Raw genomic sequence first — 230,686 nt, forward strand, 5'->3', positions numbered from 1 at the left:
GCCGGCGGCCGGGACGACGTAGCCGACCAGGCGCCGGTGGTCCTCGCCGTCGCCGGTGACGGCGGTGGCCGCGGCCTCGGCCACGCCCGCGCAGCCGCGCAGCGCCTCCTCCACCTCGCCCAGTTCGATGCGGAAGCCGCGCACCTTGACCTGCTGGTCGATCCGGCCCACGTACTCCAGCCGGCCGTCGGCGCCGCGGCGCACCAGGTCTCCGGTGCGGTACATCCGCTCCCCCGGCGCGCCGAACGGGTCGGCGACGAACCGGGCGGCGGTCAGACCGGGACGCCGCAGATAGCCGCGGGCCAGGCCGCAGCCGCCCAGGTACAGCTCGCCGGTGACGCCGGGCGGCTGGGGCCGCAGGCGGCCGTCCAGGACGTAGGCGCGGGTGAGCGCGACCGGTTCGCCGATGGGCGGGGCCTGTTCCGGCAGCCGGTCACCGGCGAACCAGGCGGTGGCGTACACGGTGGCCTCGGTGGGGCCGTAGATGTTGGCGAGGCGGGCCGCGGGCATGGCGGCGCGCAGCTCGTGCAGGGTCTGCGCGGGCAGGGCCTCCCCGGCCAGTACGACGGTGTCCGCGGTCAGCGGTGCGCTGCCGCCCGCGAGCAGGCGGGAGACGACGGAGGGCACCCCGCTGAGCAGCCCGGCGTGCCGGGGCCCGGAGCCGTCGGCGAGGGCCGGTAGATCGGCGACCATCTCGACCGTGCCGCCGGCGGTCAGCGGGCACAGCAGCTCGAACACCGACACGTCGAAGTTGAGGGAGGTGGAGGCGATGACATGGCTCAGTCCGGCGTCCGCGAACCGCTCGCCCGCCCACGCGGCCAGCGCCGCGACACTGCGGTGGGTCACCACCACGCCCTTGGGCCGGCCGGTGGAGCCCGAGGTGTAGATGACGTACGCGGGATGGTCCGGCAGCAGCGGCGACGGCCGGTCGACGTCGGTCACGTCCGTGTCGGCCTGCCCCGCCTCGTCGCACTCGTCCAGCAGCAGCGGTGCGCAGTCGCCGGGCAGGGCGGCGGCGGTCTCGCGGGTGGCGAGGACGAGGGCGGGTCGGGCGTCGCCGAGCATCAGCCGGACCCGCTCGGCCGGGTAGCCGGGGTCGACGGGCAGGTAGCCGGCGCCCGCGGTGAGCACGGCCCACAGCGCGGGCACGAGGTCGGCGGTGCGCGGCAGGCAGAGCGCGACCAGGGTCTCGGGTCCCGCGCCGCGCGCGATGAGCAGCCGGGCCAGCCGATTGGCGCGCCGGGCGACCTCGGCGTAGTCGAGCCGGGTGCCCGCGCACACGACGGCGGTACGGTCCGGGGTGCGGGCCGCCTGCGCGTGGAACAGCTCGGGCAGCGTGCCGTGCCCGGTGCTCCGGGACCGGCGGGCGGGCGGGTTCCAGGTGTCCACCAGGGTGTGCTGCTCCTCGGCCGAGAGCATGGGCAGCTCGGCCAGCGGGCGGCCGGGACCGTCGGCCATGCCCTCCAGCAGGCGGTGCAGATGGGCCGTCAGGCGGGCCACGGTCGCCGCCTCGAACAGGTCCGTGTTGAACTCGGCGGTCAGCACGCAGCCGCCGTCCGCCTCCGGCGTGAACTCCAGGACCAGGTCGAAGCGCGCGGCCGGGCGGGGCAGCGGATGCTCCGCGAGGCGCAGCGCGCCGGAGCGCGGCGGGGTGGGCAGGGCGGTCTGCTGTACGACGAGCGCCTGCACCAGCGGGGTGCGGCTGGGGTCGCGGGGCGGGGCCAGTTCCTCCACGACCCGGTCGAACGGCACCCCGTCGTGGGCGAAGGCTTCCAGCACCGTCGTCCGCATGGTCTCCACGAACCGGTCCACGGTGGCCCGTTCGTCCACTTCGCCGCGGAGCACCACGGTGTTGGCGAAGAAGCCCGGCACGTCCTCCAGGTCGCGCCGGCCGCGCCCGGTGGTGACGGTGCCGAACGCGATGTCCCGCTGGCCGGAACAGCGGGCGAACAGCAGCGCGGCGGCGCCCGCGAACAGGGTGAACACCGTGGTGCCGCGTCCGGTGGCCAACTGGCGCAGCCGGGTGACCAGTTCGGCGGGCAGCGGGTGCCGGTGGGCGGCTCCGGCGGTGGTGCGCACCGCGGGACGCGGCCGGTCGGTGGGCAGTTCGAGGTGCTGGAGTCCGGCCAGGTGCCGCTTCCAGTAGGCGAGGTCGGCGGCGTCCGCGCCGGAGGTCCGCTGCCGGCGTTCCCACACCGCGAAGTCCGGGTACTGCACGCCGGGTCGGGGCAGGCCGTCCGGCTCGCCGGTGGTCTCGGCGTGGTAGAGGGCGGCGAGTTCGCGGGTGAGGATGCCCACCGACCAGCCGTCGGTGACGATGTGATGCTGGGCGAGGAGCAGCAGGTGGTCCTCGTCGGCGAGCCGCACCAGCAGGGCGCGGGTGAGCGGCCCGGACGCCAGGTCGTAGGGCCGGCGCAGTTCCTCGGTGAGCAGGTCCTCGGCGGCTTCGGCGCGGCGCGCCGCGGGCAGGACGCGGACGTCGGCGGTGCGCAGGGGCAGGTCCGGCTCGGCCGCGATCCGCTGGACGCCCTGTCCGTCCTCCGCCGTGGCGAACGTGGTGCGCAGGGCGGCGTGCCGGGCCGCGAGGCGGTGCAGCGACCGGCGCAGCGCGTCCGTGTCCAGGGCGCCGCGCAGCCGCAGCGACACACCGGTGTTGTACTCGGTGCCGCCCTCGCTGAGGTCGTCCAGGTACCACAGCCGCCGCTGCGCGCTGGACAGCGGCAGCGCGCCCTCGCGCGGGGCCGGGGCGATCGGCTCGGGGGGCGCGGCGACCGAGAGGTCGGCGAGGAGCGGGGCGAGCGCGGCGATGGTCCGCGCCGAGAAGACGTCCCGCACGGTCAGCCGGACGCCCAGTTCCTCGCGGATCCGGGACAAGAGGCGGGCGGCGAGGATGGACTCGCCGCCCAGCTCGAAGAAGTCGTCCGTCACGCCGACCCCGGCCACCCCCAGGACTTCGGCCCAGATCGCCGCGAGCGCCCGCTCCTCCTCCGTGCGCGGCGCCACGTGACCGCCCGCGGCCGTCCGCTCGGGCGCGGGCAGCGCCCGCCGGTCGATCTTGTTCTGCGGGGTGAGCGGCATCCGCTCCAGCACCACGACCGCGGCCGGGACCATGTGCGCGGGCAACAGCGCGGCGACGGCGGCACGGAGGGCGGCGGTGTCGAGGGGGCGTGGGGGGTGGGGCGCGGGGGCGGCCGGGCCAGGGGTGGCGACCGAGGCGGGGTCGGTGGCCGAAGCAGGGGCAGCGGCGGGGACCGGGGCGGCGGCCGAGGCGGGAGCCGCGTCGGGTTGCGGGGCGGCCGGGGTGACGTAGCCGACGAGGCGCTGGTGGCCCGGCTCGTCCTCGCGTACGACGACCACGGCCTCGCCGACGGCACCGGCACCGGCCTGGCGCAGGGCGGCCTCGATCTCGCCCGGCTCGATCCTGAAGCCGCGGATCTTCACCTGCCGGTCGAGGCGGCCCAGGAACTCCAGTTCCCCGTCGGGGGTCCGGCGGACCCGGTCCCCGGTGCGGTAGAGGCGGGCCCCGGCCGGCCCGAAGGGGTCCGGGACGAAGCGGGCTGCGGTCAGGCCCGGCCGGCCGAGGTAGCCGCGGGCCACCGCGTCACCGCCCACGTACAACTCGCCGTCGCTGCCGGACGGTACAGGCCGCATCGCGGCGTCGAGCACATACGCGCGGGTGTGCGGCAGGGCGCCGCCGATCGTCGGGGTCCCCCGGCCCGCGGTGAGCGGCCCGGTCCAGGTGGCGACGATGGTGGCCTCGGTCGGACCATAGGAGTTGATCATCCGGCGGCCGGGTGCCCAGAGGTCCACGAGCCCGGCGGGGCAGGCTTCGGCGCCCACGATCAGCGTGCGCAGATGGCGCCCGGCACCGGTCGCGGGGCTGGGCAGGGTGGCGAGCGCGGCCGGCGGGATCAGGGCGTGGGTGATGCGGTGCTCGTCCAGGACAGCGGCGAGTTCGTCGCCGAGCCAGGGGCCGTGCGGCGGTACGACGAGGGTGGCACCGCACAGCACCGAGATGAACAGCTCCAGGACGGAGGCGTCGAAGCTCGGCGAGGAGAACTGGAGCACACGGTCGCCGGGACCCACGGCGTACCGCTCGGCCGCGGCGGCGACGAAACCGCCGATGCCGCGGTGGGTGACCGTCACGCCCTTGGGGGTGCCGGTGGAACCGGAGGTGTAGATGACGTACGCCGCGCTGTCACCCCCGGCGCCCGGCTCCCCGCCCCGCTCCCTCAAGGGCTCCGCCCCATCACCGGCATCGAGCGCCCCGCCGCCCCGGCCCGCGTCGTCGAGGAAGACGGCGGGTACGGCGTCACCGGCACGCTCCCCGGCGCCCGGCTCCCCGCCCCGCTCCCCCGCGAACCCCACACCGTCCCGGCCGTCGAGTATCTCGCCCACCCGGCCCGCGTCGTCGAGGATGACGGCGGGTGCGGCGTCGGCAAGCATCAGTGTCCGGCGCTCGGCGGGGTAGGCGGGGTCCACGGGCAGGAAGGCGGCGCCGGCGCGGGAGACGGCCAGTTCGGCGGCGATCAGTTCCATGGAGCGCGGCAGCACCAGGGCGACCACCCGCTCCGGCCCGGCGCCCCGGCGTATGAGGTGTCCGGCCAACCGGTCGACACGCTCGGCGAGTTGACGGTAGGTCCAGGTACGCCGGCCGTCCGTGAGGGCCGGGGCGTCCGGGGTGCGGGCCGCCCAGGCGGCGAACAGCGCGCCGGTGGTCGCACGCTCTGCGGTCGTGCCGCTCTCCGCAGTACCGGCGGGTCCGGAGTGTGGCAGGGAGGACGCCGGTGCGGGCTTGTCGTGCGGGTCCGTCATGGGTCTAGTCCTTTGGAGAGCGGGACGATACGGCGCGGGCTACGGGGGCGGCCCGGTCCCAGCGCGAGGCGGCGCGCTGGGACCGGGGCACATCGGGGGTGTGTGACGGTGCTGGACGAGCGGGGGTTGCCGGGATGGGACGTGCGCGATCGGCGCCGGGCTGTGACGCTCGGCCGCGCGAGGCGGTACGGCGGTCCGGGCCGGGTCCGGGTACGCGATGCCGGGCGGGTCGTTCACCGGGGACGGGCGTCCGGCGAGTCGGGACCGGAAGCCGGGGCGAGGGCCGGGGCCCGGCGGCGGACATCCGTCGCACCCCGACCGGAACCGGAGCCGGATCCGCATCGGACATCGGCACCCGGAACGGGGCCCGGACCGTGCCCGTGACCGGGGCCCGAGCGGGGGCCGGGCGCCCGAGCGGCCGAGCCGGTGCCGGTGGTCCCGGCGCGCTCAGCCGTCGTCGGTGCGGCGCGCCGTGCGGCCGGATATCTGTATTCGGTCGATCCTCCCGGTGACCGGATCGCGGTGGAACCGGCCGCCGGGTTCCAGGATCCCGGTGGCCGGATCGCGCAGGTCGCACGACAGGTCGGCGTAGCAGACCAGCGGGAGCGCCAGGTCGCCGTCCACGGACAGGGCCGGCTCGCCGTCCGGACCGGCGGTGACGCGGTAGGTCGTACCGCCGTTGCGGTACGTGCCCACGCAGTCGGGCAGGGCGGCGCGGCGCCCCCCGGCCACGGGGCGTCCTCCGGCGGGCACCCGGATGCCGGTCAGCCGGGCGAGTTCCCCGGTGAGGTCGCGCCACAGCGAGGTCGCGCCGCCGGCGTTGCCCGTGAAGGCGACCACCACGCCGCTCTCCGGGTCGGTGCGCAGATGGCAGGACGTGCCCTGGGCGTTGCCGTCGTGGCCGTACCAGGTGCGGTGGTCCTGCTGGTAGACGGCGAGTCCGGGGCTCCAACCGTCGGCCAGGGTGCCGGGCCGGGCGGCGGGCTCGGGGCGGCGCATGTCCTTGGCGACGGCGGGCGGCAGCAGGTCGGAGCGGCCGGTCAGCGCGTTGCCGAACGCGGCCAGGTCCGCGGCGCTCGCGAGCAGCGCGCCGGCCGGCGCCTCCAGCGGCGCCAGGTTCTGCCGGGTCGCCAGCGCCTGTCCGGTGGCGGTGTTGACCGCGTGTCCCGCCGCCAGGGGACGGGCGGGCGAGGCGTCCCCGATGAACGCCGGTACGACACCGAGCGGTTCGAGCAGCAGCGCCTGGACCGCCTCGGCCCACGGCATGCCGGTGACGGTCTCCACCAGCCGTCCGGCGGCGACGTAACCGGCGTTGGAGTAGGAGAAGTCGGTGCCCGGCGGGAAGATCAGGTCCTGGGCGGTGCACACCGAGGCGAGGTAGCGGGCGGCGGTCGTCGCCGCGGCGGTGTCGGAGTCCGGTCCGGTGGGTAATCCGCCTGTGTGGCTGAGGAGTTGGCGAACGGTCACCTCGGGGACGGAGGCCAGCTCGGGGAGGTGCCCGGCGGCGGGTTCGTCCAGGTCCACGTCACCGTCGTCGGCCAGGAGCATGACGAGGGCCGCGGTGAAGGGTTTGGTGAGCGAGCCCAGCGGAACCGCCGTCTCCGGTGTGACGGGGGCGCCTGTGGAGACGTCGGCCGTGCCGGTGTGCACGGCGATGACGTCCGTGCCGGTGTCGAGGACCAGTTGGGCGCCGGGCACCCGGTGGGTGCGGGCGAGCGCGTCGAGCCGTTCGAGCAGTTCCCGGTGTAACAGCGAGGGGGTCCGGGACGCGGACGGAGCTGCGGGGATGATGTGCGGCATGAGAAGGGGACTCCCGTTGGGTGGGTCTCATGTGCGGGTGTTCGGGTCCGACCGGGCGCGAGCGGTGCGGGCCGGCCGGGCGCTTCGTGTGCCGGGCCTACGCTCTGCCGACCTCGACGGGCAGCTGCCGTACGCCGACGATCACGGCGGGGTTCTGGTGGGTGATGTCCTCGTAGGACGGGATCACCAGGGTGCGGAATCGTTCATGCAGCATACGCAGAGCGATCCGCGCCTCCAGCCGGGCCAGTGGCGCGCCGAAGCAGAAGTGGATGCCGTGACCGAAGGTCAGATGGGGATTGGGCGAGCGGGTCACGTCGAAGACGCCGGGCGCCTCGAAGCGGGCGGGGTCCCGGTTGGCGGCGCCCAGATGTGCCGTCAGGAGGGTGTCGGCCGGGATCTCGTGACCGCCGAGGACGACGGGCCTGGTCACCCGGCGGCCCAGTTCGGGGAAGGGGGGCAGCCAGCGCAGCACCTCCTCGACGGCGGTGGGAATGTGCGCCGGGTCGGCGCGCAGCGCCGCGTCGGCCTCGGGGTGCCGGTCGAAGGTGACGACGGCGTTGCCGAGCAGCGCGGTGGTGGTGATGTGCCCGGCGACCAGCAGCAGCGCCACGAAGCCGACCATCTCCTGGTCGCGCAGGCGCACGCCGTCCACCTCGGCGGCGATGAGTCCGCTGGTCAGGTCGTCGCCGGGGGCGGCACGGCGGGCGCGTATGTAGTCCAGCATGTAGCTGTTCATCTCGCGCACGGTGGGAGCGATGGCTTCCAGCGCCCGTTCCAGAGCGGCCATGTCCGGCGCTTCGCCGAGCTGGTCGCCGCCGAACAGGACGCTCGCCCACTCCTGGAACAGCCGGTGCTCCTCGGCGGGGATGCCGAGCAGTTCGGCGATCACGATGATCGGCAGCGGGTAGGCCAGCGCGTCGACCAGGTCGAACCGGTCTCGGTCGGCGACCCCGTCCAGCAGCCGACCGCAGATGGCCTCGATGCGGGGTTCGAGCCCCCGTACCACCCGGGGGGTGAACGCCTGGCTGACCAGGGTGCGGAGCTTGCGGTGCTCCGGCGGGTCCATGCCGACGAAGTTGCCCTGGGTGAAGGTCTCGAAGTCGGGCTGGGTGGGACTGAGAGCGGAGAGGTCCGAGGAGTACGTCGCCGGGTCGGCGAGCACGGCGGCGACGTTCTCGTGGTCGAGGACCTGCCAGACGCCCTGCGCCTCGTCGTGCCGTACCGGACCGGCCTCGTGCAAACCCTGCCAGCGGTCGGGTAACTCCTCCAAGAGGAGCCGACCGTCCGTCGGTTGGCTGCTGATCACCTTGTCTCCTTGCTAGCGCGTGCGGGCACAGAGGAGTCACACACACGGGGGTGGCGGGAACCGGCACGGGCTAGCCCGGAAGATCCGGGCAGCGCTGCGCGACCGTTCGGACGCGCGTAGCCCGCGAGGCGTACTGAGGACGGGTTGTTCGCATGTGCTGTGGAGCGGCGGGGCGGTCCGCTGCCGGGATGGACCGATGAGCGTCAACCCATGCGGGGCAGTACGCGGCGGCTGCGCGGACGCCCACGGCCCCGCGGCGAGTCCGGCCGCACGGCGCACCAACCCGACATAGCCCATCCCCCTTGATGAGACCTCCCGCGCGGCGATGGCGCGGGACCTCCCGGCTCGTATACGGACAACGGGACCGAAGGCCCCGGCTGTTCGGAACGCGGTGTGAGAATACGCAACCGCGGGGCATGCCGCCCCACAATCGGCATGATGCTCAGCCTTCACACCTTCGTTTCGATGGATCTCAGCCACAGTCTTCACGGCGAGTCACATGTAAGCAACCCCATGAAGTTTAACGGAGAGTACTCTGACGATCTTTTTGCGTCACCATGGAGCCATTTCGACGAGCCTCCGCACGCACACGGAAGCGCGGCCGACTCGTCGCCCCCGCGTGTGCCCCGGCGCCCCAGCCACAAACCGGCTCGGCGAAAATAACCCCTCGCAAGCCCCGACCGAAGCGGCGGCATCCCGCCACCCCCTCTGCCCAACGCCGCGAGCCGCACGCCGACCACCGCGATGGCGTGTCGGCCAACACCCCTCGCACACCGCGCCGAGTAGCGCCCGCACACATTTTCGACACGCCTTCGGCGCAGGTCAGGCACATCTCCAACACTTCCCCGATGCACCACAGCGCCCCTCACGCCCAAGCCGCACCACTCGTAGCTGTCGAACAGCGGAGCCATAGGTTCCAGCCAGAGCGTGATTTCGGCCAACCTGGCGCATCGGGGGCGCATTTGGCGAACTCGGCCGTCACCCGCGCGCCCCCGACAGGGCCGCGCGAGCATGCCGGCACCCCGCGGCGGCCGGCACCCCCGGTCGCGGTGAACCTCCGACTCCCTGCGGCCGACGACCTTGGACGAGCCGACCGGAGGCTTGCCGCCGCCCCCTTGTTGGAGGCTTGATCCGGCCGCTCCCCGATCCGAGGGGCCCGTTCCGAGGTGCCGAAGCGTCACTGACCCCGCCTTTCACCTGGTGGCTTCGTTCACTTCAGGTGGCTCGCCGCGTGATCGCCGGGACGACATGGTCGTCGCCCTACCCGTCGGCCATCCGCAGGCCGTGCGAGGCCCGGTGCACATACAGACGCCGGCCGACCAGACCTGGGTCGAGGACAACGACGGCTCGGCGGCGCTTCTGCGCCAACACGCCGCCCGCGCCAGGTTTCAGGGGTCGCGCGGTGGCCTTCGGCGGTTCATGGCTCCAACCATGCGGCGGAAGCGACGGAGACCCCGGCGATCACCATGATGCCCGGGGTCTCGTCAACCGCCCTTGCGTTGTCGGCTGATGCTGCCCTCGGAGCCGATTGGCCTTCGGGCCCAGTCGTCGCAGGCCGGCCGCTCGGGCAGTTGTGGGGACCAAATGAACGGCACCAGCCCAGCCACAGGACATCGACCAGCCCCGCCTGGTGCGCGCATGCCCGGGAGGGGCGTTGCGGGCGCAGCCCGCTCCCCTCGCCTCGGCGCGTAGTTCCACGCTGTCGGTCAACCACCTTGCGCGCCAGGTCAATGCCACCTGCGCCGCCGTACGCCACGCTCGACACGTCAGCGGCACGCGGAGCGGGACGGCATGGAGGCGCGGCGCGGTGCGAATCGTCTACGCCGATGGCACATCCGAGTGTGAGCTGGAAGTGCGCGTCGGCCGCCCCGATGCCACTCTGGCCGATCTCGCGGGCGCCCTCGGCCTGCCCGCCGGCGGGCTGAGCGTCGACGGGCGGACGGCGCCGCCGGAGACGGTGCTGAACGAGTCGGGGCTCGTTCAGGGATCGCAGGTGGGCCGGGGCGGCTGGAACGCCGCCGGGCCGCGCCGTCCGGTGGCCGTGCTGCGCGTGGTCGGCGGGCTGGAGGCCGGGCGCAGTGTTCCGCTCGGGGCGGGCACTACGGTCGTGGGGCGCGGAGCCGAGGCGGACGTGCAGGTCGTGGCCACGGGGGTGTCCCGACAGCACGCCGGCCTTGAGGTGGCGCCCGACGGCGGGGTGAGCGTCACCGACCTGGGCTCGGCCAACGGCACCGACGTCGGCGGTGAGCGGATCCGCGAGACCACCCGGGTCCGCCCCGACGATCTGGTCTCCCTCGGCGGCGAGGTACTGCTCCGCGTCCTCCCACCCGACCGTCTCGGCCCCGTCTTGTGCGAGGTTTCGAGTCTCACCCACCCGCTCACCGGATGCCGTTTGGTGGATGCTGCCCGAAGACCGCACTCACCGAGCCTCGCGCAGCACCGCCAGAGAGGCAAAACAGGCCGATCCGAATCGGCCAGCCGTGTGCCGGGGGGGCGGGGGTACCCGGCGACAGCAGGCGCTGACCGCTGTCGGCCCGGTGTTGGCCCGGATGAGGTTTCACTGGAGGTAGCGCACGATCAGCAGGGCCTCGACGTCTGCGGACGGTGCTTGGTACAGGTGCGGAACGTCGGCGGCCCAACTGCCGTGCCCGCCGGGGCCGATCAGGGCTGGAGCGGAGATGTCGCCGACGCGCGCGGTGCCGGCGAGGACGATGATGTGCTCCGTTGTGCCGGGGGCGTGGGCGGCGGATTCCTGCGTCGTTCCGGCGCGGATGCGCGCTCGGTAGGTTTCCGTGACCGCCGCGGCGGTCTCGAATCGCTCGGTGAGGACGGCGTCCACGGCATGACCGGAGACCTCGGCGGGGATCGCGAGGTTGTGCAGCGCTGTGCTGAGCGGCACTTTGAGGGCCGTCGTCAGAGCGTAGAGCGTCTCCAGAGTGGGATTGCGCCGGCCGCTCTCCAGTTCGGAGAGCGTCCCTTTGCCGATCTTGGACCTGCGGGCCAGCTCGGACAGTGACATCGCCTGCGCTTCGCGCAGTTCCCTCAGGCGCCTTCCGACGCGAGTGGCGACGTCCATGGTGAGCCCCTCCTTGTTGCCGAGACCAGTTGCTCCGATGCCGTGTGGGTTCTATCGTTCCACATACGGAACGTTCCGTATATGGAACACGTGACGGATGCGACCTCGTAGGAAGGAGTCCCATGGGGCCTCAGGAAAACGCGTCCCTGCCCGCTCGCAGCATGCAGGTGGCCCGCGCCCTCGCCGCGGCCGGCGTCGCGGGTCAGGTACGTGAGCTGGCGGAATCGACGCGTACGGCCGCCGAGGCCGCCTCGGCCCTGGGGTGCGACGTGGGTGCGATCGCCAACAGCCTCGTCTTCACCTCCGATGACGAAGCCGTTCTGGTCCTGACCAGCGGTCGGCACAAGGTCGACACCACCGCGCTCGCCGCCCGGTGGGGGCGGGGCAAGCTCCGGCGCGCCACTCCCGAGCAGGTGCGCCAGGCCACCGGTCAGGCGATCGGAGGGGTGGCCCCCGTCGGCCACCCCCGTGCACTTCCCACCGTGGTCGATGCCGCACTCGCCGACTACGCCCGGGTCTGGGCCGCCGCCGGAACTCCCCGTACGGTCTTCCCCACCACCGCTGGAGAACTTGTCCGGCTCACGGGTGGGCTTCTGCTCCCGGTCGGCCCGTGACGAAGGGGCCCGTCGGCCCGGGGACGGATCTGTCCGGGCGGGTGGCTCTGGTCACCGGGGGCTCGTCCGGGCTCGGCCGGGCCATCGCGCTGGGCCTGGCGTCCGCCGGGTGCACGACGGTGGTGGCCGGCAGGCGGCCGGAGGTGTGCTGTCAAGCTGCGGCCGAGATCGCTGCCCGGACCGGCACCGCCGTCCTGGGCCTTACGTGCGACGTGACCGAGGAGGACGAGGTTCACCACCTCGTCGACGACATCGTCACCGAGTACGGCCGCCTGGACGTGCTGGTGACCAGCGCCGGGATCCAGGCCCGAGGCGAGCTCGGGGCGCTCGACGCCGCCACATTGCGCCGCTGCCTGGATGTCAACGTCGTCGGAACATTCCTCGCCTGCCAGGCTGTCGTGCCGGTGATGCGCAGTGCCGGGTACGGCCGTGTCGTCACCTTGGCCAGTGCTCTCGGGCTCGTCGGTGCCGCAGGTCGGGCAGGCTATGCGGCCAGCAAGGGCGCGGTCGTCCAACTCACCCGCAGCCTCGGTGCCGAACTCGCCGGCACCGGCATCTGTGTCAACGCACTGGCTCCGGGTCCCTTTCGCACACCACTGAACGACGGCATCGACGACGATCCGCGAGTACGGGACTTCCTCGGTCACCAAGTACCCATGGGGCGCTGGGCCGACCCTGAGGAACTGGTCGGCGCGGCAGTCCTGTTGGCCGGCCCAGCGGCCTCCTACCTCACGGGCGCCGTACTTCCGGTCGACGGAGGCTGGACCGCCCACTGACAGCGACGGTCCCCGGCTGCCGCCCGGCGGTTCGGACCTCTGGCCGGGGAGGAGACATGCGACTGGTCAACGCGGACACGCCCCGCGGACGCGGGCGGGCCTCAGGACATGCTCCCCCGGCACACCGTCCCCGGGGCCGGGGTGCGACCCGTGCGGAGGTATCGGTCGACCGTCTCCATGACGCAGCGGTTCTGCGGGTAGGTGCCGTGTCCGTCCTCCTCGGCCGTCAGGAGCACGCCAACGCCCTCGCCCAGCGCACCGGCCATGTGGCGGGCGCCGGAGTATGGGGTGGTCGGGTCGCCGGTGCCGCCGACCACCAGGATGGGAGCCGCGCCCTCGGCGTTCACCTGGGGCGTGATGCGCTCGCCGTCGAACGGCCAGTCGTAACAGAGGTAGACGCCGGTGGACCAGGCCGCGCCGAAGACAGGCGAGGCGGCTCTGACCCGGGCCTCGTCCCGGTCGAGGCGTTCGGGGCCGGGACGCAGGCTGGAGTCCGCGCAGGTGATCGCGGTCTGGGCGGCGCGGCTGTTGTCCCGTGGGGGCGCCGCGCGCTCGGCGGAGCCGACGTCGTCCGCACCCTTGCTCAGCGGACGGCCGTCGTTGTGGTCGATCAGCGCGGTGAGGGCCTTGGCGAGCGGTGACCAGCCGTCTGTGCCGAGGTCGAGATGGTCGCTGACGGCGTACGCGAGGTCGTCGGCGTCCAGGTTCCTGCCGCCGCCGGCCGGGGCGGGCTTCTTCTCCAGGCGGTCGGCCAGGGCCGCCATGCGTCGCGCGGCCTCCTCGGGCCCGTCGCCAGTCGGGCAGTGGCGGATACGGGCCGCGCAGTACGCAGCGAACTGGTCGAACTCCGCCTGGACCGCCTTGACCTGTGTCACCTGCTTCTCATCGAGGTCCTCGGTCGGATCGACGGACGCTTCGAGGACGAGCCGTCCGACGTGCGACGGGTACAGGTGGGCGTAGACCGCGCCGAGCGCCGTCCCGTACGAGACGCCGAAGTAGTGCAGCCGGTTGTCGCCGAGGAGGTAGCGCATCAGGTCGAGGTCGCGAGCGGTGTACGAAGTGCCGACGTACGGCAGGAGCGCCCCGGAGTGCTCGGCGCACGCGTCGGCCCCCTCGTATCCGGTGTCGTCCGCGGTCTTCCCGCAGCGCACGGGGATGGTCGCGCCAACGCCGCGCGGGTCGAAGGAGACCAGGTCGTAGCGGTCGAGGAGCGGCTTGTACTGGTCGAGGAATTCGGGCAGTCCGATCACGCCGGACACGCCGGGGCCGCCGAAGTTCAGGACGAGGGAGCCGATGCGCCGGGCGTTCGGGCCGGTCGCCTTTCGGCGGATCAGGGCGACGTCGATCGTTCCGCTGTCCGGTTTCCGGTAGTCGAGAGGGGCCTTCATGGTGGCGCAGTCGTAGCCCGTACGCGCGGTGGGCGGCGAGGTGCAGCGGGACCAGTGGAGGTGCTGGCCGGTGGTGAGCGCGGTCGGCAGGCCGGCGGGCGGGTTGTCCGCGGTGAACTCCGTACGCGGTTGCGCGCTCCGGCCGGGAGCGTCGTGCTGAAGCCAGGCGACGAAGGCCCCGATCGCGGTGAGGACGACCACGGCGATGATGCGCGCACCGACCGAGAGGCCCGGTCTGCGGCTTCCTGTCGGACGTGCGTCACTCATCGAATCCCCCACGCTCCCGCCCCCGGACGCCCGTACCCGTGATCGTCCGATCGTCGAATGAGTGCAGCGTACAAGCCACCTCCGACAGCACGGCTCGCGGGGAGTGGACCAGAAATCCGGACCTCGGCCACGAGCGGGCCGTCTACGGGGATCCACTGACAGAGGCCGCAATGTGCGCCGGGGCGCGGCCGGGGATTGCTCCACAGGGGAGTGAGTCGGCCACGCTTCCACGCTCCCGGTTCGCTTCGCGTCTGGGCCTTGATTCAGTGTGTTTCCGTGGCGAGAAAGTCTCGCGCCGCGGAGGTGATCCGGTCGCGAAGGTGCTGCTGGTCCGGAGGTTGCTTGTCCGGCGGGTCGAGTGCTCTCGCCAGATCGACGATGGGTTGCAGCGCGTCGGGGCAGCCGAGGTCGGCCGCGGCCTCGTCGTGGATCAGCTTCGCTCCGTGCAGGGGGTCGAGTTGGCACGCCACGATCCGGCCGGCCCACCACCGGGCTGCGGTCCATCGCGCCTCGGCAAGGTCTTCCGCGGCGAGCGGCAGCAGCCCCAACTCGTCCAGCACGAGGCCGAACAGCTCGCGGGCCTGGGGGTACTCGCCACGCGCGAGGCCGGCCAGCAGGGGAAGCGAGGGAGCCTCGACCCCGGCCAGCAGGGCGTCCAGGCCCAGCCGGACCAGGTAAGCGTCCGCGGGGCGCTGCCAGGGTTCCATGGCCGAGTCCGCGGCGGCCATGCGGATCAGGCTGATGGCCACCACGGTGTCCATGCTCTCGCCTCCTCGTCGTCTCTTCGCTGAGGGAAGACCGCCGGAACAGGTGGCCGCTGCCGAGACGGGTGTACGCGGCCGCCGTAGGTCGGGCAGGGCATGGCGGGTGCTGCCGGGACCGTGGTCTCCCGTGCAGTCGTCAGCGTTTTCTTCGACTCTCTTCAACGACCGTGAACCCGTGCCAGGATGCCAGGCATGTCTGCTCGCGCACTGGGCTTCGGCGCAATCGCGGAGGCCTATGAAAGGTTCCGCCCGGGGTATCCCGAAGAACTCCTCGACTTGGTGATGACGTACGCGGGCCGGCCCGTTCGGACGGCCCTGGAGATCGGTGCGGGGACGGGAAAGGCAACCCGCTTGTTCGCCGGCCGTGGGTTCGCAGTCACGGCGACGGAGCCCGATCCCGCGATGCTCGCCGAACTGAACAAGGCGGTGCCGGCGAATGTGACGACCGTGCGGGCCGCGTTGGAGGACCTAAGGTCGGCTGAAACGCACGGACTGGTCTACGCGGCGGCGGCGCTGCATTGGACGCGCCCGGAGGATCGGTGGTCAAGAGTGGCCGCGCTCCTGGAACCCGGGGGTGTGTTCGCCTCGTTCGGCGGCCCGGTGCGACTGGCCGACCCGGCGGTCGAGGAGTCTGTGCGCGCGGCACGGGCGCCGTTTCTGGAAAGCGACGAGTTTCCCTCTCCCGACGGAACGGCTCCGGACGAGGAGATGCAGTGGCCGGGCACCGAGCTGCAACGGTCTCCGTTCTTCGTCGACGTTCGGCAGGCCGTCGTCAGGCGGCGCCTGACGATGAGCGCTCCTGACTTCGTCGGCTACCTGTCGACCGTCTCGGCGTACCTCCAACTGCCCCCTGCGAGGCGGCAGCAGGTGTACGACGCGATCACGGAGGTGCTGCCCGAGTCAGTCGGGATCACCGCCGACGTCATCGTCCATCTCGCGCGTCGTCGGGCCCGGGCCGAGGGTCCTTGAGGGACGCCGGGAGTTCGCCGGGTGCCCGGGCGGGTGGAGACCACCACCCCGTCCGGTCAGGTGTCGTCGCTCAGCGCAGGGCGATCGCGGTCCACGAGACCGGTGGCAGCTCGATGGTCAGCACGCCGTCGGCGAGTGTCGCGCTCGGGTTCGCGGACGGGGTCACCCGGTTCTGCTCGGCGAGCGTGTTCTTCGCGTAGACGTCGGAGTCGGCGAGCGTGACCGCCTCCGCGACACGCGACGAACCGAGGCCGCGCACGTCGATCGTCACCTGTGCGGCCTCCCTCAGGTCGCGGTTGACGAGGAACACCGCGGCCCGGTCCTCGTCGGCGGTCGCGACGGCGTCGATGACGGATGCCTCGCCGTGGCGCGCCGTCGCGTACGTCGGCGCCTCGATCACGGGGCGGATCACCTCCCCCGAGGCGAGCCGGCTCGTGATCGAGAACGGGTGGAAGGTCGTCTGCCGCCAGGCCGGACCGCCGGGTTCGGTCATGATCGGCGCGATCACGTTGACGAGTTGCGCGAGCGATGCCGAGGTGACGCGGTCGCTGCGCCTGAGGAGCGTCATCAGCAGATTGCCGACGACGACGGCATCGGCCACCGTGTACTTGTCCTCCAGTTGCCGAGGGGCGTGCCGCCACTCGTCGTTGACCTCCCCCGACTCCTGGTGTTCCTTGAGGTACCAGACGTTCCACTCGTCGAAGGAGATGTTGATCTTCTTGTTCGAGCGTTTCTTGTACCCCACGTGGTCGGCGGTCGCGACGACGGTGTCGATGAAGTAGTCCATGTCGATCGCGGAGGCGAGGAAGGAGCCGAGGTCGCCGTCGTGCTCCTGGTAGTACGCGTGGCAGGAGACGTAGTCGACATGGTCGTAGGCGTGTTCGAGGACCGTGCGCTCCCAGTCGCCGAACGTCGGCATGCCGGACCCGGAGGAGCCGCAGACGACGAGTTCGAGGTCCTTGTCGGCCATCTTCATCGCGGCCGCGGTGCGGGCGGCGATCTTGCCGTAGTCGTCCGCCGTCATGAAACCGGTCTGCCACGGCCCGTCCATCTCGTTGCCGAGGCACCACATGCGCACGTCGTGCGGGTCCGGCGTGCCGTTGGCGATGCGCAGGTCGGACAGCGCCGTGCCGGACGGGTGGTTGGCGTACTCCAGGAGGTCCAGAGCCGGCAGGATGCCGCGCGTGGCGACGTTGACGCTCAGCATCAGCTCGGAACCGGTGAGCTTGAGCCACCTGGCAAACTCGTCGAGACCGACCTGGTTCGACTCCAGCGAGTGCCAGGACAGGTCGCGGCGCACCGGTCGCTTCTCGCGCGGCCCGATCGAGTCCTCCCAGCGGAAACCGGAGACGAAGTTGCCCCCCGGGTAGCGGACGGTCGTGGTGCCGAGCTCCCTGACCAGTTCGACGACGTCCATGCGGAACCCCTCGTCGTTCGCGGTCGGGTGGTCCGGCTCGTAGAGACCGGTGTACACGCAGCGGCCGAGGTGTTCGACGAACGCGCCGAAGGTGCGGCGTCCGACGGGGGCGACGACGGCCTGCCGGTCGAGCTCGATGTGGGCGCGGGGCAACGCGGGGTCCTTTCGCTGGGGTCGTGCGGGAGTGCCGGTCGATGGGTGCCGCCGTCGGTCGGCGGCCTGCCCCTGCCGGGGCCGGCGGGGGCAGGCGTGAGACGGTCCGGTGCGGCTCCCGGGGGCGGTTCAGCCCTTCACGGCACCGGTGAGGCCGCCGACGATCCGCTTCTCGAAGACGGAGAAGAAGACCAGCGCGGGCAGCATGGCGAGCGAGGTGAACGCGAGGACCTTCGCGGTGTCCGAGGAGTACTGCGAGGAGAACGCCTGGACGCCGAGCGGCAGGGTGTAGTTCGCGTCCGAGTTGAGGACGTACAGGGGCAGAACGTAGTTGTTCCAGCTGCCGATGAAGGCGAGGATGCCGACCGTCACCACGCCGGGCAGCGACAGCGGGATCACCATGCGGTAGAAGAATCCGAGTCGGCTCGTGCCGTCGATCGCGGCGGCCTCCTCGATCTCCTTCGGAATGGCTTTGAGGAACGGCACCAGGATGATGACGGTCGTCGGCAGGCCGAACGCGATCTGCGGGACGATGACGCCGAACAGGTTGTCCACGAGGCCGATGTTCTTGACGATGATGTACAGCGGAGTGATCGCGATGACCATCGGGAACATCAGGCCGGCGGCGAACAGGGAGTACATCGCGCCCTTGAGCTTGAAGTCGTAACGCGCGATCACGAAGCTCACCATCAGCCCGAAGGCGACGATGCCGACGGTGCTCACGAGCGCGACGATGACGGAGTTGGCGAATTCGCCCCAGAACCTCCTCGACGTCAGCACGTCTTCGTAGTTGCCGAGGACCCAGGGGTCCGGCAGGGCGGCCGGGTGGGTGGTGAGGTGCGAGTTGGTGCGGAACCCGCCGAGCACGATGTAGAGCACCGGTGCGACGCAGACCCCGATGAAGAGCAGGGCGACGAAGTAGGTGAAGGGGCTCCCCCACTTCTGCGGCCTGTCGCGCCTGGCGCGCCGGCCGCCGGGCGTCTTCGGGTCCGTGCCGGAGGTCAGCCAGTCGGCGGTGGTCGCGCTCATCAGGCGGCTCCTTCGGTGACGGCGCCCTGGAGGTCCCGGCGCAGGACGAAGCGCTGGTAGACCAGTGCGACGACGAGCGAGATGAGGAACATCACGACCGCGATGGCGCTGCCGTAGCCGTAGTTGCCCGCGTTGCGGCCCTGGGCGACCATGTAGATCGCCATGGTGGAGGTGCCGGCGGTGGCGGAGATGTACGGGCCCCAGATGATGTAGACGAGGTCGAACAGCTGCAGCGATCCGATGATCGACAGGAAGGCCCAGATGCGGACCGTCGGCCCCAGCAGCGGCAGGGTGATGCGGCGCTGGATCTGCCAGTAGGAGGCGCCGTCGATCTGGGCGGCCTCGGAGAGTTCGTCGGGGATCGACTGCAGGCCCGCGAGCATGAGGATCACCGCGAAGCCGATGTACTTCCACGAGATGATGCCCATCAGCGTCCAGATGGCCAGCTTGGGGTCGGAGAGCCAGTCGGCCCGCAGGGAGCCCAGCCCGATGTGCTGCAGGAGGTCGTTGATGGCGCCGTTCGTCTGGAGCATCAGACTCCAGCCGGTGCCGACGACGACCTCGGAGACGACGTAGGGCACGAAGACCATGACGCGGATGACCGAACGGCCGCGGATCTTCCGGTTGAGCAGGAGCGCCAGGAAGATGGCCAGCGGGCCCTGGATGACCAGGGAGAGCACCAGGATGAGGAAGGTGTGCCATACGACTTGCCGGAACGCGGGGTCGGTGAGGATCAGTTTGTAGTTGCCGAGACCGACCCAGTCGGTCGGCGCCCCGTAGCCTTTCCACCGGTAGAAGCCGTAGAACGCCGCCAGCACCACCGGAAAGATCACGAACGTCAGGAACATGATGATCGCCGGACCGGACAGGACCGCGATCTCCAGTCGCGCCCGGGCACGGCCGCGGCGGCGCGTGGCCGCTCGCGGCGAGGGCGGGGAGGCGGGCCCGGCCGCGTCCCCGCCTCCGGGCGTGCCCTGCGACCGGCGGCCCAAGGCCGCGTCAGCACCCAGGGTGTTGCGCATCGTCGGTTTCCTCAGCCCTTCGCGGCAGCGGCGTCGGTGTCCCTGGCGATGTCGGCGGCACTGCCCTTGCCGGCCATCAGGTTCACTACGGCGGTGTTCATGGCGTTGCCGACGTTCTGGCCGTACATGGTGTCCAGGAACATCATCGAGTAGGGGGCCTTGTTGAAGGCATCCAGCGCCGAGACGTTGTAGGGCTCGGTGACGACCTTCTGGGCGTCCTTGTTCACCGGGATCGTGAAGAACGCCTTGGCGTAGGCCTGTTGCTGGTCCTTGGTCACCAGGAACTCGAGGAAGCCGAAGGCTTCCTTCGGTGCGTTCTTGGACAGGGAGAACCCGTCGAGGCCGCCCATGATGGCGCTCGGGTCACCCTGCCCGCCGTTCACCTTGGGGAAGGGGAACCAGCCCAGGTCGGGGAGCTGCTTCTTGTTCGGGGTCAGCGTGGAGTACACGCCGGGCTGCCAGTTGCCCATGAGCTCCATGGCCGCCTTGTGGTTGGCGACCATGCCCGCCGACGACCCGGCGCCCTGCTGGGACGAGGTGGTCAGGAAGCCCTTCTGGAAGGGGTCGGTCTTCAGGAAGGAGGCCAGATCGTCGCCGGCCTTGGTCCAGCACGGATCGGTGAACTTCAGTTCCTTGCCGGCCTTCGTCATGGTGTCCTGGCCGCACTCGCGCAGGGCGAGGTTGTAGTACCAGTGCGCGGCCGGCCAGGCGTCCTTGGCCCCGACCGCGATCGGTGCGACGCCGGCCGCCTTCAGCTTCGCGACATCGGCCGCCAGCTCGTCCATGGTCGTCGGCGGCGCGGTGATGCCGGCCTTCTTGAACAGGTCCTTGCTGTAGTAGATGCCCTCGGGCTGCGTGTCGACCGGCATCGCGTAGACCTTGCCGTCGATCGAATAGCCCGCGACGGATGCCTCGCCCGCGTTCGCCTTGTCGCCGGCGGTGAGGTTCAGCGGCTGGATCTGGCCGGCGTCGACCATCGCCTGCATCTTGCCGCCACCGCGCTGCAGGAAGATGTCCGGCGCGGAGTTCGAGTTGAGCGCGGTCTGCAGCTTGCCGTCGAAGTCCTCGTTCTGGACCGCCTGGATCCTGACCGTCACGTTCGGGTGCAGCCGGTGGTACTCCTTCACGGCGGCCTTCCAGTACTCCTCGCCCGGGCCGGGCTGCGCGTTCTCCCAGAGGGTGAGCGTGACCTTGCCGTTGGACGAGGCACCGCCGTCGCCGGTGTCGCCGCCGCCGGCGCAGCCGGTGGCCGCGAGCACGACACCCAAGCCGATCGCGACAGCCGTCGCGCCGCGTGTCTTCCTCGACATCCTGAAAGCTCCCTGATCTGGCGTCATAGACACACGAGTGCAAGTAGTTCGCGCAACATGACGGTCTGCTGAGGTTCGAAGTGGGTCTCGTACGCCCCGCCGGTCCGGGTTCAGACGGCGGTCGGCCGCGGCGACAGGCGGCCCGGCCTCCGGCGCCGGGCACGCTCATGTGAACGTACGGGGTGTATGGGTGTGACCGTACGAAGTCGGTTCCGTTACGGGGGGTTGCGATTGCACGAGAGTATGGGCTTGACGCCGAGCGACAGTCAATGACTTGTTTTCGAAAGATTCCCGAAACTTACGGCCGCTCTCCCGAGACAGGGCCTCGAAACATTTCGATACCCCACGAGCGCCTCCGCGATATCCGGGAGGCTGCCTGAGTGGAGGTCGGTTTCACGCCGAAGCGTCGTCATGTCGAGCCGCAAAGGGCGGCGAATGTTTTGCCGCGACTCTCGAATCATGCGAGAGGTATTGACGCCACCCACCGGTTCCCTATCATCCAGTTGCCCGACGCACCGGCTCCTTCTATGTCATGAACGCATCAATCAGGCGCCTCCGAGGAGGCCGGACGGAACCGCTCGTTCAAGGACCAGGAGGTCCCATGCGCAGAGGACTACCGCACCACAGGCACCGGTCCGCGGTGCTCGCCACCGCGGTCGCCGCCCTCGCCCTGCTGGCGGCCGTGCTCGTCGCCGTCCCGGCTCAGGCGGCCACCACCGGCGCCGTGCGCGGTGTCGGTTCCGGCAGGTGTCTCGATGTGCCGAACGCCTCCCAGGACAACGGCACTTATCTGCAGATCTACGACTGCCAGGGGCAGGCGAACCAGCAGTGGACCCTGACCGACGGCAACCAGCTGACCGTGTACGGCGACAAGTGCCTCGACGTTCCGGGCCACGCCACCACGGCCGGCACCCGGGTGCAGATCTGGTCCTGTTCCGGCGGTGCGAACCAGCAGTGGCGGGTGAACTCCGACGGCACGATCGTCGGCGTGGAGTCCGGACTGTGCCTGGACGTCACCGGCTCCGGTACGGCCAACGGCACGGCGGTCGAGATCTGGACGTGCAACGGCGGCAGCAACCAGAAGTGGACCGGCCCGTCCGGATCGTCGGCCCCGCCGACGGGCGGCACGTGCTCCCTTCCCTCGACGTACCGGTGGTCGTCCACGGGCACCCTGGCGCAGCCGGCGAACGGGTGGGTGGCCCTGAAGGACTTCACCGACGTCGTGTACAACGGCAAGCACCTGGTCTACGCGTCGAACGTGTCGGGATCGTCGTACGGTTCGATGGCGTTCAGCCCCTTCGGCGACTGGTCGGGCATGGCATCGGCCGCGCAGACCGGAATGAGCCAGGCCGCGGTGGCGCCCACGCTGTTCTACTTCGCTCCCAAGAACATCTGGGTGCTGGCGTACCAGTGGGGCCCGTCGCCCTTCATGTACCGGACGTCGAGCGACCCCACCAACCCCAATGGCTGGTCCTCTCCGCAACCGCTGTTCACCGGCAGCATCTCCGGCTCCGGCACCGGCCCGATCGACCAGACCCTGATCGGCGACGGCCAGAACATGTACCTGTTCTTCGCCGGTGACAACGGCAAGATCTACCGGGCGAGCATGCCGATCGGGAACTTCCCGGGCAACTTCGGCTCGTCGTACACCACGGTCATGAGCGACTCGACGAACAACCTGTTCGAAGCGCCGCAGGTCTACAAGGTGCAGGGCCAGGACCAGTACCTCATGATCGTCGAGGCGATCGGCGCGAACGGGCGCTACTTCCGCTCGTTCACGTCCTCCAGCCTCGGCGGTTCGTGGACCCCGCAGGCCGGCAGCGAGAGCAACCCGTTCGCGGGCAAGGCCAACAGCGGTGCCACCTGGACGAACGACATCAGCCACGGTGACCTGGTCCGGGACAACCCCGACCAGACCATGACCGTCGACCCCTGCAACCTGCGGTTCCTCTACCAGGGCAAGTCGCCCTCGGCAAGCGGGAGTTACGACCAGCTGCCGTGGCGGCCGGGGCTCCTCACCCTGCAACGCTGACCCGGCCGGCGGGCCCGGTGGAGTCTCGCCGGGCCCGCCGCGCACGGCAGGACGCCGAACGTCACGCGGAGGGTGCCGGGTCCGGTACGTACTCGAACCAGTCGAAGGCGACGGCGCCCTCGGTCGCGTACATGCCGATGACGCGGCCGGTGAAGCCGCCGGCGACCTCGGTGGACAGGTAGCGTCCGTCCAGCTCCGCGAGCGGCCGGGCGTCCTGTCCGCCGAGCCGGAAGGCGATGGTGTCGGGGCCGGTCGTCCCGCCGTCGGTGAGTTCCGGCGAGGCGGGCACCAGGCGCGACGTACGGATCGAGAGGGTGAGGGTCAGCGGCCCGGACGGGACCGGTCGGGCGGCCACGGTCTGGCGCAGCGGACCGATCCGGGCGACGACGCGGACCTCACCGTCGCCGGCCTCCAGTTCGTAGTGGTGGGCCTCGTCCAGGCGCACGCCGAGACCGCCGCGTCCGGTGCCCGGATCGACGACGGCGGTGACGTGGCAGTCGTGGTGCTGCTGGCGGCGCCCGACGAAGGTGTACCCGGGGCGGTCGAGGGTGGCGCCGGTGGCCCTGAGGACCAGCCGCCCGGGGCGTTCGGTGAGCGACCAGGAGCCCTCGGGGCGGCAGAACGGCGAGATCCAGTGCGGGGCGAGAGCCGGCCCGTCGAAGTCGTCGCGGGCGGGCGGGGCCGGCACGGGGTGCCAGGCGCCCCCCGGGGCGCGATGGCGCTCCGGAACGGGGGCGACGACGGGCCAGCCGTCCTCGCCCCACTCCACGGGGGTGAGGTACGTCTCGCGGCCGAGCACGTGCACGTCGGGCGTGAAGCCGCGGGGCCGGACGCCGAGCAGCAGCATCCACCAACTCCCGTCCGGGGCCTGCACCAGGTCGGCGTGGCCGGTGTTCTGGATGGAGCGGGCGGTGCCGCTGTGGGACAGCAGGGGGTTGGCGGGTGCGCCTTCCCAGGGGCCGCGCGGTGAGCGGCCGCGGGCGATGGACACGCTGTGGCCGCGCTCGGTGCCGCCTTCCGCTATCAGCAGGTACCACCAGTCGCCGATGCGGTAGAGGTGCGGCGCCTCGGGGAACTTGAGGCCGCTGCCCGACCACGTGGCGACGGGCCCCTCCAGCACCGCTCCCCCGACCGGGTCGATCCTGGCCAGGTGGATGCCGCCTCCGGGCCCGGAGAAGGCGCACCAGCAGGTGCCGTCCTCCTCCCACGCCAGATCCGGATCGATCCCGGGCAGGTCGATCCACACCGGGTCGCTCCACGGCCCCTCGGGCCGCTCGGCGGAGACGACGAAGTTGCCGCCGCCGTCGATATTGGTGCAGACGACCCAGTAACGGCCGTCGTGGTGACGGATCGTGGGGGCGTAGAGGCCGCCGGACGCCTTGGAACCCGGGAGGGGCAGCGGCAGTTGGCCGGGCCGGTCGAGCACGTTGCCGATCTGCTCCCAGTGCACGAGGTCCTTGCTGTGGAAGAGCGGCAGTCCCGGGAAGTACTCGAAGCTGGAGCACACCAGGTAGTAGTCGTCACCGACCCGGCACACGCTGGGATCCGGATGGAACCCGCCGATCACGGGGTTGTCGTACGTGCGCACGGATGTGTTCCTTTCGGGCCGCAGGCGCCGTGGAGCGGATCCAGGGCGTGTCCGACGCACGAGCGTAGGAGACGGAGCGGCGGCGCGGGAGGTCCCCGCCCGGCCCGACGGGCCGCTGCCGCAGTCGCGGGTGCCGTCCGCCACCGGGCCGCACCGCGCCCCCCGGGTGGTTCCTGGTTCACTGTTGCTCCCGGCAACAACACGGAAGGCCCAGCTCCCGCCATGGTGTATCGGCGCACGGAACGTACGAAGCGGCACGCCCGGACGAAGGAGGAGGCTTTCGTGCACGCCGCGCACGCGCTGGTGGCCCGCAAGGGTTTCGCCGGGGCGAAGGTGGCCGCGGTGGCTGAGGCGTGCGGCGTGAGCGCGGGCTCGCTCTACTCGTACTTCGGCAGCAGGGACGAGCTGCTCGCGCAGGTCTTCCGGCGTGCCGCGGGGCGGGAACTGGCCGCCGTGCGCGGTGCGGTGGACGCCGCGCCCGCGGATCCCGAGGCCCGTCTCAAGGCGTTCGCCGACACCTTCACACGGCGTGCCCTGCGCGGGCGGCGGCTGGCGTGGTCCCTGCTCTTCGAACCGGTCTCGCCGGTGGTGGAGCGGGAGCGCCTGGTGTACCGGCGGGAGTACGCCCAGCTGTGCGAAGGCGTCATCCGGGACGGTGTCGCGGCCGGGCTGTTCGCCCGGCAGAACGCGGCGATCGCGGCCAGTGCCGCCATCGGCGCCATCTCCGAGGCGCTGGTCGGCAGGCTCTCGCCGGAGGTCTCGCAGAAGGCGGAGGTGCCGGACGAGCAACTGGTCGCGGAGATCCGCGACTTCTGCCTGCGCGCCCTCGGCCGCACGCCTTCCTGACGGTCCGTCGTCGGACTTTCGTTGCCTCGCCCCCGTACCCTCCGTACCATGAATTGAACGAGTATTCAGACCTTGATCTGCGACGGGGGCCTTATGCGGCACAGCGAACAAGTGGCGATGATCAAGCGTCTTCTCGCGCTGCGCGAGACGCGCCGTGACGAGAAGATGCTCGACGAGGTCGTCACCATCCCGGTCACCAAGTACACCGACGAGGCGCTCCTGGAGCGGGAGATCGCCTCGGCCTTCTCCCACTACCCGCTGGTCGCCGGGCACGCCTCGGCGCTCGCTGAGCCCGGGTCCTACCTCACCAGCGACTGGGACCGGTTCCCCTACGTCGTCGTCCGGGGCGAGGACGGCCGGGTCCGCGCCTTCTACAACCAGTGCCGCCACCGCGGAGCCCGCCTCGCCGACCAGCCGGCGGGCACGGTGAAGAACTTCGTCTGCCCCTTCCACGGCTGGGTCTACGGGCTCGACGGCGCTCTGAAGGGCATCACCCGGGCCCATGACTTCCCCGGCGTCAAGACCTGCGACTACGGGCTGGTGGAGCTGCCGGCCGCGGAGTCCGGCGGACTGATCTGGGTCGGCCGCACGCCCGGGGAGACGCTCGACATCCCCGGTTTCCTCGGGACGTTCCACGAGGACCTGGTGAACTTCGACGTGGCCTCGCTCGTTCAGTACAAGAAGACGAAGGTGGTCAAGGAGGCCAACTGGAAGCTGCTGATCAAGACGTATCTCGAGGGCTATCACGTCCCGTATCTGCACCGGGACACGCTCGCCTTCGCCTTCAAGAAGGGGGTGATCGCGCACGACGAGGACGGGCCGCACATCCGGCTGTCCGCGGCGCGCACCAACATCGGCGAGACGGCCCTGAAACCGGAGGAGGAGTGGCGCATCCTGGACTACGCCTCGGTGTACTACACGCTCTTCCCCAACACCTTCTTCATCCTGCATCCCGACTACGTGTCCATCAACACCTTCTGGCCCCTGGCCCCGGACCGCACGATATGGACCCATGAAATGCTCTACCGTGACGCCGACTTCACCGGGTCGGCGGGGCAGAGCGCGCTGGCCAAGCGCTTCCGGTTCACCAATGACACGGTCTTCGACCAGGAGGACTTCGCCATCGCCGAGAACGTGCAGCGGACCCTGCCGCACGGAGGCAGCGACCACCATGTGCTGGGACTGGCGGAGGGCCTGCTCGCGATGTTCCAGCGGACCATCGACGAGCGGCTGACCGGCCCGGACGCGACCGCCCCCACCACCCCCCGAGCCACAGGACGGCACTCATGACCACGGATCTCGCCGATTTCGCGCACAGCATCTTCAAGGCCCAGCCCTTCAGCATGTTCCTGGGCGCCGAGCTCACCTCGGTGGGGCCCGGCTCGGCCGAGATCCGCATCGTCAACCGGCCCGAGATCCAGCAGCAGCACGGCTTCGTGCACGGAGGGGTGCTCAGCTACCTGGCCGACAACGCGCTGACCTTCGCCGGCGGACTCGCGCTCGGCGGCGACGCGCTCACCGCCGAATACAAGATCAACTACGTCCGGCCCGCGGTGGGCGTCCAGGTCGTCGCCCGCGCCGAGGCGACCGTCACCACGCGGCGGCAGGCCGTGTGCCAGTGCTCGGTCCACGTCGTCTCGGAGCAGGGCGAGGAGCAGCTCGTCGCCGTGGCGCAAGGGACGATCGTCAGGGCCGGCAAGCAAGCGGACTGACGCGCGAGGGCCGGCCGGGCGGTCGGCCGGCCCATGGCGTCCGGCGTGTCACGGGCCGGTGGCCACCTGTTCGCGCAGGACGTGCTTCTGCACCTTCCCGGAGGGCGTGCGCGGCAGCGAGGGGACCACCACCAGCTCCCGGGGGATCTTGTACTTCGCCAGTCTCGTGGAGAGGAACGCGCGCATCTCCTCCAGCGTCACCGCCGCGTCGGCCTCCACCACGGCGACGACGGTCTCGCCCCAGTCCGGGTGCGGCCGCCCGACGACGGCGGCGTCCCGGATCGCCGGGTGCTGCAGGATCGCCTCCTCCACCTCGGGCGAGTAGACGTTCTCCCCGCCGGTGACGACGACGTCCTTGATCCGGCCGACGATGAACAGATAGCCGTCCTCGTCCACCCGCGCGAGATCCCCGGACCGGTACCAGTCGCCCTCGAAGGCGCGCTCGGTCGCCTCCGGATCGTCGAGGTACCCCAGCATCCGGGTCCCCGACCGCAGCCACAGCTCCCCCGTCTCGCCGGCCCCGGCGTCCAGGCCGTCCTCCCTGACCACGCGGATGTCCACGCCCGGCATGCCGCCCGCCCCGATCGACCCGGCCTTGGCGAGCTGCTCGTGCGGGTGGAGCACGGAACCCACCGGCCCCATCTCGCTCATCCCGTACACCTGGCAGAAGCGGTCTCGGCCGTACACCGCCTCCAGTGTCCGCACCGTCTCGGCGCCCAGCGGTGCCCCGCCGTAGGCCCACAGCCGCACGTTCGGCAGACCGAAGCCGGACAGGTCGACGCCCGCCTCGGGGAGGGCCCGCAGCGGGGCGAGGTAGGCGATGGGGGCGCCGAAGAAGGCCGTGACCCGGTGTCTGCGCACGGCCTCCAGGAAGGCGAGGGGCTGGTACTCCTTCAGCAGGACGACGGTGCCGCCCAGGTAGATCATCGACAGGAACCAGTTGTTCAGGGGCGAGGCGTGCCAGATCGGCATGGCCAGCAGGAACCGGTCCTCGCGGCGCAGCCCCGCGGCGGCCGTGGTGTACGCGGGCACGGCGGACAGCCCGCGGTGCGAGTGCAGACAGCCCTTGGGCGCGCCGGTCGTCCCGGAGGTGTACAACACCTGTGCGACGGCCTCGGGCCCGACCTGCACGCCCTCCCATTCGGGCGCCCCGGCGACCAGCCGGTCGAACTCCCCGCCGCCGGTGTCGTCCGTGGTGAGCACATCGGCCTCGGGGGCGCCTTCGCGCATACGCCCGGCGAGTTCCTCCGCGACGACGGCGACCCGCAGCTTCGCATGCCCCGCCAGGTACGTCAGTTCGGGCGCGGTCAGCTTGTGGTTGACCGGCACCAGTGCCGCCCCGGCCCGCCAGATCCCGAACGCCGCCACCGCGAAGGCGGGGGTGTTGTACGTCATCACCCCGACGCGGTCCCCCGGCCGCACCCCGCGCTCCCGCAGCACGGCGGCGGCCCGCTTCGAGGCGGCGAGCAGCTCGGCGTACGTCATCGACCCCAGATCGGAGACGAGGGCCGGCTTCCCGCCGCAACTGCGGGCCGACCCCTCCAGCATCCACGTCAGGTTCACCGCGGTCCTCCGTATCCTCGCGGGGCTGCCGTGCCGAGGGCCGCCCCGGCACGGCAAGGATTGAATCATCGTTCAATACCCTGGGGAAGCTCCAACTCCCCTCGCACGGGCGACGCTTCGGCACGGGACGGCGAAGGGCCCGCCGGTCCCGGGCGAGGGGGGCGCGGTCACGCCGGGACGGGTCTGCGTCCCGGGTGCGCCGGGTCCAGGGTGAAGAGGGTGCCGTCGGAGGTCGCCAGGACCAGGGCGCCCTTGTTGAACCACACGGTGGGCAGCAGGCCGTTGTCCAGCACCTCCGCGCGGGCCGAGGACTCCCACAGCAGGGTGCCGCGCTTCGCGTCCAGGGCGGCCACCCGGCCACTGCCGCCGGCCAGGTACACGGTCCGTCCGCTCGGGTCCACCGACACCTGCCCCGGTGTCTCCAGACTCGTATGGCTCTCCCACAGCCGGGCTCCCGTCACCGGCGAGACGGCCGTCACCAGACCGCTGGAGGTGGCGAAGTACAGGGTGCCCTGGGCCAGGGCGGGCAGCCCGCCCCGGTACCGCTCGGGAAGCGGCGTGAGCGCGCGCTCGCCGGTGCGCGGGTCGACGCGCACGATCCGGGTGTGGATCAGGTCGGGACCGTTGGCCACCGGGCGGTCGTCCGCTTCCACGAAGACCAGTCGCCCGTCCCGGACGCCGACGAAGCTCCCCTGCCGGGCGGGGGACGTCAGGGTGCGCACGGAACCGTCGGCGGGATCGACGACGAGGAACTTCGTGGTGTGCACGCCTTCGGCCTCGGTGACGCACTCCACGTACGGGCGGTCGTCGGCGGCGAGCGGGGTGCAGCCGTACCCGGCGGGCACGGGGATCGTCCGGCGCACCGTTCCGTCGCGCGCGGAGCGGACGGTCACCGCGCTGCCGTCGCCCTCCTGCGTCAGCGTCACCCCGGCCGCGTAGACCGAGCCCAGGCTGTCGACGCGCACCGGGTGGGACCAGCGCCTCGTGCCGGTCGCCGCGTCGAGCGCGAGGAGTGACTGCGTCCGGCCGGTGCCGCCCTCGCCGGTGACGGTCAGTTCCACGAGCACCTCGCCGTCGTACGTGCCGAGGACGTCGGTGACGTAGCGGTCGGCCGGGATCCCGGCGGGCGCGACGCCGGAGCGCCACAGGGTGCGCCCGGTGGTGGCGTCGATCCGTTCCGGCAGGAGTGCGCTGCCCGCGCAGTAGAGGGCGCCGCCGTCCGGTACGCAGGCCGGTGCCCGGTTCCCCTCGTAGCCCGGCGCCTGCTTCACGCCCTTCTCGGCGACCGCGGAGGCGGTCGTCTGCCAGGGCTTCCAACCGGCCGGGAGCGGGGCCCACCGCCCGGTGGGGGCCGGGTTCGCCCGTGCCGTGCCGTCATCGCCGAGCGGACCGAGGAGGAGGTAGCCGGCCAGGGCCGCGGCCAGCGCGCCGCAGACGGCCACCACCCACGGTCCGCGCCTGCGGGGGCGGCCGACGACGGTCGGGGCGCCGGCGGCGGCCGGTTCGCCGGACGGCGCGGAGGGCAGCCGCAGCGTCATCGTCTCCGGTTCGTCCGGCGACGGCTCGGGCAGGGCGTCGGCGAACTCCCGTGCCAGTTCGTCCGGGCCGGGCCGGTCGGCGGGCTCCTTGGCCAGGCAGCGCTCCAGCACCGCCCGCACCGGTCCGGTCACCCCGTCGAGGACCGGCTCGTCGTGGACCACCCGGTAGCCGGTCAGATAGGGGCTGTCGGCGTCGAACGGGCCGCGCCCGGTGACGCAGTACACGAGCAGCGCGCCGAGCGAGAAGACGTCCGAGGCCGGTCCGACCGTCCGGGCGTCGGTGAACTGTTCCGGGGACATGAAGGGCGGGGTGCCGATCACCTGCCCGGTCTCGGTGAGGGTGTGGTGGTTCTCGGCCGCCCGGGAGATGCCGAAGTCGATGACGCGGGGCCCGTCCTCGGCCATGAGCACGTTGGCCGGCTTCAGGTCGCGGTGCACCACCCCGGCCCGGTGGATGTCCCGCAGCGCCTCCACCAGGCCGAGCGCCAGCGGCCGTAATTCGGCGGGGCGCAGCGGGCCCCGGTCGCGGATGCGCGCGGCGAGCGAACGGCCGGGGACGTACTGGGTGGCCATCCAGGGCGACTCCGCCTCCGGGTCGGCGTCCACCACGGCGGCGGTGAAGGCGCCGCTCACCCGGCGGGCGGCCTCGATCTCCTGCCGGAACCGGGCGCGGAAGACGGGGTCCTGGGCGTACCGGGCGTGTACGACCTTGACGGCGACCTCGCGCCCGGAACGCGCTCGGCCCCGGTAGACCATGCCCATGCCGCCGGCCCCGAGCCGGTCGAGCAGCCGGTAGCCGCCGATGGACCTCGGGTCGTCCTTCTGCAGCGGCACGCGCCCCTCCCTCGGTCGTCCGGCAGTGCCGGGCGCCACAATACGGAACGGGCCGTGAGCGTCGTCGGGCCGCTCCGGTGCCCCGGCCGGCGGACGGTGCGGTGCGTCCGGCCGTGCGGGCCCCGGCCGGCGCCCGGTCCGGCGGGTGCCGGTGGCCGGTCCATCGCTTTGTGCGAGTCCGCGCAACTGGGTTAACCTGCGGCGTATTTCCTCGTCGGGTAAATCCCTGAACTGGGGAAATGCACACCAATCGTCGGGTCAGGCCGCGTGCCCGGCGCTGGTTCCGGGCCCCTCCATGGGGTTCCTTGGGGAGCGGAATGAGGGTGCGCATGGCCGGCAAGGTGACCGGGACGACCGACGCGGTCCCCGGCGACGAGGAACTGAGAAGACTGCTCGCGGGGCTGACCGCGGTCCGGGACGGGGACTTCGGCACCCGGCTGCCGGACGACTCCCCGGGGCTGATGGGCGACATCGCCACCGTCTTCAACGGCATGGTCGACCAGTTGTCCGTGTTCACCTCCGAGGTCACCCGGGTGGCGCGCGAGGTGGGCACCGAGGGCACGCTCGGCGGGCAGGCGCAGGTGCCGGGGGTCTCGGGCACCTGGGCCGTGCTGACCGACTCGGTCAACGCCATGGCGGGGAACCTCACCACGCAGGTCCGTGACATCGCCCAGGTGGCCACCGCGGTGGCCAAGGGCGATCTGTCGCAGAAGATCGACGTACCCGCGCGCGGTGAGATCCTCCAGCTGAAGGAGACCGTCAACACGATGGTCGACCAGCTGTCCGCCTTCGCCGACGAGGTCACCCGCGTCGCCCGCGAGGTCGGCACCGAGGGCCGCCTCGGCGGCCAGGCACAGGTGCCGGGCGTCGCGGGGGTCTGGCGCGACCTGACGGATTCGGTCAACTTCATGGCCGGAAACCTCACCGCCCAGGTCCGCAACGTCGCCCAGGTGACGACGGCGGTGGCGCAGGGCGACCTCTCCCAGAAGATCACCGTCGACGCCCGCGGCGAGATCCTCGAACTCAAGAGCACCATCAACACGATGGTCGACCAGCTGTCCGCCTTCGCCGACGAGGTCACCCGCGTCGCCCGCGAGGTCGGCACCGAGGGCCGCCTCGGCGGCCAGGCGGACGTCAAGGGCGTCAAGGGGACCTGGCGTGACCTGACGGACTCGGTCAACTTCATGGCCGGAAACCTCACCGCCCAGGTCCGCAACGTCGCCCAGGTGGCCACCGCGGTGGCGCAGGGCGACCTCTCCCAGAAGATCACCGTCGACGCCCGCGGCGAGATCCTCGAACTCAAGAGCACCATCAACACGATGGTCGACCAGCTGTCCGCCTTCGCCGACGAGGTCACCCGCGTCGCCCGCGAGGTCGGCACCGAGGGCCGCCTCGGCGGCCAGGCACAGGTGCGGGGGGTGGCCGGCACCTGGAAGGACCTCACCGACAACGTCAACGTGATGGCCTCCAACCTCACGGGCCAGGTGCGGTCCATCACCCAGGTCGCCACCGCCGTCGCCAAGGGCGATCTCTCGCAGAAGATCACCGTGGAGGCCAAGGGCGAGGTCGCCGCGCTGGCCGACGTCATCAACACCATGGTCGACACCCTCTCGGCGTTCGCCGACGAGGTCACCCGCGTCGCCCGCGAGGTCGGCACCGAGGGCCGCCTCGGCGGCCAGGCCCATGTGCCCAACGTGGCCGGCACCTGGAAGGACCTCACCGACAACGTCAACTCCATGGCCAACAACCTCACCGGCCAGGTGCGCAACATCGCGCTGGTGACCACGGCGGTGGCCAAGGGCGACCTGTCGAAGAAGATCGACGTCGACGCGCGCGGCGAGATCCTCGAACTGAAGACGACCATCAACACGATGGTGGACCAGCTGTCGGCGTTCGCCGACGAGGTCACCCGGGTGGCCCGCGAGGTCGGCACCGAGGGCCGCCTCGGCGGCCAGGCCGAGGTCGAGGGCGTGTCCGGCACCTGGAAGCGGCTCACCGAGAACGTCAACGAACTCGCCGGGAACCTCACCCGGCAGGTCCGTGCCATCGCCGACGTGGCCAGCGCCGTCGCCGAGGGCGACCTGACCCGGTCCATCACCGTCGACGCGTCCGGCGAGGTCGCCGACCTCAAGGACAACATCAACTCCATGGTGGAGTCGCTGCGCGAGACCACCCTGGCCAACCAGGAGCAGGACTGGCTCAAGACCAACCTCGCCCGCATCTCCGGCCTGATGCAGGGCCACCGGGACCTGCGCGTGGTGGCCGAGCTGATCATGGACGAGCTGGTGCCCCAGGTGTCCGCCCAGTACGGCGCCTTCTACCTCGCCGAGGAGGGCGCCGCGGGGCCCGAGCTGCGGCTCGTCGGCTCGTACGGACGCCCCGACGAGGACGACCGGCCCGAGCGGATCTCCTTCGGCCGCTCCCTGGTCGGCCAGGCCGCGCGCAGCCGCCGCACCATCGCGGTGGACGAGCTGCCGCCCGGGTACGTCACCATCTCCTCCGGCCTCGGACAGGTCGTGCCGACCGCGCTGCTGCTGCTGCCCATCCTCTTCGAGGAGCAGGTGCTCGGCGTCATCGAGCTGGCCTCCGTCACCCGGTTCACCGCCGTCCAGCGGGACTTCCTCCAGCAGCTCGTGGACACCATCGGGGTCAACGTCAACACGATCGTCGCCAACGCGCGCACCGATGAACTCCTGGAGGAGTCGCAGCGCCTGACCAGCGAACTCCAGGCCCGTTCGGCCGAGTTGCAGGCCCGGCAGGAGGAGCTGCAGCGCTCCAACGCGGAACTGGAGGAGAAGGCCTCGCTGCTCGCCGAGCAGAACCGCGACATCGAGGGGAAGAACCTCCAGATCGAGCAGGCGCGGCAGGAACTGGAGGCGCGCGCCCAGCAGTTGTCGCTCGCCTCCAAGTACAAGTCCGAGTTCCTCGCCAACATGAGCCACGAGCTGCGCACCCCGCTCAACAGCCTGCTCATCCTCGCCCAGTTGCTCGCCCAGAACCCCTCCCGCAACCTCACCCCGAAGCAGGTGGAGTACGCGGGGATCATCCACTCGGCGGGCTCGGACCTGCTCCAGCTGATCAACGACATCCTCGATCTGTCCAAGGTCGAGGCCGGCAAGATGGACGTGACGCCGGAGCGGGTCTCGCTGCGCCAGCTCATCGAGTACGTCGAGGCCACCTTCCGGCCGATGACGTCCCAGAAGAGCCTCGGGTTCACCGTGTCCACGTCGGCCGGCGCGCCCGCCGACCTGCTCACCGACGACTCCCGGCTCCGCCAGATCCTGCGCAACCTGCTGTCCAACGCGGTGAAGTTCACCGAGCAGGGCGGGGTGGAGCTGCGCGTCGAGCCCGCCGCCGACGACGAGGTGCCGCAGGACGTGGTGCGTGGCGGCGCGGTGGTCGCCTTCCGGGTGAAGGACACCGGCATCGGCATCCCGGAGCAGCAGCTGGAAAGCATCTTCGGCGCGTTCCAGCAGGCGGACGGCACCACCAGCCGCAAGTACGGCGGCACCGGGCTCGGCCTGTCCATCACCCGCGAGATCGCCCATCTGCTCGGTGGTGCCGTCACCGTCGACAGCGTCCCGGGCAAGGGCAGCACCTTCACCCTCTACCTGCCCGTGGCACGGCCGGACTTCGACGAACACCTGCACGGCGTGCGCGGCGCCGCCGAACCGGACGGGCCGGAGCAGGCGACCGCCACGCCCCCGCGGGAACTGGAGGCGTCGGCGCCGCGCGCCGCGACCAAGCGGCAGCGCGCCCGCAGGCTGCTCGTCGTGGAGGAACGCCCGCGCGGCCTGCTGACCCTGGTCGCCGAGAGCGTCGTCGGCGACATGGACCACGGGCACGCCGACGGCGTCCCGGTCGACATCATCACCGCGGTCGGCGCCCAGGAGGCGGCCGGCGCCCTCGCCGCCGAGCCCTGCCACTGCGTGGTCGTGGAACTGGGCGGCCCGGACGGGGAGTCGGCCCGGTTCCTGGCGGCGCTGGACGGCGACTCCGCCCTCGCGGGCGTCCCCGTGCTGGTGCACAGCTCCCACCGCGCCGAGTACCCGCCGGTGGAGCCGGGCGGCTCGCTGGAGTACCTCTCCAGCCTGGACGAGCTGCGGGAGCGGATCGCCCTCCACCTGTCGGCCGAGGAACCCGGCGAGGTGCTCACCTTCGTCCGCGGCGAGGAGCTGCAGCACGCCCCGGCGGACCTGGTCGACGAGCAGACCCGCGGCCGTACCGTGCTGGTCGTCGACGACGACGCGCGCAACCTGTTCGCGCTCAGCGGCATCCTCGAACTGCACGGCTTCCGCGTCCTGCACGCGGAGAACGGCCGCAAGGGCATCGAGACGCTGGTGAGCAACCCGGACGTGGAACTGGTCCTGATGGACGTGATGATGCCCGAGATGGACGGGTACACCGCCACCGCCGAGATCCGCCGCATGCCGCAGTACGCCGACCTGCCGGTGATCGCCGTGACGGCGAAGGCGATGCACGGCGACCGGGAGAAGAGCCTCGCCTCCGGTGCCAGCGACTACGTGACGAAACCGGTGGACACGCGCGACCTCATCGCCTGCGTCCGGCGCTGGCTGCCCGCATGAGGCCCGCAGCGGCACCGCGCAACCGTCCGTCCGCAGGCCGAGGAGTACCCGTACGGTGAACATCCAGCCATCCGCCGAGCCCGGCACCCGGTCCGAGGTGGCGAGCGGAGTGCCCGCCCCGCTGTCGCCGGTGGACGACGTGGCGGCCGATGTGCCCGCCGGCTCCCCGGTCGGCAGGCTCGCCGCCACCGTGGAGCGGCTGCGCCACGAGGTGCGCACCGCGCAGGCCGAGGCCGAGGGCCGGGCGCTGATCGAACTGGCCAAGGGCATCCTGATCGAGCGGCTCGGTTGCGGTCCGGCCCAGGCCGGCCGGCAGCTCGCCGAGCTTGCCGAGCAGGCGCAGGTGACCTCGCTGGAACTCGCGGTGGACGTCATCAACCAGGCGGCCAGGGACCGGATCGCGGAGGTGACCGAGGCCTTCCTGTCCACGGCCGCGGCCCCGTCCGGGCAGGCCGAGGAGTCGGCAGCCGTACGGCTGCGCGCCGCCGAGAGCGGGGTCCTGGCCGCTCACGACGCCCAGGCCATGGCCGACTCGCTGCTCGAACACGCCCTGCGCCCGCTCGGCGCCGTCGCGGTGGCCATCTGGGCGGCCGGCTCGGACGGTTCGCTCGCCCTGGCCGGCAGCGCGGGGTTCACGCCCGCCGAGGCGGCCCGCTGGTGCTACGTCCCGCCCGACGTGGCCACGGTGGCCCGGCGCGGACTGACCGAACCCGACGGGCAGTGGCTGCCCTCCATCGCCGAGTCGGGGCTGCCCACCATCGGGCGGCGCGACTACCCCGACGGCGCCCGGATCGCCGTACCCGCCGGTGCGGGCGGCCGGATCCACGGCGTCCTGGAGATCGCCTGGCCCGGGGCCGAGGAGCCGCTGCCGCGGCAGGTGGTGCGCCAGGTCGAGACGCTCGCCGAACTGTGCGCGCACACCCTGGAGGACTTCGTGCCCTCCGCCGGGACCAGTTGGGGACCGCGGGTGGTGCCGGACGTGGCCGAGCTGATGGACCTGGCGGACGGGCTGCACGACCCGGCGCTGGTGCTGGTGCCGCACCTCGACGACGGCGGGCGGCTCGTCGACTTCCGCATCCAGCACGTCAACAGCCGTTTCCTCGACCCGGCTGGCAGGTCGCGGGCCGTCGTCGGCGGTGCCCTGCTGCTGGAGGCCTACCCGATGGCCGCCGGTGCCGGCGAGCTGTTCCAGCGCGTGGAGCGGGTCTACGCCACCGGCGAGCCGTTCCGTGCGCACCGGATGCGGCTGACCGCGCTGGTCGACCAGGTGCCGCTGTCCGCGGTCGCCGACATCAGCATCAGCCGGCACGGCTCCAGTGTGCTGCTCATCTGGCGCATCGAGGACGAGACGGCGCGCCTGGCCAGTCTGCTCCAGCACGCCCAGCGGCTCGGCCGGATCGGCGGCTTCGAGGAGAACCTGCTCACCAGTGAGATCACCTGGAACAGCCAGCTGTTCGACCTCTACGGGCGCCCGCCCACGAGTTCCCCGGTGCCGCTGGAGGACCTGCCCGCCTACTCCCACCCGGACGACGCCGTCCAGATCGGGCGGTTCCTGCGCACGCTGCTGCACCAGCACCGGCCGGCGTCCGCCGCCTTCCGGCTGCGGCGGCCTGACGGTGTCACCCGGCACATGCGCGTGGTCGCCGAACCGGTCCTGGACACCGCCGGGCAGCTGTTCGGCGTGCGCGGTGCCTACCAGGACATCTCCGCCCAGCACTGGACCGAGGTGGCCCTCGCGGCCACCCGCGACCAGCTCGCCCACACCGAGCAGCAGGCCGTCGAGCGCAACCGGCTCACCCTCCAGCTCCAGCACGCCATCATGCCGCCCACCCAGGCGCCGTTGCGCGTGCCGAGCCTCCAGGTGGCGGTGCGCTACCGGCCGGCCGAGACGGAACACCTGGTGGGCGGCGACTGGTACGACGCGGTGGTGCTGCCCTCGGGGCTGGTGCTGCTGTGCGTCGGCGATGTGGCCGGGCACGGGATCGAGGCGGCCACCAGCATGGTCGTACTGCGCAACGCGCTGCGCGGCCTGGCCGTCACCGGGGCGGGTCCGGCGCAGCTGCTGTCCTGGCTGAACATCGTCGCCCACCATCTGACGGGCGCGGTCACCGCGACCGCCGTGTGCGGTCTGTACGACGCCGAGCGCCGTACGCTGCGCTGGGCGCGGGCGGGGCATCTGCCGCCGGTCCTGGTGCGCACGGGCGAGGCCACTCCGCTGCCCAGGCTCAAAGGCCTGCTGCTGGGCGCCCTGCCGGAGGCGGAGTACGAGGAGACCGAGGTGCGGCTGGCCGCGGGCGACACCCTGCTGATGTACACCGACGGGCTGATCGAGCGCCGGGACCGCTCGGTGGAGGAGTCCCTGTCCCATCTGCTGGAGACGGCGCGTTCGGGCCCGCGGACCCTGGACCAGCAGCTGGACCGGCTGCTCACGTACAGCAGGTCGGACACCGACGACGACACCTGCATCGTGGGCATCAGGGTCGGCTGACGGCGTGCGCCCGGTGGCGGCCGGGGGTCTTGACCTGCCTTAGTGGCACAGGGGTCCGCTCTCGATGCATACGGTGATCGTTCGGGGGCACACGAAGCGCCGGAGGATCCGTTCGCGGGGTCCGGCCGGGGCCGTGTGCCCGCCCACCGAGAGAGGGATGTCGCTGTGTTGCTGCCTGCGGAGAAGGAACTGCGCGCGTTGCTGGCCCGCTTCGCCGAGGCTCGTTTCCGCCATGACCTCCAGCCCACCGGCCACTCCAGCCGGGAGCTGGAGGACACCTCGTACACGCTGTGCGTGATGACCGGCACCCGGACGGTGGACGAGGCCCTCGCCGCCGCGGACGTCATGCTGGAGCGGCTGCGCACCGAACGGCAGGCGGGCACTCGGCCGGTCCTGGCCGCCTGACCCGCACGAACAGGCCTTTCCATGCAAACATTTGATCTAACCGAGAGGAAGTCATTAAGGTCTAGCTCCAACCCCCGTTGGTGATCACTCAGAGGGAGTGACGGCGGTGGGCCCCGCCCACCGATGTGCCGGCAGGCGGCTGAAGGAGCAAGGAGTTCGCCCCTGTGGCGTCCCATCGTCGACCCAAGCAGCCGAGCCGCACGCGTGTCACCGTACTGACCACCGCGGCGGCCGCCGCCGTCGTCCTCAGCGCGAACGCCGCCAACGCCGCGCCGAGCGAGAAGCCCGGCAAGGACGAGGTCAAGGCGAAGGTCGACAAGCTGTACGAGCAGGCGGAGCAGGCCACCGAGAAGTACAACGGTGCCAAGGAGAAGCAGGAGAAGCTGCAGAAGGAGATATCCACGATCCAGGACAACGTCGCGCGGGGTCAGGAGGACCTGAACAAGCTGCGCGACGGCCTGGGTTCGCTGGCGACCGCGCAGTACCGCTCCGGCGGCATCGACCCCTCGGTGCAGCTCTTCCTGTCCGCCGACCCGGACGACTTCCTCGACAAGGCGTCCACGCTGGACCAGTTGAGCGGCCAGCAGGTCGAGGCCCTGAAGAAGATCCAGGCCAAGCAGCGCGAACTCGCCCAGCAGCGCGCCGAGGCCACCGAGAAGCTCAAGGACCTCGCGGCCACCCGCACCGAGCTGGGCAACAAGAAGAAGGAGGTCCAGGGCAAGCTCGCCGAGGCGCAGAAGATCCTCAACACCCTGACCGCCAAGGAGAAGGCGGACCTCGCCGCCGAGCAGCAGCGCGCCAACCGCTCCTCCACCGAGCGGGTGGACCTCGGCCACGACAGCTCCGCCTCCGGCCGGGCCGGCGCCGCCTTCTCCGCCGCCCAGAGCCAGATCGGCAAGCCGTACGTCTACGGCGCCACCGGCCCCTCCTCCTTCGACTGCTCGGGCCTGACCTCCTGGGCCTACGCGCAGGCCGGCGTCTCCATACCCCGGACCTCCGAGGCGCAGTCGGGCATCGGGACCCGTCTCACGCGCAGCCAGCTCCAGGTCGGCGATCTGGTCTTCTTCTTCAACGACCTGCACCACGTGGGCCTGTACGCGGGCAACGGCCAGATCCTGCACGCTCCTCGTACCGGCACGGTCGTGCGGTACGAGTCGATGGACACCATCGGCGGCCCGTTCATGTTCGGCGTCCGGGTCTGACCGCAGGCCGCCGCCGCGGCCGCTGCCCCGGCGGCGGTCAGCCCTCCATGCCCTGGCGTACCCGCCGGGACGGGCTGAACTCGTACAGGTCGAGCACGCCGGGCGGGTCCGCCAGCCCCGGGCCGCCGGCGGCGACCCACGCGGCGATGTCGGCGGCGGCGTCGATGTCGTTGACCAGGCCGAGCCACACGGGCCGCCCGCCGGCGGCCCGACCGGCCGGGGACGGTTGCACCACGATCACATCGGCGTGCTCGCAGGCGTCGAGGCAGCCGGTCACCCGTACCCGCCCGGTGTCGACCAACGTCTCGCGCAGCAGGTCGAGTTGGGCGGCGTGATCGACGCCGGGGAGCTTCTCGGTGCCGCAGCAGCAGCCGCGGCACACGGTGACGGTGCAGCGGTCCGGGCCCTCGGTCACGCCGTGGCCGGTCCCCCGGCGCCGGCGGCTCATCGGAGGCTCCCGCCGTGGGCGCGGCGCCAGGCGCCGTCGGCGAGCAGCCGCAGGCCGTTGAGGCCGACGACGACGGTGGAACCCTCGTGGCCCGCGACGCCCAGCGGCAGGGGCAGGTTTCCGGCCAGGTCCCAGATCACCAGGCCGGTGATGAACACCGCCGCGACGACCAGGTTCTGCACCACCAGCCGGCGCGCCCGGCGGGAGAGGCGGACGACCGCGGGAATGGTCGCCAGCTCATCGCGGACCACGACCGCGTCGGCGGTCTCCAGGGCGAGGTCGGAGCCCGCGCGCCCCATGGCGATGCCGGTGTGGGCGGCGGCCAGCGCGGGGGCGTCGTTGACGCCGTCGCCGACCACCAGCACCTTGCGCCCCGCCTGTTCCAGCTCCCGCACCGCGGCCACCTTGTCCTGCGGCAGCAGCCCGGCACGGACGTCCGTGATGCCCACCTCGCCGGCCAGCCGGGCCGCCGCGCGCGCGTTGTCGCCGGTGACCAGGACCGGGGCGGTGCCGGTCAGTTCCTCCAGGGCGGCGACGGTGGCGGCGGCCTCGGCGCGCAGCCGGTCGGCCACGCCCAGCACGCCCACCGGCTCGCCGTCGAGGGTGACCAGCACGGCGGTGCGGCCCTCCTCCTCCAGGCCCGCGGCCACGGCCAGGGCGGGATGGCCCGGTCGGGCGTCGCCGAGGCGGGCGGGGCTGCCGACCGCGACGGTCCTGCCCTCGACGGTGGCGCGCACTCCGGTGCCGGGGGCGGAGTCGAAGTCCCGCACCGGGGGGAGATCCAGGCCGCGGGTGCGGGCGGCTGCCACGAGCGCGCGGGCCAGCGGGTGCTCGCTGGGGTGCTCGGCCGCCGCCGCCAGTTGCAGCACCTCGTCCTCCGTGAGCCCGGAGGCGGCCAGCGGGCGGATCTCCGTCGTCCTCGGCGTGCCCTCGGTCAGGGTGCCGGTCTTGTCCAGCGCCACCGCGTCGATCTGTCCGAGGCGTTCCATGACGACGGCGGACTTGACGAGGACGCCGTGGCGTCCGGCGTTGGCGATCGCGGACAGCAGCGGCGGCATGGTGGCCAGCACCACCGCGCACGGCGAGGCGACGATCATGAACGTCATGGCCCGCAACAGGGTCGGCTGGAGCGCGGCGCCGAAGGCGAGGGGCAGCACGAAGAGCGCGAGGGTGGCGGCCACCATGCCGAGGGAGTAGCGCTGTTCGACCTTCTCGATGAACAACTGGGTCGGCGCCTTGGTCTCGGAGGCTTCCTCGACCATGGCCACGATCCGGGCGATCACCGAGTCGGACGGGTCCCGCTCGACCTTCACCCGCAGCGCGCCGGTGCCGTTGAGGGTGCCGGCGAACACCTCGTCCCCGGCTTCCTTCGGCACCGGCAGCGGTTCGCCGGTGATGGTGGACTGGTCGACCTCGCTCGCCCCCTCCAGCACCCGGCCGTCGGCGCCGACGCGTTCACCGGGGCGCACCAGGATCGTCTCGCCCACCGCGAGCCGCTCGGTGGGCACGCTCTCCTCCTCGCCGTCGTCGGCGACGCGGGTGGCCGTGGCGGGGGCGAGGTCGAGCAGGCCGCGCACGGAGTCGGCGGTGCGGGCGGTGGCGATCGCCTCCAGCGCGCCGGAGGTGGCGAAGATGACGATGAGCAGCGCGCCGTCGAGCACCTGCCCGATCGCCGCCGCCCCGAGCGCGGCCACCACCATCAGCAGATCCACGTCCAGGGTCTTCTCGCGCAGCGCCTGGAGCCCGGCCCAGCCCGGTTCCCAGCCGCCGGTCGCGTAGACGGCAGCGAACAGCGTGCCCCAGGTCCATGACGGCGCCCCGGTGAGGTACAGCGGCAGCGCGATCAGGAACAGCACCAGTGCGGCGGCCGCCCAGCGGGCCTCGGGCAGGGCGAGGACGCGGGTGCGGCGGCGGGGCGCGCCCGCCTCCCGCGCGGTGCCGTCTGGCGCCGGGCGGGTGAGTGTGGATGAGTTCGACATGGGTCCTTCACGGTGGGCGGCACGGGGTCCCGACCCGACCACCGTAGCAGGAATGGTTGAAGAGCCATTCATGCGTTCATGAATGGTGTCGTACCATGAACACATGGGTCATGGAGCCGCACAGTCGTCAGGACGCGTCCCGCGCAGGAGTCTGGACGCGGCGAGCGCCGCCAAGGTGGCCACCACCCTCCAGGCCCTGGCGACCCCCTCGCGGCTGCTCATCCTCGCCCGGCTGCGCGAGGGTCCGCTGCCCGCGACCGAGCTGGCGGCCGAGGTCGGCATGGAACAGTCCGCCTGTTCCCACCAGTTGCGCCTGCTGCGCAACCTCGGTCTCGTCGTCGGCACCCGCAAGGGCCGCTCCATCGTGTACTCGCTCTACGACAACCACGTCGCGGAACTCATCGACCAGGCCATCTACCACGTGGAGCACCTCCGTCTCGGCCTGACGGACACGGCCGCCCTGACCGAGCCGGAAGCCGAAGCGGCGGGCCTGCCGAGCGCCTGACCACCCGGGCGTTTCACCCGATGCGGTGACCCCGCCCCATCGACCGGGACCGTGCGCGCCCGGCCGACTACTCTTCGCGTTCATGCGAGCCGTGTCGGAGAGGCGCAGCAGCCGCTCCCTGCCGTGGGCCGGAGCGGTGCTCGCCCTGGTGCTGATCACGCTCATGCATGTCTTCGCCTGCTGTCACGGCCCGACGGCCGGACCCGCGCAGCGCGCGGACGTCCTGGTGTCGGCCGGGCCGGGCGCGCCGTCCCCCGACCACCAGAGCCATTGCCAGGGTCTCGACGAGCCGACCGCCCAGCCACCGCGCGACGCCGGGCCGGTGGATCCGCCGCTCGCGGCGCTCGCCCCGGCCGGACCGCTCGACGCCGCTCCGGCCGTCCCCGCACCGGCGCTGCCCTGCGCCTCCCCCGCGTCGTCCCCCGGACATGCGCGGGCCCTGCTCGGCGTGTGGCGGACCTGATCGCTCCCGCGCCGGCGCCCCTCCGATCCGGGCCGCCCGGCGAACGATCACCCCCGTCCCTCCCCCACACCGGCCGGGCGCGGTCCGACGCGCCGGCCGGAGGAGAAGCACGCCATGAACCACCCCTGCCCCACGGCACCGCACACACCCGCCGGCCTCGTCGGCGACACCCCCCTCCTGTGGATCGGCGCGCCCTTCGCCGCCGCCGGCCGCGGCTTCTGGGCCAAGCTCGAAGGTCACAACCCCGGCGGCATCAAGGACCGCGCCGCCCTGCACATGGTCCGCGCGGCCCGCGAGAGCGGGCGGCTCGCGCCCGGCGCCCGCATCATCGAGTCGACGTCCGGCACGCTCGGGCTCGGCTTGGCCCTGGCCGGCGCGGCCTACGGGCATCCGGTCACCGTCGTCACCGACCCCGGCATGGAACCGCTGATGACCGGTCTGCTCGCCGCCTACGGCGCCCGGGTCGACCTCGTCACCGAGCCGCATCCGCGGGGCGGCTGGCAGGAGGCCCGGCGGCGGCGCGTCGCCGAACTGCTCGCCGGCCGGCCGGACGCCTGGTGTCCGGACCAGTACAACAACCCCGACAACGTGGCGGCCTACGCCCCGCTCGCCCGGGAACTCGTCGCCCAGCTGGGCCGCGTCGACACCCTGGTCGTCTCCGTCGGCACCGGGGGCCACTCGGCCGGCATCGGCTCCGTGCTGCGCGACCGATTCCCCGGCCTGCGCATCGTCGGGGTCGACAGCACCGGTTCGACGATCTTCGGCCAGCCCGCCGCCGCCCGGCTCATGCGCGGCCTGGGCTCCAGCATCCACCCCCGCAACGTCGCCTACGACCTCTTCGACGAGGTGCACTGGGTCTCCGCGCCGGAAGCCGTGTGGGCCGCCCGCCGACTGGCCCGCGACCACCACGCCACCGGCGGCTGGAGCGTCGGTGCCGTCGCCCTCGTCGCCCGCTGGCTGGCCCGCACCCTGCCGCCGGAGAACCGGATCGTCACGGTCTTCCCCGACGGGCCGCAGCGCTACGTCGGCACGGTCTTCGACGACGCCTACTGCCGCCGCCACGACCTCCTCGGGCACCCGCCCGCCGACGACCCCGACGAGATCTCCCACGGCGCGCAACGCACCGTCACCCGCTGGACCCGGTGCACCCGCGTCACCGACCCCCTCGGCCGCTCCCGCCGTCCCGGTCTCGCGGGAGCCGCCCGATGAAGCACCTGTGGCGGCAGACCCGCTCCTTCCCGCCCGGCGCACGGCTGATGATGGCCAATCAGTTCGCCATCAACCTCGCCTTCTACATGCTCATGCCCTACCTCGCCGCGCATCTGTCCGACGGCCTCGGAATGGCCGCCTGGGCGGTCGGGCTCGTCCTCGGTGTGCGCAACTTCTCCCAGCAGGGCATGTTCCTCATCGGCGGCACGCTCGCCGACCGCCTCGGCCCCAAGATCCCCATCATGGCCGGCTGCCTGCTGCGCACCCTCGGCTTCGCCCTGCTCGGCTGGGTCGACGACCTGCCCGCCCTCATCGCGGCGTCCGCCGCGACGGGCTTCGCCGGCGCCCTGTTCAACCCGGCGGTGCGCGCCCACCTCGCCGCCGAGGCCGGCGAGCGCCGGGTGGACGCCTTCGCCACCTTCAACGTCTACTACCAGGCGGGCATGTTGCTCGGCCCCGTGGTGGGACTGGCCCTGCTGGCCACCGACTTCCGGCTGGTGTGCACGGTCGCGGCCGGCATCTTCGCCCTGCTCACCCTGTTGCAGTGGCGCGCGCTGCCGACGCGCCGGCGGCCCACGGGGGACGGCGGGCAGGACGGGGTGCTCGCGCAGTGGCGCAGCGTCGTCGCCAACCGGCCGTTCCTCCTCTTCTCGGCGGCGATGATCGGCTCGTACGTGCTGACCTTCCAGGTGTATCTCGCGTTGCCGCTCGCGGCGACCGACTTCCTCGGCGCCGACGGCACGGCGGTCACCAGCGGGCTGTTCGTCGTCTCGGCCGCGGTCGCCGTCACGGGCCAGCTGCGGCTGACGGGCTGGGCCAAGAAGCACTGGCCGCCCGGTACGGCCCTGGTGCGCGGGCTGGCGGCGATGGGCCTCGCGTTCGTACCGCTCGCCCTCTGCCCGCGGCAGTCTCCAACGGCCGTTCTGACAGCGCTCGTTCTGGCCGTGGTCCTGCTGGCGGTGGGATCCTCGGTCGTCTATCCCTTCGAGATGGACACGGTCGTCGCCCTGTCCGGGGGTCGCCTGGTCGCCACCCACTACGGCTTCTACAACACCGTCTCCGGCCTGGGCATCTCCCTGGGCAACCTCGGTACGGGGGCCCTGTGGGACCACACCCGCCGCCATGACGCCACCTGGCTGACCTGGGTGGCGCTGACCGCGACCGGGGCGGCCTGCGCCACGGCGGTCGCCGCGCTCGCCCGCAGCGGACGCCTCGCCGCACCACGCCCGCGGCCGGAGCCCGCCGTGGCATGAGCGCCGTGACCGCCCGTGCCCGGACGGGCCTCGTCCACCGCGGAGCCCTCCGGGCACGGGCGTCATGCCACGGATACGTGCACACGACCGGCCGTTTACCCCGGCTTTGCCAACGCATGGTGATCTGATGCCCGTCGGCCGACGCGGTCGATCACCGGACGCCCCGAGGAGTCACTTCATGCACAGAGCCACCCGCCGCCGTCTGACGCTCGCCACCGCGCTCGTCGCCGCGACCACGGCCGCCGTCGCGGTCACCACCTCCGCAGGTGCCTTCGACTCCAAGGAGCAGGCACGCAAGGCGATCCGGGGCGGACAGGCGAAGAACGTCATCCTGCTCATCGGCGACGGCATGGGCGACTCGGAGATCACCCTCGCCCGCGACTACACCGTGGGCGCGGCCGGCCGGCTGAACATGGACCGGTTCCCGCTCACCGGCGCCTACACCACCTACGCGGTGCACGCCGACGGCACCCCCGACTACGTCACCGACTCCGCTGCCAGCGGCACCGGCTGGGCCACCGGTGTGAAGACGGTGAACGGGCGCATCTCCAAGACCCCCGGCACCGACAAGCCGGTGCCCACCCTGCTGGAGCTGGCCCAGCGCAACGGATACGCCACGGGCGACGTCACCACCGCCGAACTCACCGACGCCACCCCGGCCGTGCTCGCCGCCCACGCCACCGACCGCTCCTGCCAGGGTCCCGCGGACATGGCCAAGTGCCCGAGCGACACGATCGCGGCCGGCGGACCGGGCTCGATCGCGGAGCAGGAGGTCGGCCACAAGGTCGACGTCCTCCTCGGTGGCGGCAGGCAGCGCTTCGACCAGACGATCACCCAGGGCAGGTATCAGGGCAGGACCGTCACCCAGCAGGCGCGGGAGCTGGGCTACCAGGTCGTCACCGACGACGCGTCCCTGAAGGCCGCCAAGGCGGGCCGGCCGGTCCTCGGCCTCTTCGCCCCGGGCAATGTGCCCACCGAGTGGACCGGCAAGGCCGCGGCGGTCGGCGGCACGGCCCCGCAGCGGTGCGTCACCGCCAACCCGAACCGCCCGGCCACCACGCCCAGTCTCGCCGACTCCGCCGCCACCGCGATCCGGTTGCTGGAGGCCAAGCAGAAGGCGAACCACTCCAAGAAGGGCTTCTTCCTGCAGATCGAGGGCGCCTCGATCGACAAGCAGGACCACGCCGCCGACCCGTGCGGTCAGATCGGCGAGACCGCGGCGTTCGACCGTGCGGTGAAGGTGGCCCGCGACTACGCGGCCACGCACCCCGACACCCTGGTCGTCACCACCGCCGACCACGGCCACACCAGCCAGATCGTGCCGCTGGAGGCCACTCCGCCGGGGCAGTCCGCCACGCTGGTCACCGACGAGGGCGGGCAGTTGAAGGTGAACTACTCGACCAACACCCCGGGGCAGTCCCAGGAGCACACCGGCACCGAGGTCCGCATCGCCGCCCAGGGGCCGCTGGCCTACCGGGTCCTCGGCGTGACCGACCAGACCGACCTGTTCACCACGGTCCGCGAGGCGCTGCGACTGCGCTGACCGCGCCGGCCCGGTTGCTCAGCGCGGGGCGGGCGCCTCCAGCCGGGAGGTCATCAGCCGGATGATCTCCGGCTGGTGCCGGGCCAGGAAGAAGTGCCCGCCCGGGAAGACCTCCAGGGTGAAGGGGCCCTCTGTGTGTTCCGACCAGACGGCGGCCTCCGGCACCGTGACCTTGGGGTCGTCGTCGCCGACGAGGCAGGTCACGGGGCAGCTCAGGGGCGGCCCGGGTGCCCATGCGTAGGTCTCGGCGGCGCGGTAGTCGGCCCGGATGGCCGGGAGGATCATCCGCAGGACCTCCTCGTCGCCGAGCAGTTGGGGATCGGTGCCGCTCAGGCCGCGCATCTCGGCGACCAGGCCGTCGTCGTCGCGCAGATGGACGGTCTCCTCGCGGTGCACGGACGGGGCGCGGCGGCCGGAGACGAAGAGCGCGGCGGGCGTGACGCCCCGCTCCCGCTCCAGCCGCCGGGCGATCTCGTAGGCGAGGGAGGCGCCCATGCTGTGGCCGAACAGGGCGAGCGGCCGGTCGGTCCAGGGCAGCAGGGCCTCGCAGACCCGGTCAGCCAGCGCCGGTACGGAGTCCAGGAGCGGTTCGTCACGGCGGTCCTGGCGGCCGGGGTACTGCACGCACAGCACCTCGATGTCGGCGGGCATGGACCGGGACACCGGGAAGTAGAAGCTGGCGGAGCCCCCTGCGTGGGGCAGACAGACCAGCCGGACACGGGCGTCGGGGCGCGGGTGGAACCGGCGGACCCACAGGCCGTTGTCCTCGGGGAGCGGGGTTTTCACGGGGTCGTTGCCTTTCGGTTCGGGTTCGGCCGCCCCACCGGGGCGGAGCGCTCGCCGGAGCGCGGTGAGGGGCGGGGCGCACACGGGCCCCGCCCCTGTCGCGTGTCAGGAGGCCGTGACGTCTTCCTTGATGACGCGTTCGACGTTGCGCTCCGCCAGTGCCGTGATGGTCACGAACGGGTTGACGCCGATGCTGCCGGGGATGAGCGAGCCGTCGGTCACGTAGAGGTTCTTGTATCCGGCGACGCGGCCGTAGGCGTCGGTGGCCTTGCCGAGGACGCAACCGCCGAGCGGGTGGTAGCAGAAGTCGTCGGCGAAGGCCTTGACCTGCTTGCCGAACAGGTCGTACCGGTAGATGGTGGCGTTGGCCGCGTTGACGCGGTCGAACAACGACTTCGCGGCCGCGACCGCCGGCGCGTTCTGGTCCCGGGTCCAGCGCAGCCTGGCGCGGTCCGCGGCGGCGTCGTAGACGAAGGTGCCGCGCTCGGGGTTCTTGGTGATGGCCAGGTAGAGGCTGACCCAGGTCTCGATGCCCGCCGGCAGCGGGGCGATCTCGGCGAAGACGGGGTTGGCCGGGTTGTCCCAGTCGTCGATGCCGAGGGCGGGGATCGACGACTGGCCGGCGCCCGTGGGGTTCCACACGTGGTTGGCGCGGGCGGTCATGATGTTGCCGTTGGGGCCCCAGCCGCCGCCGATCTCGGAGCTGAGACCGGGCAGGGTGCCGGTCTCCCGGGCACGCAGCAGCAGTTCGGTGGAGCCGAGGCTGCCGGCGCCGAGGAAGAGGTGGCGGCAGGAGATCTCCTTGGTCGCGAGCAGCTTGCCGTCGGCGTCCTTCTGCTCGACGGTCAGCAGATAGGTGCCGTCGTTCTGCTGACGGATCGTCCTCACCTGGTGCAGGGTCTCGATGGTGACCTTGCCGGTGCCCAGGGCGGCCGCCAGGTAGCTCTTGTCGAGCGAGACCTTGCCGTGGTTGTTGCCGTAGATGACCTCGCCGGCCAGCGCGGACTTCGGCACCGAGCCGTCGGCCTCCCGGCGCATGTAGTCCCAGTCGTAGACGTTGGGCACGAAGGTGGTCTTCAGGCCCGCGTTCCCGGCCTGCTCGCGCGAGACACGCGCGAACCGGTACCAGTCGGTCTGCTCGAACCAGCCCCGGTCGATGTCGTTGACCCGCAGGGTGGAGTTCGCGCGCGGGAAGTACGTGGAGTACATCTCGTCGGCGTCCACCTGGGGCAGCACCTCCTCGAAGTAGGAGCGCCGGGGCGTGACCGCCATGCCGCCGTTGACGAGCGAGCCGCCGCCGACGCCGCGTCCCACGTAGACCGACATCTGGTCGAAGTCGACCCGGTCCAGCACCCCCGCGTAGGGGTCGATGTCCCGGTTGACGACGTCGAGCCAGAGGAAGGAGCCGAGCGGGGCCTCGGTGCGGGACCTGAACCAGCTGGAGCGCTTGTCGGGCTTGAGCATCCCGCAGAATATGTTTCCGTCCGGGCCGGGCCGGTTCCAGAGTTGACCCATCTCCAGCATCAGGGTGGGCACTCCCGCCTCGCCGAGGCGCAGGGCGGAGACGGCCGCGCCGTACCCGGTGCCGACCACGACGGCGGGGACGAACGTGCCGCCCGGGCCGCCGCTCATGGTGGCCGCGGCCGCCCGGGGGGCCGCGGTGATCGTGGTCTGCCCCGCGATCGCGGCGGCGCCCAGGGCCGCGAGGCCGAGCATGCGGCGGCGCGACAGAGGCTGGTGTGCGTTCACGCTGTGTTTCTCCTGGGTCGGGGGTGAGGGAACGGGAGGAACGAAGGGGACGGGGGTGTGCGGCGCGGCCGGTGGTGGCCGGGTCCGTAGGCCGGGTCGCGGGCGCGCGGAGAGGGGCACGGCGCGGACGGGGCCGGCGCGGCCCGCACGGAAGGCGGCACGGTGACGCGGTTGGAAGAGGGCGGCACGGCCTGGCCGGGGGGCACGGCGCGGCCCGCTCACGCCGTGCCGCTGCGGGGCCGCCGGGCGCTCGGTGAGCACCCGGTGGGCACCCCGTGTGTGCTCACTTCACGAAGTCGTCCACGACCTCGGGCGGCCAGGTGCCGACCTTGAGCACGCCCATGGAGTAGGCGCGGGAGACCAGCGCCGCGCGGTTGGGCACCTTCAGCTTCCGCAGCAGGCAGGTCACGTGGTACTCGACGCCCTGCCGGCTGAGGTAGAGGCTCGCCGCGAGGGGGACGGTGGAGACCCCGGCGGCGATGCCCTCCAGGATGCGCGCGTCCATGGCGGAGAGGATCTTCTTGCGCCTGGTCACCACGCCGGTCCCCTCCGCGTCCCCGGCCGTGGGCATCATGACCAGGATGGCGGTCGTGTCGGGCAGACCGCCGCGCACCGCGACCGCGGTGAGGGGGACGGTGAAGGCGGACTCGTCGCCGGGTCCCAGGGCGATGACGGGCGTGACGAACCGCTGGTGCTTACCCTCCAGTAAATTGAAGAATTGTCGTACTAACGGCTGTTGCACGCTCGGGTGCACCACGTCACGGAAATTCCGGCCACATATGTCTTCGGACGAGCTGTTGAACTGCCGGAAGAACTCCTGGTTTGCCTGTTGGATGGTCAGAGTTCTGTCGAGGCTTGCCATGCACAGGCCCGGAGCTGCAAGTGCTGGACTCAGCAAGAGTGGGCTCCCTGTCGGAAAACTTGACGGCGAATCTTTCGGAGGCTGGTGCGCGGCCGTGACGGCCGTCGGCAGGGGCGCCATCGTCCCTGAGACCAGCAGAATCTCCAGGTGAGAACATCGTGCGTCACCGACCTTGCGGGGTCCTTGCCGAGCCGTCGGCGGTGCCTTGCCGCCGCCCGCCATCGTTTTTCGGACCCTCTGTCGGAATACTTGCCCAACACCTGCCGCTTTCTTGCCAATCGATGGCTGTCCGCCCGGATCGGCGCTTTCACCATGTCATGATCCGCAGGGGGGCGGCGTGAGTCCGACCAGCTCCAAACCGGCCCTCAGACAGCCACGCCCGAGAGAACGATGGGGAACGTCATGCCCGCACCTGAGCTCTTACTGAACGTTCTGGGGCCCATGTCGGCGCGGCACCACGGGCGTGAGCTGCCACTGGGCCCACCACGCCGCCGGACTCTGCTCGCCCTGTTGCTCATCCGCCTGGGCCGCGTGGTGCCCACCGAACTCCTCGTCGAGGAACTCTGGGGCGACGAAACCCCCCGCCGCGCCGTCGCCACGCTCCAGAGCCACGTCTCCCACCTGCGCCGGGCGCTGGAGCCCACGGGTGAATCAGGCCATGTTTCGGTGCTGCGTCACCGGATGCCCGGGTACGTCCTCGATCTCCGTCCCGAGCAGGTCGACGCCTGCCGCTTCGAAAGTCTGGTCACCGACGGCCGGCGGCTGCTGGAACAACGCGATCCGAGCACCGCGCAGGCCCGGCTCACCGAGGCCCTGGGGCTGTGGCGCGGCTCGCCCTACGCGGAGTTCGACAACAATCCCCCGCTGAGCGACGAGTGCGCCCGGCTCGAACAGATCCGGCTCACCGCCGTGGAGTCCTGCGCGGAGGCGCGGCTGGCGCTCGGCGCGGCCGAGGAGGTCGCCGCCGAGCTGGACGGGGAGGCGCGCCGGCATCCCACCCGGGAGCGGCTGGTCGGCCACCTGATGACGGCACTGTCCCGGCTCGGGCGGCAGGCCGAGGCATTGGAGGTGTACGAGCGCACGCGCAGTCACCTGGTCGAGGAGTTCGGCGTGGACACCGCGGCCGAGCTGCGCCGGGTCAGGAACGCGATCCTGCGCCAGGAGCCGGGAGCGAGCGCGCCCTCGAAGGGGCCGGACGCCGAGCCCCAGGGCCCCACCAGCACGGCGTACGCCCCGCTCACGCGGAACGAGTCCGGTGCCCGCGGGGCGCCGGATTCCGGGCACGGCGGGACGCACGGCTCCGGAGTGGCCGTCGCTCACACAGGCGGTGCCGGGATCGCCGGGCGCCCGCAGGCACCGGCCGAGCCGCTGCCGGGCACGCGGGCGGACGCCGCCGCACCGGCCGGGACGGCCCCCTGGCGGCCCGCGCCCTGGCCGGGGCACGAGCCGGCGGCCGCCCCGGGGACGGGTGAGGCCCCGGACCCGGAATCGGGGTGGGCGGCGGTGCCGTCCCCGTTCACCGGCCGCGGCCAGGAACTCGACCGCCTGACCACCGCCGCCGCGAGCGTGGTCGTGGGCCACGGCCACGTGGCCGGTGTGCTCGGCCCCCCGGGCGTCGGGAAGACCCGCTTGCTGCTCGAACTCGCGGCGCGCCTGGAGCACATGGACGCCCAGGAGGAGGGCACCGGACTCGAAGTGGTCTGGGGCCACTGCTTCCCCGGCGAGGGCGTTCCCGCCTACTGGTTGTGGACCCAGATCCTGCGGCGGCTGTCCGCCACCCGTCCGGACGCCTTCCGGGAGGCGACGAAGCCGTACGGCTCCCTGCTCGCCCCGCTGATGCCGGAGCGGCCGCCGGCCCCGGCCGACGACACCGGCCGGGCCTCCGACTGGTGCAAGGCCCGCTTCCTCGCCCACGACGCCCTCTGCGAAGTGCTGCTCGCCCTCGCCGGACAACGCCCGCTCGTGCTGCTCCTCGAAGATCTGCAATGGGCGGACACCGCCTCCCTCGACCTGCTCCGGCTGCTGGGCACCCGCTGCCAGGGCCGGCCGCTCGGCATCGTGCTGACGGCGCGGGAGTTCGAGGCCGAGTCGGACACGACGCTGCGCCGGATGGTCTCCGACGTGCTGCGCGGTCCCCGCACCGAGACGCTGCGGCTGTGCGGACTCTCCCGCGCGGCCGTCGGCGCCCTGGTCGAGGCCTACGCGGGAGCCGGTGTGGACCCGGAGGTGATAGAGGTGCTGCACCGGCGCAGCGAAGGCAATCCGTACTTCGTGATGCAGCTGCTCTCCCTCGTGGGTGACGCGCGTAAACTCCGCCGCCCCAACGCGGTCGGCGCGCTCCTCGCGCACATTCCCGCCGGGGTGCGCGAGGCGCTGCACCAGCGGTTCGCCGCGTTACCCGAGCCGGTGCTCGGGGTGCTCCGGCTGTGCGCCATCATCGGCGCAGAGGTGGACACGGACCTGCTGCACCGGACCGCGACCCGGGACGAACCGGTCGTCGCCGGGCTCGAGTCGGCCATCCGGGCCGGGCTGCTCGGGGAGGACCCGAACCATCCGGGGCGGCTGCACTTCGCGCACGCCCTGGTCCAGGAGACCCTCGTCGACGAGCTGCCCCGGGAGGACCGCCACCTGCTGCACGCGCGGATCGCCGACGCGCTGCGCGCCCGCAGGCACGGCCAGGTCGAGGACGAGGAGATCGAGCGGGTGGCCCATCACAGCTGGCACGCCAAGAGCGCGCTGCCCGCGGCCGAGGTGCTGCCCCGGCTGCTGCTCGCCGCGGAGCACGCCGAGCAGTCCATGGCGTACGAGCAGGTGGAGACCTGGCTGCGCCGCGCGGTGCACCTGGTCGGCTTCCTGCCGCCGGACGACTCGGCCACCGTACGGCTGGAGCAGCAGCTGCACATCCAGCTCGGCCAGGTGCTCGCCACCACACGCGGTTACGGCGATCACGAGGCGGAGACGGCGCTGTCCCGCGGCCGTGCGCTGAACGCGGCCACGCATGCCCCCGAGGACCCGTCGGTGGTCTGGGCGCTGTGCGCGGCGCACCTGGTCACCGGCCGCTACGACACCTCGCGGCAGCTGTCCGGCCTGCTCCGGGAGCTTTCGCGGCAGACCCGGGAGCCCGTGGCGGCGCTCGGCGCGGCGTACGGCGAGGGCATCGTGCTGCATGTGCGGGGGATGCTGCCGCAGGCGCTGGCCGAGCTGGAGCGCGGCGTCGGCATGGCGGACCGGCTGGCCGGGGAGGGTCATGTGCTGGCCCGTACGTTCCAGCACGACCCGCGGGTCTCCTGCCGTTCCTACGACACCTTCACCCACTGGCTCCTCGGTCACCGGGGGGCCGCGAGCGCGCGCCGGCGTGAACTGCTGAACCTCACCGAGTACGAGAGCAGGCCGTCCGACCGCGCGTTCGCGCTGTACGTGGACGGGGTCGTGGCGGCCTGGGAGGGCGACGCCCGCACCGCCCTCGTGGCGGGCGACGAGGGCGTACGGGTCGCGGGGCAATACGGGCTGCTGTACTGGAAGGCGATGCTCGGCGTCGTCAAGGGGTGGGGCCTGGCGCACGCGGGGGACCATGACGACGGCCTCGCCCTCATGCAGGCCTCGCTGGCCGAACTGGGCCGGTCCAGGACGTCCTTACGGCACCCGCTGCACCTGGGCCTGCTGGGCCAGGCGCAGCATCTGGGCGGCCGGACCGAGGACGCGAGGAACACCTTCCGGGCGTTGCTGGCCGCCGTCGAGCAGCGCCGCGAGCGCGTGTACCTCCATCCGGCGCTGCCCGCGACCCCGCTGCTGCACGAACTGCTGGGGCACGGCTCCGTGTCGCCGTGACAAGGCAGGAACGGGCGAGCGGTGGCCCCCGTTCCGGGGAGCCACCGCTCGCGCGGGCGCGGCCGGTGCCGCAAGGCCGTCGCCGTTCAGTCCTCGGTGATCGTGACCGCCTGTACCGGGCAGGCCAGGGGCACCTCGCGCACGCGCGGGTCCCCGGCGCCGTCCTCGTGTCCCGGGAGGAGGACGACGAGCGCGTCGTCGTCCTGGGTGAAGACACCGGGTGCGGTCATGACGCACTGGCCGGAACCGATGCACCGGTCACGGTCGATGGTGATGCGCATCGCGTGGGCCGCTCCTTTCCTTCCGCCGCTGACGTGTGCCCTGTCACCAGGTGACGGGGAGTTCGATCGGGCCCTGGGCGTCGTGGCCGGCCTTGATGGGCACCTCGTCCAGGGGCACGGCCGGCCGCAGGCCGGGGATGCGGGCGAAGAGCGAGCCCAGGGCGATCTCCAGCTCGGCGCGGGCGAGGTTCTGCCCGAGGCACTGGTGGATGCCGTGGCCGAAGCCGGCGTGGTGGCGGGCGTTGCGCCGGGCGTCGAAGACGTCGGGGTCCTCGTAGGCCCCGGCGTCGCGGTTCATCAGCGTGATGGAGACCAGCACCGCGTCCCCGGCCCTGATGGTCTCACCGCCGACCTCGATCTCCTCCGTGGCCATCCGGACCAGGTAGTCGGAGACGGAGGTGAACCGCAGCAGTTCCTCGACCGCGCGCGGCACCGCGTCGGGGTCGCTCAGCAGCACGTCGATCTGTTCCGGGTGCTGCATGAGCGTGAGGGCGCCGAGGGCGATGGCGTTGACCGTGGTCTCGTGGCCGGCCACCAGCAGGACCAGCGCGATCATGACCACCTCGTCGTGGTCCAGCCCGCCCTCCTCCAGCTGGCGGGCGATCAGCTCGTCGAGCAGACCGTCACCGGGCTCGGCCTGCTTCTTGGCGACCAGGCCGTGCAGGTACGTGTACAGCTGGGCGAAGGCCGCGTCGGCCTCCCCGGATGTCGCGGCGCCCACGAAGTCGCGGGAGCACTCCTCGAAGAAGTCGTGGTCGCCGTAGGGGACGCCGAGCAGTTCGCAGATGGCCATGGAGGGCACCGGCAGCGCGAAGGCCGACACCAGGTCGACGACCGGCCCCTTCGCCAGCATGTCGTCCAGGAGCCGGTCCACCAGGCCCTGCAGCCTGGGGCGGATCGCGTTCATGCGTTTGACGCCGAAGCTCGGGATGAGCATGCGGCGCTGCCGGGCGTGCAGCGGGTCGTCGACGCCGATCAGCGGGAACGCGAGCCCGCCGCGGCCCTCGGTGCGCCGGACGACGACCGGGAAGACCGGGTGCCCCCAGTCGGAGGACAGCCGGGGGTCGGCGAGCAGCGCGCGGCCCTCGGCGTGCCCGGTGATCAGCCACGCCGGTCGCCCGTCGAACAGCGTGACCCGGGTCAGCGGGCCGTCGCCGCGCCACCGCGTGTAGGCCTCCGGCGGCTGGTAGGGGCAGGTCCGGTCCTGCGGGAAGGGCGGGGCCGACGGCGCGGAGCGGCTGATGTCGGTCTCGGTCATATCGTGCCTTTCGGGCGGTCGGCGGTGCGGTCGTTCGGCAGTTCGTGCGGGGGCCGCGGGGAGCCGGCGGGGCTCACCAGGTGACGGGCAGCTCGTGGACGCCGTAGAAGACCATGTCGGTGCGGAAGCGCAGCTCCGAGACGGGCTTGGCCAGGCGCAGGGTCGGGAAGCGCCGGAACAGGCTCTCGAAGACGATCTGCAGCTCGATGCGGGCGAGTTGCTGGCCGATGCACTGGTGCGCACCGAAGCCGAACGCGAGGTGCGGGGCGGGGCGGCGGGTGATGTCGAAGCGCTCCGGGTCGTCCACGAACGCGGGGTCGAAGTCGGCGGCGAGGACGTGCGCGACGACCTGCTCTCCGGCGGCGATGCGCACGCCGCCGAGTTCCACGTCCCGGGTGGCGACGCGCTCGCCGCCGAACTGGCCGATGGTGAGGTAGCGCAGCAGCTCCTCCACCGCGTTGCCAACCAGTGACGGGTCCTCGCGCAGCAGGGCCAGCTGGTCGGGGCGGTCGAGGAGCAGGGCCGCGCCGAGGCCGATCATGCAGGCGGTGGTGTCGTGGGCGGCGATCAGCAGGGTGCCGGCGGCGTTCATGAGGAACATGTCGTCGACGACGCCGTCGGGGTCCTCGGTGGTGATCAGCGCCGAGATCAGGTCGTCCCCGGGGGTGGCGCGGCGCTCCTGGACGAGCTGGTACAGCAGCCCGCCCAGCCGCATGCCGGCGGCCTCGGTGGCGGCGGCGTCCTGGTCGACCCGCATCATCGCCTCGGCGATCTCCTGGAACTCCGCCCGGCGTTCGACCGGGACGCCGAACAGATCGGAGATCACCATGGAGGGCACCGGGTTGGCGAAGGTCCTCACCAGGTCGACCGGGCCGCCCTGCGCCTCGATCGCGTCGAGGTGTTCGTCGACGATGCGCTGGATGTTCGGCCGTAACGCCTGCATGCGGCGGACGGTGAACTCCTTGGCGAGCAGCTTGCGGTCCGTGGTGTGCTCCGGCTCGTCCTGCCACAGCAGGCTGCCGCGGCCGGGCTTCTGGGTGACGACGCCGTCCTGGGTGTGCAGCGCGTGGGGCACCCGGACGCTGAAGGACGGGTCGCGCAGCAGGGCGCGGACCTCCTCGTAGCCGGTCACCAGCCAGGCCTCGTGGCCGCTGGTGAAGGTGGCCCGGGTCACCGGGGCGGCGGCCCGGACGTCGGCGATGCCGTCCGGCGGCAGGAACGGGCAGCCGCGGGTCTTGGGGACGGCGGGGGCGGGCTCGGGCATGACTCTCCTTGCGCTGGTGGAGGGGTTGGGGTCGGCCGGACGTCAGGCCGCGGCGAGTTCGACCGAGGTCTCGCCGCGCCGGGGCGCGTTCACGAGGACGGCCATGTTCCCGGAGGGGTGCACGTTGTCGTGCATCATCTGGTGCATGCGCCCGACGTCCTGGAAGCCCTCGCAGGCGGACAGACAGGGGTCGAGCATGCCGGCGCCGACGAGGTTGATGACCTCGCGGCACTCACGGGCGTCCGCGTAGTGCGAGCCCTGGAGGCGCTTGGAGCGCATCCACAGGTGGCGCAGGTCGACGTCCCCGTTGTAGCCGGAGGTGCCGCCGCAGATCACCACCATGCCGGCGTTGTCGCACAGGTACATCGAGGTCGGCAGGGTGTCCTGGCCGCTGTGTTCCAGCACGATCCGCGGGGACTTGCGCTCGCCGAGGATCTCCCAGATCTTCTTGCCGACCCCGCGGGCGCCGCGCAGGAACCGTGCCGAGGCCTCGGCGTCCCCGACGTCGGGCAGCCGCCCCCAGTGGTCGAAGTCCCGGCGGTCGATGGTGCCCGCCGCGCCGAGGCGGCGGCAGTGCGCGGAGCGGTCCTCGCTGGAGACGACGGCGATCGGGATGCCGCCGGCCAGCTTCACGAGCTGGATGGCCATGGAGCCGAGGCCGCCCGCGCCGCCCCAGATCAGCACGGGGTCGCCGGGGCGGACCGTGTGGCCCTGCCAGCCGAACAGCTGCCGGTAGGCGGTGGGCCCGGTGAGCAGGAAGGCGGCGGACTCCTCCCAGGTGAGATGGGCGGGCTTGGGATGGCACTGGTACTCGTCGACGCGGCAGAACTGGGCGAAGGAGCCGTAGTTGGTCTCGTAGCCCCAGGCCCTGATGCTCTCCGAGGCCAGCGGGTCCCTGCCGAGGCGGATGTCGGCGGCGGTCTCGTCCCACTGGCCGCTGGTGACCAGTACGTGGTCGCCGACCTTGACGTTGCGGACGCCCGCGCCGACGGCCCACACCACGCCGGAGGCCTCCGAGCCGCCGATGTGGAAGTCCTCGGGCTGGCCCTGGCGCTGCCGCATCCCGATGACGTCGACCGGTTTGCCCAGCGAGGACCACACGTTGTTGTAGTTGATACCGGCGGCCATCACGTAGACCAGCACCTGTCCCCGGCCCACGGCCGGGGTGTCGACGACCTCGGTGCGGAACGCCTGCTTCGGCTCGCCGAAGCGTTCCTGACGGATCACCGAGGCGTACATCCGGCCCGGGACCTCACCGAGCGGCGGGGTCTCGCCGATCTCGTAGAGAGCCTTCGTCATGATTCTTCTCCCACGTCTGCTCTTTCGGGGTCTTGGGACGCTCGCGGTGGTCGCGGGCGGTCATGCGGTCGTCGTCGTGTCCGGCGGTACGGCGGGGCCGGTGACGGTGTCCGCGAGCCAGGTGTCCACGGCCGCGGCGGTGGTGGCGGCGTGGTCCTCCAGCATCGAGTAGTGGTTGCCGGGCACTTCGACGGTCGTGTCCACGTGCTCGGGCGGTGCGGCGCGGCCGTCGCCGTCCACGGGGGCGCCGGCCGGCATGGCCTCGCTCGCCCGCACCAGGAGGGTCGGCGCGGCGATCCGCGGCGCGTCCCACTCGTCGAACAGGCGCATGTAGCGGCCCATCGCGGTGAGTTGCTCGCCGCCGGACTTCATGAAGTCCAGGCGCCGCGACTGGGCCTGGGCCATCGCGTTGAGCACCTGGTGGTCGAAGGGGATCTCGCGGCTGAAGCTGTCGACCATCACCACCGCCGCGGGCGGCTCGCCGATGGCCTCCAGGTGTGCCGCCACGCCGTGGGCGATCCAGCCGCCCGAGGAGTAGCCGAGCAGGACGACGGGTTTGCCGCCCGCGCGCTCGCGTACGGTCCGCGCGTGCAGCAGGAGCACGGCGTCCGGGTCGGACGGGACCGGTTCGCCCTGCTCGTAGCCGGGGTTGACCAGTGCCCACACGTCCAGCCGGCCGCGGAAGGGGGCGGCGAACCGGGCGTACTGGTGGGCGCCGGCCGGTACGACGTACGGCGAGACGCACATCAGCGTGACGGGGCCCTCGCCGTGTGACAGCCGTACCGGGGCGGGCGGCTCGGTCAGTTCGTCGGGCCGGTCGAACGAGGGCCGGAAGCGGGCGGCGTCCATCAGCATGCCCATGGCCTCGGCGGCCGTCCCGGTCTCGCTCGCGTGCCGGTAGAGCTGGACCAGCAGGTCGGCGGGCCGCTCCGGCGTGCCGCCGCCGGTGTCCCGGAGCCGGGTCAGCAGGTGCTTGGCGAGCCTGGCGGGCGTGGGGTGGTCGAAGGCCAGTCCCGCGGGCAGCCGCAGACCGGTCGTCGCCGACAGGCGCCGGCGCAGGTCGATCGCGGTGAGCGAGTCGAAGCCGAGTTCCAGGAAGTGCGCGGTGGGCCCCACGTCCTCGGCCGACGTGTGGCCGAGGACCACGGCGCTCTGCGCACGGATGTGCTCCAGCAGCCACTCCTCACGCTCGGCCGGGGCGAGCGCGGCGAGTTCGGCCGCGGGGCCCGCGCCGTCGCCGGTCTCCGCGTCGGCGGCCCGCTCCATCGCCAACAGCCGCTGCACGTCCGGTAGTTCACTCAGCAGTGGGCTGGGCCGGGCCACGGTGAAGGCGGGCAGGAACTTCTCCCAGTCGATCGGGGCGACGGTGAGGGCGGCCTCGTCGTGCCCGACGGCCCGGTGCAGGGCCGAGATCGCGAGTTCGGGGGCCATGACGCCGAGGCCCCGCCGCTCGCCGCGCTCCTGGACCGTGTCGTCGACCATGCCGCCGCCCGCCCAGCCGCCCCAGGCGACCGAGGTCGCGGTCAGGCCCCGGGCCCGCCGCCGCAGTGCGAGGGCGTCGAGGAAGGCGTTGGCGCAGGCGTAGGAGGCCTGGCCGCCGCTGCCCCAGACGCCGGCGCCGGAGGCGAACAGGACGAACGCGTCCAGCTCGCGGCCGTCGAGCAGTTCGTCCAGGTTGCGGGCGCCGGTGACCTTGGCGGCCGCGGCTTCGGCGAACTCGTCGAGGTGCGCGTCGGCCAGCAGGGAGGAGCGTGCCGTGCCGGCGGCGTGCAGCACCGCGGTGAGGGGGTGCCGGGTCTCGATGCCGGCGAGCAGCCGGGCGAGCGCCTCGCGGTCGGCGATGTCGCAGGCGGCGATGGTCACTTCTGCGCCCAGGGCGGTCAGCTCCGCGCGCAGTTCCCGGGCGCCGGGGGCGTCGGGCCCGCGCCGGCTCGTGAGCACCAGGTGCTGGGCTCCCGCGCCGGCCAGCCAGCGGGCGAGGTGCCGGCCCACGCCGCCCGTTCCGCCGGTGACCAGGACGGTGCCGCGCGGCCGCCAGGGGGTCGCGGGCTCCGTGTCGGCGGGCCGTGCCCGGACCAGGCGGCGGGCGTACACGCCGTCGGCACGGACGGCGAGCTGGTCCTCGTCGTGCTGGGCCAGCACTCCGGCCAGGCGGCGCAGCGCGTGCTCGTCCGGCTTCGCGGGCAGGTCCACGAGTCCGCCCCAGCGCCGGGGCAGTTCCAGCGCGGCGACGATGCCGAGGCCCCACAGCTGTGCCTGGCCGGCGTCGAGCAGCGGGTCGTCGGCCCCGGTGGAGACGGCGCCGCGGGTCGCGCACCACAGCGGTGCCTCGATGCCGGCGTCACCGAGCGCCTGGACCAGGGTGACGGTGGTGGCGAGGCTCGCGGACAGCGTCGGGTGGGCCGGGTGGCTGCCGGGGGCGAGGCCGAGCAACGACAGGACGCCCGCGGGCCGTTCGCCGTCGAGTTCCTCGGTGAGCCGGCGCGCGGCCGCCGCGCGGTCGCAGTCGACGGGGAGTTCAACGACCCGCACCTTGGCGCCGTGGGCGCCGAGCACGCCGACGACGCACGGCGCCCACTGCTCGTCCGCCCGTCCGGCGGGGAGGACGGCGAGCCAGGGGCCGTCCAGGTCGGGTGCCGGGTGGTCGGTGAGCCGCCGGAAGCGGACGCGGTAACGCCAGCCGTCCACCGTGGACTTCTCCCGGCCGCGCCGGCGCCACGCGGACAGCGCCGGCAGCGCCGGGGCGACGAGGGCGGCGGCGTCGGGCCCGAACTCGTCGGTGAGGGCGGGCAGATCAGCGTTCTCGACCAGGTGCCAGAACCCGGCCTCGACGGGATCGGTGCCCGCGGGCACCGGGTCGGCGCTCTCCAGCCAGTACCGCTGCCGCTGGAACGCGTACGTCGGCAGTTCCACGCGCCGTACCGGACGCCCGGCGAAGGGCACGGTCAGGTCCACGGGTACGCCGGTCACGTGCAGTTCGGACGCGGAGCGCAGGAAGCGGTCCAAGCCGCCCCGGCCCCTGCGCAGCGAGCCGCCGGTGACCGCCTCGGCGTCGGCCTCCTCCGCGATCTCCTGCACCGCGTCGGCCAGCAGCGGGTGCGGACTGCACTCGACGAACGTCCCGTGCCCGTCGGCCAGCAGCGTCCGTACGGTGGCCGCGAACTCGACCGTGTGCCGGGCGTTGCGGTACCAGTACTCGGCGTCCAGGGCGGTGGTGTCCAGGAGGGCGCCGGTCACGGTGGAGTAGAAGGGGATGTCCGCGGTGGTCGGCGCGACCGGGGCGAGCAGGTCGAGGAGTTCGGAGCGCAGGCTTTCGACCTGGGCGGAGTGTCCGGCGCCGGTGGCGCCGCGCACCTTGCGCGCGCGTACGCCCTCGGCTTCCAGTTCCGCCAGGAGCGCGTCCACCGCGTCGGGTTCCCCGGTGACGGTCAGGGCGGCGGGCCCGTTCACGGCGGCGACCGCCAGCCGGTCGCCGTACTTCTCCAGCCGCGCGCGGGCCTTGTCGGCGGGCATGGCGACCGCGAGCATCGCGCCCTTGCCGATGAGCTTGGTCAGCGAGCGGCTGCGCAGGGCCACGATCCGGGCCGCGTCGTCCAGGGTCAGGGCGCCCGCGACGTACGCGGCGGCGACCTCGCCCTGTGAGTGGCCGACGACGGCGGCGGGCGTCAGGCCGTAGGAACGCCACAGGGCCGCCAGCGACACCATCACCGCGAACAGGGCGGGCTGGGCGACCTCCACCTCGGCGACGCTCGGCGCGTCCGGTTCGGCGCGCAGGACGTCGAGCAGCGGCCAGTCGAGGTAGGGGGCGAACGCGTCGGCGCAGGCGCGCGCCTGTTCGGCGAAGGCCGGGGCGGTGTCAAGGAGTTCGCGGGCCATCTCCGGCCACTGCGAGCCGTGCCCGGGGAAGACGAAGGCGACCTTGCCGCGGGCCGTGGCGGTGCCCTGCGCCACGGTGTCGGCGGGCCGGCCGTCGGCGAGCGCCGCGAGCCCGGCCCGCAGCTCCTGCCGGTCGTGGCCGACGACCACGGCCCGCTGCTCCAGCCGGGCGCGTGTGGTGAGGAGGGTGTGACCGATGTCGGCCGGGGCGAGGTCCTCGGCGCGGTCGAGGTGGTCCAGCAGCCGGCGGGCCTGCGCGCGCAGGGCCCGGACGCTCTTCGCGGACAGTGCCCAGGGGAGGGCCTGGGGTGCCGAGGGGGCGTCGGCGGTGGGCGCGGGGGGTGTCGAAGGGGTGTGGCCGTCGCCGGTGGTGGGCGCCGGGAGTGTCTCGGGGGCCTGTTCGATGATGGTGTGCACGTTGGTGCCGCTCAGCCCGAACGAGGAGACGGCGGCGCGCCGGGGCCTGTCCTGGTCGGGCCAGTCGGTCTGCTCGGTGAGCAGGCGGACGGTGCCGCTGGACCAGTCGACGTCCGGGGTGGGCTCGTCGACGTGCAGGGTCCGGGGCAGGACGCCGTGGCGCATGGCCATCACCATCTTGATGACGCCGCCGACGCCCGCGGCGGCCTGCGCGTGCCCGATGTTCGACTTCAGCGAGCCGAGCCACAGCGGCCGGTCCCCGGTGCGTTCCCTGCCGTAGGTGGCCAGCAGTGCCTGTGCCTCGATCGGGTCGCCGAGCCGGGTTCCGGTGCCGTGGGCCTCCACGGCGTCCACCTCGTGCGGCGCGAGCCGGGCGTTGGCCAGTGCTTGCCGGATGACCTGCTGCTGGGCCCTGCCGCTGGGCGCGGTCAGTCCGTTGGAGGCGCCGTCCTGGTTGACGGCGCTGCCCCGGACGACGGCCAGTACCCGGTGTCCGTTGCGTCGCGCGTCGGACAGCCGCTCCACCAGGACCAGGCCCACGCCCTCGGCGAAGCCGGTGCCGTCGGCGGAGGAGGAGAACGCCTTGCAGCGGCCGTCGGCGGACAGCGCGCGCTGCCGGCTCGACATCGTGAACGCGGACGGTCCGGTCATCACCATGACGCCGCCGGCCAGCGCCATGGCGCACTCGCCGTTCCGCAGCGCCTGCACGGCGAGGTGGAGGGCGGTCAGCGAGGACGAGCACGCGGTGTCGACGGTGACCGAGGGCCCTTGCAGGCCGAAGGCGTAGGAGAGGCGGCCGGAGATCACGCTGGCCGCGTTGCCGCTGGGGAGGTAGCCCTCGACGCCGTCGGGGACCTTGAGCGGGCGGCCGGTGTAGTCCTGGTAGCCGGAGCCGACGAAGACGCCCGTGGCGGTGGAGCGCATCGCGTCGGGTGCGATACCGGCACGCTCGAAGGCTTCCCAGGTGGTCTCCAGGAGCAGGCGCTGCTGCGGGTCCATGGCGACGGCCTCGCGCGGGCTGATGCCGAAGACCGTGGGGTCGAACTCGTCGGCGTCGTGCAGGAATCCGCCGTGGACGGTGTAGGTGGTGCCGGGGTGGTCGGGGTCCGGGTGGTAGAGCGCCTCGACGTCCCAGCCGCGGTTGCCGGGGAAGCGGGAGATCGCGTCGCGGCCGGTGGCGACCAGTTCCCACAGGTCCTCGGGCGAGCGCACGTCGCCGGGGTAGCGGCAGGCCATCGCGATGATGGCGATCGGTTCGTCCAGCACGGCGGTGCCCGCTGCCTCGGTGGCCGGCTCGGCCCGGTCGCCGGTGAGTTCGCCGAGCAGGTGGGCGGCCAGGTCGGCCGCCGTGGGGTGGTCGAAGACCAGCGTCGTGGGCAGGGCGAGCCCGGTGGCCCCGTTGAGCCGGTTGCGCAGTTCCACGGCGGTGAGGGAGTCGAAGCCGAGGTCCCGGAAGGGCCGGTCGGCGTCGACGGCGCCCGCCGTGCGGTGGCCGAGGACGGCGGCGGCGTGTGTGCGCACGAGTTCCACCAGGGTGCGGGTACGGTCCTCGGGCGGCAGTGTGGCGAGGTTCTCGGCGAGCGCCCCGGAGCCGTGCCCCTCCCCGGTGGCGTCCTCGGCGAGCGTCGCGCGCACCTCGGGCAGGTCGCCGAGGAGCGGGCTGGGCCGGCCGAGGGTGAACGGCACGATGAAGCGGGCCCAGTCGACGTCGGCCACGGTCAGCTGGGTCTCGTCGCGGTCGAGGGCGCGCTGTAGTGCCGTGATCGCCGCCGCCGGGGGCATCGTGCGCAGGCCGCGGCGGCGCAGCCGCTCCTCGTCGTCGCCGTCCTCGACCATGCCGCCGTCGGCCCAGGGGCCCCAGGAGACGGCGGTGGCGGTCAGGCCGCGGGCGCTGCGCCGCCGGGCGAGGGCGTCGAGGAAGGCGTTGCCCGCGGCGTAGGCGCCCTGGCCGCCGCTGCCCCAGACGCCGGAGATGGAGGAGAAGAGCACGAAGGCGTCGAGTTCCCGGTCGCCCAGCAGTTCGTCCAGGTGTGCCGCGCCACCGGCCTTGGCGGCGAGCGCGGCGGCGAAGGCGGCCGGGGTGGTGGCGTCCACGAGCCCGGCGTCGGCGACCCCGGCGGCGTGCACGACGGCGGTGAAGGTGTGCTCGGCGAGCAGGGCGGCGACGGCGGCGCGGTCGGCGACGTCACAGGCGGCGAGGGTGACCCGGGCGCCGAGCGCCTCCAGTTCGCCGCGCAGGGCGGCGGCGCCCGGGGCGTCCGGGCCCCGGCGGCTGGTGAGGACGAGGTGTTCGGCGCCGCCACGCGCCAGCCAGCGGGCGACATGGCCGCCCAGCGCGCCCGTGCCGCCGGTGACGAGGACAGTGCCGCGGGGCCGCCAGCGGCGGGTGGCGGCGCGGGCCGGCGCGTGGCCGAGCCGCCGGGCGTGGACGCCGGAGGCGCGGACGGCGAGCTGGTCCTCCGCCCACCGGCCCGTCCGGTCCGCTGCCCGTGGGCCCGTGCCATCGCTCCGCCGTCGGGTCGTCAGTGCGCGTCCCAGCACATCGGCGAGGTGTCCGGCGGCCTGGGCGTCGAGGGTCTCCGGCAGATCGATCAGGCCGCCCCAGAGCCGGGGCTGTTCCAGGGCGACGGTGCGGCCCAGGCCCCAGACCTGGGCGTGCCGGGCGTCGCGTACGGCGTCGGAGCCGCCGACGGCCACCGCGCCCGAGGTGAGGCACCACAGCGGGGCGTCGGTCCCCGCGTCGCCCAGGGCCTGGACGAGCAGCAGGGTGGGCAGCACCGGGTCACCGGTGAGGAGCAGGGACAGCACGCCGTCCACCGGCCCGATCTCCGCCAACTCCGCTGCCAGTGCGGCCCGTTCGTGTGCCGCGTCGACGACCAGTGTCTTCAGGGTGGCGCCGCGAGCGGTGAGCACGGCACGGACGGCGGCGGTCTGCTCGTTCTCCTCTTGCGGCAGGGCCAGCAGCCAGGTACCGCCGGGGCCGGTGGGGGCGAGCCGGGGCAGGCGCCGCCAGGACTCGTGGTAGCGCCAGCCGTCCACGGCGGCTCGCTCCCTGCGCTGCCGCCGCCAGGCCGAGAGCCTGGGCACCACCTCGCCGAACGGGTCCCCCGCATCGACGTCCAGCGTCTGCGCGAGGGCCGCCAGGTCCTCACGCTCCACCGTCTCCCAGAACTCCGCCTCCACCGGGTCCACCACGGCGGCCACAGGCCCCGGCGACTCCACCCAGTAACGCTCGTGCTGGAAGGCGTACGTCGGCAGACCGGTCCTGCGCGCGCCCGCGAAGAACACCTCCCAGTCCACCGGCACGCCACACGTGTACAGCTGGGCCAGCGCCGTCACCAGCGCCGACCGCTCAGAGCGGTCTCCACGAAGCAGGGGCACGGTGACGACGTCCTCCAGGCAGCCCTGCGCCATGCCGCTCAGGACTCCGCCCGGACCGACCTCGACGAACGTGGTCACACCGAGGCCATGCAGCGTCTCGATGCCGTCGGCGAAACGCACCGCCTCACGCACGTGCCGCACCCAGTACTCCGGGCTGTACGACTCGACCAGACCACCCGTGAGATTCGAAACGATGGGAATGCGCGGCTCGTTGAACACCAGCCCGCCGACGACCTCCGCGAACTCCTCCAGCATCGGGTCCATCAACGGCGAATGGAACGCGTGACTGACGTTCAACCGGGACGTCTTACGGCCCTGCCGGGCGAAGTCCTCCGCGACCGCCAGGACCGCCGCCTCGGCTCCGGAGAGCACCACTGAGGAGGGGCCGTTGACGGCGGCGACGGTCACCTCCTCGGTGAGGTGGGGCAGCACTTCCTCCTCCGTGGCCTGCACGGCGACCATCGCACCGCCCGCGGGCAGGGCCTGCATCAGCGCGGCACGCGCGGAGACCAGCCTGGCCGCGTCGTCCAGGGACAGCGCACCGGCCACGTGCGCCGCCGCGATCTCCCCCACGGAGTGGCCCACGACGACGTCGGGCCGCACCCCCCAGGATTCGAGGAGGCGGAACAGCGCCACCTCGACCGCGAAGAGCGCGGGCTGGGCGCACCCGGTCCGGTGCAGGGTCTCGGCGTCGACGTCCACCGGTGCGTCCAGACGCGCGCACACCTCGTCGTAGGCGGCGGCGAACACCGGGTACGCCGCGTACAGTTCGCGCCCCATGCCGAGCCGCTGCGAGCCCTGACCGGAGAAGAGGAAGCCGGTCTTGCCGCCGGTCGGGCGCCCCAGCAGCACCCGTGCCGACGGGGCTCCAACGGCCAACTCCTCAAGTGCGGCGATGAGTTCTGTTCGGTCCTCGCCCACGATCGCGGCCCGGTGGCGCATGGCCGCGCGGGCCGTGGCCAACGACAGCCCGATGTCCTGCGGTGGGGCCTCAGTCCGCGCGAGGGGCAACAGCCGGGCGGCCTGGTCGCGCAGTGCCGCGTCACTCCGGGCGGAGAGCACCCACGCCAGGGGGCCGTCGGCGGGGCTCCGGGAGGGCTCCTCGAATGGCGTCGGCGGTGCCTGTTCGAGGATGGTGTGGGCGTTGGTGCCGCTGACCCCGAAGGACGAGACGGCGGCCCGGCGCGGGTGGTCGGTCTCCGGCCAGTCGACGGCCTCGGTGAGCAGCCGGACGGCACCGGACGACCAGTCCACGTGCGGCGACGACTCGTCGGCGTGCAGCGTCCGGGGCAGCACACCGTGCCGCATCGCCATCACCATCTTGATCACACCGGCCACGCCAGCAGCCGCCTGGGCGTGCCCGATGTTCGACTTCAACGAGCCCAGCCACAACGGCTGCCCCTCCGGCCGTTCCCGGCCATAGGTCGCGAGGAGTGCCTGCGCCTCGATCGGGTCGCCGAGCGTCGTACCCGTGCCGTGCGCTTCCACGGCGTCGACCTGGGCGGGAGACAGGCCGGCCGAGGCCAGTGCCTGCCGGATCACCCGCTGCTGCGCGGGACCGTTGGGCGCCGTCAGACCGTTCGACGCACCGTCCTGGTTCACCGCGCTCCCCCGCACGACGGCCAGCACCTCGTGCCCGTTCCTGCGTGCGTCGGACAGCCGCTCCACCAGGAGCATGCCCACGCCCTCCGCCCAGCCCGTACCGTCGGCTCCGGCGCCGAACGCCTTGCACCGGCCGTCGGGGGCCAGCCCGCGCTGCCGGCTGAACTCCACGAACGCGGTCGGCGTGGTCATCACCATCACGCCGCCGGCCAGGGCCATCGAGCACTCGCCGCCGCGCAGCGCCTGGATCGCCCAGTGCAGGGCCACCAGCGAGGACGAGCAGGCCGTGTCGACGGTGACGGCGGGACCCTCCAGGCCGAAGGTGTAGGCGATGCGACCGGACATCACGCTGGCGGAGTTGCCGGTCCCGAGATGGCCGTCGGACTCACCGCCCACCCCGACCAGGAGGTTGACGTAGTCCTGGTAGCCGGAGCCGACGAAGACACCGGTACGGCTGCCCCGCACCGACTCCGCGTCGATGCCCGCCCGCTCGAACGTCTCCCACGTCGTCTCCAGCAGCAACCGCTGCTGCGGATCCATCGCCACGGCCTCACGCGGACTGATCCCGAAGAAACCCGCGTCGAACTCCCCCGCCTCATAGAGGAATCCGCCCCGGCGCGCGTACGTCTTCCCCGCCGCTTCCGGGTCCGGGTCGTATATGCCGTCCACGTCCCAGCCGCGGTCCGCGGGGAAGTCGCCGACCGCGTCGCCGCCGGACACCACCAACTGCCACAGGTCCTCCGGCGACCGCACCCCACCCGGATACCGGCACGCCATGCCGACGATCGCGATGGGTTCCCGGTCCTTCTCCTCGACCTCGCGCAGGCGCTCCCGGACCTGTCGCAGGTCTCCGGTGACGCGCTTGAGATACTCGAGAAGCCTGTCTTCGTTGCTGCTCATTCGCCTCATCCGTCCTCGGCTGTCGTCAAAGGTAGAGCGCCAAGAACTAGGAAATTTCTAGATCTTGATCGATCAGGTCGAAGATGTCGTCGACCGTCGCGTCCTGGAGCTGCCGCCGCGACTCGGCCGATTCCGCGGGCTGTTCCTGGGCGGAGTTCACGAGGGCCAGCAGTTCCTGAAGCCGCCTGCGCACCCCGGACCGGACCGTCTCCTCGGCGGCGGTGGCCGTGGAGATGACCGACTCCAGCCGGTCCAGCTCGCTGAACACCGAGATCTCGTCGACCCTCGCGTCGCCGGCGAGTTCGGCGTCGAGGTGGCGGGCGATCGCCTCGGGGGTGGGGTGGTCGAAGACCAGCGTCGCGGGCAGGGTCAGTCCGGTGTCGGCGGTGAGCAGGTTGCGCAGCTCCACCGCGGTGAGGGAGTCGAAGCCGAGGTCCCGGAACGCCAGGTCCGGTTCGACCGCGCCGGGTCCGCTGTGGCCGAGTACGGCTGCCGCGTGCGCGCGCACCGTGTCCACGAGCAGGCGTCGCCGTTCGTCCCCGGGCAGCGCGGCCAGCCTCTCCTTCAAGGCCGACGGTTCCGCGGTCCGCTCCCCGGCATGCTCGGCGGGCTGCCGCGCGAGGGCATCCGCGACCTCGGGGAGATCGCCGAGCAGCGGGCTCGGCCTGCCGAGGGTGAACGGGACGACGAACCGCGCCCAGTCCACGTCCGCCACGGTGAGGGTGCCGTCCCCGCCGCTCAGCGCGCCGTGCAGCGCCCGCAGCGCGCGGTCCGGGCGCAGCGCGGTCAGCCCGCGCCGGCGCAGCCGTTCCTCGTCCCCGGTGTCGGCGACCATGCCGCCCTCGGCCCACGGCCCCCAGGCGATCGAGGTCGCGGCGAGGCCCCGGGCCCGCCGGTGCTGTGCCAGACCGTCGAGGAAGGCGTTCGCGGCCGAGTACGCGGCCTGTCCGCCGCCTCCCCACACCCCGGCGATGGAGGAGAAGAGGACGAAGGCGTCCAACTCCCGTTCACCGAGCAGTTCGTGGAGGTGCGCGGCCCCGAGGGCCTTCGCGCCGACCGTGGCCGCGAAGTCGCCGATGCCCGTCTCGGCGAGCATGCCCGCCTCGGCGGTGCCGGCCGCGTGGACGACGGCGTTCACCGGGTGCTCGTCGAGCAGCGCGGCCAGCGCCGCACGGTCGGCGACGTCACACGCGGCGACGGTCACCCGCACGCCCGCCTGTTCCAGTTCGGCCTTGAGGCCGGCGGCGCCCGGCGCGTCGGGGCCCCGGCGGCTGGTGAGCACCAGGTGCTCCGCACCCGCACCGGCCAGCCAGCGGGCGACGTGCCCGCCCAGCGCGCCCGTACCCCCGGTGACCAGCACCGTGCCGCGCGGCGACCAGGAGCCGTCGCCGCGGTCCGCGGGCAGCCGCGTCAGGCGCCGCGCGAACACGCCGTGGGCGCGGATCGCGATCTGGTCCTCGGCCGACTGGCCGAGCACCGCGGCGAGACGACCGGCGACCCGCTCGTCCACCGTGCCCGGCAGATCGACCAGCCCGCCCCAGCGCGCCGCGTGCTCCAGCGCCGCCACCCGGCCCAGACCCCAGATCTGGCACTGGTACGGCTCCGCCACGTCGTCGGCGGGGTCCACGCCCACCGCGTTCCGGGTGGCGCACCACAGCGGTGCGTCGATGTCCGCGTCGCCGAGTGCCTGGACGAGCAGGACGGTCAGTGCGACGCCGACGGTCAGCCCGGCCGCCGCCGGGGCGGCCTCTGCGTCGACGGCGAGCAGTGACAGGACGCCCGCCACGCTTTCGTCAGCGGCCGCGTCGGCGAGTCGGGCGGCCAGGTCCGCACGGTCCGTGGCCGGCTCGACCGGGACGGGCAGCGTGGTCAGGCCCCGCTCGGTCAGCGCGCGCAGGCACGCGGTGACCCAGTCGTCGCCGAGTCTCCCGGCGCTCACCGGGACCAGCCAAATCCCTTCCCCTCCACGCTCGTTGGACGCGGTGTCGGCCACCGGCTTCCAGGTGATTCCGTAGCGCCAGCCGTCCACGGCGGACCGGTCCCTGCGCTGCCGCCGCCAGGCCGAGAGCCTGGGCACCACCTCGCCGAACGTGTCCCCCGCATCGACGTCCAGCGTCTGCGCGAGGGCCGCCAGGTCCTCACGCTCCACCGTCTCCCAGAACTCCGCCTCCACCGGGTCCACCACGGCGGCCACAGGCTCCGGCGACTCCACCCAGTACCGCTCGTGCTGGAAGGCGTACGTCGGCAGACCGGTCCTGCGCGCGCCCGCGAAGAACACCTCCCAGTCCACCGGCACGCCCCACGTGTGCAGCTGGGCCAGCGCCGTCACCAGCGCCGACCGCTCGGGACGCTCCGCTCGCAGCACCGGCACGGTGACGATGTCCTCCAGGCAGCCCTGCGCCATGCCGCTCAGGACTCCACCGGGACCGACCTCGACAAACGTGGTCACACCGAGGCCGTGCAGCGTCTCGATGCCGTCGGCGAACCGGACCGCCTCACGCACGTGCCGCACCCAGTACTCCGGGCTGTACGACTCGACCAGACCACCCGTGAGATTCGAAACGATGGGAATGCGCGGCTCGTTGAACACCAGCCCGCCGACGACCTCCGCGAACTCCTCCAGCATCGGGTCCATCAACGGCGAATGGAACGCGTGACTGACGTTCAACCGGGACGTCTTACGGCCCTGCCGGGCGAAGTCCTCCGCGACCGCCAGGACCGCCGCCTCGGCCCCGGAGAGCACCACGGACCGGGGCCCGTTGACCGCCGCGACACCGACCCCGCCGGACAAGTGCGGCAGCACTTCCTCTTCGGTGGCCTGTACGGCGACCATCGCACCGCCCGCGGGCAGGGCCTCCATCAGCGCGGCGCGCGCGGAGACCAACCGCACGGCATCATCCAGTGACAACACCCCGGCCACATGCGCCGCCGCGATCTCCCCCACCGAATGACCCGCCACATAATCCGGCCGCACACCCCACGACTCCAGAAGCCGGAACAACGCCACCTCGACCGCGAACAACGCCGGCTGCGCACACCCCGTCCGATGCAGCGACTCGGCATCCACATCCACCGGCACGTCCAGACGAGCACACACCCCGTCATACGCATCGGCGAACACCGGGTACGCCCCGTACAGTTCACGCCCCATACCAAGCCGCTGCGAACCCTGACCCGAGAACAGGAAACCGACCTTGCCCCCCGGCCGGCCCTGGACGACCGTGGGGGACGGCGTTCCGTCGGTCAGGCAGCGCAGCCCGTGGCGGAAGTCGTCCAGGGTCTCGCCGATGACGGCGGCCCGGTGGCGCAGGGCGGTACGCGTGGTGGCCAGCGAGAACCCGGCATCGGCCGGTGCGGTGCCGTCGTCCAGGAAGGCCAGCAGTCGTCGTGCCTGGTCGCGCAGTGCGGTACCGGTCTTGGCGGAGAGCACCCACGGCACGAGGGTCGGGCCGGTGGTGGGCTCCTCGAAGGGGGCCGGCGGTGCCTGTTCGAGGATGGTGTGCGCGTTGGTGCCGCTGACCCCGAAGGACGAGACGGCGGCCCGGCGCGGGTGGTCGGTCTCCGGCCAGTCGACGGCCTCGGTGAGCAGCCGGACGGCACCGGACGACCAGTCCACGTGCGGGGTCGGCTCGTCGGCGTGCAGCGTCCGCGGCAGCACACCGTGCCGCATCGCCATCACCATCTTGATCACACCGGCCACGCCAGCAGCCGCCTGGGCGTGCCCGATGTTCGACTTCAACGAGCCGAGCAGCAGGGGGCGTTCGCGGTCCTGGCCGTAGGTCGCGAGGAGCGCCTGCGCCTCGATCGGGTCGCCGAGCGTCGTACCCGTGCCGTGCGCTTCCACGGCGTCGACCTGGGCGGGAGACAGGCCGGCCGAGGCCAGCGCCTGCCGGATCACCCGCTGCTGCGCGGGACCGTTGGGCGCCGTCAGACCGTTCGACGCACCGTCCTGGTTCACCGCGCTCCCCCGCACGACGGCCAGCACCTCGTGCCCGTTCCTGCGTGCGTCGGACAGCCGCTCCACCAGGAGCATGCCCACGCCCTCCGCCCAGCCCGTACCGTCGGCACCGGCACCGAACGCCTTGCAGCGACCGTCGGGGGCCAGCCCGCGCTGCCGGCTGAACTCCACGAAGGCCCGCGGGGTGGACATGACCATCACGCCGCCGGCCAGGGCCATCGAGCACTCGCCGCCGCGCAGCGCCTGGATCGCCCAGTGCAGGGCCACCAGTGAGGACGAGCAGGCCGTGTCGACGGTGACGGCGGGACCCTCCAGGCCGAAGGTGTAGGCGATGCGGCCCGACATGATGCTCGCGGAGTTGCCCGTGCCGAAGAAGCCCTCGGAGTCGTCGACGGCGTGGAAGGCCCGGGCGGCGTAGTCCTGGTAGCCGGAGCCGACGAAGACACCGGTACGGCTGCCCCGCACCGACTCCGCGTCGATGCCCGCCCGCTCGAACGTCTCCCACGTCGTCTCCAGCAGCAACCGCTGCTGCGGATCCATCGCCACGGCCTCACGCGGACTGATCCCGAAGAAACCCGCGTCGAACTCCCCCGCCTCATAGAGGAATCCGCCTCGGCGGGTGTACGTCTTGCCGGAGGCATCCGGGTCCGGATCGTAGACGCCGTCCACGTCCCAGCCGCGGTCCGCGGGGAAGTCGCCGACCGCGTCGCCGCCGGACACCACCAGCTGCCACAGGTCCTCCGGCGACCGCACCCCACCCGGATACCGGCACGCCATGCCGACGATCGCGATGGGGTCGTCGTCCGCGGCGGGGGTGGTCGCCGTCTCGGGTGTGGTCGTGGCGGTGCGGCCGGTGAGTTCGCTGCGCAATTGCCGTGCCAGCGCGTGGGTGTTGGGGTGGTCGAAGACCAGGGTGGGCGGGAGGGTGAGGCCGGTCGCCGTGTTGAGTCTGTCGCGCAGTTCGACGGCGGTCAGGGAGTCGAAGCCGAGGTCCTTGAAGGCCCGGTCGGCCTCGACCTCGCGGGCGCCGCTGTGGCCGAGGACGGCCGCCGCGTGGGTGCGGACGAGGTCGACCAGCAGCGCGTGCTGTTCGGTCTCGGGCCTTCCCGCGAGGCGGTCGGCCATGGGTGAGGCGGCGGCCGGGCCGGGTTCGTCGGGGGTACGGGTCGGTGCGGCCTCCGGGAGGTCGCCGAGCAGGGCGCTGGGCCGGACCACGGTGAAGGGGGGCAGGAAGCGTTCCCAGTCGACGTCGGCCACGGTGGTGGTCGCCGCGCCGGAGTCCAGCGCCTGCCGGAGGCCGGCCACGGCGAGCGCGGCGGGCATCGGGAGCAGGCCGCGGCGGCGCAGTCGTTCGTCGGCGCCGTCGCCCTCGGCCATGCCGCCGCCGGCCCACGGGCCCCAGGCCACGGCGGTCGCCGGCAGGCCCTGGGCGCGGCGGTGTTCGGCGAGCCCGTCGAGGAGGGCGTTGGCCGCGGCGTAGGCGGCTTGGTGGCCGCTGCCCCACACTCCGGCGATGGAGGAGAAGAGGACGAAGGCGTCCAACTCCCGCCCGGCCAGCAGTTCGTGGAGGTGGAGGGCGCCGGCCGCCTTGGCGGACAGCACGTCGGCGAAGGCGCCTGGGGTCATGGTGTCCAGCGGCTCCAGGTGGTCCACGCCCGCCGTGTGGAAGACGGCGTCGACCGGGTGCTCGGCGAGCAGCGCGGCCAGCGCCGCACGGTCGGCGACGTCACAGGCGGCCACGGTGACCCGGGCCCCCGTCCCCTCCAGTTCCGCGACCAGCTCCGTCGCGCCCGGCGCGTCGAGGCCCCGGCGGCTGGTGAGCACCAGGTGCTCCGCGCCCGCACCGGCCAGCCAGCGGGCGACATGCCCGCCCAGCGCGCCCGTACCCCCGGTGACCAGCACCGTGCCGCGCGGGGACCACGAACGGTCGCTCCGCGGGTCCCGGCGGGCGGGGGCGTGGGAGAGCCTGCGGCCGAAGACGCCGTGGGCGCGGATCGCGACCTGGTCCTCGGCCGACTGGGCGAGCACCGCGGCGAGACGACCGGCGACCCGCTCGTCCACCGTGCCCGGCAGATCGACCAGCCCGCCCCAGCGCGCCGCGTGCTCCAGCGCCGCCACCCGGCCCAGACCCCAGACGGCGTGCTGGACGGCGCTGGGCACGGCATCCGCGCGGCCGGTGGTCACGGCGGTGCGGGTCAGCGTCCAGAGCGGGGCGTCGATTCCCGCGTCGCCCAGGGCCTGGACGAGCGCGAGGGTCAGCGCGGTGCCGACGGAGAGGGCCGGGTGGGCGGCGTGGGGCCGCTCGTCGGTGCCGAGCAGGGAGATCACTCCGTCGACCGGGGTCTCGTGTACGGCGTCGCCGAGCAGGCGCGGCAGCGTGTCACGGTCGGCGGCCGGGTCGACCGCCAGCCGGATCAGCCGGGCCCCGCGCGCGGCGAGCCCGTCGGCGACGGCGGTGGCCCACTCGACGTCCGAGGGGCCCGCGTCCGTCGGGCGACCCCCGGTGGCCGCGGCCTCCTCGGTGGCCGAAGGGGCCTCGGTGGCCGAGGCGTTTTCGGGGGCCAGGAGCAGCCAGTGGCCCGTCAGTTCGCGCGTCCGCAGGCCGTCGAGCGGTTGCCAGCCGGTGCGGTAGGTCCAGCCCTGGACGGCGGAGTCCCGGCGCCGCTGCCGGCGCCAGGCGGACAGCCGGGGCAGTACCGCGTCCAGCTGTTCGGCGGGCAGGTCGAGGGTGGTGGCGAGGGACTGGGCGTCCTCGCGTTCCACCGTCTCCCAGAATCCGGCTTCGGCGGGGTCGGTGTCCGTGGCGGTGGCCGTGGGCGCGGTGGTCCGCAGCCAGTACCGCTGGTGCTGGAAGGCGTAGGTGGGCAGGTGGGTGCGCCGGGCGCCGCGGCCGGTGAAGAACGCCTGCCAGTCGACAGGGATCCCGTGCGTGTGCAGCCGGGCGACGGCGCCGGTGATCGCCTCCGGCTCGGGGCGGCCGGTCCGGGTGGAGGCGATGGTGACCGCGCCGTCCAGGCAGCCCTGGGTCATGGCGCTGAGCACCGTGCCGGGGCCGGTCTCCACGAACGTGGTCACGCCCAGCTCGCCCAGGGTCCGGATGCCGTCGGCGAAGCGCACGGCCTCGCGGACGTGCCGGACCCAGTAGTCCGCCGTGTACGTGCCGACGAGTTCGCCGGTGAGGTTGGAGACGACCGGTGTCCGGAGGGTGTCGAAGCGCAGCCCGCCGACGACGCGGGCGAACTCCTCCAGCATCGGGTCCATCAGCGGTGAGTGGAAGGCGTGGCTGACGTTCAACCGCGACGTCTTGCGGCCCTGTCGGGCGAAGCCCTCCGCGATCGCCAGAACCGCCGCCTCGGCTCCGGAGAGCACCACCGAGGAGGGGCCGTTGACGGCGGCGACGGTCACCCCCTCGGTGAGGTGGGGCAGCACTTCCGTCTCGGTGGCCTGTACGGCGACCATCGCACCGCCCGCGGGCAGGGCCTGCATCAGCGCGGCGCGGGCCGTCACCAGGGTGGCGGCGTCCTCCGGCGACAGGGCGCCGGACACGTGCGCGGCCGAGATCTCGCCCACGGAGTGCCCGGCCAGGTAGTCCGGTCGTACGCCCCAGGACTCCAGCAGCCGGTGGACGGCGACCTCGTGCGCGAACAGCGCGGGCTGGGTGAAGGCGGTGCGGTTCAGGTCGGCGCCGTCCTCGTGGTCGTGCTCGCCGAACGCCACGTCCCGCAGCGGCCGGTCGAGGTGCCGGTCGAGGTGGGCGCACATCTCGTCGTACGCCTCGGCGAAGACGGGGAACGCCGCGTACAACTCGCGGCCCATTCCGATGCGTTGTGAGCCCTGTCCGGGGAACAGGAAGCCGACCTGGCCGGTGTCGGCGCGGCCGAGGACGACTTCGGGGGCCGGCGCTCCCGAGGCCAGGGCGCGCAGGCCCGCGGTGATCCGGTCGCGGTCGGCGCCGAGCACGGCGGCACGGTGCTCCAGGGCGGTCCGGGTGGTGGCCAGCGAGAAGCCGATGTCGGTGAGGGACGGTCCGGTGCCGTCGGCGGCCAGGGACAGCAGGCGTTCGGCCTGGGCGCGCAGTGCCGCCTCGGTGTTGCCGGACAGCACCCACGGCACGGTGGCGGAGGCGACCTCGACCGGGGCGACGGCGGTCGGTTCGGCCACCGGCGCCTGCTCGATGATCGTGTGCGCGTTGGTGCCGCTGACTCCGAAGGAGGACACGGCGGCCCGGCGCGGGCGGCCGGTCTCCGGCCAGTCGACGGCCTCGGTCAGCAGCCGTACCGCGCCCGCCGACCAGTCCACGTGCGGCGTCGGCTCGTCGGCGTGCAGGGTCCGCGGCAGCACACCGTGCCGCATCGCCAGCACCATCTTGATCACCCCGGCGACGCCGGAAGCCGCTTGGGCGTGGCCGATGTTGGACTTGAGCGAGCCCAGCCACAGCGGCCGGTCCACGGGCCGCTCCCGCCCGTACGTGGCGAGCAGGGCCTGCGCCTCGATCGGGTCGCCCAGCGTCGTGCCCGTGCCGTGTGCCTCCACCGCGTCGACGTCGGTCTCGGCGAGTCCGGCGGAGGCGAGGGCCTGGCGGATCACGCGCTGCTGTGCGGGGCCGTTGGGCGCGGTCAGACCGTTGGACGCGCCGTCCTGGTTCACCGCGCTGCCCCGCACGACGGCCAGCACCTCGTGCCCGTTGCGCACGGCGTCGGACAGCCGCTCCACCAGCACCACCCCGGCGCCCTCCGCCCAGCCGGTGCCGTCCGCGCCGGCGCCGAACGCCTTGCAGCGGCCGTCGGCGGACAGTCCGCGCTGCCTGCTGAACTCGACGAACGCGGCGGGTACGGCCATGACGTTCACCCCGCCCGCGACGGCCATGGTGCTTTCGCCGCCCCGCAGCGACTGGACGGCCAGGTGCAGGGCGACCAGCGACGACGAGCACGCCGTGTCGACGGTGACCGCCGGGCCCTCCAGGCCGAACGTGTAGGCCACCCGCCCGGAGACGACGCTCGCGGCGCTGCCGGTGAGCAGATGTCCCTCGACTCCCTCGGGGACCTGCGCGAGGCCCGCGCCGTAGCCCTGGTAGGACATGCCGACGAACACGCCGGTGCGGCTGCCGCGCATGGCGGCCGGGTCGATACCGGCCCGCTCGAACGCCTCCCACGTGGTCTCCAGCAGCAGCCGCTGCTGGGGGTCCATGGCGAGCGCCTCGCGCGGGGAGATCCCGAACAGTGCCGCGTCGAAGTCGCCCGCGTCGTGCAGGAATCCGCCGCCGCGCGCGTACGTCCTGCCGGGGGTGCCCGGGTCGGGGTCGTAGAGGTTCTCGACGTCCCAGCCGCGGTCCTCGGGGAAGGCGGTGATGGCGTCGCCGCCGGACGTGACGAGCCGCCACAGGTCCTCGGGGGTGTCCACGCCGCCGGGGAGGCGGCAGCTCATGGCGACGATCGCGATGGGCTCGTCGTCGGCGGCGGCCGTGCGCGGCTCCGGTCCCGCGGTGCCCTGCGCGCCGAGGAGTTCGACGCGCAGGAACCGGGCGAGGGCGGTGGCGTTCGGGTGGTCGAAGACCAGGGTGGTGGGCAGTTTCAGGCCGGTGTCGGCGGTGAGTTTGTTGCGTAGTTCGACGGCGGTGAGCGAGTCGAAGCCGAGGTCGTTGAAGGCCCTGCCGGGCTCCACCGCGGCCGGTCCGTCGTGGCCGAGGACCGCGGCGGCCTGCGTGCGGACCAGGTCGACCAGCGTGCGGTCCTGCTCGCTCGCCGGCAGCCCGGTCAGCCGCGCGGCGAGCGCGTTGCCGGCCCGCGCGCCGTCCGTGCCCGGGGCCGCGAGGGCGCGGCGCGCCTCGGGCACGTCCGCGAACAGGGCGCTGGGCCGGGTGACGGTGAACGGGCCGATGAACCGTTCCCACTCGAAGTCGGCGACGGTGAGCGTGGTCTCGTCGTCGGCGAGCGCCTGCCGGAGCGCGGACAGCGCGAGGGCGGGTCGCATCGGTGGCAGGCCGCGGCGGCGCAGCATCTCCTCGCCGTCGCCGACCCGCGCCATGCCGCCCTCGGCCCAGCCGCCCCAGGCGACGGCGAGCGCGGTGTGTCCGTGCGCCCGCCGGTGCTCGGCGAGGGCGTCCAGGTAGGCGTTGGCCGCCGCGTAGGCGGACTGTCCGGCACCGCCCCAGACGCCGGCGCCGGAGGAGAACAGGACGAACGCGTCGAGTTCCCGGCCGGCGAGCAGTTCGTCCAGGTGCGCGGCGCCCGCGGCCTTGGCCGCGATCGTGCCCGCGAACCCGGCCGGGTCGCAGTCCTCGATCATGGTGTGGTCGCCGACGCCCGCGGCGTGGACGACGGCGTTCACCGGGTGTTCGGCGAGCAGCGCGGCCAGCGCGGCACGGTCGGCGACGTCACACGCGGCGACGGTGACCCGCACGCCCGCCTGTTCCAGTTCCGCGACCAGCTCGGTCGCGCCCGGCGCGTCGAGGCCCCGGCGGCTGGTGAGCACCAGGTGCTCCGCACCCGCACCGGCCAGCCAGCGGGCGACATGCCCGCCCAGCGCACCCGTACCCCCGGTGACCAGCACCGTGCCGCGCGGCGACCACCCCTGGGCGGGGCCGGCGGCACGGGCGGCCCGGACGAGCCGGCGCCCGTGGACGCCCGAGGCGCGGACCGCCACCTGGTCCTCGGTCGCCTGCCCCAGGACGGCGGCCAGCCGGGCGGCGGCTCGGTCGTCCAGCCGGTCGGGGAGGTCGAGCAATCCGCCCCAGCGGCGCGGGAGTTCGAGCGCGGCCGCCCGGCCGAAGCCCCACAGCTGGGCCTGCCGGGGGCGGTCCACGCGGTCGGAGCGGCCGGTGGCCACCGCGCCGCGCGTGGCGCACCACAGCGGCGCCTCGACGCCCGCGTCACCGAGCGCCTGCACCAGGCAGAGGGTCCCGGCGAGGCCGTACGAGAGGCCGGGGTGCCCGGTCGGGGTGCTGTCGGCCTCGGCGAGCAGGGACAGTACGCCCGCCACCGGGCCGGCGTCGGCCAGCTCGCGGGCGAGGGTGGCGCGGTCGGTGCCGGGCCCGGCGACGAGCGTCACCAGGTCCAGGCCGTGCTCGCCGAGCGCGGTACGGACCGAGTCGGTCCACTCGCTGTCCTCAGCCACGACGAGCAGCCAGGTACCGGACGCGCCCGGCCCCGGGAGCGCGCCAAGCGGCTTCCAGGTGACGCGGTAGCGCCAGCCGTCCACTTCGGACTGCTCGCGGCGCTGTCTGCGCCACGCGGACAGCCTGGGCAGGAGCGCACTCAGCGAGGCGTCCGCGCTGACGCCCAGGGTCGCGGCGAGGGACTGCGCGTCCTCGCGCTCCACACTGTCCCAGAAACCGGAGTCCGCCGCGTCCGCCGGGGTGCCGACGGCGGCCGGGTCCTCGTCCCCCTCCAGCCAGAACCGCTCCCGCTGGAAGGCGTAGGTGGGCAGGGGAACCCGGCGGGCGCCGGGGAACAACGCCCGCCAGTCCGGGGAGAGACCGTGCACGTGCAGCTCGGCGAGCGCGCCGAGCAGGGCCTGCGGTTCCGGGCGGTCGCCGCGCAGGGCGGGCACGGTGACGACGTCCTCCAGGCAGCCCTGCGCCATGCCGCTCAGGACTCCACCGGGACCGACCTCGACGAACGTGGTCACACCGAGGCCGTGCAGCGTCTCGATGCCGTCGGCGAAACGCACCGCCTCACGCACGTGCCGCACCCAGTACTCCGGGCTGTACGACTCGACCAGACCACCCGTGAGATTCGAAACGATGGGAATGCGCGGCTCGTTGAACACCAGCCCGCCGACGACCTCCGCGAACTCCTCCAGCATCGGGTCCATCAACGGCGAATGGAACGCGTGACTGACGTTCAACCGGGACGTCTTACGGCCCTGCCGGGCGAAGTCCTCCGCGACCGCCAGGACCGCCGCCTCGGCCCCGGAGAGCACCACGGACCGGGGCCCGTTGACCGCCGCGACACCGACCCCGCCGGACAAGTGCGGCAGCACTTCCTCTTCGGTGGCCTGTACGGCGACCATCGCACCGCCGCCGGGAAGCGCCTCCATCAGCGCGGCACGCGCCGACACCAACCGCACGGCATCATCCAGTGACAACACCCCGGCCACATGCGCCGCCGCGATCTCCCCCACCGAATGACCCGCCACATAATCCGGCCGCACACCCCACGACTCCAGAAGCCGGAACAACGCCACCTCGACCGCGAACAACGCCGGCTGCGCACACCCCGTCCGATGCAGCGACTCGGCATCCACATCCACCGGGACGTCCAGACGCGCACACACGCCGTCATACGCATCGGCGAACACCGGGTACGCCGCGTACAGTTCACGCCCCATACCAAGCCGCTGCGAACCCTGACCCGAGAACAGGAAACCCACCCTTCCCCCGGCACGGGCGCGGCCCGACGTCACGTTCGCGGCCGGTTCGCCGGTGGCGAGGGCGGTGAGTGCCTGCCGGAGTTCGCCGTGATTCCGCGCGACGACGACCGCGCGGTTCTCGAACGTCTCGCGGGCGGCCAGGGAGAGACCGATGTCGGAGGCCGTCCAGTCGTCGTGCGCGTCGAGGTGGCCGGCGAGCCGGGCCGCCTGGGCGCGCAGCGCCGGTTCGCCCTTGCCCGACAGCACCCATGGCACGAGGTCCGCGGAGTCGGGTGTCGGGGCAGGCTCGGCCGCGGGGGGCGCCTGTTCGACGATGGTGTGCGCGTTGGTGCCGCTGACCCCGAAGGACGAGATCGCGGCGCGGCGCGGGCGGTCCGACGTGGGCCACTCCTCGGCCTCGGTGAGCAGGCGGACGGCACCGGACGACCAGTCCACGTGCGGCGACGGCTCGTCCGCGTGCAGCGTCCGCGGCAGCACACCGTGCCGCATCGCCATCACCATCTTGATCACACCGGCCACGCCCGCGGCCGCCTGCGTGTGGCCGATGTTGGACTTCAACGAGCCGAGCAGCAGAGGGCGTTCGCGGTCCTGGCCGTAGGTGGCGAGGAGCGCCTGCGCCTCGATCGGGTCGCCCAGAGTCGTACCCGTACCATGCGCCTCCACGGCATCCACATCACTCGGGGCCAGCCCGGCCGAATCCAGCGCCTGCCGGATCACCCGCTGCTGCGCGGGGCCGTTGGGCGCCGTCAGACCGTTCGACGCACCGTCCTGGTTCACGGCACTGCCCCGCACGACGGCCAGTACCTCGTGCCCGTTGCGCACGGCGTCGGAGAGGCGCTCCACGAGAAGCACGCCGACGCCCTCGGACCAGCCGGTGCCGTCCGCGCCCGCGCCGAACGCCCGGCACCGGCCGTCGGGCGACAGGCCGCGCTGCCGGCTGAACTCCACGAAGACGTTGGGGCTCGCCATGACGGTGACGCCGCCGGCCAGGGCCATCGTGCACTCGCCGCCGCGCAGCGACTGCACGGCCAGGTGGAGGGCCACCAGGGAGGACGAGCAGGCGGTGTCGATCGTGACGGCGGGGCCTTCCAGTCCGAAGGTGTAGGCCACCCGGCCGGAGACGACGCTGGACGCGCCGCCGACGAGCCGGTGTCCCTCGACGCCTTCGGGGGTGTGGCGTACGTCGGCGCCGTAGCCCTGGTGGGCCATGCCGACGAAGACGCCGGTGCGGCTGCCGCGCAGCTGTGCGAGGCCGAGGCCGGCCCGTTCGAAGGCTTCCCAGGAGGTCTCCAGCAGGAGGCGCTGCTGCGGGTCCATGGCCAGCGCCTCGCGCGGCGAGATCCCGAAGAAGTCCGCGTCGAAGTCGGTGGCGTCGTACAGGAAGCCGCCGTCGCGGGCGTACGTCTTGCCGGGGCGCTCGGGGTCGGGGTCGTAGAGCCCGTCGACGTCCCAGCCGCGGTTCGCGGGGAATTCCGAGATGGCGTCGCCGCCGGAGAGCACCAGGTCCCACAGGGCCTCGGGCGAGTCGATGCCGCCGGGCAGGTGGCAGCTCATGGCGACGATGGCGATGGGCTCGTCGGTGGCGGCCGTGTGCCGCTCCTGCGCCGCGGCGGGCCGGGTGCCGAGCAGTTCGCTCTGGAGGAAGCGCGCGAGCGCGGTGGCGTTGGGGTGGTCGAAGACCAGCGTGGCGGGCAGGCTGAGGCCGGTCGCCGTGTTGACCTCGTTGCGGAGTTCGACGGCGGTCAGGGAGTCGAAGCCGAGGTCCTTGAAGGCCCGGTCGGGCTCGATCTCCGCCGCCGAGGAGTGGCCGAGGACGGCCGCGACGTGTGCGCGGACCAGGTCGGTCAGGGTCCGCACGCGTTCGGGCTCCGGCAGTCCGGCGAGCCGGTCCGCCAGGGGCGCGGCGCCGGTGGCGGTGCCGGCCGGTGCGGCGGTGCGGGCGCCGAGCACCTCGGGCAGCTCGGACAGCAGGGCGCTCGGGCGGGCGAGGGTGAAGGGCCCGATGAACCGTGCCCAGTCGATGTCGGCGACGACGACGGCGGTGTCGTCGCCGTCCAGGGTGCGTTGGACGGCGGTCACGGCGAGCGCGGCGGGCAGGGTGAGGACTCCGCGGCGGCGCAGTTGCTCCTCGTCGGTGCCGGTGACCATGCCGCCGTCGGCCCAGGGGCCCCAGGCGATCGCGGTGGCGGTCAGGCCCCGGGCCCGGCGTCGGGCGGCGAGCCCGTCGAGGAAGGCGTTGCCGGCGGCGTAGGCGGTCTGTTGTCCGCTCCCCCAGACGCCGGCGATCGAGGAGAAGAGGACGAAGGCGTCCAGTTCGCGGTCGCCGAGCAGTTCGTCCAGGTGTGCGGCGCCGCGGGCCTTCGCCGCGACGGTGCGGGCGAAGTCGTCCGGCGTCAACTCGTCGAAGGGGCCGAACTGTTCCACGCCCGCCGCGTGGAAGACGGAGGTGAAGGCATGCTCGGCGAGCAGCGCCGCCACCGCGTCGCGGTCGGCGACGTCGCACGCGGTAAGGGTGACGCGTGCGCCCAGTTCCTCCAGTTCGGCCTTCAGGGCGGTCGCTCCGGGTGCGTCGGCGCCACGGCGGCTGGTGAGCACCAGGTGCTCGGCTCCCGCTCCGGCGAGCCAGCGGGCGAGGTGCCCGCCGAGCGCGCCCGTTCCGCCGGTGATCAGGACGGTGCCGCGCGGCGCCCACGGCCGGGCGGTCGCGGTACCGCTGGGGGCGTGGGCGAGCCGGGCGGTGAACACGCCGGTGGCGCGGACGGCGACCTGGTCCTCCCGGCCGTGGGGCGTGCCGGTTCCCTGGGCCAGTACGGCGGCGAGGCGCCCGGCGGCCCGCTCGTCGACGGCGGCGGGCAGGTCGATCAGGCCGCCCCAGCGCGCCGTGTGCTCCAGGGCCAGGGCGCGGCCCAGGCCCCACACCTGGTGCTGGACCGCGCTGAGCGGTGCGTCGTCGACACGGCCGGTGGCGGCGGCGCCACGGGTGACGCACCACAGTGGGGCCTCGACGCCCGTGTCGCCCAGCGCCTGCGCCAGGGCGACGGTCAGCGCGAGTCCCCGGGCGAGCGCGGGGTGCCCGGGCGAGGCGGTCTCGTCGGTCGCGAGCAGGGACAGGATCCCGTCCGGCGCGCCTGCCCCGGCCAGGGCCCCGGTCAGCTCCCCGGCCAGGGTGGCACGGTCGGCGTCGGCGGCGACGGGCAGCGGGACCAGGTGCGCGCCGCGTCCGGCGAGGGCAGCGCGGACCGACTGCGCCCACTCGTCGTCCTCGGGCGCCGCGAACAGCCATGTGCGGCCGGAGAGGTCGCCGTCGGACAGGCCGTTCAGCGGCTGCCAGACCACCCGGTAGCGCCGGTCGTCCACCGCGGACTGCTCGCGCCGTCGGCGCCGCCAGGCGGACAACTTCGGTATGACGACGTTCAGTTCGTCGGGGCTCAGCTCCAGTGTCGCGGCGAGGGACTGGGCGTCCTCGCGCTCGACGCTCGCCCAGAACCCGGCGTCGACCGCGTCCACGGCGGCCGTCTCTGCCTCGGGCGCCTCCAGCCAGTAGCGCTGCTGCTGGAAGGCGTAGGTGGGCAGGTCGACGCGGCGGGCGCCGGGAAAGAAGGCGTGCCAGTCCACTTCGGTGCCGTGGACGTGCAGTTCGGCGAGCGCGGTGACGACGGCCTGCGGCTCGGAACGCCCGGCGCGCAGCACGGGGATGGTGACGATGTCGTCCACGCAGCCCTGCGCCATCCCGCTGAGCACACTGCCCGGCCCGACCTCCACGAAGGTCCTCACACCCAGCTCGTGCAGGGTCCGGACACCATCGGCGAACCGGACCGCCTCACGGACGTGCCGCACCCAGTACTCCGGGGTATACGACTCCACCAAGCGGCCGGTGAGGTTCGAAACGACCGGAATCTGCGGCTCGTTGAAGGACAGGCCCCGGACGACCTGCCCGAACTCCTCCAGCATCGGTTCCATCAGCGGGGAATGGAACGCGTGGCTGACCTGCAACCGGGATGTCTTGCGGCCCTGCTCCCGGAAAACTTCGGCGACCGCCAGAACGGCACCCTCGACACCGGAAACCACAACGGACTGCGGCCCGTTGACCGCCGCAACACCCACTTCACCGGTCAGGTACGGCAGTACTTCGTCCTCGGACGCCTGCACCGCCACCATCGCCCCACCCGCAGGCAACGCCTGCATGAGACGAGCCCGCGCGGACACCAGCTTCGCAGCGTCCTCCAGCGACAGCACACCCGCCACATGCGCGGCCGCAATCTCGCCGACGGAATGACCGGCCACGTAATCCGGCCGCACACCCCAGGATTCGAGCAGCCGGAACAGGGCGACTTCGACGGCGAACAACGCGGGCTGCGTCGAACCCGTCCGGTTCAACTCCTCCGAATCGACATCGACCGGCGCCTCCAGCAGCGCACACACCTCGTCGTACGCCGCCGCGAACACCGGATACGCGGCATACAACTCACGCCCCATCCCCAGCCGTTGCGACCCCTGCCCCGAGAACAGGAAGCCGGTGCGGTCGTCGAGGCGGGCCGTGTTCTGGAAGACGGCGGCGGACGGGGTTCCGTTCACCAGCGCCCGCAACCCCTCGGTGAGTTCGGCGACGCTCGTGCCGACGACGGCCGCGCGGCGGTCCCAGGCGGTGCGGGTGGTGGCGAGGGAGAGGCCGATGTCGGCCGGTCCGCTGTCGCGGCCGCCGTCCAGGAAGGAGAGCAGGCGCTCGGCCTGGGCGCGCAGCGCCGTCTCGGTCTTCGCCGACAGCACCCACGGCAGCGCGACGGCGGCGGCCGGGGGGACCGCCGGCTCGGCTGCGGGCTCCTCGTCGGGGGCCGGGGCCTGTTCGATGATGGTGTGCGCGTTGGTGCCGCTGACGCCGAAGGACGAGACGGCGGCGCGGCGCGGGTGGTCCGTCCCGGGCCAGTCGACGGCCTCGGTGAGCAGCTTGACGCCGCCCGCCGACCAGTCGACCTGGGCGGTCGGCTCGGTCACGTGCAGCGTGCGCGGCAGCACGCCGTTGCGGATGGCCATGACCATCTTGATCACACCGGCGACACCGGAGGCCGCCTGGGTGTGGCCGATGTTGGACTTGACGGAGCCCAGCCACAGCGGCCGGTCCGCCGGGTGCTCGCGGCCGTAGGTGGCGAGCAGCGCCTCGGCCTCGATCGGGTCGCCGAGGGTGGTGGCCGTGCCGTGCGCCTCTACCGCGTCGATCTGGGAGGCGGTCAGGCGCGCGTTCTCCAGTGCCTGCCGGATGACGCGCTCCTGCGAGGGGCCGTTCGGGGCCGTGAGGCCGTTGGAGGCGCCGTCCTGGTTGACCGCGCTGCCGCGGACGACCGCCAGCACCTGGTGACCGTTGCGGCGGGCGTCGGACAGCCGTTCCAGCAGGAGCACACCGACGCCTTCGGACATGCCCGTGCCGTCGGCGGTCGAGGAGAAGGCGCGGCAGCGGCCGTCGGGTGACAGGCCGCGCTGCGCGCTGAACGCGATGAAGGTGTGGGGCGTGGCCATCACGGTCACACCGCCGGTCAGGGCGAGCGTGCACTCGCCGTTGCGCAGCGCCTGGGCGGCCAGGTGGAGCGCGACCAGCGAGGACGAGCAGGCCGTGTCGACGGTGACCGCCGGTCCTTCCAGGCCGAGGGCGTAGGAGACCCGGCCGGACACGACGGCGGCGGTGTTCGCGGTGACGAGGTGGGCCTCGATGTCGCTGTCGCCCTGCCGCTGGAGGTAGGCGTGGTCCTGGCCGTTGGTGCCGATGAACACGCCGGCCCGGGTGCCGCGCGCGGTGGTGGGGTCGATGCCCGCGCGTTCGAAGGCCTCCCAGGAGGTCTGCAGGAGCAGCCGCTGCTGCGGGTCCATGACGAGGGCCTCGCGGGGCGAGATCCCGAAGAACGCCGGGTCGAACTCGGCGGCCCCGTCGAGGAATCCGCCCTGGCGGACGTAGGTGCGGCCGGTCCGGCCGGGCTCGGGGTCGTAGAGGGTGTCCAGGTCCCAGCCGCGGTCGGCGGGGAACTCGGACACGCCGTCGCCGCCCTCGGCGACCAGTCGCCACAGGTCCTCGGGCGAGCCGACCCCGCCCGGGTAGCGGCAGGCCATCCCGACGATGGCGATGGGCTCGGTGTCCTTCGCCTCCAGCTCACCCAGCTGCCTGCGGGTCTGGCGCAGGTCCACCATCACGCGCTTGAGGTAGTCCCGGAGTTTGTCGTCGTTCGACATGTTTTACGTCCTCGGTAGCGGTGCGTGAGAAGAGTCAGCGAGACCCGAGCTCTTGGTCGATGAGGTCGAACATCTCGTCGTCGGTGGCGGTGTCGATCCGGTCGAGGTCGATGTCGCGGTCGGTGCCCGGGCCGGCGTCGGCGGTGTTCGACGCGGTGCTCCGGTGGGTGTCGCTCCACTTCCAGAGCAGCGCCTTGAGCCGGGCGGTGACCGTGTCCCGCACCGCGTCCTGCGGGGCGAGCGCGGCCAGCCGTGCCTCCAGCCGGTCCAGTTCGGCGAGCACGGGCGGGGTCTCGGCGGCGAGTTGGAGCACCAGGTCCTTGTGCAGGAGCCGGGCGATGGCGACGGGGTTGGGGTGGTCGAAGACCAGGGTGGGCTTCAGCCGGAGCCCGGTCGCGGCCTTGAGCCGGTTGCGCAGTTCCACGGCGGTCAGGGAGTCGAAGCCGATGTCCCGGAAGGCGGTGGTGGGTTCGACGCGGGCCGCGGTGGCGTGCCCCAGGGCGGCCGCCGCCTGGTTGCGCACCAGTTCCAGCAGGACCTTCTCCTGGTCGGCCTCCGGCATTCCGGCGAGGCGGCGGGCCAGCGCGGGGATCTCCCCGGCCGTGGTCCTTGCCGGGGCGGCGGTGTCGCCCACGAGGCCGCGCAGGACGGCGGGGAGCATGCCCGTGCGGGACATGGCGCGCAGCCCCGGCAGGTCCAGCCGGACCGGCACGATCACCGGCCGGTCCACGGTGAGGGCGGCGTCGAACAGGGCCAGCCCCTCCGCCGGGGTGAACGGCACGACACCGGCCCGCCCCATCCGGTCGCGGTCGGCGTCGGTGATCCGGTCGCCCATGCCGCCGTTGTCCGTCCACAGGCCCCATGCCAGCGAGGTGCCGGGCAGTCCCGCGGCCCGGCGGCTGCGCGCCAGCCCGTCCAGGAAGGCGTTCGCGGCGGCGTAGCTCGCGGCGCCGGCGCTGCCCAGGACTCCGGCGAGGGAGGAGAAGAGCACGAACGCGGACAGGTCGAGGTCCTTGGTCAGCTCGTGCAGGTGCAGCGCCCCGTCGGCCTTGGGCCGCAGTACGGTGTCCAGGCGGTCCGGGGTCAGGGCGGTGATCACGCCGTCGTCCAGGGCCGCGGCCGCGTGCACCACGGCCACGAGCGGGTGCTCGGCGGGGACGGAGGCCAGCAGCGCGGCGAGGGCGTCGCGGTCCGCGATGTCGCAGGCGGCCACGTCGACGTGCGCGCCCGACTCCGCCAGTTCGTTGACGAGTTCGCCGATGCCTTCGGCCGCGGGGCCGCGGCGGCTGGCCAGCAGCAGCCTGCGCGCGCCGCGCTCGGTGACGAGGTGCCGCGCGAGCGAGCGGCCGAGGCCACCGGTCGCGCCGGTGAGCAGCACGGTCCCCTCGGGGTTCCACACGGCGGCGGTGGGGTCCTCGGGCGGGGTGATCCGCGCGAGGCGCGGCACGTACAGCTTTCCGTGGCGCACCGCGGCCTGCGGCTCGTCCAGCGCGGCGAGCGCCGCGGCCAGCGCCGGGGTGACGCCGTCGTCGCTCACCGAGTCGTCCACGTCGAGGAGCAGCAGCCGGTCGGGGTGCTCGCTCTGGGCGGACTTGACCAGACCGGAGACCGCGGCGTGCGCGAGGTTCACGGCCGTGCCGTCCGCTTCGACGGCTCCCCGCGTCATCACCACGAGCCGCGCGTCGGAGAACCGCTCGTCGGCGACCCACTCCTGGACGAGGGACAGCACATCGGCCAGCAGCCTGCGCGTCGCCGCCGCGGCGTCGCCCTCGCCCGGTGCGCAGGGCAGCAGGACGTGGGCGGGCGCGGCCGCGCCGCCGTCGACCGCCGTGCGGAGCGCGTCGATGCCGGCGCGGGTGTCTTCGAGGACCGTCCACTCGGCCCCGGCATCGGTGGTGGGCACCGGGGTGTGCTCGACCCAGTCGATCTGGAACATCCAGTTCCGGTGGGCCACGCGCGAGGCCAGCACCTGCTGCGGGGACATGGCGCTCGCCCGTACGGACGCGACCGAGGCGACGGGGTTGCCGTCGGTGTCGGACAGGTCGATCGCCACCGCGTCGTCCCCGGCGGGCCGGACGCGGACGCGCATGGCCCCGGCCCCCGGAGCGTGTACGGAGACACCGCTCCAGGCGTGCGGCAGGAGTACCCCGTCGCGTTCCTCCGACCACAGGCCGAAGGCGGCGTGCAGCAGTTCGGGGTGCAGGGTGTAGCGGTCCGCCCGGTCCCGCTCGCTGTCGGGCAGGACGGCCTCGGCGTACAGCTCGTCCCCGGCGCGCCAGGCGGCGCGAAGCCCCGGACGGCCCTCGACGTCCACGGGTTCGGCGCCCGTCGGCGGCCAGATCACCAGGTCGAACTCCGGCTGCCGGGCGTTGCGGGTCAGTTCCCCGGTGACGTGGCACACCCACGCCTCGTCGGCGTCCGCGGGGGCCCGGCTGAAGACGCGCACCGAGCGCCGGTCGGGGTCGTCGCCCGCGCCGGTCCGGACCTGGATGCGTACGGCGCCTTGTTCGGCCAGGACCAGCGGCGCGTCCACGTCCAGCCGGTCCAGGTGCGGGAACCCGGTCCGCCGTCCCGCCGCGAGGGCGATGTCCACGAACGCGGCGACCGGGAGCACCGGCACACCGGCGACCAGGTGTTCCGTCACCCAGGGCGTGTCGGCGGGGGACAGCCGGCCGGTGAACAGCACGTCCTGCGCGCCGGCGGTCTCCACCACCGCGCCGAGCAGCGGGTGCCCGGCGGGGTCCAGGCCCGCCGAGGAGACGTCGAGCGCGGCCGTGCCCTTGAGCCAGTAGCGTTCGCGCTGGAAGGCGTAGGTGGGCAGGTCGACCCGCCGGGCGCCGGGGAACAGCGCGCGCCAGTCCGGGGAGAAACCGTGGGCGTGCAACCGTCCGAGGGCGAGCGTGAGCGCCTCCGGTTCGGGGCGGTCGGCGCGGAGCGCGGGGATGGCGACGACGTCGTCCACGCAGCCTTGCGCGAGGGCGCTCAGCACTCCGCCGGGGCCGATCTCCACGAACGTCGTCGCGCCCAGTTCGTGCAGGGTCCGGACGCCGTCGGCGAACCGGACCGCCTCACGGACGTGCCGGACCCAGTACTCCGGGGTGTACGGCTCCGCCAGGCGACCCGTGAGGTTGGAAACCACGGGGATGCGCGGCTCGTCGAACATCAGCCCCCTGACAGCCGCCCCGAACTCCTCCAGCATCGGTTCCATCAGCGGGGAATGGAACGCGTGGCTGACCTTCAACCGGGATGTCTTGCGGCCCTGTTCCCGGAAGACCTCGGCGACCGCCAGAACGGCATCCTCGACACCGGAAACCACAACGGACTGTGGGCCGTTGACCGCCGCAACCCCCACCTCTTCGGTCAGATACGGCAGCACCTCGTCCTCGGACGCCTGCACCGCCACCATCGCCCCACCGACAGGCAACGCCTGCATGAGACGAGCCCGCGCGGACACCAGCTTCGCCGCGTCCTCCAGCGACAGCACACCCGCCACATGCGCCGCCGCGATCTCACCCACCGAATGACCGGCCACGTAATCCGGCCGCACACCCCACGACTCCAGCAGCCGGAACAGGGCCACCTCGACAGCGAACAACGCGGGCTGCGTCGAACCCGTCCGATTCAACTCCTCCGAATCGACATCGACCGGCGCCTCCAGCAGCGCACACACCTCGTCGTACGCCGCCGCGAACACCGGATACGCGGCATACAACTCACGCCCCATACCGAGCCGTTGCGACCCCTGCCCGGAGAACAGGAACCCGACCTTGCCCGGTTCCGCCTCGGCCCGTCCTGTCGCGACCCGTGCCGAGGGTTCGCCCGCAGCGAGGGCGGACAGGCCGGCACGCAGTTCCTCCCCGTCGGTGCCGACCACAGCGGCCCGGTGCTCCAGCGCGGCACGGGTGACCGCGAGTGAGAAGCCCACGTCGGCCGGGGAGGCGGCCGCGAGGTCCGCGGACGACAGCAGCCGTCGTGCCTGGTCGCGCAGGGCCTCTCCGGTCTTCGCGGAGAGCACCCACGGCACCACCGCGGTCCGGGCCCGCGTCGGCTCCTCGGGGTCCTGCTCCTGCGGGGCTTCTTCGAGGATGATGTGCGCGTTGGTGCCGCTGATGCCGAACGACGAGATCCCGGCCCGGCGGGGGTGGTCCGCCTCGGGCCACGCGGCCGCCTCGGTGAGCAGCCGGACCGAGCCGGCCGACCAGTCGACCTGCGGGGTGGGCCGGTCCACGTGCAGTGTCCTCGGCAGCAGGCCGTGCCGCATCGCCAGCACCATCTTGATCACGCCCGCGACGCCCGCCGCGGCCTGCGTGTGGCCGATGTTGGACTTCAACGAGCCGAGCAGTAACGGGTGTTCGCGGTCCCGGCCGTAGGTGGCGAGCAGCGCCTGTGCCTCGATCGGGTCGCCGAGGTTCGTGCCCGTGCCGTGGGCCTCGACGGCGTCGACCTCCTCCGCGGACAGTCCGGCTCCGGCCAGCGCTTCGAGGATCACGCGCTGCTGCGAGGGGCCGTTGGGTGCGGTCAGGCCGTTGGAGGCGCCGTCCTGGTTGACGGCGCTGCCGCGGACGACCGCGAGCACCCGGTGGCCGAGCCGGCGGGCGTCCCGCAGCCGCTCCACGAGCAGCAGTCCGGCGCCTTCCGACCAGGAGGCGCCGTCGGCCGCCGCCGCGAAGGACTTGCAGCGGCCGTCGGGGGCGAGTCCGCGCTGGCGGCTGAACTCGACGAAGGCGCTGGGGCCCGCCATGACCGTCACCCCGCCCGCGAGCGCCATGGCGCATTCACCGGCCCGCAGTGCCTGCACGGCGAGGTGCAGGGCGACCAGCGAGGACGAGCAGGCGGTGTCGACGGTGACCGCGGGGCCCTCGAAACCGAAGGTGTAGGCGATGCGCCCGGAGGCGACGCTGCCGGAGTTGCCGGTGCTCATCAGCCCCTCGACGCCCTCGGGGAGGACGCCGGGCGTGAAGCCGTAGTCGTGGTACATGAGTCCGGCGAAGACCCCGGTGCGGCTGCCTTTGAGCGTGGCGGGGTCGATGCCGGCGTGCTCGAACGCCTCCCAGGCGGTCTCCAGCAGGAGGCGCTGCTGCGGGTCCATGGCCAGGGCCTCGCGCGGTGAGATCCCGAAGAAGTCGGCGTCGAAGTCCGCCGCGTCGCGCAGGAAGCCGCCTTGGCGGGTGTAGACCTTGCCGGGGCGCTCGGGGTCGGGGTCGTAGAGCGCGTCGACGTCCCAGCCGCGGTCCTCGGGGAAGTGCCCGATGGCGTCCTCGCCCTTGGCCAGCAGCCGCCACAGTTCCCCGGGGGAGCCGACGCCGCCGGGGAACCGGCAGCTCATGCCCACGATGGCGATCGGTTCCCGGTCGCGGGCCTCCAGCTCGCGCACGCGCCGCCGGGCCTGGCGCAGGTCGGTGGTGGCCCGCTTGAGGTATTCCCGGAGCTTGTCTTCGTTCATCATCGGTGTTGCCAGCCCCTTTTGGCCTGCGCGGTCAGGAGATGCCGAGTTCGTCGTCGAGGAGTTCGTACAGTTCCTCGTCGCTCGCCGAGCTGAGGTCGTCGTCGGTCCCGGCTCCGCCCGCGTCCGCGGGTTCGGCGGGCTCGTCCCGGTTCCAGCGGGCGAGCAGCGACCTCAGACGCATGGTGATCCTGGTGCGGGTGACGTTGTCGACGGTGTCCGCTCCGGCGCCGTCCAGGGCGGCGGCGAGGCGGTCGAGTTCGTCGAGGACCGGTGCGGACGGGGACGTGCCGCCGGGGAGGTCGTCGAGCACGCGTTGCGCGAGGTCGGCGGGGGTCGGGTGGTCGAAGACAAGGGTCGCGGGCAGCCGCAGGCCGGTGGCCCGGTTCAGCCGGTTGCGCAGTTCCACCGCCGTCAGCGAGTCGAAGCCCAGGTCGCCGAAGGCCTGTCCGGGCCGGACGGCCTTGGCCGAGCTGTGCCCGAGGACCGCGGCGACCTCGGACCGGACGAGGCCGAGGACGGCCGCCGCGCGCTCGCTCTCGGGCAGGTCCGCGATCCGCTGGACGGCGGGTACGGCGGCCGTCCGGTCGGTGCGCCGCGCCCGGCCGCCGACGAGTGCTCTGAGCAGTGGCGGCACCGGGGCGGTCGAGTTCCGCAGGGCGGCGAGGTCCAGGCGTGCCGCCACCACCACGGGATCGTCCGACGCGAGGGCGGTGTCGAGGAGTTCGAGGCCGTCGTCGTCGGGCAGCGGCAGCACGCCGCCGCGGGCGAGCCGGGTGCGGCCGGCGCCGCCGAGGTCCTCGGTCATGGTGCCGGTGCGCTGCCACAGTCCCCACGGCAGCGACAACGCGGGCAGGCCCTCGGACCGGCGGCGCGCGGCGAAGGCGTCCAGGAAGGCGTTGGCGGCCGCGTAGTTGGCCTGGCCGGGGGTGCCGAGCGTGCCCGCGAGCGAGGAGAACACCACGAACGCCCGGACGTCGCCCGCGAGTTCGTGCAGGTTCAGTACCGCGTCGGCCTTGGGACGCAGCACCGTGTCCAGGCGCTCGGGGGTGAGCGCGTCGAGGACGCCGTCGTCGAGGACGCCGGCCGTGTGCACCACGGCGGTCACCGGGATGCCGGACAGCACCTCCGCGAGGGCGTCCCGGTCGGCCACGTCACAGGCCGCCCAGCGCACGTCGGCGCCCGCGGCGGCCAGTTCCGTCCCGAGTTCCGCCGCACCCTCGGCGTCCGCGCCGCGCCGGCTCATCAGCAGCAGACCGCGGACGCCGTGCTCGGCGACCAGGTGCCGGGCGACGAGCCCGCCCAGCGCCCCGGACGCACCGGTCACCAGGACGGGCCCCGGCCCGAAGTCCGGGACGGAGGCCGGGGTTTCGGCGGTGGCCCGGGCGAGCCGGGGCAGCAGGAGGGTGTCGCCGCGCAGCGCCGCCTGCGGCTCGTCGGCGGCGAGGAGGCGGGGTACGGCCGCCCCGGCGGCGCGCTCCGTGTCGGTGCCGTGGGCGGTGTCGAGGAGGACGATACGGTCGGGGTTCTCCGACTGCGCCGACCGGACCAGGCCCCACACGGCCGCCTGCACCGGGTCGGCCGCCGGATCGTCGCCGGTGGCGACCGCGCCCCGGGTCACCAGCACCAGCCGGGCCGCGCGGTCCTCGGTCACCCACCACCGCAGCAGCCGGAGCACGTCGGCGAGGACGTCCCGGAGCCGTGCGGCGTCGGCGCCCGACCCGGCCGGGCAGGGCACGACGACGGCGTCCGCGCCGTCCGGTGTCGCCGGAGCGGCGAGGAGGGCGGCGATGTCGTCGCAGACCCGTACGGCCGGGCCGTGCGCGTCGGCCGGGGCGGCGAGCGGTGCCCACTCGACGGTGAACAGGCAGTCCCGGGAGTTCGTGCGCAGCTGCCCGGCCGACACCGGGCGCAGCGTCAGCGAGTCCACGGAGAGGACGGGACGGCCCGTGTCGTCGGCGGCCTCCAGCCGTACGGCGTCCCCGTCGGCCGGGGTGAGCCGTACCCGCAGGCCGGCCGCTCCGGTGCCGTGCAGGGTGACGCGGGACCAGGCGAACGGCAGCAGGGGGCCGTCGGCGGCCGGTACGAGGCCGCCCGCGCCCAGCGCGTGCAGCGCGGCGTCGAGCAGCGCCGGGTGCAGCGCGAACGTGTCCGCGTCCGGCCGTGCCTCGTCGGTCAGGGCGAGTTCGGCGTAGACCGCGTCGGGGCCGCGCCAGGCGGCGCGCAGCCCCTGGAAGAGCGGGCCGTAGCTCAGGCCGAGGCCGGCCAGCCGGTCGTAGCAGCCGTCCAGGTCCACCGGTTCGGCGTCGGCCGGGGGCCAGTCGCCCAGGTCGGTGCCGTGGGAAGGGATACCGGTGGCGAGGGTGCCGGTGGCGTTGCGGAGCCAGGGGCCGTCCCCGGCGCGCGAGTGCACGCTCAGCGGGCGGCGGCCGGAGTCGTCCTGCCCGCCCACGAGCACCTGGAGCGCGACGCCGCCCTGCTCGGGCAGGATCAGCGGGGCCTCCAGGGTGAGTTCCTCGACCAGGTCGCAGCCGGTCTCGGCGGCGGCGTGGGCGGCCAGTTCCACGAAGGCCGTGCCGGGCAGCAGCACGGTGCCCAGCACCGCGTGCTCGGCCAGCCAGGGCTGGGCCGCCAGGGACAGCAGCCCGGTCATCAAGTGGCCGTCGGCGTCCGGGAGTTCCACCGCGGCGCCCAGGAACGGGTGCCCGGTGGTGTCCAGTCCGGCCGCGCGCACGTCGCCCGCCGCGACGCCCGCCGTCAGCCAGTACCGCTCGTGCTGGAACGCGTAGGTCGGGAGGTCGACGCGGCGGGCGCCCGGCAGGACGGCGTCCCAGTCGACGCGCACGCCGTGCAGACGGGCCTGGGCCAGGGACAGCATCAGCCGGTGCCGGCCGCCGTCGCCGCGGCGCAGCGTCGGCACGATCGCGGCCCGCGCCTCGGCGGCCTCGATGGCGTCCTGTATGCCCGCCAACTGCACGGGGTGGGGGCTGACTTCGACGAACACGTCGTGTCCGTCGGCCAGCGCGGCGCGGATCGCGTCGTGGAACCGTACCGTCTGCCGCATGTTGCGGTACCAGTAGCCGGGGCCGAGTTCGTCCGGGGACAGTCTGCCGCCCGTCACGGTGGAGTAGAACGGCACGGTGCCGGGGAGCGGTTCGACCGCGGCGAAGCCCTCGTGCGCCCGCGCTTCGACGCGTTCGATCTGCGGCGAGTGCGCGGCGTAGTCGACGGCGACCTTGCGGGCCTGGACGCCCTGCTGTGCGCAGTGTGCGAGGAGTTCGTCCAGGGCGTCGGTGTCGCCGGAGACCACGACGGTGCCGGGCCCGTTCACGGCGCCGATGCCGAGGCGGCCGGCCCACCGGCCGATCAGTTCCCGCGCCTCCTCGTGCGGGAGCGTCACCGAGGCCATCGCGCCGTGTCCCTGGAGTCCGAGCACCGCGAGGCTGCGGCGCGCCACGACGCGCGCCCCGTCCTCCAGGGAGAGCGCTCCGGCGATCACGGCGGCGGAGACCTCGCCCTGGGAGTGTCCGACGACCGCGTCGGGGGTCACCCCGAAGGAGCGCCACACCTCCGCGAGGGCGACGGTCATGGCCCAGAGCACGGGCTGGAGTACGTCGACCCGGTCCTGTTCGGCGTCGGACGTGCCGCGCAGCACCTCGGTCAGCGACCAGTCGACGTGCGGTGCGAGGGCGCGTTCGCAGGCGTCGATCCGGTCCCGGAAGACCGGGGAGGTGTCCAGGAGTTCCGTGGCCATGCCCGCCCACTGGGAGCCCTGGCCGGGGAAGACGAAGACGGTCCTGCCGGAGGTCTGCGCGGTGCCGGTCAGCACGCCGGGCGGTGTGGTCCCGGCGGCGACACCCGCGAGTCCCTGCCGGAACTCCTCGGGGGTCCGGGCGACGACCGCGGCCCGGTGTTCGAAGTCCGCCCTGGTGGTGGCCAGCGAGTACGCCACGTCGGCCACGCGGCCGGTGCCTCGGCCGCTGTCGTCGTCGAGGAGGGGGGTGTCGTCGAGGTGGGAGGCGAGGCGGGCGGCCTGCTCCCGCAGGGCCGCTTCGGTCCTGCCGGAGAGGATCCACGGCACGGGCGTGCCGGGGCCGGGCGGCGGCGAGGACGGTTCCTCGGCGGCGGGGGCCTGTTCGATGATCGTATGGGCGTTGGTGCCGCTGACGCCGAAGGAGGACACGGCGGCGCGGCGCGGGCGGTCCGTGCCGGGCCAGTCGACGGCCTCGGTCAGCAGTCGTACCTCGCCCGCCGACCAGTCCACGTGCGGTGTGGGCTCGTCCACGTGCAGGGTCGGCGGCAGCACGCCGTGCCGCATCGCCATGACCATCTTGATCACGCCCGCCACGCCCGCGGCGGCCTGTGTGTGCCCGATGTTGGACTTGAGCGAACCCAACCACAGCGGCCGTCCCTCGGGCCGTTCCCGCCCGTACGTGGCGAGGAGTGCCTGTGCCTCGATCGGGTCGCCGAGCCTGGTGCCCGTGCCGTGGGCCTCGACGACGTCAACGTCGGCCGGGGTCAGTCCGGCGGAGGCCAGCGCCTGCCGGATCACCCGCTGCTGCGAGGGACCGTTCGGCGCCGTCAGACCGTTGGACGCACCGTCCTGGTTCACCGCGCTGCCCCGCACCACCGCCAGCACCCGGTGCCCGAGGCGCCGCGCATCGGACAACCGCTCCACCAGCAGCAGCCCGACACCCTCACCCCAGCCCGTGCCGTCCGCACCGGCCGCGAACGCCCTGCACCGCCCGTCCGGCGACAGCCCCCGCTGCCGGCTGAACTCCACGAAGACGGTGGGGCTCGCCATGACGGTGACGCCACCGGCGAGCGCCATCGTGCACTCGCCGGTGCGCAGCGCCTGGACGGCCAGGTGCAGGGCGACCAGCGACGAGGAGCAGGCCGTGTCGACCGTGACGGCGGGGCCTTCCAGCCCGAAGGTGTAGGACACGCGTCCGGAGGCGACACTGCCGGAGCCTCCGGTGGTGAGCAGGCCCTCGACGCCGTCGGGCAGTTCGCGCGGGCCCTGCCCGTAGTCGTGGTACATCAGTCCGGTGAAGACCCCGGTGCGGCTCCCCCGCACCGTCGCCGGGTCGATCCCGGCGTGTTCGAACGCCTCCCAGGATGCCTCCAGCAGCAGCCGCTGCTGCGGGTCCATCGCGAGCGCCTCGCGGGGGCTGATGCCGAAGAAGCCCGCGTCGAAACCGGCCGCCTCGTGCAGGAAGCCGCCGTGGCGCGCGTAGGTGGTGCCGAGGTGTTCGGGGTCGGGGTCGTAGAGACCTTCGACGTCCCAGCCGCGGTCGTCGGGGAAGCGGGAGATGCCGTCCTGGCCTGCGGCCACCAGCCGCCACAGGTCCTCCGGCGAGCGCACTCCGCCCGGCAGGCGGCAGCTCATGCCGATGATGGCGATCGGCTCGTCGGCGGCGGCCGTCGGCCGCTTTGCCGTGGTCGCCGTCGCGGCGGCCGGGGCCGCGCCGGGGAGTTCGGTGCCGAGGTGCCGGGCGAGGGCGGTGGGGGTGGGGTGGTCGAAGACGAGGGTGGCGGGCAGGCGCAGTCCGGTGGCGGTGGCCAGCCGGTTGCGCAGTTCCACGGCGGTCAGCGAGTCGAAGCCCAGGTCCTGGAAGGCGTGCGTGGGCTGGACGGCGCCGGGCGAGGAGTGCCCGAGCACGGCGGCGACCTCGCCGCGCACCAGGTCCAGGAGGGCGTCGTCGCGGTCCTCGCCGGTCAGCCCGGCGAGGCGTTCGGCCGGGGAGCCGGTGGCGGCGCGCCGGGCCGTGCCGCGCGCGGGGACTCGGACCAGTCCGCGCAGCAGGGCCGGTACGGTCCGCGCCGCCCGGTCGCGCAGGGCCGCGGTGTCGAGGCGGATCGGTACGAGCACCGGCTCGTCGGAGGCGAGCGCGGCGTCGAACAGGCGCAGGCCGTCCTCGGTGGGCAGCGGCAGGACACCGGAGCGCGCCATCCGTGACCTGCCCGCCTCGTCGAGGGTGTCGGCCATGGTGCCCTCCTGCGCCCAGGGGCCCCACGCCAGCGAGACAGTGGGCCGCCCCTGGGCGCGGCGGCGACGGGCGAAGGCGTCGAGGAAGGCGTTGGCGGCGGCGTAGTTGCCCTGTCCCGGGTTGCCGAAGGCGCCCGCCGCGGAGGAGAACAGCACGAACGTCGTGCCGGGGCCGGTGAGTTCGTCCAGGTTGAGTACGGCGTCGGCCTTGGGCGCGAGGACGGCGGCCAGCCGGGGCGGGGTCAGCGCGGCGAGGACACCGTCGTCGAGCACGCCGGCGGTGTGCACGACGGAGTCGACCGGGGTGGTGGCCAGCAGCCGGGCGAGGGCGGCACGGTCGGCGAGATCGCAGGCGGCCCACGTCGCCTCGGCGCCGAGTGCCGCGAGGCCGGCCACCAGGTCCGCGGCGCCCGGGGCGTCCGCGCCCCGGCGGCTGACGAGCAGCAGCCGCCGTACGCCGTGTCCGGTCACCAGGTGCCGGGCGAGGGTGCCGCCCAGCGCGCCGGAGGCGCCGGTGAGCAGCACGGTGCCGAGGTGGGGGGCCGGACCGTCCGCCGTCGTGGGGGAAGCGGCGCGGGTCAGGCGTGGGGCGCTCGGCTCCCCCGCGCGGACGACGACGTGCGGCTCGCCGGACAGGACGACGCGGGGCGCAAGTGCGGCGGCCTCGTCCGGGCGGTCGGTCTCCAGCAGCACGATCCTGCCGGGGTGTTCCGCCTGGGCCGAGCGCACCAGCCCGCCCGCCGCGGCGTGCGCGAGGTCGTCAAAGCGTGCCACCAGCACGAGACGCGCGGCCGGTTCGTCGGCGAGCCAGTGCTGGAGCAGCCGCAGCACCTCGGTGGTGACCGCTCGGATCCGCTCGGCCTCGCCGACTCCTTCCGGGCCGTCGGGGCAGGGGACCACGACCACGTCGGGCCGTGCCGCTCCGTCGGCCTCCGCGAGTGCGGCGAGGTCCGGGACGTACGCGACGTCCGGGCCGTCCGCGTCGTCGGCGGGCAGGGCCAGCGGCGCCCGCTCGACGGTGAACAGCGCGTCGTCGGCGCGCTCGCGCAGTTGCCGGGCCGAGACGGCGCGCAGGGTGAGCGACTCGACGGACGCCACCGGCTCGCCGGCGGCGTCGGCCACCGTCAGGGTGACCGCGTCCGCACCGGCCGGGGCCAGCCTGACCCGGACGGTGGACGCGCCCGTGGCGTGCACGCAGACCCCGGACCACGCGAACGGCAGCAGCGGCCCGTCCGCCTCGGCCGCCAGGGGGCCGGCCGTGCCGATCGCGTGCAGCGCCGCGTCCAGCAGCGCGGGGTGGAGGAGGAAGGAACCGGCGTCCGTGCCGTCGGGGAGGGTGGCCTCGGCGAAGATCTCCTCGCCCGCGCGCCAGACGTTCCGCAGCCCGCGGAACACCGGTCCGTAGGCCAGACCGAGGGCGGCCAGCCGGTCGTAGTGGCCGTCGAGGCCGACCGGCGTGGAGCCGGGCGGGGGCCAGGCGGTGAGCGCCCGCCCGGCGGCCGCGGGAGCACCCGTTTCCGCGATCGGTCCGGGAACTCCGGTGCCACCGCCTGCCGCGTCCAGGGTGCCTTCGGTGACGAACCCGGTCGCGTGGCGGAGCCACGGCAGGTCGGGGTCCCCCTCGGGGCGGGCGTGCACCGTCAGCGGTCTGCGGCCCGCGTCGTCGGCCGCGCCGACCCACACCTGAACGGCGACACCGCCCTGCTCGGGCACCACCAGGGGCGCTTCGAGGGTGAGGTCATCCAGCAGTGCGCAGCCGGCTTCGTCGGCGGCTCGCAGGGCCAGTTCGACGAACGCGGTGCCCGGCAGGAGCACGGTGCCGAGCACGGCGTGATCGCGCAGCCACGGGTGCGTGCTCAGGGACAGCCGGCCGGTGAGCAGCCGTTCGTCACCACCGGCGAGGCGGACGGCGGCGGCCAGCAGCGGGTGGTCGGCGGAGCCCAGCCCGGCGGCACGGACGGCGCCGGGAGCGGCGGGTGCGCGGTCGAGCCAGTAGCGCTCGTACTGGAAGGCGTAGGTGGGCAGTTCGACGCGCCGGGCTCCGGGGAAGAAGGCGTGCCAGTCGGGGGAGACGCCGTGCACATGCAGTTCGGACACGGCGGCGACGAGTGCGGCCCGCTCGGGGCGGTCGGTGCGGAGTGCCGGGATGGTGACGACGTCGTCCACGCAGCCCTGCGCCATGCCGCAGAGGACACCGCCGGGGCCGATCTCCACGAACGTCGACACGCCCAGCTCGTGCAGTGTCCCGACACCGTCGGCGAACCGGACCGCCTCACGGACGTGCCGGACCCAGTACTCCGGGGTGTACGGTTCGGCCAGACGGCCGGTGAGGTTCGAGACGACCGGGATTCGGGGGTCGTTGAAGGACAGGCCCCGGACGACCTGTGCGAACTGCTCCAGCATCGGTTCCATCAGTGGGGAATGGAACGCGTGGCTGACCTTCAACCGGGATGTCTTGCGGCCCTGCTCCCGGAAGACCTCGGCGACCGCCAGGACGGCATCCTCGACACCGGAAACCACAACGGACTGCGGGCCGTTGACCGCCGCAACACCCACCTCTTCGGTCAGATACGGCAGCACCTCGCCCTCGGACGCCTGCACCGCCACCATCGCCCCACCCGCAGGCAACGCCTGCATGAGACGAGCCCGCGCGGACACCAGCTTCGCAGCGTCCTCCAGCGACAGCACACCCGCCACATGCGCCGCCGCGACCTCACCCACCGAATGACCGGCCACGTAATCCGGCCGCACACCCCATGACTCCAGCAACCGGAACAACGCCACCTCGACGGCGAACAACGCGGGCTGCGTCGAACCCGTCCGGTTCAACTCCTCGGAATCGACATCGACCGGTGCCTCCAAGAGCCCGCACACCTCGTCGTAGGCCGCCGCGAACACCGGGTACGCGGCGTACAACTCACGCCCCATACCGAGCCGTTGCGAACCCTGGCCGGAGAAGAGGAACGCGATGCGCTCGCCGCTGCCTGCGTGGCCGCGTACGACACCTGCGGCCGGGGTGCCGGCGGCGACGGCCCGCAAGCCCTCGGCAAGTTCCTCGGGCGTCTCGCCCTGGACCACGGCACGGTGTTCCAGGGCCGTGCGGGTCGTGGCGAGCGAGAACGCCACGTCGAGCGGCGCCGCTTCGTCGCCCGTGCGGGCCAGCAGGCGTTCGGCCTGTGCGCGCAGGGCCTGCTCGGTCTTGCCGGAGACCACCCAAGGCACCGGTCCGCCCTCGGCCGGACGTGCGGCTTGAGGGGCGACGGCCTCGGCGCCGACCGGGTCGTCCTCCGGCGCCTGCGGGTCCTCGGTGTCCGTCGCGTACGCCTCGGCCGACGGGGCTTCCTCGATGATCGTGTGCGCGTTGGTGCCGCTGATCCCGAAGGAGGAGACGGCTGCCCGGCGCGGCTGGTCGGACGCCGGCCAGGGGGTGCGCTCGGTGAGGAGCCGTACGGCACCCGCCGACCAGTCGACGTGCGGGGACGGTGCGTCGACGTGCAGCGTGGGCGGCAACTCGCCGTGGCGCAGCGCCATGACCATCTTGATGACGCCCGCCACTCCGGCCGCGGCCTGGGTGTGGCCGATGTTGGACTTGACCGAGCCCAGCCACAGCGGCCTGTCGCCGGAGCGGCCCTGCCCGTACGTCGCGAGGAGCGCCTGTGCCTCGATCGGGTCGCCGAGCCGGGTGCCCGTGCCGTGTGCCTCCACCGCGTCGATCTGTGCGGTGGTCAGCCGGGCGGCGGCCAGGGCCTGGCGGATCACCCGTTGCTGGGAGGGGCCGTTGGGGGCGGTGAGGCCGTTGGACGCGCCGTCCTGGTTGACGGCGGAGCCCCGGACGACCGCGAGGACCTCGTGTCCGTTGCGGCGGGCGTCCGAGAGGCGTTCCACGAGCAGCAGGCCGACGCCCTCGCCCCAGCCGGTGCCGTCGGCGCCGGCCGCGAACGCCTTGCAGCGGCCGTCGGGGGCCAGTCCGCGCTGGCGGCTGAACCCGACGAAGGTGGCGGGGCCGACCATCGCGGTGACACCGCCCGCGACGGCGAGCGAGCACTCGCCGCCGCGCAGCGACTGGACGGCCAGGTGCAGGGCCACCAGGGACGACGAGCAGGCCGTGTCGACCGTGACCGCCGGACCTTCGAGACCGAAGGTGTAGGCGACCCGGCCGGAGGCGACGCTGCCGGAGGTGCCTGTGCCCAGGTACCCTTCCAGGTCCTCGGGGGAGTTCTGGAGGGCGGCGAGGAACTCGTGGTTCATCACGCCGGCGAACACGCCGGTCCGGCTGCCCGCCAGCGAGGCGGCGTCGATGCCGGCCCGCTCGAACAGTTCCCACGACGTCTCCAGCAGCAGCCGCTGCTGGGGGTCCATGGCGAGGGCCTCGCGGGGCGAGATCCCGAAGAGGCCGGCGTCGAACCGCGCCAGGTCGCGCAGGAACGCGCCCTCGCGGGCGTAGCTGGTCCCGCGGGCCTCCGGGTCCGGGTCGTAGAGGGCTTCCAGGTCCCAGCCGCGGTCGGCGGGGAACTCGGAGACGGCGTCGTGGCCGCCCGCGACCAGTTCCCAGAGGTCTTCGGGTGATTCGACCCCTCCCGGGTAGCGGCAGCTCATCCCGATGATGGCCACCGGTTCCCCGGCGGCGTCCTCGTGGTCACGAAGGCGCCGCCGGGTCTCCTGGAGGTCCGCGGTGACTCGCTTCAGGAAATAACGGAGCTTGTCCTCGTTCGCCACCGAAATCGTCCCTCACCCCTGCGAAGAATTACCGGAATTCGGCAAAGGGAGCACCGGACGCACCGGAGCCGTTCAGGAAATCCCGAATTCCTTGCCGAGCAGATCGAATACTTCGTCGTCCGTGGCTGATTCCAGATCGCTGCCGCCCGTGCGAGGGCTTTCCTGGTCCGACGTCCTGCCGGTTTCACCGGCGACCGCCAACAGGTTCTGGAGCTTTGACAGGATCAGGTCGCGAGCTCGACTCTCTGACAACTTCGTGACCAATTCTTGTTCGACCCTCTCCAGATCGGCAAGTAGGGAATCCACTAGGGCCGGTTGGGCCGCGTCCGCCGTCTCCGCGCACACGTGCCGGGCGAGGAGAGCGGGTGTCGGATGGTCGAAGACCAGTGTCGCCGGGAGCCTGAGCCCGGTGGCCTTGTTGAGCCGGTTGCGCAGTTCGACGGCCGTGAGGGAGTCGAAACCCAGGTCCTGGAAGGCGTGTTCCGGCCGGACCGTTCGATCCGACGCGTGCCCCAGGACCGCGGCCGCCTCGGCCCGCACCAGGTCCAGCACGGTCTTCTCCCGCTCCGCCGGGGGAAGCCCCGCCAGGCGCTCCGACAGCGGCTTCCCGGTGGGGGCGCCGGCCGGCCGGGTCCTGCGGGCGGCCGTGGCCGGCACAAGGGCGCGCAGCACCGGCGGTGTCTCACCGGCGCGCAGTGCCCCGACGTCGATGCGCGCGGGGGCGAGTGCCGCCGCGTCCGAGGCGAGTGCCGCGTCGAACAGGCGCAGCCCCTCTTCCGGCGGCAGCGGCAGTACGCCGCTGCGCGCCATTCGCGCCCGGTCGGCCTCGGCGAGGCCGTCCGTCATCGCCCCGGCCTGCTCCCACACGCCCCAGGCCAGCGAGGTGGCGGGCAGCCCCGCACGACGCCGGTGCGCGCAGAAGGCGTCGAGGAAGGAGTTCGCCGCCGCGTAGCTCGCCTGTCCGGCGCCGCCGACCGCGGCGGCGATGGACGAGAACACCACGAAGGCGGCCATGTCCCGGTCCCGGGTGCACTCGTGCAGGTTGAGCACGGCGTCCACCTTGGGACGGAAGACCTGCCTCATCCTCTCCGGTGTGATCGAGGCGACCACTCCGTCGTGGAGCACGCCCGCGGTGTGCACGACGGCCGACAGCGTCTGCGCGCCGAGCCCGTCCAGCAGCTCGGAGACGGCTGCCCGGTCCGCGACGTCGCAGGCCGCCCAGGTGACCTCGGCGCCCGCTGCGGCGAGTTCGGCCGCCAGCTCGGCCGCACCGGGCGCGTCCGCGCCCCGGCGGCTCGCCAGCAGCAGTCGGCGCACTTTGTGCCGGGCCACCAGGTGCCGGGCGACGAGCACGCCCAGCGATCCGGAGGCGCCGGTCACGAGGACCGTGCCCCCGGCGAGGTCCGGGGTGCTGGTGCCGGTGCCGGTCTCCTCGACCAGGCGCGGTACGAGCACCTTCCCGTCGCGGACCGCGAACTGCGGCTCACCGGCGGCGAGTACGGCGGGCAGCGCGCGGACCACGTCGTCGGTGTCCTCGGCCTCCGCCAGCACGAACCGGTCCGGATGCTCCGACTGCGCCGACCGCACCAGCCCCCACACCGCGGCATGCGCCAGATCGTCCGGACGCGTCACCAACGCCAGCCGCCCCGCCCGCTCCCGCGCCGACCACCATTGCAGCAGCGCCAGCACCGCACTCGCCGTGCCGTGCACACGGTCGGCGGTCTCCGTGCCGGACCCCACCGGGCACGGCACGACCGTGACCACGGCGACGTCGGGCAGGTCCGGCTCGGCGGACAGGGCGGCCAGGTCCGCGTAGCGCCGCACGTCGAGCGCGGTGGCGGCCTCGGTGAGGGTCGCGGGCCGCCATGCGAGGGCGAACAGCGCGTCGTCGGCGCGGCTGACGGAGCCGCCCGCCGCCCGTAGTTGCTCCCGCGATACCGGCCGCAGCGACAGCGAGCCGGCCGTGGCCACCGGGGCGCCGGAGGCGTCGGCCACGGTCAGCGACACCGTGTCCGTACCGGTACGGGAGACCTTGACCCGCAACGCCGTCGCGCCCGTGGCCCGGACGCCCACCTCGGACCAGGCGAAGGGCAGCAGCGGCCCGTCGCCGACGGGGATCAGCCCGCCCGCGCCGATCGCGTGGAGCGCGGCGTCCAGCAGCGCCGGGTGCACGGCGAACCCGTCCGCGCCCGTGCCCTCGGGGAGGGCGACTTCGGCGAGGACGTCGTCCCCGCTGCGCCACACCGACCGCAGCCCTTGGAAGACCGGCCCGTAGTCCAGCCCCGCGCGGGCCATGTCCTCGTAGAAAGCGGCCAGTTCGACGGCCTCGGCGTCCGTCGGCGGCCACGCGCCGAGGTCGGCGCCGTGCGGCGGCTGGGGCGGCTCTTCCCTCAGGAAGCCGACCGCGTGCCGCACCCACGGTGCGTCGTCGGGGGCGTCCTCCGGTCGCGCGTGCACGCTCAGCGCGCGCCTGCCCGGCTCCTCCTCGGCGCCGACCCACACCTGTACGGCCACACCACCGCGCTCCGGCACGACCAGCGGCGCCTCCAGCGTTAGGTCCTCGACCTGTGCGCAACCGGCCTCGTCACCCGCGCGCACCGCCAGCTCCACCAGCGCGGTGCCCGGCAGCAGCACGCTGCCCATCACCGTGTGGTCGGCGAGCCACGGATGCGTCCTGAGCGAGAGCCGCCCGGTGACCAGGAACCCGCCGGCACCGGGCAGCGCGACGGCCGCCCCGGCCAACGGGTGCCGTGCCGCGCCCAGCCCGAGCCCGGTGGCGGCGTCGGCGCCGGTGGACTCCTCGGGGGATTCGAGCCAGTAGCGCTCGTACTGGAAGGCGTAGGTGGGCAGGTCGACCCGGCGGGCGCCGGGGAAGAAGGCGTGCCAGTCCACTTCGGTGCCGTGGACGTGCAGTTCGGCGAGCGCGGTGACGACCGCCTGCGGCTCGGAACGCCCGGCGCGCAGCACGGGGATGGTGACGATGTCGTCCACGCAGCCCTGCGCCAGGGCGCTGAGGACACTGCCGGGGCCGATCTCCACGAAGGTCGTGACGCCCAGCTCGTGCAGGGTCCGGACACCATCGGCGAACCGGACCGCCTCACGGACGTGCCGGACCCAGTACTCCGGGGTGTACGACTCCGCCAGACGGCCCGTGAGGTTCGAGACGACCGGGATTCGGGGGTCGTTGAACACCAACCCACCGACGACCTGTTCGAACTCATCCAGCATCGGGTCCATCAGCGGGGAATGGAACGCGTGGCTGACCTTCAACCGGGATGTCTTGCGGCCCTGTTCGGCGAACACCTGAGCGACCGCCGACACCGCGTCATCCGAACCGGAAACCACCACCGACTGCGGGCCGTTGATGGCCGCGATCCCTACCTCGCTGGTGAGATGCGGCAGCACTTCGTCCTCGGACGCCTGCACCGCCACCATCGCACCGCCGACGGGCAACGCCTGCATGAGACGAGCCCGCGCGGACACCAACTTCGCAGCGTCCTCCAACGACAACACACCCGCCACATGCGCGGCCGCGACCTCACCCACCGAATGACCGGCCACGTAATCTGGCCGCACACCCCAGGATTCGAGCAGCCGGAACAGGGCGACTTCGACGGCGAACAACGCGGGCTGCGTCGAACCCGTCCGGTTCAACTCCTCGGAATCGACATCGACCGGCGCCTCCAGCAGCGCACACACCTCGTCGTACGCCGCCGCGAACACCGGATACGCGGCATACAACTCACGCCCCATCCCCAGCCGTTGCGACCCCTGCCCCGAGAAGAGGAAGCCGGTTTTACCCCTGGTGGCCTCGTCGCCCAGGACGACCCGGGCGGACGGGGACCCGGCGGCCAACGCGCGGACTCCTTCGATGAGTTCGTCCCGGCTCTCCCCCACCACCGCGGCCCGGTGCCCCATGGCCGAGCGGGTGGTGGCGAGCGAGAAGCCGATGTCGGCCGGCCGCGGGTTCGCCTCCGGGGCCAGGGACAGCAGGCGCTCCGCCTGGGCCCGCAGCGCCGCCTCCGTACGACCGGAAAACACCCACGGCACGACCGTTCCGGGCTCTGGACCGAGCGGGGGTTCCACCGCGTCCGGGGACTGTTCCACGATCACATGGGCGTTGGTGCCGCTGATGCCGAAGGACGATACGGCGGCTCGGCGCGGCCCGTCGCCCGGGGACCACTCGACGGCCTCGGTCAGCAGCCGAACGCCACCGGCCGACCAGTCCACGTGCGGGGTCGGCTCGTCCGCGTGCAGGGTCCGCGGCAGCACACCGTGCCGCATCGCCATCACCATCTTGATCACACCGCCGACACCGGCGGCGGCCTGGGCGTGGCCGATGTTGGACTTGAGGGACCCCAGCCACAGCGGCCGCTCCTGCGGCCGGTCCTGCCCGTAGGTGGCCAGCAGTGCCTGTGCCTCGATCGGGTCGCCCAGCTTCGTGCCCGTGCCGTGCGCCTCCACCGCGTCGACCTGGGCGGGAGACAGACCCGCGTTCGCCAGCGCCTGCCGGATCACCCGCTGCTGCGAAGGCCCGTTGGGCGCCGTGAGCCCGTTCGACGCGCCGTCCTGGTTCACCGCCGTACCCCGGACCACCGCCAGCACCCGGTGCCCGTTCCTCCGGGCATCGGACAGCCGTTCCACCAGCAGCATGCCCGCACCCTCGGCCCACCCCGTACCGTCCGCCCCGGCGCCGAACGCCTTGCAGCGGCCGTCCGCGGACAAGCCGCGCTGCCGGCTGAACTCCACGAACGTCGAGGGCGTCGCCATGACGGTGACGCCGCCGACCAGCGCCATGCCGCACTCGCCGCCGCGCAGCGCCTGGGCGGCCAGGTGCAGCGCCACCAGCGAGGACGAGCACGCCGTGTCCACCGTGACCGCCGGGCCCTCCAGACCGAAGGTGTACGAGACCCGGCCGGAGGCGATGCTGCCCGCACTGCCGCTGCCCAGGTAGGCGTCCATGCCGTCCGGAGCCGTTTTCAGGCGCCCGCCGTAGTCGTGGTACATCACCCCGGCGAAGACACCGGTACGGCTGCCCCGCACCGTCGCCGGATCGATCCCGGCCCGCTCGAACGCCTCCCACGACGTCTCCAGCAGCAACCGCTGCTGCGGGTCCATCGCCAGCGCCTCACGCGGCGAGATTCCGAAGAAGGCCGGGTCGAACTCGGCGGCCCGGTGGAGGAAGCCGCCGTGGCGCACGTACGACTTGCCTGAGCGATCGGGGTCGGGGTCGTAGAGGTTCTCGACGTCCCAGCCGCGGTCCTCGGGGAAGCCCGAGATCGCGTCGCCGCCGGAGGCGACGAGCCGCCACAGGTCTTCGGGCGAGCGCACGTCGCCGGGGAACCGGCAGGCCATGCCCACGATCGCGATCGGCTCGTCCGTCGCGCGGACCGCGGCGACCGGAGCCTTTGCCCCCTCCTGGACGCCCAGTGTCCCGGCCAGCAGGAAGCGGGCGAGCGCGACGGGCGTGGGGTGGTCGAAGACCATGGTCGCGGGCAGCCGCAGTCCGGTCGCCGCGTTCAGCCGGTTGCGGAGCTCGACCGAGGTGAGCGAGTCGAAACCGGCTTCCTGGAAGGCGTGTTCGGGTCGCACGGCCTGTGCCGAGGCGTGGCCGAGCACGGCGGCGGCCTCGGTGCGCACCAGGTCCAGCACCATCTGCTCGCGCTCGGCTTCCGGCAGCCCGGCCAGCCGCTCCCCCAGCGATCCCCTCGGCGCGGTCGGCGCGGTCCGCCGTACCGGCGCGACCCGGGCCAGGGCGCGCAGCACCGGCGGCGCCGTCTCCCGCAGTCCGCTGAGGTCCAGTCGCAGCGGGGCGACGGCGGCCCGGTCCAGGGCGGACGCCGTGTCGAACAGCCGCAGGCCCTCGTCCACGGCGATGGGGGCGAGGCCCACCCGCTTGAGCCGTACGAGGTCCGTCCGGTCGAGGCCGCCTGCCATGCCGCCGCCCTGCTCCCACAGGCCCCACGCCAGCGATGTGGCGGGCAGCCCCCGGGCGCGGCGGGCTTCGGCGAAGGCGTCGAGGAAGGTGTTCGCCGCCGCGTAGTTGCCCTGTCCCGCGCTGCCCAGGATTCCGGACACCGAGGAGAAGACCACGAACGCCGACAGGTCGCCCGTCAGCTCGTCGAGGTTGAGCACGGCGTCGACCTTCGGGCGCAGCACCTTCGTCAGGCGCTCGGGGGTGAGCGCGTCGAGGACGCCGTCGTCGAGGACGCCGGCCGTGTGCACCACGGCGGTCACCGGGATGCCGGACAGCACCTCCGCGAGGGCGTCCCGGTCCGCCGCGTCACAGGCCGCCCAGCGCACGTCGGCGCCCGCGGCGGCCAGTTCCGCCCCGAGTTCCGCCGCACCCTCGGCGTCCGCGCCGCGCCGGCTCATCAGCAGCAGACTGCGTACGCCGTGCTCGGCGACCAGGTGCCGGGCGACGAGCCCGCCCAGCGCCCCGGACGCACCGGTCACCAGGACGGGCCCGGACCCGAAGTCCGGTGGTCCAGCCGCTTCTTCGGTGGCCTTCACCAGGCGCGGGACGAGTACCTTCCCGTCGCGGACCGCGAACTGCGGCTCACCGGCGGCGAGTACGGCGGGCAGCGCGCGGACCACGTCGTCGGTGTCCTCGGCCTCCGCCAGCACGAACCGGTCCGGATGCTCCGACTGCGCCGACCGCACCAGCCCCCACACCGCGGCATGCGCCAGGTCGTCCGGACGCGTCACCAACGCCAGCCGCCCCGCTCGCTCCCGCGCCGACCACCATTGCAGCAGCGCCAGCACCGCACTCGCCGTGCCGTGCACACGGTCGGCGGTCTCCGTGCCGGACCCCACCGGGCACGGCACGACGACGACGTCCGGTGTCCCTTCCGACTCCCGCAGCGCGTCGAAGTCCGCGGCCGTTCCGATCACCGGTGCCTCGGTGACGGAGGCAGGCGTGAACGGCGTCCACTCCAGCCCGTACAGCCCGCCTTCGCGACGGATGCCGCGCACCTGGTCCGCCGGCACGGCCCGCAGCGACAGCGCCTCGATCGAGGCCACCGGGTCACCGGCGCCGTCGGCCACGGCCACGGTGACCGCGCCGTCGGCCGTCCGCGACAGCTTCACCCGCACCATCGCGGCACCGGCCGCCTGCACGAAGACACCGGACCACGCGAACGGCAGGACCGGACCGTCGGCCGGCGACACCAGCCCACCGGCGGCCAGTGCGTGCAGGGCGGCGTCCAGCAGCGCGGGGTGCAGGGCGAACGCCCCTGCCTCGGCGGCGGGTTCCGCCGGCAGCTCGACCTCCGCGAAGACGTCGTCCCCGCCCCGCCACACCGACCGCAGCCCTTGGAAGACCGGACCGTAGTCCAGCCCCGCGCGGGCCATGTCCTCGTAGAAAGCGCTCAGTTCGACGGCCTCGGCGCCCGTCGGCGGCCACACGCCGAGATCCGTGCCCTGCGGTGTCTGCGCCGGGGACAGCACACCCGTCGCGTGCCGCAGCCAGGAGCCGTCCTCGACGCGCGAGTGCACGCTCAGCTGTCGCCGGCCCGACGCGTCCTCCGCGCCGACCGCCACCTGAAGGGCGACACCGCCGTGCTCGGGCACGACCAGGGGAAGTTCAAGGGTGAGGTCTTCGATGCATCCGCACCCCGTCTCGTCGCCCGCCCGGATCGCCAGTTCCACGAACGCGGTACCGGGCAGCAACACGGTCCCGTTCACGGCGTGGTCGCCGAGCCACGGGTGGGTTTCCAGGGACAGCAGCCCGGTGAGCAGGACGCCGTCACTGTCGGCCGTCGCGATCGACGCTCCGAGCAACGGGTGGTCCGCCGGCCCCTGGCCGACAGCCCGGACGTCACCGGATGCCCGGGGGACGTCCAGCCAGTAGCGCTCGCGCTGGAAGGCGTAGGTGGGCAGATCGACCCGCCGGGCACCCGGGAGAAGGGCGTGCCAGTCCGGCGAGATGCCGTGGGTGTACAGCTGCCCGAGGGCGGTGATGAGTGCGTACGGTTCGGGGCGGCCGGCGCGGAGCGCGGGGATGGCCACGACGTCGTCCACACAGCCCTGCGCCAGGGCGCTCAGCACTCCGCCGGGGCCGATCTCCACGAACGTCGTGACACCCAGCTCGTGCAGGGTCCGGACACCATCGGCGAACCGGACCGCCTCACGGACGTGCCGCACCCAGTACTCCGGGGTGTACGGCTCGGCCAGACGGCCCGTGAGGTTGGAAACGACCGGGATTCGGGGTTCGTTGAAGACCAGCCCACCGACGACCTGTTCGAACTCCTCCAGCATCGGGTCCATCAAGGGGGAATGGAACGCGTGGCTGACCTTCAACCGGGAGGTTTTGCGCCCCTGTTCGGCGAAGACCTCAGCGACCGCCGACACCGCGTCCTCGGCACCGGAAACCACAACGGACCGAGGACCGTTGATGGCCGCGATCCCTACCTCGCCGGTGAGATGCGGCAGTACTTCGTCCTCGGACGCCTGCACCGCCACCATCGCCCCACCCGCAGGCAACGCCTGCATGAGACGAGCCCGCGCGGACACCAGCTTCGCAGCGTCCTCCAGCGACAGCACACCCGCCACATGCGCGGCCGCGATCTCACCCACCGAGTGACCGGCCACGTAATCCGGCCGCACACCCCAGGATTCGAGCAGCCGGAACAACGCCACCTCGACGGCGAACAACGCGGGCTGCGTCGAACCCGTCTGATTCAACTCCTCCGAATCGACATCGACCGGCGCCTCCAAGAGCCCGCACACCTCGTCGTAGGCCGCCGCGAACACCGGGTACGCGGCGTACAACTCACGCCCCATACCGAGCCGTTGCGACCCCTGCCCCGAGAACAGGAACCCGACCTTCCCCCCGACACCACCACCGACCACCGAACCGCCACCGGAAGCAACCGCCTCCAACCCCTCCCGCAGCTCCTCAAACCCCTCCCCCACCACCGCGGCCCGACGCTCCAGCACCGCACGCGACGTTCCCAGGGAGAACGCCACATCCTCCGGACGAAGCCCCACGGCCTCCGCGCCGTCCAAGAAGGACAGCAATCGAACCGCCTGCGCCCGCAGCGCCGCGTCGCTCCTCGCCGACAGCACCCACGGGACCGGTCCCACGACGGCCGCCGTACCCCGGGCGGGCTCCTCGTCCCGCTCGGCCTGCTCGACGATCACATGGGCGTTAGTGCCGCTGACCCCGAAGGAGGACACGCCTGCCCGGCGCGGCCCGTCGCCCGGGGACCACTCGACGGCCTCGGTCAGCAGCCGAACGCCACCGGCCGACCAGTCCACGTGCGGGGTCGGCTCGTCCGCGTGCAGGGTCCGCGGCAGCACACCGTGCCGCATCGCCATCACCATCTTGATCACACCGCCGACACCGGCGGCGGCCTGGGCGTGGCCGATGTTGGACTTGAGGGACCCCAGCCACAGCGGCCGCTCCTGCGGCCGGTCCTGCCCGTAGGTGGCCAGCAGTGCCTGTGCCTCGATCGGGTCGCCCAGCTTCGTGCCCGTGCCGTGCGCCTCCACCGCGTCGACCTGGGCGGGAGACAGACCCGCGTTCGCCAGCGCCTGCCGGATCACCCGCTGCTGCGAAGGCCCGTTGGGCGCCGTGAGCCCGTTCGACGCGCCGTCCTGGTTCACCGCCGTACCCCGGACCACCGCCAGCACCCGGTGCCCGTTCCTCCGGGCATCGGACAGCCGCTCCACCAGCAGCATGCCCGCACCCTCGGCCCACCCCGTGCCGTCCGCCCCGGCGCCGAACGCCTTGCAGCGGCCGTCCGCCGACAGACCGCGCTGCCGGCTGAACTCCACGAACACGGACGGGCCAGCCATCACCGTGACGCCGCCGACGAGGGCCATGCCGCACTCGCCGCCGCGCAGCGCCTGGGCGGCCAGGTGCAGCGCCACCAGCGAGGACGAGCACGCCGTGTCCACCGTGACCGCCGGGCCCTCCAGACCGAAGGTGTACGAGACCCGGCCCGAAGCGACGCTGCCCGCGCTGCCGTTGACGAGGTAGCCCTCCAGCCCGGCCGGCGAGGTGCGCACCCGTCCGCCGTAGTCGTGGTACATCACCCCGGCGAAGACACCGGTACGGCTGCCCCGCACCGTCGCCGGATCGATCCCGGCCCGCTCGAACGCCTCCCACGCCGTCTCCAGCAGCAACCGCTGCTGCGGGTCCATCGCCAGCGCCTCACGCGGCGAGATCCCGAAGAACTCGGCGTCGAAGTCCGCCGCGTCGTGGAGGAAGCCGCCCTCGCGGGTGTAACTGGTGCCCCACTTCTCGGGGTCGGGGTCGTAGAGGTTCTCGACGTCCCAGCCGCGGTCCTCGGGGAAGCCCGAGATCGCGTCGCCGCCGGAGGCGACGAGCCGCCACAGGTCTTCGGGCGAGCGCACGCCACCGGGATAGCGGCAGGCCATGCCCACGATCGCGAGGGGTTCGTCCGCCGCCGTGGCGGCCGGCGTGAACGTCGCGGGCACGGCTGCCGCCGCCTCGCCGGGGCCCGCGGCCTCGGCGGTGAGGAAGCGGGCGAGGGCGAGCGGGTTCGGGTAGTCGAAGATCAGGGTGGCGGGCAGGCGCATGCCGACGGCGGTGTTGAGGCGGTTGCGCAGTTCGACGGCGGTCAGCGAGTCGAATCCGATGTCCTGGAACGGGTCGTCCGCGCCGACCGATCGTGCGCCCGCGTGGCCGAGCACGGCGGCGACCTCGGTGCGCACCAGGTCCAGCACCACCTGCTCGCGCTCGGCTTCCGGCAGCCCGGCCAGCCGCTCCCCCAGCGATCCCGTCGGCGCCGTCCGCGCCGTGCGCCGTACCGGTGCGACGCGCACCAGGGCGCGCAGCACCGGCGGCACGGGCTGTCCCCGCCCGTCGCGGAAGACGGACGTGTCGAGGCGGACCGGGGCGAGGGCCGCCCGGCCCGTGGCCAGTGCCTGGTCGAACATCCGCAGGCCGTCGGCCGCCGGGATCGCGGCGAGGCCCATGCGCCTGATGCGGGCGAGGTCCGTGTGGCCGAGACCGCCGGTCATGGTGCTGTCGCTGTCCTGCGCCCACAGGCCCCACGCCAGCGACGTGGCCGGCAGGCCCGTCGAGCGGCGGTGCTCGGCGAGGGCGTCGAGGAAGGTGTTGGCCGCGGCGTAGTTTCCCTGGCCCGGTGTGCCCAGGATGCCCGCCACCGAGGAGAAGAGAACGAACTCGACAGGCCCGCCGGGGAGTTCGGCCGCCAGGTCGTGCAGGTTCAGTGCAGCGTCCACCTTCGGGCGGAACACGGCGTCCAGTCGCGCGGGGGTCAGGGAGCCGATGACTCCGTCCTCCAGGACGCCGGCGGTGTGGACGATCGCGGACAGGTTCTGCCCGGGCCCGGGCAGGAGTGCGCGGACGGCGTCGCGGTCGGCCAGGTCGCAGGCCGCCCAGGTGACCTCCGCGCCCTGCGTGGTGAGTTCGGCGGTGAGTTCGGCGGCGCCGGGTGCGTCCCCGCCGCGGCGGCTGACGAGCAGCAGGCTGCGGACGCCGTGCTCGGCGACCAGGTGCCGGGCGACGAGCCCGCCGAGGCCGCCCGAGGCACCGGTCAGCAGGACGGTGCCGGAGCCGAGACCGGCTGGCTCGGGTCGCGCGTCCGGCGTGGTGACACGGACCAGCCTCGGCACTCGTACCTCGCCGTCCGCCACCACCCGGGCCTGCGGCTCGCCCGACGCGAGCAGGCCGGGCAGCACCCGGGCGAGCCCGGCGTCGGCACCGGCGCCGCCGGGGGTCTCCACCAGCGTGACGCGGTCGGGGTTCTCGGTCTGCGCCGAGCGCACCAGTCCGTGGACCGCGGACTGGGCGAGATCGTCCGTGCGTGTCACGAGGACCAGCCGCGCCGGACGTTCCTCGGCGAGCCACCACCGCAACACCTCCAGCACGGCGTGGGTGACCTCACGGACCCGGGTGGCCAGGTCCACGTCCGTTCCGGTCGGACAGGGCACCACCACGGCATCCGCATCGTCCGCCTCCGCCTTCGTGTCCGCGTCGGTCGACGGGGCAGCGGCCCGCAGGGCGGCGAGGTCCGCGTACGTCTCGATCCTCGTGCCGGCCGGCGCGGCCGGCAGGTCGACCGGCCTCCACTCCAGGCCGAGCACCGCGTCGGCGCCGCCGGAGCCGGCGCGGAACCGGTCGGGGGCCACCGGGCGCAGCGTCAGCGCATCGACCGTGGCCACGGGTTCACCGGTGCCGTCGGCCAGCAGCAGGGACACCGTGCCGGTGCCGACGCGCGAGACCTTCACCCGCAGGCCGGAGGCGCCGGCCGCCGCGAGGCGCACCCCGCGCCAGGCGAACGGCAGCAGCCCGTTCCCCGTCCGGGCCTCGGGCTCGACCGCGCCCAGCCAGACGGTGTGCAGGGCGGCGTCGAACAGGGCGGGGTGCAGCCCGTACGCGCCCGCGTCCGCTCCCTGCGCGCCGGGCAGTTCCACCTCGGCGAAGAGATCGTCGCCGTCCCGCCATGCGGCGCGCAGCCCCTGGAAGAGGGGGCCGTAGTCGAGGGCCATGCCGGCGAGGCGGTCGTAGAACCCTTCGACGTCGACCGGCCGGGCCCCCGCGGGCGGCCACACGGCGAGCGAGCCGCCCAGGGGCCCCTCCGTGGCGACCCTCAGCGAGCCGGAGGCGTGCCGGACCCATGCCCGTGGGGATTCGTCCTCGTCGTCCTCGCGCGAGTGCACGGTCAGCGGTCTGCGGCCCGAGCCGTCGTCGGCGCCGACCCGCACCTGGAGGGCGACACCGCCGCGCTCGGGCACCGGCAGCGGTGTCTCGAGCGTCAGTTCTTCCAGCAGGTCGCACCCGACGGCGTCGGCGGCGGCGAGCGCCAGTTCGACGAACGCGGTGCCCGGCAGCAGCGCGACCCCGCTGACGCAGTGGTCCACCAGCCACGGGTGCGTGTGCGCCGAGAGCCGCCCGGTGAGCAGGTACCCGTCGCCGTCGGCCAGTGGCACGGCGGCACCGAGGAGCGGATGACCGGCCTCGCCCTGCCCCACCGCGCGCAGGTCCCCGGCGGCGGCGGGGACGTCGAGCCAGTACCGCTCGCGCTGGAACGCGTACGTGGGCAGGTCGACGCGGCGGGCGCCGGGGAAGAAGGCGTGCCAGTCCACTTCCGCGCCGCGGACGTGCAGTTGGGCGAACGCGGTGGTGAGCGCCTGTGGTTCCGCGCGGTCGGCACGGAGTACGGGGATGGTGACGACGTCGTCCACGCAGCCCTGCGCGAGGGCGCTCAGCACTCCGCCGGGGCCGATCTCCACGAACGTCGTGACACCCAGCTCGTGCAGGGTCCGGACACCATCGGCGAACCGGACCGCCTCACGGACGTGCCGGACCCAGTACTCCGGGGTGTACGGCTCCGCCAGACCGCCGGTGAGGTTCGAAACGACCGGTACCCGCGGCTCGTTGAAGGACAGGTCCCGGACGACCTGCCCGAACTCGTCCAGCATCGGGTCCATCAACGGGGAATGGAACGCGTGGCTGACCTTCAACCGGGACGTCTTACGGCCCTGCTCCCGGAAGACCTCGGCGACCGCCAGAACGGCGCCCTCGGCGCCCGAAACCACCACCGACTGCGGGCCGTTGACCGCCGCAACACCCACCTCTGCGGTCAGATACGGCAGCACCTCGTCCTCGGACGCCTGCACCGCCACCATCGCCCCACCCGCAGGCAAACCCTGCATGAGACGAGCCCGCGCGGACACCAGCTTCGCAGCGTCCCCCAGCGACAGCACACCCGCCACATGCGCCGCCACGACCTCACCCACCGAATGACCGGCCACGTAATCCGGCCGCACACCCCACGACTCCAGCAACCGGAACAACGCCACCTCGACAGCGAACAACGCGGGCTGCGTCGAACCCGTCCGATCCAACTCCTCCGAATCGACATCGACCGGCGCCTCCAACAGCGCACACACCTCGTCGTACGCCGCCGCGAACACCGGATACGACGCATACAACTCACGCCCCATCCCCAGCCGTTGCGACCCCTGCCCCGAGAACAGGAACCCGGTCTTGCCCGCCGGTTGGGCGCGTCCGGAGACAACGTTCGCCGCCGGCTCGCCCGCGGCGAGGGCCGCCAGCCCCGCCCGCAGCTCGGCCGGTTCGGTGCCGATCACCGCGGCCCGGTGCTCCAGTGCCGACCGGGTGGTGGCCGAGGAGAATCCGGCGTCGACGGGCGACACGTCGTCGGTCGCGAAGGCCAGCAGGCGCTCCGCCTGGGCCCGCAGTGCCACGTCGCTCTTCGCCGACAGCACCCACGGCACGGGAACCGGCCGGTGTTCTTGGACCGGTTCGGCCGGCGCGGTGAGGGGTGCCTCTTCGATGATCGTATGGGCGTTGGTGCCGCCGATGCCGAAGGACGAGATCGCGGCCCGGCGGGTCCTGGCGGTCCGGGGCCAGGGCACCGGCTCGGTCAGCAGCCGTACGGCGCCCGCCGACCAGTCGACGTGCGGGGTCGGCTCGTCCACGTGCAGGGTCGGCGGGAGCACGCCGTGCCGCATCGCCAGCACCATTTTGATCACACCGGCGACGCCCGCGGCGGCCTGCGTGTGCCCGATGTTGGACTTGACCGAGCCGAGCCATACGGGCCGGTCGTCGGAGTGTTCCTGCCCGTACGTGGCGAGGAGTGCCTGTGCCTCGATCGGGTCGCCGAGCATGGTGCCCGTGCCGTGGGCCTCGACGGCGTCCACGTCGGCCGGGGTCAGTCCGGCGGAGGCCAGCGCCTGCCGGATCACCCGCTGCTGCGAGGGACCGTTCGGCGCCGTCAGACCGTTGGACGCACCGTCCTGGTTCACCGCGCTGCCCCGCACCACCGCCAGCACCCGGTGCCCGAGGCGCCGCGCATCGGACAACCGCTCCACCAGCAGCAGCCCGACACCCTCACCCCAGCCCGTGCCGTCCGCACCGGCCGCGAACGCCCTGCACCGCCCGTCCGGCGACAGCCCCCGCTGCCGGCTGAACTCCACGAACAGGTCCGGTGTGGTCATCACGGTGACGCCGCCGACCAGGGCCATCGTGCACTCGCCGCCTCGCAGGGCCTGCGCGGCGAGGTGGAGGGCGACCAGCGACGAGGAGCACGCCGTGTCCACCGTGACCGCAGGTCCTTCGAGCCCGAACGTGTAGGAGAGGCGTCCGGAGACCACCGAGGCCGCCTTGCCGGTGAGCGCGTATCCCTCGGTCTCCTCGGGGGCGTTGCGCAGCGCGCCCGCGTAGTCCTGGCCGTTGGTGCCGATGAAAACGCCGGTACGGCTGGCGCGGACGGATGCGGGGGCGATGCCGGCGCGTTCGAACGCCTCCCACGCCGTCTCCAGCAGCAGCCGCTGCTGCGGGTCCATGGCCAGCGCCTCGCGCGGGGAGATCCCGAAGAGGCCGGCGTCGAAGCGGTCGGCACCCTGGAGGAAGCCGCCCTCGCGCGCGTACGTCTTGCCGGGCCGGTCGGGGTCGGGGTCGTAGAGCGCGTCGATGTCCCAGCCGCGGTCGGTGGGGAAGCCGGAGATCGCGTCCCGGCCGGAACCGAGCAGTTCCCACAGATCCTCAGGTGACTGGGCGCCGCCGGGGAAGCGGCAGCTCATCCCGACGATCGCGAGGGGTTCGTCGGCGGCGGCGACGGTCGTCGTCCGCACGACGTCCGCCGTCTGCCCGGATCCGCCGAGGAGTCGCTCGCCCAGGTGCCGGGCGAGGGCGGTGGGGGTCGGATGGTCGAAGACCAGGGTGGTGGGCAGGTCGAGGCCGGTGGCCGTGCCGAGCCGGTGGCGCAGTTCGACGGCGGTGAGCGAGTCGAAGCCGGTCTCGCGGAACGTCCGGTCCGCGTCGAAGGCGCCCCTGCCCGAGTGGCCGAGCACGGTGGCGGCCTGCTCGCGGACCAGGTCCAGAAGGATGCGGGCCTGGTCCCCGGGTGTGGCGTCGAGGAGCCGCCGGGCCAGCGCGGACGCGGGCACGTCGGCGGTTCGCGCCTGCCGGGCCCGGGCTTCCAGTGCTTCGCGGGCCTCGGGGACGCCGCGCAGCAACGGACACGGGCGCGGCCCGGCGAAGGCCGTGACGAAACGGTCCCAGTCCACGTCCGCGACGGTCACGGCGGTCTCGCCGTGGGTGAGCGCGTCGTGCAGTGCGGCGATCGAGGACGGGGCGGCGATCGGCCGTACGCCGCGCCGCCGCAGGTGGTCGCCGGCGGCGCCGTCGGCCATGCCGCCGTCCGCCCACGGTCCCCAGGCGATGGCCAGCGCGGGCAGGCCCTGCGCGCGGCGCTGCTCGGCGAGGGCGTCGAGGAAGGCGTTCGCGGCACCGTAGGCGCCCTGTCCGCCGTTGCCCCAGACACCGGTCATGGAGGAGAAGAGCACGAAGGCGTCGAGGTCCGGGCGGTCCCGGGTCAGTTCGTGCAGGTGGCGTGCCGCTTCCACTTTGGGGCGCAGCACGCGGTCGAGGCGCTCGGGCGTGAGGGATTCGACCAGGCCGTCGTCGAGTACGCCCGCGGTGTGCACCACGGCGTCGACGGGGTGCCGGGCGAACAGGTCGGCGAGTGTGTCCCGGTCGGCCGCGTCGCACGCGACGACCGTGACCTGTGCCCCCAACTCCTCCAGTTGCCGCTTGAGTTCGGTGGCTCCGGGAGCGTCCGGGCCCCGGCGGCTGGTGAGCAGCAGGTGCTCGGCACCGGCCCCGGCGAGCCAGCGGGCGACGTGCCCGCCGAGCGCCCCCGTACCCCCGGTCACGAGGACGGTGCCGCGCGGCGACCAGGGTGCGGTCGGCGGCGCCGTGCGCTGGGGGGCGCGCACCAGGCGGCGGCCGTGGACACCGGAGGTGCGTACGGCGAGCTGGTCCTCGTCGGCCTGGCCGAGCAGACCGGCCAGGCGCTCCAGCTCGCGGGGGCCGGGCTCGGCGGGCAGATCGACGAGTCCGCCCCAGCGCTGCGGCTGTTCCAGGGCGACGATCCGGCCGAGGCCCCAGAGCAGGGCCGAGCCGGGGTCGGTCAGCGGGTCCGCCGTGGCGGTCGACACCGCGCCGCTGGTCAGGCACCACAGCGGTGCCTCGATCCCGGCGTCGCCGAGCGCCTGGACGAGCAGGGCGAGCCGCTGGAGGGCGACCGTCCCCGCTTCTCCCGGTGGCGCGGCGAACACGATGCCGTCGACCTGCTCGTGCCCGCCGTCGGTCAGCGCCCGGGCGAGCGCGTCGCGGTCGGTGTCCTCGGCCACGGCGAACGGCACGAGGGCGACGCCGAGTCCGGTGAGTCCGGCACGGATCTCGTCGGTCCAGGAGGTCTCCTCACAGACCACATAGAGCCAGGTCCCCGAAGGTACGGCCCCGACCGTGCCGCCGAGTGGCTGCCAGGTGATCCGGTACCGCCGGCCGTCCACGGCGGACCGCTCGCGCCGCTGCCTGCGCCAGGCCGACAACTTGGGCGCGACGGCTTCCAGTTCGCCGGGCTCCAGGCCCAGCAGCGCGCCGAGGGATGCCGGGTCCTCTCGTTCGACGGACTCCCAGAACTCGGCGTCCTCCGGAGCCCCGCCGGGCGCCGTCCGGGGCGCGTCGAGCCAGTAGCGCTCGCGCTGGAAGGCGTAGGTGGGCAGATCGACCCGCCGGGCACCCGGGAGAAGGGCGTGCCAGTCCGGCGAGATGCCATGGGTGTGCAACTGCCCGAGGGCGGTGATGAGTGCGTACGGTTCGGGGCGGCCGGCGCGGAGCGCGGGGACGGCCACGACGTCGTCCACACAGCCCTGCGCCAGGGCGCTCAGCACTCCGCCGGGGCCGATCTCCACGAACGTCGTGACACCCAGCTCGTGGAGCGTCTGGACACCGTCGGCGAACCGGACCGCGTCACGGACGTGCCGCACCCAGTACTCCGGGGTGTACGACTCCGCCAGACGGCCCGTGAGGTTCGAAACGACCGGAATCCGCGGCTCGTTGAAGGACAGGCCCCGGACGACCTGCCCGAACTCCTCCAGCATCGGGTCCATCAACGGGGAATGGAACGCGTGGCTGACCTTCAACCGGGACGTCTTACGGCCCTGCTCCCGGAAGACCTCGGCGACCGCCAGAACGGCATCCTCAGTGCCCGAAACCACCACGGACTGCGGGCCGTTGACCGCCGCAACACCCACCTCTTCGGTCAGATACGGCAGCACCTCGCCCTCGGACGCCTGGACCGCCACCATCGCACCGCCGACGGGCAACGCCTGCATGAGACGAGCCCGCGCGGACACCAGCTTCGCAGCGTCCTCCAGCGACAGCACACCCGCCACATGCGCCGCCGCGATCTCACCCACCGAATGACCGGCCACATAATCCGGCCGCACACCCCACGACTCCAGCAGCCGGAACAGGGCCACCTCGACGGCGAACAACGCGGGCTGCGTCGAACCCGTCCGGTTCAACTCCTCCGAATCGACATCGACCGGCGCCTCCAACAGCGCACACACCTCGTCGTAGGCCGCCGCGAACACCGGATACGCGGCATACAACTCACGCCCCATACCGAGCCGTTGCGACCCCTGCCCCGAGAACAGGAACCCGATCTTCCCCCCGACACCACCACCCACCGAACCGCCACCGGAAGCAACCGCCTCCAACCCCTCCCGCAGCTCCTCAAGCCCCTCCCCCACCACCGCTGCCCGACGCTCCAGCACCGCACGCGACGTTCCCAGGGAGAACGCCACATCCTCCGGACGAACCCCCACGCCCTCCGCACCGTCCAAGAAGGACAGCAACCGAACCGCCTGCGCCCGTAACGCCGCGTCGCTCCTCGCCGACAACACCCACGGGACCGGTCCCACGACGGCCGCGGCCCCCTGGGCAGGCTCCTCCTCCCGCTCGGCCTGCTCGACGATCACATGGGCGTTGGTGCCGCTGATGCCGAAGGAGGACACCGCGGCCCGGCGCGGTCCGCCGTCCGCAGGCCAGTCCACGGCCTGGGTGAGCAGTCGTACGCCGCTCGCCGACCAGTCGACGTGCGGGGTCGCCTCGTCCGCGTGCAGAGTCCGCGGCAGCATCCCGTGCCGCATCGCCAGCACCATCTTGATCACGCCGGCCACGCCCGCGGCGGCCTGCGTGTGCCCGATGTTCGACTTCAGCGAACCGAGCCACAGCGGCCGTTCCTCCGACCGTCCACGGCCGTACGTGGCGATGAGGGCTTCGGCCTCGATCGGGTCGCCGAGGCGCGTGCCGGTGCCGTGCGCCTCGACGGCGTCGACGTCGGCGGGCGTGAGTCCGGCGGCCGTCAGGGCCTGGCGGATGACACGCTGCTGGGAAGGGCCGTTGGGGGCGGTGAGGCCGTTGGACGCGCCGTCCTGGTTGACCGCGCTGCCCCGGACGACGGCCAGGACCGGGTGGCCGTTGCGGCGGGCGTCGGACAGCCGCTCCACCAGGAGCATGCCGACGCCCTCCGCCCAGCCGGTACCGTCCGCCCCGGCACCGAACGCCTTGCAGCGGCCGTCCGCCGACAGACCGCCCTGGCGGCTGAACTCCACGAACATGCCCGGTGTGGACATCACCGTGACGCCGCCCGCGACGGCCAGCGAGCACTCGCCGCCGCGCAGCGACTGGACGGCCAGGTGCAGCGCCACCAGGGACGACGAGCAGGCCGTGTCGACCGTGACCGCCGGACCTTCGAGACCGAAGGTGTAGGCGACCCGACCGGAGGCGACGCTGGTCGTCGTGCCGGTCAGCAGATAGCCCTCGGCTCCGTCGGCGGGCTCGTGCAGGCGGGGGCCGTAGTCCTGTGCCGTCGCGCCGATGAACACGCCCGCCCGGCTGCCGCGCAGGGTGGCCGGGTCGATGCCGGCGCGTTCGAAGGCCTCCCACGCGGTCTCCAGGACCAGCCGCTGCTGCGGGTCGATCGCGGCGGCCTCGCGGGGGCTGATGCCGAAGAAGGCGGCGTCGAACTCGGCGGCCTCGTGCAGGAAGCCGCCGTAGCGGGTGGTGGAGGTGCCGGGCCCGGGCGCGCGGAGCGCCTCGATGTCCCAGCCGCGGTCCGTGGGGAACCCGGAGACCGCGTCGCCCGCGGAGGCGAGCAGCCGCCACAGGTCCTCGGGGGTGTGCACGCCTCCGGGCAGCCGGCAGCTCATGCCGATGATGGCGATGGGCTCGTCGGGGTCGGCCGGCGTGATGGGCGCCCCGGCGGCCGCGTCCTCGCCGCTCGGGGACCCGGCGGCGAGGTGGCGGGCGAGGGCGGCCGGGGTCGGGTGGTCGAACAGCAGTCCGCTGGGCAGGCGCAGGCCGGTCGCCTCGCCGAGCCGGTCGCGCAGTTCGACGGAGCTGAGCGAATCGAAGCCGAGGTCCTTGAACGTCCAGTCGGTCTCCACCTGGCGGCTGTCGGCGTGCCCGAGGACCGCGGCGATGTGGGCGCGGACCAGGTCGAGCACGGCGTCGGCGCGCTCGGCCCCGGGAAGTGCGGCCGGTCGTGCGCCCGGCGCTCCCGCGGGGGTGTCGTCGTTCTCTTCCGTCCCGGCGGGGGCGGCGGGCCCCGAGGGCACGGGGGTCCGGGCGGTGTCGGCGCCGTCCAGCCAGTACCGCCGGCGTTCGAACGCGTAGGTGGGGAGCGGGACCTTGCGGCGGGTGCCTCGCCCGCCGCCGAACACGGCGTCCCAGTCCGGTTCCACGCCATGGACGTGCAGGGCGGCGACGGCCGTCAGCAGGGCCTCCGCCTCGGGGCGCCGGGCGCGCAGAACGGGGACGCACAGGGCCGCGTCGGCGGTGCCGGAGCGGACGAGGGAGGTGAGCACTCCGCCGGGTCCCAGCTCCAGGCAGGCGCGGACGCCGTGCGCGTCGAGGCAGGCGACGCCGTCGGCGAAGCGCACCGCCTCGCGCACGTGGCGGACCCAGTACGCGGCCGTGCGCCCTTCGTACTCCGACGGTTCCCGGGACAGCCGGCCCGTCACGTTGGACACGACGGGAATGCGCGGGGTGTGGAAGGTCAGACCCTCGGCCACCTCGCGGAACTCCGCCAGCATGGGTTCCGTGTGCGGGGAGTGGAAGGCGTGGCCGACCCGCAGCCGGCTGGTCTTGCGGCCGAGGGCGGCGAACGCGTCGGCGATCTCGGTGGCGAGGTCGTCGTCGCCGGAGACGACGACGGAGTCGGGGCCGTTCACCGCGGCGATGCTCACGCGGTCCGTGCGCTCGCCGATCCGGGCGCGGACCTCCGCCTCGGTGGCCTGCACGGCGATCATGGCGCCGCCCGGGGGCAGCGCCTGCATCAGCCGGCCGCGCGCGGCCACGAGTGCGCAGGCGTCGGGGAGGGAGAGGACGCCGGCCACGTGCGCGGCGGCGAGTTCGCCCACGGAGTGGCCCATGAGCACGCCGGGGGTGATGCCCCAGCCCTCCAGCAGCCGGTAGAGGGCGACTTCGAGGGCGAACAGCGCGGTCTGGGTGTAGAGGGTCCGGTCGAGTTCGGCGGCCTCCGCGGTGCCTTCGGGGGCGAACATGACCTCGCGCAGCGGCCGGGGCAGCAGCGGATCGAGGTGTGTGCAGACGTCGTCCAGCGCGTCGGCGAACGCCGGTACGGTCGCGGCGAGTTCGCGGCCCATGCCGGCGCGCTGGCTGCCCTGGCCAGGGAAGAGGAAGGCGAGTTCGCCGCGCGGACCGGTGCGGCCCGTGGTCAGTGCGGAGTCGATGCCGCCGGTGGACAGCTCGCGCAGGGCACGCAGGAAGTCGTCGCGGTCCCCGCCCACGACGACGGCCCGGTGGTCGAAGGCGGTGCGGCCGGTGGCCAGCGACCAGCCGACGTCGGGCAGCGCGAGGCCGGGGTGCGCCTCGGTGTGGGCGAGCAGGGCGGCGGCCTGGGCGCGCAGCGCGGACGCGGTCTTCGCGGACAGCGGCCACAGGGTGGGCGCCCCACCCCCACCCCGAGCCCGGCCCGCACCTGCTTCGGCGGCGTCACCGCTGCGGTCGGTGGCCGTCTCCCCGTCGGCGCCCCTCGCCGCTGTCCCCTGAGCCGTCGCCGTCGTCCGGTGCTCCGCCAGTACGACATGGCAGTTGGTGCCGCCCATGCCGAACGAGCTGACGCCGGCCAGCAGCGGCCGGCCGTCCTCGGTGGTCCACGCGGTGTGCTCGGTCTGCAGCCGCAGGTTCAGCCGCTCCAGCGGGATCGCGGGGTTCGGGGTCTCGTGGTTGAGGCTGGCGGGCAGTTCACGGTGGTGGAGGGACAGCACGGCCTTCAGCAGACCGGTGATGCCGGCGGCGCCCTCCAGGTGGCCCACGTTGGTCTTGGCCGAGCCGACCCGCAGCGGGTTGCCGCACTCGCGTCCGGCGCCGAGGACGGCGCCGAGCGCGGCGGCCTCGACGGGGTCGCCGACCTTGGTGCCGGTGCCGTGCAGTTCGACGTAGCCGACGTGGGCGGGGTCGGTTCCGGCCCGTTCGTAGGCGAGCCGGAGCACCTGCTCCTGCCCGGACCGCAGCGGCACTGTCAGACCGTCGCCGCCGCCGTCGTTGTTGACCGCGCTGCCGCGGATCACGCAGTAGACGTGGTCACCGTCCGCGACGGCCCGGGCGAGGGGCTTGAGGACGACCAGTGCGCCGCCCTCGCCGCGGACGTAGCCGTTGGCGCGGGCGTCGAAGGTGTAGCAGCGGCCGTCGGGGGACAGCCCGCCGAACTTGGCGGCTCCCACGGTGCTTTCGGGCACGATGTTGAGGCTCACCCCGCCCGCGAGGGCGACGGTGGACTCGCCCTTGCGGAGGCTCTCGCAGGCCAGGTGGACCGAGACCAGGGAGGAGGACTGGCCGCTGTCCACGGTCAGGCTCGGGCCGTTGAGACCGAGGAAGTAGGAGACCCGGTTGGCGATGATGCCGCGGTGCAGGCCGGTGACGGTGTGCGGGGAGATGGCGGTGAGTCCGGAGCGGTGGTGCAGGGTCGCGTAGTCGTCCCAGATGGCGCCGACGAAGACCCCGGTGCGGGTGGCGCGCAGCGTCTCGGCGCGTACGTGGGCGTCCTCCAGCGCTTCCCAGGCCAGTTCCAGGACGAGCCGCTGCTGGGGGTCCATGGCGGCGGCCTCTTTCGGGGAGAGACCGAAGAAGGCGGCGTCGAAGTGGCCGATGCGGTCGAGGAATCCGCCCCGGCGGATGTCGGTCCTGCCGGGTGCGGCCGGGTCGGCGTCGGCCACGGCGGCGGCGTCCCACCGGTCCGGGGGTACGTCGGTGATCGCGTCCGCGCCGTCGCCGAGCAGCCGCCAGAAGGCGGCCGGGTCGGGGGCCCCCGGCAGCCGGCACGCCAGGCCGACGACCGCTATGCCACCGGCCGCGTCAGCCGCGGCCGAACCGGCCCGATCGCCCATTCCGTTGAGCTCGGACTCGACCATATTGAACTCCACCCGCCCACACAGAGAAGGAAAAGACACCGCACCGTGGCGGGCCGGGGCACGAGAGATCGGCGCAGTCGATCGGTACGGCCGGACGGCAACTGGTCACGGTGTGGGTTGTGGGTCCAGTCTCGGTCCCTGGGCCGCGCTCCGCGGCCGCTGCGGAGCGGTTCTAGGGGAATCCCCAATGGCCCTGTTGTTCACGGGCATTGACGTCCGGCGGCATCTCTAAGGAAAACCCTAGCCGCAGTCGTGGGAGAACTGCACCTTACACAGCCTCCCCCAATTCTCCTTCGACGAGGTCACGGGTCTTCCATGGTGTATTCGCAAGAAGCCGGGAATCGCTCGGCGCGGCCGTTTCCCACGGCGCGCCCCATAGGTTGTCCTTTCGATCCGCCGGTCCCCTTCGGCGAGGCGCGCGAGGAATGCCCGATGACCCCGCTGCGGTATCCCGACGGGCACATCGGCCATCTGGTCACCGGGCTGGGGGCCGCGCGGTCCGTGCTGGCCGACCCCCGCTTCAGCTCCCTGCCCGCGGGGAAGCGTTCCCCGGTGAAGGTGCCGGGCTCCGAGCTGAGCACCGACGCGCTGCCCGCGGGCATGTTCGTCAACATGGACCCGCCCGAGCACACCCGCTACCGCCGTTTGCTGAGCAAGCACTTCACCATCCGCCGGGTGCGTGAACTACGCCCCCGCATCCAGGAGCTGACGGATCGCCTGCTGGACGGGATGGCGGCCGATGGCGGCCCGGCCGACCTCGTCAAGGCGTTCGCCAAGCCGCTGCCCACGCTGGTCACCTCCGAGTTGCTCGGCCTGCCGGAGACGGACCGCGCCGAGTTCGGGCGGCACGTCGACGTGCTCTTCAGCCTCGCCACCAGCGGAGAGGAGATGCGGGAGTCGATGGCGGCGCTCGGCGGCATGCTGCACGCCCTGATCGCCGCCGCGCGCGAGAACCCGGGCCCCGACATCCTGGGCAGGCTCACCGTCGAGACCGACCTGAGCGACGAGGAACTGCTCGGCATCACCATCGTGCTCCTGATCGCCGGGCTGGAGACCACCACCAACATGCTGGCGCTGGGCACCTACGCCCTGCTCCGCCACCCCGAGCAGCTGGCCGCGCTGCGCGCCGACTGGTCGCTCCTGGACGACGCGGTCGAAGAGCTGCTGCGCTACCTCAGCGTGGTGCAGATCGGCCCGATCCGCGTCGCCGCCGAGGACTTCGTCTTCGAGGGGCGGCCCGTCCGCAAGGGAGAGGTGGTCACGGTGTCACTGCCCGCGGCCAACCGCGACCCGCTGGGCTTCGAGGACCCCGACACCTTCGACATCCGCCGCGGCACGACCCGGCACGTGGCCTTCGGCAACGGCCCCCACCAGTGCATGGGCCACCACCTGGCCCGCCTCGAACTCGCCGTCGGCTACGAGTCGTTGCTGCGCCGCTTCCCCCGGCTGGAGCTCGCCGTCGCGGCCGAGGAGATCGGCACCCGGGAGATGATGGTGACGTACGGCGTCCGCGAACTGCCCGTGCGCTGGTGAGCGGAGTCCGCCGATGAGGATCGAGATCGACGAGGAGCTCTGCTGCGGCGCCGGCAGCTGTGTGCTGGCCGCCCCCACCGTCTTCGACCAGAACGACGACGGCACGGTGGTCCTGCTCGACCCCGCCCCCGGCGCCGGGCTGCGGACGGCGGTGCGCGAGGCCGCCGCCCGCTGCCCGACGGCGGCCATCAGGGTCGTGTGACGCGGGCCCGCCGCAGGGCCCTCCCGGCTACGCGGGTTCGGCGGGCCCGAACACCGCGACCTCCCGGCCGAACCCGGCCACGAGCCGGCCGGCCGGGGACACGGCGAGCGCGCCGACCGGGAAGGGCAGCACGAGGTCGGGGCCGCCGCGGGTGCGGGTCGTCAGGTCCCAGGTGCGCACGATGCCGTCGTCGCCGCCGGTGAGGAGCACCGGGCGGCCCTCGATCCGCGCGGTGGTCAGCGCGGTGAGGCCGTCGACGTGGACGGGCTCGCCGACGGGGGCGCGGGTGCCGAGGTCCCGGAGGTGGACCAGGCCGTCCTCGCATCCCACCGCCAGCACCGGGCGGTCGTCGACCACCGCCGTCGCCAGCATCTCGATGGCGGGCGGGACCTCGTCCTCCGGCTCCGCCGCGGGTGCGGACCCGGCGGGCGGTGCGAGGACGATCGGCGGACCGAGCGGGGCGCCGGTGGCCGGGTCCCACAGCCGGACCGTGTCCTCGTCCGCGGTGACCGCGACCGGGCGGCCGTCGAGTTCCGTGGTGAGTGCGGCGGTCACGCCGGATTCGTGTCCGGTCAGCGGCCCGTGCAGGTCTTCCCCGGTGCCGAGGTCCCAGACCCGGACCAGGCCGTCCCTGTCGCCGGTGACGGCGACCGGACGGCCGGCCAGTGCCGTCGTCGCCACGGCGTGCACGTCGGCGTCGTGGCCGAGCCCGCCCGGCTCCGCCCCGGTGACCGGGTCCCAGAGGCGGGCGGTGCCGCCGCCCCCGGCGACGACCACGAGCGGCCGGCCGTCGACCACCGCGGTCGCCGTCCCGTACACCGGGTCGTCGGAGCCGGTGAGGGGCGTGCCCGCCTCGGCACCGGTGGCCAGGTCCCACAGGCGTGTCGTGCCGTCCCAGTCGGAGCTGACGACCAGCGTGCCGCCGTCAGCCTCGATCGTCGTCACGGAGGTCACCGTGTCGCCGTGGCCGGGCAGCGGGTTGCCCACGGGGCGTTCGGTGTCCGGGTCCCAGCGGTGGACCCTGCCGTCGCCGGTGCCGATGAGCACCACGGGCCGCCCGTCCACCGTGGACGCGGCCAGTGTCCGCACGTGGCCGAGCGGGCCGGCGAAGGCCTGGGCGGTCTGCCGTCCGGTGGCCGGGTCCCACAGCCGCACCATGCCGGTGGTGTCGCCGGTGACCACCACCGGGCCGGCCCCGCTCGTCACCGCCGCCACCGTCTGCGGCCATGTGGTGGAGCCGGCGAGGCGCTCGCCGAGCCGGGCACCCGACGCCAGGTCCCAGAGGGTGGCCGTGCCGTCGGAGCCGCCGACGACCACGGCCGGACGGCCGCCGGCCGTCACGGTGGCCAGGGACTCCACCGCACCGGTCCCGGTGGCGATGGGTGCCCGCAGCCGGCGTCCCTTCGCGAGGTCCCAGACCCGGACGGTGCCCCCGAAGTCGCCGGTCACCGCGACGGGTCGCCGGTCGAGCACCGTCGTGGCGACCGAAGCCAGCCGGTGCGGGTGGGCGCTGCCGGGACCGGCCGGCTCGCCCATCGGTGCGCCGGCCGGTTCGCCGGTGGCCAGGTCCCAGACCCGGACGCTCCGGTCGTGGCCGCAGGTGACGGCCACCGGGCGGTCGCGCACCGTCGCCGTGGCCACCCCGGTGACCCAGTCGGTGTGGCCGGTCAGGGGCGCGTGCCGGAGTCGTCGCGTGTGCAGGTCCCAGATCCGTACGGCCTGGTCGGTGCCGGCCGAGACCGCCACCGGGCGGCCGTCCAGGTCGGCCGTCGCCACGGCGAGGACCCGCCCGGTGTGATCGGCGAGCGGTTCGCCGGCCGGTTCGCCGGTGGCCAGGTCCCACAGGCGTACGGTGCCGTCGTCGCCGCCGGTGACCACGACCGGGCGTCCGTCGACGGTGACCGGTCCCGCGGCGACGGCCGACACGTCGTCCGGGTGACCCGCCGTGCTCCAGCGGCAGCCGCCGAGCTGGACGCCGCTGGCCCACTCGACGCGCCGGCGCGCGGGGGGTTCGTCCGCCACCGGTACGGCATCGATTCGTGCCGAAAGGTCGAGGTCCCCGTAGCGGGCGGCGTCGAGTGCCAGCAGGTGGCGGCGCACGGCGGCGGGGGCGTCCCGGTGCCGGTGGGCCGAGGCCTGGTACACCGCGGCGCCCAGACGTCCGAATCCCCAGGCTCTGGGCAGCAGGGTCAGCATCGTCGCCGGGTCGGCGTGCACCAGGAACCCCGCGTCGGCGAAGGGGATGGAGCCCAGGTAGGTCCCGACGGCCTGGCGCAGCCCGGGGTCCGGTCCCTCGGCGGCGCGCAGCCACAGGGCGACGGCCTCCTCGACCTCGCCGTTCTCGGACAGCAGTGTCCCGAGCCGTTCCTCGGCGAGCTGGCGGTAGGGGTCGACGATCGACCGGACGGCGCCGCGCAGCAGTTCCTCGGCCTGCTCCCGGTGGCCGCGCTCGCGTGCCTGGTCGGCCTCGTCGATCAGCGCCGCCGTGACGACCATGTCCTCCGCCACGTGCGGTGGGAGGGAGGAAAGGTCCACCAGTTCCTCGGGGCGGGTCCATGCCCTGGGGTCCTCGGCCTCCGGCCGGGCGGGTGCCTGGCGCTGGGCGCGCGTGCGGCGCCCGCCGAACAACTTGCCTATCCAGCCGCGGTGTTCCTTCGAGTCGGTCATCCCTCTCCCCACGCGCTCCGGTCCGGTGGGGTTCACCCTACTGACGGGCGCCGGGTGCCGGGTGCCGCCGGGTGATCCGCGCGGAGCGTCCGGCGGGGGCGCGGTCCGGCGGCGCGGCGCGGTGGTCAGGGTTGTTGGGCGGTGGTCAGTTCCTTCTCCCAGTGGAGGAGGTCGTCGAAGTAGCGCCGGCCGCCGTCCGTCCACTCGGCGGCCGGTTCCAGGGCCTCGATGGTGCCCCGCAGGCGCCGCAGCGCGTCGTCGCGCCGGGTGGCGACCTCGGGCGGGGCCGTCGGTTCCGCCGCCCAGCGGGCGAGGCCGTGGGCCATGCGCGCCAGGACGTGGGCGGCGTGCACGGCGCCGGAGACCGGGCGTGGGTCGGGGCGCAGCGGGTGGCTGATCAGGAGGTCCCCGTTGGTCACCAGGGTCGCGAAGAAGTTCCGCAGGTAGAGCGCGTGGTGACCGGTCTCGTGCAGGAGTGCCTCGAAGGCGGCCGGGGTGCTCTCGACGCTGGAGGAGCCGAGGTAGATGGCGCCGAAGGTCGGGCGGAGCGTGGCCGAGCGGAAGGCTCCGCCCTGGACGTGCACGATGACCCGGATCAACAGGTCCATTTCCAGGGCGGCTTCGGGCCAGACCCGGCGCAGGGTCGCCCGGGCGGCTTCCAGGTGGGCGATTCCCCCGGTGAGGTCCGGTGCGCCGAAGTCGGCCTCGCCGGTGCCGTGGGTCTGCCGGATGTCGGCGAGCAGTTGGCCGGTGCCCCATCGGCACCACTCGGGCAGCGGGTCGGACCCGCCGGGTGTGAGGTGTTCGAGCGGCGGCATCAGGCCGGCGTCCGCCAGCGCGCCGGCCAGCTCCGCCACGTGGGCGGGGTCGGCGTCGTCACCGGAGGTCGCCGCCCAGACCAGGCCGGGGTGCAGGCAGGCGGGGGCGGGCCCGGCGGGCAGGGCCGGTCCAAGGCGCCGCAGGATCTCCTGGTGGTGGCCGCGGACCAGGCTCATGGTGCCGGCCGGGGTGATGCCGACCCGGACCGCCTCGTCCTGCCCGGCCCCCATCAGGCGTCACCCGACGGGGAGTCCACCGCGAGGATGTCGCCGAGCGAGGCCGTCTCCGCCTTCTTGAGCTGCTGCTCGCGGGCCTGGAGGCGCCGCACCACCAGCGCGGAGATCAGCTCGTCGCTCAGTCCCTCCAGGGTGCGGAAGACGTCCTCCCGGACTTCCTTCCAGATCTCCTTGGAACCGCCGCTCAGCGCCTCGGACTTGCGGGGCAACCGGCCGCGCAGCGCGGGGCTGCGTTCGGCGGCGAGGTCGAGGACGTCGTGCAGGATCTGGGTCCAGGTGTCCTCGACGCCGTCGGAGAAGGCGATGTGGACGGAGCCCTCCGCTCCCGTGGTCCCCTCGTGGTAGAAGCCGCGGGGCAGGTAGAGGCAGTCGCCGGCGTGGAGGGTGACTTCGAGGCGGAGCGGGGTCTGCGGGGTGACGCCCGGCTTGGAGCGCTTGACCGGCCACTTCACCGGCGGCTCGTGCAGCCGCCAGGTCTTGGAGCCGGCCAGCTGGCGGATGAAGATGCTGGCGAGGTCGTAGTGCGCCTCGGCGCCCTTGGAGTTCGGCGGGGTCAGGAAGGCGTTGGCGGCGACGGGCACCCCGATGTCCTCGGACAGTTCGGAGCAGAACGCCTCCACCTCGGGGCAGTACGTGGACATCGCCTGGTAGACGAGGGTCGCGCCCTGCCGCATCTGTGCGACGACGTACCGGGGGTCCGCGAGCCCGGACAGCACCCGGCGCTCGTCGGAGCCGTCGTCGCCGGGCTTGGCCGCGTGCCGGACCCCGATGTCCTTGCCGTGCTTCCAGAGCCTGATGTAAGGGGTGCGCAGTCCTCGCTCGAACAGGAGCTGTTCGGCGATGTCGGTCGAGAACACGTGGTCCAGTTCGCCCATGTCCCGGCTGACGTACGGCTCGGTGTCCCGGATGGACACCAGCTTCGACGGATCGTCGAGGAGCTTCTCCACTGCCATGTCATACCTCCACGTCTCCGAGAACCGGCTGTTCTTCGTGTTCTTCCTGATGGAAGTCGCGCACCCCGGGCACGGCCAGCACCAGCAGGGCGGCGCCGAGCTGTACGACGGCCGCGACGACGAGTACGGTCGTACGCCCCACCGCGTCCGCCAGCGGTCCGATGACGGCCAGGCCGAGCGGCAGCAGCGCGAGGCTGCACAGCCAGTCAACGGAGCTGATCCGGCCGAGGAGCGAGGGCGGGAACTGGCGTTGCAGGGCGGTGTGCAGAAGGGTGTTGAAGGGCATCATCGCGAAGCCCGCGATCATGTATCCGGCCACCACCCACCACAGCGAGAACGGGGTGAGCAGGACGAGCGGCACGAGGGTGAACAGCGCGTTGAAGACCATCGCGCTGGTGCCGGGGTGCTTCAGCCTGATCCGTCCGACGACGATCGTGCCGATGAAGCCGCTGAGGCTGAACATGGCGATGACCAGGCCGTAGGCGGAGGGGCCGGCGAACCTCTCCTGCGTGATGACCGGCAGCAGCACCATGTGGGGCGCGACGACCAGCATGGTCTGTATCGCGGTCATCGTGAGGATGGCCGCGGTCCAGCGCACGCGGCGCACCGCCGCCAGTCCCTCGCGGATCTCCTGGACCATGGAGGAGCGGGACGCCTGCCCCCGCATCGGCGGCTCGGTGACGGCGAGGACGCACAGCAGGCTGATCGCGAAGGTGGCCGCGTTGGCGGCGAAGGCCACCCGGGTGCCGACGGTGGCCACCAGGACGCCGCCGAGCGCGGGCCCGACGACGGCCGCCGCGCTCTCCATGCCGCCCCGCCAGACGTTGGCGCTGAGCAGCCGGTCCTCTGGCACGAGTGAGGGCACCAGACCGCCGTAGGCGGGCCGGAAGAACGCCTCTCCGCTGCCGACGAGGAAGGTCAGCACGGCGAGCGAGACGGTCGCGGTGTCGAACGCGCCGAGGACCACCACGGTGATGGCCGCCAGCCGGAAGCCGTCGGCGAGCATCATCGCGCGGCGCCGGGGCACGCGATCGGCCCAGACACCGCCGATGAGCACGAACAGGACGGTGGCGAGCATCCGGGCACCGATCACCAGACCGACGTCGCCGGCGTCTCCGCCGCACTCGATCACGCGGAGGGACACGGCCACGTTGAAGAGCTGGTCGCCGACGGCGCTGACCGCCTGTCCGGCCCACAGGTACCGGAAGTCGCGCAGTTCCATGGCGCTGCCGGCCAGCCGGCCGGCCAACAGGGTTTTCGCGTTGGGCATGTTCAGATGATCGCGCTCGCGGCGGTGGGGTCGGTCAACTCGCCGTAACCGAACCCGCAACAGTCGCCCGTGATGTCCTCGTCCCGCACCAGCCGGGGGTGTTCGTCCCCGGTGAGCGGGAGGTCTGCCAGGTCGACGGGTTCGGGTTCGTCGTCGATGTAGAGTTCCGCGCCGTCGGTGATGAGGTCGAGGTGCACCTTCTCCTCGTAGTCGACGACGGCGCGGTCCTGGTTGTGCTGGCCGAACCCGATGTGCACGCCGACACGGCGTTCGTTGATGTGCGAGTTGGCCGGGATGAACCGGTCGATGCCGTTGTTGGTGCCGAAGCCCAGCTCGCCCACGCGCATGCCGTGCGGCTGCTTGAAGCAGAGTTCGACCAGTTCGCGTACGTCGTCGTCGCCGCCGGAGAAGCCGGTGGCGCGCCCGTCCGCGATGTCGACCGTCAGCGGGTGGTCCGCCAGCCGGGTGTCGATGCGGGTGATGACGTTGCAGTTGAGCGCCCCGTCCGCCACCAGGCGGCCGTCGATCCCGGCGGGGTAGGTGGCGATCTCCCCGGCGGGGAGGATGGTGAAGCCGCCCGGGCGCCAGACGCCGCGGTTGCTGATCCAGTCGTAGCGCTCGGCGTCGAGCCGGATGCGCAGATCGGTGCCGCCCCGGCTGCGGACCCGGACGGTGCGGGCCTTGGTCAGCCGGGTCAGCAGCGCGGCGTTGCGGGCGCTGAGTTCGTCCGGTCCGAGGTTGAGGGCCTGCTCGAAGAATTCCCGTGACGCGCTGATGATGCGGACGATCATGCAGCGGTCGCTGCCGAACCGCCGCATCAGGTGCAGCAGCGGCGAGAAGTGGGACATCGTGTCGCGTTCGAGCGTGAAGACGACGAGCCGGCCGGTGAAGGAGGCGGGGTCCGGTACCGCGGATTCCAGGCGGGCGGCGAATCCGTAGTCCACGAGTGGCCGCATGCCGACGGCCTTGGCGGCGATGCCGCGTTGCTTGAGTCCGGCGACCAGCCAGGCGGCCGCCTCCCGGCTGTCCGGGGCGAAGACGACGACGCAGTGGTCGCGATCGGTGAGGCCGGCGTACCGGTCGAGGAGTGCATCGACTCCATCCCGCAGGTCGCGGCTGGGCTGGACGACGGTCAAGGCGTGCTCCCCCTGGCTTCGGGTCGGGTCGGCGGTTCTTCCGGGCAAGGGGAATTCCGGCCGCGGGCATCGCGCGCGGCCGGAACCCCTAGGGTCTTGCCAGGTGTCGGATGGCGCTCGCCGATTGTCAGGTGGCGACGAACCACGCCATCAGCGGACCCTCTTCGCCGCTGCCGACCGGCACGAGGACCTCGGCCGACTCGGCCTCGGAGAGCTCGCGCAGCGCGTCCTCGACCAAAGACTCGTACGAGGGCGCTTCCATCGTCTCTGCTTGTGTCATCTTTGACTCCTCTCAGACAACAACAGTGCCGCGTGATGCTAAGCAGCATGCTCATGCCAGATCAATGGGGAATTGGCCCTCAACTTCTGTTTAATCGCGGCTACTCGGGGTATCGCGCACTCGTGTCGAAGGCGACGAATCTCAATTCCGATGTGTAGCGGCGGTTTTCCGCGTCGGTGAGCCAGGACTGTTCCGGGGTCGGCAGCATTTCCGTGAACACCGCGGTTCCCAGCGGGTCCTTGCGGGCCAGCCGGCGCAGGGCCTTGGCGAGGATCGTGACGTAGACGGGGCTGTCGAAGTCGACGTAGAACGGGCGGGATTCGGTCGGCGAGACCACGAAGACGTAGCGGGGCAGGCCCAGCCGGGCGCGCCAGCGGCGGGCCCCGACGAAGCGGCGGGCCTCGTCCTTCTCGCCGGCGAACTCCGCGTCCGCGGCCGGCAGGCGCCAGGTCTCGCGCGCGACCACCAGGCGATCGAGGGTGACGCGGGGGGTGTGGTCCGCGCTCGGCAGCAGCTGGAAGAGGTCCATCGACAGCGTGGTGAGCACGTGGGAGAAGACGTCCAGGGCGGGGAAGGCCGAGCCGTCCGGGAGGCGGACGACCAGCTCGCCGGCCTGCTCCTCCACGGTGGCGTCGGCACTGCGGACCGTACGGGCGGGGTCGGCGGCGAAGTCGGCGAGGGCCACCTGCCGGTCCTGGGGGCGGACGAGGGTGTGGCGCACCCGCGACGACAGCCGGGCCCGGTGCTCCTTGGGGATCAGGGGCATCAGGCGGGGGCCGGGGTGGTCGCGGTCGGTGAGCCGCAGGAGTTCGTCGACGTCCGGGTGCTGGTGGGTGAAGAGGGACGCGCCCAACGTGTTGGCGGCCAGGTGGAGTTCGCCCAGGACGAGGGTGAAGTCGCCGCGTGCCACGGCGTCCGCGCCGTCGGCGGCGATCAGGACGTCCGGGCTGAGGTAGCGGGCCGCCGTCCAGGCCCCACCGGTGGCCGAAAACCGCTCCCGTACCGCCGCCTCGATTCCGGCCGACGTCATCGTCACCCGGCGGGCGTCCGGCGGGGCCGCCAGGATCTGCTGCCAGCGCCGGGCGAACTCGCCCTGCAACCGCGTGGCCTTGGCGCGGGCGGCGCCGTGCAGCACCGGCAGGCAGGCGAACCAGAAGGAGGCCAGGTCGACCGGCCCCTCGGCGGCCAGCCGGTCGTGCACGCGGCGGATCTCCTCCCGTACCGTCGCGGCGAGTTCGGCGGTGAGCCAGGCGGCGCTGTCCATCAACAGCCCCAGCGGGCGCAGCGCTTCGAGCATCGCGGGGCCGAGGCGGGCGGTGGCGGACCGCCGGGTGTCGGAGTACACCAGCGCCCGGCAGGGCGCGGTCGACGCGGACTTCTCCCGTACCGCGGCGGTGGCGGTCAGCTCGGTGAAGTCGTGTTCGAGCCCGGTCAGCGCCGCCACGAGGGTGTCCACGTCGCGGGCCGCCGCCACCCGCGCGCGGCCCCGTTCCAGCCGGTCCAGTGCCGCCAGCCCGCGTCGGCGCAGTTCGGGCGCGCCAACGGTTTCCAGCCAGGCGCGCAGGGCCCGGTCGGGGTGGGTGTCGGCGGGGAGTTCGAGGCGCCAGACCACCCAGCGGCGGGCGACCAGGTCGGCCAGCACGGCGGGGACGTCGGTGTCCGGGAGCTCGGCGGCGATCTCCCGGGCCGGGCGCAGCCCGTCGCAGCGGGCGAGGACGGCCGCCGTACCCGCGGGCACGGGCTGTGCGCGCCGGCCGGGCACCCGCACGCGGTCCCCGTCCAGCACCAGGAACGGCACCCGGCGGGGCGCGATCCACTCGCGCAGGGCGGGGTCGGCGTCCAGGGTCCGGGCGAGCGCGTCGATGCCCCACGTGGCCCAGTAGACGGTCGACTTCGCGATCAGGCCGGTGCCGGGGTCCACGGCGAGGGCCCGGGTGGCGGAGTCCCAGCGGCCCCAGCCGACCGGGCCGAAGAAGCCGATGGTGTCGTTCTTCACGCAGAACCGCTGCCAGTAGTGCGCGACCAGTTCCTCGCGCTGGCGGGGCATGCTGCTGCGGCTGTCCGCGCTCGGGGTCCAGCGCAGGAACGGGGCGATCCCGGAGGTGAGCACCGGCCGGTTCTGCCAGGCCACGGCCTCCCGGAAGGCCGGTGTCCGGGCGATGTCCTGCAAGGTGTGCGCGGTCTCGACGGCGGTGTCCGCGAAGAGGCGGGCGAAGCCGGTCCACTCGGGGCCGTCGAGCGGCTCGCCGGCCCCGAACTTGTCGGCCGCCTCGGCCAGTCCGGGCGGGGCGAGGCGGAGCACGCCGTCGGCGGGGAAGCCCGCCCCGCGCAGGGCGAACTGTTCCCACAGCCGCCAGCGGCCGAGGGACGGCACGAGGTCTTCGGTCATGGCACGGCTCTCCTTGGCGAGCGCGGGTGGACGGAGCGGCTGCGCGGGGCGGGTCAGGCCGTGCCGTAGTCGGCGTCGACGACCTCGGCCAGTTCCAGGGGCGTCGGGTAGGCGAAGACCAGGGAGACCGGGACGTCGGCGCCGAGGACCTCCTGGAGGCGGCCGGTGATCTGGAAGGCGGTCAGCGAGTCGCCGCCCGCCTCGTAGAAGTCGGTCTCCTCGGTGAGGTCGGGCAGGCGCAGCACGTCCCGGAAGATCTCGACCAGCAGGTCGACGGTGGTGGTCGAAGCGGTGGTGGCGGTGGCGGCGTCGGTGGTCATGGCGTGGGCTCCTTCGGGTGTGCGCTGGTGTGGGTGTGGTGGTGCAGGCGGGCGGGGGTGTTGCCGCCCGAGACGATGGCCACGGCCCGTTCGCGGCGGCCGGCCCGGAGGGCTCCGGCCAGGGCGACGGCTCCGCTCGGCTCGGCGTCGACGCCGAGGCGGTGCAGCAGGGCGGTGGCGGCGAGGATCTCCGCGTCGTCGACGGCGATCAGGTCGTCGACGCGGTCGCGGATGATCGGGTAGGGCACGGCTCCCGGGCTCTGCCCGCGCAGGCCGTCGGCGACGGTCGCGCAGGCCGGCAGCCGGACCAGGTGCCCGGCGGCCAGGGAGCGGGCGTAGCGGGGGGTGAGGGCGGGTTCGACGCCGACCACGCGGACCGGGCGGTCCCCGGCGGCGAGGCAGAGGCCGGCGAGGAGTCCGCCGCCGCCGGTGGGGACGTACACCGTCTCGGTGCCGGGGGCGTCGGCCAGCACTTCGAGGCCGACGGTGCCCTGACCCGCGACGACCAGGGGGTGGTCGGAGGACGGTACGAGGACGGCCCCCCGCTCGGCCGCGAGGGACCGGGCGCGGTCCTCCCGCTCCGCCACTCCGCCCTGGACCTGCACGGTCTCGGCGCCGAGCGCGCGGATGGCGGCGGCCTTCGCGGGCGCCGCGCCCGCCGCGAGGACGACGGTCAGGCGGATGCCGAGGGTCCGGGCGATCCGGGCGAGGGCGATGCCGTGGTTCCCGGAGGACCCGGTGACGACCCGGTCGGCGCCCAGCGCGAGGACGGCGTTGGCGGCCCCGCGCATCTTGAACGACCCGCCGAGCTGGAGGTGTTCGGCCTTCAGCAGCAGCTCGGTACCGCTCGCCGTGGTCCTCGGGCCCGGCAGGAGGGGGGTGTGGACGACGTACGGGCCGATCCGCGAGGCCGCGGCCAGCAGGTCGGCCAGGGCGGGACGCCGCCCGCCGGCGAGGCCGCGGGGGCCCGGCCCGGCCGCACCGGAAGCGTGCCGGACCTCGCCGGGGCGCACCCCGGCGGTGCCACCGGCGACGGCGCGGGCGGCCAGGAAGTCGGCCGTGACCGGCTCGCCCCCGCCCCGGGTCGGACGGCTCGCGCAACCCGCGCGCCCGGCCATGCCCGGGCCTCCCGCGTCCGCACCGCACCCGGCCGCGTCGGCGGTCCGGGCGGTGCCCGCGATCGCGCTCATGCCGTCCTCCCGGTCGCCAGCAGCCGGCGGTCGGTCTTGCCGCCCCGGGTGGTCGGGAGGGCGGTCAGGCGCAGGAAGCGGCGGGGCATCAGGTGCGGGGGCAGGGAGCGGGCGAGGTGGCGGCGGAGCTGGGCGTCCGTGGTGGCCGACAGCTCGCCGGTGATGTGGGCGAGGAGGTGCACCCGGCCCAGTTCGTCGGTGTCCGGGGTCACCGCCGCGCCCGTGACGGCGGGGTGGGCGAGCAGCGCCCCCTCGATCTCGGCGGGGTCGACGCGGTAGCCGCGGATCTTGATCTGGCGGTCGGTGCGTCCGGCGTAGTGCAGGCCCCGCGGGCCCCACCAGCCGAGGTCGCCGGTGCGGTAGAGGCGGGCGCCGGGCGGGCCGAGCGGGTCGGGCACGAAGCAGGCCGCGGTGCGGGCCGGACGGCCGCCGTAGCCGCGGGCCACACCGGTGCCCCCGATGTACACCTCGCCCACCGTGCCGTCGGGCACCGGGGCCAGGTCCGCGTCGAGTATCCGTACGACGGCGCCCGCGCGGGGGGTGCCCACGACATCGGTGGCCGGGTCGGGGGTGGCGGGCACGCCGTACCGGGTGGTGGTCATGGTGCACTCGGTCGGGCCGTACTGGTTGACGAGGCGGCCGGGGACGAGAGCGCGTCCGCCCGCGGCGAGGAACGGCCGCAGGGACTCGCCGCTGACGGCGACCAGGGTGACCCCGGCGAGCGGTTCGGCGAGTTCGGCCCGGCCGGACAGGTGGGTGAGGAAGGAGGGGGTGACGCTGAGCAGGGCGGTCACCCGGTGCTCGCGGACGGTGCGGGCGAATTCCGCGGGCCGCAGGAGCCGGGCCCGGTCCACGATCACCAGGCGCGCCCCCGCCAGCAGTGGGACGAAGGTGTCCCGGATGGAGGCGTCGTAGCCGAGGGGCGCGGTCTGCAGGGCCACGGTGTGCGGGCCGAGGCCGAACGCGTGGGCCGCGTCGCGCAGATAGGCGTCCAGCGCGCCGTGTTCGACCAGGACGGCGCTGGGTTCCCCGGTGCTGCCGGAGGTGTGGCTGACGTAGGCGAGGGCCCGGGGGCCGGCCGGGGCGGCGGGCGGGCCGTCGTCCGCGGTCCGGGGCGGCTGGTCCAGCAGGACGGTGGGCAGGTGGATGCCGAGTGCCGGGGCGAGGGCCGAGCGGGTCAGCAGCAGGCGGGCGCCGGCGCTGCGGACGAAGGACGCCAGCCGCTCCTGGGGCTGGGCGACGTCCAGGGTGAGGAAGGCGGCGCCGCAGCGCAGTACGGCGGCCATGGCGGCGACCGCGTCGGTGCCGTGCTCGACGGCGACGGCGCAGACCGTCTCGGGCCGGGCCCCGTGTGCGCGCAGCAGACGGGCGATCTCCTCGACGCGGGCGTCCAGTTCGCGGTAGGACACGTCACCGGCCGGAGTGCTCAGCGCGATGCGTTCGGGGTGCCGCCGGGCGTGGGCGGCGATGTCGTCGGCGACCGTGCGCATCACTTCTCCCCCGCGTCGGCGGCGGTCAGGTCGACGGCCACGAACCGGAGTTCGGAGGTGTAGCGCCGGCCTTCGTGGTCGGTGAGCCAGGCCTGCTCGGGGGTGGGCAGCATCTCGCTGATCTTCAGCCGGGCCCCGGGGTCCTTGCGGGCGAGCCTGCGGGCCGCCTTGGCGAGGATGGTGACGTAGACGGGGCTGTCGAAGTCGACGTAGAACGGGCGGGGTTCGGTCGGCGAGACGACGAAGACGAACCGGGGCAGGTCGTGCCGGCGCTGCCAGTGCCGGGCCCGGACGAAGCGGGCGGCCTCCGCCTTCTCGTCCGCGAAGTCCATGTCGCCGACGCGCAGTTGCCAGGTCTCGCGGGCCACGGTCAGCCGGCCGATGGTGATGCGCGGGGTGTGGTCGCCCTCGGGCCGCAGCGTGAAGCGGTCCATCACGCGCTGGGTGAGGGTGTTGGCGTAGGCGTCGAGGACGTCGTACTCGGTGCCGTCGGGCAGGACCGCGGTGAGCCGGCCGGCCCGTTCCTCGATCCGGACGTCGGCGCCGAGCACCGTGCGCGGGCGGTGCGGGTCGCCGGTCTGGTCGACCAGGGCGACGTAGTGGTCCTCGGGCCGGTCCAGCGAGGGCCGGCTGCGGGTGGACCACTTCAGCGGCAGTTCCTTGGGCAGCATGGGCATGAGGCGCGGGCCGGGGAAGTCGCGGCTGGTCTCGGCGATCAGTTCCGACCGGTCGGGGTGCTGGTACACGAAGAGGGAGGCGCCCATGGTGTTCAGCGCGCAGTGCATCTCGCCGAGGACGAGGTCCACGTCGCCGCGGGCGAGGGCGTCCGCGTCGTCGGCGACGACCAGTACGTCGGGGCTGATGTAGCGGGCCAGTGACCAGCCGTCGCCGGGCTCGTCGAACTCCTCGCGCACCCGGCCGGCGACTTCGGCGGTGGTCAGCCGGACCCGGCGGGCGTCCGGGGGCAGGTCGAGGATGCGGGCCCATTTGGCGCGCAGTTCGGCCTGGATCGTGTTGATGAGGTGGCTCGCGTCGGGGTGCGGGGAGGGCAGGGTGTGCAGCCACAGGGTGGCCAGGTCGACCGGTTCGCCGCCGGCGCGCAGCCGGTCGTACACGGCATGCAGGCGGGCGCGGACGGCCTCGGCGAAGCAGTTGGTCATCCAGCGGGCGGCGGTCAGGCACAGCTGGAGCGGTTCCAGGTGGGCGAGCAGCCCGGGGCCGAGGGTGGCGGTGGCGGCGCGGCGGGCGTCGGAGTACACCAGTCCCCGGCAGGGGGCGGTGCGTTCGCCCTTGGCGCGCTGGGCCTCGCTGTCGGTCAGCGCGGCGAAGTCGTCCTCCAGCGCGGTGATCGCGGCGGTCAGGGCGGCGGCGTCGGTGCCGGCGGCGCGTACCGCGTCCCGGCCGCGTTCCAGTACGGCGAGACGCTCCAGCGCCCTGTCCCGGGCGGCCTCGTCGGGGACGCGCTCCAGGATGGCGCGCAGGGCGCGGTCGGGGTGGGTGGCGGCGGGGACGTCCAGCCGCCACTGCACCCAGCGGCGGCCGACCAGTTCGCGCACCACCTCGGTCACCTCGTCCTCGGTGCGGCCGAGTTCGGCGGCGATGGCGTGCGCGGGACGGGTGCCGTCGCAGCGTTCCAGCACGGCCTGCGCGCGGGCGTCGATCGGCTGGACGGGGCGTCCGGGGACCCGCACGGCGCCGTCCGCGCAGCGTACGAAGGAGACCCGGCGCGGCGGGATCCAGCGCATCAGCGCGGTGTCCGTCGCCAGGACCTTCGCGAGGGCGTCGATGGCCCAGCCGGAGAAGTAGACCTCCCGCGCGGCGAGGAAGCCGTCCCCCGGGGTCACGGCGACGCCGCCGCTCCCGGAGAGGTCCCAGCGGCCCCAGCCGACCGGGCCGAAGAAGCCGATGGTGTCGTTCTTCACGCAGAACCGCTGCCAGTAGTGCGCGACCAGTTCCTCGCGCTGGCGGGGCATGCTGCTGCGGCTGTCCGCGCTCGGCGTCCAGCGCAGGAACGGGGCGATCCCGGTGCGCAGGACGGCGGGGTTCTGCCAGGCGAGCGCGGCCTGGAAGCGGGGCCGGGCGGCGATCTCCTGGAGGTGCCGGGCGGTGTCCACGGCGGCCGTCGCGAGGTCCTCGGCGAAGGTCCGCCACTCCGGTCCGGACAGCTCGGCGCCGGGGCCGAACTTGTCGGCCGCCTCCGCCAGTCCGGGCGGGGCGAGGCGGAGCACGCCGTCGGCGGGGAAGCCGGGACCGCGGAGCGCGAACTGCTCCCACAGCCGCCAGCCTCCGCCCGGCAGCAGGACAGGTGCGTGCTCGTCCGACATCGCGTGCTCCTTCCGGAAGGGGGTGCTCGGGAATCGCGTGGCCCGGCGGGGCGCCGGGGTGCCGGGCGGCCCCCGACCGGACAGCACGGTCCCGCGCCGGGGCCGTGGGTCACCAGGGAAGATCCGGCAGCAACGGGTGCCGCCGGTTCGGCGCGTTCGTCCCTGACCCGGCCGCACGGCGCGCGGCACGCTTGCGGCGCCGGCCCTTCTCCGCGGCCGGACCGACATCTGCGGGAGGTTCACCGTGACGCAACCCAACTCCGCGCACTCCGGCGGCGACGAGGCCCGTCCGGGCGCCGACGACGTGTATCTCGTGGTGCGCAACGACGAGGAGCAGTACTCGATCTGGCGGGCGGACCGGGAGCTGCCGGCCGGCTGGTACCGGGAGGGCCGCAGCGGCAGCCGGCAGGAGTGCCTGGACCACATCGACGTGATCTGGACGGACATGCGCCCGCTGAGCCTGCGCCGCCGGCTCGCCGGGGCCGATGTCTGAGGCCCGGCCGGCGCCGCTGTCGTCACCGCCGGCCGCCCCTGCGCCGCCGGACCGTCCGGCCGGCGCCCCGCCGCCGTCGCGGGCGGCGGTGCGGGTGAGCGGCGGCGGCGTGGCCGCGCTGCTGCCGCGCACACCGCTCGACGCCGGTCCGGCGGCCGTGCCCGGCCGGGCACGGCCGCCGGACCGGGTGGACCCGCTGTGTCCCGCCGTACTGGACCTGCCCGGCCCGCTGCACCGGCCGCACGTCGCGCGCCCCCGCGCGCTGCGGGGGCCGTTGGAGCTGTACCTCGCCGAGGTCGGGTCGCAGGACGAACAGGCACTGCTGTGGGCACAGGAGTTGCTGGACGGGGAGGAGCGGGCGCGGGCCCGTGCGTTCCGGCGGGCCCGGGACCGCGACGCCTATGTGATCGCGCACGCGACGCTGCGCGCGCTGCTCGGCCCGCTGCTGGGCGTGCGGGCGGACGAGCTGCCGTTGATGCGCGAGCCGTGCGCGGGCTGCGGTGCTCCGCACGGGCGGCCGGCGCTGCGCGCGCCGGGGCTGCACTTCTCCCTGTCGCACAGCGGGGACCTGGTGCTGGTGGCGCTCGCCGGCACACCGGTCGGGGTCGACGTCGAGGGGCTGGCCTCCGCGGAGGCGGTGCGCAGCGCGCAGTGCGCGCTGCACGCGGCGGAGGTGGCGGAACTGGCGCGGCTCCCGGCGTACGAGCGGCCGGCGGCCTTCACCCGGACATGGGTCCGCAAGGAGGCCTACCTGAAGGGTCTGGGGACGGGGCTGGTGCGCGATCCGTCGCTGGACCACGTCGGCACCGGGGAGCGGCCCGTCTCGCCGTCGCCGCGCTGGACGCTGCGGGACGTGCTCGTCCCCGCGGGGTACGCGGCGGCCGTGGCGCTGCGCCGGGAGTGACCCCGCGACCACCCGGACACCTGCGAGGGGGACCGGCCCGACGGCCGGTCCCCGCCGTGTTTCCCGGACCGCGCCGGCCGCGCCCCACCTTCACCACTCCCCCACGTCCAAAGCGCGGTCCCCACGCTACGATCGCCGCGTGACCGCTCCGGAACCCACCATCGTCGCCACCTCCGGAGGGCACCGCGCCGGAACACGTACGCGGGTGCTCTTCGATGCCCTGGTCCATCACGCGGTCGACCTGGCCGGTGTGCACGGCAGGCGCCCCCGCGTCCTGTACGTGGGCACGGCGATCGGGGACGCCGAGCACGTCGCGGCGCGGATGAGCGAGGCGGCCCGGGTGGCCGGGTTCGACCTGACGCCGCTGCACCTGTTCCCCATGCCGAACGTCGAGGACGTCGAGGCGACGGTGCTGGACCACGACGTGGTGTGGGTGATGGGCGGCTCGGTGGCCAACCTGCTCGCGGTGTGGCGGGTGCACGGCCTCGACGCGATCATGCGGCGGGCCTGGCGGGCGGGGGTGGTGCTGGCCGGGGTGAGCGCCGGTTCCATCTGCTGGTTCGAGGGCGGCGCGACGGACTCCTTCGGGCCCGAGCTGCGGCCGGTGACCAACGGCCTCGGTCTGCTGCCGTACGGCAACGGCGTGCACTACGACTCCGATCCGGGCCGGCGCCCGCTGATCCACCGGCTGGTCGCCGACGGCACCCTGCCCACCGCGCACTGCACCGACGACGGGGTGGGCCTGGTCTACCGGGGCACCGAACTGGTCGAGGCGGTCGCGGAGTTGCCGGACCGGGGCGCGTACGTCGTGCGCCGGGAGGGCGAGCGGGCCGTGGAGGAGCGCATGGTGCCGCGGCTGCTGCCGTCCCCCGGCTTCTGAACGGCCGCGGCCGCCCCTCGGCCCCCGCACGTCAGATCAGCCCGTGGCGCACGGCGCGGGCCACCGCGTGGGCGCGGTTGCGGGCCTGCAGGCGGGCCATGATCTCGTAGACGACGTTCTTGACGGTGTGTTCGGAGCAGTGCAGCAGCCGGGCGATGCCCGCGTTCCCGTGCCCCTCCGCCATCAGCCGCAGCACCGAGAACTGACGGGCGGTCAGGGCCGGTGGCCGGTCCTCCCGCGGGCCCGCCTCGCCGTGGGCGGGGCCGGCGGTCAGCAGGTGGGAGAGTTCCGGGTAGGGGATGCTCGGGTGCGGCGCCCCGGCGCGGCGCACGGCGGCCGCCAGGCTCTCCTCGGTGAGGTCCGCGGTCCTGAGCACCACGGCCCCGGCGCGCAGGGCCCCGAGCAGCCCGGCCCTGCCGACCGTGTCGCACACCAGCAGCAGCGGCCCGGGCACCCGCAGCCCGCGCAGGGCCCGTTCGGCGTCGTCGGCGACGACGACGGTGACGGTACCGGGCCCGCCGGGGCCGGGGGCGCAGTCGAGTCCGGCGCGGTGGGCGAGGGCGCGCACGCGGTTCGCGTGCCGCGAGGGCAGGACGCACAGGGTGGTGGGCACGCCGGGCGCGGCGGTCAGCGTGGCGGTCACAGCAGGCCCGCCCGGAGCGCGTAGGCGACGGCGTGGGCGCGGTTGCGCAGCCGGAACCGCTGGGTGATGTCGTGCACCACGGTGGTGACGGTGCGGGGCGAATAGGCGAGGCGCTGTGCGATCTCCGCCGTCTCGTGTCCGTCGGCGACGAGCCGCAGCACCGAGCGTTCCCGGTCGGAGAGGGCGCCGCCGGCCCAGCCGGTCCGGCCGTGGTCGGGCCGGTCCAGGACCTGTTCGAGCAGGTCGGTGGGGACGGTGCAGTCGTCCTGGGCGGCGGCCAGCACCGCGTGGGCCAGACGGGACGCGTCGGCCTCGCGGCGCGGCAGCAGGCCCCGGGCGCCGGCGGCGAGGGCGTGCAGGGCGTCGCCGGAGGCGAGCGCGCCGGCCACCAGGACGACGGCGGGGCGCTGCCCTTGCGCACGGGTGGTGCGCACCATGTCGAGTTCGGCCGGGCCGAGCCGGTCCACGGTGACGACGGCGACCCGGGCCTCCGCGGGCTCGCACACGGCCAGTTCCGGGCAGGCGAGCAGGGTACTGCGGGTGCCGGCCTCCAGGACCGGGTCCAGGGCGACCACACCGACGGGTACGGGGACTCCCATCTGCTGCTCCTTGAAAGTCGTCCGCCCGGTCGTGAACGCCGGGGCGGTTCGTGGTTTCTGCGCTCCACCGTGCCGTCGGGGGGTGGGGGCGGGCATCGGTAGTCGGTCCCCACCTTTCCCGGGGCGGGTGCGGGGGACGCCGGGGTGGTGGGGGTGTCCGCCCGCTCCGGCGGGCCGTCCTGCCTGCTCCCGCGCCCGGTGCGGGGCCGGGCGCCGGGCGCGGGCGCGGCCGTCCCCGCCGCGGGATGGGGGGCGGGGGCCGCGGCTCATGGGGGATCGGCCCGGCGGGGGTGGGCGCGGGGGCCGTGCGGGCCCGCGGGGCGAGGCTGCCCCGCCGTCGTACGGGGGTCTGGGTAGTCGCCGTCCCACCTGCGCTTTCCCCGCGTCGGGGCGGTCCGTGCGGGTGCCGCCCCCACCCGTGGGGAGGGGGCCGCGCAGAATATGGGGGTCACTTCCCCATGTGGGGGTCGCCCGGTGTCTGCGACCTTCGTTGACGTGACTGAGACCGCCAGCCTCCCGACTCCCCGGAGCGCCGGCCTGCCGCTCGACTGGTGGGCCCCGGCGCTGTCCCTCGCGGAGCGGCTCGCCGCCCCCGGACGCCCGGCCGCGACCGCCGACCCCGACGCCCCCGTGCGCGCCCCCTGGGCCGTCGGGGACGCGGAGGGCTTCGCGCTGCGGCTGGCGCACCTGGGGGTGGACGGTGCCACGGCGGCGGCCCTCGCGGCGGAGCCCGCCGGGCGGCTCGCGGCCCGGGCGGCCAAGCCCGGTTGGGCCACGTACGTCGAGGCCGCCGTGGAGGCCGCCCCGGAGCAGCCCGGGGAGCCGGACACGGACGGTGCCGGGCCCGAGGCCTTCGCCCATGTGGTACGGCCGCTCGTCGCCCCGGTCGCCGGCCGACTGGCCGGCTCGCCCGGCCCCGAACAAGCGGTGTGGCGGGCGGAGTTCGGCCGGTGGCTGACGCGGCAGCTGGCCGGGGCGGCCGCCCGCACGCTGGTGCGGGAGCTCGATGCGGCCCGCCGCGCCGGGCGGCTGGAGGGGGCGGGCTCGCGCGAGCGGTTCGCGTCCTTCGTCGCACACACCGGCACCCGGCGGGGCCTCGGCGAACTGTGCGCCGCCTACCCGGTGCTGGCCCGGATGCTCGGGCAGACCGCGCTGGACGCGCTGGACGCGACGGCCGAACTGGTGGCGCGCTTCCGGGCCGACCGCGACGACCTCGTCGCCGGCCTCCTCGACGGCCGCGACCCGGGTGTGCTCGTCCGGGTGGAGCTGGGGCTCGGCGACGCCCACCAGGGCAACCGGTCCGTGGCGGTCCTGCACTTCGCGGGCGGGGCGCGGATCGTGTACAAGCCGCGTCCGCTGGGCCAGCACGCCCTGCTGGACGAGCTGGCGGCCTGGCTGGACGCCAAGGTGCCGGGGCTGGCGCTGCGCACCGCGCGGACCGTGCGCCGGGACGGCTACGGCTGGCTGGAGTTCGTGGCGCACCGCTGGTGCCGGTCGGTGACCGAGACCGACGCCTTCTACCGCCGCCAGGGCGCGCTGCTGGCGCTGCTCTACGCGGTGGACGGTGCCGACATGCACTACGAGAACGTCATCGCCTGCGGGGACCAGCCGGTCCTGGTGGACGCCGAGACGCTGCTGCACACCGGGCTGGGGCAGGCCATGACGGCCGGTGCCGACCCGGCCGCGGACGCCCTGCACGGCTCCGTGCACCGCACCTGTCTGCTGCCCCATCTGCTGATCGGCGAGCACGGGGCGCTGGACATCTCCGCGTTGGGCCGGTCCACCGACGGCACCTTCCCCAGCGAGGGGCTGCGCTGGGAGGACAGCGGCCTGGACACCATGCGCGCGGTGCGCGGACCGCTGCTCAGCCCGGCGGGGCAGAACCAGCCGCTGCCCGGCGGGCGCCCGCTGGAGGGCGCGGACCACCGGGCGGCGCTGCTCGACGGCTTCCGCACGGCCTACGCGGCGATCGCCGCACACGGCGACGAACTGACGGGTGACGAGGGCCCGTTGACGATCGGCGCGGACAGCCCGGCGCGGCTGATCGCCCGCTCCACCCGGCTGTACGCGACGCTCCTTGAGGAGTCCACCCATCCGGCGCTGCTCGGTGACGCGCTGGCCCGGGACGGGGTGTTCGCGGTGCTGTGGACCGAGTCCGAGCACGACGCGGCCCGTCGGCGGCTCGTCGAGCACGAGACGGCGGACCTGTGGCGCGGCGACGTCCCCCTGTTCACCCATCGGCCGTCCGGTACCGGGGTCCGGGCGGCCGACGGGACCTGGCTGCCGGACGTGCTGCCCGAGGCGAGCCTGGCCGCGGTGCGCAAGAAGATCGCGCGGATGGACGAGATCGACTGCCGCGACCAGGAGTGGATCGTGTCGGCGACGCTGGCGGCCCGGGGCGCCGGTGCCCCGGCGGGCCGGCCGCGGTCGGCGCTCGCGGTGGCGCCCGTGCCGGCCGTCGTGCCCGACGCCTCCCGGCTGCTGGCCGCGGTGTGCGGGATCGCCGACGACATCGCCGCCCGTGCGGTGCGCGACGGCGGCCGGGCCAACTGGCTCGGTCTGGAACGGGTCTCCGGGCCGCACTGGGCGGTGCTGCCGATGGGCGCCGGGCTCGCCCAGGGCTACTGCGGGGTCGCGCTGTTCCTCGCCCACACGGGCGCCCTGACCGGGGCCGGCCGGTACACCGCGCTGGCCCGGGAGGCGGTCCGGCCGCTGCCCGCGCTGCTGAAGGCCCTGGCCGCCGACCCGGAGCTGGGCGCGGCGGCGGGACCCGGTGCCTACGACGGTCTCGGCGGCGTCTGTTACGCCCTGGTCCGGCTGTCCGCCCTGCTGGACGGGGAGCTGACGGACTGTCTGCCGGACGCGCTCACCGCGCTGGCGCACGCCGCGGCCGGCTGCCCGGACCCGGGGCTGGCCGGCGGTACGGCCGGGGCGCTGGCCGCCGCCGTCGCCGTGCACGAGGCGACCGGCTCGCCCGAGGCGCTGCGGCTGGCGGACGAACTGGCGGACCGGCTGCGCACGGTGGCGCCGGACCCGGGCGCGCGGACCGGTTTCGCGGACGGCACCGCCGGGATCGGCTGGGCGCTGCTGCGGTACGCCGCCGTGCGGCCCGAGCGGTCCGCGGCGCACACCGCGGCCGCGCGGACCCTGCTCGACGCGGCCGTCCGGCAGCACGCCGGGGCCGCCGGCGCCGACCTCTCCTGGGCCCGCGGGCTCGCCGGGGTGGCGGCCGCCGCCCGGATGCTGCCCGACGACACCGACGACGCGGTCCGGTCCGCGGCAGCGCTCGCGGACCGGCTTCGGGACGCCGAGGTGGGGCCCGACCTCAGCCTCGCCCAGGGCGCCCTCGGCACCTTGGAAGCCCTGGCCCTGTTCACCGCACGGGGCGACGGGCCGGCCGCCGGGACGCTGACCCGGCGCACCGGACAGGCGCTCGCGCTCGTCGAGGCGCAGGGCCACCGGTGCGCCACCCCCGACGAGGTTCCCTCCCCCGGGCTGCTGACCGGACTGTCCGGCATCGGCTACGGGCTGCTGCGCCTGGCCCATCCGGACACCGTGCCCTCCGTCCTGCTCCTCGGCCACCCCGGCCGCTGACCACCACGCTCTCCCGCACTTCGGCACCACGGCACTTCCTCCGCATCCACCCCGTGCGCGACGCACGGACCACCAGAAGGGGTTCACCGTCATGGACAAGCACCTCGCCGTCACCGCCGCCGACGCCACCGAGACCGCCACCGAGGAGCAGGACGCGGCGGGCGGGATCACCCTCAAGGGCCGCAACCGCGCCTGCGCCCGGGCCCGGGTGCTGGCCGGGATGGTTCTGACCAGCGGCCTCGTCATCACGCTGAGCACCATCGACACCTCGGTCTCCGCTCCCCGGTGACCGGCTGCCGGCCCTGACCCGGCGTGATGGCGCGGGCCCGTCAAACGGGTCCGCGCCGCCGTGTGCGAGGGGGCCGGTGCGAGCCGTGACCATTGCATCTGCCCCAGGTCCCGATATTCCGATTATCATCAGCGTTCATGCGTTCCCATGCGCCTTCCCTGGTCGGGCGGGACCCCCAACTTGACCTGCTTGAACGCGCGGTGACCAGCGCCCAGCAGGGACGCGGCGGTGTGGTCTTCCTGGTCGGAGAGGCCGGGGTCGGCAAGTCGCGGCTCGCTGCCGAGGTCGTGGGCGGCGCGCTGGACGCCGGCATGCGGGTCCTGCGGGGCCGCAGCAGCACCACGGGCCCCGCGGTGCCGTTCCGGCCGCTGACCGAGGCCCTCATGTCGCTGTTCCGCGGCGGCGCGGACATGGACGACCTGGCCCTGGGCCCGTACCGGCCGGTGCTCGGGCGGCTGATCCCCGACTGGGACACCGGGGAGCGCGAGAGCAGCTCGATGGTGATCCTGGGCGAGGCGGTGCTGCGGCTGCTCCTCGCGGCCGGCCGCGGACAGGGCCAGCTGCTGCTCCTGGAGGACCTGCACGACGCCGACCCGGAGACGCTGGGCGTTCTCGAATACCTCGTGGACAACCTGGAGTACACGCCCGTCCTGCTGCTCGCCACCGTGCGTACGGACTTCAGCGACGCCCTGGACCTGGCCCAGTCGGCGCGCCGGCGCGGCGTCGCCACCGTGCTGGAGATCCCGCCGCTGACCCGGGCGCAGGCGCACGAGATGATCGCCGCCCAGCTGGGGGTGGCGGATCCGCAGGAGGTGCCCGAGGCGGTGCTGCGACGGCTGTGGGAGGACAGCTCGGGCAGCCCCTACCTGGTCGAGGAACTGCTCCAGACCATGATCGGGTCCGGCACCCTGGTGCAGGGCCCGGACGGCTGGCGGGCCGTCGGCGATCTGCGCAGCGATGTCTCCTCGACGCTGGCGCGGGACATCCTGCGCCGCATCGACCGGCTCGGCGCCCAGGGTCTGACCCTGCTGTCGGCCGCCGCCGTGCTCGGCCGGCGCTTCCCGCTGACGGTGCTCCAGCGAATGAGCGGCGTGGACGACCGCGCACTGCTCAGCCATCTGCACGCGGGCGTGGCCGCCCGCCTGGTCATCCCGGACGAACCGGCCCCCGACTGGTACTCGTTCCGGCATTCCCTCACCGTGGAGGCCCTGTTCACGCAGATGACGCCGGGCCAGCGGGCGGATCTCGCGCGGCGGGGCGCGGAGGCGGTCGAGGAGCTGCACCCCGATCTGGGCGGCGACTGGTGCGCGCTGGCGGCGGGGCTGCGCAGCGAGGCCGGGGACCGCACCGAGGCCGGGCGGCTGTTCGCGGACGCGGGCGGCCGGGCCCTCGCGGCCGGGGCGCTGGGCTCCGCCGTGACCCTGCTCAGCCGCGCCGAGGGCCTGCTGGCCGACGCGGGCGACCCGCAGGCGCGGGCCGCGGTGCTGGAGAACCTGCTGCCGGCGCTCGCCGAGGCGGGCGACTTCGCCCGCGCCTTCGAACTGGCCGAGGATCTGCATGTGCTGGGCGGCTCGGGGCTGAGCCCGGTCCGGCTGGCCACGCTGCACACCCGGCTGGCCAAGGTCGCGCACACGGCGGGCCGGTGGAGCGACGGCAACCGGCAGGTGGCCCGCGCCCGGGAGGTGCTGGCCGCGGCGCCCGACGAGACGACGGCCGCCGCCGTCGACGTGACGGCCGCCTACCTGGCCCTGGACACCCCCGGCCCGGACCGCACCCAGCACGCGGAGAAGCTGGCCCGGTCGGCCGCCGACACCGCCGAACGGCACGGGCTGCCCGTGGTCGCCTGCCAGGCGCAGGAGCTGCTGGCGACCGTGGCCCGCGAGCGGGACCCGGAGGAGTCCGAGGCGATGCTCCGGCAGGCCCTGGCCACGGCGGAGCGCCACCGGCTGCCGCTGCAACGGATGTACGCGGCCACCCGGCTGGGCGGCAACGCGTGGCTCGCCGAGGGCGACACGGCCGGTCTGCTGGCGGCGCGCGAGGAGGCGCTGCGGCTCGGCTCGGTCAACATCGTGCACACCGTCGAGGGCATCCTCGTCCTCGACGCGGTGCTGCGCGGCCGGTACGACGCCGCGCGCGACTCGGCCGCCGAGTGCCTGGCCGTCGTGCGCCGGCTGCGGCTCGCGCCCGCCGTGCGGTACGTGCTCATGGCGCAGGGCGTCCTGGAGGCGCACCACGGCAACCGCGCCGGGATGGAGGCGGCGCTCGCCGCGTTCGCGCAGTGGGACGGGGCCGGATCGCAGGAGGAGCCGCTGAGCCACGGTCTGGCCCGTGCCTTCTGCGCACTCCTGGAGGAGGACCGGGAACTGGCCCGGCAGGACCTGGACACGGTGCTGGCGCTGGAGGCGGACAACCCCTCGACCTACCACCTCAGCGGCACCCACGGCCTGGTGCTGTTGCTGGACGTGCTCGCCGGGCGCGCGGACCGGGCCCGGCACGCGGAGGTCACCGCCACCGCGATGGCACGGATGCGCTGGAACCGGCAGTTCGTGCTGCTCGCGGAGGCCGTGCTGCTCGGCCGGGAGGGCGAGGGGGCGGGGGCGGCGCGGGCGGTCGACGCGGCGCAGGCGGTGGCGGACCCCTACCCGCTGGCCCGGCACCTGGGGCTGCGGCTGATCGCGGACGCGGCGCACGAGGACGGCTGGGGCGATCCGGTGGGCTGGCTGCGGCGGGCCGAGCAGTACTTCCACGAGCGGGACGTGCCGGCCGTGACCGGCGCCTGCCGGGCGGGCCTGCGCCGGCTCGGCGCCCCCGTGCGCCAGCACCGCACCGGCAGCAGCGGCATCCCGGACCAGCTGCGCGTCCAGGGCGTCACGGTGCGCGAGTTCGAGGTGTTCCGGCTGCTCGCGGAGCGGCTGTCCAACAAGGACATCGCCGACCGGCTGTTCATCTCGCCCCGTACGGCGGAGAAGCACATCGCCAGCCTGATCACGAAGACGGGGGCGGCCAACCGCGCGGACCTGTGCGCCCGGTCGGCCGCCCTGCGGGAGGGTTAGCGCATCTCGCGCACCGCCCTGGACCCCAGCACCGCGAGTCCCGTGAGGGCGAGCACCGCGGCGACCAGGCCGAACAGGGCGAAGGTGTTGATCCGGGCCAGCGCGCCGCACACGATCAGGGAGAGCGGGGCCACCGCGTAGCCGAGGACCATGTCGACGGAGATGACCCGGCTGAGCACGTCCCCGGGGATGTTGCGCTGGATCCAGCTGAGCCCGAACACCCCCTGGAAACCGATGGCGAAGCCCATGGCCAGGACGGTCCCGACGACCGCGGGGGTGCTGTGCACCAGCCCCAGCGCGGCCATCCCGGCACCCAGCCAGCCGGCCAGGGCGGCCACCAGCAGCCCGACCCGGGGCCTGCCGCCCAGCGCGCCGCCCGCGAGCGTGCCGAGCATCGCGCCTCCGGCGAGGGAGCCGTTGAGCACGCCCAGGGTGGCCGAGCCGCCGCGCAGCACCTGGTCGGCGAGGGTGGCGAAGCCGACCGTGAAGGGCCCGGCGTAACAGAAGTTGACGGCGGTGTCGAGGGCGACGACGGTCCGCAGCCGCGGGTCGCGCAGGGTGAAGGCGACGCCCTCGCGGATGCGGGCGCCGAGGGAGGGCTGCCCGGTGTCCGTCTTCTTCGCCGCCGGAGCCGTGCGGGCGCGGGGCCGGATGCGGGACACGCACCAGCCGCACAGGGCGAAGCAGACCGCGTCGACCACGAACGCGACCGGCGCCCGGGTCAGCGCGATCACCACGCCCCCGACCGCCGGGCCGACCACGGCGGCGGTGCGGGAGCCCGCGCCCAGCAGGGCGTTGGCCGGGGTGAGCAGGTTCTCGTCGACCACCGAGGGCAGGATCGACACCCGGGCGGGCTGGAAGAAGGCGTCGACGGCGCCGAACGCGGCGGCCGCCGCGCACAGCATCCACACCGTCAAGTGCCCGCCGAGACCCGCGAGTCCCACCCCGGCCATCAGGGCGGCGCGGGTCCAGCTGGAGGCGATCATCAGGGTGCGGGTGGACCAGGAGTCGCCGAGGCTGCCGCCGACCAGGGTGAGCAGGGTGCGGGGGACGGCCTGGAAGGCGAGGACGTAGCCGAGGGTGAGGGTGGAGCCGGTCAGGCCGAGGGTGATCCAGGAGAAGGCGACGACGCTGAATCCGTCGCCGAGCAGGGACAACGACTGTCCCAGCCACAGCAGTTGGAAGGGCCGCTGCCGGGCGGGGGCCCACAGCCGGGGGCCGGCGCCGGCGAGGGTGGTGGCCATGGTGTGCCTTTCGTCGTGCGGGACGCGCGCGGCGCTCCGGTCAGTAGCGGACGGGCAGCGCGGTGAGGCTGCGGTTGAGGAGGGAGGGCTGCCAGGTCAGGGCGCCGGGGTCGGTCAGGGTCAGCCCCGGGTGGTCGCGGACCAGCGTGCCCACCGCGGCGACGGCCACCAGCCGGGCCAGCGCGGCGCCGATGCAGAAGTGGGCGCCGAAGCCGAAGCCGAGGTGGGTGGCGCCGGTGCGGCGCACGTCGAACCGGCCGGGGTCGGGGAAGCGGGCCGGGTCGCGGTTGGCGGCGGCGGTCACCAGGAAGATCCGGTCGCCCGCCCGCAGGGTGTGCCCGTCCAGCTCCAGGTCGCGGACGGTGGTGCGGATCGACATCTTGGACGGCCCGTCCAGCCGCAGCGTCTCCTCCACGGCGCCCTGCGCCAGCCCGGGGTCCTCGCGTACGGCGGCGAGTTGCGCGGGCCGGGTGTGCAGGGCGAGGACCGTGTTGGCGATGAGGTTGCTGGTGGTCTCCCCGCCGGCGAACGCCATCTGGGTGAGCATTCCGACGAACTCCTGCTCGGTGACCGACTCGCCGACCCGGCCCTCCGCCAGCACCTGGCTGATCAGGTCGTCGGCGGGTTCGGCGCGCCGCCGGGCGACCAGGGCGGCGAGGTAGTCCTCCAGGCTGACCAGCGCCTGGAGGGAGGCGCGGTACTCGCTCTCCTCCTGGGCGGTGCCGAGCACGAGGTCGGCGACGCGGGCGTTCCAGTACCAGAAGGCGGCGGCGTCGGTGCGGGGGATGCCGAGCCAGCGGGCGAACACCAGCGCGGGCAGCGGCTTGGCCACGTCGGCCATGAGGTCCCCGGTGCGGCCGGGGACGGCCTTGCGGGCGAGGACGGCCCGGGTGGCCTTCTCGGTGAAGGCCCGGTAGCGGGCCACCGCCCGCGCGGCGAAGGCCTCCTGGAAGACCTGGCGCAGTCTGCGGTGCTGCGGCGGGTCGTTGAACACCATCCAGCGGGACAGGATCCCGAAGGCCCGCTCGGCGTCCTCCCGGGCGCCCTGCGGTACGGCGTCCATCAGGGGCCGCACCCGGTCGGCGGAGACCGCGGGGTCGCGCAGGCAGCGCATCACCTGGTCGTAGCCGGTGACCAGCCAGGCGTGGTGCATCGGGCTCCAGTGCACCGGGGCGTGCTCCCGCAGGGCGTCGAGCCGGTCGTAGGGGTCGGCGATCATGTCCGGGGCGAGCAGGTAGCGCTCCTGGAAGGGGGCGGCGGTGGTCATCGGTTCTCCCCCGTCCGCTCCTGGACCGCGACGAGGATGTCGGCGATGCCGGACACCTGCGGCGCGGCCATCATCGACATGTGGTCGCCCTCGCTGATGTGCAGGGTGAGTCCGTCGCCGGCCAGTTCGCGCCAGCGCTCGACGTAGGTGTCGTAGTCGACGTCCAGGCCCGGCATCGTGCGTCCCCGGGGCAGCCCGGCCGCCTCGCTGCCGACCACGAGGTGGATGTGGCCGGGGTAGGGGCGGACCTCATACCCGGCGAGGGCGGTGAGCAGCGAGTGCCACACCTCGATGGGCGCGTTCTCGACGAGGGCCGCCTCGGCGGGGCTCATGCCGGCGCCGAGCAGGGTGGCGGTGAGTTCGGCGGTGGCCCGGTCGCGCTCCGGGGAGGGCGGCAGCTGCCGGATCCGGTCGCGCTGGCGCCAGGCGGTGCGCAGGTCGTCGGTGACGCCGTTCAGGCGGGCGCGGGCGGCCGGGTTGGGCAGATAGGGCTCGATCAGGACCAGCGGCGCGACCGGATGGCCTGCCCGGTGCAGCTGGGTGGCCATCTCCACGGCGATGTTGGCGCCCATGGACCAGCCGAGCAGGGCGTGCGGACCCTGCTCGCCGCGGTCGGTGATCTCGGCGACGTAGTTGGCCGCGATCCCGGTGACGGTGCTGGGGTCGACCCCGCCGAGCAGTCCGCGCGCCTGGAAGGCGTGCACGGGCCGGCCGGGCGGCAGGGCGCGGGCGAGCGGCACGAACCAGGCGGCGCTGCCGCCGGTGGGGTGCACGCACCACAGCGGCTCCCCCGTGCCCTCGCGCAGCCGCACCTCGGAGGTGACGGCGGCGGGCAGCCCGTCCTTGGCGGTGCGGGCGGCGTGCGCGGCGAGCTGGGCGATGGTCGGGTGCTCGATCAGGTCGCCGACGGAGACCGTGAGGCCGCGGGCGGCGGACATCAGGGAGACCCGGACGGTGGACAGGGAGCTGCCGCCGATGCGGAAGAAGTCGTCGTGGACGCCGATGCGGGCGAGGCCGAGGACCTCGCGCCAGATCTCGGCGAGGATCTTCTCCGCCGGGGTGGCCGGGGCCACGTACTCGGTTTCGGACCGGTCGAGTTCGGCGGGCGGCAGCGGCAGCGCCCGTTTGTCGATCTTGCCGCTGCGGTTGACGGGCAGTTCGTCGAGGAGCACGAACCGGGCGGGGATCATGTACGAGGACAGCGAGGCGCGCAGGGCGCGGCGCAGTTCCTCGGGCGTGGGGCGTCCGGGGCCCCGCGCGACGAGGTAGGCGACGAGCGCGGGTTCGCCGCCGGGCAGGTCGGTGCGGTGCAGGACGACGGCCTGACTCACCTCGGGCAGGGCGCGCAACGCGTGCTCGATCTCGCCGAGTTCGATGCGGAAGCCGCGCAGCTTGACCTGGGAGTCGCGGCGGCCGAGCCATTCCACGGAGCCGTCGGGCCGGTGGGTGCCGAGGTCGCCGGTGCGGCACAGCCGCTCGCCGGGGAGCCCGTAGGGGTCGGGGACGTAGGTGGCGGCGGTGAGCGCAGGCCGGCCGAGGTAGCCGCGGCCGACGGCCCGGCCGCCGAGGTAGATCTCGCCGGGGACGCCCGCCGGGACCGGCTGGAGGTCGTCGTCCAGGACGTGGATGCGGGTGTTGCGGATCGGGGTGCCGATGGGCGGGTGGCCCTGGCCGGGGCTCAGTTCGGCGGCGACGGACCACACGGAGGTCTCGGTGAGGCCGTAGACGTTGTGGAAGCGGCGGCCCCGCGACCAGACGTCGGCGAGTTCGGCCGGGCACGCCTCGCCCGCGACCTGCAACACCCGCAGTTCGGGGAAGTCGTCCTCGCCGAGCACGGCGAGGGCGCTGGGCGGCAGCATGGCGCAGGTGACGCGGGCGCGGCGCAGGGTGCGGGCGAGGTCGGGGCCGGGGCGCAGGTCCTCCTTGGCGGCGGTGACCAGCCGGCCGCCGTTGGCGAGGGACCAGGTGAGTTCCAGGACGGAGGCGTCGAAGCCGAAGGAGGCGAACTGGAGCACCCGGTCCTCGGGGGTGGGGCGGACCAGGTCGCGCTGGCCCTCCAGCATGTTGGACAGGCCGCGGTGCGGCAGGGCGACGCCCTTGGGCGTGCCGGTGGAGCCGGAGGTGTAGATGATGTAGGCGAGGGTGTCGGCGTCGGGTTCGCGGCCCGGCACGGGCTCCAGCGGGGCGGCGGGGACGTCCAGGTGGAGCACGGGACCGTCGAAGGGCACCGTGCCGTCGAGGGACCGCTGGGTGAGCAGGACCCGCATGCCGCTGTCGTCGGCCATGAACCGGAGCCGCTCGGTGGGGTGTTGCGGGTCCAGGGGCAGGAAGGCGCCGCCGGAGCGGAGCACGCCGACGGCGGCGCGCACCAGGTCGGGGCCGCGTTCGGCGCAGATGCCCACCACGGTCTCCGGGCCGACCCCGAGCAGCCGCAGCCGCCGGGCCAGCTGTTCGGCCTGCTCGTGGAGTTCGCCGTACGTCACCCGCTGCCCGTCGTGTTCGACGGCGACGGCGTCCGGGGTGCGGGCCGCGTGTGTCGCGATGTGCTCGTGGAACAGCAGGGGTGAGGAGGGGAGTTCGGGTCCGCGCGCCCACTTGCCGAGCGCGGTGGTGCGGGCGTCGCCGGTCAGGGCGGGCCGGGTGACCCGGGCGTCGGGCGCGGCGACCATGGCCTCCAGCTGGGCCCGGTACACGTCGGCCAGCTGCTCGGCGGTGGCGGGGGCGACGAACTCCGGGTCCACGTCCAGGGTGAAGGCGTTGACGCTGGCGTTGACCAGCAGCGGGAACATGGTCCGGGCGATCTCCAGGGAGTCGTCCCAGGAGTCGTGCGACAGCCGGTGGAAGTTGACGTAGTTGAAGACGGCGTCGGTCAGGTTGGGCTCGGTCGGCCGCAGCCGGGCGATCGCGACCAGCGGCACCCTGCGGTGCGGCAGCATCTCCTGCTCGGCCGCGAAGACGTCCCGCAGATAGGCGCGCCAGCTGCCGCGCGGGCGGGCGACGCCGAACGGCACGGTGTTCAGGAACAGTCCGCGCATCCGGTCCGCGCCGGGCACCTCGGGCCGTCCGTTGGTGACCAGGCCGATGCTGTGGCCGAGCGCGCTCTCGTCGCGGTCGGCGAACAGGCTCATGGTGTGGTGGAAGGCGGTGAGCAGCACGGTGCGGCGGGGCACTCCGGCGTCCTTGGCCAGCTTTCCGATGCGCTCGGCGAGATGGGCGTAGGACCGGCGGACCTCGTGCACCGGCTGCCGGCCGGCCCCGGCGCCCCGGGCGCGCCGCCGGAAGGTCACCGGGCGCAGGTCGGCGAGGCGTTCGCGCCAGTACGCCAGCGACTCCTCGCTGTGCAGGGCGGCCCGTTCCAGGGCCACGTACTCGGCGAACGGCGGAGCCTGCGGGGGCCGGGGCGCGGTGGCGTGGGCGACGGCCTCGCGGTGCAGGGCGAGCAGGTCGGCGACGAGCGAGGTCAGGCTCCAGCCGTCCAGCACGACGTGGCAGTCGGTGAGCACGAGCCGCAGGTCGTGGTCGGTGACGTGGTGCAGGTGGATGCGGACCAGGGGCGCGGCGGACAGGTCGAAGCGGTGCTCGAACTCCTCGTCCACGAACCGGCGCAGCCGGGCCCGCTGCTCCTCGCGGGGCAGGCCGCGCAGATCGGTGTAGCCGACCCGCAGGCGGGCGTCGCGGTGGACGAGCTGGAGGGGTTCGCGGTAGGTGACGAGGTCGACGGAGCTGCGCAGGATGGGGTGACCGGCGACCACCGCGTCCACGGCGGCCTGGAACGCGTCGAGGTCGAAGCCCTCGGGCACGGTGATCTTCAGGTCGGTGACGTTGTGGTAGGCGCCGCGCCGGGGGTCGGCGAGCATCTCGTGCAGCATGCCGGCCTGGAGCATGGTGAGCGGGTAGGCGTCCTCCAGGCCGTCGGGCAGCCGGCCCGCGTCGGCGGGGTCGAGCTGGGAGAACGGGGCGACGGGGGCCGGAGCGTCGACGGCGTCGGTGACGAGGGCGGCGAGGTCGGCGAGGGTACGGGTGCGGAAGACGTCGGCGACGGTGAAGCCGAGCCCGGCGAGCCGGCCGAGGCCGACCAGGCGCAGCGCCAGGATGGAGTCGCCGCCCAGTTCGAAGAAGTTGTCGGTGCGGCCGACGTGTTCGGCGCCGAGCACCTGGCTCCACACCCCGGCCAGCGCCTCCTCCACCGGCCCCCGCGGCGGCACGTGGGCACCCGGTCCGGCCGAGGCGGGGGCGACGGCGGTCAGCGCGTTCCGGTCCACCTTGCCGTTGGCGGTCAGCGGCAGCCGCTCGTGGCGGACGAACAGCGCGGGGACCATGTAGTCGGGCAGGGTCAGCCGCAGCCCCTCGCGCAGGGCGGGCGGATCGAGCGGGCGGCCCTCCGGGGTGACGACGTGGGCGACCAGGCGGGCGGTGTCGCCGTCGCGGCGGGCCACCACGGCCACGTCGGCGACGCCGGGCAGGGCGCGCAGGGCGGTCTCGATCTCGCCGGGTTCGATGCGGTAGCCGCGGATCTTCACCTGGTGGTCGGCGCGGCCCACGTAGGCCAGCTGGCCGTCGGGCAGCACCCGTACGAGGTCGCCGGTGCGGTACATGCGGGCGCCGGGCGCGCCGAAGGGGTCGTGGAGGAAGCGTTCGGCGGTCAGCTCGGGCCGGTTGCGGTAGCCGCGGGCCACGCCGCCGCCGGAGACGTACAGCTCGCCGGTGCTGCCGGGCGGCACCAGCCGGCCCCAGGGGTCGAGGACGTACCCGTGCTGCCCGGTGAGCGGGCGGCCGATCGGGGAGCGGACGGCGCCGTGGACGTCCCGCTCGGTGATGGCGCGGAAGGTGACGTGCACCGTGGTCTCGGTGATGCCGTACATGTTCACCAGGGCGGGCCGGTGCCCCGGGGTGGCGAACCAGTCCCGGTAGTCGCGGACGTCGAACGCGTCACCGCCGAACACCACGGTGCGCAGCGGGAGTTCGGCGAAACCGTGGCCCGTGTCCCGGAGGTGGGCGCGCAGCCCCTTGAAGGCGGCGGGGGTCTGGTTGAGGACGGTGACGCCCTCCTCGCGCAGCACCCGGTGCACGGCGGCCGGGTCGCGGACCTGGTCCGCGCCGAGCACGACCACGCGTCCGCCACTGGTCAGCGGCGCCCACAGCTCCCACACCGAGAAGTCGAAGGCGGGCGAGTGCATCAGCGTCCACACGTCGTCCGGGCCGAAGTCGAAGTGCCGGTCGGCGGCGGCCAGCAGCCAGGCCAGGTTGCCGTGGGTGATCTCGACGCCCTTGGGACGGCCGGTGGAGCCGGAGGTGTAGATGACGTAGGCGAGGTCGTCGGGGGCCGGGCGGACGTCCTCGGTGGCCGCCGCGGTCTCGTGCCGGTCGTCCTCGTCCACCAGGACGAGCCGGGCCGGCAGTCGGTCGACGGCGCCGCGGGTCGCGGTGTCGGTGACGATCCACTCGATGCCGGAGTCGGTGACGGTGAACTCGCGGCGGGCCTTGGGGTGGGAGGGGTCGAGCGGCAGATAGGCGGCGCCCGCGCGCCAGACGGCCAGCAGGGCCACGGCCAGTTCGGGGGTGCGGTCGAGGCAGACGCCGACCAGGGAGCCGCGGGTGACCCCGGCCGCGCGCAGCCGGGCCGCCAGGCGGGAGGCGCGGGCGTCGAGCCGGGCGTAGGTCAGCTCGTGCGTTCCGCTGACGGCGACGGCGTGCGGCGTGCGGGCGATGTGGTCGGCGAGGCGGTCGGGGGCGGTGCGCGGGGCCGGCTGGAGGTCCTCGCCGGTGTGGGCGGGTCCGTCCGGGCCGAGCAGGTGGGCGCGCTCGGCGGGGGTGAGCGGGTCGATGGCGCTCAGCGGCGCGTCGGGGGTGGCGCAGAATGCCTCCAGCAGGTTCACGGTGTGCCGGGCGAGGGCGCCGATCGAGGCCGCCTCGTACAGGTCGGGCCGGTACACGAACGCCAGCTCGGTGCGGCCGTCACCGTCGCGCAGGTCGAGGGTGAGGTCGAACTTGGCGGTGGTGAGGTCGATCCGGTACGGCGTCCCCTCGGCCGCGCCCAGGTCGAAGCGGGCGGCGGTGGTGTCGGTGTGCGTGTAGAGGACCTGGACGAGCGGGTTGCGGGCGAGGTCGCGCTCGGGGCTGAGCGCGTCGACGACCCGCTCGAACGGCAGCGACTGGTGGGAGAACGCCTCCAGGACCCGCTCCCGGGTGCGGGCGAGCAGCGCGGCCGGGGTGGGGTCGTCGGACAGATCACCGCGCAGCACCAGGGTGTTGACGAAGAACCCGACGATTTGTTCGGTCTCGGCCCGCTCGCGGTTGGCGACGACGGTGCCGACGGCGATGTCCCGCTGCCCGCTGTGGAAGGCCAGCGCGGCCTGGAAGGCGGCCAGCACCGTCATGTACGGCGTCGTCCCCGCGCGCCGGCCGAGTTCGGCGAGCCTGCCGGACAGCGCGGGCGGCAGGGTGACGGTGTGGGCGGCGCCCCGCCCGCCGGGGGTGTCGGGGCGGGGGTGGTCGGCGGGCAGCTCCAGCGGGCTGAGGCCGGCCAGCCGGGTGCGCCAGTGGTCGAGGGCGGCCGACTGGTCGGCGGCCCGCTGCCACAGGGCGTAGTCCGCGTAGTCCAGGGGCAGTTCGGGCAGATCGGCGGGGCGGCCCTGGGTCTCGGCCAGGTACAGCTCGGTCAGGTCGCGGACGATCAGGCCGAGGGACCAGCCGTCGGAGACGATGTGGTGCATGCCGAGGACCAGCACGTGGTCGTCGTCGGCGGCGCGGACGAGGGTGGCGCGGAAGGCGGTTTCCCGGGCGAGGTCGAAGGGGCGCAGCGCGGCGGTGTGCGCGGCGGCGGCCAGCCGTCGCTCGCGCTCGGCGCCGGGCGGGGCGCCGGCGTCCACCACGTGGAGGCAGTCGGCGTCCGGCGGCAGGATCCGCTGGTACGGAACGCCCTCGTGCTCGGGGAAGACCGCCCGCAGCTGCTCGTGCCGGCCGGTCAGCCGGGTGACGGCCGCGCGCAGGGCGGCCAGGTCCAGCGGGCCGGTGAGGCGCCAGGCGGCGGGCAGCAGATAGGTGGCGGCGCCGGGGTCGAGGCGGTCCAGGAAGTACAGGCGCTGCTGCGCGGGCGACAGCGGGATGCGCTCCGGGCGGGGCCGGACCCGCCGCGGGCCGTCGTCGCGTACGGCGGTCCGGCCGCGCAGCCGCTGCTCCAGCAGGCGCCGGGCGGCCGGGGACAGTCCGGCGGCCGGGGCCTGGCCGGTGGCGGCGGGGCCGGGGCGCACGTCGGATGTGGTCATGGGGGCACTCCGATCTGAACTCTGTCGGGAGGAAGCCTGGTTCGGGGCGGTGGCGCCCTCAGAAGTCGGCGGTGAGCGAGAGGTCGATCTCGTCGTCGCTCATCTGCGAGATCAGCTCCAGCAGCCGGCGTTCCACCTCGGCGGCGAGGCGGCCCACCGTGGGGTGTTCGAAGAGGTCCCGGACCTGGAGCGGGCAGTCGAAGGCGGTGCGCAGCCGGGAGGCGACCGCGACCGCGCGCAGCGAGTGGCCGCCCAGCGCGAAGAAGTCGTCGTGGACGCCGACCCGGGGCAGGTCCAGCACCTCGCACCAGATCTGGGCGACGACCGTCTCGGCCGGGGTGCGCGGCGCCACGAAGGCGTGCGGTTCGCGTGCGGCGGGCTCGGGCAGGGCGGCGGTGTCCAGCTTGCCCTGCACGGTCAGCGGCAGCGCGTCGAGGAGGACGAGCGCCGACGGCACCAGGTAGTGCGGCAGTTCGGCCCGGCAGTGGGTCTCCAGCGAATCCGGCGACAGTCCGTCGCCCACGACGTAGCCCACCAGGGCGGGCTCGCCGCGCAGGTCGCGCACGACGACCGCCGCGCCCCGCACCCCGGGGTGCCGCCGCAGCACCGCCTCGGCCTCCTTGGGTTCGACGCGGAACCCGCGGATCTTCACCTGGTCGTCGTTGCGGCCGAGGAACTCCAGCTCGCCCGTGGGCAGTCGGCGCACGACGTCGCCGGTGCGGTAGAGCCGGCCGCCGAGCGCGCCGAACGGGTCGGGCACGAACCGCTCGGCGGTCAGCCCCGGACGGCCCAGGTACCCTCGCGCCAACTCCCTCCCGCCGACGAGGAGTTCGCCGGGGACGCCGGCCGGGGCGAGATCGCCCGACGGGTCGACCACATAGGCGTGGCGGCCACCCAGCGGCCGGCCGATGGGCACCCGGCCGGCCGGGACGGTGCCGACCGTGTGCGCGGTGGCGGAGATCACCGCCTCGGTGGGGCCGTAGGTGTTGAGCACGGGCACCCGGGGCAGGTGGGCGAACCAGCGCTCCAGCGGGTCGGCGGGCAGCGCCTCGCCCCCGGTCACCAGCAGCCGCAGGGACGTGAGGCGCGGGGCCAGCAGGTCCAGCCGGGACACCAGTTCCGCCCAGTAGGACGGGGTGAGCTCCATGACGGTGACGCGTTCGGCGGCGACCCGGTCGGCCAGTTCCTCGGGGGCCCAGATCTCGTCCGGGCGCACGATCACCGTGGCGCCGGTGCTCAGCGCGGGCAGGATCTGCTCCAGGGAGGCGTCGAACGAGGTCGAGGCGAAGGTGAGCACCCGGTCCTCCGCGGTCAGCGCGAACCGCTCGCGGGCCGTGGCCACATGGGCGTCGAGGGCGTGGTGTTCGACGCCGACGGCCTTGGGGCGGCCGGTGGAGCCCGAGGTGAAGATGACGTACGCCAGTTCGCCGGGGTCGGCCGTCCGCCGGGGGCCGTCGGGCCGGGGCCGTACGTCCTCCACGGCGACGGCCGTCACCCCGAGGGTGGTGACGAGGTCGCGGGTGTGCGCGTCGGTCACCACGTGCCGTGCCCCGGCCTCCCGGAGCATGTAGCGCAGCCGCTCCTCGGGCAGCCGGGCGTCGAGCGGGACGTAGACGCCGCCCGCCCGCCAGACGGCGAGCATCGCGGCCACGGACCACACGCCCCGTGCGACGCACACCCCGACGGGGTCGCCGGGGGCCACTCCCCCGTCGGCCAGCGCGGCGGCCAGTCCGCCGGTCAGGGCGTCCAGCCGGGCGTAGTCCAGCGTGGTTCCCTCGCAGACGACGGCGGGGGCGTCCGGCCGGCCGGTCACCCGCAGCCGGGGCGCGGCCGGCACCTCCCGGCCCGCCGTCGCCACCAGGACGTCGCGCTCCCCGGGGGACAGCAGGCAGGCGGCGTCGACACGGGCGCCGGGGTCGGCGAGGACGGCCTCCAGCAGCCGGCCGACATGGCGGGCGAAGCGGGTGGCGGTGGCCGCCTCGAACAGGTCGGCGGCGTACTCGACGTTCAGGGCGAAGCCGCCGGGGCGCACCACGAAGGTGGCCGTGAGGTCGAACTTGGCCGACTCCCACGGGAGCCGGAAGTCCGCGGAGTCGAGTCCGGGCAGCCCGGAGCCGCTCGTGGAGCCGTCCTGGACGTCCACCATGACCTGGAACAGGGGGTTGCGGGACAGATCGCGTTCGGGTCGCAGCCGTTCCACGACCCGTTCGAACGGCACCTCCTGGTGGTCGAAGGCGCCGAGCACGACGTCCCGCACCCGGTCCACCAGCGCGGCGAAGGTGGGGCGTCCCGACAGGTCCGTGCGCAGCACGACGGTGTTGACGAAGAAGCCGATCAGGGGCTCCAGTTCGAGGCGTCCGCGGCCGGCGACGGGGGTGCCCACGGGGACGTCGGTCTGCCCGGACCAGCGCGACAGCACGGCCTGGGCGGCGGCCAGCAGCACCATGAAGCGGGTGGCGCCGCGCTCGCGGGCGAAGCCGTCCACGCGCGCCACGAGTCCGGCGGGCAGCTCGACCTCGACCGCGCCGCCCCGGCCGGTGAACGCGGCCGGGCGGGGCCGGTCGGCGGGCAGGTCCAGGGTGGGTGTCGCCGAAAGCGTCTCCTCCCAGTAGGCGAGTTGGTCCTCCAGTGCGCCGCTGTCGGCGCGCTCGCGCTGCCAGACGGCGAAGTCGCCGTACTGCACGGGCAGTGGCGGCAGTCCGGCGGCCCGTCCGGCCCGCCGGGCCGTGTAGTGCCGGGCGAGTTCGTCCAGCAGGACGCCCTTGGACCAGCCGTCGGTGACGGCGTGGTGCAGGGCGAGCAGGACCACGTGGTCGTCCTCGGCCAGCTCCCACACACCGGCCCGCAGCAGCGGTGGGCGGGCGAGGTCGAAGCGGCGCGTGGCGAGGTCCGCGGCCCGCCGCCGTACGGCGTCCAGCCGGGCGGCCTCGTCCGGGCCCGCGGGCGCGGCCTCCCAGTGCAGCGGGACGGCCATGGGGTCGCAGACCTGCTGCACGGGGCGGCCGTCGGACTCGATCAGCGCGGTCCGCAGCACCTCGTGCCGGGCCACCAGGTCGTCCAGTGCCTGCTGCCAGGCGGCGCGGTCGAGTCCGCCGCGCACCCGTCGGCAGTACCAGAGCAGATAGGAGTCGCCGCGGTCGGAGGTGCGGTCCAGGAACCAGAGGCGTTCCTGCGCGAAGGACAGCGGCAGCGGCCGGGTCCGGTCCACGGGGACCACCTCGGTGGTGCCCGACGCGCGGGCGCCGGCGACGCGGGGGGCGAAGCCGCGCACGGTGGGGTGCTCGAAGAGGGTACGCAACTCGACGTCCCGGCCGAGCCGCCCGGCGATCCGGGAGACCGCCATGGTGGCGAGCAGGGAGTGGCCGCCCAGGTCGAAGAAGCTGTCGTCGATGCCGATCCGGTCCACTCCCAGGACGTCGGCCCAGACCTCGGCCACGAGGCGTTCGGTCTCGTCGCGCGGCGCGGTGCCCGCGGGGTCCGCGGCCGTGCGGGACCGCTCGGGATCGGGCAGGGCGTTCCGGTCGAGCTTGCCGGAGACGCCGACCGGGAGGGCGTCCAGGACGACGATGTCCGAGGGCACGGCGTAGTGCGGCAGCTGACGCGCGCACCAGGCCCGCAGCTCCGCCCGGTCGGGTGGCGTCGGCGCGTCGGGGGCGGGGACGACGTAGCCGATCAGGGCGCGTCCGGTGGCCCGGTCGGGGCGGGCAGCGGCAGCGGCGACCAGCGGGCAGGCCCGCAACACGGCCTCCACCTCGCCGAGTTCGACCCGGAAGCCGCGGATCTTGACCTGGTCGTCGCGGCGGCCCGCGAACTCCAGCTCGCCGCCGGGTGTCCAGCGTACGAGGTCGCCGGTGCGGTACAGCCGGTGGCCGGGCGGGCCGTAGGGGTCGGGCACGAAGCGCTCGGCGGTCAGCGCGGGCCGGTTGAGGTAGCCGCGGGCCACCTCGGTGCCGCCGATGAGGAGTTCGCCGAGGACGCCGACCGGAACCTGCCGGTCGTCGGTGTCCACCACGTACACCCGCCGGTCGCCGAGCGGCCGGCCGATGGGCACACTGCCGGCGGGCGGTTCACCGGCGTCGTGGGTGGTGGCGGTGACGGTGGTCTCGGTGGGCCCGTAGGCGTTGCAGACCCGCGCCCACGGCACGGCGGCCCGCCAGACGGCGAGGGTGTCGGCGGGCACCGTCTCGCCGCCGAGGACCAGCAGCCGCAGCGGGGCGAGGGCCGCGGCCAGCCGCCGGTCGAGGCTGAGGGCCAGTTCGGACCAGTAGGTGGGCGGCACGTTGACCACGGTCAGGCCGTAGCGCTGGACGATCTCCGGTACCTGGGTGGGCAGCCAGGGCTCCTCGGGGCGCATCACGACGGTGGCGCCCGAGGTGAGGGCGGGCAGCACCTGGTCGAGGGAGGCGTCGAAGGAGAAGGAGGCGAAGGCGAGCACCCGGTCGTCGGCGGTGATGCCGAGGCGCTGCCGGGCGGCGGCCACGTGGGAGGCGAGCGCGGCGTGTTCGACGCCGACCGCCTTGGGCCGGCCGGTGGAGCCGGAGGTGAAGATGACGTGGGCGAGCTGCCGGGGGTGGGGCCGCGGGCGGGGGCCGCCCGGATCGGGTGCGACGGTCGTGACGTCGACGGTGAGGGGGGCGAGCGGGCCCGCGGCGGCGGCCGTGGCCGGTTCGGCGACGACGCAGTGGAGCCCGGCCTCCTCGGCCATGAACGCCAGCCGCTGCGCGGGCAGTTCGGGGTCGAGGGGCACATAGGCGCCGCCCGCCCGCCAGATCCCCTCGATGGCGGCGACCGACCACAGGCCGCGGCGCAGCAGCACGCCCACCGGGCTGCCCTCGGCGACGCCGGCCTGCCGCAGGGCGACGGCGAGTCCGCCGGACAGGGCGTCGAGTTCCGCGTAGGTGGCGCTGTCGTCGCCGCACCGCAGCGCGGTCGCCTCGGGCCGGCCGGTGAACGCGACCGGTTTCGGGGGCGCGGTGGGCCGGTCGGGGGCGTGGTGCCACTCGGGGCGGGGGCGGGCGGGGGCCCCGGGCCCGGCGGGCAGGGCGCGGGCCAGCTCGTGCACGGGGGCGGCGGGGTCGGCGAGGACGGCCCGCAGCAGTGCCACGTACGCCCGGGCGAACGCGCGCATGGTGGCGGCGTCGAACAGGGCGGTGGCGTACTGGAGGATCGCGGCGATGCTGCCGTCCGTGCGCAGGGTCAGGTCCAGGAAGACGTCGAGGGGCGTCTCGGTCAGCGGCGGCTCGACCAGGGTCACCTCCAGGCCCGGCATCCGCACCGGCCGGATCGGGGAGTTGAGCAGGGTGAAGGAGGCCTGGGCGAGCGGGTGCCGGGACAGGTCTCGGGAGCCGCCCAGCGCGCCGACCACCAGGTCGAAGGGGGCCTCGGCGTGCGAGAGATCGGCCGGCACACGCCCGCGCACCCGCTCCAGCAGCGTGTCGAAGCCGGGCCGCCCGGACAGGTCCGTGCGCAGCACGACGGTGTTGACCAGCGGGCCGATCAGCTCGGCGGCGCCCCGCTGGGCGCGGTCGGCGAGGGTGCTGCACACGGCGACGTCGGTGCGGCCCGACCAGTGGCCGAGGAGCGCCTGGTAGGCGGCGAGCAGCACCATGTAGCGGGTGGCGCGCCGGGAGCGGGCCAGGCCGTCGACGGCGGTGACCAGATCGGCGGGCAGGTCGAAGCGGACGACGTCGCCGGCGCCGTCCCAGCGGCGGGGCCGGGGCCGGTCGGTGGGCAGGTCCAGCGGGGTCAGCCCGGCCAGCCGGTCCCGCCAGTGCCCGAGCAGCCGCTCCAGCCGCTCGCCGGTCAGCCGCTCGGCCTGGGCGCGGGCGAGGTCGGCGTACTGCCGGGCGGGCGGGGCGACGGTCTCCCCCCGGTATCCGGCGGCCAGTTCGTCGAGGAGGACGCCCCAGGACCAGCCGTCCACGGCGATGTGGTGGACCTCGATCAGCAGCAGGTGCTCGTCGTCGGCGACGCGGGCGAGGGTGGCGCGCACCGGGTGCTCGGTCCCGAGGTCGACGGGGCGGCCCAGGCAGCGGGCGTACAGGTCGGCGGGCCCGGCCGCGGTGGTCCTGCGCAGGGTGGGCCCGGCCGGGGCGTCCACGACCGGCACCGGCTCGCCGTCGACGGCGGTGAACCGGGTGCGCAGCACCTCGTGCCGGGCCACGATCCCGCCGAGCGACCGCTCCAGGCGGTCGGCGTCGAGGGTGCCCCGCAGGCGCAGGACCAGCGGAAGCATCGAGCCGGCGGCGGAACCCGCCAGCTGGTCCAGGAACCACAGCCGGCGCTGGGCGAAGGATGCCGTGCGGGTGTCCACGTCGTGCGGTGCCCCCTCGGGGGCCGGGCCTGTTGTCACTGTGAGCCTCCCAGCCGTGTTTCCCAGCAGCGTGCCGCCGCTCGCGCACGGCCCCCAGGGAAGAAGAGGCAGCGGTGTGAGCAGAGTCGGCTGCGGTTCCGGGGAGGCGGCGGGAGGCCGGGGCGGTCGGCCGGGGTCGGTCTCGCCGACCGCCACCGGGGCGGGGGCAGCGCGAAGGGCGGCACCGGGAGTGGGGTCCCCGGTGCCGCCCTCCGGCACGCGCCCGCGCGCGCCCGGTCTCCTACCGGCCGGTGTGAATGCGCAGCCATCCGTGCGGGTCCGGCGCCCGCCCCTGGTGCAGATCGCTCAGCGCGTCGCGCATCTCCAGGGTCAACGGACCCGGCTTGCCGCCGCCGATCGTCCAGCGCTCGGTGCCGTCGCACACCTCGCCGACCGGGGCCACCAGCGCCGCCGTGCCGCAGGCGAACGTCTCCGTGACGAGGCCCGACGCGCTCTGCGCGCGCCACTGCTCGACGGAGACCCGCTCCTCGCGCACGGTGTGGCCGCGCCGCGCGGCGAGGGTGAGCAGGGAGTCGCGGGTGACGCCGGGCAGCAGGGTGCCGGTGAGCGGCGGGGTGACCACTTCGGCGGTGGGGCCCGTGCCGCGGACGAAGAAGAGGTTCATGCCGCCCATCTCCTCGACCCAGCGGCGCTCCACCGGATCGAGCCAGACCACCTGGTGGCATCCGGCGTCGGCCGCGGCCCGCTGGGCCAGGAAGGCGCCCGCGTAGTTCCCGGCGCACTTGGCCTGCCCGGTGCCGCCGGGGGCGGCCCGGGAGAACTCCCGGCTGACGAGCACCGACACCGGATCGGGCCGGTCGGAGAAGAAGCCGCCGGTGACGAAGCCCAGGAGCAGGAAGGTGAAGGCGCGCGCGGGGCGCAGTGCCAGGCAGGGCTCGCTGGCGAAGAGCACCGGCCGCAGGTAGAGGCTCAGGGTGGGGTCGTCGGCGGGCAGGGCCGCGCCGTCGGCGCCGACGAAGGCGTCCACGGCCTCCAGGAAGAGTTCCTCGGGCAGCTCCGGCATGGCGAGCCGGCGCGCCGACTGCCGGAAGCGCTGTGCGTGGGCGTCGGGCCGGAAGGTGGCGAGCGTCCCGTCCGCCCTTCGGTGGGCCTTGAGCCCCTCGAACACCACCTGCCCGTAGTGCAGTCCGGCCATCGCGGGGCTGAACGCGAGGTCGCCGTGGGGCAGCAGGCGCGGGCGGCCCGCCCAGCCGTGCTCGGCGGTCCATTCCAGCAGCACCATGTGGTCGGTGAACCGCTCCCCGAAGCCATGTCCCGTCGTCACCTCGGTGCTCCTCTCGTCAGACCAGCGGGGCGTAGAAGAAGGTGTCCCGGCTGCGGAACCGGCCGGTGTCGGTGAAGGTGAAGAAGTCCGCGAACCGCAGCGAGACCGAGCGGCCGTCGTGCAGGGTCCCCTCGAACGTGCCGTGCACCGCGGCCCCGTCCGCGTGCACCAGCGTGGTGGACAGGGTGTGCCGGCCCTCCTTGATGACGCGCTGCTCGCGGTAGAAGCGCTCCAGTTCGGTCCTGCCGACCAGCGGGTCGTAGCCGGGGCGGCGGTAGACGGCGTCGTGGTCGAAGAGTTCGACGAGGGCGGGTACGTCGCCGACGTCCACCAGCTCGTAGTAACGGCGTATGTGCTGTTCGGTGTTCATCCGCGGCCTCCTTCGGGTCACGCCGTCTGCGGGCTGGGAGCACTGCCCTGGTCGGCGTCGGCCAGCCGCAGGGCCTCCTCGATCAGGGTTTCGACGATCTTCGACTCCGGTACGGTGCGCACGACCTCGCCCTTGACGAAGATCTGGCCCTTGCCGTTGCCGGAGGCCACGCCGAGGTCCGCTTCCCGGGCCTCGCCGGGGCCGTTGACCACGCAGCCCATCACGGCGACGCGCAGCGGGGCTTCGAGCCCGTCCAGACCGGCGGCGACCTCGGCCGCCAGTTTGTAGACGTCCACCTGGGCGCGGCCGCAGGAGGGGCAGGAGACGATGTCGAGCCGGCGCGGGCGCAGGTCCAGCGAGCGCAGGATCTGCTGGGCGACCTTGACCTCCTCCGCCGGTGGCGCGGACAGCGAGACCCGGATGGTGTCGCCGATGCCCTGGCGCAGCAGCGCGCCGAAGGCGACCGCGGACTTGACGGTGCCCTGGAAGGCCGGCCCGGCCTCGGTGACGCCCAGGTGGAGGGGGTGGTCACAGGACTCGGCGAGGAGTTCGTAGGCGCGGATCATGACGACCGGGTCGTTGTGCTTCACGGAGATCTTGAGGTTGTGGAAGTCGTGTTCGGCGAACAGGCTCGCCTCCCACAGGGCCGACTCCATCAGGGCCTCCGGGGTGGCCTTGCCGTGCTTGGCCAGCAGCCGCTGGTCCAGCGAGCCGGCGTTGACCCCGATCCGGATGGGCGTGCCGTGGTCCTTCGCCGCGCGGGCGATGTCCTTGATCCGGTCGTCGAACCTCTTGATGTTGCCGGGGTTGACCCGGACCCCGGCGCAGCCGGCCTCGATGGCGGCGAAGACGTAGCGCGGCTGGAAGTGGATGTCGGCGATCACGGGGATCTGCGACTTGGCGGCGATCAGCGGCAGGGCGTCCGCGTCGTCCTGCGAGGGGCAGGCCACCCGCACGATGTCGCAGCCGGCGGCGGTGAGTTCGGCGATCTGCCGGAGGGTGGCGTCGACGTCGGCGGTGACGGTGGTCGTCATGGACTGCACGGAGACGGGGTGTTCGCTGCCCACGCCCACGCCGCCGACGTCCAGTTGGCGGGTCGGCCGGCGCGGCGCGAGTGCCGGCGGGGGCATCGGCGGCATGCCGAGCTGGACCGTCATGGGGTTCTCCTGATCCGGTGCGGGAATGGGTGCGGGGTCTGCCCGATTACTGGTCGGCGCCGACGGGCTGGGGGGCCGGGGCGTCGTAGCGGATGTCGTCGTCGCGGTGGGCGAGCGCCTCGACCACGGCGCGGGCGATGCCGCGTCCGGTCAGTCCGCACGCGGCGAGGATGTCGCCGCGCCGGCCGTGGTCCAGGAAGCGCTGGGGCAGTGCGAGGGTGCGGGCCGGGGTGCGGGCGCCCGCGTCGGCGAGGGCCTGGGCCAGGGCGGCGCCGGTGCCGCCGGCGCGGCCGCCGTCCTCCACGGTGACGACCAGTCCGTGGTCGAGTCCCATGGTGACGAGGGCGGTGGGCACGGGGGCGATCCAGCGCGGGTCGACCACGGTGACGCCGAAACCGTGCTCTTCCAGCCGGTCGGCCGCCTCCAGGCAGACCCCGGCCATGGTGCCGACGGACACCAGCAGGACGTCGCGGGCCGCGGTGGCGGGGCGGCGCAGCACGTCCGTTCCGGCGACGGTGCCGACCGCCGCGACGGCGGCCGGGGCGGTGCCCTTGGGGAAGCGCAGCGCGGTGGGTCCGTCGGTGACGGCGACGGCCTCGCGCAGGGCGCGGCGCAGGGTGGCGGCGTCGCGGGGCGCCGCCACCCGCAGTCCGGGCACCAGCTGGACCAGGGAGAGGTCCCACATGCCGTTGTGGGAGGCGCCGTCGTCGCCGGTCACCCCGGCCCGGTCCAGGACGAAGGTGACCGGGGCGCGGTGCAGGGCGACGTCGAGCAGCAGCTGGTCGAAGGCGCGGTTGAGGAAGGTGGCGTAGAGGGCCACCACGGGGTGCAGGCCGCCCAGGGCGAGGCCGGCCGCCGAGGTGACGGCGTGCTGTTCGGCGATGCCGACGTCGAAGGTGCGCTCGGGGAAGCGGTCGGCGAAGCGGGACAGGCCGGTGGGCGCGAGCATGGCGGCCGTGACGGCGACGAGGTCGGGGCGCCGGGCGCCGAGTTCCTCGAGTTCGGCGGCGAACACATCGGTCCAGGCGGGGCCTTCGGCGGAGGCCGCCGGGGTGGCGGGCCGGGGGCGCACGGCGTGGAAGCGGTCGGTCTCGTCCTGTTCGGCGGGGGCGTGGCCGCGGCCCTTCTCGGTCAGGCAGTGCACGACGACCGGGCGGCCGAGGTCCGCCGCCCGGCGCAGGGCGCGCTCCAGGGCGGCGATGTCGTGCCCGTCGACCGGGCCCAGGTAGGCCAGCCCCATGTTCTCGAACACGCTGGGCCCGCTGTGTTCCCCGGTGCGCAGCCCGGCCAGGTGCTCGGCGAGGCCGCCGACCGTGGGGGCGTAGGAGCGGGTGTTGTCGTTGAGCACGACGATCACCGGGCGGTGCGGGGCCGCCCCGAGGTTGTTCAGCCCCTCCCAGGCCATGCCGCCCGTCAGCGCGCCGTCCCCGATGACGGCCACCACCGCGCGGTCGGTGACGCCCTGGAGTTCGTGCGCCTTGGCCAGTCCGTCGGCGTAGGACAGGACGGTCGAGGCGTGCGAGTTCTCGATGACGTCGTGCTCGGACTCGGTCCGGGAGGGGTAGCCGGACAGTCCGCCGGGCTGCCGGAGCGTCCCGAAGGCCCCGGCGCGGCCGGTGAGGATCTTGTGGGCGTAGGTCTGGTGCCCGGTGTCCCACAGGAGCCGGTCGCGCGGGGAGTCGAAGACCCGGTGCAGGGCGATGGTCAGCTCGACCACGCCGAGGCTCGGTCCGAGGTGGCCTCCGGTGCGGGTCACCTCATCGACGAGCAACCGCCTGATGCCGACGGCGAGTTCCTCCGTCTGCTCGGGGGTGAGGGCGCGCAGGTCGTCCGCTGCGGGGACCGGATCGATCGACGTCATGACGGTTCCTGTTCTGGTCACAGGGCTTCATCGGCCAGTGGGGTGCTCGGGGTGCGACCGGTGCCCGGGTCGGCGAGCCGGCCGGGCAGGGCGAAGACGACGTCCTCGGGGGTTCCCCGGTCGACCTCGACGTGGGTGTAGCCGAGGCCGGCCAGCCGGTCGAGGAGCCCGCGGACGAGGGACTCGGGGGCGCTGGCGCCGGAGCTGACGCCGATGCGAGTGGCGGAGGCGAGCCAGGAGACGTCCAGGTGTCCGGCGTCGGGCACCAGGTGGGCGGCGCTGCCCTGTTCCCGGGCGACCTCCACCATGCGGGCGGAGTTGCTGGAGTTGCGCGAGCCCACGACGAGGACGAGGTCGTTGCGGTGGGCCAGTGCCTTGACCGCGTTCTGCCGGTTCTGGCTGGCGTAGCAGATGTCGCTGCCGGCCGGTCCGACGATGTCGGTGAACCGGCGGTGCAGGGCCGCGACGACCCGCGCGGTGTCGTCGAAGGAGAGGGTGGTCTGGGTGAGGTAGGCCACCGGCGCGTCGTCGGGGAGGGCGAGCGCCGCCACGTCGGCCTCGCTCTCCACGACGAGGGTGCGTTCGGGGGCCTCGCCGCGGACGCCCTCGACCTCCTCGTGGTCGGCGTGGCCGACCAGCAGGATGGTCCGTCCGTCGCGGGCGTAGCGCAGGGCCTCCTGGTGCACCTTGGCGACCAGCGGGCAGGTCGCGTCGATCACGTCGAGCCGGCGGCGCGCGGCCCCGGTCCGTACGGCCGGGGACACCCCGTGGGCGGAGAAGACGCACACCGCGCCCTCGGGCACCTCCTCCTCGCTGTCCACGAACCGGGCGCCGCGCTTTTCCAGTTCGGCGACGACGTGGTGGTTGTGCACGATCTCCTTGCGGACGTACACGGGCGCGCCGTGCATGTCGAGGGCGCGTTCCACGATGCCGATGGCGCGGCGCACGCCCGCGCAGAAGCCGCGCGGTTCGGCCAGCGCGACGCTCTTGACGGGCTGTCGGGGCGCGGCGGTGCCGGCTGCTCCGGGGGTCGGCAGGCTGGTGGTGCTCATGGCGCGCTCCGTTCGGGGAGGTGGGAGAGGGATCGGGCCGCGGGGTGGCCGGCGTGTCCGCCGGCCGGGGGGCGGCGTGCTCACCGCCGTCCCCCCGTGCCGGCCGTGGTCAGGCGGCCATCTGGCGGACGAGGCTCTTGGGCCGCATGTCGGTCCAGTTGGCCTCGATGTAGTCGAGGCAGGACTGGCGGTCGTTCACCGTGTACACGACCTCCCAGCCGGCCGGGACCTCGGCGAAGTCGGGCCACAGGGAGTGCTGGCCCTCGTCGTTGACCAGGACGACGTAGCGGCCCTCGGCGTTCTCGAACGGGTTCGTCATTTCTTTTCCCTTTCCTTTTCGAAGAGGTTCCGGCGGTGTCAGGGAATATCCCTGAGCCCCGGTTCCGGAGAATTCACGAGGACCGCCACATTGCCCGGCGGCTGCTTTCCCTCGTAGACGATCTGGTGGGCCCGGCCGATGTCCGTGAACGGGAGGGTCAGACTCAGGCAGGGGTCGACGTGGCCCGCCGCGACGAGGTCGATGACGGCCGCCGTCTGCCGGACGTTCGCGGCGTGCGAGCCTTGCAGGCGCTTCTGGAACATCCAGAGGAAGCGCAGGTCGATGGTGCCGTCGTAGCCGCTGGTGCCGGCACAGGTGACGACCATCCCGGCCCGGTCGCAGACATAGACCGAGGTCGGCAGGGTGGCGCGGCCCGGGTGTTCCAGGACGATGCTCGGGGAGCGGCGCTCCCCCAGCGCGTCCCAGCAGGCACGGCCGAATTCGCGGACTCCGGACAGCCATTCCCGGTAGGCGACGGAATCGTCCGGGTCGGGCAGCCGGCCCCAGTGGTCGAAATTGTTCCGGTTGATGACTCCCTGGGCTCCCAGACGCTTACAGTAGTCGAATTTGTCGTCGTCCGAAACCACGGCGACGGGAATTCCGCCGAAATATCGGGTGAGCTGGATCGCCATGGAGCCCAGACCGCCGGCGCCGCCCCAGACGAGCACCGGGTCGCCCGGCCGCACGGTGTTCGGATACCAGCCCGTCAGCATGCGGTAGGAGGTGGAACCGCCGCCGAGGAAGCAGCCCGCCTCCTCCCAGGTCAGGTGCGGGGGCTTGCGGTGGCACTGGTACTCGTCGGCCACGGTGAACTGCGCGAACGAGCCGAAGTTCAGCTCGTAGCCCCAGGCCCGCTGGGAGCGGGAGGCGGTGGGGTCGACGCCGAGCCGGATGTCCGGGGCCGACTCGTCCCAGGCGACGCCGCCGACGATGACGTGGTCGCCCACCCGCAGCTGTTTGACGCCCTCGCCGACGGCCCAGACGACGCCCGCGCCCTCGGAGCCGGCGATGTGGAAGTCGTGCGGGTCACCGGCCCGCTGCCGGTCCGCGATGACGTCGGCCGGGGTGCCGAGCCCGGCCCAGACGCCGTTGTAGTTGATGCCGACCGCCATCACCATGATGAGCACCTGGCCGCGCCCGACCTCGGGCACCTCGACGGTCTCGACCTGCATCGACCGCTCGGGCGGGCCGTAGCGCTCGCGGCGGATCACCCCGGCGTACATGCGCCGCGGCACCTCGCCCAGCGGGGGCATCTCCCCCAGTTCGTACAACTCCCGGGCCATCAGTCGTCCTTCCGTGTGTCGTCAACCGTCAGACGCGCCGCGATCGCGGTGCCGATCTGCTGGAGCGGGGCGGGCCGCAGCATGTCCTCGTGGCGGCAGTCGACCGCGTGCGCCTCGATCTCGCCGTCCACGTACGGGTCCCAGCGCCGCGCCCTGCCGTCGGCGTCGTCGCCCGCCACGAACAGCAGCAGGTCGCCCCTCAGCCGGCGGGGCCGGTACCGGGCCCGCAGTTCGATCCCCGAGCGGTAGGAGTCCACGATCGTGTCCACCCGGTCGGCCAGCAGCGCGGCGAGCGGTCCGCCGCGGCCGCGCAGCAGTGCCGCGCCCTCCTGCGGGGTCAGTTCGGTGCCGTCCGGTCCGGGGGCGACCCCGGCCGCGTCGAGCAGGCCCGCCAGCACCTGTGCGGCCGGGGGCACCACGATCCGCTCGTCCGGCGCGGCGGGGTAGGAGTCGAGGACCGCCACCAGGGCGACCTCCTCGCCGGCCGCCTCCAGCAGCACGGCGGCGGCGTGCGCGATCAGCCCGCCGAAGGACCAGCCGACCAGGTGGTAGGGGCCGGACGGCTGCACGCCGCGGATCCGCTCCACGTAGTCGGCGGCCATCTCCTCGACGCTCGCCGGGCGGTGGCCCGGCTCGGAGAAGGCGCGGGCCTGTAGTCCGTAGACCGGGTGGCCGGGCGGCAGATGCCGCAGCAGGCCCGCGTACCGCCAGCTCAGACCGCCCGCGGCGTGGACGCAGAAGACCGGAGGCAGTGCGCCGTTGCGGCGCAGCGGCACCAGTACGTCCAGTCCGTTGTCGGCGTCCGGGCCGCCGCCCTCCCCGGCCGCTGCGACGAGTCCGGCGACCGTGGGGGCCAGGAACAGGGCCTGGATGCCGAGTTCGGTGCCGAGGACCTTGCGCAGCCGGCTGACCAGCCCGGCGGCGAGCAGCGAATTGCCGCCCAGCGAGAAGAAGTCGTCGTCGATGCCGACCTCGGGGACGCCGAGGGTCTCCGCGAACAGCGCGCAGACCAGTTCCTCCTGCGGGGTGCGCGGGCCCCGGGAGGAGGCGGCCGCGGCGGCCGGGGCGGGCAGCGCCGAGCGGTCCACCTTGCCGTTCGCGGTGAGCGGCAGGGCGTCCAGGAGCACCAGGGCGGAGGGCACGAGGTAGTCCGGGAGCGTGCCGGCGAGCAGGCCGCGCATCTCCTGGACGTCGGGCCGCGGGTGCCCGGGGGCCGGTACCGCGTAGCCCACGAGCCGCTTGTCGCCGGGCCGGTCCTCCCGGATCAGGGAGAGGGCGTGGGCCACGCCGGGCAGCCGCAGCAGCGCGGCGTCGACCTCGCTCAGCTCGATCCTGAAGCCGCGCAGCTTCACCTGGTCGTCCACCCGTCCGGCGAACTCCAGGGCGCCGTCGGGGAGCCGGCGGGCGAGGTCGCCGGTGCGGTACATCCGGGAGCCGGCCGGTCCGAACGGGTCGGCGACGAAGGCGGCGGCGGTGGTGCCGGGGGCGTTCTCGTAGCCGCGGGCCAGCCCCGAGCCCGCCAGGTACAGCTCGCCGACGACTCCGGGGGCCACGGGCTCCAGCCAGGGCGACAGGACGTAGGCGGTGTGGCCCGCGAGGGGGACGCCGATCGGCACGTTGTCCGGGACGGCGTCGCCCGCCCGCAGCATGTTGTGCACGGCGAACACGGTGGCCTCGGTGGGGCCGTACCCGTTGGTGACCCGGGTGCCGGGGCAGGCCGCAAGCACCTTGCGCACGGCCTCGGCCGGGACCACGTCACCGCCGGTGCGCACCTCGCGCAGCCCCGCGAAGCAGCCGGGCTCCTCCTCGGCCAGCCAGCGGAACAGGCCCGCCGACAGCCACAGTCCGGTGATGCGCTCGGCCACCAGCAGCCGGGCCATGGCCCTGAGGTCCACCTCGCCGGGCGGGGCGACGACCACCGTGCCGTGGTTGAGCAGGGGCACCCACAGTTCCAGCGTCGAGGCGTCCCAGGCGTGCGGCGAGTGGAACAGCACCCGCTCCTGGCTGCCGTCGGCCCAGCAGGGCTCGGCCGCCAGCTCGACCACGTCGCGGTGGGTCACCGCGACGCCCTTGGGCAGTCCGGTGGAGCCCGAGGTGAACATGACGTACGCCAGCCGGTCCGGCTGCACGGCCACGTCGGGCGCCGTGGGCTCCTGCCGGGCCAGGCGCGGGTCGGTGTCCACGGCCACGGTCCGCCATGCCTGCCCCGGGTGTGCCGGCCAGCCGGCGGCCCGCGCCGCGTCGGTGAGCAGCACGGTGGCGCCCGCGAGTTCGAGGACGGTCCGCTGCCGCCGCTCGGGGTGGGCGGGGTCCAGCGGCACGTACACCGCGCCGGCCTTCAGCACGGCCAGGAAGGCCACGGCCAGTTCGAAGGACCGGTCGAAGTACAGGCCCACCCGGTCCTCGGGGCGCACCCCGAGGCCGAGCAGCAGCCGGGCCAGCCGGTTGGCCCGTTCGTCCAGTTCCCGCCAGGTCAGCCGCTCGTCCCCGAGGCGCAGTGCCACCGCGTCCGGGGTGCGGGCGGCGAGGTCCGCGATCCGGCCGTGCACCGTGCCCCGGACGGGCGCGCCGTCCGGGAAGGCGGCGGGCAGCGCCGTTCGCGGCCCGGCGTCCGCCGGTCGCCGGGCCGGGGCGACGCGGGCCAGCGGCCGGTCCGGGTCGGCGACGACCGACTCCAGGGTGTGGACCAGGCGTTCGAGCAGTTCGGGGCCGAGCGGGCCGCCGAGCCGGTCGGGCTGGTGGTCGAGGCGCAGGCGCAGTCCCCGGTCGCGCAGCGAGGCGACGAGGACCAGCGGGTAGTGCGCCGCGTCCCTGCCGTGCACCGCCGTGGCCCGCAGCCGGGAGCCGGAGTCCCCGGTGTGCTCGGGCAGCGGGTAGTTCTCGTACACGAAGGCCGTGTCGAACAGCGTGCGGTGGCCGGCGATCCGCTGGAGGTCCGCCAGGCCCAGGTGCTGGTGACCCTGGAGGGCGGCCTGTTCGTCCTGGACGCGGGCGAGGGCGGCGCGCCAGCCCTGCGCGGGGTCGAGCCGCACCCGCACCGGCAGGGTGTTGATGAACAGGCCGATCATGTGCTCGGCGCCCGGCAGCTCCGGGGGCCGCCCGGAGACGGTGGTCCCGAACAGGACGTCGTCGCGGCCGAGGTGCCGGCCCAGCACCAGTGCCCAGGCGGTCTGGAGCACGGTGTTCAGGGTGACTCCGGCGCGTCCCGCGTGCCGCCGCAGTGCCGTGGTGAGGCCGGGCGGCAGCTCCCGCACGGTCTGTTCCGGCAGGGCCGGCGCGGCCGGCGCCCGGCCCGGGGCCAGCAGGGTGGGTTCCGTCACCCCGGCGAGCGCCTCCCGCCAGACCGTCTCGCTCGCCTCGCGGTCCTGCTCGGCCAGCCAGGAGACGTAGGAGCGGAACGGGGCGGGGGCGGGCAGCGCCGAGGTGTCGCCGCCGTTCTCGTACAGGGTCACCAGTTCGCGCAGGAAGAGCGGCATGGACCAGCCGTCGAGCAGGATGTGGTGCTGGGTGACGACGAGCCGGTGCCGCTGCCCGCCCAGGCGCAGCAGCAGGAACCGGACCAGCGGGGGCCGGTCCAGGTCGAAGCGCCGCAGCCGGGCCGCCTCGGTGAGCGCGGTCAGGCGCTCCTGCCGGGCACCGTCGGGCAGTGCGGACAGGTCGGCCTCCTCCCACGGCAGCCGCACGGCGCGCGGGACGATCTGGACCGTCTGTCCGGCGCCCCGGTGGTGGAAGCCGGCCCGCAGGTTGGGGTGGCGCTCCAGCAGGGCCTGGCCGGCGCCGCGCAGGGCCTCGGCGTCCAGCGGGCCCTCCAGGTCGAGGACGGTCTGGACGGTGTACACGTCGGTCCCGGCGCCGGCTTGCAGCGCGTGGAAGAACAGTCCTTCCTGGAGCGGGGTCAGCGCGTACGCGTCCTCCAGGCCCTGCTCGCTCGCCGCCAGTTCGTCGATCTCGGGCTGGGTCAGCCCCGACGACGGCAGGTCGCCCGGTGTGAGCGCGGTGCCCGGACCGCCGTCGCCGGGGCCGGCCAGGGCGCGCAGCGCCTCGAACCACAGGTCCGCGAGTTCCCGCACGGCGCCGCGGTCGAGGAGGCCGCCGGGCCAGGAGTACGTCACGTGCAGGCGTGGTCCGTCGGCCTGTTCCCGGGTGACCGCGTTCATCTCCAGGCTGTGCCCGAAGGGCATGCCGGGGTCGGTGGGCAGCAGCGGGACCCGCAGCCCCGCGGCGCTCGACCAGCCCGAACCGGTGTCGTCGGTGCCGAGTTCGCCTGCGCCCGCGCCCACCCGGCCCAGGTAGTTGAAGCAGATCTGCGGGGTGGCCCGGCCGGCCAGCGCGACGGCCGTGTCGGCGTTGAGGTGGCGCAGCAGGCCGTAGCCGAGGCCGTTGTCGGGCAGGGCGCGCAGCTGCTCCTTGATCCGGCCGAGGGCGACGGCGGTCGCGGCGCCCCCGCCGAACGCGTCGTCCAGGTCGACCGGTCCGGGGTCGAGCCGTACCGGGAAGCGGGTGGTGAACCAGCCGACGGTCCGGGACAGGTCGACGGTCGGGTCGAACTCCTCCCGGCCGTGCCCCTCCAGTTCGACCAGGAGCGCCCCCGGGCCGTCCTGGGACCGGCGCTCGCGCCACCGGGCGGCGGCCAGGGCCAGGCCGGTGAGCAGCACGTCGTTGATCCCCGCGCGGTGGCGGGCGGGGACGGCGGTGAGCAGGGCGGTGGTCAGGTCCGCCGGGAGCGTCGCGGTCAGGTGCTCCGCGGTCGCCCAGGTGTCGGCCTCCGGGTCGAGCGGGCGGGCGCCGAGCGGCGGGTCGGCCTGCTGGGTCTGGGCGCGCCAGAGCGGCAGTTCGGCGATGCGGACGGGGTTCTGCGCCTCCATGACGAGGGCCTGGGCCCAGCGGCGGAAGGAGGTGCCGACCGGCGCGGGGGCCGGCTCGCGGCCCGCGCGCAGCGCCTGCCAGGCGCCGACCAGGTCGGGCAGCAAAATCCGCCAGGACACGCCGTCCACCACGAGGTGGTGGCAGACGAGCAGCAGGAGTCCCTGTTCCTCCGCTCCGGCGTCGAACCAGACGACCTGGAGCATCACGCCGTTTCGCGGGTCGAGGCGGCGTCTGGCCGCCTCGCCGTGCTCGGCGACGAACTCCCGGACCGTGTCCTCGGGTCCCTCCGCGAGCCGGACGCGGGTGACGCGGTCGGCCGCGGCCACGCTGCCGCGCGGGCCGGTCTCCAGGTTCCAGGGCAGCCCCAGGTCGGCGCCGGTCAGCCGGGAGCGCAGCACGTCGTGGTGGTCCAGTACGGACTGGACGGCACCGGTCAGGGTCTCCAGGCCGAGGCCGCCGGGCACGCGCAGCAGCACCGACTGGTTGAACCCCTCGTAGGGACCGCCCAGTTGGTGCAGCCAGCGCAGCACCGGGGTGCCGGGGACGGCTCCCACGCCGTCCTCCGGCACGGCTGCGGGCGCGGGCTCCTGCGGCCGGACCGCCGAGGCCAGCTCCGCGACCGTCTGGTGGCGGAAGATGTCGCGGGGGGTGAGCGGCAGACCGGCCTGGCGGGCGCGGCTGGACACCTGGATGGCGTTGATGCTGTCGCCGCCCAGGTCGAAGAAGTTGGCGTCGGCGGCGACCTCGGCCGCGCCGAGCCCGAGCACCTCGGCGACGATCCGGCACAGCGTCGCCTCGGCCGTCCGGTCCCGCTCCTCGGCCGGCCGTGGCGCGGGTTCGCTCCGCTCGCCGGGCACGGGCAGCTCGCCGGCCACGGGCTCCGGCCGCGCGCGGTCGCCGGTGTCCGGGACGTCCAGTTCCCCGATCCGCCGGTCCGGGTCGGCGATCATGGCCCGCAGCACCGCGACGAACCCGCCGGCCATCGACTCCACGGTCTCCCGGTCGAACAGCCCGGTGGCGTAGGCCGCCGTCGCGGTGATCCCGGCCGGGGTGCCGTCCGGGGCGAACCGTTCGGCGAGCAGCAGCGAAAGGTCGTACTTGGCGTGGCCGGAGCCGTCCGCGGCGGGCTCGGTCACCTCGGCGCCGGACAGGCCGGGCAGCCGTACGTCGGCCCGGGTGACGTTGTCGAGGGACAGCATCACCTGGAACAGCGGGTGGTGGTCGGCCGAGCGGTGCCGGCTGACCGCGTCCACGACGCGCTCGAAGGGGACGTCCTGGTGGGCGTAGGCGTCGAGGTCGGTCTCCCGGACGCGCTCCAGCAGTTCGCGGACGGTGGGGTCGCCGGAGGTGTCGGTGCGCAGCACGAGCATGTTGACGAAGAAGCCCACCAGGTCGTCCAGGGCCTCGTCGCGGCGCCCGGCGACCGGGGTGCCGACCGGGATGTCGGTGCCGGCGCCCAGCCGGGTCAGCAGGGCGGCCAGGGCCGCGTGCAGCACCATGAAGACGGTGGTGCCGCCGGCGCGGGCCAGGGCGAGCAGACCGCGGTGCGTCTCGGTGTCCAGCGTGAACGGCACCCGGCCGCCCCGCTGTCCGGTCTCCGGCGCCCGCGGGCGGTCCGTGGGCAGGGCGAGCCGGTCGGGCAGGCCGGCCAGGGTGGTGCGCCAGTGGTCGAGCTGCCGGGAGAGGGTGCTGTCCGGGTCGGACTCGTCGCCGAGCACCTCGCGCTGCCAGAGGGTGTAGTCGGCGTACTGGACGGGCAGCGGGGTCCACTGCGGGGCCGTGCCCGCGCTGCGGGCGGTGTAGGCCGCCGACAGGTCCCGCACGAGGGGCCGCATCGACCAGGCGTCGCCCGCGATGTGGTGCAGCACCAGGACGAGCACGTGGTCGTCCGGAGCGACCGTCAGCAGCCGTGCGTGCAGCGGCGGTTCGGTGTCCAGCGCGAAGGCGGTGCGGGTGGCCTCGGCCACGGCCCGCTCGATCCCGTCCTCGGCGCACGGGGTGACGTGCAGGCGGATCCGCGCGTCGGCCGGGTCGAGGACCGACTGGCGGGGGCGGCCGTCCGTGGCGGGGAAGACGGTGCGCAGGCTCTCGTGGCGGGCCACGAGGTCCTGGAGCGCGGCCTGGAGCGCGCGCACGTCGAGGGCGCCGCGGAGCCTGCCGACCAGCGGGATGTTGTACGTCCCCGCCGCCACTCCCAGCTGGTCCAGGGCCCACAGCCGGCGTTGCGCGAAGGACAGCGGGATCTCGGCCGGCCGTTCCCGGGCGGTCAGCGCCACCGGGGCGGGCGTGTGACCGCCGTCGAGGCGCGCGGCCAGCTGGGCGACGGTCGGGGTCTCGAACAGCGCCCGGAGCGGGAGTTCGGCGCCCAGGGCGGCGCGTACCCGGGAGACCAGCCGGGTGGCCAGCAGCGAGTGCCCGCCGAGTTCGAAGAAGCTGTCGTCGGGCCCGGCCGCGTCCACTCCGAGGACCTCGGCGAACAACTGGCACAGCACGGCTTCCCGTGCCGTGCGCGGCTCGCGGCGCACGCGCGGGGCGAGGCCGGGGGCGGGCAGCGCCTTGCGGTCGGTCTTGCCGCTGGGGGTCAGGGGCAGGGCGTCCAGGACGACCACCGCGGAGGGCACCATGTAGTCGGGCAGCGCCTCGGCCAGCCGGCGGCGCACCGCCCGGGGGTCCACGGTCTCTCCCGGCACCGGGACGACGTAGCCGACCAGCCGGTGGTGGCCGGGGGTGTCCTCCCGTACGGTCGCCACCGCGCGGGCGATATCGGGCGCCTGGGCCAGCGCCGCCTCGACCTCGCCCAGTTCGATGCGGAAGCCGCGCAGCTTCACCTGGTCGTCGGCCCGGCCCAGGTACTCCAGCTCGCCCGCGCCGTTCCAGCGCGCCAGGTCGCCGGTGCGGTACATGCGGCTGCCCGCGGGGCCGTACGGGTCGGCGACGAAGCGGGCGGCGGTGAGGGGCGCGCGTCCCAGGTAGCCGGTGGCCAGCTGGACGCCGGAGAGGTACAGCTCGCCGGCGACGCCGGCCGGGCAGGGCCGCAGCCCGGCGTCCAGGACGTGGGCGCGGGTGTTCCACACGGGCCTGCCGATGGGGACGGGACCGGTCGCGTCCGGTGCACAGGCGTGGTGGGTGACGTCGACGGCGGCCTCGGTCGGCCCGTACAGGTTGTGCAGCGCGGCGCCGGGCAGGGCGCGGTGGAACCGGCCGGCGGTCTCCCGGGACAGCGCCTCCCCGCTGCAGAAGACGTACTTCAGGGGGGTCGGCCGGTCCGCCGCGGGCGACTCGGTGAGGAAGATGTCCAGCATCGACGGCACGAAGTGGCAGACGGTGACGCGCGCCTCGTGGATCAGCCGGGCCAGGTAGACCGGGTCCCGGTGGCCGCCGGGCTCGGCCAGCACCAGCGTGGCACCCTCCCGCAGCGTCCAGAAGAACTCCCAGACGGAGACGTCGAAGCTGAACGGGGTCTTCTGGAGCACCCGGTCGCCGGGGCCGATCGGGTAGGTGTGCTGCATCCAGCGCAGCCGGTTGTCGATCGCCTCGTGGGGGACGACGACGCCCTTGGGCAGGCCGGTCGAGCCGGAGGTGTAGATGATGTAGGCCGCGTCGCGCGCGGTCGCCGAGCGGGGCGGGTCCAGCGGGGACCAGGGGGTCAGGTCCAGGGTGTCGAGTTCGACGGTGGGCGCGTCGGTGCCCGCCGGCCGGCCGTGGTCGGTGAGGACGCAGCCGGGTGCCGCGTCCCGCAGCATGTGGGCGAGCCGGTTCGCCGGGTAGTCCGAGTCGAGCGGCAGGTAGGCCCCGCCGGCCTTGAGGACGGCGAGCAGGGCGACCACCAGGTCCGGCGAGCGGGGCAGCGCGACCGCGACGGCGGTGCCCGGGCCCACTCCTCGGTCGACGAGGTGGTGGGCGAGCCGGTTGGCGCGGGCGTTCAGCTGCGCGTACGTCATCGCCTGGTCGCCGAGGACCAGCGCGGTGGCCCCCGGAGTTCGTGCGGCCTGCTCCTCGAAGGGCTGGACCAGTGTGGTCACCGGGACCGGGACGGCCGTGGCGTTCCACTCGCGCAGGAGGGTGTCCCGCTCGGCGGCGGCCAGGATCTCGAAGGCGCCGATCCGCCGGTCGGGTTCGGCGACCGCCTGCCGCAGCAGCCGCTCCAGGCGGTCGACGATCGCCTCCACGGTCCGGTGGTCGAAGAGGTCCGCGGCGTACTCGGCGATGCCGTCGAGGCCCTCGCCGTCCTGCCGCTCCCCCAGTGCCAGGGAGAGGTCGAACTTCGCCCAGCCGGCGTCGCTCTCCTCGGCCCGCACCGACAGACCGGGCAGCTCGAACGGGGCGGCGGCGGTGTTCTGCACGGTCAGGGCCACCTGGAAGAGCGGGTGGCGGGTCAGCGACCGCTCCGGGTTGAGCGCCTCGACCAGCCGCTCGAACGGGAGTTCCTGGTTGGCGTAGGCCGCCAGGTCGGTCTCCCGTGCCCGCGCCAGCAGTTCCCGGAACGTGGGATCGCCCGAGGTGTCGGTGCGCAGCACCAGGGTGTTGAGGAAGAAGCCGACCATGTCGTCCAGGGCGTCGTCGGTGCGGCCCGCGACGGGGGCGCCGATCGGGACGTCGGTGCCGGCGCCGAGCCGGGTGAGGACGGCGGCGAGACCGGCCTGGACCACCATGAACAGGCTGCTGCCGGTGGCGGTGGCGAGGTCCAGCAGCCGGCGGTGCAGGTCCGCGTCGAAGGAGAAGCGGTGCTTGGCCCCGCGCTGGGGGCCGGTCAGCGGTCTCGGCCGGTCGGCGGGCAGCGCCAGCTCCTCCGGCAGTCCGGCCAGCACGTCGGTCCAGTGGGCGAGTTGGCGGGATATCTCGCTGTCGGGGTCGTTCTCGTCGCCCAGCAGTTCGCGCTGCCACAGCGCGTAGTCGGCGTACTGCACCGGCAGCGGAGCCCAGTGCGGCGCCCCGCCCTCGCGGCGCGCGGTGTAGGCCGCCGCGAGGTCCGCGGCCAGCGGCCGCAGGGACCAGGCGTCACCCGCGATGTGGTGCAGCACGAGGACCAGCACGTGCTCGTCGTCTCCGGTCGTCAGGAGCGCGGCCCGCAGCGGGGTCTCCTCGGTCAGGTCGAAGCCGCGGCCGGTGAACTCGGCGATCCACGCCCGGGCCCGTGCCTCGTCCGCCGCGGTGGCCCGGGTCAGGGTGACCGGCCGGGGTGCGCGCACGTCCTGGCGGGGCTCGCCGTCACCGGCGGGGAAGACGGTGCGCAGGCTTTCGTGGCGGGACACCACGTCGCCGAGCGCCGCCTCCAGCGCGGCCACGTCCAGCTCGCCGTCCAGCCGCAGGACCATGGGGATGTTGTAGAGCGGGCTGGCCGCGTCCAGTTGGTTGATGAACCACAGGCGGCGCTGCGCGAAGGACAGCGGGACCGCCTCGGGCCGGACGGCGGGGACCGGTGCGCGGCGGGCGGTCCCGGCCCGGCCGAGGCGCTCGGCGAGTCCGGCGACGGTGGGGTTCTCGAACAGGGCGCGGATGCCGAGTTCGGCGGAGAGCACCGAGCGGACCCGGCTGAGCAACCGGGTCGCGAGCAGCGAGTGGCCGCCCAGCTCGAAGAAGTTGTCGTCGACCCCGACCCGGGAAACGCCCAGAACCTGCGCGAACAGGGCGCACAGGACGGCCTCCTGGGGGGTGAGGGGTTCGCGGCCGCGCGGGGGCGCGGTGTACCGCGGTGCGGGCAGGGCCGCGCGGTCGGTCTTCCCGTTCGGCGTCAACGGCACCGACTCCAGCACCACGACGGCCGACGGCACCATGTACTCCGGCAGCACCTTCGCCACCCGCGCCCGGACCGCCTTCACATCCAGCACCACACCCGCGTCCGGCACCACATAACCGACCAGCCGACGATCCCCCGCACCCTCCTCACGCACCGCCGCCACCGCACGCACCACACCCGGCACGCCCGCCAACGCCGACTCCACCTCACCCAACTCGACCCGGTACCCCCGCACCTTCACCTGGTCGTCCACACGCCCCACGAACTCCAGCACACCCGCATCCGACCAGCGCACCAGATCACCCGTGCGATACATCCGCGCACCAGCCACCCCGAACGGATCCGCCACGAACCGCTGCGCCGTCAGACCCGACCGACCCAGATAACCCCGCGCCAACCCCTCACCCGCCACGTACAACTCCCCCGCCACACCCGGCGGCACCAACCGCAACCGGCCGTCCAGCACATACACCCGCGTGTTGCGCAGCGGCCGGCCGATGGGGACGGCTCCGTGCGGCAGCTCCTCGCCGGGTCCGACACGGTGCTGGACGGCGCTCACCGTGGTCTCGGTGGGGCCGTAGACGTTGAACAGCGTGGTGTCCGGGTGGCGCCAGGGCTCGACGGCGGACGAGGTGAGGGCCTCGCCCGCGACGAGCAGTTCCCCGGCCGTGGTGCCGTCCGCCGGCATGCCGAGGTGGCTGGGGGTGACCTTGAGCAGGTCGAAGCGCCGGCCGGCGCCGGTGGGCGGGAAGTCGGTCAGCCGCAGGTGGCCGCCCACGGTGAGCGGCACGTGCAGCGAGGTCACGGTGGTGTCGAAGGAGACCGAGGAGTGCAGCGGGACCTCGCCGCGCACGCCCTGGTAGTCCTCGGCGGCGCCCGCGACGTAGTCGGCGAGGCCGGCGTGGCGTACGACGACGCCCTTCGGGGTGCCGGTGGATCCCGAGGTGTGGATCACATAGGCGGGGTGCTCGGGCAGCAGCGCGGCGGTGCGGTCGGAGTCGGCCGGGTCGGTGTGGTCGTGCCGGGCGAGTTCCGCCAGCGTGGCGGCGTCGTCCAGGGCGAGCACGAGGTGCCCGAGGTCCTGCGGCACGGCGCTCCCGGCGGTGACGAGGACCAGGGCCGGCGCGGCGTCGGCCAGCATGTGGGCGATGCGGTCGGCGGGGTACGCGGTGTCGACGGGCAGATAGGCCGCGCCGGACTTCAGCGCCGCGAGGACCGCGACGACAAGCTCCGGGGAGCGCGGCACGGCGACGGCCACGATCGTCTCGGGGCCGATGCCCCGGGCGGCCAGCAGCCGGGCCAGCCGGTTGGCGCGCTCGTTCAGTTCCCGGTACGACAGCGTCGCGTCGCCGTCGGACACGGCGGGCGCGTCCGGGGCGCGTCTCACCTGCGCCTCGATCATCGCCGGCACCAGCAGCGCCGGAAGCTCACGCGCCGTGCCGTGCCAGGCGGACAGCATCCGCTCGCGCTCGGCCGGGGTGAGGATCTCCAGGTCGGCCACCCGGCGGTCGGCGTCCGCCGTCACGGCCCGCAGCACCGTGACGAACCGGTCCACCATGGACTGGACGGTCGTCCTCTCGAAGAGGTCCGTGGCGAACTCGGCCAGGGCGTCCAGGCCGGCCGGCGAACCGTCGGCGGCGAGGCGCTCGTTGAGGCCGAGGGAGAGGTCGAACCGGGACACTCCGGCGCCGCCGGGCTCGGCGCGGGCCGTCAGTCCGGGCAGGTCCAGGACGGGCCGAGGGGTGTTCTGAAGCGACAGCATGACCTGGAAGAGCGGATGGCGGCCGAGCGAGCGGGGCGGGTTGACGGCCTCCACGATGCGCTCGAACGGTACGTCCTGGTGGGCGTAGGCAGCCAGGTCGGTCTCGCGGACCCGGCCCAGCAGTTCCCGGAAGGTGGGGTTGCCCGAGGTGTCGGTGCGCAGCACCAGATCGTTGACGAAGAAGCCGACCAGTTCCTCCGTCGCGTCGTCGGTGCGGCCCGCGACGGGGGTGCCGATCGGGATGTCGGTGCCCGCGCCCAGCCGGGTCAGCAGGGTGGCCAGCGCCGCCTGGAGGACCATGAAGAGGCTGGTGCCGGACTCCCGGGCGACGGCGAGCAGCCGCCGGTGCAGTCCGGCGTCGATCTCGAAGCGGATGCGCTCGCCCCGGTGCGAGGCGGCGTCCGGGCGCGGCCGGTCGGCGGGCAGCGCCAGCTCCTCCGGCAGTCCGGCCAGCACATTGGTCCAGTGGGCGAGTTGGCGGGACATCTCGCTGTCCGGGTCGTTCTCGTCGCCCAGCAGTTCGCGCTGCCACAGCGCGTAGTCGGCGTACTGCACCGGCAGCGGAGCCCAGTGCGGCGCCCCGCCCTCGCGGCGCGCGGTGTAGGCCGCCGCGAGGTCCGCGGCCAGCGGCCGCAGGGACCAGGCGTCACCCGCGATGTGGTGCAGCACCAGCACCAGCACGTGTTCCCGCTCCCCCACGGTGAGCAGGGCCGCGCGCAGCGGGATCTCCTCGGTCAGGTCGAAGCCGCGGCGCACGGTGCCGGCGATCCAGTCGGCGACGCCGGTCCCGTCCGCCGCGGTGGCCCGGGCGAGGGCGACCGGCCGGGGCGCGTGCACGTCCTGGCGGGGCTCGCCGTCACCGGCGGGGAAGACGGTGCGCAGGCTTTCGTGGCGGGACACCACGTCGCCGAGCGCCGCCTCCAGCGCGGCCACGTCCAGCTCGCCGTCCAGCCGCAGTGCCAGGGAGATGTTGTAGAGCGGGCTCGTCGTGTCGAGCTGGTTGACGAACCACTGGCGGCGCTGCGCGAAGGACAGCGGCACGGTCCCCGGGCGCGGTCGCGGCACCAGCGCGGTGCGCGCGGCGGTGCCGCCGTCCAGACGGCGGGCCAGGCCCGCCACGGCCGGCGTCTCGAACAGCGCGCGGATCGGCAGCTCCACGCCGAGCACGGAGCGCACCCGCGAGACCAGCCGCGTCGCCAGCAGGGAGTGGCCGCCCAGCTCGAAGAAGTTGTCGTCGATCCCGACCCGGGAAACGCCCAGCACCTCGGCGAACAGGGCGCACAGGAGGTCCTCCTGCGCCGTCCGCGGCGCGCGCCGCTCGCTCTCCACGGAGACCGGTGCGGGCAGGGCCGCGCGGTCGGTCTTCCCGTTCGGCGTCAACGGCACCGACTCCAGCACCACGACGGCCGACGGCACCATGTACTCCGGCAGCACCTTCGCCACCAGCGCCCGGACCGCCTTCACATCCAGCACCACACCCGCGTCCGGCACCACATAACCGACCAGCCGACGATCCCCCGCACCCTCCTCACGCACCGCCGCCACCGCACGCACCACACCCGGCACGCCCGCCAACGCCGACTCCACCTCACCCAACTCGACCCGGTACCCCCGCACCTTCACCTGGTCGTCCACACGCCCCACGAACTCCAGCACACCCGCATCCGACCAGCGCACCAGATCACCCGTGCGATACATCCGCGCACCAGCCACCCCGAACGGATCCGCCACGAACCGCTGCGCCGTCAGACCCGACCGACCCAGATAACCCCGCGCCAACCCCTCACCCGCCACGTACAACTCCCCCGCCACACCCGGCGGCACCAACCGCAACCGGCCGTCCAGCACATACACCCGCGTGTTGGCGATCGGGGCGCCGATCGGCGCGCGTCCGTCGCCCGCCAGCAGGGCGCTGGTGGACCAGATGGTGGTCTCCGTCGGGCCGTACATGTTCCACACCGCCGCGCCCGCGCCGGCCAGTGCGGACGCGAGGGCGCCGTCCAGCGCCTCGCCGCCGACCAGGATCCGCAGGCCCTCGGCCGCGGCCGGGTCGGCCTCCAGGAGCGCGCGCCACAGTCCGGGCGTGGCCTGGAGGACCGAGACGCCCTGCGCGCGGATCAGCCGGCCCAGCCGGGCCGGGTCGCGCACCGCGTCGCGGTCGGCGACGACCACCGTGGCCCCCGACACCAGCGGCAGGAACACCTCCAGCAGGGAGATGTCGAACCCGAACGTCGTCACGGCCAGCCACCGGTCGCCCTCGGCCAGGGCGATCTGCGAGCCCATCGACCACAGGAAGTTGCGCAGCGCGCCGTGCGGCACCATCACGCCCTTGGGGCGGCCCGTGGAGCCGGAGGTGTACAGGACGTAGGCGAGGTCGCCGGGCGTCATCTCGCGCACGGCCGACAGTCCGGTGGCCGGCCCCATGTCGTCGAGGAGGGCCACCGGCGCGGCGAGGTCCGGAGGGAGCGCGTCGGCGCCCGCACGCGTCGCCAGCACGACCGCCGGGGCCGCGTCGGACAGGATGTGGGCGATCCGGTCGGCCGGGAAGTCGAGGTCCACCGGCAGGAAGGCGCCGCCCGCGAGCGTCACGCCGAGCATGGCCACCACGGCGTCCGCCGAGCGCGGCACCGCCAGCGCGACCACCGAGCCGCGGTCCACGCCGCGCCCGGTCAGCTCGTTCGCCACCCCGGCCGCGCGCGCCCAGAGCCGCGCGTAGGACAGCGACTCGGCCCCGCAGACCACGGCCGTGGCGTCGGGGGTCGCCGCCGCCCGCTGCGCGAACCAGGCCGGCAGCGGGCCCGCCGGCACCTCGGCGGCCGTCGCGTTCCATCCGTCGAGCAGCCGCTCGCGCTCGGCGTCCTCCAGTACGTCGATGGCGCCCACCGGCCGGTCCGGGTCGAGGACGGCGGTGCGCAGCACCCGCTCCCAGCGGTTCAGGACGCGTTCCGCCGCCGCGCGGTCGAACAGGTCCGGGCGGTAGTCGAGGCGCGCGTGCACACCGGCCGCCGTACGGGAGACGACCAGGGTCAGCGGGTAGTGGGTGGCGTCCCGTCCCCTGGCGCCGGTCAGGCGCAGCCCGGAGGCGGAGCGGGCACCGGCGGCGGACGGGCCCACCGGGTAGTTCTCCACGAGGACGGTGGTGTCGAAGAGTTCGCCGAGGCCCGCGGCCGACTGGATCTCCGCGAGGCCGAGGTGCTGGTGCGGGCCCAGGTCGGACTGCTCGTTCTGCACCCGGGCGAGCGCCTTGGACCAGGGCTCCTCGACGTCGAGGACGACGCGCACGGGCACGGTGTTGATGAACAGGCCGACCATGGTCTCGATCCCGGGCACATCGGCCGGGCGGCCGGAGACGGTCGTCCCGAAGACCACGTCGTCGCGCCCGGTCAGCCGGCCGAGGACGACCGCCCAGGCGAGCTGGGTGACCGTGTTCAGGGTCACCGATCCGGCCGCGGCCAGCTCGGCGAGGCCGTCGCCCAGCTCGGCCGGGAGCAGCCGCTCGATCCGCTCCGGCAGCAGGGCCGCGGGCCGCGCGTCGGCCGGGGCGAGCCGGGTGGCCTCCGCGACGCCGGACAGCGCGCGCCGCCAGGCGTCCCGGGAGGCGTCACGGTCCTGCGCGGCCAGCCACCGGAGGTAGTCGCGGTACGGCGTGATGGGCGCGAGCGCGCCCTCGCCGTGCTCGTACGCGGTGAACAGTTCGCGCAGCAGGACCGGCATGGACCAGCCGTCGAGCAGGATGTGGTGGTTGGTGACGACCAGCCTGTGCAGGTCCGGTTCGCGGCGGATCAGCAGGCCCCGGATCAGCGGCGGCTGGGCCGGGTCGAAGCGTTCGGCGCGCTCCCGGTCGGCGAGCCGGGTCAGTTCGGCCTCGCGGTCGGCGGGGGCGAGGGCCGTCAGGTCGGCCTCGCGCCAGGGCAGCTCGGTGTGCCGGGGGACGAACTGCACCGGCTTGCCGGAGCGCACGGACCGGAAGCCGGCCCGGAGGTTGGCGTGCCGCCGCAGCAGGCCGGCCATGGCCTCCCTGAGGCGTTCGGCGTCGAGTGGTCCTTCGAGGTCGACGGCGAGCTGCACGGCGTAGACGTCGGGGCCTTCCCCGTCGTCGAGGAGGGAGTGGAAGAACAGGCCTTCCTGCAAGGGGGACAGGGGCAGGACGCCCTCGAGTCCGGACGGCTTCGGCGCCGGTCGCCCGTTTCGTGTCACGTCAGGTCCTCCAGGTCGGCTGCGAGCTCGTCGATCTCGTCCTGGCCGAGGTCCACCAGGAAGAGATCGGATGTCGTCGGGTCCTCGGCGCCGCCCGGGGCGGCGCGGTGCGCGGCGGCGTACCGCGCGAGGGCGTCCAGGGCCTCGAACCACAGGCCGGTCAGCGCCCCGATGTCGGGCTCCTCGAAGAGGTCTCCGGGCCAGGTCCAGGTCACGCTCAGCTCCGGTCCGCCGGGCCGGTCGTGGGTGACCGCGTTGACCTCCAGGCAGTGCGCGAACGGCAGCCGGGGGTCGGCCGGGGCGATCCGGACGTCCTCGGGTGCGGCTCCCCATTCGGCGGGGTCGCCGGTCCCGGCGCGGACGCGGCCCAGGTAGTTGAAGCCGATCTGCGGTTGCGCCCCGGCGGCGAGGATGCCGGAGGTGGCGGGGTTGAGGTGGCGCAGCAGGCCGTAGCCGGCGCCCTTGCCGGGAATCGCGCGCAGCTGGTCCTGGACGCGGCGCAGCGCGGTGCCGGCGGCCGGCGCGCCGTCGCGGATCTCGTGCCACTTGACGCCCGGGTCCAGGCGCAGCGGGTGCATGGCGGTGAACCAGCCGACCGTGCGGGAGAGTTCGGCGTCGCCGCCGCCGCCGCGGCCGTGGCCCTCCAGGTTCAGCAGGACCGGTCCGCCGCCGCCCGCGCCGCGCCCGCGGGTGCGCCGCCACTCGGCGACGGCGAGCGCGAACGCGGTGAGCAGGATCTCGTCGGGTCCGGCCCCGGTGGCGGCGGGCACGGTGGTCAGCAGTTCGTCCGTGCGCCCGGCCGGCAGGGTGGCCGTGTGCCGCCGGACGGTGGCCCGGGTGTCCACGGCGGGGTCGAGCGGGCGGGTGCCGAGCGGCGCGTCGGCCTCGGCGGTCATCCGCTCCCACAGCGGGAGTTCGGCCTCGACGGCGGCGGTGACCGCCCGGGCGGCCAGCCGGTCGGCCCAGGTGCGGAAGGAGGTGCGGACCGGTTCGAGGGTGACCGGGCGGCCCGCCTCGGCGGCGGCCCAGCCGTTCATCAGGTCGGGCACCAGGACCCGCCAGGACACGCCGTCGACGACGAGGTGGTGCGCGAGGACCAGCAGCCGGCCCGGGCGGTCGGCGCCCGCGTCGCACCACACCACGCGGAGCATCACCCCGTCGTCCGGAGCCAGTTCGCGCCGGGCCGTCTCGGCCTGCTCGGTCAGCAGGTCCGTGAGGGCGCCGTCCGGTACGTCGGTGATGTCGACCCGGCGTACGGCGTCGGCGGCGACGGCCTTGCCGGCCGGCGGGACGTGCAGCCGCCACGCGCCGGGGCCGGTCCGGTCGAGGCGGGCCCGCAGCAGGTCGTGGCCGTCGAGGACCGCCTGCACGGCGGTGAGCAGCGCCGCCTCGCCCAGGCCCGGCGGGGTGCGCAGGGCGACTGACTGGTTGAAGCCCTCGACGGGGCCGCCGAGTCCGCGCAGCCACTCCATGATCGGGGTGGCCGTGACCGTGCCGGTGCCGTCGTCCGGGGCGGTGTCGCCGTCCGCGTCGGCGGCGCTCGCCACGACGGCGAGGGCCTCGACGGTCTGGCACTGGAAGACGTCGCGGGGGGTCAGTCTCAGACCCGCCTGGCGGGCCCGGCTGACCAGCTGGATGGAGACGATGCTGTCGCCGCCCATGGCGAAGAAGTTGTCGTCGATGGCGACGTCGGCCACTCCGAGCAGATCGGCGAAGAGCGCGCAGAGCAGCTGTTCCCGCTCGTTGCGCGGGGCTCGGCCGCCGCCGCCCGCGTAGTCGGGAGCGGGCAGCGCCCGGCGGTCCAGCTTCCCGGTGCCGGTCAGCGGCAGCGCGTCGAGCGGGACGAAGGCGGCGGGGACCATGTAGTCGGGCAGGCGTTCGGCGACGTGGGCGCGCAGCGCCTCGGGGTCGGCCCCGGCGCCGGGCACGGGCACGACGTAGGCGACCAGGCGGCGGTCCCCCGGCCGGTCCTCGCGCACCACGACCACGGTCTGGGCGGTGTCCGGGTGGGCCGCGACCGCGGACTCGACCTCGCCCAGCTCGATCCGGAAGCCGCGCACCTTCACCTGGGTGTCGGCGCGCCCGGCGAACTCCAGCGTGCCGTCCGCGCGCCACCGGGCCCGGTCTCCGGTGCGGTACATCCGGGAGGCCGCGGGTCCGAAGGGGTCGGCGACGAAGCGTTCCGCGGTCGTCGCGGGCCGGCCGTGGTAGCCGCGGGCCAGTCCCTCGCCCGCGATGTACAGCTCGCCGGTGACCCCGTCCGGGACCGGCCGCATGCGCTCGTCCAGGACGTAGACGCGGGTGTTGTCCATCGGCCGGCCGATCGGGAAGGAGTTGCGGGCGACGTCGCCCGCGCCGATGGCGTGGTGGACCGCGCACAGCGTCGTCTCGGTGGGGCCGTAGCTGTTGGTCAGCCGCAGGCCGGGGGCCTGCTCCAGGACCTTGCGGACCGCGGCCGCGGAGGCGGTGTCGCCGCCCACGTAGACGTCCCGCAGCTCACGGAAGGCCTCCGGGTGGTTCTCGGCGAGCAGCCGGAAGACGCCCTCGCTGAACAGGCCGACGGTGACCCGGTGCCGGGTCATGGTGGCGGCCAGGGCGGCGATGTCGGTGGCGTCGGCGTTCGAGGCGACGATCCGCGCGCCGCCGAGCAGCGGGCCCCACAGCTCGTACGTCGAGGCGTCGAAGGAGGGCGGCGAGTGCATCAGCACCCGGTCGTCGGGGCCGTGGCCCCAGTAGCCGTCGCGGACCAGGCCGGCGACGCCGCGGTGGGTGACCGCGACCCCCTTGGGCTCGCCCGTGGAGCCGGAGGTGTACATGATGTACGCCAGCTGGTCGGGGTGCGGGAGCGTCCAGGTGTGGTCCGGCCGCTCGGCGGGTCCGGCCGGTTCCCCGTCCACGAGGACGACGGCGGCCGGTCCCTGCGGCACCCGCCCGGCGGTGGTGCGGTCGGCGAGGACGACGACGGTGCCGGTGTCCTCCAGGACGCGCCGCGTGCGGGCCTCGGGGCTGCGGGTGTCCAGCGGTACGTAGACGGCTCCGGCCTTGGCGACGGCGAGGGTCGCCGGCACGTGGTGGGCGCGGTCGGCGAGCAGCAGGGCCACCCGGTCCTCGGGGCGTACGCCCCGGTCGAGCAAGGCCAGCGCGAGCCGGTCGGAGCGCTCGTCCAGTTCGGCGTAGGTCAGTTCCACCGTGCCGCTCACCAGGGCGACGGCGTCGGGGGTGCGGGCCGCCCGGTGCCGGAACAGTTCGGGCAGCGATGCCTCCGGGCGTGCCACGGCCGTGTCGTTGCGGGTCACCAGGAGTTCGTCCAGTTCCGTACCGGACAGCACGGGGAGCCGGCTGATCGGGAGGTCCGCGTCGGTCGCGGCGGCCGTCAGCAGGCGTTCCAGGCGGGCCGCGACGGCCTCGGCGGTGGACCGGTCGAACAGGTCGACGGCGTACTCCAGTTGTCCGAGTATCCCGTCCGCCGCGCCGGCCTCGGTGTGCCGCTCCCACAGGCTGACGGAGAGGTCGAACTTGGCGACGGGGGCGTCCGCGCCCTCGGCGCTCGCCCGCAGTCCGGGCAGCTCGATCTCGGGGCGGTCGGTGTTGTGCAGGATGAGCATGATCTGGAAGAGCGGGTGCCGGGCGAGCGAGCGCACCGGGTTCAGCTCCTCCACCAGCCGCTCGAAGGGCAGCTCCTGGTGGGTGTAGGCGGCCAGGTCCGTCTCCCGCACCCGGGCGAGCAGTTCCCGGAAGGTGGGGTCGCCCGAGGTGTCGGTGCGCAGCACCAGGGTGTTGACGAAGAACCCGACGAGGTCGTCCAGGGCGGCGTCGGTGCGGCCCGCGATCGGGGTGCCGATCGGGACGTCGGTGCCGGCGCCGAGCCGGGTCAGCAGGGCGGCGAGTCCGGCCTGCAGCACCATGAAGACGCTGACGCCGTTGGCCCTGGCCAGCGCGGCGAGACCGGCGTGCGCCCGCGCGCTCAGCTTCAGCGGCACATGGTCGCCGCGGTATGTGGCCACCTCGGGCCGCGGCCGGTCGGCGGGCAGGTCCAGTTCCTCGGGCAGCCCGTCCAGGGCCGCCTTCCAGTGGTCGAGCTGCTCGGTCAGCCGACTGTCCGGGTCGTTCTCGTCGCCCATGACCGTGCGCTGCCACAGGGTGTAGTCGGCGTACTGGACGGGCAGCGGCCGCCAGTCGGGCGCGGTGCCGCCGCGGCGGGCCGCGTACGCCTCGGACAGGTCGCGCAGCAGCGGGCCGAGCGACCAGCCGTCGGCGGCGATGTGGTGCATCACCAGGACCAGGACGGCCTCGCCGGCGGTGCCGGCCGGGGTGAGCAGCCGGGCCCGCAGCGGGGGCTGGCAGGTCAGGTCGAAGCCGCGCAGCACGGTCTCGCTGACGGCGGCCTCCAGCGCGTCGGCGGCGACCTCGCTCTCCTCCAGGGCGGGGGCGCCCTCGACCGGGCCGAGGACGTGCTGGCCGGCCACGCCGCCGGTCTCGGGGAAGACGGTGCGCAGGCTCTCGTGGCGGTCCGCGACGTCGCGCAGCGCGGCGCTCAGCGCGGCCCGGTCGAGGTCGCCGGTCAGGCGCAGCACGAGCGGGATGTTGTAGGTGGCGTTGGGGCCTTCGAGCCGGTTGAGGAACCACAGCCGGGTCTGGGCGTAGGACAGCGGGACGCGCTCGCCGCGCTCGGCCGGGACCAGCGCGGGGCGGTCGTCGCCGGCGGTGGCGAGCCGGGCGGCGACGCCGGCGACCGTCGGGGCGTCGAAGAGCGCCTTGACGCCCACCCGGGCGCCCAGGGTGCCGGCGATCCGGCTGAGCAGGCGCATCGCGAGCAGCGAGTGGCCGCCCAGCTCGAAGAAGTCGTCGTCCACGCCCACCCGTTCGACACCGAGGACATCGGCGAACAGCCCGCAGAGGATCTCCTCCTCCGGGGTGCGGGCGGCCCGGGCCGGCGCGGCGCTCGCGGGGGTCTCCGGGGCGGGCAGGGCGGCGCGGTCGACCTTGCCGTTGGCCGTCAGCGGGAGTTCGTCCAGGACGACCACGGCGGTGGGGGTCAGGTACTCCGGCAGCGTCCGCGCCACGTGGGCGCGCACCTCGTCGGCCGCGACGCCCTCGCCGGGGGCGGGGACGACGTAGGCGGTGAGCCGCTTGTCGTCGCGCCGGTCCTCGCGGACCAGGGCCAGCGCCTGGCGGACGCCCGGCGCGGTCAGCAGGGCGGCCTCCACCTCGCCGAGTTCGATCCGGAAGCCGCGCACCTTGACCTGGTGGTCGACGCGGCCCACGTACTCCAGGACCCCGGCGGAGTTCCAGCGGACGCGGTCGCCGGTGCGGTACATCCGGGTGCCGGGCGGTCCGTAGGGGTCGGCCACGAAGCGCTCGGCGGTTGCGCCGGGCCGTCCGAGGTAGCCGCGGGCGAGGCCGGTGCCGGCGAGGTACAGCTCGCCCACGACGCCGTCGGGCACCGGCTGGAGGGCCACGTCCAGGACGTACACCCGGGTGTTCCACATGGGGCGGCCGAGCGGGACGGGTCCGGCCGCCGGCGCGGTGCCGGGCGCGACCCGGTGGTCGAGGACGCCGACGGTGGCCTCGGTGGGGCCGTAGTGGTTGACCACGGTGGCCCGCGGGTGCCGGGCGCGCCAGGCGGTGAGCTGCTCGGCGCGCAGGGCCTCGCCGCCGGTCATCAGCTCGGCGTCCGGCGCGCAGGCGTCGGGCAGGGTGTCCAGGAGGGGCAGGTGGCTGGGGGTGACCTTGAGGAAGGTCAGTCCGCCGGGCACGTCCAGGTGTTCGTCCAGGTCGGCGACGTACAGGCAGCCGCCGGCCAGCAGGGTTCCGTAGAGGGTGGTCAGGCCGAGGTCGAAGGAGAGCGGCGAGTGCAGCAGGGTGCGTCCGGCGAGGCCGGGGTACTCGGCGGCGCAGCGCACCACGTAGTCCACGAGGGCGCGTTGGTCCACGACGACGCCCTTGGGGGTGCCGGTGGAGCCGGAGGTGTAGACGACGTAGGCGGCGTCGCCCGGCCCGACGGGCGCGCCGCGGTCGGTGTCGCCGGGGTCGGTGTCCGGGCGGGCGGCCAGTTCGGCGGTCACCTCGGGGTCGTCGAGGACCAGCAGCCGGGCCGGCTGGTCGGCCAGGTGCGGGGCCGCGCGCAGGGCTTCGGCGGTGGTCAGCAGCAGTCCGGGGCGCGCGTCCGCCAGGAGCTGGCCGACGCGTTCGCCGGGGTGCTCGGGGTCCAGCGGGAGGTAGGCCGCGCCGCACTTGCCGACGGCGAGCATCGCCTCGACGGCCGTCGCGGACCGGGGCAGCGCGAGCGCGACCAGGGTGGCGGGGTCGGCGCCGCGCGCCAGCAGCAGGTGGGCGAGCCGGTTGGCGCGGGCGTTGAGCCGCGCGTAGTCGAGCTCGACCGGGCCGTGGACGAGGGCCGGGGCGTGGGGGGTGCGGGCGGCCTGGGCCTCGAAGAGCTGGGCGAGGGTGGCGTCGGGGGTGACGTGCCCGGTGTCGTTGCGGGTGACCAGCAGGTCGTGGCGTTCGGTGCCGTCCAGCACGGCGAGGCGGCTGATCGGCCGGTCGGGGTGGGCGAGGGCGGATTCGAGGAGCCGGACGAAGCGGGTGGCGAGGGCCTCCACGGTGGAGCGGTCGAACAGGTCGGCCGAGTAGCCGGCCGCCGCCTCGACGCCCTGGGGCCTGCCCTGTTCGTCGTAGCGTTCGGCGACGCTGAACAGCAGGTCGAACTTGGCCATGTCCGGGTCGAGTTGGGCGACCTCGGCGCGCAGCCCGGGGAAGTCGGGCAGCGGGCGGTCCAGGTTCTGCAGGACCAGCTTGATCTGGAACAGCGGGTGGCGGCCCAGCGAGCGGCGCGGGTTGACCGCCTCCACCAGTCGTTCGAACGGCAGGTCCTGGTGGGCGAAGGCGGCGATGTCGGTGGCGCGGGTGCGGGCCAGGAGTTCGCCGAAGGTCGGGTCGCCACCGGTGTCGGTGCGCAGGACGAGCGAGTTGACGAAGAACCCGACCAGGTCGTCCAGGGATTCGTCGGTGCGGCCCACCACGGAGCCGCCGATGGGGAGGTCGGTGCCGGCGCCGAGCCGGGTCAGCAGGGCCGCGAGGGCGGCGTGCAGCACCATGAAGGTGGTCGCCCCGTGGGCGCGGGCAAGGCGCAGCAGCGCGTCGTGGGTCTCGGGCCCGAGGGCGAAGGGCACGAGTCCCCCCCGGCCGCTGGGCAGCGCGGGCCGCGGCCGGTCCGCGGGCAGCGTCAGCTCCTCGGGGAGCCCGGCCAAGGTCCGCTTCCAGTAGGCGACCTGACGTGATATCAGACTCTCCGGGTCGGTCTCCTCGCCGAGCCGCTCGCGCTGCCACAGGGCGTGGTCGGCGTACTGCACCGGCAGCGGTGTCCAGTCGGGTGCCCGGCCGTCGAGGGCCGCGGCGTACGCCTGGCTGAGGTCGCGGGCCAGCGGCGCGGTGGACCAGCCGTCGCTGGCGATGTGGTGGACGACGACGACCAGGACGTGGGTCCGCGGGTCGAGCACCAGCAGCCGGGCGCGCAGCGGTGTCTGGCGGGTGAGGTCGAAGCCGCGCCCGGCCGCCTCGGCGATCAGCGCGTCCGTGTCCCGGCCGGCGGCGTCCACCACGTCCAGTGCGGGGCGAGCCGCGCCGGGGTCGCGGACGACCTGCCGGGGCACGCCGTCGGCCTCGGGGAAGACGGTGCGCAGGATCTCGTGCCGCTCCGCCACCCGGGCCAGCGCCGTCTCGAGCGCGGGGATGTCGAGGGGGCCGGAGAGCCGCAGCACCAGCGGGATGTTGTAGGTGCCGTCGGCCGGGTCCATCCGGTTGAGGAACCACAGGCCGCGCTGGGCGTACGACAGCGGCAGCACCTCGGGCCGCTCCCGGCGTGCGGTCAGGCTCCGGGCGGGCCCCGCGGCGGTGAGCCGGGCGGCCAGGCCCGCGACGGTGGGCGTCTCGAACAGGGCGGCCACCTCCAGGTCCACGGCGAGGACGGCGCGGACGCGGGCCACGACCCGGGTGGCCAGCAGGGAGTGGCCGCCCAGCATGAAGAAGTCGTCGTCGGCGCCGACCCGGTCGAGGCCCAGCAGCTCCGCGAAGACGCCGCAGAGCAGTTCCTCCTCGGGGGTGCGGGGCGCGCGGCTGTCCGTGGGCGCGAGGTCCGGGACGGGCAGGGCCTTGCGGTCGATCTTGCCGTTCGGGGTGAGCGGCAGCGCGGGCAGCGGCACGAGCACGGCGGGGACCAGGTGTTCCGGCAGCGCGGCGGCCAGCGCCTCGCGGACGCCGCGGACGTCGTCGGTGCCGGCGAGGTAGCCGACGAGCTGGTGGTGTCCGCCGGGCCCGGGGACCACGGCGGCCACGGCGTCGCTGACCCCGGGGTGGGCGCGCAGGTGGGCCTCGACCTCGCCCAGTTCGATGCGCTGGCCGCGGATCTTCACCTGGGCGTCGCGGCGGCCGATGAACTCCAGCTGTCCGTCCGGGCGGTGGCGGACCCGGTCCCCGGTGCGGTACATGAGGCCGCCGTCGGCGGCGAACGGGTCGGGCACGAACGCGGCCGCCGTGCGGCCGGGGTCGCCCAGGTAGCCGCGGCCGACGCCGGCGCCCGCCACGTACAGGTCGCCCGCGGTGCCGGGCGGCACCGGCGCGAGTTCGTCGCCGAGGACGTACAGCCGGGTGTTGCGGACGGCCCGGCCGATCGGGGCGGTGATCCGGTCCTCGTCCAGGTCGTCCGGTGTGATGACGGCGTGGGTGACGTCGTCGGAGCACTCGGTGGGGCCGTACGCGTTCATCATGGCGATGCCGGGGAAGCGCGCGAACCAGCGCCGGCACAGTTCCGTCGGCAGTTCCTCGCCGGTGACGACCAGCCACCGCAGGGCGGGCAGCTCGGGCACCTCGGCGCCCTCGTCCCAGGTGTCCAGCGCCGCGCGCAGCAGGGACGGCACGACTTCCAGGACGCCGACCCGTTCGTGGGCCACCAGCCGGAACAGGCCCTGGGGGTCGGCGGCGAGCAGCTGTCCCACGGCGCGGACGCGACCGCCGGTGAGCAGCGGGGCGATCATCTGCCAGACCGAGACGTCGAAGGTCAGGGGGGCGTTCAGGACGACCGTGTCGGCGGCGGTCAGACCGAGGTCGGCGACCTTGGCGAGCAGGTGGTTGTTCATGCCCCGGTGGTGCACCATCGCGCCCTTGGGGCGGCCGGTGGAGCCGGAGGTGAAGATGACGTAGGCGAGGCGGGCCGCGTCCGGGGTGCGGGGCGTGGCGGGCGCGGCGGGGTCGTCGGGGTCGTGCACGGGCAGTGCCTCGGCGTGCGCGCCGCCCGCGGCGACGATCCGGTCCGCCGCCGCTTCCTGGCCGGGGCCGGCCAGCAGCCAGCCGGCGTGCGCGTCGGCGAGCAGAGCGGCCGAGCGCTCCACGGGGGCCCGGGTGTCGAGCGGGAGGTAGGCGGCGCCGGCCGCCTGGATGCCGAGGAAGCCGGTGACGGCGGCGGCGCCGCGCTCGGCCAGTACGGCGACCACCGCGTCCGGTCCGGCGCCGCGGGCGCGCAGCCGGGCGGCCAGCCGGTCGACGCGGTCCACCAGGTCCCGGTAGGTGAGGTCCCCGTGGTCGTCGGTGACGGCCACCGCGTCGGGACGTTCGGCGGCGACCTCGCGGACGCGGGCCACGACGTCGGTCAGGGACTCGGGGGCGGCGGTGTCGTTCCACTCGACCAGCAGCCGGTGCGTCTCGTCGGCGGCAAGCAGCGGGGCGCTGCCGATCCGGGTGCCGGGGGCGTTCGCGGCGGTCTCGGCGAGCCGGGCGAAGCGGGCCAGGAACGCCTGCGCGGTGCCGCGCTCGAACAGGTCGGTGCGGTACTCCAGGGCGACGAGGACGCCGTCCTCGTCGCCGGCCGGGGTGCGGTGCTCGCGGATGTTGAAGGACAGGTCGAACTTGGCGGTCCCGGTGGGCACGTCGAGCAGGCCGAGGGTGAGGCCGTCGGCGGCGGGCAGGGCGCGCTGCGAGCTGTCCATCGCGATCATGACCTGGAACAGCGGGTGCCGGGACGTCGAGCGGGCCGGGTTGAGCACCTCGACCAGCCGCTCGAAGGGCAGCTCCTGGTGGGCGTAGGCGCCGAGGTTGCCCGCACGGACGCGGGCGAGCAGCTCGCGGAAGGTGGGGTCGCCCGAGGTGTCGGTGCGCAGCACCAGGGTGTTGGTGAAGAAGCCGACGAGGTCGTCCAGGGCGTCGTCGGGGCGGCCGGTGACGGGGGTGCCGAGGGGGATGTCGGTGCCGGCGCCGAGCCGGGTCAGCAGGGCCGCCACCACGGTCTGGACGACCATGAAGGTGCTGGTGCCGCCGGCGCGGGCCAGCTCGCCGAGCCGGCGGTGGGTGGCCGCGTCGAGGTCCAGGGTGACGAGGTCCGCGGCGGGTGCCGAGTGGGCCGTGCGGGTGCGGTCGGCGGGCAGTTCCAGGTGGTCGGGCAGGCCGGCCAGCCGCTCGGTCCAGTAGGCGATCTGGCGGGCGGCCGGGCTGTCCGGATCGTTCTCGTCGCCCAGCGCCCGGCGCTGCCAGGCGGCGTAGTCGGCGTACTGCACCGCGAGCGGCGGCAGTTGGGGCGCGGTTCCGGCGCGGCGGGCGTCGTAGGCGGCCGTGAGGTCGCGCAGCAGCGGGCCGAGCGATCCGGCGTCGGCGGCGATGTGGTGCAGCAGGAGCAGCAGGACGTGGCGCTCGGGGGCGAGGGCGAACAGGGTGGCGCGCAGCGGGGCTTCGGCGGCGAGGTCGAAGGGGCGGGCGATGGCGGCGGACAGCTCGCCGGGGAGGGTGGTTTCGGTCACCGCCCGCACGGGGGCCGGCACGGTGCCGGTGGCGGGCAGTATGTGCTGCGCGGCCACGCCGTCGCTCTGGCGGTAGACGGTGCGCAGGATCTCGTGCCGTGCGGTGAGGTCGCCGAGGGCGGACTCCAGGGCGTGCTGGACGAGTTGGCCGTCGAGGCTGAGGACGAGCGGGATGTTGTAGGCGGCGCTGGGTCCTTCGAGCTGGTCCAGGAACCACAACCGCTGCTGGGCGTGGGAGAGTTCGAGGTCGCCGGTGCGCGGGACGGGGGCCAGCGCGGGCCGGCCGGCCGCGGGGGCGCCCAGGCGGTCGGCGAGCCGGCGGACCGAGGGGGCGGCGAAGACGGTCTCCACGCCGCAGTCGACGCCGAGTTCGGCGCTGATGCGCCGGGCCAGCCGGGCGGCCGTCAGGGAGTGGCCGCCGAGCATGAAGAAGTCGTCGTCGGTGCCGACGTCCGCGAGACCGAGCGCGTCCGCGAACAGCGCGCACAGCGCCTGCTCGCGCGGGGTGGCCGGGGCCCTGCGGGAGCGGGCCCCGGGGGCGCCGGGGTCGGGCAGCGCCCGGTGGTCGACCTTGCCGTTGGGCGTGAGCGGGATCGCGGCGAGGACGGTCAGGGTGGCGGGCACGAGATAGCCGGGCAGCGCCTCGGTCAGGGCGTCGCGTACCGCGTCGACGTCCAGGCCGTCGCCGGGCTCGGCGGGGACGACGTAGCCGGCCAGGGCGGGCGCCCCGGTGGCGTCGCGGCGCACCGTCACCGCGGCCTGGCCGACGGCCGGCAGTCGCAGCAGGGCGGCCTCCGTCTCGCCGGGCTCGACGCGGTAGCCGCGGATCTTGACCTGGTCGTCGGCGCGGCCCACGAACTCCAGGGTGCGGTCGGGGAGCCGGCGGACCAGGTCGCCGGTGCGGTACATGCGCTCGCCGGGCCGCCCGAAGGGGTTGGCGACGAACCGCTCGCCGGTCAGCGCGGCGCGGCCCAGATAGCCGCGGGCGAGGCTCGGCCCGGCGACGTACAGCTCGCCGGTGACGCCGGGCGGCACGGGCAGCAGGGCGCTGTCGAGCACATAGACCCGGGTCTCGGCGAAAGGGTCGCCGATGGGGGGTGTGCGGGTGCCGTCGAGCGCCTCGCTCATCGTGGCGCACACGGTGGTCTCGGTGGGTCCGTAGCCGTTGACCAGGACCCGGCCGGGCGCCCAGCGGGCCACCAGTTCCCCGGAGCTGGCCTCGCCGGCCACCAGGATGGTCATGCCGGGCGGCAGGTCGCCCTCGGGGTTCAGCACGGCGAGCGAGGACGGCGGCAGGATGGCATGGGTGATGCCGGCCTCGCGGGTGAACGCGGCCAGCGGGTCGCCGGGCAGCAGCCGCTCGCGCGGTGCCAGGACGAAAGTGGCGCCGGCGAGCAGGCCCATGCACAGCTCGGGCACCATCGCGTCGAAGCCCATGGACGCGAACTGGAGCACCCTGCTGCCCGGTCCCACGCCCAGGCGTTCGATGAACGCCCGGGCGAGGGCGGGGATGCCGGTGTGGGTGACGAGGACGCCCTTGGGGCGGCCCGTGGAGCCCGAGGTGTAGATGACGTAGGCGGGGTGCCCGGCGGTCAGCGCGGCGGTGCGGTCCTCGTCGGCCGGGTCGGTGTCCGCGGCGGCGGCCAGTTCGTCCAGGACGGCCGGGTCGTCCAGCGCGAGGGTGGTCGAATCCGCCTCGCGGGCCGCGTCGGCGGTGGTGGCGTCGGTGAGCACGCAGACGGGGTGCGCGTCGCCGAGGATGTAGGCGATCCGGGCCGCGGGGTAGTCCGGGTCGACGGGCACGTAGGCGGCGCCCGCCTTCACCACGGCCAGCAGCGCGACGACGAACTCGGCCGAGCGGGGCAGCAGCAGGGCGACCCGGTCCTCGGGGCCGACGCCGCGGGCGACGAGGAGCCGGGCGAGCCGGTTGGCGCGCCGGTTCAGCTCGGCGTAGTCGAGGACCGTGTCCTCGTACCGGACGGCGGGGGCGTCGGGCGTCCTGCGGACCTGCCGCTCGAAGAGACCGGCCAGGGTGGGCGCGGGCCCGGCCGCCGCGGGGGCGGACGGCGCGAGGACGTCCGCGAGTTCGTCCGCGCCGAGCAGGCCGAGCCTGCCGAGGGGCGTGCCGGGTTCGGCGAGCGCCTCGGCCAGCCGGCCGATGAAGGCCACGTAGCGGTCCTGGTGCGCCGCGAGTTCGGCGGCGCCGTACAGCTCGGGGTGGATGTCGAAGTCGACCCGGACGGGGGTGCCGTTGCCGCGGTCGTAGACCGAGATGGCCAGGTCCTCGATGAGCCGCAGCGACATGTTGTGGGCGTCCGCCCGGCTGCCCGCGAAGCGCAGGTCGTAGTCGAAGGGCACGACGTTGATCAGCGGCCCGAAGAACCGGCGGTGGTCGTTGGGCAGGCCCAGGTCGCGGCGCAGGTCCTCGCCGCGGTAGCGCTGGTGGGCCGAGACGCCGCGCAGGGCGACGCGGGTGCGCTCCAGCAGTTCGGCGACGGTGGTGGCGTCGTCCACGGCCACGCGCAGCGGCACCACGTTGGCGGCCATGCCCGGGGCGCGGCGCGACTGCGGGCCCGGCCGCGCGGTCACCGGCAGTCCGAGCACCACGTCGGTGCAGCCGGTCATGCGGTGCAGATAGGCGACGGTGGCGGCGATGACGATCCGGGAGCGCGCGGTGCCGGCCCGCTCCGCCGCCCGCACCAGCGCGTCCTGGACGTCCGCGGGAAGGTGCGCGCTGCGACGCACGAAGTCGGCGGAGGGCACGAGGGGGCGGGCCGACAGGGCGATCGGTTCCGGCTGGTCGGCGAACCGCGCCTGCCAGAAGGCGCGGTCGGCGGTGAATTCCTCGGAGGCGCGGTAGGCGGCGTCCTCGGCGAGCAGGGTGCGCACGGAGGCGAACGGGCCGGGCTCGGGCTCGGTGCCGGCGACGAGCGCGGAGTAGAGGTCCGCGACCCGGCGGACCAGCAGGGCGGCGCCCACCCCGTCCAGCAGGATGTGGTGGTAGGCGTGGTACCAGAACCAGCGGTCCCGGGCGACGCGGAAGAGCGCGTAGGTGAACAGCTCGGTGCCGGTCAGGTCGATGCGCCGACGCAGGTCCCGCCGCATCCACTCCTCGGCCGCGCGCCGCGGGTCGGACTCGCCGGACACGTCCACGATCCGCAGCCGCCAGTCCGGTTCGGCGCCGATGCGCTGGCGCGGGCCGTCCTCGGTGTCCACGAAGGTGATGTGCAGGGCGTCGGCCTCGGCGGTCATCCGGCGCAGTGCCCGCTCGAACAGCCCGGGGTCCACGGGGCCGTGGATCTCCAGGTACTCGGCCGCCCGGAAGATCGGGCTGTCGGGCTCGACGGCCTGTGCGAACCACACCCCTGCCTGTGCGCCCGTCAGCGGAAGCAGCTGCTCGCCGTCGGTAAAGGACAGAGACAGATCCATAATTCCTCGCCATTCACCTACGGTTGCGCGGGAGGGGAATTCCTGCTCGCACAAGACACGGAAAAGAATGCGGTTCGGCGGACGGGGCCCGCGCGCTCCGAGGAGATTAGCCCGCCCCCGGCACACCGGCCTGGACAGTGGCTATACGTCAAGCTGCCCCTTTCCAGAGCGGCTTGGGTGTGCGAGAAAGGGCAGGTTGAGGTCGGCCCGGCAACAGGAGATCAACCATGTCCACAGCCCTTCCGACGAGCCGTCGAATCACCGGTGACACGGCCCGCGACAGCCTCGATTTCCTCTTGGCCCGAGTGGAGCGGCGCATTCAGGAATTCCTTGCCGAGGAGCGCCGCGTCTGGGCGGAGCGCAACCCGGATTCCACGGAACTGATCGACTGCGTGGCCCGCATGGTGGGCAGCGGCGGCAAGCGACTGCGCCCGGCCTTCTGCGTCGCCGGATATCTGGCGGGCGGCGGCGATCCGGACGACGGCGCCGTCGTGGACGTGGCGGCGGCCCTGGAGCTGCTGCACACCTTCGCGCTGCTGCACGACGACGTCATGGACGACTCGGGGCTGCGCCGGGGCGAGCCGACCGCGCACCGGGCGCACTCCGCGCTGCACCGGGAGCGCGGCTGGCGGGGCGAGGCCCGCCGGTACGGCGAGGGCGTCGCCGTCCTCGCCGGCGACCTGGCCCTGGTCTACGCGGAACGGCTGCTCGCCGACTGCCCGCCCCGGGCCCGCCGGGTCTGGGGCGAGCTGTGCACAGAGCTGATGGTCGGTCAGTTCCTGGACGTGCGGGCCGCCGCCCGGTTCGTGCCCGATCCGGAACTCGCCCGCTGGATCGCGCTGTTCAAGTCGGGCCGCTACACCGTCTACCGTCCGCTGGCGATGGGCGCCGAACTCGCCGGAGCCGGCGAGCTGCTGGGCCCGTTCGAGGAGTACGGGCTGGCCGTCGGCGAGGCGTTCCAGCTGCGCGACGACCTGCTGGACGCCTTCGGCAGCCCCGAGCTGACCGGCAAGCCGGCGCGACTCGACTTCCGGCAGCACAAGATGACGCTGCTGATGTCGTACGCGCTGCGCGACGACGCGGAGATCGCCGCCCTGGTCGGCGACGACCTGGCGGGCACCGACCCGGAGCGCCTGCACGACCTGCTGCTGGCGAACGGCTTCCGTGACACCGTCGAGTCGGTCATCGCCGAGCGGCTGCGCAGTGCCGAGGAGGTCGCCCGGCGGGCCCTCGCCCCCGACTGGTCGGCGCAGCTGTGCGCCATGGCCCGGCAGGCCGTCCACCGCACCAGCTGACCGGCCGGGGCCCGCTCCCCCGCGGTACCGGTATGCCCCACCCCCACACCCCGCCCCCCCACAGTCACGTCCCCACCCCCGCATCGGAGGAAGAACCGTCATGCGCATCCTGTGCACCGTCACCGGCAAGCCCTCGCACGCACGCGCCATGCTTCCGCTGGCCCGGGCCTGCGCGGAGGCCGGCCACGAGGTGCTCGTCGTCGTACCGCCGGAGCTGACCCATGTGTTCGCGCACGAGCCGGTCTCGGTCCTCGGCGCCCTGCCCGCCCCCGGCTCCTCGTCCCGGGTCGGCCCCAAGCTCGCCGACACCTTCCGGGCGCTGCTGCCGGTCGCCCGTGACTTCGGGCCCGCGCTGATCCTGCGCGACGGCACGGAGTTCGCGGCGTCGTTCGTCGGCGAGGAGCTGGGCGTGCCGCACCTGCCGGTGCCCTCCGGCAGCGGCAACGTGTTCGACCCGGCCCTCGTCCTGGCGCCGCTGAACGAACGGCGCGCGGAGGTGGGGCTGCCCACCACCGACGACCCGCACGCGATCTTCCGCTACGGGCGGCTCGACTGCATGCCCGCCGACCACAGCTTCATCGCCAACCCGACACCGCACACCTTCGCCTACCGGCAGCCCGCCACGGTCGACCGGGACGAGCGCCTGCCCGGGTGGGTGGCCCGGCTGCCCACGGACAAGCCGCTGGTGGTGGCCGCGATCGGCACCGCGCTCCCCCAGTTCAAGGACCTGCGCCCACAGGACCACAACATCCCGCTGGACCGGTGGGCGAAGTACAACCCGACCACGCTGCTGAACGCCATGGTCGCCGGCCTGTCGCGGGTCGACTGCGTCGCGGTGGTCGCGACCGGCGGCGTCCCGGTGGAGCAGGAGCGCGTCGCCGGCAACGTCCACCTGGTCGAGTCGTTCGCCCAGCCGCTGCTGTTGCAGTGCGCGCAGCTGATGCTCACGCACGGCGGGTACAACAGCATCCGCGAGTGTGTCGGGGCCGGGGTGCCGATGGCGGTGCTGCCCGTCTTCGGCGACCAGCCGCAGAACGCGGACCGGGTGGAGGAGCTGGGCCTGGGCACCCGGATCCGGGACGTCGACGCCGCCGAGATCGCCAAGGGCTGCGAACAGGTGCTCCAGGACCCGGAGTTCGCCCGGCGGGCGCGGGGTGCGCAGCGCCGGATGCTGGCCCTGCCGAGCGTCGCGGACGCGGTGGTGGAGCTGGAGCGGGTCGCGGCGGAGCGCTCGCCGCTGCGCGGCGCGTAGCTCGCCCCGGCCGCATGACGAAGCCCGCCGGTCGCACCGACCGGCGGGCTTCCCCGGATGGCGTGCCGCGGCTACGACATGGCCACCAGGATCCGGCGCGCCCCGGTGAACGCCCGGCGGCCGTGCGCCACCGCGACGTTGTCCACGAGCAGCAGGTCGCCGGCCTCCCAGGGCACGTCCACCGCCGTGCGCATGCCGGTCTCCTGGATGTGCGTGATGTACGCGGCCGGAATGGGGCTCCCGTCCGCGAAGGAGGCGTTCTGCGGCAGCTCGTCCTCGGGCATGATCGCGGCGAGCGCGGCCGCGTCCTCGCCGAGGCCCGCGATGTGCCACTGGTCGGCCTGGTTGAACCACACCTCGGTGCCGGTGACCGGGTGTTCCAGGGTCGCCCGGCGCAGCTGGGTCACCCGCAGCGTGCCGTCCGGCCGCCAGCTCCACTCGGCCCCGGCTCCCGCCAGGAAGGTCTCGACCGCGGCGCGGTCCTCGGTCTCGAAGGTGGCCTGCCAGCTCTTGCCGAAGCCCACGCCGTCGTGCAGGTTCTGGGTGTAGCGGACACCGCCGGCGAAGGCGTCGCGCACCTCGGGGTCGAGGGAGTCCAGCCAGAGCCGGCCGTCGACCAGGGGGGTGGACCCGCCGGTCTCGGGCGCCACCTCGCAGTAGAAGAGGATCCTGGCGGGCCATGCGTGGGCGTACGACATCTCGTTGTGCATGGAGATGTCGTACTCGGCCGGGTACTCGGTCGACGTGTAGAGGTTGCGGCCGACCTTGGTGCGCGGCGAGTTGCCGTGGACGTACGCCAGCCGCTCGGGCAGCAGCAGGTCGGCCACCGCGTCGTAGCTGTCGGTGCCGACGCCGAACCCGCGGAAGAAGACGGCGCGTTCGGCCGCCAGGAGTCCGGCGATGTCGGCGCCGGCCAGGAACTGGCGCAGTCCTTCGGGGCTCGCGGCCACGCCGAGGTCGGCCGGGCGGACGATCCCGGGCCGCCACGCGCCGGTGGCGGCGGTGGCGGGTGGGGTGTCGAGTCGGGTCATGGTGCGTCCTTCCGTTGCAGCGGCGCCAGGTCGCCCGCTGGGTTGACGTGGTCCCGCGCCGCGGCAGCGCCGTCGAAGCGGGGCGGCCGGCGGGAGCGGAACGCGGCCACCGCCTCGCGGACGTCCGGCGAGCGGGCGGCGACGACTTGTGCGGGCGCCTCCCGTTCCAGGGCGACCGCCAGCGAGGGGGCGTCGGTGTTGCTCTGCAGCACCTGCTTGGTGAGGCAGAGCGAGACGGGGCTGTTGACCGCGATCTCCGCGGCCAGGTCCAGGGCTGCTCGCCGTACTCCGCCGGGCTCGGTGACCCGGTTGGCCAGCCCCCGTTCGACGGCCTCGGGCGCCTCCACGAAGCGGCCGGTCAGCATCATCTCGGAGGCGAAGCCCAGGCCGGTGATCCTCGGCAGCAGCCAGGAGGCGCCCATGTCGCCGCCGGACAGTCCCATCTTGACGAAGGCGGCCCGGAACCGGGCCGCCGGGTCCGCCAGCCGGATGTCGGCGGCGAGCGCGAGCGAGAGCCCGGCGCCGATCGCGGTGCCGTCGACCGCGGCGATCACCGTCTGCGGCAGCTCCCGCAGCCCGGTGACCGCCGCCGCCTGGCGGTGCAGCAGGGCGAGCAGTTCCAGGGGCGGCAGGCCGGCGATCCGGTCCACCTCGCCGATGTCGTACCCGGCGCAGAAGGTGCCGCCCGCCCCGGTCAGCACGAGCACGCGCGCCGTCGGGTCCGCGCGCAGGTCGGCGCAGAGCGCGGTGAGCCGCGCGAACAGGTCCTCGTCGAGGGCGTTGCGGCGGGCCGGCCGGTTCAGCGTGGCGACCACGATCCCGGGGGCCGGCCGGTCCACCAGCAGGGTGGCCGGGGATTCAGTCGCGGCCATGCCCGACGGCGCCCCTTTCGTCATCCCGCACCGGAAAGACTCCTCTGACACAATTCACCAGACTCCTCGGGCGATGGTCCGGACACCGTCCGTCCGGAAGAAATGACTCAGCGCACGGCGGCGAGCCGTCCGGCGATATCCGCGACGACCTCCGCCTCCCTGTCCACGAGATAGAAGTGCCCGCCGGGAAAGACCCGGACGTCGAATTCGGTGGCCGCCAGGTCGGCCCACGCGGCGGCGTCCGCGACGGGTACCTCGGGGTCCGCGTCGCCGACGCAGGCCGTCACCGGGGCCCGTACCGGCGCCGTCAGGCGCGGCCGGTAGGTCTCGATCAGCCGCAGGTCGGCGCGGAAGGAGGGCAGCAGCAGGGGCAGCAGCTCCGGGTCGGCGAGCACCGCCTCGTCCATGCCGCCCAGTTCCCGCAGGCCGGCCAGCAGCGCGTCGTCGTCCCCGAGGTGGAGGTCACGGTCGCGCCGCGGGCGGGTCGGCGAGGTCTGGCCCGAGACGAACAACCGGCTCGGCAGGGCCCGGTGGAGGGTCTCCAGCCGCAGCGTGACCTCGTAGGCGAGGGCCGCTCCCATGCTGTGCCCGAACAGCGCGACCGGCACGTCGAACAGCGGCAGCAGGGCGCCCGCGAGGGTGTCGGCCAGCTCGCCCATGTCCCGCAGGCAGGGCTCGGCGAACCGGTCCTGCCGGCCCGGGTACTGCACCGCGACCAGTTCCACGTCGCCGGGCAGCGCCGCCGCCCAGCCGTGGAAGGCGCCCGCGGTGCCGCCCGCGTGCGGCAGGCAGACCAGCCGCAGCCGGGGGCCGGCCACCGGACGGAACCGGCGCAGCCAGCGCTCGGCGGGGGGCACGGCGTGTACGGAGGGTGCGGGCGTCACGGGTGGCCATCTCCCGGGTCTTTTCGGCGTCACGGCATTTCGAGCACCGCACTTTAATCACTTTTCCCCGGCCCGTCACCACCCTTTATGGGCGGCAGTTTTCCCGTACAGAATTCATCAAGTCGACCCACCGGAACCGTCCCTAGAGTGGACCGCAATCACTTCCGGAATTCCCCCCATGGTCAGCCGCCGAAAGGGACTTTCACACCATGAGTTCACTGCCCCTGCGGTCGGTCTATCTCGGTGGCCGGTGGACCGCGCCGCGCTCCACCGGGACCATCGCCGTCGAGAACCCGGCGACCGGCGAGACCGTCGGCGAGGTGCCCGACTGCGGCAACGAGGACGTCCGGCACGCGGTCGACGCGGCCCGCTCCGCCCTGCCCGGCTGGTCCACGACCGGCCCGGCGGAACGGATCGCGGCGCTGTCCTCGCTGCGCGACGCCCTGGCCAAGCACCACGAGGAGCTGGCCCGCACGGTCACCCGCGAGATGGGGTCGCCGATCACCTTCTCCCGGCGCGTCCAGGCCGGGCTGCCCCCGAAGGTGCTCGACGGGTTCATCGACGCGCTGGGCGCCGCGCACGCGGAGGAGCGGATCGGGCACTCTCTCGTGGTGCGGGAGCCGGTCGGGGTGGTCGCCGCCATCACGCCCTGGAACTACCCGCTGCACCAGGCCGTCGCCAAGATCGGTGCGGCGCTCGCGGCCGGCTGCACCCTGGTGTTCAAACCGAGCGAACTCGCCCCTCTCTCCGCCTACCTGCTGACCGAACTGATCGACGGCATCGGCCTGCCGCCCGGCGTCTTCAACCTCGTGCCCGGCCGGGGCGCGTCGGCGGGCGCGGCGCTGGCCGCCGACGACGGTGTCGACCTGGTGTCCTTCACCGGCTCGCTCGCGGCAGGCCGGGCGATCGGCGCGGCCGCGGCCGGCACCGTCAAGCGGACCTGCCTGGAGCTGGGCGGCAAGTCCGCCACCCTCGTGCTGTCCGACGCCGACCTCGCCGTCGCGGTCGAGGACGGCGTGCACAGCGCCCTGCACAACGCCGGCCAGACCTGCTCCGCCCGCACCCGGCTGCTCGTCCCGCGCCACCGGCTGGACGAGGCGCTCGACGTGGCCCGCTCGGTCGTCGCCGGCTACGTGCCGGGCGATCCGCAGGACCCGGCCTGCCGGCTGGGTCCGCTGGTCTCCGCCGGGCAGCGCGAGCGCGTCCTCGGTCACCTGGCCCGCGCCGCCGCCGACGGCGCGCGCCGGGTGACCGAGCCCGACCCGGCGATCCGCCCGTCACCCGCCGGCCACTTCGTGGCCCCGAGCGTCTGGACCGAGGTGTCCCCCTCCTCCGCTCTGGCCCAGGAGGAGATCTTCGGCCCGGTCCTCGCCGTCCTGCCGTACGACGACGACGCGGACGGCGTCGAGCTGGCCAACCGGTCCGCGTACGGCCTCGCGGCGACCGTCTGGTCCGCCGACGTCGAGCGGGCCGTCTCCGTGGCCCGCCGCCTCCAGGCCGGCCAGGTCGACGTCAACGGGGCCAGGTTCAACGCCGCCGCGCCGTTCGGCGGTTACAAGCAGTCCGGGCACGGCCGGGAGCTGGGACGCCACGGCATCCAGGAGTTCCAGGAGGTCAAGTCCCTCCAGCTGCCCGCGTGACGTTCCCTTCCCGGCCTTTCCCCCACCCCCACCACCAGCCTTCCGCCACCGACGACGGGTGACAACGTGCCCCTGCGCATGCCCCACATCCATGTGGAATTCCCTGCCGAACTCAGCCCGTACGCCGACGACGCCGAAGCGGGCACCCGCGTCTTCGTGGCCCGCTACGGCCTGGTACCCGACGAGGCGGCGCGCCGCCACCACGAACGCTCCCTGCTCGGCACGCTGATGGGCCGCGCCTATCCGCACGCCGGGGCCTTCGAACTCCAGCTGGTCACCGACTGGATCAGCACCATGCTGGTGCTGGACGACCAGTTCGACGAGACCTCGCTGGGCACCGACCCGGCGCGGCTGCGCGAGGTGTGCGCGGAGGTGCTGGGCTGGTTCACCGCCGACGGCTCGGTGGACGAGTCCGTCACCCCCGCCCACTCGGTCACCGAGGTGTTCCGGCCGGCCTACGCGGACCTGTGGCGCCGGACCGTCCCCCTCACCTCCCCGGCCTGGCGCACCCGGCTCGCGGGTCATGTCGCGGACTTCTTCGAGACCTGCGCCTGGGAGTCGGAGAACCGGCTCACCGGACGGGTGCCGGAGCTGGACGAGTACATCGCCAGGCGCGGCCGGGCCCTGATGCCCTACCTGGACCTCATCGAGGTCACCACGCACGCCGAGGTGCCCGAGGAGATCTACCGGCTCCCGGAGTTCGCCGAGATGAACGCGGCCCTGTCCGACGCCGACCTGTGGACCAACGACCTCTTCTCCTGCGAGAAGGAGGCGCTGCTGGGCGACCCGCACAATCTCGTCCTGGTCCACCAGCACGCGCACGGCACCGATCTGCAGACCTCCGCCGACGCGGTGGGCGCGATGATCCAAGGCCGCTTCGACCGGTTCACCGAGCTGAGCGCGCACTTCGCGGACGGACTCACGCCCGGGCAGCGTGCCCTGTTCCCTGCGGACCGGCTGGAGCGGCACGTCGCCGGGCTGCGCAGCTGGCTCACCGGCCAGCTCAAGTGGCGTTTCGAGACGCTGCGCTTCGACCCCACCCGGCCCGAGGTGGCCGGCGCCACCGGGTCCACACCGCTGTAGCCGCCCTCCCACCGTGAACGGGGTACGGATGCGAGACCGCTTCGCGACACTCAGACACCTGGAAACCCTCGATCCCAAGGCGGACCACGAGGAGATCCACCGCATATCCTCCGACCGCGAGTTCCCCTGGGACTACGGCCGGGGCCTCGAAGTCGCCATCTGGCGCACCTGCTGCGTGCCCGCCATCTCCGAAGTCCTCGACGGCTCGGGCGAGTTCGCGCTGCGGGCACAGAAGCGCTACGACGACACCCGCATCCTCCTCGGCGAGCTGGTCCGCGGCGGATACGACTCCGCGCGCGGCCGCCAGGCGCTGCGGCAGATCAACAACGCGCACCGCAGGTTCGACATCGCGAACGAGGACATGCTCTACGTCCTGTCCACGTTCGTGTTCGAGCCGGTGCGCTGGATCGACCGCTGGGCCTGGCGCCCGACCAGCGAGACGGAGCGGCTGGCCGCGTTCTACTTCTTCGCCAACGTGGGCAAGCGGATGAACATCCAAGACATCCCCACCGACTATCCGACGTTCGAGGCGTTCAACCGGGAGTACGAGCGGGCGCGCTTCGACCGGGCCCCGAGCAACCACCGCGTGGGCACGGCCATCATCGGCCTCTACGCCTCCTGGTACCGGCGCCCGGTCCGGGACCTGGTCTGCGCCACCCTGCCGTGCCGGCTGGACGACCCCGCGCTCGACGCCCTCGGCCTGGCCCGCCCGCCGCGCTGGGCCCGCGCCCTGCACCACGCCGGGCTGCGCGGCCACGCCCGTGCCGAGCGGCTCGCGCCACGGCTGATGACCCGGCTGATGACCCGGCCCACCGCCCGCACGTACCCCGGCTATCCGTCGGGCTACGACCTCGCCGACATCGGCCCGCACCGCCCCGTCCCACCCGTGCGGCAGCGGCCGGCGGCCCGCACCCAGAGCACCGAGGACTGAGCACCCATGACGGAACCCACCGCGCTCGCGGTGCCCGCCGGCTCGGTCGGCATCGGCAACACCCCGCTGCGGCCCGTGCGGATCGCGCTCGGCGACCGTACCGTGCGCGTCTGGCTCAAACTGGAGTCGGAGAACCGGTTCGGCTCCATCAAGGCCCGTACGGCCGAGGCCCTGCTGGCCGCGCTGGAGGCGTCCGGAGCACTGCGGCCCGGCATGCGCGTGGTCGAGTCGACCTCCGGCAATCTCGGGGTGGCGCTCGCCGGCCTGTGCGCGGAACGCGGCTACCGCTGCACGCTGGTGGTGGAGCCCACCACGCCCCGCGGCAGCGTCGAGCGGATGGCCGCGTTCGGGGCGGACCTGGTGACCGTGCGCGAGGTGCCGGGCGGCCGGACGCTGGGCGCCCGGCTGGCCGCCGTGCGCGAGATCCTGGCGGCGGACCCGGACGCCGTGTGGAGCAACCAGTACGCCTCGCCCGCCAACCCCGGCGTGCACGAGTGGCAGACCGGCCCCGAGCTGGTCAAGGGTGCTCCGGACGGGCACTTCGACGCCCTCGCCGTGGCCGTCTCGACCGGCGGCACGCTGGCCGGACTCGCCCGGCACTTCCGGGGCAACGCGCCCCGGACCCGGATCATCGCGGTGGACGCCGTGGGCTCCTCCGCACTCGGCGGGGACCCCGCCGAACGGCCCCACAAGCTCATGGGGTTCGGGTCCGGGCAGGTCTCCGGGTTCATCGAGCCGGGCCATGTCGACCACGTCGTCCGGATCGGGGACACGGCGGCCGCGGCGGCCTGCTCCCTGGTGCGGCGGCACACCGGGATCTCGCTCGGCGGCAGCGGCGGCGCCGCGGTGCTCGGCGCGGTCGTCCGGGCCCGGCTGGACCCGGCGCTGCGGGAGATCGCGTGCGTCTGCCCGGACAGTGGGGAGAAGTACCCCCAGCTGCACGGGACGGCGGGCCCCGGCGCGCCCGAGTCCGACGCGGAGATCCGCGCGGCGCTGGCCGTGCTGAACCACATCCACCCCGAAGAGAAGACGGACCGATGACCGGACACCCGGACGACACCCTCACCTATCTCGACGGCGCCGACGTACGACGGCTCACCGCGGACCTGCCGGTCGTCGACCTCGCCCACCGCACCCTGCTGGCCTACGCCCGCAAGGAGGCAGGGCTCGCCCCCGAGGCCGCGCTGCGCTGGACCACCGGCTCGGGCGCCGCCGCCCGCAGCCTCATCCTGCCGGGCTGGTCCGGGAACAGCTACGGCTGCAAGATCATCAACGCCTCGCTGGGCAACCATCTGCTCGGCCTGCCGCGCGCCGCGGGCCTGATCGTGCTGTACGACCCCGAGACCGCGCGGCCGGTCTGCATCATGGAGGGCGGCCGGATCAGCGCGCTGCGCACCGCCGGGGTCTCGATCGCCGCCGTCCGGGCCGTGCGGGACACGGCCCGGATCAGGCGGGTGGCCTTCCTCGGCTGCGGCAGGCAGGCCGAGGTGCACCGTGAACTGCTCGCCACCGCCTGCCCGGGCGTCGAGGAGCTGTACCTGTACGACCAGGACCCGGCGCGGGCCGGTGAGGTGGCCGCCGCCTGGCGCGCGGCCGATCCCGCGGTCACCGTGACCGTGGCGGCCGAGCCCCGCGACGCGGTCGAGCGGGCCGAGCTGACCATCGCGGTGACCACCACCACCGAGCCCTACGTCGAGCTCGACTGGGTGCCGGCCGGCGGGACGTTCGTCAACGTGTCGCTGGACGACGCGGCCGAGAGTCTGCTGCTGGGCTGCGACCACCTGTTCGTCGACGACTGGGACCTCGTCGTGGACGACGACCACCGCCTGCTCGGCGTCCTCGCCCGCGCGGGCCGGGTCACCGGCCCCGGGGCGTCCGCGCCGCACGACGGCCGCGCGGTGGACGCCGCCCTGCCCACCCTCCTCTCGGGCGGTTACCACCGCCGCGTCGGGGACCGGGAGCGGGTGGTGATCAATCCCTTCGGGATGGGCGTGCAGGACATCGCGGTGGCCGCCGCGGTGTTCGAGCGCGCGCGGGCCCTGGGCGTCGGGGTGCCGCTCGCCCGCTGACCCCGCACGCACGGCGACGAGGCCCCGCGGATCGCGGGGCCTCGTCGCGCTGGAGACCGGTGGGTCAGTAGGACTTGGGCAGCCCGAGCGTGTGGTGGGAGACGAAGTTGAGGATCATCTCCCGGCTGACCGGGGCGATCCGCGCCACCCGGGAGAGGCCCAGCAGCGAGGCGAGCCCGTACTCGGCGGTGAGCCCGTTGCCGCCCAGGGTGTGGATCGCCCGGTCGACGGCGCGGGCGCCCGCCTCCGCGGCGGCGTACTTCGCCATGTTCGCGGCTTCGCCCGCGGCCAGGTCGTCGCCGCCGTCGTAGAGTTCGGCCGCCCTGCGGGTCATCAGCCGGGCGAGTTCCAGTTCGATGTGGACCTCGGCCAGCGGGTGCGCCACCGCCTGGTGCGCGCCGATCGGCGCCGACCACACCTGGCGGGTACGGGCGTAGTCGACCGCCTTGGCCAGGGCGTACCGGCCCATGCCCACCGCGAACGCGGCCATCATGATCCGCTCGGGGTTCAGGCCCGCGAACAGCTGCTCCAGGCCCGCTTCCTCGTCGCCGACGAGCGCGTCCGCCGGCAGCCGCACCTCGTCCAGGAACAGATGGAACTGCCGTTCCGGCGCGGTGAGTTCCATCTCGATCTCCCGGAACTCGAAACCCGGGGCCGTGCGCGGGACGACGAACAGGCACGGCTTGAGCCGGCCGGTGCGCTCGTCCGCGCGCCGGGCGACGACCAGCGTCGCGTCGGCCTCGTCCACGCCGGAGACGAACACCTTGCGGCCGGTCAGCAGCCAGTCCGTGCCGTCGCGGCGGGCTGTGGTGGTCAGCCGGTGGGAGTTCGAGCCCGCGTCCGGCTCGGTGATGCCGAACGCCATCCGGGAGGTCCCGGCGGCGAGCCCCGGCAGCAGCCGGCGCTGCTGCCCCGCGGTGCCGAAGCGGCTGATGACCGTTCCGCAGATCGCGGGCGAGACCACCAGCATGAGCAACGGGCTGCCCGCGGCGCCCAGTTCCTCCAGGACGATGGACAGCTCGGTGATGCCCTGCCCCCCGCCGCCGTACTCCTCGGGCAGATTGACCCCGAGGTAGCCCAACTTTCCAGCTTCGTCCCACAGTTCCCCGGGGTCGCGCGGGGTCGCGGCGCCGGCGCCCCGGCCCCGGGCGAAGGCGGCGACGGCCTCGCGCAGCGCCCGCCGCTCCGTGGTCTCGGCGAAGCCGCTCGCGGCCCGTTCGCGGACGTCGCTCATCGCTTCGGCTCCTGTTCCCGTTCGCGTTCCTGTACGCGTGCGCGTTCTTGTTCCAGTTCGCCGAGGATCTCGGCGGTGTGCTCGCCGTGCGCCGGGGCGGCACGGCGCAGCGAGTCGAGGCCGGCGCCGAAGCGCACGGGGAAGCGCACCTGCCGGCGCGGCTCCGCGTGCGGCGAGCCCGGCAGGACGCCCACCAGGTCGCGGGCCACGACATGCTCGTCCGCGAGGAACTCCCCGGGCGTCTCGTACACCGGCGCCCACGGAAGGTCCAGCGGGGCCAGCCGGGCGCACCACCAGGCGAGGTCCCGGCGGGCGAACACGTCCCGCAGGAGTTCCGCGACCCGGGTGCGGTCCCGGGTGCGGTCGGCGCGGCGGTCGTACCGGTCGTCGTCGAGCTCGGGGAACTCGCCGGCGAACGCCTCGCGGAACACCAGCCAGAACTTGTCCTCGAAGGTCGCCAGGGCGATCCGCCCGCCGTCGGCGACGGTGAACAGGTCGTTGTCACCGGTGACCAGCGGGCTGTCGGCGGGGTCGGCCAGCCCCAGCAGGGGCAGGGCGAGCGGTCCCGCCCAGCCGGCCGCCGCCTCGTGCAGCGACACGTCCAGGTGCTGGCCCTCGCCGGACTCCCGGGCCGCGGCGACCGCCACCGTCAGCGACAGCGCCGCGTACATCGCGCCCGCGAGGTCGGCCACCCGCACCCCGACCCGGTCGACGGACCGCCCCGGGCGGTGGGGCACGGCGAAGAACCCGGACAGCGCCAGGAAGTTGAGGTCGTGGCCGGGCCGGCCGGCGTAGGGGCCGGTCTGTCCGAAGCCGGTGATCGAACAGAGCACCACCCGCGGGTTCGCCGCCCGCAGCCGCTCGTAGCCGAGCCCCATGCCCGACAGCACACCGGGCCGGTGACTCTCCACGACCGCGTCGCAGCGCTCCACCAGCCGCAGCAGCGTCTCGCGCCCGGCCTCCTCCCGCAGATCGAGGACCACCGACCGCTTGTTGCGGTTCAGCGCCGCGAACGTGACGGGATCGACCAGCCGCCCGTAGTCACCGCCGTCGGGGCTCTCCACCTTGATCACATCGGCGCCGAGGTCGGCCATCAGCACCGTGGCGAACCCGCCCGGCAGCAGCCTCGAAAGATCGAGGATCCGCAGCCCGGCCATCGCGGGCCCCCGGTCCGCCGTCGCGTCCCCGCCCATCGCACCTCCCCTTCGCCGCGCGCCCACCGAGGGCGCACGCGGGGGCACGCTACCGGCGCGCCGCGGCCCGTCCCTGGACGGGAACTGGACGTGAACTGGACGCGAGCTGCCTCCGCCCACCGGCTCCCTCCCGGGAGGGAGCCGCTTCCAGCCGCCGGGGGATCCGCTCCCGGCGCGCTCCGGCTTGGCTCGGTACGGCACCGACCAGCGCCGTCCACACCCGTCGAGGAGAGCCCCGCCCATGCGCACCATCACCGCACCACCGGCCGACCGCGCGCTCCCCGAGTCGCTCCGGCCGGCGGACACCACCGTCCCGCTCTCCTCCCACACCGTCGGCTCCTTGCTGCGCGAGGTGGCCGCCGCGTGGCCGGACCGCATCGCCCTGGAGTCGGTCCCGCAGGGCGGCGGGACACCTCGCCGCTGGACCTACGCCCAGTTGCTCGCCGAGGCCGAGGGCGTCGCCGCCGGACTGCGCGAACGCGTCGGCCTCGGCGCCCGGGTGGCCCTGTGGGCGCCGAACGTGCCGGAGTGGCCGGTGATCGAGTACGCGGCCGCGCTGGCCGGGGTGACCCTGGTGACTCTCAACCCCGCCCTGCGCGCCGAGGAGTTGGACCACGCCCTGCGCACCTCCGAGGCGCAGCTGCTGCTGCACGCGGATCGCAGCCGCGACTACGACATGGCCGAGGTGGCCCGCACCGTCGCGGCCGGTCTGCCCGGGCTGCGGCACGTCCTGCCGTTGAGCGAGCCCGGAGCGCTGCGCGGAAGCGCACCGCTGCCCTCCCGGGAGGAGATCGTCGCGGCCGGCGTGCCCGCGCAGATCCAGTTCACCTCGGGTACCACCGGTGCTCCGAAGGCCGTCCTGCTGTCCCACCGGTCGGTGGTGAACGTCGCCCGGCTGACCTTCGAGGGCCTCGGCGTCCGAGACGGCGCGACGGTGGTCTCGCCGCTGCCGATGTTCCACACCGCCGGAGCGGTCATCTCCTGCCTGGGCCCGCTGTGGTGCGGGGGCACCTTCACCCTGCTGGAACGGTTCGAGCCCGCGGTCCTCCTGGAGGTGCTGCGCCGCTCCCCCGGCGCGGTGCTGACCAGTGTGCCGACCATCCTCACCGCGCTGGGCAACGCCGCGCGGGCCGCCACCGGCGCACCCGTCCGGCTGTCGGCGGTCCTCACCGGAGCCGCTCCGGTGCGCGCCCAGCTCATCAGGGAGACCGAGGAGCTGTTCGCCACCACCGTCTTCAACCTCTACGGGCAGACGGAACTCGCCTCCGTGCTCACCCTGACCCGGCCCGGCGACACCGCCGAGGAGAAGACCAGCACCGTCGGCCGGCCGCTGCCGCACGCCTCCTGCAAGATCGTCGACCCGGACACCGGACGGGTCCAGCCGCTGGGCGTCGTGGGCGAGATCTGCGCCCGCGGCTACCAGCAACTCCTGTCCTACTACGGCGATCCCGCCGCCACCGCGCGCAAGGTGGACGCGGACGGCTGGGTGCGCACCGGCGACCTCGGCTCGATGGACGCCACCGGTGCCCTGCGCATCGAGGGCCGGCTCGGCGACCTCGTGATCCGCGGCGGCGAGAACATAGCCCCCGGTCCCGTCGAGACCTTCCTCAGCACGCTGCCCGGAGTGCGCGACGCCGTCGTCGTGGGCGTGCCGGACGACCTGTGGGGCGAGGTCGTCGCCGCCGTGCTGCTGCCCTCGCCGGGCGAACAGGTGCTGCCCGACGCGGAGTTCCTCGTCGAACGCTGCCGGGAACGGCTGTCGCCGCACACGGTCCCCACGCAGTGGTTCACCGCGGACGCGCTGCCGCTGACCGCCTCCGGGAAGGTCCAGAAGTTCCGGGTGCGCGAGCTGATCGCCCAAGGCGCCCTGACCCGCCTGGACACCCCGGCCCCCCGCACCCGCTGACCCACGCCCCTTTCTCCGATCGGAGTCGTTCCCGTGCAGATCTCCATGCAGCTCAAGTACGACGGCGACATCGTGGGCGCCGCGGCGCAGGCCGCCGAACTCGAACGGGCGGGGCTCGATCTCATCTGGGTGCCCGAGGCGTACGGCTACGACGCGCCCAGCTTCATGGGTTTCCTCGCCGCCCGCACGGAGCGGCTGGAGATCGGCTCCGGCATCCTGTCGGTGTACAGCCGCACCCCGGCGCTGCTGGCCATGACCGCCGCCGGTGTCGACGCGCTTTCGGGCGGACGCTGCCACCTCGGGCTCGGCTCCTCCGGTCCGCAGGTCGTCGAGGGGCTGCACGGGGTGCCGTTCACCGCCCCGGTCACCCGCACCCGCGAGACGATCGAGGTCATGCGGGCGTTCTGGAAGCGGGACAAGCCCGTGAGCTACGAGGGCGCGTCCGTGCGGCTGCCGCTGCCCGAGGGGCAGGGCAGCGGCCTCGGCATCCCGATGCGGCTGCTTACCCCGCCGGTACGTCCGTCGGTCCCGGTGTGGGTCGCCGCGCTCGGCCCGAAGAACGTCCACATGGTGGCCGAGACCGCGGACGGCTGGCTGCCGATGTTCTTCGTGCCCGAGTGGTGCGACCAGGTGTGGGGGCCTGCGCTCCGGGCCGGCGCGGCCGCCCGCGACCCGCGGCTCGGCCCGCTGCGGGTCTCGGCCGGCGGACTGCTCGCCATCGGCCCGGACGCCGCCCGCGCGCGGGAGCTGGCCCGGGGCCAACTCGCCCTCTTCATCGGGGGCATGGGCGCACCCGGCCACAACTACTACCACGACCTGGTCGCCCGCTACGGCTACGCGCAGGAGGCGCAGGCCATCCAGCGGCTGTTCCAGGCGGGCGACCGGGCGGGGGCCGCGGCCGCCGTCCCGGACGCGCTCCTGGAGGCCACCACGATCTGCGGCCCGGAAGGCTATGTACGGGACCGGCTGGCCGCGTACCGCGAGGCGGGCGTGACCCACCTCCAGATCGTGCCGGTGCCGCAGGACGGCGAGAGCGAGGCCTCCGTCGTGGCCCGGCTGAAGGAGATCACCGGCTGACCGGCCGCTCACCGCGGTTCGATGAACCCGGACTCGTAGGCGATCACCACCGCCTGGGTGCGGTCGCGCGCGCCCAGCTTGGCCAGGGTGCTGCTGACATGGGTCTTCACGGTCTGCACCCCCAGGAACAGCTCCTTGGCGATCTCCGTGTTGGACATGCCCCGCGCCATCAGCCGCAGCACCTGCGCCTCCCGCGCGGTGAGCTGGGCACGGGCCAGGGCGTCGCCGGAGCCGGGCCTGCGGCGCCCGGAGACCAGGGTGCGCAGGGCGGCGGGGAAGAGCACCGAGTCCCCGGTGGCCACGGTGCGCACGGCCTGGACGATCTCGGCCGGCCGGGAGCGCTTGAGCAGGAAGCCCGACGCTCCCTCCTTGAGGGCCTCGTAGACGTAGTCGTCGTGCTCGAACGTGGTGATCACCAGGACCCGGGGCGGTTCCGGGACGGCGGCCAGCAGATCGCGGGTCGCCGTGATGCCGTCGACCCGGGGCATCCGGACGTCCATCACGACCACGTCCGGGCGCAGCCGGCGCACCAGACCGATCACCTCGGAGCCGTCGGACGCCTCGCCGGCCACGGTGATGTCGGGGCTGTTGCCGAGGATCGCGGCCATGCCGGCCCGGACCAGTTCCTCGTCGTCGACCAGCAGGACGGAGATGGGCATCGTGGTCATGACTCCAGCCGCAGGGGAAGGCGCGCGCTGACGATCCAGCGCCCGGACTCGGACCGTGCCGTGGCCCGGCCGCCCAGCAGCGCGGCGCGCTCCCGCAGGCTGCGCAGCCCCTTGCCGGTGCCGTGCGCCCGCCGGGTGCCGGGCACGAGCGTGTTGGCCACGCAGAGGTCGACGTGCTCGTCGGTGAGGTCGAGGACGACGTCCACGGGCGCGCCGGGCGCGTGCTTCATCGCGTTGGTGAGGGCCTCCTGGAGGATGCGGTAGGCCTCCCGGGAGACGACCCCGGGCACGGCGGTGACGTCCTCGGCGGTACGGGACCGCACGGTCGCCCCGGCCGCCCGGCTGGCCTCCAGCAGCTGGCCGATGTCCGCGAGGGTGGGCCGGGCCGTGCGGGCCGCGGGTCGCTCCGCCTCCTTCAGATGGCCGAGGGTGCGTTCGAGGTCGTCCATGGCGCGGCGCCCGGTCTCCTCGATGGAGGTCAGCGCGCGGACCGCGAAGTCCCGGTTCACGTCGATGAGTTCGCGGGCGGCACCGGCCTGGAGGACGGTCGCCGTCAGGGCGTGCCCGATCGAGTCGTGCAGCTCCGCGGCGAGCCAGTTGCGCGCCAGCAGCTCGTCGGCCAGGCGTTCGGCGTCGGCCAGCCGCTCGGCCGTGGAGGGGCCCAGCAGCCTCCTGGCGACGGCGAGCTGGACCTGTCCGGCGCCGATGACGACCCCGGCGATCAGCAGCAGGGCAGGCGGTACGAGGGCCAGCACCCAGGTGCGCCCCGGACCGCCCTCGATCTGCACGCCGAGCACGGTGCTGGTGCGTTCGAGGGCGGGCACGGTGGCCAACGTACCGGTGACGGACAGCAGTTGGGCGAGAACACTGGCGACCAGCAGCCCCCACCAGGCGCGCACGACCAGCCAGAGACCGGTGCGCCAGCCCGCCGCCGGCCCCCTGGCCGGGGCGAGCCCGATCTGCCCCTCGCTGGCGGGGACCAGCATCATCCGGGCCTGCAGCCCCTCGGCGTGCCGCACCGCCGGCACCAGGCCGAGGAGGAGCAGCAGGGGCACCGGCACCACGGCGGCCGCGGCCAGGGTCCTCGGCAGCGAGGGGGAGAAGCCCGGGTAGACGAGGACGCACACCGGTCCCACGGCCGCGCCGATGAGCACGTGCAGGGCGCGGGAGTAGGTGGCGCCCCTGGTCAGGGCGGCGTAGAGCTTCAGATGCACGATGCCGTCCCCCGCCGTCTCCCTCTCAGGGGGGACACCGTTCCCGCCGCGGGGGGATCCGGTGTCGGCGGCGTGCTGGTTCGCTCGGTGGCATGAGCAGCGACAGCACTTCCCCGGCCGGTGAGGACCCGCCCGCGATCGACGTCCAGGGACTGGTCAAGGCCTATGGCGAGCGCACCGTGGTGCGCGGGCTCAGCTTCCAGGTGCGCTCCGGTCTGGTGACCGGCTTCCTCGGTCCGAACGGGGCCGGCAAGTCGACCACCATGCGGATGATCCTCGGTCTCGACCGCCCGCAGGAGGGCCGGGTCCGCGTCCTCGGACACGCCTATCCCGAACTGAAGGAGCCGCTGCGCCACGTCGGCGCCCTCCTGGACGCCGGTGCCGTGCACCCCGCCCGCACCGCCCGCGACCATCTGCTGTGCGTCGCCCGCGCCAACCGCATCGCGGACCACCGCGCGAACGAGGTGCTGGAACAGGTCGGTCTCGCCCCGGCGGCCAAGCGGCGCGTCGGAGGCTTCTCGCTCGGCATGCGGCAGCGGCTGGGCATCGCCGCCGCCCTGCTCGGCGACCCCCGGGTGCTGATCCTCGACGAGCCGGTCAACGGCCTGGACCCGGAGGGCATCCGCTGGCTGCGGACGTTCCTGAAGGACCTCGCCGCCGAGGGCCGGGCCGTGTTCGTCTCCAGCCATCTGATGGCGGAGACGGCGCTGCTCGCCGACCGCCTCGTCGTCATCGGCAGGGGCCGGCTGCTGGCCGATGTGTCCATGCCCGAGTTCGCCGAGGAGCACGGCCGCGGCCGGGTGCGGGTCCGCACCGCCGACCCCGCACGGTTGCGTCAGGCCCTCGGCCGCAAGGGGCTCCGGGTGGAGGGCCCCGCGGGCGACGGCTTCGAGGTGTACGGCGCGAGCACCGACGAGATCGGGCTGATCGCCGCTCACGAGGGCGCTCCCGTACTGGAGTTGACCCGGATCGAGGACTCTCTGGAAGACGCTTTCATGCGCATGACCTCCGACGCGATGGAATACGTGGCGCGACCCCTGGGAGAGGTGGCCTGAGGATGTCGGTCAACGCCGTTCTCCACTCGGAGTGGACGAAGATCCGCTCGGTCCGCTCGACCGTCTGGACACTGCCGCTCGCCGCCCTGCTGCTGATCGGCATCGGCGCGGGCGTGTGCGGCTCGGTCGGCGCCGACGACGCCGGGGCGAGGTCCTTCGACCCGGTGCAACTCGGTTACTACGGCATCTTCTTCGCCCATGTCATGGTAATCGCCTTCGCGGTGCTCGTGGTCGGCAACGAGTACAGCACCGCGACCATCCGCACCTCCCTGGCCGTCGTGCCCCGGCGCGGGTTGTTCTACGGCGCCAAGCTGGCCACGGGGGCGGCCCTGTCGCTGGTGGCCGGGGTGGTGGCCTCCGCCGGTACGTTCCTCGTCTCGCAGCGGCTGCTCGCCGGCCACGGCGCGCACCTCGGGGACGCGGGCACCGTGCGCGCCGTCGTGGCGGGCGCGCTGTACTTCCCGGTGCTGGCCGTGATGTGCATGGGCATCACCGCGATGCTGCGCAGCCTGACGCTCGCCATGGGCCTGCTGGTTCCGTTCCTGTTCCTGGTCTCCCCCGTCCTCGCCGAGATCCCGGGGCTGCGCGACCTGGCCTGGTACCTGCCGGACCGGGCGGGCCAGTACCCGCTGCGGCTGCACCTGGACGCGGCGGCGCCCTACGGGCCGGTGACCGGCTTCCTGGTGATGGTGGTCTGGGCCGTGCTGGCCGCGACCGGCGGCTGGCTCGTGCTGCGGCGCCGGGACGCGTGAGCGGGCGCCGGGCGGCCGCGTGCCGGTCCGTCAGCGGCCGGCTTCCTCCCGGAGCACGGCCATCTGGGCGCCGCGCAGTTCGTCGCCGGGAGCGATGCCGCTCAGCTCGCGCAGCCGCCGGTCGACGCGGACGTACAGCTCCAGCGCCTCCGCCCGGCGGCCCGACCCGGCCAGCGCGGTGATCAGGCGGGCGTGCAGCCCCTCGTGCAGCGGCTCCTCCCGGGCGATCGGTTCGAGCCGGGCCAGCACCTCCTCGTACTGCTCCCGCGCGAGGGCGAGGTCGGTGAGCCGCAGCGCGGAGGTGACCCGCCGCCGGGACCGCTCGACGGCGACCGGGTGCCGCTGGAGCGCCGAAGGCATCCCCTCCAGCAGCCGTCCGCGCCACAGCCGCAGCGAGTCGCCGAGCAGGGCGAGTTCGGTGGCCGGGTCGGCGGCGGCCCGCGCGGACTCGGCCGCACGCGTGAGGCGGTCGAACTCCAGGACGTCGAGGGTGGCGGGGTCGTCGGCCCGGAGTTCGTAACCGGTCCCGCGCCGCACGACCGACATGCGGCCGGCGCCCGGCACATGATGCGTCTCCAGCAGTCTGCGGATGCGCGAGACGTAGGTGTGGATCAGCTGGCCGAAGGAGTCCGGCAGCCGGTCGCCCCACAGGACGTCGATGATCTCGTCGCGGCCGACGGCCCGGTTGGGCTGGAGGGCCATCAGGCCGAGCAGCAGCTGCTGCTTGGGCGTCCCGGTGGCCAGCTCCCCTCCGCCGTGGGAGGCCGAGAGCCGGCCCAGTATCCGCAGGACCAGCGGCTCGTTCGCGCAGGTGCGGGCGCGGGGACCGTCCTGCGCCTCGCCCACCCGGGCGAGCAGTTCCGGCTCCTGGAGGGCGCGCGCGATACCGCGCAGCGATCCGGTGCGCGGGTCCCGTACCCGCCCGCGCTCGATCTCTCTCAGGGTGCGCAGACCGATCCCCGATCTCCTCGCGAGGTCCTGCTGGCTCACCCCGCGGCTCGTCCGCGCGCTGCGCACGATCTCGGCCACCGCCGGCTGGGCCAGCGCTGTGGAACTGCTGCTGTTCATGATCTCCCCGTTGTGTCCGTCACCGTCGCGCCGGGCCGTCGGAATCCCCCTCCGGCGGTCCACTTCGGGCCCCCTTCAGCCCCTGCTGTTCCACTCGTCGGGGACCGACGCCTCGGGCTGGTCGGCGCCGTCGGCCCGCACGCTCAGGGAGGACCCGGCGGCCGGCCCGGTGTGCTGGACACCGGCCGTGAGGAGAAGCGCCGACATGGCGGCCGCGGCGGCGAAGGTGGTGCGCACGGCGATGGAATGGCTGGAAGGCATCGTCACGTCTGCTTTCGCTCGGCTTGCTTGCTCGTGACCGGAACTCTGCCAACCGGTGATCTACACCGGATATTCGCCGGATATAGCCTCGATCCCCACCGCGGCACCGGCATCTACGCGACGTCTATGCGACGTCTGTACGGATCTCCGGACGGATCTCATACGGACCTCTTGCGGAGCTTCGTACGCGGCTTCGTACGGAGCTCCGCGGGCCCGTCCGGAGGGACGCGGAGCCGTCGCTCACTCCGGGGTGGAGAGGGACGCCACGAGGTCCGTCGCGTCCTCGGCGTCGGGCAGCCCCAGCCGGGTGAGCACGGACGCCGCCTGCCGGGCGCGGGCCAGTGCCTCCTCCCGTTCACCGAGATCGGCCAGCGTGCATCCGAGGACGAGCAGGGCGAGGCCCCGGTCCCGGTCGGCGCCGCGCTGCTCGCTCAGGGTCAGGGCCCGGCCGGCCTCCCACAACGCCTCGTCGCCCCGGCCCATGACCCGCAGGGTCTCCGCGAGCCGGAAGCGGGCCTGCGACTCCTGCCCGCGGATCTGCCAGGTGTCGCAGATGTCCAGGCACTCCGTGTGGCTCGCGACCGCGTCGGCGTACCGTCCCAGCTCGTGCAGGGCCATGCCCCGGACGTACAGCGCGTAGGCGATGCCGTAGTGGTCCGCCACCTCGCGCAGCGCCGTCAGCGTCTCGTCGCAGACCCGCAGCGCCTCCTCGGCCCGGCCGCTGCGCAGTGCCGCCTGCGCCGCGTTCAGCGTGGTCACCAGTTCGCCCGAGCGGTGGCCGAGTTCCCGTGCCAGCTCGATCGCCTGCTCGTAGCACCGCTCCGCCTCCGCGTAACGGTGCTGGAACTGCGCGATGAGCCCCCGGTCGTTCAGCGTCTGGCGCAGGATGACCACGTCGTCGGCGCGCTGGCAGGACTCGCTGGCGAGCCGGGTCATCAGTTCCGCCTGTTCCAGCCGGGCGTTCTGGAGCGCCGCGTTGCCGCAGACGAACCGGGCGCGCCCGGCCGCGTAGTCGTCACCGCGCCGAGCCGCCGTCTCCGCCAACTGCGCGGCGGCCGAGGCGAGTTCGCCGTAGGCGATGTCCTTGCCGAACGGGCTCAGGGCGACCAGGAGGTCCGCGGCCAGCCGCAGCGTCCGGTGCTCCGCGCCCATCGGGCCGTGCGCGGCCAGGGTGACCGCGTTGGCCACGCACTCGAACTCGGTGCTCACCCAGTCCAGTGCGTCGGCCATGTCGGCGAAGGGCGGTGCGGGTTCGGACGCCGCCGTGCGGAAGATGTCGGCGGGGTCGCCCGGCACCATGCACTGGAAGGCCGCGCACGCGCGGGCCACCAGGTGCTCCAGGAGCGGGGCGAGGACCGG

At 74.0% G+C, this 230,686-nt stretch carries 99 protein-coding genes and 2 pseudogenes (2 of these 101 running past the window's edge); 37 read left to right on the top strand and 64 right to left on the bottom strand.

All coding sequences use genetic code 11. The features are described 5' to 3' along the window. From HZZ00_RS22165 to HZZ00_RS22175, 3 genes are all read right to left on the bottom strand, one after another. Positions 1 to 4,815: the beginning of a non-ribosomal peptide synthetase gene (locus HZZ00_RS22165; RefSeq protein WP_180328076.1), read on the bottom strand. Its footprint begins 14,067 nt before the window's first position; the window shows 4,815 of its 18,882 coding nt (coding positions 1-4,815); the start codon lies at positions 4,813 to 4,815; the stop codon falls past the left edge of the window. Between the two features lie 447 nt (positions 4,816 to 5,262). Further along, positions 5,263 to 6,615 (bottom strand): serine hydrolase, encoded by a 1,353-nt coding sequence (locus tag HZZ00_RS22170; RefSeq protein WP_180328077.1) that lies wholly within the window; start codon positions 6,613 to 6,615, stop codon positions 5,263 to 5,265. 97 nt (positions 6,616 to 6,712) lie between these two features. Beyond that, positions 6,713 to 7,921: a cytochrome P450 gene (locus tag HZZ00_RS22175; protein ID WP_180328078.1), complete on the bottom strand. Its 1,209-nt coding sequence runs from the start codon at positions 7,919 to 7,921 to the stop codon at positions 6,713 to 6,715. Positions 7,922 to 10,028: 2,107 nt separating this feature from the next. On the opposite strand from HZZ00_RS22175, the pseudogene HZZ00_RS38725 reads away from it, so the two are divergent. Further along, positions 10,029 to 10,163: pseudogene (locus HZZ00_RS38725) on the top strand (FHA domain-containing protein); the annotation flags it as partial. 315 nt (positions 10,164 to 10,478) lie between these two features. Here the strand turns inward: HZZ00_RS38725 and HZZ00_RS22185 are convergent. Next, positions 10,479 to 10,997 (bottom strand): helix-turn-helix domain-containing protein, encoded by a 519-nt coding sequence (locus tag HZZ00_RS22185; RefSeq protein WP_180328079.1) that lies wholly within the window; start codon positions 10,995 to 10,997, stop codon positions 10,479 to 10,481. A gap of 122 nt (positions 10,998 to 11,119) precedes the next feature. Between HZZ00_RS22185 and HZZ00_RS22190 the strand changes: the two genes are divergently transcribed. Then, entirely contained in the window at positions 11,120 to 11,611 is a 492-nt protein-coding gene (locus tag HZZ00_RS22190) for a YbaK/EbsC family protein (RefSeq protein WP_180328080.1), read from the top strand. 41 nt (positions 11,612 to 11,652) lie between these two features. Next, positions 11,653 to 12,387, top strand: coding sequence for an SDR family NAD(P)-dependent oxidoreductase (locus HZZ00_RS22195; protein ID WP_219013915.1), 735 nt, complete (start codon positions 11,653 to 11,655; stop codon positions 12,385 to 12,387). A 101-nt stretch (positions 12,388 to 12,488) separates the two neighbouring features. Here the strand turns inward: HZZ00_RS22195 and HZZ00_RS22200 are convergent, their stop codons facing one another. Together HZZ00_RS22200 and HZZ00_RS22205 are read right to left on the bottom strand one after the other, a co-directional pair. After that, positions 12,489 to 14,042 carry an alpha/beta hydrolase gene (locus HZZ00_RS22200; RefSeq protein ID WP_180328082.1) on the bottom strand — a complete coding sequence of 518 codons (1,554 nt, stop codon included), beginning with the start codon at positions 14,040 to 14,042 and terminating at the stop codon, positions 12,489 to 12,491. 263 nt (positions 14,043 to 14,305) lie between these two features. Continuing rightward, complete coding sequence (locus tag HZZ00_RS22205; RefSeq protein ID WP_180328083.1) at positions 14,306 to 14,803, bottom strand: hypothetical protein; 498 nt, start codon at positions 14,801 to 14,803, stop codon at positions 14,306 to 14,308. A gap of 195 nt (positions 14,804 to 14,998) precedes the next feature. On the opposite strand from HZZ00_RS22205, the gene HZZ00_RS22210 reads away from it, so the two are divergent. Next, a complete protein-coding gene (locus tag HZZ00_RS22210) occupies positions 14,999 to 15,775 on the top strand; it encodes a trans-aconitate 2-methyltransferase (protein ID WP_180328084.1) in 777 nt (258 codons plus the stop codon). A gap of 70 nt (positions 15,776 to 15,845) precedes the next feature. Here HZZ00_RS22210 and HZZ00_RS22215 read toward each other — a convergent pair whose 3' ends face one another. From HZZ00_RS22215 to HZZ00_RS22230, 4 genes are all read right to left on the bottom strand, one after another. Then, positions 15,846 to 17,345: an alpha-N-arabinofuranosidase gene (locus tag HZZ00_RS22215; RefSeq protein ID WP_180328085.1), complete on the bottom strand. Its 1,500-nt coding sequence runs from the start codon at positions 17,343 to 17,345 to the stop codon at positions 15,846 to 15,848. Between the two features lie 129 nt (positions 17,346 to 17,474). Then, a complete protein-coding gene (locus HZZ00_RS22220) occupies positions 17,475 to 18,374 on the bottom strand; it encodes a carbohydrate ABC transporter permease (protein WP_180328086.1) in 900 nt (299 codons plus the stop codon). Next, positions 18,374 to 19,396 (bottom strand): carbohydrate ABC transporter permease, encoded by a 1,023-nt coding sequence (locus HZZ00_RS22225; RefSeq protein ID WP_180328087.1) that lies wholly within the window; start codon positions 19,394 to 19,396, stop codon positions 18,374 to 18,376. The genes HZZ00_RS22220 and HZZ00_RS22225 overlap by 1 nt, the downstream gene beginning before the upstream one ends. An 11-nt stretch (positions 19,397 to 19,407) precedes the next feature. Further along, the gene (locus HZZ00_RS22230) at positions 19,408 to 20,706 is read right to left on the bottom strand and encodes an extracellular solute-binding protein (RefSeq protein ID WP_180328088.1); all 1,299 of its coding nucleotides are present in this window, start codon (positions 20,704 to 20,706) and stop codon (positions 19,408 to 19,410) included. A 601-nt stretch (positions 20,707 to 21,307) separates the two neighbouring features. Between HZZ00_RS22230 and HZZ00_RS22235 the strand changes: the two genes are divergently transcribed. Further along, positions 21,308 to 22,738 carry a non-reducing end alpha-L-arabinofuranosidase family hydrolase gene (locus tag HZZ00_RS22235; RefSeq protein WP_180328089.1) on the top strand — a complete coding sequence of 477 codons (1,431 nt, stop codon included), beginning with the start codon at positions 21,308 to 21,310 and terminating at the stop codon, positions 22,736 to 22,738. 61 nt (positions 22,739 to 22,799) lie between these two features. Here the strand turns inward: HZZ00_RS22235 and HZZ00_RS22240 are convergent, their stop codons facing one another. Next, entirely contained in the window at positions 22,800 to 24,326 is a 1,527-nt protein-coding gene (locus HZZ00_RS22240) for a glycoside hydrolase family 43 protein (RefSeq protein ID WP_180328090.1), read from the bottom strand. A gap of 282 nt (positions 24,327 to 24,608) precedes the next feature. On the opposite strand from HZZ00_RS22240, the gene HZZ00_RS22245 reads away from it, so the two are divergent. The 3 genes from HZZ00_RS22245 (at position 24,609) to HZZ00_RS22255 (ending at position 26,884) form a co-directional block, all read left to right on the top strand. Beyond that, on the top strand, positions 24,609 to 25,172 hold the full coding sequence (locus tag HZZ00_RS22245) for a TetR/AcrR family transcriptional regulator (RefSeq protein WP_219013917.1): 564 nt from the start codon (positions 24,609 to 24,611) through the stop codon (positions 25,170 to 25,172). 117 nt (positions 25,173 to 25,289) lie between these two features. Continuing rightward, on the top strand, positions 25,290 to 26,462 hold the full coding sequence (locus tag HZZ00_RS22250) for an aromatic ring-hydroxylating dioxygenase subunit alpha (protein WP_219013919.1): 1,173 nt from the start codon (positions 25,290 to 25,292) through the stop codon (positions 26,460 to 26,462). After that, a complete protein-coding gene (locus HZZ00_RS22255; protein WP_180328093.1) occupies positions 26,459 to 26,884 on the top strand; it encodes a PaaI family thioesterase in 426 nt (141 codons plus the stop codon). Before HZZ00_RS22250 ends, HZZ00_RS22255 begins: the two co-directional genes overlap by 4 nt. Positions 26,885 to 26,932: 48 nt before the next feature. Here HZZ00_RS22255 and HZZ00_RS22260 read toward each other — a convergent pair whose 3' ends face one another. Beyond that, positions 26,933 to 28,447: a class I adenylate-forming enzyme family protein gene (locus tag HZZ00_RS22260; RefSeq protein ID WP_180328094.1), complete on the bottom strand. Its 1,515-nt coding sequence runs from the start codon at positions 28,445 to 28,447 to the stop codon at positions 26,933 to 26,935. 167 nt (positions 28,448 to 28,614) lie between these two features. After that, entirely contained in the window at positions 28,615 to 30,819 is a 2,205-nt protein-coding gene (locus HZZ00_RS22265) for a protein kinase (protein WP_180328095.1), read from the bottom strand. A gap of 329 nt (positions 30,820 to 31,148) precedes the next feature. Between HZZ00_RS22265 and HZZ00_RS22270 the strand changes: the two genes are divergently transcribed. From HZZ00_RS22270 to HZZ00_RS22285, 4 genes are all read left to right on the top strand, one after another. Next, on the top strand, positions 31,149 to 35,405 hold the full coding sequence (locus HZZ00_RS22270) for a HAMP domain-containing protein (RefSeq protein ID WP_180328096.1): 4,257 nt from the start codon (positions 31,149 to 31,151) through the stop codon (positions 35,403 to 35,405). A 55-nt stretch (positions 35,406 to 35,460) separates the two neighbouring features. Next, positions 35,461 to 37,893 (top strand): SpoIIE family protein phosphatase, encoded by a 2,433-nt coding sequence (locus HZZ00_RS22275; RefSeq protein ID WP_374028477.1) that lies wholly within the window; start codon positions 35,461 to 35,463, stop codon positions 37,891 to 37,893. Positions 37,894 to 38,058: 165 nt separating this feature from the next. After that, on the top strand, positions 38,059 to 38,298 hold the full coding sequence (locus tag HZZ00_RS22280; protein WP_074995169.1) for a DUF5133 domain-containing protein: 240 nt from the start codon (positions 38,059 to 38,061) through the stop codon (positions 38,296 to 38,298). A 164-nt stretch (positions 38,299 to 38,462) separates the two neighbouring features. Next, positions 38,463 to 39,500: a C40 family peptidase gene (locus tag HZZ00_RS22285; protein WP_070023160.1), complete on the top strand. Its 1,038-nt coding sequence runs from the start codon at positions 38,463 to 38,465 to the stop codon at positions 39,498 to 39,500. Between the two features lie 37 nt (positions 39,501 to 39,537). On the opposite strand, the gene HZZ00_RS22290 is transcribed toward HZZ00_RS22285, so the two are convergent. Then, entirely contained in the window at positions 39,538 to 39,948 is a 411-nt protein-coding gene (locus HZZ00_RS22290; RefSeq protein ID WP_180328097.1) for a (2Fe-2S) ferredoxin domain-containing protein, read from the bottom strand. Beyond that, positions 39,945 to 41,927 (bottom strand): heavy metal translocating P-type ATPase, encoded by a 1,983-nt coding sequence (locus tag HZZ00_RS22295; RefSeq protein ID WP_180328098.1) that lies wholly within the window; start codon positions 41,925 to 41,927, stop codon positions 39,945 to 39,947. The genes HZZ00_RS22290 and HZZ00_RS22295 overlap by 4 nt, the downstream gene beginning before the upstream one ends. 103 nt (positions 41,928 to 42,030) lie before the next feature. On the opposite strand from HZZ00_RS22295, the gene HZZ00_RS22300 reads away from it, so the two are divergent. From HZZ00_RS22300 to HZZ00_RS22320, 5 genes are all read left to right on the top strand, one after another. Further along, positions 42,031 to 42,432: a metalloregulator ArsR/SmtB family transcription factor gene (locus HZZ00_RS22300; RefSeq protein WP_074996320.1), complete on the top strand. Its 402-nt coding sequence runs from the start codon at positions 42,031 to 42,033 to the stop codon at positions 42,430 to 42,432. Between the two features lie 82 nt (positions 42,433 to 42,514). Then, positions 42,515 to 42,895: a hypothetical protein gene (locus HZZ00_RS22305; protein WP_180328099.1), complete on the top strand. Its 381-nt coding sequence runs from the start codon at positions 42,515 to 42,517 to the stop codon at positions 42,893 to 42,895. 114 nt (positions 42,896 to 43,009) lie between these two features. Beyond that, the gene (locus HZZ00_RS22310; protein WP_180328100.1) at positions 43,010 to 44,104 is read left to right on the top strand and encodes a PLP-dependent cysteine synthase family protein; all 1,095 of its coding nucleotides are present in this window, start codon (positions 43,010 to 43,012) and stop codon (positions 44,102 to 44,104) included. Then, a complete protein-coding gene (locus HZZ00_RS22315; protein ID WP_180328101.1) occupies positions 44,101 to 45,357 on the top strand; it encodes an MFS transporter in 1,257 nt (418 codons plus the stop codon). Before HZZ00_RS22310 ends, HZZ00_RS22315 begins: the two co-directional genes overlap by 4 nt. 178 nt (positions 45,358 to 45,535) lie before the next feature. Continuing rightward, the gene (locus HZZ00_RS22320; protein WP_180328102.1) at positions 45,536 to 46,900 is read left to right on the top strand and encodes an alkaline phosphatase; all 1,365 of its coding nucleotides are present in this window, start codon (positions 45,536 to 45,538) and stop codon (positions 46,898 to 46,900) included. Positions 46,901 to 46,918: 18 nt separating this feature from the next. Here the strand turns inward: HZZ00_RS22320 and HZZ00_RS22325 are convergent, their stop codons facing one another. The 3 genes from HZZ00_RS22325 to HZZ00_RS22335 form a co-directional block, all read right to left on the bottom strand. Then, entirely contained in the window at positions 46,919 to 47,686 is a 768-nt protein-coding gene (locus tag HZZ00_RS22325; protein WP_180328103.1) for a thioesterase II family protein, read from the bottom strand. Between the two features lie 105 nt (positions 47,687 to 47,791). After that, positions 47,792 to 49,402 (bottom strand): GMC oxidoreductase, encoded by a 1,611-nt coding sequence (locus HZZ00_RS22330; RefSeq protein ID WP_180333659.1) that lies wholly within the window; start codon positions 49,400 to 49,402, stop codon positions 47,792 to 47,794. Between the two features lie 316 nt (positions 49,403 to 49,718). Further along, the gene (locus HZZ00_RS22335) at positions 49,719 to 50,417 is read right to left on the bottom strand and encodes a LuxR C-terminal-related transcriptional regulator (protein WP_180328104.1); all 699 of its coding nucleotides are present in this window, start codon (positions 50,415 to 50,417) and stop codon (positions 49,719 to 49,721) included. Between the two features lie 390 nt (positions 50,418 to 50,807). On the opposite strand from HZZ00_RS22335, the gene HZZ00_RS22340 reads away from it, so the two are divergent. Continuing rightward, a complete protein-coding gene (locus tag HZZ00_RS22340) occupies positions 50,808 to 54,125 on the top strand; it encodes a BTAD domain-containing putative transcriptional regulator (RefSeq protein ID WP_257585055.1) in 3,318 nt (1,105 codons plus the stop codon). 86 nt (positions 54,126 to 54,211) lie between these two features. On the opposite strand, the gene HZZ00_RS22345 is transcribed toward HZZ00_RS22340, so the two are convergent. The 10 genes and pseudogenes from HZZ00_RS22345 to HZZ00_RS22385 form a co-directional block, all read right to left on the bottom strand. Then, complete coding sequence (locus tag HZZ00_RS22345; RefSeq protein ID WP_180328105.1) at positions 54,212 to 54,406, bottom strand: ferredoxin; 195 nt, start codon at positions 54,404 to 54,406, stop codon at positions 54,212 to 54,214. 43 nt (positions 54,407 to 54,449) lie between these two features. Continuing rightward, positions 54,450 to 55,664, bottom strand: a complete 1,215-nt coding sequence (locus tag HZZ00_RS22350) for a cytochrome P450 (protein WP_180328106.1) — start codon at positions 55,662 to 55,664, stop codon at positions 54,450 to 54,452. Positions 55,665 to 55,737: 73 nt separating this feature from the next. Then, on the bottom strand, positions 55,738 to 56,928 hold the full coding sequence (locus HZZ00_RS22355; protein ID WP_180328107.1) for a cytochrome P450: 1,191 nt from the start codon (positions 56,926 to 56,928) through the stop codon (positions 55,738 to 55,740). A gap of 42 nt (positions 56,929 to 56,970) precedes the next feature. Continuing rightward, positions 56,971 to 58,227, bottom strand: a complete 1,257-nt coding sequence (gene ccrA, locus HZZ00_RS22360) for a crotonyl-CoA carboxylase/reductase (protein WP_180328108.1) — start codon at positions 58,225 to 58,227, stop codon at positions 56,971 to 56,973. Between the two features lie 60 nt (positions 58,228 to 58,287). Continuing rightward, a complete protein-coding gene (locus HZZ00_RS22365) occupies positions 58,288 to 68,349 on the bottom strand; it encodes a type I polyketide synthase (protein WP_374028559.1) in 10,062 nt (3,353 codons plus the stop codon). Beyond that, a pseudogene (locus tag HZZ00_RS39250) lies at positions 68,350 to 68,412 on the bottom strand (polyketide synthase docking domain-containing protein); the annotation flags it as partial. It lies immediately after the preceding gene. Between the two features lie 37 nt (positions 68,413 to 68,449). Further along, positions 68,450 to 86,947, bottom strand: coding sequence for a type I polyketide synthase (locus HZZ00_RS22370; RefSeq protein ID WP_180328110.1), 18,498 nt, complete (start codon positions 86,945 to 86,947; stop codon positions 68,450 to 68,452). Positions 86,948 to 86,981: 34 nt separating this feature from the next. After that, a complete protein-coding gene (locus tag HZZ00_RS22375; protein WP_374028560.1) occupies positions 86,982 to 92,405 on the bottom strand; it encodes an SDR family NAD(P)-dependent oxidoreductase in 5,424 nt (1,807 codons plus the stop codon). 19 nt (positions 92,406 to 92,424) lie between these two features. Further along, positions 92,425 to 103,101, bottom strand: a complete 10,677-nt coding sequence (locus HZZ00_RS22380) for an SDR family NAD(P)-dependent oxidoreductase (protein ID WP_374028561.1) — start codon at positions 103,099 to 103,101, stop codon at positions 92,425 to 92,427. A 66-nt stretch (positions 103,102 to 103,167) separates the two neighbouring features. Beyond that, positions 103,168 to 126,348, bottom strand: coding sequence for a type I polyketide synthase (locus HZZ00_RS22385; protein WP_180328113.1), 23,181 nt, complete (start codon positions 126,346 to 126,348; stop codon positions 103,168 to 103,170). A 432-nt stretch (positions 126,349 to 126,780) separates the two neighbouring features. Between HZZ00_RS22385 and HZZ00_RS22390 the strand changes: the two genes are divergently transcribed. Together HZZ00_RS22390 and HZZ00_RS22395 are read left to right on the top strand one after the other, a co-directional pair. After that, on the top strand, positions 126,781 to 127,881 hold the full coding sequence (locus tag HZZ00_RS22390) for a cytochrome P450 (protein WP_257585061.1): 1,101 nt from the start codon (positions 126,781 to 126,783) through the stop codon (positions 127,879 to 127,881). 13 nt (positions 127,882 to 127,894) lie between these two features. Beyond that, on the top strand, positions 127,895 to 128,083 hold the full coding sequence (locus tag HZZ00_RS22395) for a ferredoxin (protein ID WP_180328115.1): 189 nt from the start codon (positions 127,895 to 127,897) through the stop codon (positions 128,081 to 128,083). Between the two features lie 27 nt (positions 128,084 to 128,110). Here the strand turns inward: HZZ00_RS22395 and HZZ00_RS22400 are convergent, their stop codons facing one another. The 11 genes from HZZ00_RS22400 to HZZ00_RS22450 form a co-directional block, all read right to left on the bottom strand. Then, positions 128,111 to 130,750, bottom strand: a complete 2,640-nt coding sequence (locus HZZ00_RS22400; protein WP_180328116.1) for a WD40 repeat domain-containing protein — start codon at positions 130,748 to 130,750, stop codon at positions 128,111 to 128,113. 125 nt (positions 130,751 to 130,875) lie between these two features. Then, positions 130,876 to 131,799 (bottom strand): HEXXH motif-containing putative peptide modification protein, encoded by a 924-nt coding sequence (locus HZZ00_RS22405; RefSeq protein ID WP_180328117.1) that lies wholly within the window; start codon positions 131,797 to 131,799, stop codon positions 130,876 to 130,878. Continuing rightward, a complete protein-coding gene (locus HZZ00_RS22410) occupies positions 131,799 to 132,758 on the bottom strand; it encodes a JmjC domain-containing protein (protein ID WP_180328118.1) in 960 nt (319 codons plus the stop codon). Before HZZ00_RS22410 ends, HZZ00_RS22405 begins: the two co-directional genes overlap by 1 nt. 1 nt (position 132,759) lies before the next feature. After that, positions 132,760 to 134,028: an MFS transporter gene (locus tag HZZ00_RS22415; protein WP_180328119.1), complete on the bottom strand. Its 1,269-nt coding sequence runs from the start codon at positions 134,026 to 134,028 to the stop codon at positions 132,760 to 132,762. 2 nt (positions 134,029 to 134,030) lie between these two features. Further along, the gene (locus tag HZZ00_RS22420) at positions 134,031 to 135,164 is read right to left on the bottom strand and encodes a hypothetical protein (protein ID WP_180328120.1); all 1,134 of its coding nucleotides are present in this window, start codon (positions 135,162 to 135,164) and stop codon (positions 134,031 to 134,033) included. 127 nt (positions 135,165 to 135,291) lie between these two features. Beyond that, a complete protein-coding gene (locus tag HZZ00_RS22425) occupies positions 135,292 to 135,444 on the bottom strand; it encodes a hypothetical protein (protein WP_167381455.1) in 153 nt (50 codons plus the stop codon). A gap of 100 nt (positions 135,445 to 135,544) precedes the next feature. After that, positions 135,545 to 137,833 (bottom strand): lantibiotic dehydratase, encoded by a 2,289-nt coding sequence (locus tag HZZ00_RS22430; RefSeq protein ID WP_180328121.1) that lies wholly within the window; start codon positions 137,831 to 137,833, stop codon positions 135,545 to 135,547. Positions 137,834 to 137,886: 53 nt separating this feature from the next. Next, entirely contained in the window at positions 137,887 to 138,153 is a 267-nt protein-coding gene (locus tag HZZ00_RS22435; RefSeq protein WP_180328122.1) for an acyl carrier protein, read from the bottom strand. After that, positions 138,150 to 139,343, bottom strand: a complete 1,194-nt coding sequence (locus HZZ00_RS22440) for a threonine/serine dehydratase (protein ID WP_257585067.1) — start codon at positions 139,341 to 139,343, stop codon at positions 138,150 to 138,152. The genes HZZ00_RS22435 and HZZ00_RS22440 overlap by 4 nt, the downstream gene beginning before the upstream one ends. Continuing rightward, the gene (locus HZZ00_RS22445) at positions 139,340 to 140,833 is read right to left on the bottom strand and encodes an amino acid adenylation domain-containing protein (RefSeq protein WP_180328123.1); all 1,494 of its coding nucleotides are present in this window, start codon (positions 140,831 to 140,833) and stop codon (positions 139,340 to 139,342) included. Before HZZ00_RS22445 ends, HZZ00_RS22440 begins: the two co-directional genes overlap by 4 nt. Next, positions 140,833 to 143,157 carry a lantibiotic dehydratase gene (locus tag HZZ00_RS22450; RefSeq protein ID WP_180328124.1) on the bottom strand — a complete coding sequence of 775 codons (2,325 nt, stop codon included), beginning with the start codon at positions 143,155 to 143,157 and terminating at the stop codon, positions 140,833 to 140,835. The genes HZZ00_RS22445 and HZZ00_RS22450 overlap by 1 nt, the downstream gene beginning before the upstream one ends. A gap of 304 nt (positions 143,158 to 143,461) precedes the next feature. On the opposite strand from HZZ00_RS22450, the gene HZZ00_RS22455 reads away from it, so the two are divergent. The 3 genes from HZZ00_RS22455 to HZZ00_RS22465 all read left to right on the top strand — a co-directional run bounded on the left by HZZ00_RS22455 (position 143,462) and on the right by HZZ00_RS22465 (position 145,434). Continuing rightward, entirely contained in the window at positions 143,462 to 143,650 is a 189-nt protein-coding gene (locus HZZ00_RS22455; protein WP_239697848.1) for an MbtH family NRPS accessory protein, read from the top strand. Further along, positions 143,643 to 144,554: a 4'-phosphopantetheinyl transferase superfamily protein gene (locus HZZ00_RS22460; RefSeq protein WP_180328125.1), complete on the top strand. Its 912-nt coding sequence runs from the start codon at positions 143,643 to 143,645 to the stop codon at positions 144,552 to 144,554. Before HZZ00_RS22455 ends, HZZ00_RS22460 begins: the two co-directional genes overlap by 8 nt. Before the next feature lie 139 nt (positions 144,555 to 144,693). After that, on the top strand, positions 144,694 to 145,434 hold the full coding sequence (locus HZZ00_RS22465) for a peptidase E (RefSeq protein ID WP_180328126.1): 741 nt from the start codon (positions 144,694 to 144,696) through the stop codon (positions 145,432 to 145,434). 31 nt (positions 145,435 to 145,465) lie between these two features. Here HZZ00_RS22465 and HZZ00_RS22470 read toward each other — a convergent pair whose 3' ends face one another. Both HZZ00_RS22470 and HZZ00_RS22475 read right to left on the bottom strand, forming a co-directional pair. Continuing rightward, the gene (locus tag HZZ00_RS22470; RefSeq protein ID WP_257585069.1) at positions 145,466 to 146,077 is read right to left on the bottom strand and encodes a response regulator transcription factor; all 612 of its coding nucleotides are present in this window, start codon (positions 146,075 to 146,077) and stop codon (positions 145,466 to 145,468) included. Then, entirely contained in the window at positions 146,074 to 146,676 is a 603-nt protein-coding gene (locus tag HZZ00_RS22475; RefSeq protein WP_180328127.1) for a response regulator transcription factor, read from the bottom strand. The genes HZZ00_RS22470 and HZZ00_RS22475 overlap by 4 nt, the downstream gene beginning before the upstream one ends. 495 nt (positions 146,677 to 147,171) lie before the next feature. Between HZZ00_RS22475 and HZZ00_RS22480 the strand changes: the two genes are divergently transcribed. The 3 genes from HZZ00_RS22480 to HZZ00_RS22490 all read left to right on the top strand — a co-directional run bounded on the left by HZZ00_RS22480 (position 147,172) and on the right by HZZ00_RS22490 (position 153,612). After that, entirely contained in the window at positions 147,172 to 150,270 is a 3,099-nt protein-coding gene (locus HZZ00_RS22480) for a type 2 lanthipeptide synthetase LanM family protein (protein WP_257585070.1), read from the top strand. Between the two features lie 91 nt (positions 150,271 to 150,361). Then, the gene (locus HZZ00_RS22485; protein ID WP_070027718.1) at positions 150,362 to 150,559 is read left to right on the top strand and encodes a hypothetical protein; all 198 of its coding nucleotides are present in this window, start codon (positions 150,362 to 150,364) and stop codon (positions 150,557 to 150,559) included. Between the two features lie 137 nt (positions 150,560 to 150,696). Further along, on the top strand, positions 150,697 to 153,612 hold the full coding sequence (locus HZZ00_RS22490; protein WP_180328129.1) for a LuxR family transcriptional regulator: 2,916 nt from the start codon (positions 150,697 to 150,699) through the stop codon (positions 153,610 to 153,612). Here HZZ00_RS22490 and HZZ00_RS22495 read toward each other — a convergent pair. The 13 genes from HZZ00_RS22495 to HZZ00_RS22555 form a co-directional block, all read right to left on the bottom strand. Next, positions 153,609 to 154,856 (bottom strand): MFS transporter, encoded by a 1,248-nt coding sequence (locus HZZ00_RS22495; protein ID WP_070027720.1) that lies wholly within the window; start codon positions 154,854 to 154,856, stop codon positions 153,609 to 153,611. The two genes, HZZ00_RS22490 and HZZ00_RS22495, sit on opposite strands and share 4 nt — an antisense overlap. A 40-nt stretch (positions 154,857 to 154,896) precedes the next feature. Further along, entirely contained in the window at positions 154,897 to 156,123 is a 1,227-nt protein-coding gene (locus HZZ00_RS22500; RefSeq protein WP_180328130.1) for a cytochrome P450, read from the bottom strand. After that, on the bottom strand, positions 156,120 to 163,388 hold the full coding sequence (locus HZZ00_RS22505; protein WP_180328131.1) for a non-ribosomal peptide synthetase: 7,269 nt from the start codon (positions 163,386 to 163,388) through the stop codon (positions 156,120 to 156,122). Before HZZ00_RS22505 ends, HZZ00_RS22500 begins: the two co-directional genes overlap by 4 nt. Positions 163,389 to 163,446: 58 nt before the next feature. Further along, positions 163,447 to 169,740, bottom strand: coding sequence for a non-ribosomal peptide synthetase (locus tag HZZ00_RS22510; RefSeq protein WP_180328132.1), 6,294 nt, complete (start codon positions 169,738 to 169,740; stop codon positions 163,447 to 163,449). 241 nt (positions 169,741 to 169,981) lie between these two features. Next, complete coding sequence (locus HZZ00_RS22515; RefSeq protein WP_180328133.1) at positions 169,982 to 171,025, bottom strand: branched-chain amino acid aminotransferase; 1,044 nt, start codon at positions 171,023 to 171,025, stop codon at positions 169,982 to 169,984. 16 nt (positions 171,026 to 171,041) lie between these two features. Beyond that, the gene (locus tag HZZ00_RS22520) at positions 171,042 to 171,395 is read right to left on the bottom strand and encodes a nuclear transport factor 2 family protein (protein WP_180328134.1); all 354 of its coding nucleotides are present in this window, start codon (positions 171,393 to 171,395) and stop codon (positions 171,042 to 171,044) included. 17 nt (positions 171,396 to 171,412) lie between these two features. After that, positions 171,413 to 172,552 carry a flavodoxin-dependent (E)-4-hydroxy-3-methylbut-2-enyl-diphosphate synthase gene (gene ispG / locus HZZ00_RS22525; protein ID WP_180328135.1) on the bottom strand — a complete coding sequence of 380 codons (1,140 nt, stop codon included), beginning with the start codon at positions 172,550 to 172,552 and terminating at the stop codon, positions 171,413 to 171,415. Positions 172,553 to 172,598: 46 nt separating this feature from the next. Further along, the gene (locus HZZ00_RS22530) at positions 172,599 to 174,413 is read right to left on the bottom strand and encodes a 1-deoxy-D-xylulose-5-phosphate synthase (RefSeq protein ID WP_180328136.1); all 1,815 of its coding nucleotides are present in this window, start codon (positions 174,411 to 174,413) and stop codon (positions 172,599 to 172,601) included. Positions 174,414 to 174,430: 17 nt separating this feature from the next. Beyond that, positions 174,431 to 175,465, bottom strand: coding sequence for a 4-hydroxy-3-methylbut-2-enyl diphosphate reductase (gene ispH, locus HZZ00_RS22535; RefSeq protein ID WP_180328137.1), 1,035 nt, complete (start codon positions 175,463 to 175,465; stop codon positions 174,431 to 174,433). 109 nt (positions 175,466 to 175,574) lie between these two features. Continuing rightward, on the bottom strand, positions 175,575 to 175,784 hold the full coding sequence (locus HZZ00_RS22540; protein WP_070027727.1) for an MbtH family protein: 210 nt from the start codon (positions 175,782 to 175,784) through the stop codon (positions 175,575 to 175,577). Between the two features lie 38 nt (positions 175,785 to 175,822). Next, on the bottom strand, positions 175,823 to 177,067 hold the full coding sequence (gene ccrA, locus HZZ00_RS22545) for a crotonyl-CoA carboxylase/reductase (protein ID WP_180328138.1): 1,245 nt from the start codon (positions 177,065 to 177,067) through the stop codon (positions 175,823 to 175,825). Beyond that, positions 177,067 to 193,629: a non-ribosomal peptide synthetase gene (locus tag HZZ00_RS22550; protein ID WP_180328139.1), complete on the bottom strand. Its 16,563-nt coding sequence runs from the start codon at positions 193,627 to 193,629 to the stop codon at positions 177,067 to 177,069. The genes ccrA (HZZ00_RS22545) and HZZ00_RS22550 overlap by 1 nt, the downstream gene beginning before the upstream one ends. Next, entirely contained in the window at positions 193,626 to 207,842 is a 14,217-nt protein-coding gene (locus tag HZZ00_RS22555) for a non-ribosomal peptide synthetase (RefSeq protein ID WP_180328140.1), read from the bottom strand. Before HZZ00_RS22555 ends, HZZ00_RS22550 begins: the two co-directional genes overlap by 4 nt. 227 nt (positions 207,843 to 208,069) lie before the next feature. On the opposite strand from HZZ00_RS22555, the gene HZZ00_RS22560 reads away from it, so the two are divergent. Then, positions 208,070 to 209,137: a polyprenyl synthetase family protein gene (locus tag HZZ00_RS22560; protein WP_180328141.1), complete on the top strand. Its 1,068-nt coding sequence runs from the start codon at positions 208,070 to 208,072 to the stop codon at positions 209,135 to 209,137. Positions 209,138 to 209,237: 100 nt separating this feature from the next. Then, positions 209,238 to 210,389 (top strand): glycosyltransferase, encoded by a 1,152-nt coding sequence (locus HZZ00_RS22565; protein ID WP_180328142.1) that lies wholly within the window; start codon positions 209,238 to 209,240, stop codon positions 210,387 to 210,389. Between the two features lie 71 nt (positions 210,390 to 210,460). Here HZZ00_RS22565 and HZZ00_RS22570 read toward each other — a convergent pair whose 3' ends face one another. The 3 genes from HZZ00_RS22570 to HZZ00_RS22580 form a co-directional block, all read right to left on the bottom strand. Then, positions 210,461 to 211,420, bottom strand: coding sequence for a TauD/TfdA family dioxygenase (locus HZZ00_RS22570; protein ID WP_180328143.1), 960 nt, complete (start codon positions 211,418 to 211,420; stop codon positions 210,461 to 210,463). Beyond that, positions 211,417 to 212,292 (bottom strand): enoyl-CoA hydratase/isomerase family protein, encoded by an 876-nt coding sequence (locus tag HZZ00_RS22575; RefSeq protein WP_180328144.1) that lies wholly within the window; start codon positions 212,290 to 212,292, stop codon positions 211,417 to 211,419. Before HZZ00_RS22575 ends, HZZ00_RS22570 begins: the two co-directional genes overlap by 4 nt. A 107-nt stretch (positions 212,293 to 212,399) precedes the next feature. Next, a complete protein-coding gene (locus HZZ00_RS22580; protein WP_257585083.1) occupies positions 212,400 to 213,176 on the bottom strand; it encodes a thioesterase II family protein in 777 nt (258 codons plus the stop codon). A 209-nt stretch (positions 213,177 to 213,385) separates the two neighbouring features. Between HZZ00_RS22580 and HZZ00_RS22585 the strand changes: the two genes are divergently transcribed. From HZZ00_RS22585 to HZZ00_RS22605, 5 genes are all read left to right on the top strand, one after another. Next, a complete protein-coding gene (locus tag HZZ00_RS22585; RefSeq protein ID WP_180328145.1) occupies positions 213,386 to 214,816 on the top strand; it encodes an aldehyde dehydrogenase family protein in 1,431 nt (476 codons plus the stop codon). A gap of 78 nt (positions 214,817 to 214,894) precedes the next feature. Then, positions 214,895 to 215,899, top strand: coding sequence for a hypothetical protein (locus HZZ00_RS22590; RefSeq protein WP_180328146.1), 1,005 nt, complete (start codon positions 214,895 to 214,897; stop codon positions 215,897 to 215,899). A gap of 28 nt (positions 215,900 to 215,927) precedes the next feature. Further along, positions 215,928 to 216,830, top strand: coding sequence for an oxygenase MpaB family protein (locus tag HZZ00_RS22595; protein WP_180328147.1), 903 nt, complete (start codon positions 215,928 to 215,930; stop codon positions 216,828 to 216,830). Positions 216,831 to 216,836: 6 nt separating this feature from the next. After that, positions 216,837 to 217,871: a cysteine synthase family protein gene (locus tag HZZ00_RS22600; protein ID WP_180328148.1), complete on the top strand. Its 1,035-nt coding sequence runs from the start codon at positions 216,837 to 216,839 to the stop codon at positions 217,869 to 217,871. After that, on the top strand, positions 217,868 to 218,899 hold the full coding sequence (locus HZZ00_RS22605) for an ornithine cyclodeaminase (protein ID WP_180328149.1): 1,032 nt from the start codon (positions 217,868 to 217,870) through the stop codon (positions 218,897 to 218,899). The genes HZZ00_RS22600 and HZZ00_RS22605 overlap by 4 nt, the downstream gene beginning before the upstream one ends. 64 nt (positions 218,900 to 218,963) lie before the next feature. Here the strand turns inward: HZZ00_RS22605 and HZZ00_RS22610 are convergent, their stop codons facing one another. Continuing rightward, positions 218,964 to 220,133, bottom strand: a complete 1,170-nt coding sequence (locus HZZ00_RS22610; RefSeq protein ID WP_180328150.1) for an acyl-CoA dehydrogenase family protein — start codon at positions 220,131 to 220,133, stop codon at positions 218,964 to 218,966. Further along, positions 220,130 to 221,326, bottom strand: coding sequence for a CaiB/BaiF CoA-transferase family protein (locus HZZ00_RS22615; protein WP_180328152.1), 1,197 nt, complete (start codon positions 221,324 to 221,326; stop codon positions 220,130 to 220,132). The genes HZZ00_RS22610 and HZZ00_RS22615 overlap by 4 nt, the downstream gene beginning before the upstream one ends. A gap of 241 nt (positions 221,327 to 221,567) precedes the next feature. Here HZZ00_RS22615 and HZZ00_RS22620 point away from each other — a divergent pair, with 241 nt between their 5' ends. Continuing rightward, positions 221,568 to 223,232, top strand: a complete 1,665-nt coding sequence (locus tag HZZ00_RS22620; protein WP_180328153.1) for a class I adenylate-forming enzyme family protein — start codon at positions 221,568 to 221,570, stop codon at positions 223,230 to 223,232. 33 nt (positions 223,233 to 223,265) lie between these two features. Further along, complete coding sequence (locus HZZ00_RS22625; protein WP_180328154.1) at positions 223,266 to 224,309, top strand: LLM class F420-dependent oxidoreductase; 1,044 nt, start codon at positions 223,266 to 223,268, stop codon at positions 224,307 to 224,309. Positions 224,310 to 224,317: 8 nt separating this feature from the next. Here HZZ00_RS22625 and HZZ00_RS22630 read toward each other — a convergent pair whose 3' ends face one another. Together HZZ00_RS22630 and HZZ00_RS22635 are read right to left on the bottom strand one after the other, a co-directional pair. After that, positions 224,318 to 224,968: a response regulator transcription factor gene (locus tag HZZ00_RS22630; protein WP_180333664.1), complete on the bottom strand. Its 651-nt coding sequence runs from the start codon at positions 224,966 to 224,968 to the stop codon at positions 224,318 to 224,320. A 5-nt stretch (positions 224,969 to 224,973) separates the two neighbouring features. Continuing rightward, positions 224,974 to 226,191 carry a sensor histidine kinase gene (locus HZZ00_RS22635; protein WP_257585088.1) on the bottom strand — a complete coding sequence of 406 codons (1,218 nt, stop codon included), beginning with the start codon at positions 226,189 to 226,191 and terminating at the stop codon, positions 224,974 to 224,976. 92 nt (positions 226,192 to 226,283) lie between these two features. Between HZZ00_RS22635 and HZZ00_RS22640 the strand changes: the two genes are divergently transcribed. Continuing rightward, positions 226,284 to 227,246 (top strand): ATP-binding cassette domain-containing protein, encoded by a 963-nt coding sequence (locus HZZ00_RS22640; protein ID WP_180328155.1) that lies wholly within the window; start codon positions 226,284 to 226,286, stop codon positions 227,244 to 227,246. Between the two features lie 2 nt (positions 227,247 to 227,248). After that, entirely contained in the window at positions 227,249 to 227,998 is a 750-nt protein-coding gene (locus HZZ00_RS22645) for an ABC transporter permease (protein WP_180328157.1), read from the top strand. A gap of 30 nt (positions 227,999 to 228,028) precedes the next feature. Here HZZ00_RS22645 and HZZ00_RS22650 read toward each other — a convergent pair whose 3' ends face one another. The 3 genes from HZZ00_RS22650 to HZZ00_RS22660 all read right to left on the bottom strand — a co-directional run. Beyond that, a complete protein-coding gene (locus tag HZZ00_RS22650; protein ID WP_180328158.1) occupies positions 228,029 to 229,066 on the bottom strand; it encodes a BTAD domain-containing putative transcriptional regulator in 1,038 nt (345 codons plus the stop codon). Between the two features lie 75 nt (positions 229,067 to 229,141). Beyond that, positions 229,142 to 229,327, bottom strand: coding sequence for a hypothetical protein (locus HZZ00_RS22655; RefSeq protein ID WP_180328159.1), 186 nt, complete (start codon positions 229,325 to 229,327; stop codon positions 229,142 to 229,144). Positions 229,328 to 229,567: 240 nt separating this feature from the next. Then, a protein-coding gene (locus HZZ00_RS22660; RefSeq protein WP_257585092.1) for a BTAD domain-containing putative transcriptional regulator crosses the window boundary here: on the bottom strand, positions 229,568 to 230,686 show its 3' portion. 1,863 nt of this gene lie beyond the right edge of the window; the window shows 1,119 of its 2,982 coding nt (coding positions 1,864-2,982); the start codon falls outside the window, past its right edge; its stop codon occupies positions 229,568 to 229,570.

It is taken from the genome of Streptomyces sp. NEAU-sy36 (assembly GCF_013423905.1).
Classification (GTDB): Bacteria; Actinomycetota; Actinomycetes; order Streptomycetales; family Streptomycetaceae; genus Streptomyces; species Streptomyces misionensis.

Coding starts and splice junctions, on each gene's coding strand:
- HZZ00_RS22170 (WP_180328077.1), bottom strand. CDS start 6,615: ATGCCGCACATCATCCCCGCAGCTCCGTCCGCGTCCCGGACCCCCTCG.
- HZZ00_RS22185 (WP_180328079.1), bottom strand. CDS start 10,997: ATGGACGTCGCCACTCGCGTCGGAAGGCGCCTGAGGGAACTGCGCGAA.
- HZZ00_RS22190 (WP_180328080.1), top strand. CDS start 11,120: ATGGGGCCTCAGGAAAACGCGTCCCTGCCCGCTCGCAGCATGCAGGTG.
- HZZ00_RS22200 (WP_180328082.1), bottom strand. CDS start 14,042: ATGAGTGACGCACGTCCGACAGGAAGCCGCAGACCGGGCCTCTCGGTC.
- HZZ00_RS22205 (WP_180328083.1), bottom strand. CDS start 14,803: ATGGACACCGTGGTGGCCATCAGCCTGATCCGCATGGCCGCCGCGGAC.
- HZZ00_RS22210 (WP_180328084.1), top strand. CDS start 14,999: ATGTCTGCTCGCGCACTGGGCTTCGGCGCAATCGCGGAGGCCTATGAA.
- HZZ00_RS22220 (WP_180328086.1), bottom strand. CDS start 18,374: ATGAGCGCGACCACCGCCGACTGGCTGACCTCCGGCACGGACCCGAAG.
- HZZ00_RS22225 (WP_180328087.1), bottom strand. CDS start 19,396: ATGCGCAACACCCTGGGTGCTGACGCGGCCTTGGGCCGCCGGTCGCAG.
- HZZ00_RS22230 (WP_180328088.1), bottom strand. CDS start 20,706: ATGTCGAGGAAGACACGCGGCGCGACGGCTGTCGCGATCGGCTTGGGT.
- HZZ00_RS22235 (WP_180328089.1), top strand. CDS start 21,308: ATGCGCAGAGGACTACCGCACCACAGGCACCGGTCCGCGGTGCTCGCC.
- HZZ00_RS22250 (WP_219013919.1), top strand. CDS start 25,290: ATGATCAAGCGTCTTCTCGCGCTGCGCGAGACGCGCCGTGACGAGAAG.
- HZZ00_RS22255 (WP_180328093.1), top strand. CDS start 26,459: ATGACCACGGATCTCGCCGATTTCGCGCACAGCATCTTCAAGGCCCAG.
- HZZ00_RS22270 (WP_180328096.1), top strand. CDS start 31,149: ATGGCCGGCAAGGTGACCGGGACGACCGACGCGGTCCCCGGCGACGAG.
- HZZ00_RS22290 (WP_180328097.1), bottom strand. CDS start 39,948: ATGAGCCGCCGGCGCCGGGGGACCGGCCACGGCGTGACCGAGGGCCCG.
- HZZ00_RS22295 (WP_180328098.1), bottom strand. CDS start 41,927: ATGTCGAACTCATCCACACTCACCCGCCCGGCGCCAGACGGCACCGCG.
- HZZ00_RS22300 (WP_074996320.1), top strand. CDS start 42,031: ATGGGTCATGGAGCCGCACAGTCGTCAGGACGCGTCCCGCGCAGGAGT.
- HZZ00_RS22305 (WP_180328099.1), top strand. CDS start 42,515: ATGCGAGCCGTGTCGGAGAGGCGCAGCAGCCGCTCCCTGCCGTGGGCC.
- HZZ00_RS22310 (WP_180328100.1), top strand. CDS start 43,010: ATGAACCACCCCTGCCCCACGGCACCGCACACACCCGCCGGCCTCGTC.
- HZZ00_RS22315 (WP_180328101.1), top strand. CDS start 44,101: ATGAAGCACCTGTGGCGGCAGACCCGCTCCTTCCCGCCCGGCGCACGG.
- HZZ00_RS22320 (WP_180328102.1), top strand. CDS start 45,536: ATGCACAGAGCCACCCGCCGCCGTCTGACGCTCGCCACCGCGCTCGTC.
- HZZ00_RS22330 (WP_180333659.1), bottom strand. CDS start 49,402: ATGCTCGGCCTCGCGGCCCTGGGCGCCGCCGCGATCGCGGGGCAGACC.
- HZZ00_RS22335 (WP_180328104.1), bottom strand. CDS start 50,417: ATGGCGCCCCTGCCGACGGCCGTCACGGCCGCGCACCAGCCTCCGAAA.
- HZZ00_RS22345 (WP_180328105.1), bottom strand. CDS start 54,406: ATGCGCATCACCATCGACCGTGACCGGTGCATCGGTTCCGGCCAGTGC.
- HZZ00_RS22350 (WP_180328106.1), bottom strand. CDS start 55,664: ATGACCGAGACCGACATCAGCCGCTCCGCGCCGTCGGCCCCGCCCTTC.
- HZZ00_RS22355 (WP_180328107.1), bottom strand. CDS start 56,928: ATGCCCGAGCCCGCCCCCGCCGTCCCCAAGACCCGCGGCTGCCCGTTC.
- ccrA (WP_180328108.1), bottom strand. CDS start 58,227: ATGACGAAGGCTCTCTACGAGATCGGCGAGACCCCGCCGCTCGGTGAG.
- HZZ00_RS22370 (WP_180328110.1), bottom strand. CDS start 86,947: ATGTCGAACGACGACAAACTCCGGGACTACCTCAAGCGCGTGATGGTG.
- HZZ00_RS22385 (WP_180328113.1), bottom strand. CDS start 126,348: ATGGTCGAGTCCGAGCTCAACGGAATGGGCGATCGGGCCGGTTCGGCC.
- HZZ00_RS22390 (WP_257585061.1), top strand. CDS start 126,781: ATGACCCCGCTGCGGTATCCCGACGGGCACATCGGCCATCTGGTCACC.
- HZZ00_RS22395 (WP_180328115.1), top strand. CDS start 127,895: ATGAGGATCGAGATCGACGAGGAGCTCTGCTGCGGCGCCGGCAGCTGT.
- HZZ00_RS22400 (WP_180328116.1), bottom strand. CDS start 130,750: ATGACCGACTCGAAGGAACACCGCGGCTGGATAGGCAAGTTGTTCGGC.
- HZZ00_RS22405 (WP_180328117.1), bottom strand. CDS start 131,799: ATGGGGGCCGGGCAGGACGAGGCGGTCCGGGTCGGCATCACCCCGGCC.
- HZZ00_RS22410 (WP_180328118.1), bottom strand. CDS start 132,758: ATGGCAGTGGAGAAGCTCCTCGACGATCCGTCGAAGCTGGTGTCCATC.
- HZZ00_RS22415 (WP_180328119.1), bottom strand. CDS start 134,028: ATGCCCAACGCGAAAACCCTGTTGGCCGGCCGGCTGGCCGGCAGCGCC.
- HZZ00_RS22425 (WP_167381455.1), bottom strand. CDS start 135,444: ATGACACAAGCAGAGACGATGGAAGCGCCCTCGTACGAGTCTTTGGTC.
- HZZ00_RS22430 (WP_180328121.1), bottom strand. CDS start 137,833: ATGACCGAAGACCTCGTGCCGTCCCTCGGCCGCTGGCGGCTGTGGGAA.
- HZZ00_RS22435 (WP_180328122.1), bottom strand. CDS start 138,153: ATGACCACCGACGCCGCCACCGCCACCACCGCTTCGACCACCACCGTC.
- HZZ00_RS22440 (WP_257585067.1), bottom strand. CDS start 139,343: ATGAGCGCGATCGCGGGCACCGCCCGGACCGCCGACGCGGCCGGGTGC.
- HZZ00_RS22445 (WP_180328123.1), bottom strand. CDS start 140,833: ATGCGCACGGTCGCCGACGACATCGCCGCCCACGCCCGGCGGCACCCC.
- HZZ00_RS22450 (WP_180328124.1), bottom strand. CDS start 143,157: ATGTCGGACGAGCACGCACCTGTCCTGCTGCCGGGCGGAGGCTGGCGG.
- HZZ00_RS22460 (WP_180328125.1), top strand. CDS start 143,643: ATGTCTGAGGCCCGGCCGGCGCCGCTGTCGTCACCGCCGGCCGCCCCT.
- HZZ00_RS22475 (WP_180328127.1), bottom strand. CDS start 146,676: ATGGGAGTCCCCGTACCCGTCGGTGTGGTCGCCCTGGACCCGGTCCTG.
- HZZ00_RS22485 (WP_070027718.1), top strand. CDS start 150,362: ATGGACAAGCACCTCGCCGTCACCGCCGCCGACGCCACCGAGACCGCC.
- HZZ00_RS22490 (WP_180328129.1), top strand. CDS start 150,697: ATGCGTTCCCATGCGCCTTCCCTGGTCGGGCGGGACCCCCAACTTGAC.
- HZZ00_RS22495 (WP_070027720.1), bottom strand. CDS start 154,856: ATGGCCACCACCCTCGCCGGCGCCGGCCCCCGGCTGTGGGCCCCCGCC.
- HZZ00_RS22500 (WP_180328130.1), bottom strand. CDS start 156,123: ATGACCACCGCCGCCCCCTTCCAGGAGCGCTACCTGCTCGCCCCGGAC.
- HZZ00_RS22505 (WP_180328131.1), bottom strand. CDS start 163,388: ATGACCACATCCGACGTGCGCCCCGGCCCCGCCGCCACCGGCCAGGCC.
- HZZ00_RS22520 (WP_180328134.1), bottom strand. CDS start 171,395: ATGAACACCGAACAGCACATACGCCGTTACTACGAGCTGGTGGACGTC.
- ispG (WP_180328135.1), bottom strand. CDS start 172,552: ATGACGGTCCAGCTCGGCATGCCGCCGATGCCCCCGCCGGCACTCGCG.
- HZZ00_RS22530 (WP_180328136.1), bottom strand. CDS start 174,413: ATGACGTCGATCGATCCGGTCCCCGCAGCGGACGACCTGCGCGCCCTC.
- ispH (WP_180328137.1), bottom strand. CDS start 175,465: ATGAGCACCACCAGCCTGCCGACCCCCGGAGCAGCCGGCACCGCCGCG.
- HZZ00_RS22540 (WP_070027727.1), bottom strand. CDS start 175,784: ATGACGAACCCGTTCGAGAACGCCGAGGGCCGCTACGTCGTCCTGGTC.
- ccrA (WP_180328138.1), bottom strand. CDS start 177,067: ATGGCCCGGGAGTTGTACGAACTGGGGGAGATGCCCCCGCTGGGCGAG.
- HZZ00_RS22555 (WP_180328140.1), bottom strand. CDS start 207,842: ATGGATCTGTCTCTGTCCTTTACCGACGGCGAGCAGCTGCTTCCGCTG.
- HZZ00_RS22560 (WP_180328141.1), top strand. CDS start 208,070: ATGTCCACAGCCCTTCCGACGAGCCGTCGAATCACCGGTGACACGGCC.
- HZZ00_RS22565 (WP_180328142.1), top strand. CDS start 209,238: ATGCGCATCCTGTGCACCGTCACCGGCAAGCCCTCGCACGCACGCGCC.
- HZZ00_RS22570 (WP_180328143.1), bottom strand. CDS start 211,420: ATGACCCGACTCGACACCCCACCCGCCACCGCCGCCACCGGCGCGTGG.
- HZZ00_RS22575 (WP_180328144.1), bottom strand. CDS start 212,292: ATGGCCGCGACTGAATCCCCGGCCACCCTGCTGGTGGACCGGCCGGCC.
- HZZ00_RS22585 (WP_180328145.1), top strand. CDS start 213,386: ATGAGTTCACTGCCCCTGCGGTCGGTCTATCTCGGTGGCCGGTGGACC.
- HZZ00_RS22590 (WP_180328146.1), top strand. CDS start 214,895: ATGCCCCACATCCATGTGGAATTCCCTGCCGAACTCAGCCCGTACGCC.
- HZZ00_RS22595 (WP_180328147.1), top strand. CDS start 215,928: ATGCGAGACCGCTTCGCGACACTCAGACACCTGGAAACCCTCGATCCC.
- HZZ00_RS22600 (WP_180328148.1), top strand. CDS start 216,837: ATGACGGAACCCACCGCGCTCGCGGTGCCCGCCGGCTCGGTCGGCATC.
- HZZ00_RS22605 (WP_180328149.1), top strand. CDS start 217,868: ATGACCGGACACCCGGACGACACCCTCACCTATCTCGACGGCGCCGAC.
- HZZ00_RS22610 (WP_180328150.1), bottom strand. CDS start 220,133: ATGAGCGACGTCCGCGAACGGGCCGCGAGCGGCTTCGCCGAGACCACG.
- HZZ00_RS22615 (WP_180328152.1), bottom strand. CDS start 221,326: ATGGGCGGGGACGCGACGGCGGACCGGGGGCCCGCGATGGCCGGGCTG.
- HZZ00_RS22620 (WP_180328153.1), top strand. CDS start 221,568: ATGCGCACCATCACCGCACCACCGGCCGACCGCGCGCTCCCCGAGTCG.
- HZZ00_RS22630 (WP_180333664.1), bottom strand. CDS start 224,968: ATGCCCATCTCCGTCCTGCTGGTCGACGACGAGGAACTGGTCCGGGCC.
- HZZ00_RS22640 (WP_180328155.1), top strand. CDS start 226,284: ATGAGCAGCGACAGCACTTCCCCGGCCGGTGAGGACCCGCCCGCGATC.
- HZZ00_RS22645 (WP_180328157.1), top strand. CDS start 227,249: ATGTCGGTCAACGCCGTTCTCCACTCGGAGTGGACGAAGATCCGCTCG.
- HZZ00_RS22650 (WP_180328158.1), bottom strand. CDS start 229,066: ATGAACAGCAGCAGTTCCACAGCGCTGGCCCAGCCGGCGGTGGCCGAG.
- HZZ00_RS22655 (WP_180328159.1), bottom strand. CDS start 229,327: ATGCCTTCCAGCCATTCCATCGCCGTGCGCACCACCTTCGCCGCCGCG.